The following is a 226606-nucleotide window of genomic DNA, read 5'->3' on the forward strand; positions in this document are numbered from 1 at the left end:
CACGTCCGAATACAGGCCCTTGGCGCCGTCCAGCAGCAGCAAATCGATCTGCTCCGGCAAGCCGGTGCGCAGGGTTTCCAGCGCATCGCCTTCGCGGATTTCCACCAGCTCGAGCAGGCCGCCGTCGGCCAGGTTGCTCCGAGCGCGCTGCGCCTTGGACGGTTCAAACTCGGTGGTGATCAAGTGGCCGCCGCCGTTGTCGCGCAGGGCCGCGGCAAGATGCAGGGTCGAAATGCCGAACGAAGTGCCGAATTCGACGATCGTGCGCGCCTTCATGCTGCGCGCCAGCATGTACAGCAGCGTGCCGGTCTCGCGTGACACCGGCAGCGCGGCTTCCTTCAAATCCGCGTAAATCTCCCGGTATCCGGTTTTACTGCTGATGATGCTGGCACGCTGCGTCGGCGGCAGCGCGGCGAAGGCCGCCAGCGCCGGTACCCTGGCGTTATCGGATTCGGCAAACAGGCGTTCCAGCAGGGGCGCGACAGGCAAGGAAGTGAGGGTAGTCATGGGGGGATTCCTTTTTGATGTAAGAGAAGGAATAATATGAAGAATTCTTCATATTTTAAATTCGCGTTCCCGGCGCCCCTCATGACCGACCGTCCAACTCCCCCTATTTCCTCGCGCAGGAAGCCAAAACAGGAGCGTTCCAGCGAGCTGGTGCGCGCCATTCTCCAGGCAGCTATTCAGGTTTTGGCGAAAGAAGGCATCCGCCGCTTCACCACAACGCGCGTGGCGGAGCGCGCCGGGGTGAGTGTCGGCTCGGTGTACCAGTACTTTCCCAACAAGGCGTCCATCCTGTTCCGCCTGCAAAGCGACGAATGGCGGCAGACGGCGGCCATGCTGGATGCGATCCTGCACGATGCCGCGCAGCCGCCGCTGGCGCGCCTGCGCTTGCTGGTTCATGCCTTTGTGCGCTCGGAGTGCGAAGAAGCGGAGGTCCGCACCGCCCTGAACGACGCGGCGCCCTTCTACCGCGACGCGCCGGAAGCCTTGGACGCGCAGGCGGCAGGCGACCATATGTTCCACGCCTTCATTGACGAAGTTTTGCCCGGCGTTACCGAACCGGTGCGAAAAATGGCGGGCGACCTGGTCATGGCGACGCTGACCGCCGTCGGCCAGCAGTTTTCCGAGGAACCGCGTACGGACGCGGAAATCACGGCCTATGCGGATGCCATGGCCGATATGCTGTGCGCCTATATGGCCAGCCTGGCGCCTTAGCCGTTCAGGGCAGCGGGGATTTCTGGATCCGTTCGATGGTTTTGTCCGCCAGCATTTCCCGTAGCACGCGCGTCAGCTCGGGCACCATGGATGCATGCTTTTTGTGCAGGTAGTGGTAGACGGGAAAGGACGCCAGCGCCGGTTCCAGCACGGTAATGCCCTCCAGGTTCATGGATTTGATAATGGCCAGGCCGGAAGCCCGATTGCCCAATACAAGGTCGGTACGCCCCACCATCATCTTTTCAAAGGCCAATGCCATGGTAGGCACCGGCTCGATCCGCATGCCATGCGTGTTTTCATGCACGATCTTGATACCGCGTGTGAAGCCCAGGGTATAGGGGCGCAGGCTTTCCCATCCGCTCACCACGAAAGACGTGCCGTGCGAGAAAATCACGATCTCGTAGGTTTGCAAGGGGACCGGCACGATGACAAGGTTCGGATACTCCCGCTCCATGCCCAGCTTACGGTAGAGTTCACCATCCATCTTGCCTTCATTCGCATAGACCAGGGTGCGCTCGCCGGGCAACTTGTGGACCGTCAGCGAAATCCCCATCCGGCGATAGGCCTCCCGCATGATCTGCTCGGCAACGGCCGTGGCCGGATCGTTCCCGACCAGCGTGGAGATATTGATTTCGCGTACCTGCTCGCCTGCCATCGCGGGCAGGGCGGCCACGAGCATCATTCCCAGTATTGTGCGGCGTCGCATCGACAGGGCCTCCCAACCATCCCGGCATAAGCCTAGATATCAGGATAGTTCCCTATCGACCAGTCAGCAATTGGAAATCTGATTACACCTGGCTGTAGCCGCCGTCGACCACAAGTTCCACCCCATTCACGTAGCTGGAAGCGGGCGATGCCAGGAACAGCACGGCGGCGGCAATTTCCCCGGTTTCGCCCATGCGGCCGGCCGGCGCCGTTTCGCCCAGCATTTGCGTGACGCCTTCGAGCTTGGCCTCATCCAGGCCCAGGCCGTTTTCCAGGATCGGGGTACGCGTCATGCCTGGGCTGACGGCGTTGACGCGGATGCGGCGCGGTTTCAGATCGCTGGCCCAGGAACGGGCGAACGAGCGTACGGCGGCCTTGGACGCGTTGTACAGGCTCAGGTTCGGCATGCCGAGGTTGGCGGCGATGGAGGCATTCAGCACGATCGCGCCGCCGTCGTTGATCAGGGGCAGCAAGGTCTGCACCGTGAAGAACACGCCCTTCACATTGGTATCGAACAGGCGGTCGAAGGTGGCCGGGGTGGTGTCGCCGAACTCGTTGTAGAAGGCGATACCGGCATTGGCAAACAGGAAATCGAGCCGATCGCCGCGCTGGACGATTTCGCCGTGCAGCGCGGCCAGGCTGGCAATGTCCGAACTGTCGGCGACCAGGGCGATGGCGCGCTCGCCCAGTTGCGCTTGCGCGGCAGCCAGCTTAGCCTGGTCGCGCCCGGTGATATAGACGCGGCGCGCGCCCTGCGCCAGCAGGGCCTGTGCCGTTGCCAGGCCAATGCCCGATGAAGCGCCGGTGATCAGGGCGGTCTTTTGTTCGAATTGTTGCATGGTGTCCTTTGCCGTTTAGTGAGTAAAAAGACAAGTATGCCAGTCTTCGGGGGAAAGCGTTGTCCGACCGAAATAAAAAGTGGGCGGGTCCCCGCACGATAGGTTTCGCCAAGCCTTTTATGGCTATACTGTTCCCCAAAAGAAATTTCCTAGAGGTAATAATGGACGACACAATCGAACACGGCGACGGCTCGCCCAAGCTGGCCGCCGTACTGGCTTCCGCAACCCTGCTGAGCGCCTGCGGCGGCGGTGGGAGCGGCGGGGATAGCGCTGGCGGCACCTCGGCTGTCCCGCCAACGCCCATCGAACCCGTTTCCGACAGCCAGGCCGCGCGTTTCCTGGCCCAGGCCTCGATGGGCACGACCCGCGAGCTGATGAAGCAGGTGCAGGCCGTCGGCACCAGCAGGTGGCTGGACGACCAGATGGCCATGCCGGCTTCGCAATCGCGCTGGGACTGGCTGATGGCCAAGGGCTTCAACGCCCTGGAAAACAAGAATTCCCAGGCCGGCATCGACGCCGCGCTGTGGCGCAAGCTGATCGCTTCCCCGGATACGCTGCGCCAGCGCGTGACGCTGGCCCTGTCCGAAATCGTGGTCGCCTCGCTGGACGGCTTTACCGGCTCCTGGCGCGCCTTTACCGGCGCCTACTACATGGACATCCTGGAGGCCAACGCCTTCGGCAACTACCGCACCTTGCTGCAGCAGGTCACCCTCTCGTCCTCAATGGGCGAGTACCTGACCTATCGCGGCAACGCCAAGGCCAATCCGAAAACCGGTTCCATGCCGGACGAGAACTACGCCCGCGAAGTCATGCAGCTGTTCACCATCGGCCTGCTGAAACTGAACGCGGACGGCACGGCCACCGCCCAGGAAACCTACACGCAGGCCGATATCTCCGGCCTGGCCCGCGTCTTCACCGGCTGGGACTACGACCTTGCCGGCGGCACCTCCGACACGCCGGAATACCGCAAGCGGCCGATGATCCAGGCCGGCAACAAGTACGAAAGCGGCGAAAAATCCTTCCTCGGTACCACGATCGCCGCCGGCGTCGATGCCGGCACGGCCCTGAACAAGGCGCTCGACACCATCTTCGCCCATCCGAACGTGGCGCCATTCGTGTCGAAACAGCTGATCCAGCGCCTGGTCACCAGCAACCCGGCACCCGCCTATGTGGAGCGCGTGGCCGCCGTGTTCAACAACAACGGCAGCGGCGTCAAAGGCGACCTGAAAGCGGTCATCAAGGCGATCCTGCTGGACCCGGAAGCACGCTCCGCTGCCAACCTGGCCGCACCGGGCTTCGGCAAGGTGCGCGAACCCATCCTGCGCTTTACCGCCTGGGCCCGCGCATATAACGCCAGCTCCCCAAGCGACGCCTGGGCCATCGGCAATACCAGCGAACCGTCGTCCCGCCTGGGCCAAAGCCCGCTGCACTCGCCGAGCGTTTTCAACTTCTTCCGCCCCGGCTATGTGCCGCCGGCCCTGGGCATCACCGCTCCGGAATTCCAGATCGTCAACGAGACCAGCGTGGTCGGCTACGTCAACTACATGCAGTCCGCCATCAGCAGGGGTGTGGGCGACGTCAAGGCCGATTACTCCGCGCTGCTGCCGCTGGCCGATAACGTGCCGGCCCTGGTCGACGAGATCAACCTGGTGCTGACGTCCAACCAGCTGAGTGGCGACACCGTCACCCTGCTGCGCAATGCCATTTCCAGCATGCCGACCGGCACCGATGCCGCGCGTTCCAACCGGATCTATGCGGCGCTCACGCTGGTCATGGCATCCCCCGAATTCATCGTCCAGAAATAAAGGCCACCACCATGACTACTCAAGCTTCGCGCCGCGCCTTCCTCAAGCGCGCATCGGCACTCGGCGTGGCGGGCGTGGCCGCCCCCTGGGCGATCAACCTGATGTCCATCGCCGAGGCGGCGGCCGCCACCGCGACCGACTACAAGGCCCTGGTCTGCGTCTTCCTGTACGGCGGCAACGACTATGCCAACACCGTGGTGCCGTACGACGCCGCCAACTACGCGCTGTACCAGCAGCTGCGCCCCACCATCGCTTATGCGCGCGACGCGCTGACGGCAACGGCCCTGGCGCCAAGCACCCCGGTGCTGGATTCGACTGGCGCGGCGCGCGACTTCGCCCTGGCGCCGGCGCTTTCCCCGCTGCTGCCGATCTTCAACGCCGGCTATATGGGCGTGATGCTGAATGTCGGCCCGCTGGTCCAGCCGACGAGCAAGGCGCAATACCAAGCCAGATCCGTACCGCTGCCGCCCAAGCTGTTTTCGCACAACGACCAGCAGTCGATCTGGCAATCCTCCGCGCCGGAAGGTTCGCGTTCGGGCTGGGGCGGGCGCCTGGGCGACCTGTTCGAATCCGCCAACGGCAATGCCACCTTCACCTGCGTCAACGTGTCCGGCAACGCCGTCTACATGGCGGGCAAGTCGGTATCGCAATACCAGGTCTCGCCCAATGGCTCGATGCAGTTCTCCGGTCTGAAGTCGCCGCTGTTCGGTTCTTCCGCCGCCACCGACGCCTTCCGCACCCTGATCACCCAGCCGCGCACGCATTCCCTGGAAAACGAATACAACCGCGTGACACGCCGTTCGGTCGATGCCAACGTGGCGCTGACTTCGGCGCTGGCGACCGCCCCTGCGCTGACCACGGTATTCCCGGCATCGAATTCGCTGGGCGACCAGCTGAAGATGGTCGCCCGCATGATCTCGGCGAACGGCAGCCTGGGCGCCAAGCGCCAGGTATTCTTTGTCTCGATGGGCGGCTTCGACACCCACGACAGCCTGGCCGCAACCCACCCGGTGCTGATGGGCAAACTGGCCGACGCCATGTCCGCCTTCTACCAGGCGACCGTGGAACTGGGCGTGGCCGACAAGGTGACCAGCTTCACCGCTTCCGACTTCGGGCGCACCCTGGTGGCCAACAACGACGGTTCCGACCATGGCTGGGGCAGCATGCACTTCATGATGGGCGGCGCGGTCAAAGGCAAGCGCTTCTACGGCACCGCGCCGGTGGTCGCCAACAACGGGCCGGACGATGTGGGCCAGGGCCGCTTGCTGCCAAGCACTTCGGTCGACCAGTATGCTGCCACGCTGGGCAAGTGGCTGGGCGCCAGCGATAGCGAGCTGCTGACGCTGCTGCCCAACCTGGCCAACTACAGCACGCGCGACCTGGGCTTCCTGTAAGCGTGGACCGAGGTGCCGGGCGCTCTCAAGCGGGTCCGGCGCTGCCGCGCAGCTCCTCCAGGGCCCTTTGCTGGGCCGTCACGTCGCGGGCCACGCCCGACAGCCGGACTGCCCGGCGCGGGTCGCCAGCGAATTCGGCGCGGCCGCTGAACGCCAGCCAGCGTTCGATCCCGTCCGCGCCGACCATGCGCACTTCCTCGCGCAAAATACCGTCGCCATCGGGATCGAACGCCCGCCGGACGACGGCGTCATGGCGTTCGCGGTCGCCGGAATGGATCATGGCTTCCATTGCGTCCACCTGCGTCAAGGCGGCGCCGGCCGGCATGCCCAGCAAGGCCGGCAGCCGTGCGTCGGCCTCGATCCGGCCCTCCTCCGGCAGCCACTCGAAATAGCCCAGTCCTGCGGCCTCGAATGCTTCCCGTAGTCTTTTCTCGCTGGCGCGCAAGGCATCGTCGGAACGCTTGCGCTCGCTGATGTCCCGGAACAGGATGCCGACGCGGTGCAATTCCGGAGCGCCGACGCGGAACGCGTTCACGTCGTAAAAACGATTGAGTTCCTTGGCCTCGCGCTGGAAGCGCATCGGCTCGCCTGTCAGTGCGATGCGTCCGTACATGTCGAACCAATACGGTTCGTGCTTCGGTGCGATCTCGCGCATCCAGCGTCCCGCGGCGTTTTCAATCCCCGTCTGGCGCTCGACTTCAGGGTTGATCTGCAGGAACAGATAATCGACCGGCTTTTGCTCCGCGTCGAACAGCACTTCGATAATGCAGAACCCCTCGTCAATGGAATCGAACAGGGAGCGGAACTGTCCTTCCGAATCGCTCAAGGCTTGCTCGCTGGCCTTCCGCTCGGTAATGTCGGTGGCGGTGCCGAACCACTTAACGATGGCGCCTTGATCGTCGAGCACCGGTATGGCGCGCGAAAAGACCCAGCCGATGCTGCCATCGATGCGCACCACCCGGTGCTCCAGCTGGAAATAGCTGCGTCCCGCAATCGCCTGCTGGATGGTCAGCCAGACGCGCGGCATCTCATCCTCGGGGATATATTCACTCTTCCAGTCGCTGCGCGGAATGTCCGTGGTGGTGATGAAGTTCTTGCCTTCCAGTGAGCGCATCTCCAGCCAGTCGGCGCTCATTTCGTAGACGATTTCGGACGTCGCGCTGATGAAGGACCTGAGTTTCTGCTCGGATGCCGCCAGCGCCGCTTCCGACCGCTTCCGTTCGGTGATATCGAAGAAAGTGAGCACCACGCCGTCGATCCGGTCATGCGAGGCATAGCAGGGCAGGATGCGTGCGAAAAACCATTGGTCCGCCAATCCGCGCACTTCCTGCTCGACCGGATCGCCGCCGTCCAGCACGGTCTGCGCGTCCGCCATCAAATCCGGATAATCCAGCCCCGCGTGCAGGTCGCTCAGCGGGCGCCCGATGTCGGAAGGAATGAGCCGGAACAAGTCCAGCGCGCGTGGCGTGTAGCGCATGATCTTCAGTTCGCGGTTGAGGAAGACGATGGGAATCGAGGCCGCGTTCATCAGGTTGTTGAGGTCGCTGTTGATCTGTTCCAGCTCGCCCAATTTCTCGCTCAGCACCGCATTGACGGCAGTCAGCTCGGCGTTCATCGAACGCAGCTCCTGCCGGTTGAGGTCCAGTTCCTCCAGCGTCGCATGGAGTTCGTGGGTAATGACCTGGAGCTGGCGCTGGTCGGCAGTGTTCGGGGCATCCTGCAAGCCGATGCCCTGCAGATGTTGTTGCAGTATGTCGAGCTGGTCTTGTAACTGGTTCAGGGTGGCGCTTGCCCTGCCGCCACGCGCCCGCGCTTCCTTGCCAAGCGCGGCCCGCTCGATCGACAGTGAGCGCTCGATGGCGCCGTAGCCATGCTTCTCAAGTCCGGGATCGCCACTGCGGCGAAAGATCCGGTATTTGTCGTCGATCGGAAAGAACGATTTGTTGAACTCTCTCGGCCCCTCCACCGGCCCAAGGAACAGCAGGCCTTGCGGCTCCAGCGACCGGTCGAACATATCGATGATCCGGCGTTGTCCATCCGGGTTGAGGTAGATCAGCAGGTTGCGGCAGCTGATCAGGTCCATGCGGGCGAAGTTGGGATCCCATACCACGTCATGCTCGGCAAACAGCACAATCTGGCGCAGCTCGCGCTTGACCCGGTAGCCGGCGGCCTCTTTCTGGAAAAAGCGCACCAGACGTTCCGGGCCGACCGGATTCGCCACGCTGGGCCGGTACAGCCCGGCCCGCGCCGTTTCAATGGCACTGCGGTCGAGGTCGCAGCCAAATACCTGAATGCCGGGCGGCTTATCGAGCGTCTGTGCATGTTCCAGCAACAGCATGGCGATGGAATAGGCTTCCTCGCCCGTCGCGCAGGCGGGCACCCAGACCCGCACAAAATCCGCTTCGCCTTTGCCTTCGAACAGTCCGGGCAAATAGGCCGCCAGCGCGGCAAATGCCTCGCGGTCGCGGAAAAATTCTGTGACTGAAACCAGCAGATCGCGGATCAGGGCGTCCGGTTCAGACGCATCCGCTTCAAGCAGTTTCAGGTAATCGCTGGATTGGATTGAATGGGTAGACTCCATGCGCCGCCGCAAGTGCCGCAGCAGCACGAGCGGCCTGTGGCAGGAAAAGTCGCGTCCGGTTCGCCGGCGCAGCGCCTCGACCGCCTCGCGCACCAGGCCAGATTCCTCTTCCGTCAGCGTTAAGAAGAGGTCTGGGCTGGCCGGGCGGTGGGACGGCGGCTGGCGCAGCGGCAGGTCGATGCCGAAATTGGCCAGCAAGCGCTGCGGCATTTCAGCCACGCGTAAGACCGCGTCGGCGCAGCCGCGGTTGATCGCCGAACGGGGCATGATGTCCTGCGTCGCCTCCTTCGGGTCCTGCACCAGCGCCAGGCCGTCGGCCTTGACGATGGTCTCGAGCCCGGCGGTGCCGTCGGAATCGGCACCGGACAGCAGGATCCCGGCGATCTGTCCCCGTCCGGCTTGCGCAAGGGAAGCGAACAGCGCGTCAATAACGGCAACCCTGCCGCCAACGATATTAAGCGGCTCGACCTTCAGCCGGTCCTTGTCGCGGGTCAGGACCTGGCCAGGCGGAATCACATACACATGATTGGCTTCCATCTGGAGCTTGTCGCGTGCATGCATGACTTTCAAGGCGCAACGCCTTTGCAATAAAGTCGGCAGCAGGCTTTCCTCGGCGGGGGGAATGTGCACAGCGACCAGGAATGCTATGCCGCAATTTTCCGGCATGAGTTCGAAAAACTGCACGAGCGCGTCGACGCTGCCGGCCGATCCGCCGATCGCGACCAGCGGCACCTCCACCACGCAGACAATATCCTTCGAATGGCCAGGCATGGGTTTCCCTTCCATTGCCTATTGGGGGCTGATCCCAGTATGGTACTACGGCCCCGGGCAGGAAATCTGCCCTTGCCTGGCTCTCCCGGCAGGCTTGCACACCGCGGTGACAGGCCGGCCACACCGGGCTTATACCCGCGGCAGCTGCTTGGTCACGCAGTGAATGCCGCCGCCGCCCGCGGCGATCGGGTCGATATCCAGCTGCACGATGTCGCGGCCCGGGTAGAGCTTGGCCAACAGGTCGCGGCAGTAGCCGTCCGCTTCAGTATCGCCGAATTGCGGTGCGATCACGGCGCCGTTGATGGGCAGGTAGTTGATATAGCCTGCGGCGAAATCCGGATTCCCTTCGCTGAAGCGGCTGCTGCGCGGCCTGGCCGGCGGCGGCAGGATGTGGATTTCCAGGCGGCGGCCATCGGCGTCGCTGGCGTTCTTCAAGATCTCCAGGTGCTTGCGGGTGATGGCATAGTCGTGCGATTGCGGATCATCGTCGCGGTTGACGACCACCAGGCCCGGCCGCACAAAGCGGGCGTAGAAGTCGACGTGGGCGTCGGTGATGTCCTTGTCGCGAATGCCGGGCAGCCAGATGATCTTGCGCAAGCCGAGGCGCAGCTTCAGTTCCGCTTCGATCTGGGCCCTGCTCATGCGCGGATTGCGGTTGGCGTTGACCCAGCAGCTCTCGGTCATGATGCCGGTGCCATGGCCATCCACTTCGATGCCGCCGCCTTCGCCGACCAGGGAGCTGATGATATAGCTGGCTTCCAGGTCTTCGCTCAGTGCCTTGGCGACGCGCGTATCGCTGCCGGCGCGCTGTTTGCCGCCCCAGCCGTTGAAATTGAAGTCGACCAGACCCAGGTTGCCGGTGCCGTCGACCACGAAGCAGCCGCCGTAGTCGCGCACCCAGATATCGTCCAGCGCCACGGGGAAGTAGTCGATATTGGTGAATCCGCAATCGCGCTGCGCCTGCGCCAGCTGCGATGGGCGGCAGAACACCGTCACCGGCTGGTAGCGCGCGATGGCCTGGGCCAGGCGCGCGACAGTAGCGTTGACCGGACCCGCCCAGTCCTTCCACACCGCGCTCGATGCCGCATAGGAAACGAACACGCGCTCCTGCGGCAGGTGCTCGTCGGGCATAGTCCAGCTGCCTGCGGCGGCGGCGCCGCGCGCGCTGGCTGCGCCTGTGGTCAATCCAAGTAAGGCGCCTGCGGCGATTTGCTGTATGAAGGTTCTGCGGGTCGGCATATGGTCTCCTGTGGTGGCCGGTTGTGAGTCAAACAGGTTCTTGCTGTGTCGTGCAGTGGATGCCGCCGCCACCGGCGGCAATGGCGTCGATATTCAGCTGGACGATCTGGTGGCCCGGCAGCTGCGCCGCCAGCGCGTTGCGGGCGGCGGTATCGGCTACCGGGTCGCCGAACTCGGGCAGAAACAGCGCTTTATCGGTCAGCAGGAAGTTCACATAGCCTGCCGCGAAATTCTTGCCCGAATAGGCCGGGCGCACTTGGGACGGCGTTTCCAGTGTGATGATTTGCAGCGGCTGGCCGCGGGCGTCGCTTGCTGTGCGCAGTAGTTCAATATGGCGTCGGGTTACAGTGTAGTCAAAGGAAGTGCGGTCGTTGTCCAGCGCCGCGACCACCACGCCGGGCTTGAGGAAGCGCGCGTAGAAGTCGGTGTGGCCGTCCGTGATATCGTGGTTGGCGATGCCCGGCAGCCAGAGGATCTTCTCCAGGCCCAGCAGGCGCTTGAGTTCCTGCTCCGCGTCCGCCTTGCCGACGCCCGGATTGCGGTTGTCGTTGAGCATGCAGCTCTCGGTGATGATCGCCGTGCCCTGCCCGTCGACCTCGATGCCCCCGCCTTCCATCACCAGGCGGCTGCGCAGCAGGGGAACGTTGCTGAGCTCGGCCATGCGTGCCGCCACAGTGGCGTCGCGGGCATGCGCCTGCTTATTGCCCCAGCCGTTGAAATTGAAGCTGAGGGCGGCGCGTTCGCCGCGCCCATTGCGGACGAAGACGCAGCCGGTGTCGCGCATCCAGAGGTCGTCGATGGCGTGTTCAAACAACTGCACGCTGGCGCCGCACAGCTGGCGCGCGGTGGCCAGGTCTTCCGGATTGACCAGCATCTTGACCGGATGGTGGGCGCTGATGGCGTTGGCGATGCGGGCCAGGGCCTGCTGCGCCGGCTGGCTCAGCTTGGCACCCCAAATCGCTTCTTTCGCAGCGAACGCCATCCAAACGGCACGTTGCTGGCTGCCTTCGTCCGGCATCTGCCAGCTACTTGCTTGCGGGTTTGGTTGCGGGATCACGGGGGCCGAGCCGCCGTGATCTCCGCCGCCATCCCCGCCGCCGCCGCAGGCGGAGAGCAGGCCACCCGCCAGCCCCAGGCCGCCCAGGCGTAAGAAAGTACGTCGATTTGTCATGGTGAGTGTTAGTTGCGGTTCGAAAGTCTGATTCTACGAACCGCCACTCATGCAAACAATTGACGTTTCTTGCTCGAATCAATCGATCTTGCTCATGATTGGCTCATCTGCCCGGGCAAAATGCAGCAGGCTGTCGAAGATTTCCCGGATCAGGGGGAGGCGGGTGTCGCCTTCAATCCGGGCCATCCAGACCGTCCCCAGGCCCAGGCTGGGATAGCCCGGCAGCAACTGCAACTGGCCTGAGCGCAGGGCGTCATCGGCCAGCAAGCGCGACACCAGGGCCACGCCGCGCCCGCGTACGGCCGCATCCAGCGCCAGGCGCGGATCGTCATAGATTGCCGCCTTGCGGCGGGCGCCAAAATGCTGGCGGATGAAGGGGCCGATCCTGTCGCTGGTCAAGTCCTGTTCTATGCATACCAAGCCCGCATCCGGGGCCGGGACCAGCCTTGGCGTGCACACCGCCACCAGTTCGTCGGCCAGCAGCGGCTCCTCATGCAGGCCCTGCTGCTTGAGCGGTTCGGTGGTAATGACGATGTCGACATCGAGCTCGTCGACATAGCGCGCCGTTTCGTCGATGGAAATGATCGGGCACAAGGCCGGGTGGGCTTCGCGCAGGCGGTCGACGCGCGGCTGCAGCCAGCCACTGGCGATATGCGCCGGGCACACAATGGTGGCCAGGCTGTCGTCCATATAGGTTTCGATGCGATTGAGGCCGTTCTGCAGCTGCTCCAGCGATTTGCCGACGCTATCCAGCAGCAGCCGCCCCGCCACGGTCAGCTCCACGCCCCGCCCTTTGCGGCGGAACAGGGGTTGGCCGAGCTGCTGCTCCAGCTGGGCGATCTGGTGGCTGATAGCTGATTGCGATATGCACAATTCGTCCGCCGCGCGCGAATAATTGCCGAGGCGGGCAGCCGCTTCGAAACCGATCAGGAACTTGAAAGAAGGCAGTCTGGAATTGGGCATGTGGGCTCGGCCGATGGTTATCCGCCAAATTCTACAAAATGTAACCTTGATTGCGCTGTTCGCGCATTTGGGGGAACTTAGCAAGACAATAACCAGACAGGATGTCCTCCAATGAAAAAGTCGAATAAATTTGCCCCGGTCGTGGCCGCCGGCATGCTCACCCTGGCGGCCTGCAGTACGCAGAACCCCGGGCAGGTTCCTGTCGCTGCAACGCCCCAGCCGGGCGTGGTGCCGATGGCCGCGCCGGCGCCCATCGAAGAACGCCGCGTGATCGCCAATGCCACCGGTGCGCGCCTTGCGAAGCCGGTTGCCCCGATGATGGGCTATGCGTCTTCCATGCCGCCGCCGATGCCGCAATTCGCCCCGTCGGCCGACAAGTTCCCCGACAAGGACAGCAACAAATCCGTGCTGGTGAGCGAGCAGCCGGTATCGACCTTCAGCGTGGATGTGGATACCGCTTCCTATGCATTCGTACGCCGCATGCTGTCCGACGGCCGCATGCCGCCGTCGCAGGCCGTGCGCGTGGAGGAGATGGTCAACTACTTCCCGTACAAATATTCCGTGCCGGCCAAGGCCAGCGAGCCGTTCGCCGTCACGACCGAAGTGATGCCAAGCCCTTGGCAGCAAGGCAACCAGCTGGTCCACATCGCGCTGAAAGGCTATGACATCAAGACCGCCGAACGCCCGCGCGCCAACGTGGTACTGCTGGTGGATATTTCGGGCTCGATGGCCTCGCGCGACCGCCTGCCGCTGCTGCAGCAAGGCTTCCGCCTGTTCGCTGAGCAGTTGCGCGATGACGATATGGTCTCCATCGTCACTTACGCCAATGGCACCGCGGTGGCGCTGGAGCCGACCAAAGGCAAGGACAAGCAGAAGATCATCGACGTGATCAACAACCTGCACGCGAACGGCGGCACGGCCGGCGGCGACGGACTACAGCGCGCCTACGCACAGGCCGAGCGCAACTTCGACCCGCAAGCCGTCAACCGCGTGATCCTGGCGACGGATGGCGATTTCAATATCGGCATCACCGATCCCAAGCAGCTGGAAAAATTCATCGTCGACAAGCGTAAATCCGGCGTCTACCTGTCGGTCTTCGGCGTCGGCCTGGGCAACCTGAACGACGCGCTGATCCAGCGCCTGACCCAGTCCGGCAACGGCAACGCGGCCTACATCGATACCCTGCTCGAAGCGCGCAAGGCGCTGTCGCAGGAACTGGGATCGACCATGTTCCCGATTGCGAACGATGTGAAAGTGCAGGTGGAATTCAATCCCGCGCAGGTGGCGGCTTACCGCCTGGTCGGCTACGAGACCCGCATGCTGAACCGCCAAGACTTCAAGGACGACAAGGTCGACGCGGGCGATATGGGGGCCGGCCACACCGTCACGGCCATCTACGAAATCACTCCGGCCGCCAATGCCGGCAAGCTGGTGGATCCGCTGCGCTACGCCCAGCCGGGCAAACAGAAGCCTGCCGCCGCAAGCAAAGGCGAAGAGCTGTGCTTCGTCAAGGTGCGCTACAAGTTGCCGGGCGAATCCACCAGCAAGCAGATGGAGCGTCCCGTGCTTGCGGCTAGCGCGCATGACTCGCTCAATGGCGTGCCGGATGACCAGCGCTTCGCCGTCGCAGTTGCGGCGTTCGGCCAGCGCCTGCGCGGAGAGCAGCAGGTGGCGGACTTCAGCTACGGCGATATCGCCAAACTGGCGGAAGGTGCGCGCGGCGCCGACCCCGAAGGTTATCGCGCCGAATTCGTACGGATGGTGCGAATGGCGGAGTCCCTGGGCAAGGTCGGCGAGACCGCGCAGCGTTGATGCCGGCTATTTGAGCGTGACGTTCCAGTTGCGCTCAACGCATTTCACATAGTTGCCGGCGATAAGGGCGCTGTAAGGCGTCTGGTAGTTCACCAGCTGGCATTGGTAATCGCCCCCGCTGTTCCAGTTCTTTTCCCAATAGATGTTGTAGGAAGCGGAACTGGAGGGGCCGAAGCGCTGCATCGTGGCGCATGACAGCTGTTCCCCTTTCACATCCCAGCCAAGGTCCGCCGCGAACTGCCGGTAGTAATCGATGCGGTTCTGTGCCGCCGGCTTTTCGCTGCCGGTGCCGCACTCCGCATTGATGATCATGATCGTGGTGGCGAAGTTGTTTCCGGCCCCGGCGGCGGTGTCGCTGGCGTTGGGAACCCAGCTGCCGTCGATCACGTGCAGCATCGACGGCTTGGGTGGCTGCGGATAGACGAAGAAGAACGTGGCCGACGCCAGGTTCAGCCAGGTCGATGCCACCTGGTCGGGATTCTTCAGCAGCACCGACTGGTCGCCGTTGAACATGACCTGCGAGAACGGGCCGTAGTTGTAGTTGTAGGACAGCTGCTTGGCGCCGCGCCCGAAATACTTCTTGTAGCTGCCGTCGGCGTTCTTGCCGCAGGTCCAGACCGTGTTGAACACCGGGTCGGCGCATTCGGTGTTGTAGCCGCAGCCCTGGCCGTCCTCGCTGCATCCCAGCTCGCGCAAGTAGCGCAGGCCCTGCCGCCACTGGGGCGTCGGCAGGCTGGCATTGTGTTCGCCGGTCTCCTGGGCAAAGTGGGCGAACATGGTGGCGAGCGAGTGGCGGCAGATGGCGTCCGCATTCCGGCCATCGCTGTAATCGCCGCATACCGCGGGGAATTTCGCCACCGATTGCAGGAAGCGCCGGTATTCGTAGCTCGCCTCGCGAATCGGGAAGTAGTAGTCCCACTTGGCGGACGACAGCAGCCGCTCAACGCGTTTGACGTTGGCGGGATTGCTGGCCGCGCCGGGACTGACCGCTTCCACCGCCGCGTTGTCGAGCGTCCTGATCGACGCCTTGACGTTGCGGAAGAAGTCATTGCTGGTCAGCGCCTGTTCGCGCGCTTCGGCCTGCGCCTTGGTCGGCACGCCGCCAGGCGGCGTAGTCGGGTCGCCCGGATCGGTGGGCGGGTCGGAGGCATCCTTGACGTACTTCCATGGACCGTAGGGATCGGCCTGGCTGGGCACATTCCCTTGTGTCCACCACTTGGCTTCATATTGCTTGCCCTGGTGGATGGCGCACATGCCCGCCGTGTAAACCTGGCTCGCGCTCCAGGCGGGGCAACTCGCCACGGCGGAAACGGCCAGTGTGCGCACTGGGCTTGCACTGTCCGCACTGCCGCCGCCGCAGGCGGACAGCAGCAGGGACAGTGCGAGCATCGGATAGCTGATCGCTCGCATGTTTCCTCTCCTATTTCAAGACCACAGGCAGCTCGGGATATTCCTCGCTGAGTGCATAGCGCACGCCGCCCACCGTGATGGTGTAGGCCGACGGACCGCTGATCGGCAGGGTGTAGTTCAGCGTGAGCGAGACCGAGGCACCCGGCGCCACCGATTGCCAGCTCGGTATGGTGAACCTGGCGCGGTTGAAGTTGGCCTTGAAGCCGCCGATATTATTCGGACCGGTATATCCAGCCTTGATCACCGACAGGCCGTAGCCGGATTGGTCGCTCATATTGGCCGGCGCCGACACCGGATAGTCGAATTCCACCACCGAGCCGCCCGGAATGGCGGTGGCGGTATTGTTCGTCACCGTCATCACGGGGTTGATCGGATAGTTGCTGTCGCCCAGCTTCCAGCCGCCCAGGGAAATGCTGACTTTCGCGCTGCTGGCCGGGATGGCCGATTCGGCACGCTGCGCGCCGTAGGGGGCGGCGCTGCGGAAGGTGGCGGCGATGCTGTTGGTCAGCGTATAGCCCATGAAGTACTCGCCGGCCCCGCCGTTGCGCGCCGCGTTCCAGGCATAGTCGCCTGCCAGCTCCCAGATCATGATGCCGCCGATGCCGTTGCTGGCGACATAGTTCGCTTTCGCTGCGATCGATTGCGCCGTTTCAGTCGAGATGAAGACCTTGCGCGTCGCGTTCCACAGCCAGGGTGCGGCCATCGTCGCGCTGTATTGCGGGCTGTAGGTGCCGGTGATGGTCTTTTCCGTCACGCCATAGGCATCAAGGTAGGACGGCACGATGGCGTTCTGCAGGTTGAGCGCATGCCACAGCGGATTGCCGCCTCCCGGTACCGGCTTGCCGTTGGTGTCCAGGTCGTACCAGACGTTGTCGATGCCGGTGGCGCCCATGCCGCAGGTCTTCACCCCTGCGCAGGCGATCGGGTCGTTGACGACCGGGCTGGTGCCCCACAGGCCGTTGGTGCCGCCGCTGACGTTCTTCCAGCCGCGCGTGTAGTACGGCACGCCGATATTGATGCGGCCCGCCTGCAGTGCGCCGCGGTAGTAGCGGTAGGCCCAGTCGACGTTCAGGTAGCCGATGCCGCCGTACTGATAGGCATTGCCGGCTTTGAGCTCGCCGTCGTTGCCGTCGTCGAACAGCGGCGCGTTGGGGCCGACATACTGGTTCCAACCGCCGTGCAGGTCGTAGCTCATCAAGCTGGCGTAATCGAGGTACTTCAGGCCGGACAGGTTTTCCTCGCCGCGCAGCACCCAGCCGGAGGCGGAACCGGCGATGGTCAGCATGTAGTACTTGCTGTCAGCTACCGCAGCCGTGTCCAGCTTTTCACGCACGGTTTTCAGCAGCACGTTGTAGCTCTTCATCAGCCCGGCGAGGCGCGGCTTCGAGATGGCGAAGTCGAGCGGGTTGCCCGCTTCGTTGTTGGTGGTCGGGTGTTCGTAGTCGATGTCGATGCCGTCGAAGAAGCTGTACTGGTGCAGGAAGGCGACCATCGAGTCGGCCAGCGTATTGATGCCTGCCGTATTGATGCTGCCGTCCGCATTGGTGGTCGCCGTATAGAAGCCGGTACTGCCGGCCCAGCCGCCTACCGACAGCATGATCTTCACGCCAGGATATTTCTTCTTGTACTGGGCCAGCAGGTTGAAGTGGCCCTTGTACGGCAAGGACGGATCCATCGCAGCAGCCGGAATGTTCGGCCAAGTCAGGCCTGTTTCAGGATTGTTGGCGCCGCTGCCGATCTGCACTTTCGAATCCGTCCCTACACTCGCAAAGGCGTAATTCACATGGGTGATGTTCTGCCACGGGATGTCGTTGACCAGGTAGGAAGGCTGTCCGTTGGCGCCGGTACGCCAGCTGGTGAAGTAGCCGACAATGCGGCGGTTCAGGCCATTCGCAAGTTTTTCGCGGCCGTTGGCGTCGTATACGCCGCAGTAAGGAACGTTTGGTACCGGCGAGGTCAGGCCGTCGGGGCGGCAGGCGACGGGCGTTGGCGTTGGTGTCGGTGTCGGTGTCGGCGTTGGTGTGGGGGTAGGCGTCGGTGTTGGTGTTGGTGTCGTATCCTGCAGCGCCCACGGGCCCCATTGCTCGGTGCCCGGCACATTGTTCTGCGTCCACCATTTGGCCACATAGGTCTTGCCGTTGTAGGTGACGCAGGCGCCGGCGGTGTACACGGCGCTGGCGCTCCATGGATCGCAGGCCGCGGCGGCGGACGCCACAACGCCGTATGCGAGCAGGCGCGGCGCGGCGGTGGTGCTGTCCGTGCTACCGCTACCACCGCCGCAGCCGGCGATGGCGCTGCCGACCAGCGCCAGCATCAAAAGATTGGGTCGAAAAGTCATGCTGTCTCCGTTATTAGAAATCGTGGTTGTTCGGATAGCTGCTGTAAAAATCGTTATCCCAGCGGAAGTGCGTCGCCGAGATGGTGAGTGAGATATCGAGTGCTTCGACGAAGTGCCACCAGCCGACCGGCAGGAACAGGATTTCCCCCGGCGCCAGTTCGCAGTCGATGACCGGCACGCCGGCCATGGAAGGGAAGCGCTGCAGGTCGATGGCGCGGCCGTCGACGGGCGTGAAGCAGTGGCGCTGGTTCTGTAACCTCGGCGTTTCGCAAGGTGCGATCAGGCGTACGCGCTTGCGGCCCATGACCTGGATCATGAAGTTGTTGGTCAGATCGTGGTGGAAGGGCGTGATGGTGCCGGCCGGGCCAAGCCAGAAGAATCCCTTGCGTTCGCCGTCCAGGTATTCCGGCAGCAGGGGCATGTCCTGCCACAGCTCGTCCAGCGCCTGCCGGTTGCGGCCGTCGTTATTGGCGGTCATGTAGAAATCGTTGGTGCGGCCGCTCTCGTGCACCAAGGCCAGGTATTCGCTGAACGGCATGCGGCGCTTATGCGCGATGCTGTTCATCTCGTAATCGGCATCGGCGTTGCGGCCGAATTGGACCTCCACTTCGCGCTCGCCGAACTGCGTTTCCAGCCAGTCCAGCGACCACTTGCCGCGCGCAGGCCAGTCGTCCAGCATGCCGGTGATGATGACCGGGCGGTTGCACAGGTAGTGCTGGTGCAGGAATGCCTCGGCGCTGAGGCGCTCGCGGCGCGGCACCTCCTGCGGCGCCATGCGGTTCAGGCGGGCCTGGATGCCGAGCAGCCAATCGCGCTTGGCCAGCCTGTTATGCAGGCGCTGTACGCCGTGCAGGTAAGGGCTGTTCATGGCCGCCGCAATTTCGGACTGCGCCAGCTGTGGAGGGATGCCTGACTGGCCGAGAATGCCGGCCAGCGTGGCGGGTGAATGGCCCAGCATCAGGTTTTCGGCAATCCAGCGCCGCCACTCGTCGCTGATGCCGATGGAATGCACCGTCGCACGACGTTTCATAGTCGTCTCCAAATAGGGAAAGCCGGCGGCGTGGGGCCGCCGCCGGCAGGGATGAGGGCTTAGCGCCCTTTCCAGACTTCGCTGGTCAGCGCGCCGCTGGCGTCGCCATCCAGCTCCCACGAGAAGGCACCGCGCAGGCCCTGGTCGCGGACGTACTGCATCTTCGTACCGATCACGGTCGGATCGTCATAGCTCCACCATTCGCCGGTGCTGGTGTACAGGTAGAGCTGCTTGGTGACCGGGTGGTACCAGCGCTGGCCGGTTTTGTTGCGCAAGACCTTGTAGTCGTCGATGCCGCCCTCGTAGGTGCCGCCCGCGCCGCCGGTGGCGGTTTGGTACAGGCCATTGCCATTCGGCCCGGCGCCGACGCCCTTCCAACCGCGCCCGTAGAACGGGATCCCGAGCAGGATCTTGTTCTTCGGCATACCGGCGGCGGTCAACGCGGCGATGGCATCGTTGGCGTTGTACTTGGCCAGGTTGCCGGTCGCCGGATCGGCCGGGTTGCGGTACAGCGGCGAATGGAAGTTGGTGCTCGATTCCCACGCGCCGTGGAAGTCGTAGGTCATCACATTCACCCAGTCCATGTACTGCGCGTACTGGCTCGGTTCCGTGTTGGCGATCTTGTCGACGCCAGCGCCGATGGCGGCGGTCAGTGCATAGCGTTTGCCGTCGGTGGCGCCTTGCGCATCAAGCTGGGCGCGGAATTCGGCCATCAGCAGGGTGAAGTTGTGCTTATCGTTCACCGCATCGACCGTGTTGTACGGCTGGCCGCCGCCGCCCGGGTATTCCCAGTCGATGTCGATGCCGTCGAACACGCCTTTACCGGCGCCTGGGCCGCCGCGGCCATCCTGCACCGGCAGGTCGCCTGCAATGAACATCTTCACGCAGGACTTGGCCAGCTGCTTGCGCAGGGCATCCGTCTTGGCTGCGGCGGAGAAGAACCTGGACCAGGTCCAGCCGCCCAGCGAGATGAAGACTTTCAGGTTCGGGTGCTGCTGCTTCAGCAGCTTCAGTTGCAGGAAGTTGCCGGACAGCGGAGCATCCCAAGGTACCGATTGTCCATTGACGGTGCGCGCCGGCTGGCGCTGGTAGTCGGCATAGGCGTCGCCCCCTGTGCCGGCGGAAGGCGATGTCGGGTTGTCGTTGCCCACTTCCGTGCGCGTGACCATATCGCACTCATAGCCGCCGTTCTTCTGGTACACGTTGCCGAAGGCGTAGTTGATGAAGGTGAGCTGGTCGGCGACGCTGGTCTGCACGCCGTTCACCGGCGTCTTGGTGGTGTGGATGTCGGCCACTTCGTAGTTGCGGCCGTACACGCCCCACTGTGCGAAATAGGAGCCGACTTCACGGCCATTCGGGGTGGGCGTAGGTGTTGGGGTAGGCGTCGGGGTGGGAGTGGGTGTTGGGGTTGGCGTAGGTGTTGGCGTTGGCGTCGGCGTTGGTGTGGTCGACTGCAGCTCCCACGGGCCCCATTGTTCGGTGCCCGGGACATTATTCTGCGTCCACCATTTGGCCTTGTAGACCGAGCCGTTATACGTGACGCACATGCCCACGGTGTAGATCGCACTGCTGCTCCAGGCCGGACACGCATCCGCCACTACCGTGGACGCCATTGTCCGCGTCGGTGCTGGTGTGGCCTGGCCGCTGTTGGTGCCGCCGCCACAGGCGACCAGCATGCCGCCTGACAAACCGGCGACCAGCAAACTTCTAGAAACCTTTAGTTCCATCGCTCCTCCTCCATCGTGTGGTTGTTGGGGTATTTCGGTGTGCCCTCTTTTTTCAGGATGGTTTTGCGGGAAGTGGTAGTCAAGTGGTTTTAATTAATGCTGCCACAACAAGACCAGTTGCAAAAAGACATGCGCAGAAAACAGGCAGCGAAAGGCAGGGCTACAGAGTGGGGAAGGAATGTCTCAAATGAGACATTCTGTTAAACGATGAATACCAGTGATCGGCAAGTTGCGCACTGGTATTGCCGCTCAATATGCGGGCAGGGACTTATGGATGCGTTCGATGGTGTGATCGGCCTGCATTTGCTTCAGCACCCGGGTCAGTTCAGGCACCAGCGCCGCGTGCTTTTTGTTGAGGTAGTGGTAGACAGGAAAGGAGGCCAGTGGCGGATCGAGCACCGTGATGCCATCCAGCTTCTGGCTGCGCACCACCGCCATGCCCGAAGCGCGATTGCCCAGCACCAGGTCGGTGCGCCCCATCACGAGCTTTTCGAAGGCCTGGTGCATGGTCGCCACCTGCTCCACTTTCATGCCCTGGGTATTTTCCTGCGCGATCTTGTTCCCGCGCACGAAGCCGAGGGTAAAGGGCCGCAGGCTTTCCCACCCATGGACGACAAAGGATGTGCCGCGCGAGAAGATCACCAGTTCGAAGGTGAGCAAAGGAACGGGGACGATGACGAGGTTGGGATAATCGCGCTCCAGGCCAAGCTTGCGATACAGCTCGCCATCCATCTTGCCTTCGTTGACATAGATCAGGGAACGCTCGCCGGGCAGCTGTTGCACGACCAGCGTACGGCCAAGGCGGCGGTAGGCTTCGCGCAGCACATATTCGGAAACGGTGGCGGCGGGATCCTCTCCCACGAGCGTGGAGACGTGCATCACGGGCAAATTCTGCGCGGCTGCCCATGCCGGCAGCATGCTGGATAGCGCAATTCCCAAAACGGTACGACGATGCATTCGATTCCCCGGCAGTCTCCTATCGGCAGCATAACACCGGCTAAGCCTCGCGCAATTGCACGGCTCCGGGGGCGAACTCCTGGCAAGCCGCGACGGCATTGGCCGCAAACATCGCGGCCGGCCTGTCAGGAAAATGCTCCAGTTCAGCTTTCCAGGATGCGCAGAGCTTCGCGTGCCATGCCGATGGCCAGTTCTTCCTGCGCGATACCGCCCTTCAGCAGCATGTATTGCAGCCGCCGCTCGCGCGAATCGGCTTCGCCCGCCGCGTCGCGCTGCTCGAAACTTTTGTACAGCGCCAGTTTCTGTTCATGCAGCGCGAGGTGGCGCCGCATTTCGTCCGCCAGGCCTGCCGGGCCGATGGCCGCTTCGGCGCGGATGCGCACCATCAGCGCATCGCGCTGGGGACGGGGATCCTCGCCCTCGGCCACCCAGCGCCGCAACTCCTCGGTACCTGCCGGCAGCACGCGGTAAGCCCGTTTGCGGCCGCGCCCCGTTTCGGCCGGCAGCGACTCGATCCAGCCGGCCTGTTCCAGGCGTGCCAGCTCGCGATAGATCTGCTGGTGGGTGGCGGCCCAGAAAAAACCGATGGATTTATCGAAGCGCCGGGCCAGTTCCGAGCCGGAACCGGCTCGCTCGGACAGGGACGTCAACAGCGCGTGGGGCAAAGACATGGCAGGAAACAATGTGAAAGATGCACCATCTTGCCTCAGCGGCGCGAGGTGGACAAGCCACAGCGTCTATGCAACTGGTTGCATAGACGCGCCAGCCGGGCTATATTTATGCAACTAGTTGCATAATGAGGACGCCAATGAACCGCTACCCACACCTGCTCGCCCCGCTCGACCTGGGCTTCACCACCCTGAAAAACCGCGTGATCATGGGTTCCATGCACGTCGGCCTGGAAGAAGAAGCCGACGGCTTTGAACGCATGGCCGCCTTCTATGCCGAGCGCGCGCGCGGCGAAGTGGGCCTGATCGTCACCGGCGGCATCGCCCCGAACGAGGCCGGCCGGCCATGGAAGGCGGGCGCCAAGCTGACCACCAGCGAGGAAGTGGCGCAGCACCGCAAGGTGACCGCCGCCGTGCACGCGGAAGGCGGCAAGATCTCCATGCAGATTCTGCACTTCGGCCGCTATGCCTACCATCCGAAACTGGTGGGCCCGAGCGCGATCAAGGCGCCGATCAACCAGTTCACCCCGCACGAGCTGAGCACCGAAGAAGTGGTGCACACCATCGAGGATTACGCCCAGTGCGCCGTGCTGGCGCGCGAAGCCGGCTACGACGGTGTGGAAATCATGGGCTCCGAGGGCTACCTGATCAACGAATTCATCGCCGCGCGCACCAACCAGCGTAGCGACGAATGGGGCGGCAGCTACGAGAACCGCATGCGCTTCCCGGTCGAAATCGTGCGCCGCGTGCGCGAACGCGTGGGCAAGGACTTCATCATCATCTACCGCCTGTCTATGCTGGACCTGGTGGAAGGCGGCTCCACGCTGGAAGAAGTGGTGCAGCTGGCGCAGGCTGTCGAACAGGCCGGCGCCACCATCCTCAACACCGGCATCGGCTGGCACGAGGCGCGCATCCCGACCATCGCGACCAAGGTGCCGCGCGCCGGTTTCGCCTGGGTCACCAAGAACCTGGTGGGCAAGGTCGGCATTCCCCTGGTGGCCACCAACCGCATCAACACGCCGGACGTGGCCGAGGGCATCCTGGCCGACGGCGGCGCCGATATGGTGTCGATGGCCCGTCCCTTCCTGGCCGACGCCTTCTTCATGCAGAAAGCGCGCGAAGACCGCGCCGACGAAATCAACACCTGCATCGGCTGCAACCAGGCCTGCCTGGACCACACCTTCTCCGGCAAGATCACGTCCTGCCTGGTGAACCCGCGCGCCTGCCATGAGACGGAGCTGGTCATCGCTCCGGCGCAGCTGGCCAAGCGCATCGCCGTGGTCGGCGCCGGTCCTGCTGGCCTGAGCTTCGCCACCACCGCCGCCTCGCGCGGCCACGAAGTCACCCTGTACGACGCCGGCAGCGAAATCGGCGGCCAGTTCAATGTGGCGAAAAAAGTGCCGGGCAAGGAAGAATTCCACGAAACCCTGCGCTACTTCGGCCGCCAGGTCGAGCTGACCGGCGTCAAGCTGCACTTGAATACCCGTGTCGACGTCGCCGCCCTGGCGGCGGGCGGTTTTGACGAGATCGTGCTGGCAACCGGCGTCGTGCCGCGCACCCCGGCCATCGAAGGCATCGACCATCCGAAGGCGCTGGGCTACCTGCAGGTGCTGCGCGACGGCGCAGCGGTGGGCAAGAACGTGGCCGTGATCGGCGCCGGCGGCATCGGCTTCGACGTCTCCGAATACCTGACCCACGAAGGCCAGAGCGCCAGCCTGGTGCCGGAAAAGTTCTATGCCGAATGGGGCATCGACAAGCAGTACAAGGACCGCGGCGGCCTGCGTGCGCCGGCAGTGGAAGCCGCGCCGCGCATGGTTCACCTGCTGCAGCGTAAGACCAGCAAGGTGGGCGACGGCCTGGGCAAGACCACCGGCTGGATCCATCGCACCGGCCTGAAAGCCAAGCGTGTGAACATGCAGGCGGGCGTCAGCTACGACCGCATCGACGACGCCGGCCTGCACGTCACCGTGGAAGGCCAGCAGCACGTGCTGCCTGTGGATAATGTGATTGTTTGCGCCGGCCAGGAGCCGCTGCGCGAACTGCAGCAAGGCCTGCTCGACGCCGGCTGCAAGGTACATTTGATCGGCGGCGCCGACGTGGCTGCCGAACTGGATGCGAAGCGCGCTATCAACCAAGGCACCCGACTGGCTGCCGCCATTTAAGGAGTAGGCCCATGCAGCTGCATGCCGCCGTAGCTGAATCGCTGGAACGCTGGCACCAGATGGTGTTCAGCGGCGACCTGTCCGCCCTGCCCGCCATCGTCGACGCGGATGCCGTCTTCCGCTCGCCGCTGGCGAACAAGCCCTATGCCAGCCGGCAGGCGGTGGTGCTGGTCCTGAACACCGCGTACCAGGTGTTTCAGGACTTCACCTATCGCCGCCAGTTGGCCAGCGACGACGGTTTGAGCGTGGTGCTGGAGTTCAGTGCCAGCGTCGGCGACAAGCAGCTGAAGGGCATCGATTTCATCCGCTTCAACGAGGCGGGCAAGATCGTCGACTTCGAAGTGATGGTGCGTCCGCTGAGCGGCTTGCAGGCGCTGGGCGAGGCCATGGGCGCGCGCATCGGCGCCCAGGTCGGCGCTTTTAAGGTTCCAGCATAGCGAGCAGCTGGCGCAGCTGGGCGTCCAGCGCGGCTGTGCCGTCGGCCCCGAGCGGGGCCATGATGTTCTTTTCGTTGTCCACATGGGCCTGGACGGCGCGTTCGATCAGCGCCAGCCCGGCCGGGCTGAGCTGCACCAGCAGGCTGCGCGCATCGGCCGGGTTCGTCGTGCGCGTCACCCAGCCCTGTTGCTCCAGCCGGTGCAGGCGGTGCGTCATCGTGCCGGACGTGACCATCAATTGCGAAAACAGGGCGGTCGGCGCCAGCTGGTGAGGCGCACCTGCGCGGCGCAAGGTCGCCAGCACGTCGAATTCCCAGTTGCTCAGTCCAAATTCCTCGAATTTCGCGTCGAGCCGGCGCCGCACCAGGGCGGCGCAGCGGTTCAGGCGGCCGATCACGCCCATTGGGCCGACATCCATGGCGGGCATCTCGCGTGCCCATTGCTCAAGGATGAAATCAACTTTATCCACAGCTGTCTCCGTTTTTAGCTATCGGCACGATTATAGCAATTTATCTCGATTTCAAGATAATTCTGCTACACTGCGATTTATCTCGACTTCAAGATATTTTCCGCACCATGAAAAAGTTCCCTCTCGCCGATACGGCGATTACCGCGCTGGCCCCCGTCATCTGGGGTTCGACCTATATCGTCGCCACCGAAGTGCTGCCCGCCGGGCGTCCCTTCACCGCCGCCGCCGTGCGCGCCCTGCCGGCCGGCTTGCTGCTGGTGCTGTTCGCCGGCCGCATGCTGGCCCGCCATCTCTGGTGGCGCGTGGCCGTGCTGGCCGCGCTGAATATCGGCGCCTTCCAGGCCCTGCTGTTCGTCGCCGCCTACCGCCTGCCGGGCGGCCTGGCTGCCGTGCTGGGCGCCATCCAGCCCATGGTGATCATGGGCCTGGCCTGGGGCTGGGATGGCCGCCGCCCGCAGTGGGGCGCGCTGGGGGCGGCTGTGGTGGGCGTGGTCGGCATGGCGGCATTGCTGCTGTCGCCTTCCGCCCGCTGGGATGCCTTGGGTGTCGCCGCCGCCCTGGCCGGCGCCCTCAGCATGGCCACCGGCACCTGGCTGGCGCGCCGCTGGAAGACCGGCTTGCCGGTGGCCGAACTGGCGGGCTGGCAGCTGCTGCTGGGCGGCCTGATGCTGGCGCCGCTGGCGCTGCTGGCCGACCCGCCATTCCCGGCCTCCCTGGCCACCAGCGAACTGCTGGGCTACGGCTACCTGACCATGGTGGGCGCTCTGCTGGCCTATCTGTTGTGGTTCCGCGGCCTGAGCCGCCTGTCGCCGGTTGCCGTGTCCTCGCTCGGTTTGCTGAGCCCGGTCACCGCCGTGGTGCTGGGCTGGGCCCTGCTGGGTCAAAAACTGGGCGGCACCGCCTTGCTTGGCCTGGCCGTGGTGCTGGGCAGCGTGCTGACGCTTCAACTCAAACTTCAGGAGGCAAAATAATGAGCACCATCAAAGACTTGATCGAATCGCGCGTCTCCGCCAACTACTTCGACCCGGCGGCGGCGGTCAGCGATGCGCAGGTGGCCGAGCTGGTGCGCCTGGCAACCCTGGCCCCCTCCGCCTACAACGTGCAGAACTGGCAGTTTGTCGCGGTGCGCTCGCAGGAAGCGCGTGAAAAATTGCGCAGCCTGTCCTTCGGCCAGCAGAAAGTTGTCGATGCGCCGGTGACCTTCATCATCAGCGGCACGCTCAAGGCGCAGGACCAGGTGGCCGCCGCGCTGAAACCGGCTGTGGATAAAGGCATACTTGTCCAGCCCGTGGTCGACAGCTGGACCCGCATGGCCCAGGGCGCGATGACCGGCGACGAGCGCGCCCAGCGCGACGAAGCCCTGCGCTCGGCCTCGCTGGCCGGCATGACCATGATCCTGGCTGCCGAAGGCATGGGCCTGTCCAGCTGCGCCATGACCGGTTTCGACGCCGAAGCCGTGCACGCCGCCTTCGGCCTCGGCGCCGACGAAGTGCCGGTGATGCTGGTCGCTGTCGGTCACGCCGCCCAGGGCAACTGGCCGCAAAAGCCGCGCCGCCCGCTGGACGACGTGCTGCGCTACGCTTAACGATTGGTGATCGTCACGCCGGTGGCCACCAGCAGGCCGCCGGCGACCATCGACGCCATCACCTGTTCGCCCAGCATCAGCGCCGCGAGCGAGACGCCAAACACCGGCACCAGGTTATTGAACACCGCGGTGCGCGCCGGGCCCAGGGCTTTCACGCCCTCATACCACCACACGAATGCCACCACCGTGCCGAATGCGCCCAGATAGGTGACCGAGGCCCAGACCTGCCAGCCCAGCGAAGCCCAGGCCACGTTCGGCAATTCGCGCGCGGCGGCAATCAGCAGGAAACCCAGTCCCCACAGCGAGGCGTAGGTGGTGGCGGCGATCGGCGACAAGCCTTTCAGCGCCGCGCGGCCGACCAGGGTATAGGCCGCCCAGCACGAAGCGGCGCCCAGCATCATCAATTCCCCGATGCCGATCGACTGGCTGATGTCGTGCAGGGCCGCCATCGGCGCGCCGCGCGTGATCAGCACGGTGGCGCCGGCGAAGGCGATGCCGATGCCGGCCCATTTCCGCCAGTTCAGGCGTTCGCGCAACACGGCGGCCGCGGCCAGCGCCGTCACGATCGGGTTCATGGCGATGAACAGGGCTGAACGGCTGGCTTCCATCGTGCCCAGCGCGGTGAAGAAGCAGAAGTTGTACAGGAAGATGCCGGTCAGGCCCAGCGCCGCCGTGGCGCCCACCTGCTGCATGGACAGGCGCGGCAAGCCGCCCTCGCGTTTCCAGGCCAGGACCAGCAGCAGCGCCGCCGCAATCGAGAAGCGGATGGTGGCCGCCGTCAGCGGCGGCAGCGCGTTCGAGACGATATGGCCGGCGATAAACGTGCCGCCCCAGATCAGGGTGCAGGCGATCAGTTTCAGGTAAATCATGGCGTGGGCCTTGCGTAACAGTGAAGGAGCTTATACATTAATACTAATCACAGCTCATAGAGAAATGAGGAAAAGCTCATGATGACCCCATGACATTCACCCAGCTGGAAATATTCGCCCTGGTGGTGGAGCTGCGCGGCTTCACCGCCGCCGCACTGCGCCTGGGCGTCAGCCAGTCCGCCATTTCCCACGCCATCAAGTCGCTGGAACAGGAGCTGGGCGTGCAACTGATCGAGCGCCAGGGCGCCGCCATCGAAGTGACGGAGCTGGGCCAGCGCCTGCTGGTGCGGGCCCGCGAAATCAACGGCCTGGCCGAATCGATGCGGCAGGAAGTGGCGCTGGCCAGCGGCCTGAATAAGGGTCTGCTGCGGATCGGCTCCTTCGGCCCGACCTCGTCCCTCAAGCTGATTCCGGCCATCCTCGACGTGTTCCAGAAACGCTACCCCGGCATCGAAGTGCGCATCGACGAGGGCACCGACGGCGACACCCTGCAATGGATCCTCGACCGCCGCGTCGATATCGGCTTTGTCCAGCAGCCCGACGACCGTTTCGACACCGTGGACCTGGTGGAGGACCAGATGGTCGCCCTGCTGCCGGCCGGCCACAGGCTGGCGGCCAGGCAGTCCGTCAGCGCAAACGACCTGGCGCAGGAACCCTTCATCATGCCGGACGCCGGCTGCTCCACCCTGATCGAGCCGCTGTTCGCCGCGCAAGGCATCTGCCCGCAGGTGCGCTACCGCATGTCGCAGGTGCTGACCGTGCTGGGCATGGTGGCGCGCGGCAGCGGCGTTTCCGGCATGGCGGAGCTGGCGCTGCCGGCCGACCTGGCCAGCAGCCATCCCGGCATCGCGGTGCGGCCGTTTTCGCCGCCGGTGCGGCGCCGGGTCGGGCTGGCGCTGCGCAACCTGGCGCAGGCCTCGCCCGCCGCCAAGGCCTTTGTCGAGGTGGCACGGAAGGTGAAACTATGAGCCAGGCCAAGCCCGAACTTGAACAGCGCCTGTTCGCCACGGGCAAGGCGTGGTGGACCTGGCTGCAGAAGCAGCATGCCGCGTCGCCCGGCGTCTGGATGAAAATCGCCAAGCAGGGCGTGCCGGAAGCGTCGGTGCAGTATCCCGAAGCGCTGGAAGCGGCCCTGTGCTTCGGCTGGATCGACGGCCAGAAGAAGAGCATCGATGCGCAGTACTGGCTGCAGAAGTTCACGCCGCGCGCCAAACGCAGCATCTGGTCCAAGGTGAACCGGGAAAAGGTCGCGGCGCTGATCGAACAAGGCTTGATGCAGCCCGCCGGCCTGGCGGAAATCGAGCGCGCCAAGGCAGATGGGCGCTGGGAGGCTGCCTACGATTCCTGGAGCGCGGCCGAGGTGCCGGCCGACCTGCAGGCGGCGTTGGCGGCGAACGCCAAGGCGCTCGCCAAATTCGCCACCCTCAGTTCGCAGAACCGCTACGCGATCCTGTTCCGCGTCCACCAGGCCAAGCGGGCGGACACGCGCGCCCGGCGGATCGGGGAATTCGTCGCCATGCTGGCGCGCGGCGAGACGATCTACCCGCAGCGCTAGCGGTCCTCCTGCTCCAGCCAGCGGCGGCCCTGCGTCAGCACCTGCTCCAGTTCGAAGCGCACCGCCGCCAGCACGTCCGGCAAGCTGTCCGGGTTGCCGACCCGGATCGCCGATTCCGCATCCAGCGTCGCCTTCACCAGCCGCTTCGCGCCCAGCACGCCGACCGCGCCGCGCAGGCTGTGCAGGATGCGCGCCGCCTCGCCAGGGCGGCCGGCGCGCACGGCGGCATCGGCATCGTCCATCGGCTGCATGCCGCCTTCCAGCGCGCCGCGCACCATCTTGAACATCACGGCCCGGCCTTTCTGGTCCTTGCCCATCACGCGCATCAGGCTGTCCATGCTGAAGACCTGCTCGGCGGGCGGCGGCTCCGGCCGCAGCGCGTCGTTGGCCGCCTGCGCCGCGCTCACCGTCCTGCCCTGCAGGTTGCGCTCGATGACGGTCATCATTTCCTCGATCACCACCGGTTTGGCGATGAAGTCGGTGATCCCGGCCTCGGCGCAGCGGTGGCGTTCGGACGCCAGCACACCCGCCGTCATTGCAATCACCGGCAACGCCAGCTTCAGTTCATCGCGGATGATGCGGGTGGCGCTGAAACCGTCCAGCACCGGCATCTGCATATCCATCAGCACCACGCCGTAGCGGCCGGCGCCGGTGCGCAGGAGCTCCACCGCCTGCTGGCCGTCGCCCGCCACATCGAGCGTGGCGCCGGCCAGCTCGAGGATGCCGCGCGCCACCGCCTGGTTCAGCAGGTTGTCCTCGACCAGCAAGAAATGCACGCCGCGCAGGCGGTTGCCCAGGGTCGATGCGGAAGCCGAGCTGTCTTCGCCCCCGACGCTCGTGGTCAGCGCCTGGTGCATGGCGTCGAACAGGCTGGACGCGGTCACCGGCTTGACCAGCACCACGTCCGCTTCCGGTGTGCTGGCGATATCGTCGACCTGGCTGCGCGCGAAGGCATTGATGGTCACCACGATCGGCTGGCGGTGGCCCGAGGCGGCTTGCCGGATCTCGCGTGCCGAGGCATAGCCGTCGGCGCCCGGCATATGCCAGTCGGTCAGCACCACGTCGTAAGGATGCGGCCCGGCCAGGCGTTCGCGGAAGCGCCGCAGCGCCGCTTCGCCGGAATCGGCCTGGTCGGCTTCCCAGCCCCAGGCCCGCAGCAGCTGCACCAGCATATTGCGGCTGGTGCTGTTATCGTCCGCCACCAGCACCTTGAGTGGCCCCAGCGCCGGCAGGCGCCGGGCCTGGCTGCGGTCCGGCAGCAAGCCGAACCAGAGCTCGAAGGAGAAGGTACTGCCTGCGTGGGGCGCGGTCTGCAGCTTCACCTGCCCGCCCATCAGCTCGACCAGCCGGCGCGTGATGGCCAGCCCGAGGCCCGTGCCGCCGAAGCGGCGCGTGATGCTCTCGTCGCCCTGCGAAAAGGCGTTGAACAGCTGCGTGGTCTGCTGCTCGGACATGCCGATGCCGGTGTCGCGCACCTCAAAGCTCAGCAGCACCCGGCCCGCCACCCGCACCGCCGTCCGCACCGACACCACCACCTCGCCCTGCTCGGTGAATTTGATCGCATTGCTGGCCAGGTTGGTCAGGATCTGCTGCAGCCGCAGGGCATCGCCGTGCAGCTGGGTCGGTACCTCGGGGTCGACCACGATGGCCAGTTCCAGCTCCTTGTCGCCGGCGTTCATGGTCATGGTGGTGGCAAGGGTCGCCATCGACTCGTCCAGGTCGAAGTCGATCGGCGCCAGTTCCATGCGGCGCGCTTCGATCTTGGAGAAGTCCAGCACGTCGTTCAGGATGCCGAGCAGGGACTGGCCCGAGGTGCGTATCATGGTCAGGTACTTGCGCTGCTGCGCGCTGAGCGCGGTATTCCCCAGCAGGTAGACCATGCCCAGCACCGCGTTCATCGGGGTGCGGATTTCATGGCTCATATTGGCCACGAAATCGCTCTTGGCGCGGTTGGCGGCTTCGGCGCGGTCGCGCTCCCGTTCCAGTTCCGCCGCGCGCAGGCCGGCCTCCGCCATCAGGCTCTGCGAATGGGCTTCGGCCGCCTGCCTTTCCTGCATCAGGCTGTTGAAGGCTTCCGTCAGTTCGCCGATTTCGTCCTTGCGCGTGACGGGAATGGGCGAGAATTGCCCCGGCGCGGCGCGCAATGCCTGGATCGCGTTGCGCAGCTTGGCCACGGGCGCCAGCAGGCGCAGCGTGATCCAGCCGATCAACAGGGCGGACATCACCGATGCCGCCACGCCCCAGGCCAGCAGGTGCAGCTGCACGCCCTCGAAAGGCTCGAATGCCTCATGCAGCGGCAGGATGGTGGCCAGCAGCCAGTTGGTGGACTTCAGCCGCTTGTAGCTGCTCAGGCCCGGTACGCCGGAGGAATTGCTGCTGATGACGGTGCCCTCGAAACCTTCCTTCAGCGCCCTGGTGGTGGCCGGGTTGGCGTTGGCGGCGCGCGGCTGCAGGATGCGGGTCGCGTCCGGATGCACCACGTAGATCGACGGATCGCTGAGCGTCACCGCGAAGTAGTAGCCCGTTTTGCCGACCTTGGCGGTGCGCAGGTGGCCCAACATATTGTCCTTGTACAGGCGCAGCACGCCGGCCAGCACACCCACCACCTTGCCGCGGTCGTCCAGCATCGGCGCCACCATCTGCACGATGGGCTGGCCGCTGAAACGGCTCTTGAGCGGGCCCGCAATCAGCGGTTTGCGCGTCTTCAGCACTTCCTGAAAGTATTCGCGGTCGGCCACGGACAGGCCGGCCCGGCCCTCGATGCGCGGCACGTCGGCCACCATGATGCCGCTGGCATTGATCACCAGGATGTCGTCGAACATCGACAGCATGGCGCGCTCCTCGTACCAGTTGCGCAGGGCGGCGGGATCGTTCAGGAGATTGCGCGGCTGCTTGCGGGCCGATTGGGCGATCACGTCGAGCAGGGTGGTCAGCTTGTCGTCCAGGTCTTCGGCGGTGCGGGTGATCAGGGCGTCCTGCTGCGCAAACATCACCTTGGCGAAGTCCTCGCGCAGGCGCTGGGCCTGCAACAGGGTGACCACGCCGACCATCACGACCGACATGATGCTGGCGGCCAGCGCGACCTTCACATTGATCCCGAGCGGCTTCATGGACATCCTTTGGGCGAGGGGGCTGCTGGGTAGTGTAAATTATTTTTGCAACCGCGAATCCAAATGCCTGGACGGCGCCTCTTAGCGGATGAGGAATTTCCCTCGGCCCGGCAAACGGAGTGCACGATGTTCTATGTTAAAAATGTACCAACTTGGGAGCGCATGCTGCGCGTGATTGGCGGCCTGGCGCTGGCGCTATGGGGCTTCCTGGCCCTGGGCGGGTTATGGGGCACGGTGGCGGCGCTGTCGGCGGCCGGGCTGGTGCTGTCCGGGCTCTTCGGCTTCTGCCCCGCCTGCGCCATGGTGGGCCGCACACTGGATAAGGCAAGAAAATAGATGGCACTCCACGCACAGCACCAGCCGGTGCTGCAGGCCGCCCACGGCGGCGACCCGGCCGCCCTGGCGCAGTTACTTGCAGTTTGCCAGCCGGACATCCGCCGCTATGCGCGGCGCCATTGCCTGATCAGCGATGTCGACGACGCGGTGCAGGAAGTGCTGCTGCTGATGTCGCGCCGCCTGTCGTCGCTGAAGGTGCTGGCGGCGTTTTCCGGCTGGCTGTTCAAAGTGGTGCAGCGCGAGTGCCGCCGCCTGGGGCGGCGCGCCTTCCACTACGATCCTTACGACGAAGAGCGTGCGGAGCAGTGGCTCGTCTCGCACGACGACGCCAGCCTGCGCCTGGAGCTGGCGCAGGCGCTGGAATCGCTGCCGCGCGACTACCTGCAGATCGTGCTGCTGCGCGACTTCGAGGAGCTGAGTATCGCGGAGATTGCGCAGGCGCTGGGACTGACGGCGGCGGCCACCAAGAGCCGCCTGCATCGGGCGCGCGCGCTGGCGCGCGAGTATCTGGTGGCTTAGAGGCCGTTTCAAAATGGCCATGGCGTTGTTGCAGCTCCTTGCCGTGCAGGCGCACTGCCTTCGTCGCTGCGCCTAGCCACCCCCATTTTGAAACAGCCGCTTAGCCGGCGGGTGCGTCGGCGCCGGCGCGGATCGACACGGCGCGCTCGGCCGGCCATTGCCAGCTACCTTCCAGGCGCCAGTCGCGCTGCTTGCCCTCGACCAGCACTTGCCAGCGCGAGCGCTCCAGCATCGGCAGCGCCACGCTGAATGTACCGTCCGCGCCGGGGCGCGCGAGCAGCAACATGTCGCGCGAAGGCTGGGTGGCATGCTGCAGGCGGATGCTCAGGGTTTCATCCCGCAGCGGCTTGCTGCTGCCGATATGGCCGCGCAGCATGCCCTCTGCGGCGTCGTAGCGGAAGTCCGCGGACAGGCCGAGCGCTGCGGCGGCGCGGTCGCGGCGCAAGTCCTGGTTGATGGCCTTGCCCTGCTTGTAGTAGTCGCCGACCACCAGCGCATCTTGCCCCTTGAAGGCGACCACGCAGGTGGCGGTGCCGGCCACCGCCACAAAGGCCGGCCCGAGCATCAGCAGCCATGGCCAGCGGTGCGCATACCATGGCGCGGTGTCGGGAACTGCGGTGCTAGCGTTCATGTCGAATCTCCTCAGCGCGGTACGATGAATACCGCTTTTTCCTTGACGGCCAACGACGCATCGTCGAGCGCAGTCAGTTCGATCGCAATCTTGTTGGAGCCGGTCTCGCCCTTGCCGTGGTTGACGCGCAGGCGGATCGGTACGGCGCGGGTTTCGGTCGGGCCGAGGTCCACCGTGTCTGGCACGGCAACCTGCAGCGTGTCGATGCCGCTGGCGCGGATGCGGTAGGTATGGCCCTTCTCGGTCGTGTTCATGATCTGCAGGCGGTACACGTTCTCGATCATGCCGTCTTCGACTTCGCGCCCCATCGAACCGCGATCGCGGATCACGTCCATCTTCAGCGGCGTGCGCAGGGCCAGCGTGGTGAAGACGGCGATGATGAATACCAGCAGGCCGCCGGTGTAGAGCATGACGCGCGGCCGCATCACGCGCTTGCGGATTTCCTTTGCGCTCAGGCCTTGGGCCATGGCGCGGTCGGTACTGTAGCGTATCAGGCCGCGCGGCTGCCCGATCTTGTCCATCACGATATCGCAGGCGTCGATGCAGGCGGCGCAGCCGATGCATTCGTATTGCAGGCCCTTGCGGATATCGATGCCGGTCGGGCACACCTGCACGCACAGCGAGCAGTCGATGCAGGAGCCGTCCGATTTCGGGCCGCGCGGTTCGCCGCGCTTTTCATCGTAGGTGATGATCAGCGTGTCGCGGTCGAACATCGCGCTCTGGAAGCGGGCATAGGGGCACATGTATTTGCACACCTGCTCGCGCAGCCAGCCGGCGTTGCCGTAGGTGGCCAGGCTGTAGAAGCCGACCCAGAACCATTCCCACGGGCCGAAGTCGAACTTCAGCGCCTGCAGGGCCAGGGTGCCGATCGGCGAAAAGTAGCCGACAAAGGTAAACCCGGTCCACAAGGCCAGCAGCAGCCAGGCCAGATGCTTGCCGCACTTGCGCCACGCCTTGTTGAACGACATCGGCTCTTTTGCAAGGCGCATCTGGGCGCTGCGCGAACCTTCGAATTTCCGCTCGATCCACAGGAACATCTCCGTGTAGACCGTTTGCGGGCAGGAGAAACCGCACCAGACGCGGCCCGCGACCGCCGTCACCAGGAACAGGCCCCAGGCGCAGGCGATCAGCATGGCCGCCAGGTAGATGAAGTCCTGCGGCCACAAGACCAGGCCGAAGATGTAGAACTTGCGCGTCAGCAGGTCGAACAGGATGGCCTGCCGGCCATTCCATTGCAGCCACGGCGCGCCGTAGAAAACCAGCTGCGTCAGGATCAGGCAGATCCAGCGCAGGTTCTGGTAGTGGCCTTTCACCTCGCGCGGGAAAATATCCTCGCGCTTGGCGTACATCTTGATGACTTGTGGTGCGGGGGCATTCATGACGCTTCTACTTCATCGCAGTGACTGGCGGGTTGGAAAGGCCCCAGACATAGGCAGCCAGCACGTGCACCTTGCCTTCGCCGAGGAAGTCCTCGAATGCCGGCATGGTGTTGTTGCGGCCCTTGCGGATGGTTTCCATGATGCTTTCGGCGCTGCCGCCGTACAGCCAGGTCTTGTCGCTCAGGTTGGGCGCGCCCAGCATCGGGTTGCCCTTGCCGCCCGCACCGTGGCATGCCATGCAGGCTGCGAACTTTGGCCTGCCCATGACCGATTTGATCGGGTCGCTGGTGCTGTCCGACAGGCTCAGGACATACTGCGCAACGTTCTCGATATCCTTCTCGGAGCCCACGGCGGCACCCATCGGCGGCATGACGCCGTGGCGGCCTTTCATGATGGTCAGCTTGATGGTGTCGGGATCGCCGCCGTGCAGCCAGTCCTTGTCGGCCAGGTTCGGGAAGCCCTTGTTGCCGCGCGCGTCGGAGCCGTGGCACTGGGCGCAGTAGGTCAGGAACAGGCGCTCGCCGATGGCGCGGGCCTGCGGATCGGCGGCCACCGACTTCAGGTCCTGGCCCTTGTACTTGTCGAACAGCGGACCGTATTCCTTCTCGGCCTTGGCCAGTTCTTCCTTGTGCTCCTTGGCGGACGTCCAGCCCAGCGAGCCCTTGTAGCTGCCCAGGCCCGGATACAGCCACAGGTAGCCGATGGCGAAGGCGATGGTCAGGTAGAACAGCCACATCCACCAGCGCGGCATCGGCGTATTGAGTTCGGTCAGGTCTTCGTCCCAGATATGGCCGGTGGTGCCGACCTTGCCGTCCACCGATTTCAGGGCCGCGCCCTTGACCGAGGACTGCGACCACAGCAGCACGCCGCAGCCGACGATGCCGATGACGGTCAGGACGACGATATACAGGTTCCAGAATTCGCTGGTGAAATCAGCCATGGTCCTTCTCCTCGTCCGCGAACGGCAGCGAGGCCGCTTCTTCCCAGTTGCCGCGCTGGGCCCACCATACGATGCCGAGGAAGGTGACGAAGGAAATGACCGTCATCACATTGCTCGCATTGCCAAAAAAGTTTTCCATTTCAGTTCCTCGTCTTGATCTGGATGCCCAGGCCTTGCAGGTAGGCCACCAGCGCATCCTCTTCCGTCTTGTCGGCCAGTTCGGCCGGTGCGGCGGCGATTTCCTCTTCCGAGTACGGGTCGCCCATGCGCTTCAGCGCGCGCATCTTCGGCACCACGTCGTCCGGCTTCAGCTTGGTCTTGGCCAGCCAGGGGTAGTTGGGCATATTCGATTCCGGCACCACGTCGCGCGGATTGTTCAGGTGGGTCTTGTGCCACTCGTCGCTATAGCGGCCGCCGACGCGCGCCAGGTCGGGACCGGTGCGCTTGGAGCCCCACTGGAACGGCCGGTCGTAGACAAACTCGCCCGCCACCGAGTAGTGGCCGTAGCGCTCGGTCTCGGCGCGGAACGGGCGTATCATCTGCGAGTGGCAGGTGTAGCAGCCCTCGCGCACATAGATGTCGCGGCCGGTCAGGCGCAGCGCCGAGTAAGGCTTCAGGCCCGCCACCGGCTCCGTGGTCGATTTCTGGAAGAACAGCGGGATGATCTCCACCGCGCCGCCCACCGACACCACCAGCGTGACCAGCGCGATCAGCAGCCAGGGGTTCTTCTCAATCCATTCATGGGAAAATTTCATCTTCTTCTCCGATTTGCTGCATTAGGCCGCGAGGCTCATTTCAGGGATGCGTGCACGCGCGGTATCGCGGCCTTTCAGGGTCATCCAGGCGTTGTAGGCCATGACGCACATGCCGGCCAGGTACAGCACGCCGCCGACGAAGCGCACCACGTAGTAGGGATAGCTTGCCTTCACGCCTTCCACGAAGGTATAGGTCAGGGTGCCGTCCGGGTTCACTGCGCGCCACATCAGGCCCTGCATCACGCCGGCAATCCACATGGCGGCGATGTACAGGACGATGCCGATGGTCGCGACCCAGAAGTGCAGGTCGATCAGCCTGGTGCTGTACATCCTGGTCCGGCCGGCCATGCGCGGGATCAGGTAGTAGATCGAGCCCATGGTGATGAAGCCCACCCAGCCCAGCGCGCCGCCGTGCACGTGGGCGATGCCCCAGTCGGTGTAGTGCGACAGCGCGTTGACGGTCTTGATCGACATCATCGGGCCTTCGAAGGTGGCCATGCCGTAGAAGGACAGGGACACAATCATCAGCTTCAGGATCGGGTCGGTGCGCAGCTTGTGCCATGCGCCGGAGAGGGTCATCATGCCGTTGATCATGCCGCCCCAGCTTGGCGCCAGCAGGATCAGCGAGAACACCATGCCCAGCGACTGCGCCCAGTCAGGCAGGGCGGTGTAGTGCAGGTGGTGCGGACCGGCCCACATATAGGTGAAGATCAGGGCCCAGAAGTGGACGATCGACAGCTTGTAGGAGTAGACGGGACGCTCGGCCTGTTTCGGGATGAAGTAGTACACCATGCCCAGGTAGCCGGCGGTCAGGATGAAGCCCACCGCATTGTGGCCGTACCACCACTGGATCATCGCGTCCTGCACGCCGGTGTACATGGAGTAGGACTTGAACAGCGAAGCCGGCATCGACATCGAGTTCACCACGTGCAGGATGGTCACCGCCAGGATGTAGCCGCCGAAGAACCAGTTGGCGACGTAGATGTGTTTGACCTTGCGCTTGATGATGGTGCCGAAGAACACGGTGGCGTAGGCAATCCACACCACGGCGATCAGGATCGAGATCGGCCATTCCAGTTCGGCGTATTCCTTGCCGCGGGTGAAACCCATCGGCAGGGTGACCACGGCGGCCAGGATCACGGCTTGCCAGCCCCAGAAGGTGAAGGCGGCCAGCTTGTCGGAAAATAAACGGACCTGGCAGGTGCGCTGGACCACGTAGTAGGAGGTGGCGAACAGGCCGCTGATGCCGAAGGCGAAAATCACGGCATTGGTGTGCAGGGGGCGCAGGCGGCCGTAGGTCAGCCAGGGAATGTCCAGGTTCAGGGCGGGCCAGGCAAGTTGGGCGGCAATGATGACGCCGACCAGCATGCCCACAACGCCCCAAAGTATGGTGGCGATCGCGAATTGCTTCACGACCTTGTAGTTGTAGTCCAATGATTGATCCACTTTGAATTCTCCAGGCAGACACTTTGATGAGATGTGTCAAAGGTTACCTAGGAGCACTTCAAAAAAACATGACGTGGATCAAATCCGGTCGTCGTCCTGCAAAACGCGGATGGCTGGGCCCACCAGATCGTCGAATTGGCCATCGTCCGAGGCCTTGAAGAACAGCCACAGCGCGCCGAAAACCAGGCCGACGCTGAGGGGAATGAGCAGGTAAAGCGATTCCATTGGATTAACCTTTGCGCAAACGCAGCGCGTTGAGGACGACGAAGGCGGAGCTGGCGGCCATGCCGACCCCGGACAGCCAGGGATTCAGCACGCCGAACGCCGCCGCCGGAATGCCGACAAGGTTGTACAGCGTGGCCCAGGCCAGGTTTTGCCGGATCACGCGCATGGTGCGGCGCGCGCTGCGGGCGGTTTCCGCCAGCAGTGGCAGGCGGGCGTCGAGCAGCACGCAGTCGGCGTGCACTTGTGCCAAGGTTGCACCGCTGCCCATGGCGAAGGACACATCGGCGGCGCTCAGCACGGCGGCGTCGTTGATGCCGTCGCCGACCATTGCCACTACGGCCCCGTGCCGCTGCAATTCCTGCACATAGGCGAGTTTTTCCCCGGGCAGGCAGTCGCCGATCGCGCCGGCGATGCCCAATTGGCCCGCAACGCGCTCGGCCAGCGCCTGCTGGTCGCCGCTTAGCAGCACGACCTCTTTGCCGCGCCGCAGGAAGAATTCAACCGTCCGCCGCGCATCGGCGCGCAGCGCATCGCTGACCAGGAAGCGTCCCAGCCAGCGTCCATGCATGCCCAGCCAAACCGTCGTCATCGGCGCGCCCTGGCCCGCCCGGTCCATCGCCGGTGCCGCGCTGCCCGCGATGCCGGCCACGTAGGCCGCCGTGCCGAGGCGATAGCGCACGCCGTTGACCACGCCTTCCATGCCCTGCCCGGCCAGCTCCTGCAGGCCGCTGGCGACGGCCGCGCCCGCGCCATGGGCGTCGGCGGACGCCGCGATGGCGCGCGCCAGCGGGTGCGCACTGCCCGCCTCCAGCGCCGCGGCAACGCGCAGGAGGCCGACGATGCGCGCGCCGTCGACGGCGTCGACATGCTGCACGGTCGGCCGCCCTTCGGTCAACGTGCCGGTCTTGTCGAACACGATGTGCGTCGCGCGGTGCAGCGTTTCCAGCACATGCGGCTGTACGATCAGCGCGCCCTTGCCCAGCAAGCGGTCGGTGGCGGCCGCCAGGGCCGACGGCGTTGCCAGCGACAAGGCGCATGGGCAGGAGACCACCAGCACCGCAATCGCCACCGGCCAGGCGCGGGCGGCGTCGTGCCAATACCAGAAGCCAAAGCTGGCCGCCGCGAACAGCAGCAGCGCGGCCACGAACCAGGAGGCGGCGCGGTCGGCCCACTGGGCGATCCGCGGCTTGGCGCTGCCGGCGCGCTCGATCAGCTTGAGCAGGCCGGCCAGGGTGCTGTCGCGCGCCGGTTTTTCGACCCGCAGCACGACCGGGCCGCCCGCGTTGACGGCGCCGCCCGGAATGGCGTCGCCCGCCATCTTGCGCTGCGGCGCGCTCTCGCCGGTCAAGAGCGACAGGTCGACGGCGGTGCTGCCGTCCACCACCACGCAATCGGCCGCCACCGCCTCGCCGCCCTTGACAAGGATATAGTCGCCGGCCGCCAGCGCGCTGGCTGGAACAGCCGTGGCCTCGCGCGCAGCGGGCCAGTGCGGCAGGCGCTGCGCCATGTCCGGCACGCCATGGCGCAGGCGCGATAGCGCGGAAGCTGCCTTGCGGCGCGCCACCATTTCCAGGTAGCGGCTGGCCAGCAGCAGGAAGATGAACATGGTGACGGAGTCGTAATACACCTCGCCGGCCCCGCGCAAGGTCGACACGGCGCTGGCGGTGAATGCCGCCAGGATGCCCAGCGCCACCGGCACGTCCATGCCCAGCGCGCGCGCTTTCAGGCTGGCCCAGGCGCCCTTCAGGAAGGGCTGGGCCGAGTAGGCGATGGCGGGCAGGGTCAGGAGCAGGCTGGCCCAGCGCATCAGGCTGGCCATATCCGCGTCCAGCGTACCGTCGCCGCCGGTCATGTACTCGGGCGCCACGTACATCATCACCTGCATCATCGACAGGCCGGCCACGAACAGCTGGCGGCCCAGCGTGCGGCTGGCTTTCTGCAACTGCGCGTCATGGCGCGTGGCGTCGTAGGGCCAGGCGTTGTAGCCGATGCTGCGCACCGCCTCCAGCAGCGCCGCTGCGGTGGTCTTGTCCTTATGCCAGCGGAGGAACAGCTTCTCGGTGGCGACATTCATGCTGGCCTCCTGCACGCCGTCGACCTGGCGCAGGCGGCGCTCGATCAGCCACACGCAGGCCGCGCAGCGGATACCTTCCACCAGCAGCGTGGTTGCGCGGGCATCGCCGTCGTCAATGATATTGGGATCGTCTTCGGGCAGCGCCAGCGCGGCCGGCACGCCGGCGCCGGCGGTTGCGGCGAACCCGCTGCGCTCGCGGTAGTAGCCAGCCTGGCCGATATCGACAATGGTTTGCGCCACGGCCGCACAGCCGGGGCAGCACATGGCGCGCGCAACACCGTCGATGTTCACCTGCCAGTCGGCGCTTGCCGCCACCGGCTGGCCGCAATGGAAGCACGGCGCGATTTCATTCATCTTCATGGCTGCAGCGTCAGGCAAAGCACATCAAGCCAGCCATGCTGGCCGCCGCTGGCGGCGCGCGCCAGTCCCAGCACGCCGAAGCCCAGCACCAGCAGGCCGCAGGCCACGCGCACCGCGCGCTGCTGCAGGTACTGGCGCAGCCTGGCGCCCGCCATGCCCATCGCCAGCAGCATCGGCAGCGTGCCGAGGCCGAACGCGGCCATCACCAGTGCGCCGTCGAGCGCCGAGCCGGACAGCATGGCGGTCAGCAGCACGCTGTAGACCATGCCGCAAGGCACCCAGCCCCACAGGCCGCCCAGGGCCAGCGCCTTCCAGGGCGTATCCATCGGCACCAGCGGTTTGACCAGCGGCTGCACGCGGCGCCACAGCATGCCGCCGGCCTGCTCCACGCGCGCTAGCCCGCGCCAGGCATCCATCAGGTACAGGCCCATGGCCGCCAGCATCAGGTTGGCCATCCAGTAGCCGATCGCCTGCGCCGACGCGACCCGTGCCAGGCTGGCGACGCTGCCCGCCAGGCCGCCCGCGATGGCGCCGGCCACCATATAGCTCATCATGCGGCCGGCGTTATACGCCAGCACATGAGCCGCGGTTGCGGCGCCCGTCCCCGCGCGCGCGATCGGAATCACGCGTGCGCGTGCCGGCGCGCCGACGCTGAACGCGCTGACGATGCCGCCGCACATGCCGGCGCAATGGACGCTGCCGGCCAGGCCGGCAATCAGGACGGGCAGCAGGTTCATGGCCTCCTCAGATCGTGCGCGAAAAGCGCAGCGGTTGTACCTGGCCCGGGGCGGTTCCCGCGGCGCGGTCGGCGGCCAGGTGGCGGTCGAACACCATGCAGATATTGCGGATCAGCAGGCGGCCTTTCGGCGTCACGGAAATCCAGTCGTCCTCGATCGCCAGCAAGCCATCCCTTTCGAACTCGCGCAGCTTGTCCAGTTCCTTGGCGAAGTACTGCGTGAAGCGGATCGGATAGCCCAGTTCCAGCGCCGAAATCGACAGCTCGAAATTGCACATCAGGTTCTGGATCACCATGCGGCGCAGCAGGTCGTCGTTGTCCATCGCATAGCCGCGCGCGATCGGCAGGCGGCCTTGATCCAGGCGCGCATAGTATTCGTCCAGCGTCTTTTCGTTCTGGCTGTAGGTGCCGTTCACCGAGCTGATGGCCGACACGCCCAGCGCCACCAGGTCGGTCTCGGCGTGGGTCGAATAGCCCTGGAAGTTGCGGTGCAGGCGGCCCTGGCGCTGCGCCACGGCCAGGTCGTCGTCCGGCTTGGCGAAATGGTCCATGCCGATGTAGACATAGCCGGCCTTGGTCAGGCGTTCGATGCACAGGGCCAGCATGTCCAGTTTCACGGCCGGCGCCGGCAGCTCGTCGTCGGCGATGCGGCGCTGCGGCTTGAACAGGTGCGGCATGTGGGCGTAGTTGTACAGGGCGATGCGGTCGGGATCCGCTTCGATCACCTTGTCCATCGTCGCCTGCATGGTGGTCATGCTCTGCTTCGGCAGGCCGTAGATCAGGTCCACGCTGATGGAGCGGAAGCCGGCGTCGCGCGCGGCCTGGATCACGGCCAGGGTTTCCTGCGCCGGCTGGATGCGGTTGACCGCCTTCTGCACCTCGGGATCGAAGTCCTGCACGCCCATGCTGACGCGGTTGAAGCCCTGCTTGCGCAAGGTGTGAATGCGGCAAACGTCGACTGTGCGCGGATCGATCTCGATCGCGTATTCGCCTTCCTCGTCCGGCGCGAATGCGAAGTGCTGGCGCATATGCGCCAGCAGCTCGCCCATCTGCTCGTCGTCCAGGTAGGTCGGGGTGCCGCCGCCGAAGTGCAGCTGCTCGACGCGGTTCATGCCGGCGAACAGCTTGCCCTGCATATCGATTTCCTGTTTCAGGTAGCCCAGGTAGGTGGCGGCCTTGCTGCGGTCCTTGGTGACCACTTTGTTGCAGGCGCAGTAATAGCACACCACATTGCAGAACGGGATGTGCACGTACAGCGACAGCGGTGCGCGCGCGCCGCGCATGCGCAGCTTGGCTTGCGCCTCCAGGAAGCTGGCGTAGCTGAAATCGGGCTTGAAGCGGTCGGCCGTCGGATACGAGGTGTAGCGCGGGCCGGACGTGCTCATGCGGCTGATCAGCTCTGCGTCAAACTGTACGGTGGGTTCTGCGATGATGTTCATGATCTTTCTCGTTCGGGATTAGGCGGCCAGGCGCTTCGGTGCCAGGCGCGTTTGCCGCGCGCCGCGCGCCGAATTGACAGCCGCCGGGCGCGCATGGCGGGTGCGTTCGAATTTGAACAGGCTGAAGGCGTCGCGCAGGTGGCCGGCTTCGTCGGCCAGGCTGATCGCGGCGGCGGCCGCTTCTTCCACCAGGCCGGCGTTCTGCTGCGTCACCTGGTCCATATGGTTGACGGCCTGGTTCACCTGGTCCACCCCGGCGCTCTGTTCACGCGAGGCGGTGGAGATGTCGTGCATGATGCTGGTGACCTGCTTGACCGAGTCCACCACCTGGTCCATGGTGGCGCCGGCGCGCTGGGCGCGCTCCATCCCGGTGCCGACCTTGGCGACGGAGATTTCGATCAGCTGCTTGATGTCCTTGGCGGCGGCGGAAGAGCGTTGCGCCAGGTTGCGCACCTCGCCCGCCACCACGGCGAAGCCGCGCCCCTGTTCACCGGCGCGGGCCGCTTCCACCGCGGCGTTCAGCGCCAGGATGTTGGTCTGGAAGGCGATGCCTTCGATCAGGCCGATGATGTCGACCACCCGCCGGGAGGACGCGTTGATCTCGTCCATCGTGGCGATCACTTCGGAAACGATCTCGCCGCCCTGCACCGCCACGCCGGAGGCGCTCACGGCTAGCTGGTTCGCTTCCATCGAGTTCTCGGCATTGGCCTTGACGGTCGAGGAGAATTCCTCGAGGCTGGAGGCGGTCTTTTCCAGGCTGGCGGCCTGCGCTTCGGTGCGTCCGGCCAGGTCGGCATTGCCGGCGGCGATCTGATTGGTGGCCACCGCCATGGCGTCGATGCTGAAGCGCACGTCGCGGATGGTGGCGATCAGGTTGCTGTTCATCTGCTGCAAGGCGCGCAGGAGCTGGCCCACTTCATCGGTGCTGTCGGTATCGAAGGCGCCGGTCAGGTCGCCGGCGGCGATCAGGCGCGCGCCGTCCAGTGCGCGGCCGAGCGGCTGCAGCATGCCGGTGCGCAGGGTGTGCCACAGGAAGACGTTGATCAGGAAGCCGAAGGCGGTGGCGCCGAAGATGCCCCAGCGCGTCGCATCGCTGCTGCCGTCGGCGAACAGGGCGGCGAGGCAGACGGCGATCTGCAGCACATTGACCGCGCTGGTGGCCAGCCAGATACGCATGGCCAGCGAGGTGTGGCCCAGGCGCGCGACCAGCGTGAACAGGCCGAGCTTCACCACCTGGCCATTCTTGATGCGGATATTGCGCGCGCCGGCGGCGACCTGGCGGTAGGCCTCGGCCGCGGCGGCGACCTGGCTGCGTTCGGCCTTGGTGCGCACCGACATATAGCCGGTGGTGCGGCCGTTTTCCTTGATCGGGGTGATATTCGCCTTGACCCAGTAGAAATCGCCGTTCTTGCAGCGGTTTTTCACCAGGCCGGTCCAGGGGATGCCGGCACGGATGGTGTGCCACAGGTCGGCAAACGCTGCGGGCGGCATGTCCGGGTGGCGGACGATGCTTTGCGGCTGGCCAATCAGTTCCGCAGCGGAAAAGCCGCTGATGTGCTCGAAGTAGGGATTGACGTAGACGATATTGCCTTCCAGGTCCGTCTTGGAGACGATCGCCTGGTCTTCGTCCAGTTCTACTTCCTGATTGCTTACCGGTAAATTTTTACGCATCACGCGCCCCCTGTTGAATTTCTTGCTATGACGCAAGATCACAGGGATAAGTCTAGGGACTTGGGCGCGCTTTTTTAATGATGTAGATCAATTCTGGCCGCGTTGGCCCCTCAGGCTGGTTCGGACGGGATTGCCGAAGAGTCACGAACATTCTTTTGCACCGCCACGGCGGCGAACAGGCTCAGCGCGAAGGCGATGGCGTAAAAGCCCTTTTCGCTGAACGCCAGGGTGGCATTCCACAGGCCAGCGCCCAGCAGCAGCATGGCCGAGGCGGTCGAAATCCAGCACAGGCCGAAGTACAGGTTGGAGACGCGGATGCCTTCCACCTTGTCGCGCACCGATTTTTGCAGCGATACGGCGGCAAACAGGCCGTACAGCAGGAGCGTCAGGTAGTAGCCCTTCTCATTCAGCGCCATTTGCGCATTCCACAGACCGGCAAGGAAGGCGCCGGCGCCGAGCAGCAAAGCGGTCCAGGACGCGCCGACAAAGGCGCTGGAAGGACGATGGTGGGTGGACATATGGTCTCCTTGATAAGAAAAGGCGGCCGGGTGGCCGCCATGGGTCAATCAGAACAGATTGCCGGGGGTTAGCGTTTGAGCGTGCTCAACAGCTTGCTGCCGACCGTCACCAGCGCCAGCACGATGGCACCGGCGATCACGCCGCCGATGGTATCCAGGGCCGACGGCGTCACGGCAGCCAGCAGGGGACCGACGCCGCCCACCGAACCGGCGGCTTCGGCAGCGTGATGGATCACATCATGCGCGCCGGGAATGCCGTGGGTCAGGATGCCGCCGCCGACCATGAACATGGCCACGGTACCGGCCACCGACAGGAATTTCATCAGCTTGGGCGCGGCATTGAGCAGGAAGCGGCCGAACGCCTGCACAGCGGCGCCGGCACGCCTGCTCAGGTAAAGACCGGCGTCGTCCATCTTTACGATGGCGCCCACCAGACCGTACACGCCCAGCGTCATCACGATGGCAATGCCGACCAGCACGGTGACCTGCTGCAGGAAGGAGGCCTTGGCCACCGTGCCCAGGGCGATCACGATAATCTCGGCCGACAGGATGAAGTCGGTACGCACAGCGCCCTTGATCTTTTCCTTTTCCATGGCAACCAGGTCAACATCCTGGTTCGCCGCCACCAGTTCCTTGTGGTGCTGCTCGTCTTCCGCATCAGAGTGCAACAGCTTGTGCGCGATCTTTTCGAAACCTTCAAAACACAGGTAGGCGCCGCCCAGCATCAGCAGGGGCGTAATGGCCCATGGCGCGAAATAGCTGATCGCTAGTGCGGCAGGCACCAGGATCGCCTTGTTGATCAAGGAACCCTTCGCTACTGCCCAAACCACAGGCAATTCACGCTCGGCTTGCACGCCCGCCACCTGCTGCGCGTTCAGCGCCAGGTCGTCGCCCAGCACACCCGCGGTTTTCTTGGCCGCCACTTTGCTCATGGCAGCCACGTCATCCAGGATGGTGGCAATATCGTCAATCAGTGCGAGCAGGCTGGAACCGGCCATTCGTATAACTCCAAAGAAATAATTACAAGGTCGACAATCTAACACGCCGCCGCTGCCGGCGGGCGTCTTCAACGCTACAATGGGCCCTTTCAACGTCGGTAATCGGTCATGATTTTCACCACCTGGATTACGTTTGTCATCGCTGCCTGCATCATTGCCGTGTCGCCCGGCTCGGGCGCCGTGTTGTCGATGTCGCATGGCCTGTCCTACGGTGTGAAGCGCACCACGGCCACCATCCTGGGCCTGCAACTGGGCCTGCTGCTGGTGCTGGCGATCGCCGGCGCCGGCGTCGGTTCGCTCTTGATCGCCTCCGAAGTCGCCTTCAGCGTGGTGAAGACTATTGGCGCCCTGTACCTGATCTGGCTGGGCCTGAGCCAATGGCGCGCCAAGGTCGCCGCCGGCGAAGGCGTGCACGCGGCGCGCCAGGCGCTGCCGACCTTCCGCAAGCGCGTGATGATCGGCTTCCTGACCAATTCCACCAATCCCAAGGGCATCATCTTCATGGTCGCGGTGCTGCCGCAGTTCATCAACCAGCATGCGCCGCTGCTGCCGCAACTGGCGATCCTGGCGGCCACCATGTGCGTGATCGACCTGGTCGTGATGCACAGCTATGCCTTCCTGGCCTCGTCCATGCAGCGCTTCTTCCGCGATTCCTCTGCCATCAAGGTGCAAAACCGGTTATTTGGCGGTCTTTTGATGTTAATTGGCGGAGCCCTCTTCTTCGTCAAGCGTGGCGGGGCACAAGCATGACCACCCAGTTCCGGCATTACAAAGGCGGCATTTACGAGCTGGTGTGCGAAGCGACGCTGGAATCGGACCTCAGCACGATGATCGTGTACAAGGCCGCCAACGGGTCCATCTGGTGCCGTCCGCGCGAAGTGTTCTTCGAGCTCATCGAAGTCGACGGCAAGCCGGTGCAGCGCTTCACCCCCATTTGAAATTATTTGTAACTTGCGTCCTCGCTTCCGTTTCCCAAGCGTTATATAAAAATAAAAACGCAGGGGAGCATTCCCGTGGAGAGCGAAATGAAGCGCAAGTTCCTGCAATTCCTGATGCTGGCGGCGCTGGTCGCCGTGACCTCGGTCGCCATGGCCGATCCGCCCGCGCGGGTGGGCCGCGTCACCGTCACCGAAGGCCGGGTGAGCATGCTGGTCAACGGCGAGGAGGAAACCGGCAACTTGCTGAACTGGCCGGTCACCAGCGAAAACCATCTCACCACCGCTCCCGGAGCCCGCGCGGAATTCCGCGTCGGCTCCGCTGCCATTCGCCTGGATAGCGATTCCGATATCGAAGTCCAGCAACTCGATGACGAGCGCCTCAGCCTGCGCCTGAATTACGGCACCGCCAGCGTGCGTGTGCGCGATCCCGCCATGGCCAGGGAATTTGAATTCCTTACACCGCAGGCCCGCATTACCCTGGCCGAGCCGGCCACTTTCCGCATCGATACCGAACGCGCGCCCGACACCACGACGGTGAATGTCTATGCGGGCAATGCCCGCGTCGAGGGCGCCGGCAATATCCTGGCCGCCCGTTCCGGCAAGCGGGTGGAAGTGCGCGGCGACGAAATCGTCACGGCGCAGGCCGTGCGCGACAGTTTCGACGACTGGGCCGCCGGCCGCGACCGCCGCGACGAAAGCCTGACCGCTTCGCGCTATGTCCCGGCCGATATGACCGGCTATGAAGACCTGGACAACTACGGCAACTGGGTCGAAGACCGCGAATATGGCACCGTCTGGTTCCCGCGTGCCGTGCCGTCGGGCTGGGCGCCATACCGCGACGGCCGCTGGGTCTGGATCTCTTCCTGGGGCTGGACCTGGGTCGACAACTCGCCCTGGGGCTATGCGCCTTTCCACTATGGCCGCTGGGTCACGGTGGGCGGCCGCTGGTGCTGGACGCCGGGCCGCATCGTTGGCCGCCCGGTCTGGTCGCCGGCACTGGTGGGCTGGGTCGGCGGCGATAGCTGGAGCGTGAATTTCCATTCGGGCGGCCCGGCGCCGGCCCTCGGCTGGTACCCGCTGAGCCCGCGCGACCGCTATGTACCGGCGTACCGGGTGTCGGCCGATGTCGAACGGCGCCTGGTGTGGAACCATCGCAGCAACGAGCGCTGGCGCGAACGCTACCAGGAGCGCGACCACGACGGGCGCCGCGACGGCGTCACCGCCCTGCCGCGCATCCAGTTCGACCAGGCCCGCAGCGTGACGGTCAGCAGCGATGTCCGCGTCGCGCCGCAGGACGTGCGCAATGTGCCGCCACTGGCGGCGCCGCCCCAGCTGAGTGCCGCGCCGGCGCGGCCGCAGCGCCAGGATTGGCAACGCAATCGCGACGAGCGCGAACGCTTTGATCGCGGTACCGTACACCAGGAACAGCCGCGCCAGCCGCTGCTGCAGAGTCAGCCCCAGGCGCAGCCCCAATTCCAGGCGCCGGCGCCGCAGATTCAGCAGCGTCCCCATGTGATGCGTACCGACGATGACGAGCGCGGCAGCTGGCGCGAGCAGCGCCTGCGCGAACAGGAGCGCCGTTCCTTCACGACCACCACGGCGCCGCAACCGCAGTTGCAGGCGGCACCGCCGCAGCAAGCGCCGCGCGTCGAGCAGCGCCATTTCGAACCGCGCGAAAACAGGGATGTACGCCGGGAAGCGCCGCCGCAGCTGCAGATGGCGCCGGCCCGTCCGGTACAGGTACAGATGGCGCCGCAACAGCCAGTGCAGCTGCAGGCCGCCCCGCCGCAGCAGGCCCAGCCGCCGCAACAACATCAGTCGCAACAGCAGCAAGACCGCCGCGAACAGCAGCGCGAGCGCCGCGAAGACCGCCGCGGCGACATGAACCGCAATGACCGCTCATAAAGGAAAGTCACAAAGCCGTAGCAAACCCTGGATAAGCTCCTGTTCCTGGTTTTGTTCCGCTTTGTCCCGACTATCTCCTCAACCGGAAACGTAGTCTTGTGCCAGCCTGTCGTCAGCCGGGCTGGCATTTTTTTTACTTGCTGTTCCTGGCGCGCTGCCGGATACGCTCGCGCCACTCGCCCAGCGCCGATAGCGCGCCGTGGAACTCGCGCTCGATCAGGTCGGCCTCCGCCTCCGTCACCTTGCCGTCCATCAGGGCCTCCGACACCGCCTCCGCCACTGCGCCCACCTGGGCCATCACCTTGCACACGGTCTGCGACAGGTCGTCGTTACTTACTTCGTCAGGGACCGGCACCATGAAGGCTGCCATCCCATGCCGCGTCAACAGCGCGTGCAGGGGCAGCATGGCCTCGCTGACGCCCGCCTTCTGGCACAGGTCGACGATGGTCGACACTTCCTCGAACGAGGGGTAGTGGGAGGCGATGGTGGGCGCCAGCTTGTTGCGCAATACATTGGCCGAGATGCCCATCTGCTGGGCCAGCGTCTCGATACCGCCGGGGAAAGTGCGCGCCACTTTGTAGAGCGCGTCATGTTGGTTCATGTCCAGGTATTTCTTCGTCATGGTGAAGCGAGCCTTTTTTTACCGATGCAGCCACATTGTTTGAACGATATCCTGATTTTCATCAAAGTTTAACTACCTGACAACGGTGAAACACATGTTCAAGCGCTCTCGCTTCGCGGCCATCATGGCAATCGTGGTGGCAATTGTAGTCGCCAACACGGCCGATGCGCGACCAGGCAGCTCTGTCCGCAGTGGTTTTTCGAGCAAGAGCACGGCGACGCGCAGCGCGGCCGCCCCGCGCCAGCCCGGATTCGGCAGTTTTGGCCAGCGCCAGTCGCAGCCTCCCGCTGCGGGGCGCATGCCACAACGCGATTCGGCCATGTCACGCGATCTCGACCGCAAGGCTGCCCAGGAGCAGGCCATGCGCACCTACGACGCCCGCCGCAGTGCCGACACGATGTCGGCCAGCCGGTCGGGCGCCGCCGGAACCGGGGCCGCCGGCACGATGCCGCCGCAGCCCCCTGCGGTGCCCGGCGGCGGCAACGGCAGTTATGGCGGCCCCGGCGGCTATGCCCAGCACGGTACCCCGGCCACGGTGGTCGTCCGGGAGCGCAACAACGGCTGGCTGTGGGGCCTGGGCGGTTTCATGCTGGGCCACGCCGCCAGCGGCCATGCGGCCCCGCCGCCGGCCGCCCAGCCGGCACCGGCGCCGTCGGTGCAGCAGGCCGATGTTTCGGGTAACTCGGGGGCCATGGCGGATGCGGCGGGTGCGAATGACATCGTCACGGCCGGCGAAGCCAACCCCGCTCCCGTGCGTGCCCCGGTAGCGAAGCCGGCCGCACAAGAATCGAGCACCCTGGCCAAGCTGGTGGTCGCCCTGCTGCTGGGCGCCATGGTCTGGCTGGCCTGGAAAGCCTTCCGCACGATGGCCCGGGCCCAGGAAGTGAAAAAGAACACTAACTATTCATTTGAAAGGAATTAAGGGATGGGCTGGAAAGACGCGTTTAACTACCTTCGCCATGGCCGCGAAAGCGAGGCGCCAGCGGTGGAAGACCGTGGCCTGCCGCTGGCCGCAAGGATAGGCAGCGTGGTGGGCCTGCAAATGTCGCCCCTGCTGCGCGCCAATGCCAACGGTTCGCTGCTTGCGCTGCCGGCAGCAGAAGACCGCCGGATCCTGGCCATTTCCCAGTTCCAGCTGTCGATGGCAGGCCGCCTGTACCGCTACTACCTGGCCAAAGGCGATGAAGACGACCGGGAGAAGTTCCTCCAGCTGTATGTGGATGAGCACGGCGCCGTGAAGGAAGTCCTGTACTGCACGCAGCTGCTGCGCTTCATCCCCACCACGGCGGAAGACCAGGACGCCTTCACCGGTGCCGATGGCGCCGGCCTGGGCGAGCTGCAATTCAGCCTGTGGCGCAGCCAGCTGGAGGAAAGCGGAGCGGACGGCGCGCTATTGGCAAGCGCCTTCGGCGAGCAGGAAGCGCTGGACTTCGAGCGCGATGTCGGCGACCCGACTGCCGGTTTCGTCCCGCCCTTCTCGGGCACCGAAACCCGCATCGACGACGCCGCCGGCATGCAGGGCCTGAAGCAGCAGCTGTACTTCATGCCCTATGCCCGCCAGCTGGGCGACGGCAGCAAGGAATATCTGCTGGTCACGACGGAGATTCTCCAGAGCGTGAATGGCGATGCAAGCAAACGCGGGATTCACGTCGACTTCGTAGTGGGAATCCCGGTGGAGCAGGAACGGCTGGTTATCCAGTAAATGACCGCCGCAAAATCGAACTTAACTGAAAGGATGCAAAACATGAGCAACTCGAATGGCTGGGCCCTGACTGCACGACTGATTTCCAAGCACTTTGGCGCCCTGGGCGACCGCGTCTCGGAAGCCATCGCCAGTTTTGACCCGGAAACGGCGACCGAGGCCGACCGCGACCGCCTGGCCGACACCTTGCGCAGCGCCGCGCAAAAGCTGGCCCAGGCCCGCTCCGCCTTCAACAAGGAGCGCGACGACGTGGTGCGCCTGCGCAAGCTGATCGAAACCGATGAAAAGGCCAGCGGCACGCTGGCCGAACGCCTGGCCGCCGGCCAGATCTCGGAAGCGACGATCAACCTGTTCTGCGACGAACTGGAAGCGAACAAGAACCGCCTGCCGCAGGAAATCCAGGAAGAAGCCGACGCCCAGGCTTATATGGAAGAACTGCAGAAAATCGTCGACGCCCTGTCGCAGCAACTGGCCGACTTCGACGCCGCCGCCAAGAAAGCGATGCAGGCCCTGGCCCAGGCCAAGGCCCAGCGCGACCTGCAGCAAGTGCGCGCCGACCGCCAGAGCCAGCTGGCCAACCTGTCCGGCATGCGCGGCAACACCAGCGCGTTGAATGCGCTGACCAAGCGTGCCCAGCAGATCAGCAATGAGGCGGAAGGCATGAAGATCGTGTCGGACATCGGCCAGCGTCCATACGACCAGGCCGCCGAAATCGAAGCGATCCGCAAATCGGTCGCCAGCCCTGCCGGCGGCAGCGAGTCGGCCCTGGAACGCCTGCAGCGCCTGTCGAACAAGGCGGCCGCCACCGCCTGACCTTGAAAAGCGGCCCCGGCGGAGCCATATAAGTAACGATGTAAAATGGAACCCGGCGCACTCGCACCGCGCCGGGTCTTTTTTTTTGTTGTTACAAGATTGGAAAAATCATGATGAATCCCATCCCGCCTGAAGAGTCTCTCATCGAGTATCCGAGCGACTTCCCGATCAAGGTGATGGGCGCTACCCACGACGCCTTCGCCCCCACGATCATTGAAGTGGTGGTCGCGCACGACCCGACTTTCCATGAAGGCAAAATGGAATCGCGTCCCTCGGCAAAGGGTAATTACACCAGCCTGACCTGCACCGTACGCGCGACCAGCCGCGAGCAGCTGGATAATATTTACCGCGCGCTGTCCGGCCACCCGATGGTCAAGATGGTGTTGTAAGCAGCTGGCTGCGGGCGATTTCCGCCTTCAGCCACTCGCGGAACGCCCGCACCTGCGGTTTCTGCAGGGCGCCGGGCGGACTCACCAGGTAGTAGTCATCCGGGCAGGGGGTGGCGATATCGAATAGCCGCACCAGCTGGCCCGACGCAATTTCCTGCATCGCCACCACATGGCGCACCAGCGCCACCCCGTCGCCGTCGACGGCCGAGCGTATCAGCATCGATAAATCCTCGAACATCACGCCGCCGGAAGGCTCCGGCAGTGCGAGTCCGGCCGCGCGGAACCAGGGTAGCCAGGGCTCGTTGGAGCGCAGCAAAGTCGCATTCGCCAGATCCTGTGGAGAGCCAGGCAGTTGTCCACCGCGATAGTGTGGACTTACTACCGGGTAGTAGATCTCGCCGATCAGGCGTTCGACATCGAGCCCAGGGTACTTGCCGCGCCCGAAGCGGATGCCGACATCGATCCCCTCCCGCACCAGGTCCTGCAAAGCGCCGCTGGCCTGCAGGATCACTTCGATACTCGGATGCCGCTCGATGAATTGCCCGAGCCGGGGCGCCAGCCAGCGCGCCGCAAACGAGGGGATGGCCGTCACGCTCAGGCGCTGCACGCCGTGCGCCGGTCTCAGCTCGGCCGCGCCGTCGGCCAGCTCCGCCAGGCAGCGTGCCACCGTGGCGGCATACCGGCGCGCTTCCGGCGTTGCCGTCACCTGCCGGCCATTGCGCAGGAATAGCTGCACTCCCAGTTCTTCCTCCAGCCCGCGCACCTGGTGGCTGATGGCCCCGTGCGTCAGGCACAGTTCCGCCGCCGCCCGCGAGAAGTTCTCGTGGCGTACCGCCGCCTCGAAGGCGCGCAGGGCAGACAAGTTCGGCAAACGCATATTCATGTGAGAAAAATTAACCAGGCAATAGAAAATATATCGTTTTGGCAAGCATGAAGCAAGGCATACCATGTGAATAAACCTAACCCAAGCCGGAGCCTTCGCGATGCACCTCAAACTGTATGTGGACAGCCAGTTCACCAGCCCCTATGCCCTTTCCGCCTTCACCGCCCTGCGCGAAAAAGGCCTCGATTTCGCGATGGAGACCGTGGACCTGGAAGCGGGCAAGAACCTGGAGCTGTCCTATACCGGCAAGGCGCTGACCGGCCGCGTGCCCTGCCTGGTGCACAACGACTTCATGCTGACCGAATCGAGCGCCATCACCGAATACCTGGACGAGATGTTTCCCGCGCCCGAACACCGCGCCCTGTACCCGGTGCTGCCGCAGAAGCGGGCCATCGCCCGCCAGATCCAGGCCTGGATCCGCAGCGACCTGCTGGCGCTGCGGGAAGAGCGCAGCACCTACACGGTGTTCTACCGCCGCGCCGAACAGCCGCTGTCCCCCGCCGCCCAGGCGGCGGCGGATAAGCTGGTGCGCCTGGCCGAACGCGTGATCGAAGGCCCCAACCTGTTCGGCCGCTGGTGTATCGCCGACACCGACCTGGCCGTCATGCTGAGCCGCCTGGTGATGAACGGCGATCCGGTGCCGCAAAAGCTCAAGGATTACGTCGCCCACCAGTGGCAGCGCGAGTCTTTGCAAGATTGGCTAAAGAACATTAACCTGATGCCTGCCTAAGGAAATCGGCATAAAACTGCTCAGTCATTAAGCAGTGCAAGGCTTGGGCCGGTATAATGGCGGGGCTTTTTCCGACCTGAAGCCCTATGCCTATCCAGCCGGCGGTGATCCGCCATCTCGGCCAAGCCGAATACGAGCCGACTTTCGCAGCCATGCGCGCCTTCACCGACGCGCGCCAGGAAGACACGCCTGACGAACTGTGGATCGTCGAGCACCCGCCCGTCTATACCCTGGGCCTGGGCGCGGACCGCGGCCATATCTTAACGGGCGCCACCGCCAAGGCGGGATCCATTCCCACGGTGCAGACCGACCGCGGCGGCGAGGTGACCTTCCACGGTCCGGGCCAGGTCGTGATCTATCTGATGATGGACCTGCGCCGCAACAAGAAAGGCGGCAAGCTGTACGCCCGCCAGTTCGTCAACAAGATCGAAGAAGCCATTATCAATGTGCTGGCCGCGTATAATCTGGCCGGCGAGCGCATTGAAGGTGCGCCCGGCATCTATATCGCCAACGGCCCGAAAAAAGGCGCCAAGATCGCCGCCCTCGGCTTGAAGGTGCGCGGCAATGGCTGCACCTACCACGGCGTATCGCTGAACGTGGGCATGGACCTGGCCCCCTTCACCTGGATCAATCCCTGCGGTTACGCAGGCCTGGAAACCATCGACATGCGTTCGATGGGCGTGGATGTCCCGCTGGCCGATGTCCAGCAGGCCCTGGCCGACGAGCTGGTACGCCAGCTGCAGGTGGCCGAACCTGAATTAACTTGAAAGCAAGCAGCTATGACTTACAACCCAAGCGACAAGCAAAAAGGCGCCGACAAGACCTCCCGCATCCCGATCAAGATCATCCCGATCGAACAGGCCGAACGCCTGAAGAAGCCGGAATGGATCCGCGTCAAGGCGGCTTCGGCATCTTCCCGCTTCTACGAGATCAAGGACATCCTGCGCGAGAACAAGCTGGTGACCGTGTGCGAAGAAGCGAGCTGCCCGAATATCGGCGAATGCTTCGGCAAGGGGACTGCTACCTTCATGATCATGGGTGACAAGTGCACCCGCCGCTGTCCATTCTGCGACGTGGGCCACGGCCGTCCGGACCCGCTGGACGTGGACGAACCGCAAAACCTGGCCAACACCATTGCCAAGCTGCGCCTGTCTTACGTGGTGATCACCTCGGTCGACCGCGACGACCTGCGCGACGGCGGCGCCGGTCACTTTGTCGAGTGCATCACCAAGACCAAGGAACTGTCGCCCAAGACCCAGGTTGAAGTGCTGGTGCCGGACTTCCGCGGCCGCCTGGAAAAAGCGCTGGACATCTTCGCCGACGGCCTGCCGGACGTGATGAACCACAATCTGGAAACCGTGCCGCGCCTGTACAAGGAAGCGCGCCCGGGCGCCGACTACCAGCACTCGCTGACGCTGCTGAAAGACTTCAAGGCACGCTACCCGCACGTCAAGACCAAGTCCGGGCTGATGGTCGGCCTGGGCGAGACCGACGAGGAAATCCTGGAAGTGATGCGCGACATGCGTGCGCACGACATCGACATGCTGACCATCGGCCAGTACCTGGCGCCGTCCAACAGCCACCTGCCGGTGCGCCGCTACGTGCACCCGGACGTGTTCAAAATGTTCGAAGACGAAGCATACAAAATGGGCTTCGCCCACGCCGCAGTCGGCGCCATGGTACGTTCCTCGTACCACGCCGACGTGCAGGCGCATAACGTCCTCGAGCAGGCGTAATCCTTTCCTTCCGCATCCCGGGCCGCATGCGCCGGCCCGGGCGTCGCGCGCATCGCCCGCCATTCTGAAGTAGTATTGTCGCCAACTGAAAACGGAGGCGCAGATGGCTGAAGACAAATGGCATCACGAATTCGAAGAACTGAGGAAGATCGTTCTCTCCACGCATTTGACCGAGGAGCAGAAGTGGGGCTGTTCATGCTTCACCTATAACGACCAGAACGTCGTCCTGATCCATGGCTTCAAGGAGTACTGCGCGCTGCTGTTCTTCAAGGGCGCCCTGATGCAGGACCCGGAAGACATTCTGGTGCAGCAGACCGAGAATGTGCAGGCTGGCCGCCAGCTGCGTTTCAGCGATCTCAAAGATATCAAGAAGCAAGCAAAGACAATCAAGGTTTACGTCCAGGAAGCGATTGAAGTCGAAAAATCGGGCGCAAAGGTCGAGTACCGCAAGACCGAAGATTTCCCGATGGCCGAAGAGTTCCTGCAGAAGCTCGATGAGCATCCTGCCCTGGCGGAAGCCTTCTACGCCCTCACCCCGGGCCGCCAGCGCGGCTACCTGCTGCACTTCGCCGCCGCCAAGCAGGCCAAGACGCGCGAATCGCGCGTTGAGAAATGCATGCCGCAGATCCTGGCCGGCAAGGGCCTGAACGACTAAAGTTTGCGCCGCGCAAAGCGGCAGGCCGGCGACATGGAATGCTCCATGCGCCCTGCCAGCAGGCCTTCCAGGAAAGCCAGTTCCGCAGCGTGGGCCGGCAAATAGTCCTGCAAAGTCCGCAGCAAGCCGCGGGCGACATGGCTGTCATGCAAGGCGCCCAGTAAATCCTGCGCATCCGACAGCACCGGCAAGCGGCCGGCGGCGCCAAAGAATTCCCGCAGATAGCGTTCCTGCTTCACGGCGATACGCAGGCGGTGCAAAGTGCCGGGCCGCGACAAGTTCAACAGGCGGACTCTTTTGGCCACCTTTGCGCGGCCGCGCTGCACGAGCGCCTGGGCGACCTTTCGCGCGTCCTTGTCCCAAGGCTGGATGCGGCCTGGATCGCGCCACAGGCGTTCGCCGCTCCATATCGCCAATTCGCCCATCAAAGCGCGGTAACGCGCTCCCTCCAGCAGGTGGTGGATATGGACGTGCTGCTGTTCTGCCAGTTCACGTGCAGCCTTTGCCAGCGGTGCGGATGCGCCGCCCAGGCCGGGCAAGGAGCTGGCGATAAACACATCCCAGTTGCGCGCATGCCCCAGTGCCACGCCGAGCCAGCGCAGGCCGCCGGCGGTTTCCTGCGGCATGGCATCCCACCGGCGGACACCGGACAGCAGCGCACGCAGGCGCCGCCCGGCCAGTATAGGCCCGCTGCGAAATGATAAGATTTCGATATGACAGTCCGTATTGAACCATCCTGGAAAGCGCAGCTGGAAGACGAGTTCAGCCAGCCATACTGGCATGCACTGACCGGCTTCGTGCGCGCGGAATACGCCGAGCGCCCATGCTTTCCCGCCGGCCGCAATATTTTCCGCGCTTTCGACCTGACGCCATTCGACGATGTGAAAGTCGTCATCCTGGGCCAGGATCCCTATCACACGCCTGGTGCGGCGATGGGTTTCTGTTTCTCGGTCCCGGACGGCAATCGTCCGCAACCGAGCCTGCAGAATATCTTCCAGGAGCTGGAATCCGATCTTGGCGTATCCCGCCAGCACACCGACCTCTCGGATTGGGCCGGGCAAGGCGTCTTCCTGTTGAACAGTGTGCTGACGGTGCGCGCGCGTGAAGCAGGCTCGCATGCGGGCAAGGGCTGGGAGAATTTTACGGACGGCGCGATCAAGCGCCTGTCGGCGCAGCGCCAGGGCCTGGTGTTCATCCTGTGGGGCAGCTACGCCATCGCCAAGCGCGCCTTGATCGACCCGCGCAAGCACCTGGTCATCACATCGCCCCATCCGTCGCCGTTTTCAGCCCACAAGGGCTTCTTCGGCAGCCGTCCCTTCTCGCGCGCCAATGCCTACCTGGCGCAGCAGGGTAAGCCGCCCATCCAATGGGCTTAATGCGTAGTGCGGTTGCCGTAGCAAAGTGAATAGAGCTGGGTGCGCAGGTCGCTGAATTCTTCGTCAAGCTGCAAGTCGCTGATGGAACCGGCGCCGCCGAAATAATGCAGGATTTCGCCCTTTGCGGCCGAGCAGTCGAATGCGCTCAAGGTGCGGGCACGGTGCAGCAGGCGGGCCCAGTCGTCCTGGTGGCCTTGCGCCAGCTTGACTTCCATGCGCTGCACGATGGCAGACAGTTGCTCTCTTTCGTTCATAGGTCATTCTCCGTAAGTTAATCGGTTGAATCCACCTTGTGAGCTTCTGGTCTCGCCTGCAGACCTGGCCCTTGTGGGGCAGGTCCGACAGTGTAAGCATACCCTGTTTCCGGCTGATATGATTCACCAACTGTAACGGAGACCTGCACGATGAAGTTTGACCTCGCAAAACTCAACGAACTGACCCGCAACAACTTGACGGGCCTGCTGGGCGTCCGTGTGACCGCCGCATCCGATGGCGAATTGCACGCCGAAATAGACATCCTGCCGCACCACTTGGCCCCCAACGGCTACTTGCATGCCGGTACGGTCGTCACCCTGGCTGACACGGCCTGCGGCTTCGGCTGCATCGCCAACTTGCCGACCGGTGCGCAGAACTTCACCACCGTTGAGCTGAAGTCGAATCACCTTGGCACCGCCCGCGAAGGCACGATTTCCGTGATCGCGCGCATGGTGCATGGCGGCCGCGTTACCCAGGTGTGGGATGCAACGGTCACCAACAAGGCAAACGGCAAGGCCATCGCGCTGTTCCGCTGCACCCAGATGATCCTCTATCCCAAGGAGTAGCCATGAACTATCTGTGCAGGCTTGCTGGCGCTGGAATGTTTGCCGTTTCCGCCTTGGCGTCTGCACAGACGCCCTACGCCGACGATGAGGTTTATCGCGGGCTGGGCGGCAAGCAGGGGATTACGCGCATCGTCGACGCGCTGTTCGAGATTACGCTGGCCGACCCGCGCATCAGGGACACTTTTGATGGCTTCGATATCCCGGTCGTGAAGGAGCGGTTGGCGGAGCAGATCTGCGAATTCGCGGGCGGCCCTTGCAAATACACGGGCAAGTACAAGAACCGCGACATGAAGACGGTCCACGAGGACCTCAAGCTTAACAATCTGCATTTCAACGCGCTGGCGGAAGACCTGCAGATAGCGCTGGAGCGCAACCACGTACCATCCCGCGTCTCGAACCAGCTGCTCGCCAAGCTGGCGCCGATGCAGCGCGATATCGTCACCGCTGGCGGCGGAGCGCCGCAAGCAAAGCCCGACCACGGCAAGTTGATCGCCACGGGGGGCGTCACCGCAGTGGAGGGAAGCGCTGGCGGCGGCATTGTCCCGTGGGCCCTGATTGCCGGGTACGGCACCCGCGACAGCTGGGGCGCCAGCGCGTTCGCCACCCGGGTTGCCACCCAGGATTACAGCCTGGTGAGCTATGGCGCGGCAATCGGTATTGGCGACCGCGTCGAGATTTCGCTGGCGCGCCAGGATTTCGAGGGCGAGCTGGCGCCGCTGGACCAGCTGCGTATCAAGCAGGATATCGCGGGAATCAAGCTGCGCGTGGTGGGAGACGCCGTCTACGAACAGGATCACTGGACGCCGCAAATCGCCATCGGCCTGCAGCACAAGAAGAACAAGGGCGTCGGCGGCCTTGGCGCGCTTGGTGTGACCAGCGTCACGCAGCTTGGCGCAAAATCGGCCAGCGGAACCGATTTCTACGTTTCCGCGACCAAGATATTGCTGGAGCAAAGCCTGCTGCTGAACGCCACCCTGCGCAGCACGCGCGCCAACCAGATGGGTCTATTGGGCTTTGGCGGGGACCGGCAGGGAAGCCGCAGGCTGATGCCGGAATTCTCGGTCGGCTACTTGTTGACACGAAAGCTGGTGCTTGGGGCAGAATACCGCCGCAAGCCGCATAACCTGGGCGTGGACAACGAGAAGGCCTACAAGGACATCTTCCTTGCATGGCTGCCGAACCGCCACTTCTCGCTGACCGCAGCCTACGCCGACCTTGGAACGATTACCATCTTTAACCCTAAGACGCAGCGCGGCTTATACCTGTCCGCGCAAACGGGATTTTGAACATGAAAAAACTGATATCCATCGCTGCATTGCTTCTGCCACTCTTCGCTTGCGCCGGCACGCCGATCGGCAGTTCGGACACGGGAACATTCGAAGTAATGGGCCGGGACGGCAATCCGACCGGCATGTTCTATCGCCTGTCGCAAAGCGGCGGAACCTGGAAGATGGAGGGCAAGGAGTCGGCGAGCGTCGACTGGCACGACATCAGCTGCAGCAAAGGCTGCGCGTACAGCGAGGTATCGGAGTCGGAAGCCGGGGCCTACCTGCCCGCTGCCATGCGTGCGGAATATGACATCGCCTGCATCAAGAACGTTGCGCAGGCATTCTGCCGCTACAGCATGAAGACAAACAGCAAGCAGGGCGGCTTCGCTGTGATGGCACTGGTCACCGGCGAGCCAATCTTCATCAGCGTGAAACGCAGGTCGCGCGGCTGATGGCGTCAGCCCTTCAGGGCCTGCTCCAGCAGCTTATGCAAGGCCGGGAATTCCGGCTTGCCCACATAGCGCTTGATGATGTTGCCGTCCTTGTCGATGACAAAGGTGGTTGGCGTCATCGAGACGTCGCCATAAGCTTTCGCCGCTTCGCCTGAAACGTCCAGCGCAACCTTGAAAGGCAGCTGGCGCGTTTCGGTGAAGTTGACCACGTAGTTGGGCGCGTCGTACTTCATCGCCACGGCGACGAATTCCAGGCCCTGGCCTTTGTACTTATTGTACGTATCGACCATATCCGGCATCTCGGCCACGCAGGTGGTGCACGACGTGGCCCAGAAGTTGACCATCACGACCTTGCCTTTCAGGCTGTCGGGCGTGATCTTTTCCCCTTTGATGCCGAGGAAGGTGACCGCCGGCGCGGACTGGCGCTTGTTCAGCGACTGGTATGCGGTAAGGCCGATACCGGCCATGACCGCCAGCGCAATCGCCGGTTTGACCCACGCCCTGGACCCGGTATTCATGATGGTTCCTTAGCCTTGCGAAGCCGGGGCGGACTGGTACTGCTTCGACTCGTCCTCGGAAATGTATTCGAACACTTTGACGACCTTGCTCACGCCGGACACGCCGCGCGCAATATCGGCTGCCTGCGCGCCTTCGCGCTGGGTCACCCGGCCCATCAGAAACACGGCGCCCTTCTCGGTGATCACCTTGAAGGAATTGGCCGAGATATCCTTGGCGTCGGCCAGGCTCAGTTTGACCTTGGACGTGATCAGCGCATCGTTCGAACGCGAGGTATAGCTGGAAGTGAAGCCGATTTCCAGCTCGTTGGTGACGTTCGATACGCCCTCGATGCCGCGCACTTCGCGTTCCACCTTGGCCTTGGTTTCGTCATCCGGTACTTCGCCGGTGATCAGGACGCGGCGGTTGAAGCTGTTCACGTTGACGTGCGAGCTTTTGTCGACGACGTTCGGCAGCTTCACTTCGGCCTTCATCACAATCGACTTGTCCTCGGTCTGGGCGCCGAAGGTGCGGCGATCCGATGCTGCAAGAGTCCCTGCGACAGCGCCGCCGACGATGAGCGGGGCGCACGCGGACAGGGTGGTGCTCGCCAGGACTGCGGCCATCACGGCCAGCGCCAGTGGACGGGCTTTATTCATTTACATCTCCTCCGAACAGGGCGACGTCGATGCCGTCGCACAGGCAATGGATGGTTAACAGGTGGACTTCCTGGATGCGGGCGGTGCGGTCCGCCGGCACGCAGATATGCACATCGGCATCGGTCAGCATCTTGCCGATGGCGCCGCCGCCTTTACCGGTCAGCGCCACAACGCGCATCTCGCGCTCCAGGGCTGCCTCGATGGCCGCCATCACGTTGGCCGAATTGCCCGAGGTGGACACGGCCAGCAGGATGTCGCCGGCCTGGCCGAGCGCCTGCACCTGCTTGGAGAAGATCTCGCGGTAGCTGTAGTCGTTCGCCACAGCGGTCAGGATCGAGGTGTCGGTCGCCAGCGAAATGGCCGGCAGCGGGAAGCGTTCGCGCTCAAAGCGGCCCACCAGTTCCGCAGCGAAGTGCTGGGCGTCGGCTGCAGAGCCGCCGTTGCCGCAGGCCAGGATCTTGTTGCCGTTCGACAGGGCGGAAAACATCAGATCCACCGCCTGCGCGATAGGCTGCGCCAGCACGGTCGCCGACTGGATCTTGATTTCGGCACTTTCGTGGAAGTGCGAGAGGATGCGTTGATTAGTCATAGTGTGCGTAATTATAGTGCAGCGGCTTGGCTGGCCTCACAAGCGCTGTTAAAAATGCTTACATTTGATCAATGATAGCGTTGCGCAGCCAGTTTATGCGGTCGCCGTCGATGGCCACCACGTCGATCCGGCACGGCGGCATGTTGGCAAAGCGCAGCAGGTAAAACTTGGCGGCACGCAGGATGCGGCGTTGCTTGGCGGGCGAAATGCTGGCCGCGGCGCCGCCGAAAAAGGGCGTACTGCGCTCGCGCACCTCGATAAAGACCAGGTGGGCGCCGTCCTGCATGACCAGGTCCAGCTCGCCCACCTTGCACAGGAAATTGCGTTCGACCAGTTTCAGGCCCTGCTGTTCCAGGAAGGCCAGGGCGCGGTCTTCGCCTTCGCGCCCGATTTCCTGCAATTCGGTGCGCGGCATGGGCTTTCCTACTGCCCCACCGGGGACGGTACGCCGTTGTGGTACTCGGCGGGGACCTCGATGCGCTCAAACCAGGACGGGCCATTGCCGAAATCGATGGTCAGCTGGCCCGTCACGCCGTCCAGCTGGAAACGGCGCTGCGGCTGGTAGGCAATTTCGCGGGCAATGCGGAAGGCGTCGATGCCCAGCGCATAGACCCGCTCCATGTCGGCGCTGATCCGCACCTCGTCGCGCGATTCCGGCTGGGGATAGGCCATGACCGCCGGATGGTCGCGCTGCACCAGCCAAGGCAGGTCGAGCAGGCGCACGCCGTCGAGTTCCGGACCGGCACGGTACATGGTGCGGCCCGGGTTCAGCGACGAGGTGCCGTACAGCGGGATGTCGCCCAGCGGCGGCGCCGACAAGGCGATTTTCAGCTGGCGCGCCTGGTCCGGATCGAGCGCCGCAAACAGCACGCTGGCCGGCTCGTTCTGCAGGCGGGTGCGCAGGGCCACCAGTTCCGCGTCCTGCAGGTAGCCGTTGACCGGCATCATGTCAAAACTGCGGGCGCCAAGGCCCAGGCGGCGCAAGTCGGCCATGATGGCGCTGGCGATGCGCTTCTGCCACGACGAATTGCCGGAAATGACCAGGGCGTGCGCCGAAGGATTCTCGCGTGCCGCCCATTCCGCGACCTGGCGCGCCTCTTCCTCGATCGACAGGCCGATCGCCAGCATCTGCGGCGGAATCTGCGGGTCGCCGCGCAGGTCGGGACGGTTCAGCGCGATGGTCGGCTTGTCCACCAGCGGGCTGGTGGCGATGGCGGTGACCGCGGCACGCGCCAGGGGGCCGACCACCATATCGTTCTTTTCCTGGGCGGTGACGTAGGCGGACAGCACTTCCTGCGTCGAGTCGCCGGTTTCCACCACATTGATTTCCAGGCCGTGGCCGTCGCGCTCGCGCGCCGCCATGAAGCCGGCGCGCAGGGCGTCGGCAGCGCGGCCCAGGGCCTCCGAGCGCAGCGGCAGCAGCAGCGCGATGCGGTACGGCCTGCCGCCCGCGTTTTCCTGCGGCTGCGGAACCACCTGCATCATCTCCGGCGCCCGCGCGTCGTCCGGCGACGGCACGGCAAAGGTTTCGACCACGGTTTCCGGCTCGGGAGGCGTGGCCGGTTTCGGCCGCGCCGCCACCTTGGCCGGCGGCGCACTTGTCACCGGCGTGATTGGCGCGCACAATCCCCCCGGCGCGTCGCACGGCGTGCTGCAGCCGCTTGCCAGCATCGCGACGGCGGCGCAGAGTATCAGTTTATTGATATTTTTATACAGCATCCTACCCCCAATGACCTTACAAGAATCCAGCCCGCTCGCAGGTCTACCTATCCTCGGCGAGACTGTCCACCAGAACTATCCTACGGCATCTTTATACGTAGTGGCTACGCCAATCGGCAATGTAACCGACATTAGCCTGCGCGCCCTGCACGTACTGTCGCTGGTGGACGCCGTGGCCTGCGAAGACACCCGCAATACGGCTCAGCTGATGAACCGTTTCGGCTTGCACAAGCCCCTGCTGGCGGCGCATATGCACAACGAAAGGGAGGCTGCGGAAGGCCTGATCCGGCGCCTGCAGGCCGGCGAGCGTATTGCGCTGGTCTCGGACGCGGGCACCCCGGCGGTTTCCGACCCGGGCGCGCGGATTGTCGACGCGGTGCGGGCGGCTGGCTTGCGGGTGATCCCGCTGCCGGGCGCGTCGGCGGTCGTGGCGGCCCTGTCGGCGAGTGGCTTGGTCAACGATCAATTCCACTTTGTTGGATTTTTGCCCTCCAAAGCCAAACAGCGCGAAGTGGTGCTGCAAGGACTGGTGGGCGCGCCGGCCACGCTGGTGTTCTACGAAGCGCCGCACCGCATTATCGAGTGCGCGCAGGCCTTGGCCGAGGTCTTCGGCGCCGAGCGCCAGGTCGTGTTCGCCCGCGAAGTGAGCAAATTGTTCGAACAGATCCACCGCTGCCCGCTGGGGGACGCCGTGGCTTGGCTGAAATCCGATGCCAACCACGAAAAAGGCGAATTCGTGGTCCTGGTCGAAGGCGCCCCGCCGGCTGACGCCGGGCAGGACGCCGAGACCGACCGCATCCTGCAGATCCTGCTGGCCGAGTTGCCAGTCAAACAAGCCGCTGCGCTTGCCGCCCAGATCACCGGCAGGAAAAAGAACGCCCTCTACGACCGCGCCCTCGAGCTCAAACCGTAAACCAGGGACGCATCTCTTCCTTACCACTTGCAGCCGCTGTCTTTCTTATCCATTAGTAAATACAGCGGGGCCAGCAGGCCGCCGGGGATGCCATCCTTGCAATGCGGGCGCGCGGCCTGCTGGATTTGACGGCCCAGTTGTTCATCGCGGCTTGCGCGCAAGCCCGGCTCGGCAGGACCCAGTTCGGCGGCAATGCCGCGCGCCGCCGCCTTGGCCGCTTCGCGGTCGAAGTGCGCTGCCGGACCTGTTTCGGCCGGAGGCAAGACCAGGGTGGATTCGTGCGCCGGCCGGGTCGCCAGCTCGATCGGCGCCTGCTGCGGATGTGCGCGTGGTTCGACCCGGCGCAGCGGCTTGCGCGGTGCGGCGGCCGCGACAGCTTCCGGTTCCGGTGCAAGCGCCTGCGGCGGTACTGGCGAAGGCACCAATCTCACCTCCACTTCCGTCAGCCAGGTGCGCGCGTCCGCTACGAGATGCGGAGCGGGCAGGCGCAGGAAGACCACCGCCGCCACATGCAGTAGCAAGGAAATAAGGATACCGACGGCTATGCGCCATCCCGGCGGACGATAAGCCGCTACTTCCACGAAAATTCCTTCCATTTTGAAATTGGGGGTTGACGCTCCCCGACCCAGCTTGTATTATCTTGCTTCTTCGGAGTGTAGCGCAGCCCGGTAGCGCATCTGCTTTGGGAGCAGAGGGTCCAAGGTTCGAATCCTTGTACTCCGACCAAGTTTCAGAAAAAAGACCTGCATTCGTGCAGGTCTTTTTTTTTCTGCGTTAGGATCAGCGCCATGTACACCTGCCCTTGCTGCGGATACGCCACCTTTGCAGGAGCCCCCGGCTCGCTCGCGCCGTGCCCTGTCTGCGACTGGCGCGACGATTTGCCGCAGCTCTACTCCCCTTTCCTGGCCGGCGGCGCGAACGCGCACAGCCTGGCGGAAGCGCAAGTGCGCCACGTGCAGTTTGGTGGCGCCCTGGCCGGCGCTGGCCATGTACGCGATCCGCACTGGTTCCCATTGTGGCAGCAGAAAGCCGATATTCCCGGCGGCGAGCCCGCAGCCGACGGCACCACCTATGACCTGTATTATTGGCTGCGCACGCCCCGCTCTTCTGTGCCGGAGCAGCCGGTCGGCCTGCGCCGCGTGCGCAACCGCATCATCGAATACTTGGAGCTGGCCAGCTCCTTCGACGCGCAAAGGCAGCTGCAGGCCGCCGCACCGGGCATGTCGGCAGCCGATGAGGTGGTGAACCAGTGGGAAGATTGGGTGACGCCGGACTGGAAGCAGCATTTCACTGAACCGGTCTTTTCGGCGGAAGAACGCAATGGCATCGCGCAGTTTGCGCGTGCCTGGCGTGAAATCGCGGAGGGCGCGCCGCAACCCCTGCCGCGGTTGGAGCGGCTGTTCGAAACGCCGAACTGGCAATCGCTGCAGCGCGCAGCGGCCACGCTGCTGGGAATATTCCTGCTGCGTGGCCGTTCGGACGAAACTTAGGCGCTCATCCGCTCAAGCATGCAATGCGCCTGCTTGTTTATCCCGCGCGCTTGGCGGCAATCGCGTTGCCGGCGCGGCTGGCGGCCTTGCGGCCCAGGAAGCTGGAAATGAACTGGCCCGCGTCGACCACCTTGTCCAGGTCCACGCCGGTTTCAATGCCAAGGCCATTCATCATGTAGATCACGTCTTCCGTGGCGACGTTGCCGGTGGCACCCTTGGCATAAGGGCAGCCGCCCAGACCGGACACGGAGGAGTGGAAAATCTCGATCCCCACTTCCATCGAAGCATACATATTCGCCAGCGCCTGGCCGTAAGTGTCGTGGAAGTGGCCCGCCAGCGCGTTGGCGCGGAACTCCTTGATCGCGCGTTCCATCACAGCCTGCGTCTTGCGCGGGGTGGACACGCCGATGGTGTCGGCGATATCGATTTCGTCGCAGCCCAGGTCGCGCATGCGGCCCACCACGTATGCCACGGCGTCCAGCGGCACCTCGCCCTGGTACGGGCAGCCGAACGCGGTGCTGACCGAAGCGCGCAGGCGCAGGCCGGCATCCTTGGCCGCCTTGGCGACCGGCACGAAGCGCTCGATCGATTCAGCGATGGAGCAGTTGATGTTCTTCTGAGAGAACGCTTCCGAGGCGGCGCCGAAAATCACCACCTCATTGGCGCCGGCAGCTAAAGCAGCGTCGAAGCCCTGCATATTCGGCGTCAGCGCGGAATAGATCACGCCCGGCTTGCGCGTTATGCCCGCCATGACTTCTTTCGAGGTGGCCATCTGCGGCACCCACTTCGGCGACACAAAGGACGCCGCTTCAATATTCGGGAAGCCCGCTTCCGTCAGGCGGTTGACCAGCTCGATCTTCACATCGGCCGGAACGTCGCCCTTCTCATTCTGCAAGCCGTCGCGCGGACCCACTTCAACAATCTTGACCTTCTTTGGCAAACTCATTTCAGTATCCTTTTTCGCGATTGATAACGTCGGCGACCTGTTCGCCGCGCGCGTGCTGGCGCATCTTGCCCACCATTTGCTCGATGCTTTCGCGGCGCAGCGTGAGGGCGGAGATATGCGGCGTGATCGTGATGCGCGGCTCTTCCCAGAACGGATGCGGGGCCGGCAGCGGTTCGTTGCGGAACACGTCCAGCGTGGCGCCCGCGATGTGGCCGGATTTGATCAGCGGCAGCAGGTCTGGGTCGGAAATGTGCGGGCCGCGTCCGACGTTGATGATGTATGCCCCTTGCGGCAGCTTTTGCATATTGCTGCGGCTCAGGATATTCACCGTCTCCGGCGTCAGCGGCAGCATGCAGACCACCACGCGCGAGGAACCGAGAAAAGCGTCCAGTCCATCCTCGCCATGGAAGCATTCCACGCCGGCCAGCGACTTCGCCGTGCGGCTCCATGCGCGCAGCGGGAAGCCGAATGGCCTGAGCGCCTCGATCACCTGGGTGCCGAGCGCGCCCACGCCCATCACGCCGACCGTGAAGTCCGCCTTGTCGCGCGCCTCAAGCTGCAGCCAGGCGCCGGCACGGGCTTGCGCCTCGTATTCATCCAGGCGGCGGAAGTAGCGCAGCACGGCATGCGTGACGTACTCCGCCATCTGCATGCCCATGCCGGCGTCGTTCAAGCGCACGATCGGGATGTGCGGCGGGATCGCCTGCGAGTACTTCATGATCGCATCGGCGCCCGCGCCGGTCAGGAAAATGGCCTTGACGCGGGCCAGGTCCGCCAGCATGGACTGGGGCGGCGTCCACAGCACGGCATAGTCGCAGGCGGGGATCTCGCCGACGCCTTCGCGCCAGACCACCACCTCCGCTTCGGGCATCAAATCGGCAAAATCCTTGATCCAGGGCGCGGTATTGCCATCCGCGCGATACAGCAGGATGCGCATGCCGACCCCTTAAGCGGCGGTTTTGAAGGCCAGCAGCGGAGCACCGTCCGCCACCTGGTCGCCGACCGCGTACAGGACTTCTTCAACCACGCCGTCGTGCGGAGCGGAGATGGTGTGCTCCATCTTCATCGCTTCCATGATGACCAGCGCATCGCCCTTTTTCACTTCCTTGCCCTTCTCGGCCAGCACCGCGACAACCTTGCCCGGCATTGGCGCGGTCAGGCGGCCGCCTTCGGCCTCGGACTCGCCGGCGTGCGCCATCGGGTCGTTATACTCCAGCACATAGTGGCCGCCGCCGGTGAACACGTGGAACACGTCGCCGTCGCGGCGCACGGTGCCGTGCACCGAGGTTTCGCCCAGCTTGATGCTCAGGTCCACGCCGTCTTGCCGGAACAGGGACAGCGCGACTTCCAGGCCCTTGATCTCGAAGTGCCAGCCGTGCGGCAGGTAGGTCAGCATCGGCGCGTACTGCTTGCCATGCTCGTCGCTGAAGGCGAGCTTGCGCGCGTAATGGAAATTCATGCGCCAGCCGAGCGCCTGGCCCCAGGGATCGCCTTGATTGGCGCCCGATTGCGCCGCCGACTTGTCTTTCTCTTCCTCGATCAGCGACACCGCGGCCAGCGCCACGGCAGCGACAGGGATCGAGCGCGCCGGCGGGAACAGCGCGTCATGGTTGCGTTCGATCAGGCCGGTATCCAGGTCGGCGTTGGCGAAGGCGTCGCCTTCCACCAGGCGTTTCAGGAAGGCGATATTGGTCGCCAGGCCGACAATCTGGTACTGCGCCAGGGCTTGCGCCATGCGGGCCAGGGCCTGTTTGCGGTCCGCGCCCCACACGATCAGCTTGGCGATCATCGGGTCGTAGAAGGGCGAAATCGCATCGCCTGCGCGCACGCCGGAATCGATACGCACGGCGCATGGATGGCCGGGCACGCCGCCCAGTTCAAAGTTCACCGAGGCCGGGGTTTCCAGGTGGCGCAGCGTGCCGATCGACGGCAGGAAGCCCTTCTCCGGATTTTCGGCGTAGATACGCGCTTCAATCGAGTGGCCGTTGATGGCCAGGTCGGACTGCTTCTTGGGCAGTTGCTCGCCGGCGGCGACGCGGATCTGCCATTCCACCAGGTCGGTGCCGGTGATCATTTCGGTCACCGGATGCTCAACCTGCAGGCGGGTGTTCATCTCCATGAAGTAGAAGCTGCCGTCCTGGTTGGCGATGAATTCCACCGTTCCCGCGCCGACGTAGCCCACGGCGCGCGCGGCCGCCACGGCGGCTTCGCCCATGGCGGCGCGGCGCTCGGCGCTCATGCCCGGCGCAGGCGCTTCCTCCAGCACTTTCTGGTGGCGGCGCTGCACGGAGCAATCGCGCTCGAACAGGTAAATGCAGTTGCCGTGCGTGTCGGCAAACACCTGGATTTCAATATGGCGCGGGCGCTGCAGGTATTTCTCCGCCAGCACCTTGTCGTCGCCGAAAGAGCTGATCGCCTCGCGTTTGCAGGAGGCCAGCGCGTCCTTGAACGCTTCCGACGACTCGACCACGCGCATACCCTTGCCGCCGCCGCCGGCCGAAGCCTTCAGCAGCACCGGGTAGCCGATGCGGTCGGCTTGTTCCTGCAGGAAGCCTGCGTCCTGATTGTCGCCGTGGTAGCCCGGCACCAGCGGCACATTGGCTTTCTCCATCAGCTGCTTGGCGGCCGATTTCGAGCCCATGGCGCGCATGGCGGAAGCCGGCGGGCCGATGAAGGCCAGGCCCACTTCGGCGCAGGCCTCCGCAAACTCCGCGTTCTCCGACAGGAAGCCGTAGCCCGGGTGGATCGCCTCCGCGCCGGTGGCCAGCGCCACCGCGATCAGCTTGTCGCCGCACAGGTAGGATTCCTTGGCGGCGGCCGGGCCGATGTTCACCGCTTCGTCGCACACGGCGACGTGCTTGGCATTCGCGTCCGCGTCCGAATACACGGCCACGGTCTTGATGCCCAGGCGGCGCGCGGTCGCGGCGACGCGGCAAGCGATTTCGCCACGGTTGGCAATCAGGATTTTCTTGAACATTGTCTCTCTCTATTCTTCTTTGTATGAGTACGAGTTAGCAGCCGCAGGCTTCTTTTTGTACCGAGTCCAGCACGGCGCCGCGGGTCGGCAGGCCCAGTTTGGCCAGCAGGGCGCGGTCGTCGTTGGCTTCCGGGTTATCGGTGGTCAGCAGCTTGTCGCCGTAGAAGATCGAGTTGGCGCCGGCCATGAAGCACATGGCCTGCACGGCTTCGCCCAGCTCGCGGCGGCCGGCCGACAGGCGCACGCGCGCCTTCGGCATGGTGATACGGGCAACGGCGATGGTGCGCACGAATTCCAGCGGGTCCAGCTTGTCCAGGCCGTGCAGCGGCGTGCCTTCCACCTGCACCAGGTGGTTGACCGGTACCGATTCAGGGTATGGGTTCAGGTTGGCCAGCTGGGCGATCAGGCCGGCGCGCTGCTCGCGCGTTTCGCCCATGCCCACGATGCCGCCGCAGCAGACCTTCAGGCCGGCGTCGCGCACGTGGCCCAGCGTGTCCAGGCGGTCCTGGTATTGGCGGGTGGAGATCACGTCGCCGTAGAAGTCCGGCGAGGTGTCCAGGTTGTGGTTGTAGTAATCCAGGCCCGCGTCCTTCAGGCGCTGCGCCTGCGCCGCTTCCAGCATGCCCAGGGTGGCGCAGGTTTCCAGGCCCATGGCCTTCACCTCGCGCACCATGGTTTCGACTTTTTCCATGTCGCGCTCTTTCGGGCTGCGCCAGGCGGCGCCCATGCAGAAACGGGTGGCGCCGTTGTCCTTGGCCTGCTTGGCCGCGTCCAGCACGGTGTCCAGGTCCAGGATCTTCTTGGCTTCCACGCCCGTGTCGTAGCGCGCGGCTTGCGGGCAGTAGCCGCAATCCTCTTCGCAGCCGCCGGTCTTGATCGAGAGCAGGGTCGCCAGTTCGACATCGCCATCCGGCCAGTGGGCGCGGTGGGCTTCCTGTGCGCGGAACATCAAATCGTTGAATGGCAGTGCGTACAGCGCCATCACGTCTTCCAGGGGCCAGGTGGCGGCCTCCGGCAGCTTGATGGCGGCGGTCGGACGGTGCAGTTGGACGGCTTTAGGTTCTTGCAGGGACATATTTCTTCCTCTCTTACTTGTTGCGGCGGCCCGGCCAGTTCGGCAGGGACGTGAAGTCCAGGTATTCGGCGGCGGCGGCGGCAGTCGGTTTCGCCAGCCGCGGAATGCGGCCCAGCAGCGGCGCGGGAATGCGCGCTGCCAGCGCGGCGATATTCTCGTCCGCGAAAGTCATTTCAAATTCCAGCGTGTTGGCAACCCAGCCCGCCAGTCTCAGGCCGCGCGACTCGATCGCCTCGACGGTCAAGAGGGCGTGGTTGATGCAGCCCAGGCGCAAGCCCACCACCAGCACCACCGGCAGCGCAAGCTGACCGGCCAGGTCGGCGGTGTCGAAGTCCTCGGTCAGCGGCACGCGGAAACCGCCCACGCCTTCCACCACGATGGCATCGGTGGCCGCCGCGATTTCCACGTAGGCCGCCAGGATCGGGACGGGGTCGATCGCCACGCCTTCCAGCGCGGCCGCGATATGCGGCGCGGCCGGTTCCTTCAGCATGAAGGGGGTGGTCAGCGACTGCGGCAAATGCACATTGCTGGCTTCGATCAGCTGGTCGGCGTCGTCGTTGTGCAACTGGCCGTTTTTCATCACGGCGCCCGCCGCGACGGGCTTCATGCCGCAGGCGCGCGCGCCGTGTTTCACCAGCGAGTACAGCATCGCGGAAGACGTGAGCGTCTTGCCGATCTCGGTGTCGGTGCCCGCCACGAAGCAGGCGAAGCGCGGCGGCATATCAACGGCCGCTGCGGCTTGGGGCTCTGGAGCGATGACAGGGTCTTCAAGCGCCATATCAGTTCCTTTCCAGTTTGTTTAATGTTTCGACCAGGCGGGCCACGTCGTCGTGGCTGTGGCCTGCGGACAGGGTCACGCGCAAACGCGCGGTGCCGGCGGGCACGGTCGGCGGGCGGATGCCGCCTACCCAGATGCCCTGCTCGTACAGCGCCGCGGCCAGGCGCATGGTCTCCTCGTTTTCGCCGATCACGATCGGCTGGATCGCCGTTTGCGACGGCATCAGGTGCCAGCGCTCGAAGCGCAGGCCATCCCGCAATTGTGCCACCAGGGCACGCAGGTGGGCGCGGCGTTCGCGGCCCTCGTCGCCGGAGATGATGTCCAGGCTCGCTTGCAAGGCATGCGCCAGGGCCGGCGGGGCGGCGGTGGTGAAGATATAAGGACGGGCGCGCTGGATCAGCGTTTCGATCACCGTGCGATGCGCGGCGACGAAAGCACCGCCCACGCCGGCGGCCTTGCCCAGCGTGCCGACATACACCAGGTAAGGCGAGCGCAGGCCAAAGTGCTCCAAGGCGCCGCGGCCGTTCTCGCCCAGCGTGCCGAAGCCGTGCGCGTCGTCGACCACCAGCCATGCCTGATGCTGCTCGCACAGGGCCAGCAGCTCGGGCAGCGGGGCCAGGTCGCCGTCCATGCTGAAGACGGCGTCGGTAACGACGATCTTATTGGTCGCCGTGCTGGTCTCCAGCATCTCGCGCAGCGCCGCCAGGTCGGCGTGGGGATAGACGCGCAGCGAAGTGCGCGACAGGCGGCCGCCGTCGATCAGCGAGGCGTGGTTCAGCGATTCGCTGAAGATTTCCGTGTTCTTGTCGCCGACCGCGAGGCCGGTGATCACGGCCAGGTTGGCCATGTAGCCGGTGCAGAAATACAGCGCCTGCGCCGCGACCAGGTGCGGCGCCATGAACTCGGCCAGGCGCTGCTCCAGCAGGGTGTGCGCGCGGCTATGGCCGCTGACCAGGTGGGCGGCGCCGCTGCCGGTGCCGTACAGCTGCACGCCCTGGTGCATCGCTTCGGCCAGGCGCGGATGCGCTGCCAGCCCGAGGTAGTCGTTGCTGCAGAAGGCCAGCAGTTCGCGGCCGTCGACGGTCATGCGCGGCGCGCAAGGGGTTTCGACGGAGCGCCGCTTGCGGATCAGGCTCTGGTCATGCAGGCCTTGCAGGTGCTGTTCGAGTTTTGCCAGCAATTCCATGTTCAGCCCACCCGCGTTTTCTCGAAGACCGACAGCGTGCGCGCGGCCAGGCCGTCGATTTCCTCGTCGCTGAGGATATAGGGCGGCATCAGGTACACGGTATTGCCGATCGGGCGCAGCAGCAACTCCTGCCGCGTGCCCTCGGTGAAGAAGCGGCGCGAGAAGCCCGGCGTAGCGCCGACGGCGTCGAAAGCCCAGATCATGCCGCGGTGGCGGAAGTTTTCGGTGTGCTCGTGGTGCGCCAGCGGCGCCAGGGCCTCGGTCAGCTTGCGCGAGCGCGCCTTGTTCGTCTCCAGCACATGGTCTTCCTGGAAGATGTCCAGCGTCGCCAGCGCGGCGCGGCAAGCCAGCGGATTGCCGGTGTAGGAGTGCGAATGCAGGAAGCCGCGCGTCACGTCGGCATCGTAGAAGGCCTGGTAGATTTCGTCGCGCGACAGCACGATGGAGAGCGGCAGGTAGCCGCCGCTGATGCCCTTCGACAGGCACAGGAAGTCCGGCCAGATGCCGGCCTGTTCGCAGGCAAAGAAAGTGCCGGTGCGGCCGCAGCCGACGGCGATTTCATCCAGGATCAGGTGTACGCCGTGCTTGTCGCACAGCCCGCGCACCAGTTTCAGGTAGAGCGGGTCGTGCATCGCCATGCCGGTGGCGCACTGCACCAGCGGTTCGATGATGATGGCGGCGATCTTGCCGGCGCGTTCAGTGAACATGCGCTCGACGTCGGCGGCGGCGCGGCGCGCCACGTCGGCCGCCGTTTCGCCTTCGGCCGCCTGGCGCGCGTCCGGCGACATCACGGTCTGCGTGGCGCGCAGCAGCGGACCGTAGGCGTCCTTGAACAGCGCCACATCGGTCACGGCCAGCGCGCCGATGGTCTCGCCGTGGTAGCTGCCCTTCAGGCAAACGAATTCCTGCTTGCCGCCCTGGCCCATATTGCGCCAGGCATGGAAACTCATTTTCAAGGCGATTTCGACCGCCGACGCGCCGTCGGACGCATAGAAGGCGTGGCCCAGCTGGTCCTGGGTCAGCGCCGCCAGGCGTTCGCTGAGCTGGATCACCGGCTCGTGGGTGAAGCCGGCCAGCATCGCATGCTCCAGCATGTCCAGCTGTTTGCGCAGCGCCGCGTTGATGCGCGGGTTGGCATGGCCGAACAGGTTCACCCACCAGGAGCTGATCGCATCCAGGTAGCGGTTGCCTTGATGGTCGTACAGCCACACGCCGCGGCCATGGCTGACGGGAATCAGCGGTACCGTTTCATGGTGCTGCATCTGGGTGCACGGGTGCCAGACAGACTTCAGGCTACGCGCGACCCAATCGCTTTGTTGGTTCACTTCCAAAAACTGCTCCGTTCAATTCAGCCAGCCCGGCTTACGCTTTTCCAGGAAGGAGGTGACGCCTTCGCGGCCTTGCTCGGAAGCGCGGATATGCGCGATGCGTTCGGCCGTGTCGGCCAGCAGCGTGTCGTTCACCGGCTTGCCGGCGATGTCGCGCACCAGCACTTTTGCTTCCTTGACTGCGTTCGGGCTGTTGGTCACCAGGGCCTTCAGCACTTCCGCCATCCTGGCGTCCAGTGCATCGGCGGCGACCAGTTCGTGCACCATGCCGATGCGGTGGGCTTCGGCGGCGCTGAAACGTTCGGCGGTGAGGAAATAGCGGCGCGAAGCCTGCTCCCCCATCGCCTTGATCACATACGGCGAAATGGTGGCGGGGATCAGTCCCAGCTTCACTTCGCTCAGGCAGAAATTCGCCTCCGGCACGGCGACGATGATGTCGCAGGCGGAGACCAGGCCCATGCCGCCCGCATAGCAATCGCCATGCACGCGCGCGATGGTCGGTTTCGGGCACAGGTAGATTGTGCGCAGCATTTGCGCCAGCTGCATGGCGTCGGCCTCATTCTCCTCGTGGGTGTAATGGGCCATCTTCTTCATCCAGTTCAGGTCGCCGCCCGCGCAGAAGGCCGGGCCGTTCCCGGCCAGCACGATGGCGCGCACGTTTTCGTTGCGGCCCAGCTCCGAGAAGGCGCGCGCCAGGTCGTTGATCGCATGCTCGTTGAAGGCATTGCGCACGTCCGGGCGGTTCAGGGTGACGGTGGCGATCTTGCCGCTGATGTCGACGGTCAGGGTGTCGTAGCTCATCTTCGCCTCTCCTTACATGCGGAACACGCCGAACTTCGTGTCCGGGATGGGCGCGTTGAGCGCGGCGGACAGGCCCAGGCCCAGCACCATGCGGGTGTCGGCCGGATCGATCACGCCGTCGTCCCACAGCCGCGCGGAGGCATAGTAAGGGTGGCCCTGATGCTCGTACTGCTCCTTGATCGGCTGCTTGAAGGCCGCTTCTTCCTCGGCGCTCCAGCTGCCGCCCTTTGCTTCGATGCCGTCGCGCTTGACGGTGGCCAGCACGCCCGCCGCCTGTTCGCCGCCCATCACGGAGATACGCGCGTTGGGCCACATCCACAGCATGCGCGGCGAGTAGGCGCGGCCGCACATGCCGTAGTTGCCGGCGCCGAAGGAGCCGCCGATGATCACCGTGAATTTCGGCACCGAGGCGGTGGCGACCGCGGTCACCATCTTGGCGCCGTTGCGGGCGATGCCTTCGTTTTCGTATTTGCGGCCGACCATGAAGCCGGTGATGTTCTGCAGGAAAACCAGCGGAATCTTGCGCTGGCAGCACAGTTCGATGAAGTGCGCGCCTTTCAGTGCCGACTCGGAGAACAGAATGCCGTTGTTGGCGATGATGCCGACCTTCATGCCGAAGATATGGGCGAAGCCGCACACCAGGGTGGTGCCGTAGCGGGCCTTGAATTCATCGAACTCGGAACCGTCGACGATGCGCGCGATCACTTCGCGGATATCGAAAGGCTTGCGGGTATCGACCGGGATCACGCCGTACAGCTCTTCCGGCGCATACTTCGGCTCCGCCGCTTCACGCAGCACGCCCTGCTGCGGCTTCTGGCGGTTCAGGTTGGAGACGATGGTGCGCGCCATCGACAGCGCATGCATATCGTCCTGCGCCAGGTGGTCGGCCACGCCGGACAGGCGCGTGTGCACATCGCCGCCGCCCAGGTCTTCGGCGGAAACCACTTCGCCGGTCGCCGCCTTCACCAGCGGCGGGCCGCCCAGGAAGATGGTGCCCTGCTCTTTGACGATGATCGATTCGTCCGACATGGCCGGCACATAGGCGCCGCCGGCGGTGCAGGAACCCATCACCACCGCGATCTGCGGGATGCCCTTGGCCGACATATTGGCCTGGTTGAAGAAGATGCGGCCGAAGTGGTCGCGGTCCGGGAACACGTCGTCCTGGTTCGGCAGGTTGGCGCCGCCCGAATCCACCAGGTAGATGCAGGGCAGATTGTTCTGTTCGGCGATTTCCTGCGCGCGCAGGTGCTTCTTCACCGTCATCGGGTAATAGGTACCGCCTTTTACCGTGGCGTCGTTACAGACGATCACGCACTCCTGGCCGGAGACGCGGCCGATGCCGGTGATCACGCCCGCCGCGGGCGCGGCGTTGTCGTACATATCGAATGCAGCCAGTTGCGAGAACTCGAGGAAGGGCGTGCCGGGATCGAGCAGCATCTGCACGCGGTCGCGCGGCAGCAGCTTGCCGCGCGCCACATGCTTGGCGCTGGCCGCTTCGCCGCCGCCTTGGGCCGCTTTGGCGACCTTGGCGCGCAGATCGTCGACCAGGGCTTGCATGGCGCCGGCATTGGCTTTGAAGTCCTCGCTGCGCGGATTGAGTTTGCTTTCGATATGCGGCATTGTCGTCCTCTTCTCTTATTCTGGAAATTCGCCGTCGACGTAAAACCAGCGCAAGCCTCCCTCGCCCGGTTCGCGCAGGAAGCGGCTCAGCTCATGCAGGCGCTGGCCGCGGCCATTGACACGCAGGCGGGCCACAAATTCGACGAAATCCTCGTTCGGCTGGGCCTCTGCTTTACGTTGACGTAAACGTAAAGCAGATTTTACCTCAAGTCCCAGCCATTGGAGCTTTTCATCCTGCTGAATAATTGGCTCGCTGGGGCGGGTGGTTTCATGCCAGGTTGACAAGAGATATGGCTCATTCCGCAGCGCATAGGCGGCATAGCGCGAGCGCATCAGCTGTTCAGCCGTCGCCGGCAGGGCTTTACCCTCGATGAAGGGGCCGCAGCACGTCTCAAAAGAAGGACCGCCGCAAGGGCAGCCGACAGGGGTCTTGGATTTGGACATCCCGCCATTATCCGCCATATCGGCGAATGCGATAAAATGTGCCAAATGCATAACAACAGTACCAGCAAGTTCCTCAGCCTGATCTTGCGTCATCAACCAGAAGAAATCGGGCTGACCCTGGACCGCAATGGCTGGGCCTCCATCGACGAATTGATCGCCCTGTCCAATGCCAGGGGAAGCAGATTAAGCCGCACCCTGCTCGAAACCATCGTCGCGGAATGCGAGAAGCAGCGTTTTGCCATCAGCGAGGACGGCACGAAGATCAGGGCCAACCAGGGCCATTCGGTCGCCATCGAGCTGGAATTGGCGCCGCAGACGCCGCCCGAACAGCTGTATCACGGAACCGCCACGCGCTTCCTCGACTCCATCAGGGAAAATGGACTGCACGCTGCCTCGCGCCAGCATGTGCATCTTTCACTCGAGCTCGCGACCGCTGAAAAAGTGGGCGGCCGGCATGGCAAGCCGGCCATCCTGACCGTGGAATCGGGGCGGATGGCACGCGACGGCCATCTCTTTTACCTGTCGGAAAACGGCGTCTGGCTGACCGACACTGTTCCGGCGCACTACCTCCGCTAGTCAGCACGCCTCCAGGCTGGCTTCGATATTGGCGATATAGTGGTCCATGAAATAGCCGCCGCGCTCCTGGAGCAGGCGCATGTAGTCGCGCAGCGTCTGCCGCTGTTGCGCATCGAGACGGGCGATGACTGCTCGCCCATGCTCCTTGCGCGCCAGCGCGGACAGTGTGCCGTCGACAACCACGTCCAAGGTGTCAGGATCTTCAATGGCGGCAATCAGGTAGGCTGGCAGGTAATAGGCAAATGCCTCATCGGTAAACACCGACGTCGCGAACTCGAGGCCGCGCAGGGCGCGCGCGCTATGCCCTTCCCAGGATTTGCCTGCAAAATAGGCAGAGACGCCCTCATCATCATGGGTAGGCCCGGATATATTGTGTGCCGCGGGCGGCGTTGCGTCGGCCCAGGCCAGGCGGATCCGCGCGATCAGTTCTTCTTGGTTAATAGGCGGAGGCATTATTTACGATACGCCAGGCAATCGAGGGCGAATGGCGGCTCATTGCCGCGCATCATGGTGGCCAGCAGGCTTGCGCTGCCGCAGGCAAAGGTGAAGCCCAGCGGGCCGTGCCCGACGTTCAGCCACAGGTTGCGGTAAGGCGTGGGGCCGATGATGGGCGCGCTGTTTGGCGTGGCCGGACGCAGGCCGGCCCAGGCTTCGGCCTCCTCGTAATCGGCGGCATTCGGCATCGATTCGCGCGCCAGGCGTTTCAGGCTGGCGACGCGGCGCCGGTCGATGCTGTTGTTTTCCCCCACCAGGTCGACCATGGCGGAGACGCGCAAGTCGTTGCCGATGCGCGCGAACAGGGTTTTGCGCTCGAAGTCCGTCACGCTGATATTGGGCGCCACATGCTCGCTGCGGATCGGCGCGGTCAGGCTGTAGCCTTTTAGCGGGTAGATCGGCAGGTCGAGATTGGCGGTGGCCGCCAGGTCGCGGCTCTTGATGCCGGCCGCCAGCACGTAATGGTCGGCCGAGACCCAGCCGGCGTCGGTCTCGATCGCCGTCACCTTGCCTTTTTCGACAAAGATGGTGCGCGCCGCCGTGTGCATGCAGCGCTCGAAGCGCGGGTGGGCATAGATGCGCTTTTCCAGCGCCAGGCAGAAAGCGTAGCAGTCGGCCACCGCCTCGCCGGGGTTAAAAATGCCGCCCGCCAGCTTCGGCGCCAGGTCGATCAGGGCCGGTTCAATGCGGGCCGCATCCCTGCCCCACAGGACGGCGCGGTTCCTGTCGGTATCGTGCTTGTCGAGGACGGCCTTGAACGCTTCCTCGCTGCGGTACACCACCAGTTTGCCGGCGTTGCGCCAGCCAAATTCGGACAGCGGCAGGTTGATTTCCAGCTGCGCCAGCGACTGGCGGCTGAGCTCGCCGAGCTCCAGCAGCTTGGCCGTGGTGCGGGCATTGGCTTCGGCATTGCAGTTGCGCAGGAATTGCGCCATCCAGCGCCACTGGCGGTAGTCGGCTTCCGGACGAAAGCGCAGCGGGCCATCCTTTTCGAACAGCCATTCCAGGGCCTTCTTCGGTACCCCGACATCGGCCAAGGGGGAAACGTAGCGATAGCTCAGCTGGCCACCGTTGCGGTAACTGGCCGCGCTGGCAACAGTAGGGGCGCGTTCGAGCAGCGTCACCCGGAAGCCTGCTTCGAGCAGCCACCATGCCGACGCCAGGCCGACTACGCCGCCGCCAATCACCACCACTTGCCGTCTATTCGACATTCCATCTCCGCGTTCCACCACGACCTGAGCTTAAAGCACATGTTGCTCGCTGGCAAACCAATCGTATTGTAGCGGTCATGTGCCCTGATGATGAAGTCGAGGCGACTGCCGTTGCCCGGTCCGCTCTTCAAGTCTAGGGCGAACGTGGGAATCAGGCCACAAGCTTTGCTGCGTTCCGCAGGCGTGCCAGCCGCCTGTAAACCCCGCCATTGATGCCAAAAGCGAAATGAAAAGAGCAGCGGGATTTGGCTTTCGCTATTACACTAGCGCTTATAGGAGAAATGTAATGAGCCTCGCCGGCGCTGAATTCAAACCAGACCAACAAGATAATTCGCCGCTGTACATGCAGATTGCCCGCAAGTTGAGCGACGATGTCCGAAATGGACGCTACCAGGTCGACCAGGCGCTGCCCTCCGAACGCACGCTGTCCGAATTACTGAATGTCTCGCGCGTCACGGCGCGCAAGGCCATCGACCAATTGGTTGACCAGGGGCTGGTAGTGCGCCGCCGCGGATCCGGCAATTACATCGCCCCCCGCATCGAACAACCGCTGTCGAACCTCACCAGCTTTTCCGAACAACTGTCGCAGCGCGGCTACAAACCCGGCTCGCGCTGGCTCAAGCGCGGCATCGTCGCCGCCACGGCCGATGAGCAGCTGAGCCTGGGCCTCTCGCCCAACACCCGCGTGGCGCGCCTGGAACGCCTGCGCCTGGCGGACGATGTGGTGATGGCTTACGAGGTGTCGGTACTGCCGCAAACCATTGTGGCCAATCCGGAACTGATCGGCGATTCGCTGTACCAATACCTGGAATCGGTCGGCAAGGGACCGTCGCGCGCGCTGCAGCACATCCGCGCCATGAACGCGTCGGCCGAACTGGCGCGCCAGCTGGAAGTGCCGGAAGGCCAGGCCGTCCTCTTCATCACCCGCATCGCCTACCTGGAGTCGGGCCAGGCGATCGAGCTCACGCATTCCTACTGCCGCAGCGATCACTACGATTTCGTGGCCGAGATGCGCCGCGCCGCATAGCACAGCGGCCCGCTCCTGGGCCGGTCCGGCGATTTGGCATTACACTGCTTGCATGCTGAAGACCGAAACGCCCAGTTCCCAGCATCGCGAGCTGGACCAATATCCCACAGAGCAGCTGGTCGCTGCTTTTGCCGATGACCAGCTGGGCGCGGTACACGCCGTGCGCGCCGCCGTGCCCGCCATTTCGCGGGCGATCGATGCCGCCGTGCCCCGCATCGAAGCCGGCGGGCGCCTGCTGTATGCCGGCGCCGGCACCTCCGGGCGGCTTGGCGTACTCGACAGCGTTGAACTCTACCCCACCTTCTCCTGGCCGCCCGAACGCGCCGTCGCCATCATCGCCGGCGGGGCGCAAGCCATGTTCCACGCGGTGGAAGGCGCGGAAGACGACCGCGCCAGCGGCGCGCGCGATCTGCTGGCACTGGCGCCCGGCGCCAACGACGTGCTGCTGGCGCTGGCCGCCTCCGGCACCACGCCCTATGTGCTGGGTGCACTGGAAGCCGCGCGCGGCGCCGGGGCGCTGACCATCGGTATCGCCAACAATCCAGACGCGCCGGTGGCGCGCGAGGCGGAATGCGGCATCGTCCTCGACACCGGCAATGAAATCATTTCCGGCAGCACGCGCTTGAAGGCGGGCACCTCGCAGAAGATCGTGCTGAACACGATTTCCAGCGCAATCATGGTGCGCTTGAACAAGGTTTATGGAAACTTGATGGTAGACTTGAAGCCGACCAATGCGAAGCTGTTTGCGCGCACGGTGCGGCTCACCATGCACGCCACCGGCGCCGACGAAGCGGCAGCCCGCATAGCGCTGGAACAGTGCGGCTTCCATGTCAAAGTGGCGGTGGTCGCCCTGTTGAAGAAAACCACGGTGCAGCAAGCGGGAGACTTGCTGGACCAGGCCAGGGGCAGCGTGCGCGGCGCACTCGCCATTTGACCCGCACTGCGTCCGGCCGACCAGAAAGGACGTAATGGATCGAGCGCAGCAACGCAGCCCGTGGGGCTGGGTCCCGACACTCTATTTCAACCAAGGCATTCCCTACTTTGCGGTCACGGCGCTGTCCACCGCGATGTACAAGGATTTGGGCATTTCCAATGCGGACATGGCGTTTTACACCGCCTGGCTGTACATACCGTGGGTGATCAAGCCCTTATGGTCGCCCCTGATCGACATGTTCGGCACCAAGCGCTCCTGGGTCGCCATCCTGCAGATGCTGCTCGGCGTGTCGCTGGCCGCCGTCGCATTCACGCTGCCGCTATCGAATTTCTTCCAGCTTAGCCTGGGCGTCATGTGGCTGATGGCGTTCAGCTCCGCCACCCACGATATCGCGGCCGACGGCTTCTACATGCTTGGCCTGCGGCAGAAGCAGCAGGCGGAATTCGTCGGCGTACGCGGAACCTTCTATCGCGCCGCCAATGTGGCATGCAACGGCGGGATGCTGTTCCTGGCCGGGGAGGTCATCAAGTATTACGGCAATCCGCGACTGGCGTGGGGGATCGCCTTCGGCGCGGCCGGCGCCGTCTTCCTGGCGCTGGCGGTCTACCACTTCTTCGCGCTGCCCAAACCGGCGCAGGACAAGCCCGTGGCCCATACTTCGGCGCCGATGCGTGAATTCTTCGCGACGTTCGCCGCCTTCTTCCGCAAGGAAGGCATTGTGGTGAGCGTGCTGTTCCTTCTGCTGTTCCGCCTCGGCGAGTCGCAACTGCTGAAAATGGTGGTGCCGTTCCTGAAAGATCCGCTGGAAAAAGGCGGCCTTGGCTTGAGCACCGCGGACGTCGGCATCGCCTATGGCACGGTCGGCATCATCGGCCTGATTCTCGGCGGGCTGGCGGGCGGCTGGCTGATTTCCCGTTTCGGCCTGAAGCGCTGCCTGTGGCCTTTTGCGATCGCAATCCATATTCCGGACCTGATTTTCGTCTACCTGTCCCAGTTCCAGCCGCAGGACTTCATCTGGATTTCCAGCTGCCTGGCGGTGGAGCAGTTTGGCTACGGCCTGGGCTTCACCTCCTTCATGATGTATATGATCATGGTCAGCCAGGGCGAACACAAGACCGCCCATTACTCGATCTGCACTGGCTTCATGGCGTTGGGCATGATGCTGCCGCAGATGGTCAGCGGCAAGATGCAGGAGATTCTCGGCTACCAGCATTTCTTCATTTATGCCTGCACCGCAACCGTGCCGGCCTTCATCATGACGGCGCTGCTCAAGATAGACGCGGAGTTCGGGCGCGAATAGGTAGAATACGGCTCCTGCCGATGTGAGGATTTGGTTTTGTCTTTTAATGCGAAAAGGCGGCTGTCGATAGCCGCAGCCGCGGCCGGCGTGGCCGCATTGATGGGAGCTTGCTCCTCGACGCCGATTGGTCCGGCCGCCAGCGAAGGCGCTGCCTCGCCCGCCGGCGGTACGGGCGGAAACGCCCCCGCCCCGGCGCCGGTCGCCGCCGCCAGCCCCGTGCAGCCGGCGATCACTGGCGAACAGCCGCCCGCCGCGCCGCGCGAATTCCGCGCCGCCTGGGTGTCGACTGTCGCCAACATCGACTGGCCAAGCCGCAGCAACCTGCCGCCGGCGCGCCAGCAGGCGGAAGCCATCGCCATCCTGGATCGCGCCAAGTCCCTGCAACTGAACGCCATTGTGCTGCAGGTACGCCCCAGCGCCGACGCCATTTACCCGTCCAAACTGGAGCCCTGGTCCGAATTCCTGACCGGCCAGCAAGGCAAGGCGCCGGAGCCGGCCTGGGACCCGTTGGCCTTCTGGATCAGCCAGGCCCACTTGCGCGGCCTGGAACTGCATGCCTGGTTCAACCCTTACCGCGCGCGCCACTCCGCCGCCCGCACGCCGAACGCGCGTGAGCATATTGCCAACACCAAGCCGCAGGTCGTGCGCCAGTACGGCAAGTTCCTGTGGATGGACCCGGGCGAGGAAGCCGCGGCCCAACAGACCCTGGACGTCATCCTGGATGTGGTGCGCCGCTACGATATCGACGGCGTCCACATCGACGATTACTTCTACCCCTACCCGATCGAGGCGCCCGGCGCCAACGGCGGCGAGGCGGCGCTGGACGCGCCATCGAACGGCAGCAAGCCGGAACTGGACTTCCCCGACAACCCGCCATTCCTGCGCTACCTGCAGGGCGGCGGCACCCTGGACCGCGCCAACTGGCGCCGCCAGAACGTCAACCAGCTGATCGAGGCCATCTACAGCGGCATCCGCAAGGAAAAAGCCTGGGTGCGCTTCGGCATCAGTCCCTTCGGCATCGGACGCCCGGACCGCCGCCCGCCCGGCATCCAGGGTTTCAGCCAATACGACAAGCTGTACGCGGACGCCGAACTGTGGCTGCAGAACGGCTGGCTGGACTATCTGGCGCCGCAGCTGTACTGGCCGATCGCGCAGCCGCCGCAGGCTTTCCCTGTGCTGCTCGACTACTGGCTGGGGCAGAACAAGCGCGGCCGCCATATCTGGCCGGGCCTGTACACCAGCCGCATCGACGACAGCGCCAAATCGTTTGCGCCGGAGGAAATCGTGCAACAGGTCGACCTGATGCGCAGCCGCGGCAACGTGAACGGCCATATCCATTTCAGCATCGCCGCCCTGATGCAGAACCGCAAGGGCGTCGCCGACCAGCTGAAATCCACCCGCTACCTGGGCCCGGCCCTGATACCGGCTTCGCCATGGCTGGGCAGCGAGGCGCCGCCGGCACCGAGCGTCTCGGTCAAGCGCCACGCCAGCGGCCTGGCGCTCATGCTCGGCAATGCCACCCGCGCCACCCATCTTGCCATCTGGGCACGCTATGGCGAGGAGTGGCGTTTCAACGTGGTGCCAGCCAACCGCAGCGAAGTGGTACTGACCGACGACAACGGCGTGCCGGCCCGCAGCGTGGTGGTTTCCGCCGTCGACCGCCTTGGCAACGAAAGCCCGAGGGTTTCCGCCGCTCTGTAGCGGCCGAAAATGCGTGCTGCTCAGCCTTTCGTGTTAAGTTGCAGTGGTATTACCGTACACTCGACAGATCATGGGCAAACCTGACACCGATCGTACCTTGGGCCTGGGAATTGATGCTGGCGGCACGGAAACGCGTTGGGCGTTGTCCGACCCGGCAGGCGAGATCGTGGCCGAAGGCACAGTGGCCGGGCTTTCGGCCCTGCAAATGGCCAAGCCGGCCGGCCGCGAGCAAGTGCACGCCACCTTCAGCCGTCTGGCGACCGATGTGCTGGAAGCCGGCGCGCCCCTGCGCATCTGCGCCGGGCTGACCGGCTTCGGCGGCGACGGCAATGTGCTGGTGGACTGGCTGTCCACCTTGCTGGGGGTGCGCCTGGACGCCATCACCCTGTGCAACGATATCGAAGTGGCCTATCTGGACGCGTTCGAGCCCGGCCAGGGCTACCTGGTCTACGCCGGTACCGGCTCCATCGCCGCGTATATCGACGAGCAGGGCGAATTCCACCGCGCCGGCGGCCGCGGCGTCACGCTGGACGATGCCGGCGGCGGCTTCTGGATTGCCCGGGAAGCAATGCGCCGCATTTGGCGCCTGGAGGACGAAACGCCCGGCGCATGGCAGGAATCGCCGATGGCCCTGGCCGTGTTCGACCATGTCGGCGGCAGCGACTGGAGCTACTCGCGCAACTTCATCTACACCCAGGAGCGCGGCGAAATCGGCAAGCTGGCCCTGGCTGTCGCCATGAGCGCCGGCGCCGACCCGGCCGCCCGCCATATTCTGCTGCAGGCCGGACGCGAACTGGCCCGCCTTGGGCTGGCGCTGGTGACGCGCTTCGGCGCGCGGCCGCTGGTACTGTCCGGCCGCGCCGCCGAACTGCACCCCCTGGTCTTCGAAGCCATGCGCGCGGAGTTGCCGCCTGGATTGAATTTGCAAAAACGCACTGCCAAGCCGCATCATGCGGCGGCACGGATGGCCGCCCGGCCACGCAACTGAAACTCAAGAGAACAATGAAGAAACTCCTGCTTGCCTCCCTGATCGCCTTGCTGACCGGCTGCGCCACCCAGCTGCCCCACATCGACCATTCGCTGACGTCCAAGGGACAGAGCAGCCGCGTGCGTTTCGTCGTGCTCCATTACACGGTGTCCGACCTGCCGCGCTCGATCATGCTGCTCACCGAGAAGGAAGTCAGTGCGCACTACCTGATCACCGACGAGGAGCAGCCGCGCGTGTATGCCCTGGTCGATGAAAACCGCGCCGCCTGGCATGCCGGGCTAAGCAGCTGGAAGGGGTATACCGCGCTGAACAGCAGCTCGATCGGCATCGAAATCGTCAATCCCGGCTTCAAGGACGAGGCGGACGGCCGCCACTGGTATGGCTTTAGCGAGCGCCAGGTGGAACAGCTGGTGGCCCTGCTCAAGCAGATCAAGGAGCGCCACCAGATCGCTCCGGAGAACTTCCTCGGCCACGCCGACGTCGCCCCGCAGCGCAAGCAGGACCCCGGCCCAATGTTCCCCTGGAAGCGCCTGGCCGATGAAGGCCTGATCGCCTGGCCGGATGCCAATGCCGTGGCGGCGGTGCGCCCGCAGTACGAGGCCCGCTTGCCCGACATCGCCTGGTTCCAGCAAAAGCTGGCGCTGCACGGCTATGCCACGCCGCAAACCGGCGTGCTCGATCCGGAAACCCATAATGTGCTGGTGGCCTTCCAGGCCAAATACCGCAACAGCAAGTGGGACGGGGTGCCGGACGCCGAATCCGCCGCCATCCTCGATGTGCTGACCGCGCCCAAGCCCAAGCAATGAGCAACACCCTGCGCAGCGAAGACGTGCCCGGCCACCCTGATTTCCGCCACCTGGACAGCATCGCCGGCATCGCGGTCGACCTGCGCTACGCCGGCGCCGGCAATTTCGTCGGGCGCGACCTGTATTCGCCGCTGGATTGTGCCTGGCTGCACCGCGAAGCCGCGGCCGCCATCGAGAAGGTGGTTGCCTGGCTGGCGCAGCGCGCACCGGGCCACCAAGTGCTGCTGCTCGATGCCCTGCGCCCGCACCGCGTGCAGGAACAGCTCTGGGACGCGCTGGCCGGCACCAGCCTGCAGATGTACCTGGCGCCGCCGGAGCGCGGTTCGATCCATTCCTTCGGCATGGCGGTCGATATCACCCTCCTCGACCCGTCGGGGCGGGAACTGGATATGGGCACCGGCTTCGATGACATGACGGAGCTGTCGCATCCCGCGCTCGAGGCGCGCCATCTGGCGAGCGGAGCATTGAGCGCGGCGCAGGCGGCCAACCGCCAACTGCTGCGCGACGCCATGTTCCAGGCGGGCTTCGCCGGCATCAACAGCGAATGGTGGCATTTTGATTGCGGCGACCGTGTGCTGGTGCGCCGCGACTATACGCGCGTCCTGTAGCCAGGAATCGGCTGCCTACATGCGGAATTCGGACAGCTTCCAGTCGCAGAAGCCGCTACGGATAAAGACCAGCGCGACCTTTTCGTTGCGCACGATGTAGCGGTTGACGCCCTCGCGCTCCGTTACCCATTTCGGCTTATTTTCTTCAGTGGCCGGGGTGCTGCTATCCCGCGCGGTCTCGTCGCTGCGCTGCTCACGGCGCTTCTTCGCGAAATCCCCATGTTCCAGCATGAACATGACCGACTCCGGGCGCACCAGGGCGTCCACCATGACACCGCCAAGCAGCCGTCCGAGGCCGCCGAGCGCGCCGTCGTCCTGCTTGGCTGCCATGCCATCCTTCATGTTTTCCCGCAGCGCCGGAAAGTCCACGTGGCTGTTGAACGCCGCCACGTCATGCTCGCGCACCGCTTCCTTCATCTGGTGCACCACGAGCAGCGGTGACCAATACCAATACGCCGCCACCGCGGCGGCCACGGCCAGCGCCGCCGCTGGAATACGCTTACCTTGCTTTGCCATTTGCTGCTTTCTTTCCTTAAGGTTGACGGGATACCCAGTCGATCACGCCGTCGGCGATCGCGCGCCCGTTGCCGCCGCCGGCGCGCTCATGGTTGACCATGACGACCACGATGCATTGCTGCCCGTTGGCGTCGGGAACGTAGCCGGCGACTGCGGCGACGTTCTTCAGCGTGCCGGTCTTGGCCCGGGCGCGCATGGCGGCCGGGCTGTTCTTCAAGCGGCGCTTCATATTGCCGTCGATGGCGGCAATCGGCAGGCTGGCCAGGAATTCCGGCGCCCATAGCGATTCCTGCGCGGCTTTCAACAGGCCGCCCATCTGGGCCGGGCTGAAGCGCTCCACGCGCGACAGGCCCGAGCCGTTGTCGAACACCATCCCGGTATCGTCGATGCCGTGGCCGCGCAGCCAGTTGCGCATGACGAGCTCGGCGCGCGCGTTGGTGCTCATGGCCGCCGGGCCGGCCTCGCCGCCGCCGGGAAGTGCCATGGGCACCGGCTCCTCCAGCGGGTGGCTGCCCAGGTCGGGATCGGATTGCAGGCTGCCCAGGCTGAGGAAAATCGAACGGGCCAGGCCGTTGTCGGACTGCTTGTTCGTGTCGCGTACGATCTCGGGCAAGAAGCGGCTTACATGCTCGGCTAGCAGGGTCGAAGGCGCACCGTTGAAGGCACGCGCCTGCTCGGCCGAGGCCTCGAGCGTGGCGCCGACGAAGCGTCCGCCCAGGCGTTCCCACGTCGCACGGAACAGACGGTCGGCGTAATCGGTCCGATCGAGCACGTTGACCACATTGGTCTTGCTGCAGTTGCGCGGGAAAGTTCCCTTCAGCACCAACGTCAGGTTCGTGCCTTCGCGGACATATTCGGGAATCTTCCAGCCCTCTTCCCAGCGCCCGCAATCGGCGTTGACCAGCTGCATATCGGAGCGCACGCGCACGCCGGCCAGTTCGGGTAGGACGCTGGCCTTGATCGACTTGGCGTCGGAAGTGATATCGAGCGTCTGCAGATTCATGTTCAGCAGCAGCGCATCGGGAATCAGGTTGTAATACGCTTCGGGCGACTCGTCGAAGGGCGGCGCACCGGCATCGGCACGGGCGGGCTGCCACAACTGGCGGTCCAGCACCAGATTGCCTTCGATTCGATGGATGCCTTTGGTGCGCAGCTTTTCCAGCATGTGCGTGAAGGCGTCGGCAGTCAGGTCGCCGTCGGCGCCGCCGCGCAGCACCAGGTCGCCGCGCAGCACGCCCGCCGCGACGGTCCCCGTGGTGCGCAGCTCGGTGCGGCCGCGGAACTGCGGGCCGAGCATGTCCAGCCCCACCATGGTGGTGAACAGCTTCATGATGGACGCGGGCGTGAAGGTGCGCGACGACTCGTTCGACACCAGAACCTGGTCGCCGCGCAGCACCAGGGCCCCGATGGCGTTTTCAGGGATGCCTTTTTCGGCGGCCAGGCGGGCGACCGGTTCCGGCAATGCGGCGTGCGCGGAAGCGCCGAGGGCGGCGAACAGGGTAGCGAGGAGCAGGCGTCGCATCAAGAATCCTTAACCGAAGAAGACATAGGCAACGGCGATTGCCGCCAGCACACCGGCGAAGTCCGCGATCAGGCCGCAGGAAATCGCATAGCGCGTTTTGCGGATGCCGACCGAGCCGAAATACAGGGCCACGATGTAGAAGGTCGTGTCGGCCGAGCCCTGGAACATGCAGGCCAGGCGGCCCACAAAGGAATCCGGACCGTAGGTTTTCATGGCATCGATCATCAGTGCGCGCGAGCCGCTGCCGCTGAAGGGGCGCATCAGGGCGGTCGGCAGCGACGGCACGAAATCGGTCGCCAGGCCCAGCTTGGCCAGCAGCCAGCCGGCGCCGTCCATGATCATGCCCAGCACGCCCGCATTGCGGACCACGCTGATGGCCACCAGCATGCCCACCAGGTAGGGGATCACGGTGAGGGAGGTCTGGATGCCGCCTTTGGCGCCTTCGATAAAGGCCTCGTAGACATTGACCTTCTTGCGCAGCGCGCCCAGCAGGAAGGCGGAGATGATGGTGATCAGGATCAGGTTGCTCGCCACCTTGGACACCACTTCAATTTCGGCGCGGCTCAGGACGTGCGTGAAGTAGTAGATGATGCCGCCGATCGCCGCCGTCATGCCGCCCAGCCAGGCCAGCACCACCTTGTCGAACAGCTTGATGCGCTGGCGGATCGAGACGGCGATGATGCCGGCCAGCGTCGCCACATAGGTCGCGATGATGCACGGAATGAAAATATCCGATGGATCGGCTGCGCCAAGGATGGCGCGCTGCGCCATGATCGCCAGCGGGATCAGGGTCAGCCCCGAGGTGTGCAGCACCAGGAACATGATCTGCGCATTGCTGGCGGTATCCTTGTCCGGGTTCAGCGTTTGCAGGCTTTCCATGGCTTTCAGGCCGAAGGGCGTGGCGGCATTGTCCAGTCCCAGCAGGTTGGCCGAGAAATTCATCACCATATGGCCGGTGGCCGGGTGGTCTTTCGGCACGTCCGGGAAAATGCGCGAAAAGAAAGGGGAAATGAGCTTGGCCAGCCAGCCGATGGCGCCGGCTTTTTCGCCCACGTTCATCAGGCCCAGCCAGAGCGTCATGATGCCCGCCAGCGGCAGGGCGATTTCCATCACGGCCGCCTTGGCGGAATCGAACGTGCCATCAATGACCTTCTTGAAGATCTCGGTGTCGCCCGTGAACAGCCATTGCAGGATGGCGGCGGCAAAGCCGACGAGGAAAAACCCGGACCAGATGTAATTGAGGGACATGGATGTAGTGTGATGGCTGTTTCGCAGCGAAAGTATAGGGCCAGCCGGTGAAAGTATGCGTTGCGCACGGGTAAAAAAGTTATAAGCTGGCGTATCGCCGCCCCCTGGCTTATGCTCCTGCCGCATGAAACGACTTTGCGCTCTCGCCGCCGCCATCACCCTTGCCCTTGCCGCCCCCGCCGCGCCGGCGGCCGACAAGGTTCTGCACGCCTTCCTCTCCACCGGCGAGACCGGCCTTGATCCCGCCGTCGCCTCCGACCTGGCCAGCCTGAGCCTGCTGGAAAACCTGTTCGAACCCATGCTGCGCTATGACTACGATGCGCGCCCGGTCAAGCTGGTGCCCGGCGGCCTGCGCGAATTGCCGTCCAGCGATGCCAGTGGCAAGGTCTGGACCTTCCGCCTGCGGCCCGGCATGTATTTCAGCGACGATCCGGCCTTTAACGGTAAAAAACGCGAAGTTGTAGCCGGCGACTATCAATACGCCATCGAACGTTTGCTGGACCCGGCCCTCAAATCGCCGTGGTCCTTCCTGTTCGACGGCAAGCTGGCCGAGCTGCGTGTGCTGGACCGGTACACCCTCAGGATGACGCTGAAAGAGCCCGACCCGAGCCTGCTGTTCTATCTCGCCTTGCCGGCCACCGGCGCCGTCGCCAGGGAAGTGGCCGACGCCTACGGCAGCCAGGTCGGCAACCACCCGGTCGGCAGCGGCCCCTTCGTCATCGAGCAGTGGAAGCGCAGCGACAAGATCACCCTGGCGGCCAACCGCGGCTACCACCAGGTCTGGCAGGGCAGGCAGCTGCCCATGGTCGACAAGGTCGAGGTCAAGATCATGGAGGAATACCAGTCGCGGGTGCTGGGCTTCCTGAACGGCGAGTTCGACTTTATCGAGCAGGTTCCCGAGTCGATGCGCGATATGGTGCTCGACCCATCTTCGCCCGCCCCCGTGTTGAAGCAGGAACTGGCCGGGCGCGGCATGGTGCTGTCGGCCTTCCCCGTGCTGCAGACTTACTACATGTGGATGAATATGGACGACCCGGTCCTCGGCGGCTACAGCAAGGAAAAGGTCGCGCTGCGGCGTGCCATCGCCCTCGGCTATAACGGTCCCGAAGACATCGCCCTGCTGAAAAAAGGCCTGGCCATCCCGGCGCAAAGCCCGCTGCCGCCCAATGTGCTGGGCTATGACCCGGCCTACCGCAGCCCGCTCAGCTACAACCCGAAACTGGCCAAGGCCCTGCTCGACCGCTTCGGCTACAAGGTGGGCAAGGATGGCTTCCGCAGCCAGCCCAACGGCCAGCCGCTGGCGCTGCTCATGCACAGCGAGCCGACCATGGTGGGCCGCCTGCGCGACGAGCTGTGGCGCAAGAACCTGAATGCCATCGGCATCCGCGTCCGCTTCAAGACGGACAAGAAGACCGAGATCATCAAGGCCAGCCGCCTGGGCAAAGTGCAGATGTTCGAAACCAACTGGGTGGCCGATTTCCCGGACGGGGAAAACTTTTACCAGCTGCTGTACGGGCCGAACAGCGGGCGCGCCAACTATGCCCGCTTCAACCTGCCCGCGTACAACAGCCGCTATGAAAAGGCGCGCCAGCTGGGCGACGGGCCGCAGCGCGATACGCTCTACCGCGAGATGAACCAGCTGATCCACGCCTATAACCCGTGGGTGCTGCTGATCCATCCGATTTCGGCCGACATCCAGCAGCCCTGGCTCAAACACTATAAGCGCCATCCGGTCGAATTCACCAACTGGCGCTATCTGGACGTCGAGAGATAGCGCGCTGTCCACCTGCCGGCTTCGGCGTAGAATGGGGCGATGCGATTACTCAAGCACAAGGCGCTGGCCTATGTGCTGGCGCATCCCCTGGACTTCGGCCTTCAGTGCCTGAAGGGTTTCCGCGCCAACCAGGGGCTGCTGCTGGCAGGTGCCGTGGCCTATTACTCGCTGCTGTCCATCGTTCCGCTGCTGATGCTGGTGGTGGTGGCGCTGTCCCACGTGATCCCGCAGCAGGAGCTGTTGCAAATCATCGGCCGCTACCTTGAATGGCTGATCCCCGGCCAGTCGCAGGCCGTGGTGGCCGAGGTCGGCCATTTCCTGGAACACCGGGAACTGGTCGGCGGGGCCCTGGTGCTGGTGATGCTGTTCTTCAGTTCGCTGGCCTTTTCCGTGCTGGAGAACGCCATGTGCTTCATCTTCCTGCACCGCGCCGCGGTGCGCCGCCGCCATTACCTGGTCTCCGCCATCCTGCCGTATTGCTATATCCTGTTCCTCGGCATCGGCGCCCTGGTGATGACCCTGGTGGCCGGCGGCCTGCAAGTGATCGGCCAGGAAAGCGTGCGCCTGTTCGGCTACCAGTGGTCGCTGCACGGCCTGTCCGGTGTGCTGCTCTACCTGCTGGGCCTGGCGGGCGAGGTGCTCATGCTGAGTTCCATCTACCTGGTGATGCCGGTCGGCCGCCTGTCCCTGTCGCACGCCCTGATCGGCGGCGCCACCGCCACCGCGCTGTGGGAAGTGGCGCGCCATGTGCTGGTCTGGTACTTCACCACCTTGTCGCAGGTGAACCTGGTGTACGGCTCCATGACCACCGCCATTGTCGTCATGTTCAGCCTGGAAATCGGGGCCACCCTGCTGCTGTTCGGCGCCCAGGTCATATCCGAATTCGAGCGGGTCGGGCGCGGCGAACAGGGCCGGGCGCCGCACCGCCTGCAGACCAAGAGCGCCGGTTAGGCGGGCAGGGTGACCGTGAAGCGGGCGCCGCCCAGGGCCGAGGCGCCGGCGACCAGGGTGCCGCCGTGCAGTTCGATCGCCTTGCGAGCGATGGACAGGCCCAGGCCGAAGCCGCCGGTGTTGCGGTCGCGGCTGCGGTCCAGCCGGTAGAAGGGTTCGAAGATGCGGTCGCGTTCGGCATAGGGAATGCCGGGGCCGTCGTCTTCCACCACCACCTGCACCACATTACCGATGCGCGTTGCGCCCAGGCGCACCGAGTGCGTGCCGTATTTCAGCGCGTTGCGCAGCAGGTTGCCGACCGCGCGCAGCAGCAGGCGCTGGTCGCCATCGAAATGGCCCAGGTTGGGGCCCAGCTCCATCTCCAGGGCGATGCCGTCCGACGGCGGCAGGATCTCGCCGCAGTGGGCCAGCGCCGCGCCCAGGTCGAAGCGCTGGCGCTGCAGGTGCGGCTCGGCGTCCAGGCGGGCCATGCCGAGCAGCTCGTTGACCAGTTCCTTCAGCTCGCGCAGATCGCCTTCCATGGCGCCGATGCGCTTGTCGAGCGCCGGGTTTTCCGCCACGTCGCGCAGCAGCTCCAGGGCGAATTCCAGGCGCGCGATCGGGGTGCGGATTTCGTGCCCGACCGAATGCAGCAGGCTGCGCTGCGATTCGAGCAGGCGTTCGATGCGGTTGGCCATGTGGTTGATACGCTCGGCCAGGGGATAGATGCTGTCCTTGGGTTCCATGAAGGCGCGCGCCCCCAGTTCGCCGCCGCCGAAGCGGTCCGCCACGTCGGACAACTGCTGCAAGCCCTGCCAGTGCGAGCGCGACCAGGCCGCGATCGGGATCAACAGCACCAGGGCCACGATCAGGTAGCGCACCGCCTCCATCGACAGGGCGAAGCCGATATCGAACGGCAGATCCTGCGCCACCAGCGCTTCCTCGTTGCTGCCGATATAGCGCTCGCCGACCATGTCGACGCGCCGGTAGAAGGACTTGCGCCCGATATCCAGCACCACCCCGCCGCGCTCGAAGCCCGCCAGGTCGATGCCGGACAGCTGCCGGCGCACCTCGCTGAGCGGCACCAGTTCGAAACGCACGCCCGACACTTCGCGCACCTTGTTCAGGCGGTCCAGCCACTGGTCGGCGGGGGCCTGGTCGATGTACTGCTCGAGGAGGAAGATCTGGGCCGCGGCCTGGCGCCGCGCAATCGAGTCGAGGGGATCGCCGAACAGGCGATTGATCGCGAAATAGACAATGAATGCCGCCGCACTGATGGACAGCATCACCAGTATAAAGAAGCGGAAAAACAGGCGATTCATCAGGGCGAATTGTAGTGGAAACCAGCAGCGGCGGGAATCGGCGTACAAATTTGCGACAAAAAGCGTACAGCTGGGGGCGGAATTTGCATGTCTTTTTGCTTATGATGGCGCTATCAGGCTGGCGAATTCGCCACGTATCGAAGTTGGGAGCCGGGCGTTTTGGCGGGGGGAATGGTAATGCAATTACAATGTGCGCCACTCCGTGTTCAACCGTAGACGTTTTTTATGCGACAGTACCTGTTCCTTGCCATTGCCGGCGCCTGTGGCGCCGTGGCCGCCCAGACCCCGGCCACCAACCCGATGCCAGACGGCAGCCGGGACATGTTCATTGGCATTGGCGCCCAGTCTGAACCACGCTATGAGGGCGCGCGCGACAACCGCACCCGCCCGCTGCCGGTGATCCAGGTCCAGTGGAGCAATGGCATCTTCGTCTCCAGCATGTCGCTGGGCTGGCACCTGTCGCAATCGCCCTCGATGGAATTCGGTCCCATGCTGACGCTGTCGCCGCGCCGCGACCGCGACGGCCTGTCGTACGGCGCCGGCGGCGTGAGCGAAGGCGCCGGCGCGCGTATGGGCTTCGCCAGCGCCGATCCGGTCGGCTTCGAACCGGAAGCGGGCGACGACGGCGACCGGCTGCGCGACATGGACGTGATCCAGCGCCGCGTACTGGCCGGCGGCTTCTTCAACTACTATCTGTCGCCCAAGCTGCGCCTCACCAATACCCTGTCCTACGGCAGCGGCAGGCGGCACAACGGCGCGCAATTGCATACCGCCTTGCAGTACATGATGGAAGATGTGGCGCCGCACCACTGCGTGGTGCTCTCGGCCGGCCTTTCGCTCGCCAACGGCGCCGAAAACCGGACCTGGTTCGGCGTGACGGAGGCGGAAGCGGATCGCGCCGGCATGCGGGCTTACCGGCCCGGCGCCGGCGTGCAGGAAGTGCGCGCGGGCGTGCGCTGGAACTGGGCGCTGAGCCCCGCATGGATCCTGACTTCCGGCGCAACGGTCAGCCGCCTGGTCGGCGACGCAAAACATAGCCCGCTGGTTGAGCGGCCCACCAATTATTCCGTGTCCACGGCACTGGCCTACCGATTCTGATGAAGACTACGACGACGCTTCGTATCACGCTGCCGGCATTGTGCCTGGTTGCGGCGACTTGCGCCGTCCAGGCGCAGGAGGAGTGGATCAGTTATCGCGACGCCTACCGGCAGATGGTGGTGTTCGCCAAATACGGCAAACCGAAGCACTTCCTGCAGATTCATTACCAGGTCGCCCCGCGCGATGCATCGGCCGCGCTGGAAGGCTTGCACCTGACGCTGACTGGCAAGAACACCCAGCTGACGCTGCCGCTGGACGCCACCGGCCGCGCCGTGTTCCCGCTGCTCAAGGCCGCCTACGACGACAACGCCGTGCTAGCGCTGAACCGGCGCATGGCCAGCTACCGCTTTATCCCGCGCGTGTCGATCCTGTCGCGCAACGATGGCATTTACGAGGCAGCCGACCTGCACGCCGCCTGCGAGCAGGCGCTGGCTTACCAGCGCTTCGTCGATTCCTCTTACGGCGCCAAGAAATGCGCCGGTGTGCGTTTCGTGTTTGTTAACCGCGCGGATGCGCTGGTGCAGGTGAAATTCGGGCCGCGCGAAGCGCCGTTGCCGGTGGTGGACGGCCCCGCCTTCGACGGCGAAGCGCTGGGCGCCTACCGCACCGCCACCTACCGCTTCTCCGACTGGTCCACCCAGGGCCAGGTCGTCAGCCAGAATACCCCGCTGGCGATCGCGCCCCTGTTCGACTAATTCCAGGCCGACGGCGAGAACAGGTAGCCCTCGCCCCAGACGGTCTTGATCTTCTCGCCGTCGGTATCGTCGAACTTGCGGCGCAGCTTGGAAATGCTGTTGTCGATACTGCGGTCCAGGCCATCGAACTCGATGCCGCGCATGGTCTTCAACAGCGCATCGCGCGACAGCACGGTGCCCGCCGACTCCGCCAGTACCAGCAGCAGCTTGTATTCCGTGTTGGAGAGCGGGCAAGGCTGGCCGCGCCAGGTAACGGAGCGGTCGCTGGTGGCAATGCTCAACTGGCCGAAGCTCAGCTGGTCCGCGTCGGACTTGCCTTGGCGCCGGCGCAGCAGCGCACGCAGGCGCGCCAGCAGTACGCGCGGTTGCACTGGCTTGTTGATGAAATCGTCGGCGCCCTGCTCCAGCAGCGACACCTCGTCGTAGGAATCTTCACGGGCGGTCATGATCAGGATCGGCACATCGCTGATTTCGCGGATCTGCTGGCTGACCTTCATGCCATCCATGCCGGGCAACATCAGGTCCAACACCACGACATCGGGACTAGTCAGCTTGAAGCGCTGCAGCGCCTCATCGCCGCGCGGCACCACGTCCACCTTGAACTCATAACCCGCCAGATACTCCGTGACCAGCTCGGCCAACCGGGCATCGTCTTCCACCAACATCACATGAACCATGACTTTCTCCTTGTGGCGGACATTTTATAAGAGCTGCAACCCTATGGGATATATGCAATGAAAAACCGACAAAGCGATACATCTCGTGAAGTGCCCTTGGGGAGTGGCTGGCAGCGGCACCCGGCCAGCGGCCGCAAACGCCCAAAAATTTACATTCTTGACAATATCTGAGTTATATGCTTGACAATTTCTGCGTCGCCTGCCTGCAACGCCCGTCCGTTATTTACGCTGCGGCAACGGAATGTTAGAATTAGTGAGAATTTATTTAGTGAAATTCCTGTAGCCTATTGGCTTTTTCCAAGCTGGAGCTTTGGTGATGTTAATCAAGAATTCGAAAGTCTTAGCCGCGCTGCTCGCCAGTGCCTTCCTTGCAACTGCCTGCGGCGGCGGCGGCGGCGATCCTGGCGCTGCTGTCAGCACCGGCAACGGTGCCAGCAACGTCGGCAACGGCTCCAACACCTCGTCGACTTCCATCCTCGTGCTGACGCCAAACGCTGTCGACGTGACCATTGCCGAAGGGTCCGACGAAAAGGCCCGTCTGATCGTGATTGACGCAAAAGTCAGTGACGCGATTCACGACGCGTTCGCGCTGAAAGCTGTCGAAAAGCCGGGCGTGGGCGCATTCATGACCAAGTTCACCATTGACCTTACCCCTGTTGCGAAACAATACAAACTCGGGTTTACCTTGGCGCCGGATCTCAAGCCGGGCGAATATAACACCAGCATCGATATTTCCATTTGCTATGACGATGGCGTTACCTGCGCCAAGCCGCAACCTGGTTCTCCATGGACCCTGCCGGTAAAGGTGAAGATCACGCCTAAGCCATAAGACCTGGCGCCGCGGCCTGCGGCGCCAGTTCCCTGCGTTACAGAGCGCGGGCGATCAACAGTTTCTGAATATCGCTCGTGCCCTCGTAGATCTGGCACACGCGCACGTCGCGGTAAATCCGTTCCACCGGGAAGTCGGCGGTATAGCCGTAGCCGCCATGGATCTGGATCGCGTCGGAACAGACGCGCTCCGCCATCTCCGATGCAAACAGCTTGGCCATCGCCGCCTCCTTCAGGCACGGCTGGCCGGCATCCTTCAGCGATGCGGCATGCCAGATCAACTGGCGTGCGGCTTCCAGCTGCATCGCCATTTCCGACAGTTTGAACTGCACCGACTGGTGCTCGAAGATCGGCTTGCCGAACGATTCGCGTTCGCGCGCGTATTTCAGCGCCGCATCAAAGGCGGAGCGCGCCATGCCGACCGATTGCGAAGCGATGCCGATGCGCCCGCCCTCCAGGCCTGACAGGGCGATCTTGTAACCCTGGCCCGGTTCGCCAATCATGTTCGCCGCCGGTACGCGGCAATTCTCGAAAAGGATCTGCGCGGTGTCGGATGAGTGCTGCCCCATCTTGTGTTCGATACCGGCTACGATATAGCCCGGCGTATTGGTTGGCACCCAGAAGGCGCTGATCCCCTTCTTGCCGGCCGCCTTGTCGGTCACCGCGAACACGATCGCCACGTCGGCATGCTTGCCCGAAGTGATGAACTGCTTGGTGCCGTTGATCACGTACTCGCCGCCATCCAGCGTTGCCGTCGTGCGCAGGGCGGCGGCATCGCTGCCGGTATGCGGCTCGGTCAGCGCGAAGGCGCCCAGCATCTCGCCCTGCGCCAGTGGGCGCAGCCACTGCTGCTTCTGCTGCGCGTTGGCGTACATCATGCCGATGCTGCACACCGGGCAGTTGTTCACGGAAATGACGGTGGACGTGCCACCGTCGCCGGCCGCGATCTCCTCCAGCACCAGGGCCAGCGAAACATAATCGAGGCCGGCGCCGCCCAGTTCTTCCGGCACCGCCACGCCGAAGGCGCCCAGCGCCGCCAGCTCTTTCAGCTCTTCTTTCGGAAAGTGGTGTTCCTTATCCCAGCGTGCCGCGTTGGGCGCCAGGCGCTCCTGCGAAAACGCGCGCAGCGCATCGCGGATCATTTCGTGTTGTTCGTTGAGGATCATTGTTATCTTTCTAGTCGGCTGAGCCCGTGGCAACCTTGGGGTCAGGCTTTTTGCTTGCCACGGGCTCTGCTGTTACCAGCCAATTGGTGTGCCGTCATAGTCTCGGTAGACGGGGTGTTCGGATGCGGGCAGTTCAGCCAGCACGCGGCGGATGCCGCGGGCGCTGTCCTCCACCGCCAGCGTGGCGCCGGCCCCGCCCATATCGGTGCGGACCCAGCCCGGGTGCAGGGCGACACAGGTCGCCCCTGCAAACTGATGCGCGGTGTCGACCAGCACCGAGTTCAGCGCCGCCTTGCTGGCGCGGTACAGCGAACCGCCGGAGCCATCGCGCTCGCTCAGTGAACCCATGCGGGAAGACATCACGGCCAGCTTGCCGCCCGCTGCGCTCACCAGCGGAGCGATGATTGGCAGCAGGCGCATCGCCGCCAGCACATTGGTGTGCATGACGGCGTCAAAATCCATCTGTGTCGGGAAGCCATCGCTGCGCGGACCGTAGATGCCGGCGTTCAGGATGGCGACATCCGGCGCTTCGCTATCGAGCGTCCAGCCCAGGCCCGCGACCGCTTCCACGTTTGTCACGTCCAGCCTGTGGGCCTCGGCACCCATCCCGGCCAGCATTGCCACGTCTTCCTTTTTGCGTGCCGTGGCGATCACGCGCCAGCCGTCGGCCAGATACTGGCGCACCAGTTCCAGGCCGATGCCGCGCGAGGCGCCGATGATGAGTGCCAGCGCCATGGTGCTTAGACCAGCTCGATGCCCATGGCGGTGGCTTCGCCGCCGCCGATGCACAGCGCCGCCACGCCCTTCTTGCCGCCCTTGGCTTTCAGTGCGCCGATCAGGGTGGTGATGATGCGCGCGCCGGTGGCGCCGATCGGGTGGCCCAGGGCGCAGGCGCCGCCGTGCACGTTCACCTTGCTGTGCGGGATGTCCAGGTCGTGCATGGCCGCCATCGGCACCGCGGCGAAGGCTTCGTTGATCTCGAACAGGTCGACGTCGCTGACTTTCCAGCCGGTCTTGGCCAGCAGCTTCTGGATCGCGCCCACGGGAGCGGTGGTGAACTGTTCCGGCACCAGGGAGTTTGTGGCGTGGCCGGTGACCTTGGCGATCACGTTGGCGCCCAGCTTCTTGGCGGTCGATTCGCGCATCATGACCAGCGCAGCGGCGCCGTCGTTGATCGACGAGGACGATGCGGCGGTGATGGTGCCGTCCTTGGCGAAGGCCGGCTTCAGTGCCGGGATCTTTTCGATCTTGGCTTTCAGCGGGCCCTCGTCCTTGTCGATCACCACGTCGCCGGCGCGGCCGGATACGGTCACTGGCGTGATTTCCCAGTTGAAGGCGCCCGAAGCTTGCGCAGCCTGGGCGCGCTTGACCGATTCGATGGCGAAGTTGTCCTGCGCTTCGCGGGTGAATTTGTAAGCCGCGGAGCACTGCTCGGCGAAGGTGCCCATGGAGCGGCCGGCGCCGGTCTTGGCGTCGCGGGTGTAGGCGTCTTCCAGGCCGTCGTACATCATGTGGTCGAACATCATGCCGTGGCCGATGCGGTAGCCGCCGCGCGCCTTGGGAATCAGGTAAGGCGCATTGGTCATGGATTCCATACCGCCGGCCACGATCACCTCGGCCGAACCGGCGGCGATGGCGTCGTAGGCGAAGATGGCCGCCTGCATGGCGGAGCCGCACATCTTGGACAGGGTCACGGCGCCGGCCGATACCGGCAGGCCGGCCTTGATCGACGCCTGGCGCGCAGGCGCCTGGCCCTGGCCCGCCATCAGGCAGTTGCCGAAATAGACGTGTTCCACGGCTTCAGGTTTGATGCCGGCGCGTTCAACGGCGGCCTTGATCGCCACCGCGCCCAGGTCATTGGCGCTCAGGGACGCGAAGTCGCTCTGGAAAGCGCCCATTGGGGTACGGGCCGCGCCGACGATTACGATAGGGTCATTCATGTTCAAAAGTCTCCAAAAGGGAAGAAGTTACATGCGCCGCCGAGGCCGGCGGCGCGCTTTGATTACAGAACCGGACGTGCTGGGGATACGGGAACACGTCCTCGATGACGCCACTGGCGATCAGCTCTTTTTTCTTGGCCCACCAGGAGGGCGAGAGCAGGTCGGCGTGGTGCTTCATAAAGTATTTTCGGATGTTCGCGTTCCCGAGCAAGAACTTGTCGAACTGCTCGGGAAACACGTCGTGCTTTCCGATCGGGTACCACGGCTCGGCGGACATTTCATCCTCCTCGTTGCGCGGCGCCGGAATCACACGGAAGTTGCAGTCCGTGAGGTATTCAATTTCATCGTAGTCGTAGAAAACGACCCGCTTGTGACGGGTGACGCCGAAGTTCTTGTACAGCATGTCGCCCGGGAAGATATTCGCCGCCACCAGGTCCTTGATGGCGTTGCCGTATTCGAGAATGCCATGCTCCAGCGCCGCGTCGTCGCCGACCTCGTCGGCATGCGACAGCCACATATTCAGCGGCACCATGCGCCGTTCGATGTACAGGTGCCGGATCACCAGCTGCTCGCCGTCCTCCTCCACCAGCGAGGGTGCGAAGTGCTTCAGCTCCTTCACCAGCTCCTCGCTGAAGCGGTTGCGCGGGAAAGCCACGTTCGAGTATTCCAGGGTGTCGGCCATGCGGCCGACGCGGTCGTGGTGCTTGACCAGCAGGTACTTGCCCTTGATCTGCTCGCGCGTGGTTTCCTTCGGCGCCGGGTAGAAGTCCTTGATCACCTTGAACACGTAAGGGAAGGATGGCAGCGCGAACACCAGCATCACCAGGCCGCGGATACCGGGCGCTATGGCAAACAGGTCGGACGAGTGCTTCAGGTGCTGCAGGTAGTCGCGGTAGAAGGCATTCTTGCCCTGCTTCTGCAGGCCCAGGATGGTGTAAATCTCGCTGCGCGGCTTGCGCGGCAGCAGATTGCGCAGGAATTGCACATAGGCCGACGGCACCTCCATATCGACCATGAAGTAGGCGCGCGTGAACGAGAACAGGGTGACGATATGTTCATCGGCGGTCAGGATCGCATCCAGCACCAGCTGCTTGTTCTTGTTGTGCAGGATCGGAATCACGAACGGCAGCTCGCGGCTGCCGTTGATCGCCTTGCCGACGATGTAGGCGCCCTTGTTGCGGAAGAACAGGCTGGAAAGCACATGCACCTGCGCATTCGGCTCCAGCGTGCCGAACAGGCTTGACAGACGCTCCTCCACCAGGCCGATATCGCGCGACAGGTTGGCGAACGGGGTGTTCAGCTGGAAGTTGGTGACGATGCGCTTGAGCGTGAAGGTCAGGCCGTCCTGCGCCGGATAGTAGACGCGGTAGGTCGGCGCCACGTCTTCCGTCTCGATGTACTCGGTGGAGACCATGGGCCGCACGAAAATGAATTCGTTGTGGAAGTAGGAGCGGTGCAGGATATTGCAGCAGACGGAGTTGAAAAACGTCTCCGCCAGCTCCGGCTGCTTGTGGCCGGACAGCATGCCGATGTAATGGAGCTTGAGTTCGCGCCACACTTCATCGGTCAGCTCGGACGGGTCGTATTCGTCCTCCAGCATCTGCACGCATTCCTGCACGCGCTTGTCGTAAAAGTCGATGCGCTCGCGCGCCGCGAGCTGGGCCACCGCCCAATCGCCCAGCTCGAAATGCCGCTTGGCCGCCTGCGCCGCCTGCCGGAACAGGCGGTAGTGCTTGTCGAACCCCTCGCGAATGGTGCGCGCGATGTCGAACGCGATTTGCGACGACAGCAGCTTGGGGAAGGCGGCGTGGATCATGGGCGGCCCCGGCAGGGAACAGCGATGTTTACTTGGTTTCGGCGAACAGTTCGCGGCCGATCAGCATGCGGCGGATCTCGCTGGTGCCGGCGCCGATTTCGTACAGCTTGGCGTCACGCCACAGGCGGCCGACCGGGTACTCGTTGATATAGCCGTTGCCGCCCAGGGTCTGGATCGCTTCGCCGGCCATCCAGGTCGCCTTTTCAGCCGAGTACAGGATGGCGCCGGCGGCATCCTTGCGCAGGGCGCGCACCTGCTCCGGCGAAGTGGCGCGGTCGCAGGCCTGGCCCACCGCGTAGACGTAGGCGCGGCAGGCCATCATGGTGGAGTACATGTCCGCCACTTTGCCCTGCATCAGCTGGAATTCGCCGATCGGCTGGCCGAACTGCTTGCGGTCGTGCAGGTAAGGCACCACGGCATCCATGCAGGCCGACATGATGCCCAGCGGGCCGCCGGACAGCACGGTGCGCTCGAAGTCCAGGCCCGACATCAGCACGTTGACGCCCTTGCCCAGGCCGCCCAGCACGTTCTCGGCCGGCACTTCGCAATCTTCGAACACCAGCTCGCCGGTGTGCGAGCCGCGCATGCCCAGCTTGTCCAGCTTCTGGGCGATGGAGAAGCCCTTGAAGCCCTTCTCGATCAGGAAGGCGGTCATGCCGCGCGGGCCGGCTTCCAGGTCGGTCTTGGCGTACACCACCAGGGTGTCGGCGTCCGGGCCGTTGGTGATCCACATCTTCGTGCCGTTCAGCACATAACGGTCGCCCTTGAAGTCGGCGCGCAGCTTCATCGACACCACGTCGGAACCGGCGTTCGGTTCGGACATGGCCAGCGCACCAATATGCTCGCCGGAGATCAGCTTCGGCAGGTATTTCTTCTTCTGTGCTTCGGTGCCGTTGCGCTTGATCTGGTTGACGCACAGGTTGGAGTGGGCGCCGTAGGACAGGCCGACCGACGCCGAAGCGCGCGAAATCTCTTCCATCGCGACGATGTGGGCCAGGTAGCCCATGTTCGCGCCGCCGTATTCCTCGCCGACGGTAATGCCCAGCAGACCCAGTTCGCCCATCTTTTTCCACAGGTCCATTGGGAACTGGTCGCTGCGGTCGATGTCAGCGGCGCGCGGGGCGATTTCGGCGGCGGCGAACTGTTGCACCGCTTCGCGCAGGGCGGCGATGTCCTCGCCGTGGTCAAAGGTCAGGCCTGGGAGATGGAGCATGTCTTCCTCTATTCGGGTTAAATTCTGAGAAGCAGATAATACGCTTGAGTGACGTTAACGTAAACGTCAAGTAGTTGTTTGCTTTTCTGCAAGTGCCGCCAGCAGGCGCCTGCATTCCTCTTCGTGGGTGGCGATCTCCTGCAGGGACATATCGATGTCCTCGCGCTGCTGTTCCAGCGTCTCGCGGTGCTGCGACAGCACGCCCAGGAAGCGGTTCATCTGGGCTTCGGTGTCCTTGGGCGACTCGTACATGTCGACCAGGCTCTTGATCTCGCTCAGCGACAGGCCGATGCGCTTGCCGCGCAGGGTCAGCTTGAGGCGGGTGCGGTCGCGCGGCGTGTAGACGCGGTTGCGGCCGCCGGCTCCCTCGCGCGATGGCGCCAGGAGGCCCTGGTCTTCGTAGAAACGGATGGCGCGCGGCGTGATATCGAACTCGCGGGCCAGTTCAGTAATGGTGTAGGTCGGCATGGCTTACAATGGATCTTCCGTTTACGTAACGTTAACCGCATTCTAGCCTATGAACCCGCTCGAATCCCAACTTGACTATCCATTTGGCGACACCCTGCCGGCCAGCGGCACCGTGCTGGAGGTGGCGCCCGGCGTGGCCTGGCTGCGGCTGCCGCTGCCCTTCGCCCTCGACCATATCAACCTGTGGCTGCTGCGCGAGGAAGGCGGCTGGAGCGCGGTCGACTGCGGCGTCGCGCTGGACGCCAGCAAGCAAGCCTGGGACGCCGTGCTGGCCGGGCCGCTCGCCGGCCAGCCCCTCTTGCGCGTAGTGGCCACTCACTGTCACCCCGACCATGTGGGCCTGGCGGACTGGCTGTGCCAGCGCTTTGGCGTGTTCTTGTGGATGACGGCGGGCGAGTATGCGTTTGCGCGCATGATGTCGGCCGGCCTGCCGGGCGTGGATGGGCCCTCGGCCGTGCCGCACTTCGAGCGCCATGGCCTGGTCGACCCGGACATGCTGGCAAAGATGCGCTCGCGCAAAAACTACTACCCTTCGCTGGTGCCTGCGGTACCGGCCTCCTATGTGCGCCTGCAGGATGGGCAGTCGCTCACGGCCGGCGACTGCGGCTGGCGCGTCATCACCGGCTTCGGCCACTCGCCCGAGCACGCCGCACTCTACTGCGCGCGCTTGAATGTGCTGATCTCGGGCGACATGGTGCTGCCGCGCATCTCCACCAATATGTCGGTGTTTGCGGTGGAGCCGGAATCCAATCCCCTGCAACAGTACCTCGACTCGCTGCAGCGCTTTGCGGACCTGCCGCACGACGTGCTGGTGCTGCCCTCGCATGGCCGGCCGTTCCGCGGCCTGCACGCCCGCATCCGGCAGTTGCGCGAGCACCACGAGGCGCGCCTGGCCGAGGTGCTGGCGGCCTGCTCCGGCCAGCCGCGCTCCGCGGCCGAGGTAGTACCCATTATGTTCCGCCGGCCGCTGGATGCGCACCAGCTGAGCTTCGCACTGGGCGAGGCGCTGGCCCACCTGCACAAGCTGTGGCGCGATGGTATCGTGCGCCGGGATACCGGCAATGACGGCATCATCAAATTTGAAAAGGCGCATTAAGTTACCGGCGGTCATTAATACCAGCCGACCGGTCGACAACCAAGATCGCCGCTAGGCTTGTAGTCGCCAGTCAACTTTCGTTGTGAAGTTGCATCCGATTGCTTGTCGTCCTGACAAGTTGATTCTGCTATCTTTGATCGCTTTAACCGAAAGAAATTCGGGATGGCAGCGAGAGAAATCGGACAGTCTGTAGGGCCAATTGTTAATTATTGTTCTTCGTATTTGTCACAATTGGTCTGAAGGTTCTAGAGACTGACATTCATGTTCTGACATGAAATAGTGCAACTATGAATTCTTCAAACGAACGTGAAAGCTTTAGCCAGCGTCTCCAGCAGGCTTTGAAAAACGCCCACTACTCTCCGGACAGCCCGACCCGGCTGGCGCGGGAGTTCAACATCAGGTTCGAGGGCAGGCCGATTACCGTCCACGCGGCCCGGAAATGGCTGGTTGGCGAGGCGATTCCGACCCAGGAAAAGCTGCGCATGATTGCACAATGGCTCGGCGTTCCCGCCGAATGGCTGCGCTTTGGCGGGGCGGAAATCGAGCACCACAACGGCGATACGAACGGCAGCAACCTGGCCCGTTTTGAGTCGGCGGACGTCAAATTGATCGCTGATTTGCAACGCCTGGACGACCATCACAAGCAAATCGCCCGAGAATTTATTCGAATGCTGGTGAGGGTCAACTACCAAAAGTAACACAAAGACACTATTTGTCCTGTGCAAATGGCGGATAAACAGCGCGCCCGCCCATATTCGCGTTTCACTTAGCGCGCCGATTTCCGGCGCGCCCCAGCAAGGCGCCTGGCATAGTTTCCGGCGCATCCCGAATGGCCTTCCGCCATGTCACAAACGACCATACCACTTTGTAATAATATTGATACATTCGCCCGTAAAGGCGCATGTTTTCAGGGGTTCATGCCGTTCCAGCGAGGGGCCAGATTGTGACATATGCCGAATAAATCGATGATGCGGGCCACGCTGTGGTCCACCATTTCATCGATGGTTTTGGGCTGGTGGTAAAACCCTGGTAAGGGCGGGAAGATAATGCCGCCCATTTCCGTCACTGCCGTCATATTGCGCAAATGCGCAAGATTGAACGGTGTCTCGCGCACCATCAGTACCAGGCGGCGACGCTCCTTCAGCATCACATCGGCGGCGCGGGCAATCAGATTATCGGACAGGCCGTGCGCAACGGAAGCCAGGGTTTTCATGGAGCATGGCGCGATCACCATGCCGTCGCTCTGGAACGAGCCGCTGGCGATGGCGGCGCCGATATTGTTCTGCTTGTGGACGACATCGGCCAGCGCTTCGACTTCCTTGCGCCGCAGGCCGGTTTCCTGGTGGAGGGTGAGGACGGCGGCGTCGGAGACCACCAAATGTGTCTCCACGCCGCCAATCTGACGCAGGTGTTGCAGCAGCCGCACACCGTACACGGCGCCAGTGGCGCCGGTGATGGCAATGACCAGCCGCTGCGGGCGATCAGCCATTATTATCCAGCAGGGCCTTCAGTTCGCCGGATTCATACATCTCGGACATGATGTCGGAGCCGCCGATGAATTCGCCGCGCACATACAGCTGCGGAATGGTTGGCCAGTTCGAGTATTCCTTGATGCCCTGGCGCACTTCCGGGTCATCCAGCACGTTCACGGTAGCGATGTTCTCGACGCCGCAGGCCTTCAGGATCTGGATGGCACGGCCGGAGAAGCCGCACTGCGGGAACTGGGCGGTGCCCTTCATGAACAGCACGACAGGGGTGTTGCTCACGGTTTCTTTGATCCAGGTTTGTACGTCGCTCATTGCATTCTCATTGCTAAGGATTGGAATCCCGCCATTTTACCAAGAAACGGGCGCCTGCCAGTTGACACGGGTCATGTAATAATGCCACTATATCGATACTCGATATAGCGCTATTCGATATATATGGATTACTCAAAATACCTGCCTCTATCGGAGGCCAGCTTCTACATGCTGGCGGCCCTGACCGAGCCCTCGCACGGCTACGCCATCATGCAAAAAGTCGAAGCCATGAGCGGCGGCGTGGTGACGATCGGCCCGGGCACGATGTATGGCGCCTTCAGCACGCTGGAAAAGCAGAAGCTGATCGTCAAGGTGGCGGAGGAAGAGCGGCGCAAGATTTACGCGCTGACCGAACTGGGGCGAGAGGTGCTAGCCGAGCAGGTGCGCCGGCTGGAAATCATGGTAAAAAGCGCCCAGGTGGCGCTCAAGACCGGGAGACCGGCCTGAAGCCTGAAAGTCGGGGTCAGGTCTGTCATTCGGACAGTCAACACAATCTTTTGATCTGCCTCAATACGCAAAAATCGAGGTTTTTGCGTATTGAGGCAGATCAAAGCTTAGCGTCGGCTGTCCAATTGACAGACCTGACCCCGGCTTTTAGCTGCGTAGTTTGGCGAAGGCGGCGGCCATCGAGCTTTGCTGGGCCGGCTCGCGCGATTGCTGCTTCTGCTGCTGGCCCATGGCGCGGCGGTCGTTGCGGTCGCTGCGCTGCTCCGGATGCGCACCGGCGGCCGGGGCGCTGTCGCTCAGGCGCATGGTCAGGGCAATGCGCTTGCGCTTGACGTCCACTTCCAGCACTTTCACCTTCACGACCTGGCCGGCTTTCACCACCGTGTGCGGGTCTTTGACGAAGGTGTTCGACAGGGCGGAGATGTGTACCAGGCCGTCCTGGTGCACGCCGATGTCGACGAAGGCGCCGAAGGCGGCCACATTGGTCACCACGCCCTCCAGGATCATGTCCGGGCGCAGGTCGCTGATTTCCTCCACGCCTTCCTTGAAGGTGGCGGTGGTGAATTCCGGACGTGGGTCGCGGCCCGGCTTTTCCAGTTCCTTGAGGATGTCGGTCACAGTCGGCACGCCGAACCGTTCGTCGGCGTACTTGGCCGGGGACAGGGATTTCAGCAGCTTGCTTTCGCCGATCACGCCGCGCACGTCCTTCTGGATGTCGGCCAGGATCTTCTCGACCAGCGGGTAGGATTCCGGGTGCACGGCGGAGGCGTCGAGCGGGTTCTCGCCGCCCATCACGCGCAGGAAGCCGGCTGCCTGTTCAAACGTCTTGTCGCCCAGGCGCGGTACGTTCTTCAGCGCGGCGCGCGAGGCGAAGGCGCCTTTCATGTCGCGGTAGCTGACGATGCTCTGCGCTACGCTGGCCGACAGGCCGGAAACGCGCGCCAGCAGCGGCGCCGAGGCGGTGTTCACGTCGACCCCGACGGCGTTCACGCAGTCCTCCACCACGGCGTCCAGCGAGCGCGCCAGCTGGGTCTGCGAGACGTCGTGCTGGTATTGGCCGACGCCGATCGATTTCGGGTCGATCTTCACCAGTTCGGCCAGCGGGTCTTGCAGGCGGCGTGCGATCGAGACGGCGCCGCGCAGCGATACGTCCAGCTCCGGCAGTTCGCGCGAGGCGTATTCGGAGGCCGAGTACACCGATGCGCCGGCCTCGGAGACGACGATCTTGGTCAGCTTCAGTTCGGGGCATTGCTTGATCAGGTCCTGCGCCAGCTTGTCGGTTTCGCGCGAGGCGGTGCCGTTGCCGATCGAGACCAGTTGCACGCCGTGCTTGGCGGCCAGCTGCGACAGGGTGTGCAGGGCGCCATGCCAGTCGTTGCGCGGCTGGTGCGGGTAGATGGTGGCGGTATCCACGACCTTGCCGGTGGCGTCGACCACGGCGACTTTCACGCCCGTGCGCAGGCCTGGATCCAGGCCCATGGTGGCGCGCGGGCCGGCCGGGGCCGCCAGCAGCAGGGCTTTCAGGTTGGTGGCGAAGACGTTGATCGCGTCCAGTTCGGCTTTCTCGCGCAGGGCGCCCATCAGTTCGGTTTCCAGGTGCATGAAGGACTTCACGCGCCAGGTCCAGCGCACCGTGTCGGCCAGCCATTTGTCGGCCGGGCGGCCGGCCTGCTTGATGCCGAAGCGGGCGGAAATCCGGCTTTCGCAGGGGTTATGCGGGGCGTCCCACTTCGGTTTTTCCTCTTCCGTGTCGAGGCGCAGGGTGACGTCCAGCATGCCTTCGCGGCGGCCGCGCAGCAGGGCCAGGGCGCGGTGCGACGGGACGGCGGCCAGCGGTTCGGAATAATCGAAGTAGTCGGCGAACTTTTCGCCTTCTTCTTGCTTTCCCTCAACAACTTTGGATTCAACTACGCCATGATCTTGCACATATTCGCGCAGCGATTGCAGCAGGGTGGCGTCTTCGGCGAAGCGTTCCATCAGGATCTGGCGGGCGCCGTCCAGGGCGGCCTTGGCGTCGGCCACGCCCGGGTTCTTGCCGTCGGCGGTTTCAAACGCTGCGCGCAGGTAGCCGGCGGCTTGTTCTTCCGGCTGCAGGCTGGGGTCGGCCAGCAGGGCTTCAGCCAGCGGGGCCAGGCCGGCTTCGATGGCGATCTGGGCCTTGGTGCGGCGTTTTTGCTTGTACGGCAGGTAAAGGTCTTCCAGCCGGGTCTTGTCCTCGGCGTGCATGACCGCATCTAGCAGCTCCGGCGTCATCTTGCCTTGCTCGGTAATCGAGTTGACGATCGCTTCGCGGCGCTCTTCCAGCTCGCGCAGGTAGCGCAGACGTTCTTCCAGGTTGCGCAGCTGGATGTCGTCCAGGCCGCCGGTCGCTTCCTTGCGGTAGCGGGCGATAAACGGGACGGTGGCGCCTTCGTCCAGCAGGGCGATGGCGGCGGCGACCTGGACCGGCTTGGCGGCCAGTTCGAGGGCGAGGCGTTGTTCGATAGAAGGCAGCATGACGGTGATTCCAAACTGTGAAGGCCGAAATCATACAACGCCCGCATCGCCAACGGCCACCGGAATAGATTATTATTAATTAGTTAATCTTGCCCGTCTAACCGCAAGTTGCACTAAGTTAGGATTTTCACAAACACGAAACTGTGGAAGGCGGATAATATTGCATGTTGCTGTTTTTGAACCGCTGATTTAAAAGAATGCGCCCAATGGATATAACCCGCGACGAAGCCCGCGAAACTCCAGTCGCACCGGCCCCCGCATCTGCACCGGTACCAGCCGCTCTGCCCAACCAGCTGCCCTATGCGGTGGCGACGTGGCTGCAACGGGTGGATGCCGCCGCGCATCCCAAGCCCAAACTGGCCCCGGTCGACATCGACCCGAAACAGACCAACTACCGATTGATTTACGTGCTGGCGCCCACCAGCGGCGGGCGCCATGTCGCGCTCTGCCTGTACAAGGCGCGCCTGAAGCCGAACGGCGACGTGGCCGCGGCCAGCCCGGTCAGCGAAGTGTTCTCCCTGCTGTCCGCCCCGCCGGCCTTCCTGGCGCCGGGCGACGAGGACCTGGTGCGCTTCTTCGTGGCCATGCGCAGCGGCCCCAATTCCCAGACCGGCAGCGCGACCGAGCCGCGCGGCAAGATCGGCGCGGCCCTGCTGCAAATGCTGTCCGAGCAGGAAAAGTTGCTCTGGGCAAATTCCTGGTCGGATGTCGGCAACGGCCTGGTGTATCCGATGAAGGCGGGCGCCATGCGCAATGCCAGCCTGGCCTGGCGCGAAGAAGGCAAGGGCTTGCGCCTGGGCTGGCAGGTCGATGTGCCGGAGGGGGCCCGCCACCATGGCGCCGACCAGATCGACTATATGCTGCCGACCGAGCCGCCGTGGTTTATCGACAATCTGTCCACCGGCGTGCTGCAGCTGAACCAGGGCGGCACCACGATTCCGCTGGCCGACTTGCAAGCCCTGGTGGCGCAGGCGCCGTTGCTGATGCCAAGCGATAAGATGCGCGTGTCCCAGCTGCTGCTGGCGCATGGCTTGCAGCAGCTGATGCCGCTGCCCCAGCCGCTGCCGCAGCGCGTACGCAGCGACGTCAAGCCGCGCCCTATCCTGGTGCTCGATGCGGCCCAGCTGGCCGACGGCACCCTGCAGCGCTGGAACGACTATGCCGTCCTGTCTTACGACTATGACGGCGAGCGGGTGTCGTTCGATCCGTCGCAGCGCGTGGTGCGCCAGCGCGGCGAGGTGACCGAGATCATCCAGCGCGATGAGGCCGCCGAGGCGGCTGCGCTGGACACCCTGACCCAGCTGGGCTTCCGCAAGCCGACCGCCCTGCCGCTGTCGAGCGTGCGCGGTGGCTTGCTGCTGGCGAACCAGGCCGACTGGATCCGGTTCGCCGAATCCGGCATCGAGGAGCTGCTGGCGGCCGGCTGGCGCGTCGAGAAATCGGTGAAGTACCGCTACGATATGGTGGCGGTCGAGGATTGGTATGCCGAGGTGGAGGAGGACACGTCCGACAACGGCAGCACCTGGTTCGACCTGGAGCTGGGCATCACCATCAATGGCGAGCGCGTGCCGCTGCTGCCGGTGCTGGTGCAGATGATACGCAACTTCCCCAACGATTTCGGCCCGAAGGCGCTGGCGATGCACGGCGAGGCCGACCAGATGCTGGCCGCGCTGCCGGACGGCACCCGCGTGGCCCTGCCATGGAACCGCCTGAAGCCCATCCTGGCGACGATCGGCGAACTCTACTTCAGCGAGAAGATCCGCCATTCGGTGCGCATGTCCTCGCTGGATGCGGCGCGCCTGGACGAGCTGTCGCGCAATGTCGACTTCCAATGGACGGGCGGCGAAGCGCTGCGCGACATGGGCCGCAAGCTGAACCAGTTCTCCTCGGTGCAGCGGGTGGCCACCCCGGCCGGCTTGCAGGCGACCCTGCGCGATTACCAGAGCGACGGCCTGAGCTGGATGCAATTCCTGCGCGAGTACAATTTCGGCGGCATCCTGGCCGACGATATGGGCCTGGGCAAGACGGTGCAGACCCTGGCCCACATCCTGGTGGAAAAGGAAGCGGGACGCCTCGACCACCCGGCCCTGGTGATCGCGCCAACCAGCCTGATGAACAATTGGCAGGATGAAGCCGCCCGCTTCGCCCCCGACCTGAAGGTGCTGCTGCTGCAAGGCAAGGACCGCGCCGAACTGTTCGAGGATATCCCGCAAGCCGACCTGGTGCTGACCACCTACGCCCTGCTGCCGCGCGACGAGGAAAAGCTGCGCGAGCACGATTTCCACCTGGTGATCCTGGACGAGTCGCACTACATCAAGAACACGCGCTCCAAGGCGGCCCAGAGCGCCGGCCTGCTGCGCGCGCGCCACCGTCTCTGCCTGTCCGGCACGCCGCTGGAAAACCACCTGGGCGAGCTGTGGTCGCAGTTCCACTTCCTGCTGCCGGGACTGCTGGGCGACGAGAAGACCTTCAACAGCAGTTTCCGCCATCCGATCGAGCGCCAGGACGACCCGCAGCGGCGCCAGCTGCTGAACCGCCGCATCAAGCCGTTCCTGCTGCGGCGGACCAAGGACAGCGTGGCGAAGGAGCTGCCGCCGAAGACCGAGATGGTGCGCAAGGTGGAACTGTCGGGCGCGCAGCGCGACCTGTACGAAACCGTGCGGCTTGCCATGGACCAGAAAGTGCGCGAGGAGATCGACCGCAAAGGGGTGGCCCGCTCCCAGATCGTGATCCTGGAAGCGTTGCTCAAGCTGCGCCAGGTCTGCTGCGACCCGCGCCTGGTGAAGAGCACCAAGAAGGCGGCCGCCACCGGCTCGGCCAAGCTGATCGACCTGATGCAGATGATCGAGGATCTGCTGGAAGAGAAGCGCAAGATCCTGGTGTTCTCGCAATTCACCTCGATGCTGGAGCTGATCGAGGAAGAGCTGGAAGCGCGCGACATTCCGTACGCCATCCTGACCGGCGAAACGCGCGACCGCGGCGCCCAGGTGGCGGCCTTCCAGCAAGGCGCGGTGCCGATTTTCCTGATCTCGCTGAAAGCCGGCGGCGTGGGCCTGAACCTGACCGCGGCCGATACCGTGATCCATTATGATCCATGGTGGAACCCGGCCGCCGAGAACCAGGCCACCGACCGCGCCTGGCGCATCGGCCAGGACAAGCCGGTCTTCGTCTACAAGCTGATTGCCAAGGGCACGCTGGAAGAAAAGATCCAGCTGCTGCAGCAGAAGAAATCGGACCTGGCGCAATCGGTGCTGGCCGAAGGCGAATCGCAGAAGATGGCGCTGACCCAGGAAGACCTGCAACAGATCTTCGCACCTTTACAGGATTGACATGCTGAGCGCTCAACACTATCGCCAGATCCTCGACCTCAGTAGCGACGTGCATTGGATGCTGGACTGCGATAGTGGCCAGCTGCTGTACGTCAGCCCATGCGCCGAAGCGCTGTTCGGCTACCTGCCGGAGCGCGCGCAGCAGGTGGCGGAAAGCCTGATGGGCGAACTGCCTGCGCGGCTGGAAGCCTACACCTCGGGCGATACCACCCGCCGCCACACCGTGCGCGAAGCCGAACTGGCGGGCCGCGACGGCGTGCCGATCCCGGTGGAAATCGAATCGACCCTGGTGCCGGATGTGGAAAGCGGCGCGCTGCGCCTGGTGGGCACGGTGCGCGATATCCGCGAGCGCGCCGAGCGCGAGCGGCAGCAGAAGAAATTCGCATCGATGGTGTCGCACGAATTCCGCACGCCGCTGTCGACCATCGACGGCGCCATCCAGCGCCTGGAGATGACCTCCGCCAACGCCGACGAGAATACCAAAAAGCGCTACCGCAAGATCCAGACGGCGGTCGACCGCCTGCTGGAACTGATCAACGAATACCTGAGCCCGGAGCGCCTGGCCAGCATCGGCCGCAAGCGCCAGGCGGACGAGGTGTCGCCGCAAGCCTTGCTGGAGACGGCGGCCGAGCAGGCGCGCCAGCGCCGCCCTGGCATCAGCGTGCGCGCGGAAGGCTTGCCGCAGTGGATGCGTTGCGATCCGCAAGGCATGCGTTTGTGTCTGGATATACTTTTGGACAATGCGCTCAAATACACCAGCGATAACGTTGCGATAGAATTACATGGCAGGAAAGCCAGCGAAGGCGGGGTGGAGCTGCTCGTCATCGACCATGGCGCCCCCGTTCCGGATGATGAGCTAGGCAAACTCTTCGACAAGGGTTACCGAGGCAAGGCTGCCGCTGGGCATGCCGGTTCCGGCCTCGGCCTTTACATGGCCAGGAATGTTGTCGAGGTCCACGGCGGCACACTGTCTGTGGAAAATTTGCCAGAAAGCGGCAAGAAATTTCGGATTTGGCTCCCGATCGCTGCTTAAGGGTTGCGCAGCCCGTGACCAACCGTGATAATTCTTTGACGCAAGTCCTAAACCCCGGCTTGCGACAGAATGGAAAATGGCGCATCAATGACGCAAATACTGATCGTGGAAGACAACCTGGAATACGCCGAGGAGATGGCGGATTTCCTGGCGGAGCTTGGCCACGTAGTTCACACCACCAATAACGCCCAGGAAATGTGGTCCGCCCTCAGCCAGGGCACCGTGGGCGTGGTCGTGCTCGACCTGGGCCTGCCGGATGAGGATGGTTTCAACGTCATCCCGCGCATGCGCCAGTTGTATCCGCAGATCGGCCTGCTGGTGCTGACCGGCCGCGTGGCTTTCGATTCCCGCATCATGGGTCTGCGCCTGGGCGCCGACCATTACCTGACCAAACCGATCAAATTCCCGGAACTGGCCGCGCATATCGAGGCGCTGGACCGCCGCGTCGGGCCGCAGGAAGCGATTCCCGTGCCGAGCAAGTGGACCCTGCGGGTCTCGGCGCGCCAGCTGGAACTGCAGGGCCAGGCGATTACCCTGACCGAGAAAGAATGCAACTTCCTGCACCTGCTGACGATTAATACCCGTCCCGTGCCGCGCCAGGTGATCGTGGCCGGGATCGGCGGCGACGATCCGGACGCCGGCCGCCGCGTCGACATGCTGGTGTATCGCCTGCGCAAAAAAGCGCGCAGCGGCCTGGGCCAGGATCTGCCCCTGCGTTCGGCCTACGGCGAGGGCTATAGCCTGTCCGCCAGCTTCAATCTTTCCTAATTGGGGACAGAGCGGGGTAAAATAGCGGCCATGGCCCGCTTACCCCGTCTGATCGTCCCGCACCAAGCCCATTACCTCATCCAGCGTGGCCTGCATGGCCAGGAAGTCTTTCGCCATGCGGAGGATTACACCGCCTTTTTAGCCTGGCTGCGCGCCGCCGCGCGCCAGTACAAGGTGGCGGTGCACGCCTATACCCTGTTGCCGGGCGAAGTCCATCTCCTGGTGACGCCCAGCGACGAGGAGGGACTGGGCGGGATGGTGCAGTGGCTGGGGCGCCACTATGTCCCCTATTACAACCAGAAGTACGGCCGTGCCGGCACGCTGTGGGCGGGACGCTATAAGACGGCGGTGGTGGACGCCGACAATTACCTGATGGCCTGTAGCCGCTACATTGAATTGGCGGCGGTGCGCGCCGGGTTGGCCGCAGCCCCGGAGCACTATCCCTGGTCGAGCTATCCGCACCATGCCGGCATCAAGCCGGAAGGCACCGTCACCGACCATCCGGTGTATTGGGCGCTGGGCAATACGCCCTTCCAGCGCGAGGCGGCGTATATCGAATTGGCGGCGCAGGGGCTGCGGGCCACCGACTTGCGCGCCATCGAGGCGGCCGTGCTCAAGGGCTGGCCCCTGGGCTCGGACAAGTACAAGGCGGATTTGCAGAAGAGGATGCAGCGGCAGGTACTGCCGGCGAAGCGCGGGCGGCCGTTCAAACAGAAGCCGCCCGCCGAAGTGTAAAGAATTCCGACACGGCGGCTGCCGTGCCGGAAGCTAGAACCAATTACCAGCCGATATCCTTCAGCAATGGCAGCGTCAGATCCTTTGGCGACACCAGGACGGTGCCCAGGTCAGGATTGATGTTCGGTTCCATCAGCAGGTTGGGCGTCGCGGTCACGTCCCAGTGCGACACGGACGAGCCAGGAGCCAGCGTGGCCGGGCTGTACAGCAACGGACGGCCCGCTTTATCCGCACCGGCAATACGGGCCGCATCGACGCCGAAAGCGATGCTCACGGCACCTGGCGCGCCACGCGAACCATACTTGGCGGCCGCCGCAGCTGCCGCCACCAGGGCTTGGCCGTCGGCCTGGGTAATGCCGGCCGCCGCAATCGTCACGCTCGCATCGGTGCCGCCCGGGGCGATCGCACCCGCCGCGTTGTTGTACAGGATGGCGCCGATCGCGCCGGCGTTCTGTGCATTCTTCACTTTTTGCACAAAGGCACAGGCACCGCGGCTGATCAGGGCAACCTTGCCTTTGACGGCCGTGGCGTTGGCGGCATTGAACGGGTCGCAGCCCGGACCGGTTTCACCCGGCTGGGTGGCCACCACCGCGACCGAACCCCAGGCGCCGGAACTCGGCAGTGGGGCGCCGAAGCTGGCCGTGTTGAAGTCGATTTGCGGCAGCGTGCCGGCCGGGCTGTACTGGTTCAGCACGGGCAGGTGGCGCAGCATGCTGGCGCCAGCCACCGCGTTCGGGCCGGTCCAGGCCAGCTTCAGCGGATTGATCGCGGAAGCCTTGCGCTCGGCGGAAGTCATTTTCAGCCAGCTCTTGCCGCTGGTGTTGTCGTACATGAACTCTTCCCATGGGCTCGGCAGGCCATCTTCGGTATAGGCGGTGAAGTCGGCATTGACGCGTTTACCGCTGCTGGTGCTGGTCAGACCGAGCGAGAAGCCGAGGCCGTGGCCCAGTTCGTGCAGCAGGGTTTCGACGAAGTTCACGTCGGCGCCGGCCTTGCCGTCCAGGCCCAGGTAGAAGGCGCTGCCGGCCAGGCAGTCAGGCTTGCCCAGGTTGATGTTGAACTGGGTCTTGATGTCCGCATCGGCATAGCCGGTGCCGTCGTCGGGCGTGCCTTCGCTCAGGTTGACGCCGGCCAGCTTATTGGCCAGCGCTTGCGGATACCAGATGCCCGGTTTGCCGCCGGCGAAATCGTGCCAGAAGTTATACGCGCCAGCGCTGCCCAGGGTCGCGGAGCCGGCCGTGCAGGTCAGCGGTTCCCAGCCGGCGCTGACCTTGATGGTGACGTTGCTGTCCAGGTTCTTTTCCCAGATATCGGCCACGTAGCGGTAGACGTTATAGCGCTGCTGGCCCAGGGTGGTGCCAGGGTTGCCGCCGACCGGCGCCACTGGGGTGGGATCGTTGAAGCCGACGCCTGGGGCATCGCGGCTGGTGATGACAATCGTCGCTGCCGAGGCGCTAAAGCAGGCCAGTGCGGCGGCGCCGGCGATCAGGGTACGTACAAAACGTGGTGCAATATTCTTGTTGGTCGCCATGGGCTTACTCCGTTACTGGGGTGACGTGCTGGTTGACGTGGCTGTGGCCGGCTTGCGCAGCGGCCTCGGCACCTTCATGCGAATCGGTGCACTGTTTCTCCAGCGTGCCGTCGGCATTACGGACCACGACGGCGGAGCTCATGAATTCGTTCGTCACGCGTGCGCCGGTGGCGCCGGATTTATGGAACTTCAGTTGCGCGCGCGGCGCTGGTGCGGCAACGGCGGCACGCAACATGGTTTTCGCCACGACTTTCGGTTGCAGCGCTGCCAGTTCTTCTGCGGTCGGGGCACGCAGTTTGCCGGTTTCGGCATCGCGTACCACGGTCATCTTGTCTGCGGCTACTTGCTCTGTTTCCATTTCCTGGGCATGCAGCGGCAGTGCCGCGGCGAGTGCCAGACCCAGCATGCACGATTTAATCTTGATAGTCATTACTTTTCCTTTCGATGATGGGTCAGGCGGAGCGCTGGCGGCGACGCGCCGCGATCAGGCCAGCCAGGCCGGCGCCCAGCAACAGCATGGATGCCGGCTCAGGGACCGCAGCGACTTGCACGGAATCGACGCCGATGTAGTTGGCGGTGTCGGACAGTCCGGTGTAATTGATGGCAAAGCGCGCCGTGGCGCCAGCGCCCTGGCTGGCGATGTTGAAGGTGTACTTGGCCCAGCCGTCGGTATTGACCACGAAGGATGGATTCACGGCGAAGTCAGCGATCTTGCTGCCGCCTTTGCTGACACCGAAAGACAGGGTGTCAAAGAAGCCGGCGTCGTTGGCGCCGCGCAGCCACAGCGTAACGACTGCGCCCGTGGCCGTGGTGAATTCGGGGGTAATCAGCCAGTTATTGATGGTGCCGCCGGCTACGCCGCTATTGTAATTGGCCGCAATATAGGAGTTGGCCGCACCTTGCTGGGCGCCGAACAGGCTTTGGTCGCCCTGGTACCAGCTACCCGTAATGCCAATTGGACTGCTGTTGTTGTTCAGCACCCATCCGGTAGCACCGATAGTTGCTACATCATCAAAATTCTGGGAAACCAGAACGCCGGCCTGGCTTGTGGCGGCCGCGCCTAGTAAAGCGAGGGTGCAAAGCGCTTTTTTCATCATGTAAAGCCTCTCTAAGAATCGATTTGTTTTACTTCATGACAATACTTCTACGGCTGGAGCAAGTAAGCAATCTTTATGCCAAGGCAACATGTCATTGATTTGTAATGAATTGTTAATATTGCGTTACGAGAAATGGAAGTATGTGTAAAGAAATCCGACACTTCTCTGGAGATTGGCTGCAAAAACGCACTGCAATGGCGCGGGTATGTAGGCGAACGAGGGAGGAGCTGAGCTGGTGTGCGCTTGGGCTGGCGCCAACAAGGTGCGCACAGGGTGGAAACCGGCCAGATATGGCGGAAAGGTGGCTGAGAGCCGGTGGAGAGGCGGCAGAGAGGTGGCGGAGAGGTGGCGGAGAGGTGGCGGAGAGGTGGCGGAGAGGTGGCGGAGAGGTGGCGGAGAGGCCGCAGAGAAGCGGCACGACAGTATTTTTGCGAAAATACCTCCACTGTGTCCCTATTTAAAATTCTGAGCGACTATCCGGAAATTAATTTGACTCCGACCCTAATTGTTTTTGTTGCGAGTTTTTGTGCATTGCACTACTCTGGATTTTCGTGAGTAAAATTTCAGCGGAGAAATGCATGGAAGCGCAAGGTTTGTATAACCCAGCCAACGAACATGACGCCTGTGGCGTCGGCTTCGTCGCCCATATCAAAGGCAACAAGAGCCATTCGATCGTCGAACAGGGTCTGCTGATCCTGAAGAACCTGGACCACAGGGGCGCGGTTGGCGCGGACAAACTGATGGGCGACGGCGCCGGCATCCTGATCCAGATTCCGGACCAGTTCTACCGCGACGAAATGGCCAAGCAAGGGGTTGAACTGCCGCCACCGGGCGAATACGGTGTCGGCATGGTCTTCCTGCCGAAGGAAAACGCTTCCCGTATCGCCTGCGAACAGGAAATCGAGCGCGCCGTGCGTATCGAAGGCCAGGTTGTGCTGGGCTGGCGCAATGTGCCGATCGATTCGGACATGCCGATGTCACCGCGCGTGCGTGAAAAAGAGCCGGTCATCCGCCAGATCTTCATCGGCCGCGGCCAGGACGTGATGGTGACCGACGCGCTGGAACGCAAGCTGTACGTGATCCGTAAATCGTCCGGCCACGCGATCCAGGCGCTGAAACTCATCCACGGCAAGGAATTCTTCGTGCCGTCCATGTCGGCCCGTACCGTTGTGTACAAAGGCCTGCTGCTGGCCGACCAGGTGGGCGTGTACTACAAGGACCTGCAAGATCCCCGCTGCATCTCGGCGCTGGCGCTGGTGCACCAGCGCTTCTCGACCAACACCTTCCCCGAATGGCCGCTGGCCCACCCTTACCGCCTGATCGCGCACAACGGCGAGATCAACACCGTGAAGGGCAATTTCAACTGGATGCGCGCCCGCGAAGGCGTGATGAAGTCCGCCGTGCTGGGCGAAGACCTGCAGAAGCTGTTCCCGCTGATCTATGAAGGCCAGTCCGACACCGCCTGCTTCGACAATGCGCTGGAACTGCTGCTGATGGCGGGCTATCCGCTGGCGCAGGCGATGATGATGATGATTCCGGAAGCGTGGGAAAACCACACGCTGATGGACGATAACCGCAAAGCTTTTTACGAATACTATGCGTCGATGATGGAACCATGGGACGGCCCGGCCGCCATGGCCTTCACCGACGGCCGCTACATCGGCGGCACCCTGGACCGCAATGGCCTGCGCCCGGCCCGCTACATCGTGACCGACGACGACCTGGTGGTGATGGCGTCCGAATCGGGTGTACTGCCGATTCCCGAATCGAAGATCATCCAGAAATGGCGCCTGCAGCCGGGCAAGATGTTCCTGATCGACCTGGAAGCCGGCCGTATCATCGACGATAAGGAATTGAAGGACACCTACGCCAACGCCAAGCCGTACAAGGCCTGGATCAACGCGGTGCGTATCAAGCTGGGCGAGCTGAAACTGAGCGAAAGCCAGACCGCCGGCAATGTGGCCAAATATGGCCCGGCCAGCGGCGAGAAGCAGAGCGCATCCCTGCTGGACCGCCAGCAGGTGTTCGGCTACACCCAGGAAGACATGCGCTTCATCCTGGCGCCGATGGCGACCGCCGGCGAAGAAGCCGTCGGCTCGATGGGCAATGACTCGCCGCTGGCCGTCACGTCCAACAAACTCAAGCCGCTGTATAACTACTTCAAGCAGCTGTTCGCCCAGGTGACCAACCCACCGATCGACCCGATCCGCGAGGCGATGGTGATGTCGCTGGTGTCCTTCATCGGCCCGAAACCGAACCTGCTGGATACGAACAACGTCAACCCGCCGATGCGCCTTGAAGTGTCGCAGCCGGTGCTCAGCTTCGATGACATGGCGCGCCTGCGCACCATCAGCCAGCACACCGGCGGCAAGTTCAAATCTTATGAGCTGAGCATCTGCTATCCACTGGCCTGGGGCAAGGAAGGCGTCGAAGCCTCGCTGGCGTCGCTGTGCGCGGAAGCGGTGGACGCGGTCAAGTCGGGCCACAACATCCTGATCGTTTCCGACCGCACCGTCGGCCCTGACCGCGTTGCGATCCCGGCCCTGCTGGCAACCTCCACCATCCACCTGCACCTGGTGAGCAAAGGCCTGCGTGCCTCGACCGGCCTGGTGGTGGAAACCGGCTCCGCCCGCGAAACCCACCACTTCGCCCTGCTGGCAGGCTATGGTGCGGAAGCCGTGCATCCTTACCTGGCGATGGAATCGCTGGCCGAACTGGCGCACTCGCTGCCGGGCGACCTGACGCCGGAAACCGCCATCTACAACTACACCAAGGCGGTCGGCAAAGGCTTAATGAAGGTGATGTCGAAGATGGGCATCTCCACCTACATGTCCTACTGCGGCGCGCAGATCTTCGAAGCGGTGGGCCTGAACCGCCAACTGGTCGACAAGTACTTCCGCGGCACCCAGTCGAATGTGGAGGGCATCGGCCTGTTCGAAGTGGCCGAGGAAGGCCTGCGCCTGCACAAGCTGGCCTTCAGCAACGACCCGGTGCTGGCCGACCAGCTCGATGCCGGCGGCGAATACGCTTACCGCGTGCGCGGCGAAGACCACCTGTGGACGCCGGACGCCATCGCCAAGCTGCAGCATTCGACCCGTTCCAACAACTACGCGACCTATAAAGAGTACGCCCAGCTGATCAACGACCAGAGCAAGCGTCACCTGACGCTGCGCGGCCTGTTCGAATTCAGGATCGATCCATCCAAGGCCATTCCGCTGGACGAAGTGGAGCCGGCCAAGGAAATCGTCAAGCGCTTTGCCACCGGCGCCATGTCGCTCGGTTCCATCTCGACCGAGGCGCACGCCACCCTGGCCTTGGCGATGAACCGCATCGGCGGCAAGTCCAACACCGGCGAAGGCGGCGAAGACCCGCGCCGTTACGCCAACGAGCTGAAAGGCATTCCGATCAAGGTCGGCGAAACCCTGGCCTCTGTGCTGGGCAAGGAGCAGGTGGAATCGGACATCCCGCTGCAGGAAGGCGACTCGCTGCGTTCGCGCATCAAGCAGGTGGCATCGGGCCGCTTCGGCGTCACCGCGGAGTACCTGAATTCCGCCGACCAGATCCAGATCAAGATGGCGCAGGGCGCGAAGCCGGGCGAAGGCGGCCAGCTGCCGGGCCACAAGGTGTCGGAATACATTGCCCGGCTGCGCTTCTCGGTGCCGGGCGTGGGCCTGATTTCGCCGCCGCCGCACCACGATATCTATTCGATCGAAGACCTGGCGCAGCTGATCCACGACCTGAAGAACGCCAATCCGCGCGCGTCGATCTCGGTCAAGCTGGTGTCGGAAGTCGGTATCGGCACCGTTGCCGCTGGCGTATCCAAGGCCAAGGCCGACCACATCGTGGTGGCCGGCCATGACGGCGGCACCGGCGCCTCGCCGCTGTCCTCCGTCAAGCATGCCGGCACCCCGTGGGAACTGGGCCTGTCGGAAACCCAGCAAACCCTGGTGCTGAACGGTCTGCGCAGCCGCGTGCGGGTCCAGGCCGACGGCCAGATGCGCACCGGCCGCGACGTCGTGATCGCCGCCCTGCTGGGCGCCGACGAAGTGGGCTTCGCCACCGCACCGCTGGTGGTGGAAGGCTGCATCATGATGCGCAAATGCCACCTGAACACCTGCCCGGTCGGCGTTGCGACCCAGGATCCTGAACTGCGCAAGAAGTTCCAGGGCAAGCCTGAGCATGTGGTGAACTATTTCTTCTTCGTCGCCGAAGAAGCGCGCCAGTTGATGGCGCAACTGGGCATCCGCAGCTTCGAAGAGCTGATCGGCCGCGCCGACCTGCTGGACAAGTCGAAAGCGATCACCCACTGGAAGGCCAAGGGCCTGGACTTCACGAATGTGTTCCACCAGCCGAAGGTGAGCGACGGCATGTCGATCTTCCACAGCGAAGAGCAGGACCACGGCCTGGACAAGGCGCTCGACCTGAAGCTGATCGCACAAGCCAAGCCGGCGCTGGAAAAAGGCGAGCGCGTGTCCTTCATCTCGCCGGTGAAGAACGTCAACCGCACCGTCGGCACCATGCTGTCGGGCGAAGTGGCCAAGAAGTACGGCCACGCCGGCCTGCCGGACGACACCATCCACATCCAGCTGCAAGGCACCGCCGGCCAGTCGGCGGCGGCGTTCCTGGCGGCCGGCATCACGCTGGACCTGGTGGGCGAAGGCAACGACTATGTGGGCAAGGGCCTGTCGGGCGGCCGCATCATCGTGCGCCCGAATACCGAGTTCCGCGGCTGGGCGGTGAATAACATCATTGTCGGCAACACCGTCATGTACGGCGCCGTATCGGGCGAAGCGTTCTTCAACGGCGTGGCCGGCGAGCGTTTCGCGGTGCGCAACTCCGGCGCCACGGCGATCGTGGAAGGCCTGGGCGACCACGGCTGCGAATACATGACCGGCGGCACCGTCGTGGTGCTGGGCGCCACCGGGCGCAATTTCGCCGCCGGCATGTCGGGCGGCATCGCCTACGTGTACGACCCGGATGGCGAATTCCACAGCAAGTGCAATATGTCCATGGTGAGCCTGGAAGAAGTCAGGGCGGCTGCCGACCAGCAGGTCGACAAGGCCACCTGGCACAGCCAGCATCGCGACGGCGAACCGGAAGCCGATGAAACCATCCTCAAGCGCTTGATTGAGCGCCACTTCAAACACACCGGCAGCACGCGCGCGCGCCTGTTGCTCGACAACTGGAACGAAAGCCGTGCCAAGTTCGTCAAAGTGTTCCCGAGCGAGTACAAACGCGCCCTGGTGGAAATGGCAGACAACGCCGCGATCGAAGCGGAAACTCAAGCAATCGCAGCGTAAGAGAGGATCAGTAAAATGGGTAAGATCACCGGTTTCATGGAATTCCAGCGCCAGGAAGAAAGCTATCTGGCTCCCGAGGCACGCCTCAAGAACTACAAAGAATTCGTCATCCACCTGAGCCACGACCAGGCCAAGGTGCAGGGCGCGCGCTGCATGGATTGCGGCATCCCGTTCTGCAATTCGGGCTGCCCGGTCAACAACATCATCCCGGACTGGAATGACCTGGTGTACCGCGGCCACTACCGCGAAGCGTTGAACACGCTGCATTCGACCAACAACTTCCCCGAGTTCACGGGCCGCATTTGCCCGGCGCCTTGCGAGAGCGCCTGTACCCTGGGCATCAACGAGCTGCCGGTCGGGATCAAATCGATTGAGCACAAGATCATCGACGAAGGCTGGGAGCACGGCTGGGTGGTACCGCAGATTGCCGACGTCAAGACCGGCAAAAAAGTCGCGGTCGTCGGCTCCGGCCCGGCCGGACTGGCGGCGGCGCAGCAGCTGGCCCGCGTGGGCCACGATGTGACCGTGTTCGAAAAGGCCGACCGCATCGGCGGCCTGCTGCGCTACGGCATCCCTGACTTCAAGATGGAGAAGTACCACATCGACCGCCGCGTCGAGCAGATGGAAGCGGAAGGCGTGAAGTTCCGCACCTCGGTCCTGATCGGCAAGGACTTCCCTGCCACCGTCGCCAACAGCGCCAAGGAAACCATCTTCCCGGAAGACCTGGAACAGGATTTCGACGCGGTCGTGATGGCCGGCGGTGCGGAAGCGCCGCGCGACCTGCCGGTGCCGGGCCGTGAGCTGAAAGGCGTCCACTTCGCGATGGACTTCCTGCCGCAGCAGAACAAGGTCAACGCCGGCGACAAGATCAAGGACCAGATCAAGGCCAACGGCAAGCACGTGGTCGTGATCGGTGGCGGCGACACCGGTTCCGACTGCGTCGGCACCTCCAACCGCCACGGCGCCGCAAGCGTCACCCAGTTCGAGCTGATGCCGATGCCGCCGGAACAGGAAAACAAGCCGCTGGTCTGGCCTTACTGGCCGACCAAGCTGCGCACCTCTTCTTCGCACGAAGAGGGCTGCGAGCGGGATTGGGCCGTCGCCACCAAGCGCTTCGAGGGCAAGAACGGCAAGGTGGAAAAGCTGATTGCTTGCCGCGTCGAATGGAAGGACGGCAAGATGAGCGAAGTGCCGAACTCGGAATTCGAAATGAAGGCCGACCTGGTGCTGTTGGCCATGGGCTTCGTTTCGCCGGTCCAGCAGGTGCTGGATGCATTCGGCGTTGACAAGGACGCGCGCGGCAACGCCCGCGCCGCGACTGAAGGCGACAGCAGCTACAAGACCAGCAAACCCGGCGTATTCGCAGCCGGCGACATGCGCCGCGGCCAGTCGCTGGTGGTGTGGGCGATCCGCGAAGGCCGCCAGTGCGCGCGCGCGGTGGACGAGTACCTGATGGGCAGCTCGGTGCTGCCGCGCTGATGCGGCATCCGGTCAAGCGCTTCATGCGGGGCGCTTGACGGCTCCCGGTTCAGCCTTGGCGGCGGCGCTGTAGCTCGAATGTAAAGAGGGCGCCTGCCAGTTGGACGAGCAACTCCAGGTACTCGTTGCCGCGTTCTGCGGGCGGTTCACATTCGAAATGCAACTCCCCAGTGCCGCGGGCGACGGGCTTGTCCAGCAAGCATTTTTCCCAGCGGGGTTTAGGCTGCTGCCTGGATCCCTTTTCCGGGTGCTGCATCAGCCGGACCTTGATGATGACCTGGTGCGTCGATTCAAGCGGATCTGCGCGCTGCCCGATGGCCGGACGGAACAGAAGGCGCCCGCGCAGCGGAGCCGTGCCTGAGATTTCCAGCACTGGCCGGCCCGCCAGCCAGCGGCGCCGCAATTCCTGGCAAGTGAAGTAGATCAATCCCAGGCCGGAGACTGGGAACAGCAAGCCAATGATGGCCAATGAGGCGCCGTTTGCCTGCAGGTGCTGCCAGGTCAGGATGCCGAAAGGCCAGCTGAAGATGTTCCAGCACAGCGTGAGCAGGAAAAGTATCAAGTAGCCTTTCGCGCCGTTGATACGGACAGGTCCGCCCTGCTTGAGCCTATCCGCCAGGGGCTTGCTGCGTCCCGGCCGCCAAATGTGGATGATTGCGGCCAGAGCTCCAAATCCTACTGCGGGAAAAAGAATGGCCAATGGCAGTTGCCAGAGCGCGGAGTCCCAGCATAGCGTGCGGTCATAAACGGCCTGCTCAGGATGGTCCGGGTCCAACCAGATATCGACGGGGAGCTGCCGCTGCCGTGCATCTTCCAGGCGATGGCGCAACTGATCCTGGAAGCCGCCCGGAAGTTCCGGCGAGTCGTAATAGCTGGCCCGTCCGCCGGTGAACTGGCGGCCGTTAACGGTGTACTGAAAGCTCGCCTTGGTCCAATAGCTTGGACCTCCTTTTCTGGCGACACGTTTGACCAGCTCCAGCGTTGCGATCTGCGCCGGGACCGCCACATAGGCGCGGGAATTCCACCAGTTCCGGCCTTGCTCAAAGAGCGGATTGAGGCCGGCAAAGAAGCCGATCAGCGGAAAGATGATCGCGAACACCAGCGCGATCAGCGTTAAGGGAATTCTATTCATTGAATTGGGGCCGATAGCATGGCGAGAAAGTCAACGAGCCCCCGCCTCGCTGCCGAAGTGAAGCATGTGCTCGACATGCACCTTGATTTCGCCGTTCAGACCAGCAAGCTCCTTGCGCAACTCGCGCGCCGACTCGTCGCCAATGCCCTCGACGGTAATACAGTGTTCATAGAATCCGCCGCGGCGCGAGATCACCCATTTTTCGACACGCGCTTTGGAACGTTTCAAGGTCGATTCCAATTGCCCGGCAATCGGCTCATTGGCGCCTAGCGAGAGGTGGAATGTGTGCGTCATGCGGAACTGATCGCGCCATGCGCTGATGTCGTGGGACGGGGAGCAGGAACTTTGAGTTTGCATGGTTTCTCCAGAAAGCTTGGCTCGATTCGGAGCAAACCATGTGCGCCCGCTTCGTTGCCGTTAATAGGCCGCATCGCCGTGATGGCTTCCACCTTGCCCGGGAGAGGCAGGTTGGCGTCGGATAAACCGACTCTTGATGCTAATTGGTTGATAACAGAATCTGTGTGAAAAATCCGTTATACAGAACCGTACGTTCAATATAACGGAATTCATCCGAAGCTGCAACTGCCTCAAAAGGACGGGTCCCGCCCTGTTTTCATGCGCAGGTCATGGAATTTTTTTGCGACCAGCTTCGCTGCTTCCAGTTCGGCGGCTTTTTCTGCCGGGCTGAAGCCTTCGGCAAGCGCGACCATCTGCTCGCTACCTTCTGCAAACAATTTGGGGAATTCGGCGTTGGGCCCCTGGATTTCACGCTGAACGATTCCCAATGCAATACTGTAGCGATAAGTGAGGCGCAAATTCCGTTCAAAGAGATCCGAACCGGACCGGTTTTCCCTCATCACGTAAGTGAGGGCGTCCAGGTCGTTTCCATACTCTGCCGCTGAAATCAATTGAGCCTTTGCCAATTCTTTCCACTCCTGGATCAGGGGATCATTTGGGCGCGTCTTGAGGGCGGACGGATCGCCAAACGGCCCTCGCAGGGCAAATATAATGGCAGAGCCCTTGATCCCGGCCTTTGCCGCAATGGCAAGGTAGTCCAGCCGCGAGCGCCAGTCCCGCTCGTCTATGCCCTGGCATCGTTTGATATCTTGTTGTTTCTCTTCCTCGGTCAAGGGCCGATAGCCGGCGAATGCCCCGTGGCCCAGGGTTTCCCTGGATTTCTTTTCGTCGCGAACCAGCCTTTCCGCATTGCTGCTTTCACAGCCTGCCAGGAAAAGATACGCAGTAAACAGCTTTGCTGGCTCGCGGGTCTCCACGAGATCATGGATTTGCCGGCCTAAATTCCTTCCCGCAGGCACGTCTGCCGATGGGAGCTGGGTGGTCTGAGGTGGCGGAGAGGGTTCAGCTTTTCTTGGCGCCACCGCCAACGCATCGCTTTTTCCCTGCACCTTGTCTCCGCCATTTTCCATCCAGACTGTCAGGGCGGCGATGACCGCCGCAACAGATGCCAGACCTACTCCCCGCTTCCAGAGCCGCATTCTCGCTATGCCACTCAAAACTTGGCCGCAATGCTCATGCCGATGCTGCGCGGCGCCAGCCGGTAGCCCTGCACGATCGAGGCCACCTGCGGATGCTGGATCACCTTGTCTTCGTCCAAGGCGTTCTTCACAAAGGCCGTCAGCTGGTAGCGGTCGATGGAAATGCCGGCGCTGAGGTTGACTGTGTGATAGGCCGGGCGGTCATAGTCGGTCTGCTCCGGGTTGAGCGAACCTTTGCTGGCGCCGATCCACTGTACGCCGCCCATCACGAAGGCACTGCGGCCGCCGGACGTGGAGAAGTTGTACTGCGCGTTGACGGTGCCGTTGTACTTCGGTACACCCTGCACTGGCGCGCCTTTCACGGCGCCGACCACGCCGTTGGCGACGCCTTCATCGTTGGACAGTTCGGCTTTCACGTAGCCGCCCGCCGCGCTCAGGGTCAGGCCCGCCATCGGCTTGGCCTTGATGTCGAATTCGAAGCCCTTGCTGGTGGCATTGCCGGCGTTGGCGTTGTAGCTGTAGGCGCAGGTTGGCAGGTAGACGCCTTGCTGGATGTTTTTCCATTTCACGTAGAAGGCATCGGCGTTGACCGCGACCCGGCCTTGCAGGAAGCGCGATTTGCTGCCGACCTCATAGCTCCACAGGCTGTCCGGCGCGTAGGTCGGCGGGCCCGCGGTCAGGCCGTTCGCTTCCAGGTCCTGGCCGCAGGTGGTGGTCGGCACGAACACATTCGAGCCGCCGAGGCGGAAGCCTTTGGCGATGGAACTGTAGACGGTATGGTCGGGCGAGATTTCCCACGTCACGGCGTACTTCGGCGTGAAGGCGTGCGAAGACAGGCTGGTGCTGCTGCTGTTGCCCGCGCCCGCCAGGTACAGGCTGTTGCGCTGGGTCAGTGCGGATTTGCCTTTCAGGTAGCGTGCGCCGATGGTGGCGTGCAGCGCCGGCGAGAAGTAATAATTCACTTCGCCGAAAATCGAGTTTTGCTTTTCGCGGTAGTGGAATTCGCCGGCGAAGGAATTATCGTTCGGGAAGGCGCCGGCGTAGGCGCCCGGCAGCAGGTCGGGATCGGCGCTGGAGAAGCCGAATTTGGTGAAGGTGTCGTTGACGCCGAAAATCGGGTCGTTCTCGTTCAGGTTGGTATGCTGGTTCGAGAAATAGTAGCCGCCTAGCCAGGTCCATGGCGCGCCGCCCGCCTCGTAGGGTTTGGATGCCAGGCGAAATTCCTGCGAAATCTGGCGCACGGCGTTATTCAGGTAGACGGCGGACGGCAGGCCGGCAATCGCGGCGATCAGCTCAGGCGGCGCATTGCCGCCATCGCCGGTCGAGGTCAGGAAGGTCGACAGCGAATAGCTGTTATAGGCCGAGCCGTTCTGCGTGCGGTTGAACTTGCGCTGGAAGTAGCTGGTGCTCGACGTCAGGTCGGCCGCGCCCAGCTCCCAGTTGACGGCCAGATTGGGCGTCAACAGCTTGTCGAGCGACGGCTCGCGCACCTGCTTCTGCGCCTGGTACGGCGGGCGGTCCAGGTTGAAGGCGGCAATATCCTTGGCATCGACGCGCTGATAGTAGACCGACGGCGTGATGGTCAGGTCGCGCGTGGGCGCCCACTTCAGCGCCACGCGCAGCTCCTGGTCGTTGATCTTGTCGATATTGTTGGCCAGCACCTTGCCGTCACCGTCCACCTGGTCGATGAAGCCGCCGGCACGCTGGGCCTGGGCGCCGATGCGCAGCGCCAGTTCGTTCGCCACCAGGGGGAAATTGCCGACCACATTGGTCGAGAAGCTCGGGCTGCCGCCCTTGGTGGAGGCTGCTTCGGCGTAGGCGCTGACTTCGCGTTCTTTCAGGTCCGGCTCGTTCGGCACGAACTTGATGGTGCCGCCCATCGAGCTGGCGCCGTACAGGGTGGCTTGCGGGCCGCGCAGCACTTCCACACGGTCGATGTCGAAGAATTTCGGTTCCACCGTCCCCATGGTGTACAGATTGCCCACGGTCAGCGACACGTCGCCCAGGTAGATGCCGACGGTGGACTGGCCGGCCGCCGAGCTGATGCCGCGGATCTCGATATTGGACGTGCCCGGCCCGGCCCCGCCATTGCCGGTGGCGGCGGTGAAGGAAATATTCGGCACGGCGCGCGTCAGGTCGGTGAAATCGGCCACCTGCTGCGACTGCAGCGCCGCACCGCTGATGGCGGAAATGCTCATGGCCACCTTGTTCGGGTCTTCCTTGCGTTTTTGCGCGGTGACCGTGACCACTTCGATCCTGTCGCCATCGGCCAAGGCCTGGGCCGCGATCGCCGCCAGGGAGCAAGCCAGCACCGTCCGACGAATTTTCATACTTTTTTTCCTTCAAATGAGCCAAAGTTATTAAAATAGCAGGAATATGCTGCCTTGCAGCAGTGAACAAGCGATCAACAAGCGTTTCAATTTGTAAATAGCTGACCCGGGGGTTAGTAGTGTTGTATTATTGCTCTCTTTAGCTGGGCCACTGGGGCCGCTACGGGGCTCCGAGCAGAGAAATCAGTTTCTGAATTACAATGTGGCCTCACGAACAAAGAGTGACATCTGTGCCAAATTTAGTCGAAATCCGCGACTTACACTTCAGCTATGGAAAGCGGGCGATCCTGTCCGGCCTCCGTATGGACTTCCCACGCGGGAAGGTGGTGGCGGTCATGGGCGGTTCCGGCAGCGGCAAGACCACGGTCCTGCGCCTGATTGGCGGCCAAGTCCGCCCGCAGAAGGGGTCCGTCAGCGTGGAGGGCCAGGTGGTCCACCAGCTGAAAACCCGCGAACTGTATGTGCTGCGCCGCAAAATGGGCATGCTGTTCCAGCATGGCGCGCTGTTTACCGACCTGAGCGTGTATGAAAACGTGGCGTTCCCGCTGCGCGAGCATACCGACCTGCCGGAAGAACTGATCCGCGACCTGGTGCTGATGAAGCTGCACTCGGTCGGCCTGCGCAACGCCGCCAAGCTGAAGCCGGGCGAGATTTCCGGCGGCATGGCGCGCCGCGTGGCGCTGGCGCGTTCGATCGCCCTGGACCCGCAGCTGATCATGTACGACGAGCCGTTCGCCGGCCTCGACCCGATTTCGATGGGCGTGACCGCCAACCTGATCCGCAACCTGAACGATGCGCTCGGTTCGACCACGATCCTGGTGTCGCACGACGTCAAAGAATCGTTCACGATCGCAGATTATGTGTATTTCCTGTCGCAGGGCAAAATCGTTGCCCACGGCACTCCAGCGGACATGATGGTTTCCACCGATCCTTACGTGAAGCAATTCGTGCATGCGGAAGCCGATGGTCCCGTGCCTTTCCACTATCCCGGCAAATCACTGGCGGAAGACCTGGGCCTGGGAGCGCGCCGATGATGCGCCGTTTCCTGCTGAGTGTGGGCGGCGGCGCACGCGATTACGTGGAAAGCATCGGCCTTTCCTTCCGTACGATGCTGACCATGCTGGGCCTGTCGCCCGGCCTGCTGCGCCGCCCGCGCCTGCTGGTCGAGCAGCTGCATGTGATCGGCAACTACTCGCTGCTGATCATCATCCTGTCCGGCCTGTTCGTGGGCATGGTGCTGGGCCTGCAGGGCTATTACACGCTGAACAAATACGGCGCCTCCGAGTCGCTCGGCTTGCTCGTTGCGCTGGGCCTGACCCGTGAGCTGGGTCCGGTCATTACCGCCCTGCTGTTCGCCGGCCGCGCCGGTACGTCGCTGACCGCGGAAATCGGCCTGATGAAGGCGGGCGAGCAACTGTCCGCCATGGAAATGATGGCCGTGAACCCGATCCAGCGCGTGCTGGCGCCGCGTTTCTGGGCCGGCGTGATTTCCGTGCCGCTGCTCACTGCCATGTTCAGTGCCGTCGGCATCCTGGGCGGCTACCTGATCGGCGTGGGCCTGATCGGCGTCGACGAGGGCGCGTTCTGGTCGCAGATGCAGGGCGGCGTGGACGTGTGGAAGGACGTATTCAATGGATTCGTGAAAAGTGTGGTGTTCGGTATCGCCATCACTTATATCGCGCTGTACCAGGGCTATGAAGCCCAGCCGACCCCGGAAGACGTGTCCGGTGCAACGACGCGCACGGTGGTCATCTCTTCGCTGATGATCTGGTGGCTCGACTTCATGCTGACGGCGCTGATGTTCAGTAAATAACAATCGGTGCCAGGACCTGGCATGCCTGGCACTGCTGATCAAAGGATTGGAAATATGCAACGTAAATCTCTCGACGTTTGGGTTGGCCTGTTTATCGTGATGGGCGCTGCTGCGCTGATGTTCCTGGCGCTGAAGGCGGGCAATCTGGGTGCCATGGCCTTTGGCAAGACCTACCAGGTCACGGCACGTTTTGACAATATCGGTTCCCTGCGCCCGCAGGCTGCGGTGAAGGCCTCCGGCGTGGTGGTGGGCCGCGTCGCGTCGGTCGGTTTCGACGACAAGGTGTATAAAGCGGTAGTGACGCTGGACATGGACGAAGGCTTCAAGTTCCCGAAAGACAGCTCGGCCAAGATCCTGACCGCCGGCCTGCTGGGCGAACAGTACATCGGCATTGAAGCCGGCGGCGACGACAAGAACCTCGGCGCTGGCGACCTCATCGCCCGTACCCAGTCCGCGACCGTGCTGGAAGACCTGATCAACCAGTTCATCTATAGCAAGGCAGCAGAAGGAAAGGACTCCAAATGAGCAACGTCCGTACACTTGCCCTGAGCCTGGCCGCGGCCGGCGTGCTGAGCGGCTGCGCCGGCCCCAACCCGCGCGATCCGTATGAAGGCTATAACCGCGCCGTCTTCAACTTCAACGACAAGGTGGACGAGTACGCGCTGAAGCCGACCGCCACCGTCTATAAGAACGCGACCCCGAGCTTCTTCCAGACCGGCGTCAGCAACTTCTTCGGCAACCTGGGCGACGTCTGGACCGCCGCGAACAACTTGCTGCAAGGCAAGGTCGGCGATGGCATGTCGGACTTGATGCGCGTGGCGATGAACTCGACTTTCGGCCTGCTGGGCGTGCTCGATATTGCATCCGAAGCAGGTTTGCAAAAGCATAAAGAAGATTTTGGCCAGACCCTGGGCTCCTGGGGCGTGCCGTCCGGCCCCTACCTGATGCTGCCGCTGCTGGGCCCGTCGACCGTGCGCGACACTGCCGTCCTGCCGGTGGACATCATGGCCGACCCGTGGCAGTACAAAGATCCTGTCAACGTCCGTAACATCGGCACCGTTACCCGTGTTGTGGACCAGCGTGCAGCCTTGCTGGATGCGTCCACGCTGCTGGAAGATGCCGCCCTCGACCGTTACGAATTCATCCGTGACGGCTGGATGCAGCGCCGTAACAGCCAGGTGTACGATGGCGAAGACGGCCCGAAGGGCAAGCAGAAGAAGGCGGAGCTTGAGGACGAGGCCGAAAAGCCGACTCAAGCTATAATCCCGGAACCGGCTGAAACGAAATCCAGCCTGTGATCCGGAATACAACCCACCATAGGTAAAGTACAATGAAACTGATCAAACAACTGATCGCGGTCGCCTCGGTCGCTTTTGCCACCAGCGCCCTGGCGGCAGCCGTTCCTGCCGCCAGCGAAGCTCCTGATGTGCTGGTCAAGCGCATCAGCTCGGAAGTGCTGGACACCGCCAAGAATGACAAGGAAATCCAGGCCGGCAACCAGAAGAAGGTCATGGACCTGGTGGAAACCAAGATCCTGCCTTACGTCGACTTCCAGAAAATGACGTCCCTGGCCGCTGGCCGCTACTGGAAGGAAGCGACGCCTGAGCAGCAAAAACAGCTGTCCGCCGAATTCCGCACCCTGCTGATCTTCACCTACTCGGGCGCCCTGTCCCAGGTGAAAGACCAGACCGTCGATTTCAAGCCGATGCGTTCCTCGCCAGGCGACACCGACGTGGAAGTGCGTTCCCAGGTGAACCAGCAGCGCGGCGAGCCGGTGCAGCTGAACTACCGCGTCGCCAAGACCGATGCCGGCTGGAAGATCTATGACATCAATGTGCTGGGTGCATGGCTGGTGGAAGCCTACAAAGGCACCTTCGCGTCGGAAATCTCGAAAGGCGGCATCGATGGCCTGATCAAGACCCTGTCCGAAAAGAACAAGAAGCTGGCCTCCAAGCCGATGAAGACTGCAGGTAAATAAATGCCTGATACCACTGTTTCCAATCAACTGTCCCTGAAGTCGCTGACCGTGGCCAACGCCACGGAAGCGCTGGCGCAGGGCTTGGCGGCACTGCGTGCCGGCCAGACTGTGTTCGACCTGGGCCAGGTGGAAACCGTGGACTCCGCTGCCGTGTCAGTCATGCTGGCATGGCAGCGCGCTGCCGCCCAACACGGCAGCAAGCTGGAACTGCGCAACCTGCCAGAACAGCTCCAGAGCTTGACCAAGCTCTACGGCGTGTGCACGCTCGTGTCGCCCGCCGATCTGCATCATCATTGACCCCCGCCCTACCTCTTATTAGCGGTATCAGGGGCTAACAGGCTGTGCCTGTCAGCACCTGACACCGGTAAGCTGGAACTCGCGGTATCCGAGGCTAACAGGCAGCGCCTGTCAGCACCTGAGACCGCTAAGTTATTCCGGTCCGGCGAAGCCGAACCAAATTTCCAATATAATTGACCGTCTTCCGCGCCTTGGCGCGCGCGCCTTTGCAACGGTCATCGTTGTCCCAGTTATCTATACAAGTAAGCATGACAGCAATCGAAATCAGCAACGTCGAAAAGCGCTATAAGGCGCTGCAGGCGCTCGGCGGCGTGTCCTTGAAAATCGAAGAGGGCGAATTCTTCGGCCTACTCGGGCCGAACGGCGCGGGCAAGACCACCTTGATTTCCATCATTGCCGGTTTGATCCGCGCCGATGCCGGCAGCGTCCGGATCCACGGCCATGATGTCGTGAGCGACTTCCGTGCCGCGCGCCGCAAATTGGGCGTGGTGCCGCAGGAGCTGGTGTTCGATCCCTTCTTCACCGTGCGCGAAACGCTGCGGCTGCAGTCCGGCTATTTCGGCCTCGGCAACAACGACAAGTGGATCGACGAGGTGATGGCGGAGCTGGGTCTGGCCAACAAGGCCGACACCAATATGCGCGCCCTGTCCGGCGGCATGAAGCGCCGCGTGCTGGTGGCGCAGGCCCTGGTGCACAAGCCGCCCGTCATCGTGCTGGACGAACCGACCGCCGGCGTCGACGTCGAGCTGCGCCAGACCCTGTGGAAGTTCATTTCGCGCCTGAACCGCGAAGGCCACACCATCGTGCTGACCACGCACTACCTGGAAGAGGCGCAAGCCATGTGCAAGCGCGTCGCCATGCTCAAGCTGGGCAAGGTGGTGGCGCTGGACACCATGCCGCAGCTGATCCGCCGCATCTCCGGCTCGCAGCTGGTGCTGCACCTGCCGCACAGCCGCCTGCCGGAAGACCTGCACGGGCTGCTGAACCACCCGCCGGAAGACAATAAATACAGCCTGCGTATCAACGATTACGCGGAAGTGGAGCGGATCCTGGCCCGCCTGCGCGAGAGCGGCATCGGCATCGACGAGATGCAGCTGCAGCAGGCCGACCTGGAGGACATCTTCCTGCAAATCATGGACGAGAACATCGTATGATCACCACCGGTTTCCGCACCCTGGTCTACAAAGAGACGCTGCGCTTCTACAAAGTTGCGACGCAGACGATCGCCGCGCCGATCCTGACCGCCATGCTGTACCTGCTGATTTTCGGCCATGTGCTGTCGGGCCGGGTCGAGGTGTATCCCGGCGTGACCTACACCGCCTTCCTGATCCCGGGCCTGGTGATGATGAGCGTGCTGCAGAATTCCTTCGCCAACTCCTCGTCGTCGCTGATCCAGTCCAAAATCACCGGCAACCTGGTATTCGTGCTGCTGACGCCCCTGTCGCACTGGGAGATCTTCTCCGCCTATGTGCTGGCCTCGATGGTGCGCGGTATTACCGTGGGTTTCGGCGTGTTCGCCATCACCGCATGGTTCGCGCACCTGAGCTTCACGGCGCCGCTGTGGATCCTGGTGTTCGCCCTGCTGGGCGCCGCCATCCTCGGCACCATGGGCCTGATCGCCGGCATCTGGGCCGAGAAGTTCGACCAGCTGGCCGCCTTCCAGAATTTCCTGATCGTGCCGCTGACCTTCCTGGCCGGCGTGTTCTATTCGATCCATTCGCTGCCGCCCTTCTGGCTGGCCGTATCGCATGCGAACCCGTTCTTCTACATGATCGACGGCTTCCGCTACGGCTTCTTCGGGCAGTCCGACGTGAACCCATGGGTCAGCGTCGCCATCGTCTCCACCTTCCTGGTGGTGCTGGCGCTGCTTGCCATTCGACTTCTGCGCAGCGGCTACCGCCTGCGCCACTGATTTATTGAGGAATTCCAAGTGACCACAACTCCAGAAGCAATCCACAGCTATATCGCCGCCGGCCTCGAGTGCACCCACCTGCAGGTGGAAGGCGACGGCCAGCACTTCCAGGCCGTGATCGTCTCGCCCGCCTTCGCCGGCAAGCGCCCGATCCAGCGCCACCAGCTGGTGTACGCCGCGCTGGGCGACCGCATGCGCGAAGAGATCCACGCCCTGTCGATGAAAACCCTGACCCCAGAAGAATTCCAAGGATAAGAAGAATATGGACAAACTGCTTATCACCGGCGGCAAGCGCCTGGTCGGCGACGTCAAGATTTCCGGCGCCAAGAACGCCGCCCTGCCCATCCTGTGCGCGGGCCTGCTGAGCGCGGGCGACCTGGAGCTGACCAATGTGCCGCTGCTGCACGACGTGGCCACCATGCTCAAGCTGCTGCGCCAGACCGGCCTGTCGGTCGAGCAGGACGGCGAGAAGGTCACGCTGAACGGCGCCAAGATCGACAAATACGAAGCGCCGTATGAGCTGGTGAAGACCATGCGCGCATCGATCCTGGTCTTGGGCCCGCTGCTGGCGCGCTTCGGCGAAGCCAAGGTGTCGCTGCCGGGCGGCTGCGCCATCGGTTCGCGTCCGGTCGACCAGCACATCAAGGGCCTGCAGGCGCTGGGCGCCGAGATCAGCATCGACGGCGGCTACATTTACGCCAAGTGCAAGAAGCTCAAGGGCACCCGCATCGTGACCGACATGATCACCGTGACCGGCACCGAGAACCTGCTGATGGCGGCGACCCTGGCCGAAGGCGAGACCATCCTCGAGAACGCCGCGCGCGAGCCGGAAGTGACCGACCTGGCGCACCTGCTGGTGGCCATGGGCGCGAAGATCGACGGCATCGGCACCGACCGCCTGGTGATCCAGGGCGTGCCGGCGCTGCATGGCGCCAAGCATGCCGTGATCTCCGACCGTATCGAAGCGGCGACCTTCCTGTGCGCCGTTGCCGCAACCTGCGGCGACATCACGATCCGCAACACCCGCACCGATATCTTCGACGTGGCGCTGGACAAGCTGCGCGAGATGGGTGTGCAGCTGACGGTGGGCGACAACTGGATCCGCGCGCAGATGGACCAGCGCCCGAACCCGGTGACCTTCCGCACCACCGAATACCCGGGCTTCCCGACCGATATGCAGGCGCAGTTTATGGCCGTCAACCTGATCGCCAACGGCAGCAGCCGCGTCACCGAGACCATCTTCGAAAACCGCTTCATGCACGTGCAGGAAATGAACCGCCTGGGCTCGAAGATTTCCATCGACGGCAACACCGCGTATATCGATGGCGTCGAGCAGCTGATCGGGGCGCCGGTGATGGCGACCGACCTGCGCGCCTCCGCTTCGCTGGTGATCGCCGGCCTGGCCGCCAAGGGCGAAACCCTGGTCGACCGCATCTACCACCTGGACCGCGGCTACGACCGCATGGAAGTCAAGCTGTCCGCCGTGGGCGCCAATATCACCCGTATCAGATCATGAATATAATCCTCGCCCTGTCGAAAGGCCGGATCTTCGAAGACACGCTGCCGCTGCTGGAAGCGGCTGGCATCACCGTCACCGAAAATCCGGACACCTCCCGCAAGCTGATTCTGCCCACCTCGGACCCCGGCATTCGCGTACTGATCGTGCGCGCATCCGATGTGCCGACCTATGTGCAGCATGGCGCGGCGGACTTCGGCGTGGCGGGCAAGGATGTCCTGCTGGAACACGGCGGCGAGGGCCTGTACCAGCCGGTGGACCTGCATATCGCCAAATGCCGCATGTCGGTGGCGACGCGCGCCGGTTTCGACTACGAGAGCGCGGTGCGCCAGGGCGCGCGCCTGCGCGTGGCCACCAAATTCACCTCGATCGCGCGCGAGCACTTCGGCAAGAAGGGCGTGCACGTCGACCTGATCAAGCTGTACGGCTCGATGGAGCTGGCGCCGCTGGTCGGCCTGTCGGACGCGATCGTCGACGTGGTTTCCACCGGCAGCACGCTGCGCGCCAACAACCTGGTGGAAGTGGAGGAGATCATGGACATCTCCTCGCGCCTGGTGGTGAACCAGGCCGCGCTGAAAATGAAGCGGGCGCGCCTGCAACCGATTATCGAAGCATTTGAACGTGCCTCGCTGGCGAAAGCGTAATGGTCATGATCCGCAAACTTGATTCCACCCAAGACGACTTCCAGGAAACGCTCGATGCGTTGCTGGCCTTTGAAGCCGAAACCGACGACGCGATCGAAGGCGCGGTGGCGAAGATCATCGCCGACGTGCGTGCGCGCGGCGACCAGGCCGTGCTGGAATACACCAACCGCTTCGACCGCATGCGCGCGGCGAGCATGGCCGATTTCGACATCGGCCAGCAGGAGCTCGAGAGTGCGCTGGCTGCGCTGCCTGCCGCGCAACGCAGTGCGCTGCAGACCGCGGCCGAGCGCATCCGCGCCTTCCATGTGCGCCAGAAGCAGGCGCTGCAAGGCTTCAGCTACACGGAAGCCGACGGCACCGTACTCGGCCAGCGCATCACGCCTTTGGATCGCGTGGGCATCTACGTCCCGGGCGGCAAGGCTGCCTATCCATCGTCGGTGCTGATGAACGCGGTGCCGGCCAAGGTCGCAGGCGTGCAGGAAATCATCATGGTCGTTCCGACACCGGACGGCGTGAAAAACCAGATGGTGCTGGCCGCCGCGGCCATCGCCGGGGTGACCCGCGTGATCGGCATCGGCGGCGCGCAAGCGGTGGCCGCCCTGGCGCACGGCACCGAGACCATCGAGCCGGTGGACAAGATCGTCGGCCCGGGCAATGCCTATGTGGCATCGGCCAAGCGCCGCGTGTTCGGCACCGTCGGCATCGACATGATCGCCGGTCCGTCCGAAATCCTGGTGATCTGCGACGGCACCACCGATCCGGACTGGGTCGCCATGGACCTGTTCTCGCAAGCCGAGCACGATGAACTGGCGCAAGCCATTCTCCTGTGCCCGGATGCCGCGTACATCGCGCGCGTCGAGGCCAGCATCGCCAAGCTGTTGCCGGGCATGCCGCGCAAGGCTGTGATCGAAACTTCGCTGCGCGACCGCGGCGCCTTGGTGAAAGTGCGCGACATGGCGGAAGCCTGCGCCATCGCCAACAGCATCGCCGCCGAGCACCTGGAAATTTCGGCTGAGAACCCGCAGCAATGGGCCGAGCAGATCCGCCACGCGGGCGCCCTGTTCCTGGGCCGCTTCTCGTCGGAGTCGCTGGGCGATTATTGCTGCGGCCCGAACCACGTGCTGCCGACATCGCGCACCGCGCGCTTCTCGTCCCCGCTGGGGGTGTACGACTTCCAGAAGCGCTCTTCGGTGATCCATGTGAGTGAAGCGGGCGCACAGACGCTGGGCAAGGTCGCGGCCGAACTGGCCTACGGCGAAGGCTTGCAAGCGCACGCCCGCAGCGCGGAGCTGCGCCTGAAATGACGAATTCGTCCCAGCCTTGGATGAACCAGGTCTTCCAGGAGGACGCGATGGCCGGCCTGGCGCGCGTGCCGGACGGTGCCGTCGACCTGATCCTGACCGATCCGCCCTACAACCTGGGCAAGGATTACGGCAATGCGTCGGACCAGCAGACGGTCGACGACTACCTGGCATGGACCGAGGCGTGGATCGACGCGGCCCTGCCCAAGCTGAAGCCGAACGGCAGCCTGTATATTTTCCTGACCTGGCGCTTCTCGCCGGAGATTTTCGTCATGCTGAAAAAGCGCATGACGATGATGAATGAAATCATCTGGGACCGCCGCGTGCCCTCCATGGGCGGCAGCACCCGCAGTTTTTCGTCGGTGCACGACACGATCGGTTTCTTCGTGCGCCGCAAGGATTACTACTTCGACCTGGACGCGGTGCGCATCCCGTACGACGCCGCGACCAAGAAGGCCCGTTCGCGTTCGATTTTCGTCGGCGCGAAATGGCTGGAAGTGGGCTACAACCCGAAGGACCTGTGGAGCGTTTCGCGCCTGCACCGGGAGCATGCGGAACGGGTCGATCATCCGACGCAAAAGCCGCTGGAAATTATCGAACGCATGGTCAAGGCCAGTTGCCCGCCGGACGGCGTGGTGATGGATTTGTTCATGGGCAGCGGGACCACCGCCGTCGCCGCGCGCCGCTGCGGCAGGAATTTTGTCGGCTTTGAGTTGAATCCGGAGTATTGCGACGTGGCCCGGAGGCGCTTGGAGGCGCTTTTGGAAACCGGTAAACCGGCCGGACTGGCCGTCCCGTCCGACCCGCAGGGTCAGACACCACCTCCTCGCAGGGGGCGCAGGCCAAAGTTGGCGCCTGTCCCGAACGAGGCCTTGGAACAGGAGTAATGCAGATGTCCCTCGACAGCCTTATCGCCAATACGATCCGCCAGGATGTGCGTTCCGACCACATCTACCATGTGCCGGATGCCAGCGGATTTATCAAGCTGGATGCGATGGAGAATCCCTATGTGCTGCCGAGCCACCTGCATCATGCACTGGCGCACCGCATCGCCGGCGTGGCGCTGAACCGCTACCCGGTCGCCAGCTACGACAGCATCAAGCAGCGCATCCGCGCCAAGCTGGGCGTGCCGCAAGGCTATGACGTCATGCTGGGCAACGGCTCGGACGAACTGATCGCCATCATGGCGCAAGCCTGCGCGCTGCAGCCGGCGGAAGGCCGGCGCGCCGTGATGCTGGCGCCGGCGCCTTCCTTCGTGATGTTCCAGCGCTCCGCCATGGTGGCCGGCATGGATTTCGTCGGCGTGCCGCTGAAGGCCGACCTGACGCTCGATCTGCCGGCCATGCTGGCGGCGATCGCACAGCACCAGCCCGCCCTGGTCTTCCTGGCCTACCCGAACAACCCGACCGGCAACCTGTTCGACGCCGGCGCGATCGCACAAGTCATCACCGCGTTGGGCGAGCAGGGCCTGTGCGTGGTCGATGAAGCATATGAGCCATTTGCGCAACAGAGCTTCATGGGCCGCCTGCCCGAGTTTCCCAACCTGATCGTCATGCGCACCCTGTCGAAACTTGGCCTGGCGGGCATCCGCCTCGGCTATATGTCGTGCGCCCCGGCCCTGCTGGAGCAATTCGACAAGATCCGTCCACCCTACAATGTCAATGTCCTGACCCAGGCCGCCGCCGAATTCTGCCTCGATCACCTCGATGTGCTGAATGAACAGGCCGCCCTGCTGCGCCAACAGCGCAGTGAGTTGTCGCATGCACTGGCGAAATTGCCGGGTGTCAACGTTTTCCCCTCGGCCGCAAACTTTATCCTCATTCGTGTACCGAACGCCGAGCAGGCCCACGCCAAACTGCTCGAGCGCAAGGTATTGATCAAAAATGTGGGTAGAATGCACAATGTACTGGCCAACTGTCTGCGCATCACGGTCAGTACGCCCGAGGAAAACGCAATCATGCTGGACGGCCTGAAGGCCGCGCTGGCTGCCTAAAGCGAAACCCAAGAGCTTTTCATGAACCGCACCGCAGAAATCACTCGCAACACCAGCGAGACCCAGGTCCGCGTTGCCATCAACCTCGATGGCACCGGCGCCCAGAAGCTGAACACGGGCGTGCCTTTCCTCGACCATATGCTGGACCAGATCGCCCGCCACGGGCTGATCGATCTCGATATCGAAGCCAGCGGCGACACCCATATCGACAACCACCATACGGTGGAAGACGTGGGCATCACGCTCGGCATGGCGATCGCCAAGGCCATCGGCGACAAGAAGGGCATCCGCCGCTACGGCCACGCCTATGTGCCGCTGGATGAAGCGCTGTCGCGCGTCGTCATCGATTTTTCCGGCCGCCCGGGCATCGAATACCACATCCCGTTCACCCGCGCGATGATCGGCGGCTTCGACGTCGACCTGACGCTGGAATTCTTCCGCGGCTTCGTCAACCATGCGGGCGTCACGCTGCACATCGATAACCTGCGCGGCACCAATGCGCACCACCAGTGCGAGACCGTGTTCAAGGCGTTCGGCCGCGCACTGCGCATGGCCAGCGAGCTCGATCCGCGCGCTGCCGGCGCCATCCCGTCCACCAAAGGAAGCCTGTAACGACAACTACGGCTGACTGACATGAAAAAAATCGTAGTAGTCGATTACGGCATGGGTAACCTGCGCTCGGTTGCGCAGGCATTGCGCGCGGTCGCGCCCGAAGCCGACGTGCTGATTTCCGGCGATCCCGCCGCCATCGATGCCGCCGAGCGTATCGTCCTGCCCGGCCAGGGCGCCATGCGCGACTGCATGGCCAGCCTGCGCGAATCGGGCGTACAGGAGGCGCTGATGCGCGCCGCCGCGTCCAAGCCCATGATGGGCGTGTGCGTGGGCGAGCAGATGCTGTTCGACGCCAGCGAGGAAGGCGGCAACACGCCCGGCCTGGGGCTTTTGCCCGGCAAGGTGGTGCGCTTCCAGCTGGACGGCCAGCTGCAGGAAGACGGTTCGCGCTTCAAGGTGCCGCAGATGGGCTGGAACCAGGTGCGCCAGCGCGCACCGCATGCGATGTGGGAAGGCATTCCCGACAACGCCTGGTTCTACTTCGTGCACAGCTACTTCGCGCAGCCGGCAGTCGATGCGCACAGCGTCGGCGAGACCATGTACGGCCAGCCGTTCTGCTGCGCCGTCGCCCGCGACAATATTTTTGCCACACAGTTCCACCCAGAGAAGAGCGCCGCCACCGGCCTGCAACTGTACAAAAATTTCATCCACTGGAATCCTTAACTTCAAGAACAACATCATGCTGCTCATTCCTGCTATCGACCTCAAGGACGGTCACTGCGTTCGCCTGAAACAGGGCGATATGGAAAATGCGACCGTCTTCTCCGACGACCCTGGGAAAATGGCGCGCCATTGGCTGGAACAGGGCGCGCGCCGCCTGCACCTGGTGGACTTGAACGGCGCCTTCGCCGGCAAGCCGAAGAATGAAGGCGCGGTGAAAGCCATCCTCCAGGCGGTGCAGGACTATGCCGCGGAATTCGACCTGCCCGAGATCCCGGTGCAGCTGGGCGGCGGCATCCGCGACCTCGACACCATCGAGCGTTACCTGGACGACGGCATCAGCTACATCATCATCGGCACCGCCGCCGTGAAGAGCCCCGGCTTCCTGCAGGATGCCTGCGGCGCCTTCCCCGGCCACATCATCGTCGGCCTGGACGCCAAGGACGGCAAGGTGGCGACCGACGGCTGGAGCAAGATGTCCGGCCACGAGGTGATCGACCTGGCGCAGAAGTTCGAGGGCTACGGCGTCGAATCGATTATCTACACCGACATCGGCCGCGACGGCATGATGGGCGGCGTGAATATCGAAGCCACCGTGCGCCTGGCGCAGGCGGTGCGGATTCCCATCATCGCCTCCGGCGGCCTGCACACCATCAAGGACGTGGAAGACCTGTGCGAAGTGCAGGACGAAGGCATCGAAGGCGTGATCTGCGGCCGCTCGATCTATGAAGGCACGCTGGACCTGGCGTCGGCGCAGGAACGCGCCGACGAACTTTCCGAGTAAAGACTATGCTGGCTAAACGCATCATCCCCTGCCTCGACGTGACCGATGGCCGCGTTGTAAAAGGGGTCAATTTCACCGAGCTGCGCGACGCCGGCGACCCGGTGGAAATCGCCCGCCGCTACGACGAGCAGGGCGCGGACGAACTGACCTTCCTCGACATTACCGCGTCGAGCGACAACCGCGACCTGATCCTGCACATCATCGAAGCCGTGGCCTCGCAAGTCTTCATCCCGCTGACCGTGGGCGGCGGCGTGCGCCAGGTATCCGACGTGCGCCGCCTGCTGAACGCCGGCGCCGACAAGGTGAGCATGAACACTTCCGCCGTGAGCAACCCGCAGCTGGTGTATGACGCTTCGCAAAAGCACGGCAGCCAATGCATCGTGGTGGCGATCGACGCCAAGAACGTGGCGCCGGGCAAGTGGGAAGTGTTCACCCATGGCGGCCGCCACGCCACCGGCCTGGATGCCGTGGCGTGGGCCAGGAAGATGGCCGAGCTGGGCGCCGGCGAACTGCTGCTGACCAGCATGGACCGCGACGGCACCAAGTCCGGCTTCGACCTGGGCCTGACCCGCGCGGTCAGCGATGCGGTCAACATTCCGGTGATCGCCTCGGGCGGCGTGGGCGGCCTGCAGGACCTGGCCGACGGCGTCAAGCTGGGCCATGCCGATGCGGTGCTGGCAGCCAGCATCTTCCACTACGGCCAGCACACGGTGCAGGAAGCCAAGCAATTCATGGCGGCGCAGGGCATTCCCATGCGCCTTTCTTAAACTTCGGGGAACTCACAATGGCTACCGCAATTGCGGCGAATGTCGCCAAAGCCAAATGGCTGAACAAGGTGAAGTGGGACGAGCATGGCCTGGTACCTGTCATCGCGCAGGAGGCCGGCAGCAACGACGTGCTGATGTTCGCGTGGATGAACCGGGATGCGCTCTACAAGACTGTGGAGCTGGGTGAAGCCGTCTACTGGAGCCGCTCGCGCAAGAAGCTGTGGCACAAGGGCGAAGAGTCCGGCCACGTGCAGAAGGTGCTGGAAATCCGCCTCGATTGCGATGAAGACGTGATCTTGCTGAAGATCGAGCAGGAAGGCGATATCGCCTGCCACACCGGGCGCCACTCCTGCTTCTTCAACAAGTTCGAGAATGGCGACTGGCAGAATACCGAGCCGGTTCTGAAAGACCCCGAAGAGATTTACGCGGAAGCAAAGAGATGAGCAATGTACTGGACCGCGTTGCGGCCACCATCGAATCGCGCAAGGGCGGCGACCCGTCGTCCTCTTATGTCGCCAAGCTGTTTTCCAAGGGCGACGACGCGATCCTGAAAAAAATCGGCGAAGAAGCCACCGAAACGGTGATGGCGGCCAAGGACGCCCGCGCCAGCGGCGATGCGTCGAAAGTGCTGTACGAATGCGCCGACCTGTGGTTCCATTCGCTGGTGCTGCTGGCGCAGTTCGGCTTGACGCCGCAGCAGGTACTCGATGAGCTGGCGCGCCGCGAAGGCCTGTCCGGCCTGGAAGAAAAAGCATCTCGTAAGGAATAAACGTGGAAAATTGCCTGTTCTGCAAGATTGCAGCGAAACAGATCCCCGCGGCGGTTGTGCATGAAGACGAAGACCTGATGGTGTTCAAGGACATCAACCCGGCCGCGCCGGTGCACTTGCTCATCATTCCGAAACTGCACCTGTCGACCCTGTCCGACTGCAAGCCGGAGCACGCGCCCCTGCTGGGCAAGATGCTGGCGCTGGTGCCGCAGCTGGCGGAGCAGCATGACATCGCTGTCGCCTATGAAGCGGATGGCACGCCGGCGCGCGGCTACAAGACCCTGATCAACAGCGGTCCGGATGGCGGCCAGGAGGTGTACCACCTGCATATGCACCTGTACGGCGGCCCGCGTCCATGGCGCGGCATGCGGACCTAGGTGATGACAAGCACATGACGGTGTGCGCATCGCGTATACTGTTCAAACTAACGATTTTTTAGGGGTTGTGTAATGGGTTCCTTTAGCATTTGGCACTGGCTGATTGTCCTCGTCATCGTGATGCTGGTGTTCGGCACCAAGAAACTGGGCAATATCGGCTCCGACCTGGGCAAAGCCGTCAAGGGCTTCAAGGATGGCGTGAAGGGCGCGGACGAAGAGAAGCCAGCCCCGCCGGCAACGCCGCCATCCCAGGTGACCGACAAGGGCACCATCGACGTGGAAGCCAAGGAAAAGACCAAGCAGTAATCAGCAATGATCGACCTCGGTCTTACCAAAATCGCCGTCATCGGGGTAGTGGCCCTGGTCGTCATCGGTCCTGAGAAGCTGCCCAAGGTGGCGCGCATGGCCGGGACGCTGTACGGCCGCGCCCAGCGCTACCTGAACGACGTCAAATCCGAAGTCTCGCGCGAAATGGAGCTGGATGAGCTGAAAAACCTGCGCAAGCAGGCCGAGGAAGCCGCCAGCACCTTCAAGGACGAGATGGAAAACTCCATCGGCAAGGATATGCGCGAGGTGGAGGCGGCGCTGCGCGACCAGGATTCTTCGGCGGCCCCGGCGCTGAACCTGTACACCCCGACCAACGACGACATCGCCCGCAAGGCCAGGGACTTCCGCCGCAAGCGCGTGGTGCGCAATGCAGCGGTGCCGCTGTGGTACAAGCAGCAGGCCGGCGTCCGCACCCACGTCATCTCCGGCGCGGCGCGCATGAAGCGCCACCGCCCCGGCAGCCGCAACACCGCATCGTTTTTCTAAATGAGTCAACAAGAACCCGCCGAAGAGACTTTCATCAGCCACCTGGTTGAGCTGCGCGACCGTCTGGTCAAGGCCAGCATCGGCATCGCGGTGATGACGGCCCTGATTGGCTTTGGCATCGGCCCGTCCAAGATCTATGACCTGATCGCCGCGCCGATGATTGCCGCCATGCCGGCGGGCTCGAAGATGATTGCCACCAGCGTGATCTCGCCCTTCCTGGTACCGATGAAGGTGATGCTGCTGTTCGGCTTTATCCTGTCGCTGCCCTGGGTGCTGTACCAGATGTGGGCGTTCGTGGCGCCGGGCTTGTACCAGCATGAAAAACGCCTGGTGGCGCCGCTGGTCATCGCCTCCTCCACCTTGTTCATGACGGGCGTGGCATTCTGCTACTTCCTGGTGTTCGGCAAGGTGTTCGCCTTCATCAACCAGGTGTCGCCGAGCTCGATTGCCGTGATGCCGGATATTGAAAATTACCTCGACTTCGTCATGTCGATGTGCCTGGCTTTCGGCTGCGCTTTCGAGGTGCCGGTGGTGGTGGTGGTGCTGGTGCGCATGGGACTGGTCTCGGTCACCAAGCTCAGGGAATGGCGCGGCTATGTGATCGTGGCTGCGTTCGTGATCGCCGCCATTGTGACCCCGCCGGATATCGTCAGCCAGTTCTCGCTGGCGATCCCGATGTGGCTGCTGTTTGAGATTGGCGTGATCCTGTCGCCGATGTTCGTCAAGGCCACCACGGCGCCTGAAGAAAAGGCGGACTAAAGGAGGGGGACGAGCCCTTGAGCATGCTCAAGGGCGCTGTCGCTTACTGCATCAACTCTTTGATCACGCGCACCGGCGCGCTGCCGTAGCTCAGGAAGTCTTCGTGGAATTCCTTGAGCGAAAACTTGCTGCCCAGGGCGGCACGGCGCTGCTCGCGCAGTTCCATAATTTCCGAGAAGCCGGAGAAATAGCTGGCCAGCTGCACGGAGGTCAGCTGCGCGCGGCGCCATTTCTCTTTTGCTTCGGCCGGCGTCTGGAAGGCCTGGCGCGTCAACAGGTCGATCGCCTGCTGCTCGTTCATGTCCAGCACGTGCACGCTGTAATCGAGGATGGTGTTGGTGACGCTGCGCAGGTTCCACTTCGAGTACATCAGCCACATTTCAGGCGCGTTGTTGCCGTAGCCCGATTCCAGCATCATGCGTTCGCTGTAGACCGCCCAGCCTTCCACCATGGCGCCGTTGCCGAAGATCGACTTCACGATCGAAGGCGACTTGTTGGCGTACACCAGCTGCGCATAATGGCCGGGAACCGCCTCGTGCATGTTCAGGATCTGCAGGATCCAGTGGTTGTACTCGCGCAGCGTGGATTCGGCCTGCTCCGGCGTGGCGTCGTCCAGCGGCGTCACGTTGTAGTAGGTGCGGTCCTGCGGGCGATACGGGCCGGGCGCTTCGATGCTGGCGCCGGCCACGCCGCGCTGGTAGGCCGGTGTTTCACGCACCACCAGCGGCTTGTTCGGGTCCAGCGTCAGCAGGTTGTTCTTGCTCACCCAATCCTGCAACAGCGGGATCTGGCGGCGGATCTCGGGGAAGAATTGTTCGCGCGGCACGTGGTTGATGGACAGCTTGTCGATCATCATGCCGATCTTGGCGAAGCGGTCGGCAGGCTTGGCCTGGTCGGCCAGGTATTTGGGCCACAGTTCGTCCGCGATGCGGTCCATATTCGACAGCAGCTGCTCGCGGGTCGCCAGCGCTTTCTGGTAAGTCTGTTCCGCATTGCTGCCGGCCTGGATGTCGAAGCCGAACTTGGCTTCGTACAGCTCCTTGCCGATGCGGAAGGAGCGCGCGCCGCTGACGGCGAGCGACTTGTCCAGTTCACCGAGCCAGGCCGCATAAGCCTCCACGGCGGTCTTGGCCGCTGCGATGCGCTGCGCGAACAGATTCTTTTCGTTCGCGTTCAGGATCGAATCCTGGGCCTGTTTGTCCAGGTCGGCCAGCACGGTCAGCACGCCTGGCGCCTGGTCGATAGCCAGCTTCACGTGTTCACGCGTGGGATTCTTGATGCTGTTGCGCGCCGCCTCGTAATAGGCGGGGACGCCGGCGATGCGGCGCAGCAGGGTGCGCAGGCGCTGCGGCTTGGCCGCGTATTCGGTGTTCAGTACGAAATCGATCGGGCTGGCGATGTTGTACAGCGACGGATTCCACTCCCATTCGCGGAACGTGGTCAGGTACCAGCGGTCGGAATTGAGCTTGTTCTGCAGCAGGCCGAGATCGGTGCGCTGTTTCGGCGAAAGCTGTTTGACGTCGACTTTGGCGAATTTCGCCAGCCATTCATCGATGAAGGCCAGTTGCTGGTCGCGGTAGGCCTGGTCGGGGATACTGAGTTGGGCGGCCGTGTCGTATTTGCCGACCGAGATGGCGGTTTCCGGATCGATGCGCCACAGCGCACCGAGGAATTGGCCGGCCTGGCCGTCGAACGCCTTGTCCTGCCGGCGTTCCGGTGGCAGGGGCTTGGCGGCAGCTGCCGTAGTCGCTTTCTGCGCCTTGGACTTGCCGCCCTTGGCGGACTTGGAGGAGGCGGCCGCTTTGCCTTTGCCGCCGGATTTCTTGCTGACGACAGTTTTGGCCGCCGTCGTGGTTTTCCTGGCCTTTGCCGCGGCGTCGGCTGGCGCGAGGGCCAGGCTCAACATCATCGCGGCAAGGGCGATTTTGGTCTTCATCATAATTCAACCTCTTACTAGTGCAGCGTGCGAGATTATCACAAGCCGGGTATGGCGCGCGCCCCGGCGTGGGGCGGATGGTTCATTTTGCCGCCTGGTTCAAACCGCGCAGTATCAGCGGCTTGAGGCAGTTGCGCTGCGTCTCGTCCTTGCTTTCGCCGAGATTGATATACAGCGGCTGCAGGAATGATTTCAGATTATGGAAGCGCGCCAGCGCCGCCTGGCGGCTGCCGGCCGCTGGCGCAGGCGCCGTAAGGCGGCTGAACCAGTTGTCCCAGTCGCTGCATTGCAGCGTCCTGGCGCGCGACAGGTAGAAGATCGGCGCCATCAGGCGCTCGCCTTCGCCGTAATGGTAGAAATGTTCGCCTTCCGGTGCGATCTGGCTGGCGATGGCGGACAGCATCTGTTCGTGTTCCGCACGGCCCAGGGCCGGATTGAGCGACAGCTGCAGCATGATGTCCGCGGCGTGGGCGACGCCATGGCGCCAGCCCTGCTTTTCGTCGAAGCCGCGGTAGTCGCGCACCGCGCGCAGGTAGTCCGCAGCGGCACCGACCAATTGCCTGCGCTGCTCCGGCGTCAGGAAGGGCTGGACGCGGTCCACGCGCGCGACGTCGGCCAGCACCAGCGCCGCGAACGGGCGTGAAAAGCCTTCGGGGTCGGGGGCAAGCAGCTGCGCGCTCAGGCGCATCCGCAATTCCTGCACCGTGGCGGTATCGAGCTTGCCGGCGCGCATCCACGCCTGCAAGGCTTCAAACGCCAGCTCGTCGCGTTCGACCGGATCGGGGGACGCCAGGCAGGCGACGGCTTGCAGGGCCAGCGCCTGGCGCTTGGCGCCGTCGTCGACCTGCCATTTGGCGGCCTTGGCTTCGCGCAGCGCGTCGGCGGGGCAGTTGCCGGCTGCCGCTGCGAGTCCAGGCAGGGCCAGGGCGAATGCCATGGCGGTTCGGATGATCAAGTGCATCTTGTCTCCTGTCAGAAGCGGCGCAAGCCTTCGTTCAGCATCGCCAGCATGTCTTCCGCCGTCATACGGGCGGCGGTGTCGCTGCCATCGAGCAGGCTGTCGGCCAGTTCGCGCTTGTGCGCGTGCAGTTCGACAATGCCCTCTTCGATGGTGTTGCGGGCCACCAGGCGGTAAATGGTGACCGGCCGCAGTTGCCCCATGCGGTGCGCGCGGTCGGAGGCCTGGTCCTCCACGGCGGGATTCCACCAGGGGTCCATGTGGATCACGTAGTCGGCGGCCGTCAGGTTGATGCCGACGCCGCCGGCCTTGAGGCTGATCAGGAATACATCGCCTTCGCCGGCCTGGAATGCATCCACCGCCTGTTTGCGCGCCGCCATCGGGGTGCTGCCGTCAAGGTACTGGTACTGGATGCCGTGGCGGTCCAGGTGGGCGCGAATCAGGGACAGGTGATCGACGAACTGGCTGAAGACCAGCACCTTGTGGCGGTTCTCCAGCAAGCCTTCCAGCAGGCGCGCAAAGGCGGCCAGCTTGCTTGACTCCAGGCGCAGCGAAGGCGACACCAGGTTCGGGTTGCAGCAGACGCGGCGCAGCTTCATGATTTCGGCCAGGATCTGCATCGACTTCCGGTCCGCCGGGCCCTCGATGGCGGCCAGGTTTTCCAGCGCTTCGCGGCGCAGCGACTCGTACAGCGCGGTTTCTTCCGGCGACAGGTCGACTTCCAGCACGATCTCGGTGCGCGCCGGCAGCTCGGTCAGCACCTGGGCCTTGGTCCGGCGCAGGACGAAGGGGCCGATCAGGCGGCGCAGGCGGTTGCGCGCACCGACCTCGGCGCGATGGTCCTGCTGGCGCTCGATCGGGCCGGCGAAGCGCAGGTTGAACTGCTCATGGCTGCCCAGCAGGCCCGGATTGATGAAGCGGAACAGGTTCCACAGTTCGCCCAGGTGGTTTTCCAGCGGCGTGCCGGTCGCCACCATCTTGAAGCCGCCCTGCAGCGCCATGACGGCCTGCGAGCGCTTGGTGGCGGCGTTCTTGATGTTCTGCGCCTCGTCCAGCACGATGGTGTGCCATACCGGCCTGGTAAAGCGTTCGGACTCCAGCTGCAGCAGTCCATAGCTGGCGATTACCAGGTCGAACGGGCCGGCATTGCTGATGATCTCGTCGCGCTCGCCGGTCGCATACATTTTCACGTTCAGGGTCGGCGCAAAGCGCGCCGCTTCGCCGGCCCAGTTCAGGCAGACCGAGGTCGGCGCCACCACCAGGGTCGGGCCGTGCGGCGCACGCAGCAGGACCAGGGCCAGCGCCTGCAGCGTCTTGCCCAGCCCCATATCGTCGGCCAGGCAGGCGCCGACGCCCCAATGCGCCAGGCGCGCCAGCCATTCGAATCCTGCCAGCTGGTAATCGCGCAATTCCGCCTGCAGGGTGCTTGGCAGCTGGGGCGTGTAGGCGGCGCTCGACGCGATGCGCTGCAGATGTTCGCGCCACATGGCGTCCGCTTCCACCATGCCGACATCGTTGGCCAGTTCTTCCAGTACGAAGGCGGCGAGGCGGTGCACCTTCACGCCGGCGTCGTCGTCCTCGCCGTAGGCGGCCAGCTCCGACAGGCGGCGATGCAGTTCCTCGGACAGGGCCAGGAATTCCTTGTCGCCCAGGGCGATAAAGCGGCTTTTGCCGGCGCGGATCATGTCCAGCAGGGAGCGCAGGTCCAGCACCCGGTCTTCGTCGACCACCAGCTGGCCGCTGGCGGCGAACCAGTCCTTCTTGCTCTTGATGTTCAGGCGCAGCTGCTTGGTGTAGACCGGCTTGGTCAGGCGGAAGGCTTCTCCTTCAGGCCAGGCCAGCACCACCTTGTCGGGACCCAGCTCCTGCAATTCGGACAGCAGCTGCAGGCATAGCGCCGGTTCCCCCAGCAGCCATTCGCCGTGTTCTTCGGTGGCCTGCTCCAGCACTTGGCACTTGAGCACCAGCTGGCGTTCCGCATCGCGCTCGCCGGCCAGGCTGCGGCGCGCCTGCACCGGGCGGCCATTGACGTCGGCGATGACGTTCTCGGCGCCGGCACCGGGACCGTAGTATGGACCGGCATCGCGCAACGGGCGCACCTGGATCTGCATCTTCAGGCCCTGCTGGTAGGGCAGCAGATGGATATGCAGGCGCGGGTCGGCGTCGCATTGCTCGGCATTGACCGGACCGCCGCCGATGTCCGACTGCACCGTCACCATGGAGGATACGGCGCCGATCGCCTTCAGCACCTGGTCCTTGGCGTGCTGCGGCACGGTCAGCCCGTCGCCGACGATGGCGGCGATGCGGCGATGCTCGTCCAGCACGCTGACCACGCGCAGGCGGTTCGGCGTTTCGCGCACCACGATCACATTGGCATTGAGGTCGTCGATGGCTGGCTGCAGGGACAGCTGCAACTGCCCCTGCTGGGTGCGGATCAGCAGCTCCGGCGCGCCGGCCAGCAGCTCGACACGCTTGTCCGGCGCATCCATCCAGAACACCAGCGGATGCCCCACCAGGGCCAGCACGGCCTGTTCGAGATCGATGTCGTAACGCAGGCCGGAAGAATAGGCCTGGCGCGAGGGCATGATGGCGCTGCCCACGCGCATGTCCTGCGGCGTCAGGAATTCCATCTGCGCCGCATCGTCGCGCAGGCGCTTGAGCGCCACCGGCCGCGCCTTGCCCCAGGCGCCGCGCGCATCGCGCTTCTGCTCGCGCGGTTCGATTTCTGCGATGCCTTGCTGCTCGTCGTAGCTGATGGCCCAGACCAGGCGCATTTCGCCGCCGCTCTCGGCGCCGCCTTGCTGCAGGTTGATCAGGGCCGCCAGCTGGCGCTCCCATGCTTCCTGCCGTTCGAACCAGGCGGCCATGTCGCCAAAGCCCAGCTGCTCGCGCAATGCGGCTGCGCGCGCCGCCGCGGCGTCGTCGCCGAGATGGCCCAGCAGACTGTCGGCGCCGCCGGCCAGCAGCATGAAGCCGGCCGCTTCGGCCGCCTGCGACAGGTCCTGCAGTTCGGCGCGGCGCTGCTTCAACTGCGGCAGCGCAAGCCAGTAATACAGCATGCACTGGAAGGTCTGCGCCAGCAGCGGCGTTTCCCAGGCGCGCTGGGTCACCAGCTCGGCCTGCATGGTGCCGGCGCGGATCTGGCGCAGCATGCTCAATTGCTGGTAGACCGCGCTGTCGGCATTTTGCTGCGCGTGCACAGCCAGGTCGAGGTAGCTCTCCGCCGCCTTCAGGTGCTTCGCGTCGCCGCTGCGCAGCAGGGCAAGCACGTAAAGGTGGCCGGCGATGCCCTGGAACAGGTGCTTGCGCTTGCCCGATTCGCGGCGTATCGCCTTCAGCGCCGCCTCAAAGCCGGCGATCGCGCCGCCGGTATCGCCGCGCAGCACCAGGACCGCGCTGGCGAAGCATTGCGGCAGCGCGCCTTCCATCCCCTCCAGCAAGCGCGTGGCATCGGCCAGCTTGCCGCACAGGATGGCATGTTCGGCCATCGCCAGCCGCAGGGCCGGGCCGATGGCTTGTCCGGCGGCCTGGCGGCGCTGGACGTGGCGCTCGGCGTAGCCGCGCACCACGGGCGCCAGGCCGGGTTCGCGCTGCGTGTGCTGCACCAGCAGCATCAACACATCGTCCTGCATGGCCGGATGCACCAGCAGCAGCATGCCCGCTTCGAATGGACGGGAGAAGATGTCAACGATCGGATGCAGCTGCGCCGCTTCGTAGCACGCCATGCAGGCCGCCAGCAGCGGCATCACGTCCTGCGGCGGGCGGCCGCGCAGCAATGCCATGCGCAGGCGCGCCACGCCGTGGCGGTAGCTGCGCGGCTCGTAGGCGCCGTTCCAGTTCTGGCGCATCGGGTTGAGCGCTTCGTAGGCCTTGCAGAGATCGTCGAGCATGTGGGCGCCGATGGCGGCGCGGATCGCGGGCCAGCGCAGGCGCGTGTTGCAAAGGTAGCCGCGCCCCATGACCGCGGTGGTGAACGCCAGGCGCTCCAGCTTGAGCAAGGGGTCATCCAGCGTCAGCGCGGTGAAGGGCTGGCCGGCGGCGTCGCCCACACCGGCGGCGGCCATGTGGTCGAGGATGGCCGTGCGGCCCATCGGGTCGCCCACCAGCGACAGCAGGGCGAGGATGGCCTTCTCGGCCGGCCCGAGCGCATCGAATTCCGACAGCAGGGTGTCGCTCATCCCGCCAGACCGAACATGCGCTGGTAGAAGCCGAGTTCCGCCTGCAGCGTGCGGACGATGGTGCCGGCCTGGCGGAAGCCGTGGCCTTCGCCCTCCAGCGCCATATATTCAACCGGAATGCCGCGCCGGCGCAGGGCGTTCACCATGGCTTCGGACTGCTGCGGCGGCACCACCTTGTCGTCCAGGCCCTGGAAGAAGATCATGGGGCGCGACAGGCGGGCGGTGTGGTGGATCGGGGAGCGCTCGGCATACACTGCCTCGGCCTGCGCCTTGGGCGCGATCAGGTATTCGTTGTAATGGGATTCGAACTTGTGCGAATCGTCGTCCAGGCCCTTCAGGTCGGACACGCCGTAATAGCTGGCGCCCAGCTTGAAGACATCGTGGAAGGTCAGCGCGCACAGCGTCGTCAGGCCGCCCGCGCTGCCGCCGCGGATGATCAGGCGCTCGCCGTCCGCCAGGCCTTGCGCCACCAGGTGGCGCGCACCGGCGATGCAGTCCTCCACATCGACCACGCCCCACTGGCCTTGAAGCGCATCGCGGAAGGCGCGGCCGAAGCCGGTGCTGCCGCCGTAGTTCACGTCCAGCACGCCGAAGCCGCGGCTGGTCCAGAACTGCGTTTTCAGGTTGAGGGTGCTCGCTGCCATGCCGGTCGGGCCGCCGTGGCTGATCACGATCAGCGGCGGCTTTTCACCGTCAGGGGCGCGCACGTCCCGGTTGGTGGGCGGGTAGAAGAAGGCGTAGGCGGTGCGGCCGTTGGCGCTTGGGTAGCTGATGCTTTCCGGGACGGACAGGTAGCCCAGGGCGGGTAACTGCGCGATCGAGCGCTCCAGCACTTCGCGCGCGCCGCTATCGAGGTCGATCCGGGCGATTTCCGCCGCGATGGTCGGGCTGCCGGCCAGCACCACCACATAACCGTCGCCGACGCGCAGCTCGCGGATTTCCTGGTACGGGGCGGCGATCGTCTCGGCCGCGCTGCTGCCGGCGCGCAGGCGGGCCAGCTTGCTGACGCCCTGTTCAATATAGCTGCATATAATTTCGCCGTTGGCGCAGAAACCATACAGTGAGTTGCCGAAGGTCCAGTGCGGCGTGGCGAATTCCGCAGCCATTGGGCACAGCGCCGCGATCCCGGCTGCGGCGCCCTCGCGCAGGCAGTACAGGTTCCACCACCCGCTGCGGTCCGACACGAAGTGCAGTACGCCCTGCGGCGACCACTCCGGCTGGCAGATCGATTCCAGCGGCCCGCCGGCCACCAGGGACGGGGTGCCGAGACGGCCGTCGTCCAGTACGTCCGCCACCCACAGCTCGGTGCCTTGCCACGGCATGCGCGGATGATCCCAGCAGAGCCAGGCCAGGCGGCGGCCATCCGGCGACAGCCGCGGCGAGGAATAGAAATCGTTGCCCGCGACGAGCACGCGTTCGCCGCCATCGAAGCCCACAGCGCAGATGGTGTTGGCGGGCTGCTGGTGCGCGCCTTCTTCTTGCGGGTGCTGCTCGCGGACGGCGAGCAGGCGCGAACGCGCCGCATCGATCACGAAATCGGCAAAGCGCTGCCGGCCCGGGACGGTGAATGCCTGCGCCGCGCCGCCGGGCGATATGCGGTACAGGCGGTTGTCGGCGAGATGGGAGAACACCACCAGGCCGCCGGCAACGGCATACGCGCCGCCGCCGTATTCATGGACCCGGTTGCGCACATTGAAGGGCATGGGGCTGACTTCGTCCGCCGCCGCGGCGCCCCGCCGGCGCATCATGGTGGTGCGCCCCGCCTCGGCCGCGCGTCCCGCCAGCCAATAGATGTCCTGGCCGTCCAAAACGACCGAAGACAGCGGGGTGGCGCCCGCAGCGACCATCTCGGCACTGATAGGGGAAGACCAGGCGCCGAAAGGCGCGGCGGAAGGGGATGTCATGGACGCTCCATATGCGTAAAAACAGGGCGGGGATGCGATAATACCCCCTTTCTCCCTGCTATAGATTGTCTTTCATGTCACAATTTGCCCAGTTGAAGAACGACACTTTCCTGCGTGCGCTGCTGCGCCAGCCGACCGAGTACACGCCTGTGTGGCTGATGCGCCAGGCCGGCCGCTATCTGCCGGAATACCGTGCGACGCGCCAGAAGGCAGGTTCTTTCATGGGCCTGGCGACCAATCCGGACCTGGCGACCGAAGTCACCCTGCAGCCGATCGACCGCTATGCGCTGGATGCGGCCATCCTGTTCTCCGACATCCTGACGGTGCCGGATGCGATGGGCCTGGGCCTGTACTTCGTGGAAGGCGAGGGCCCGAAATTCGAGCGCCCGTTGAAGACCGAGGAAGACGTCCAGGCGCTGCGGCTGCCGCCGGCCGGTTCGCTGGACTATGTGTTCAAGGCGGTGACCCAGATCCGCACCGAGCTGAATGGCCGCGTGCCCCTGATCGGCTTCTCCGGCAGCCCATGGACGCTGGCATGCTATATGGTGGAAGGCCAGGGCTCGCGCGAGTTCCACACCATCAAGAAGATGATGTATGCGCGCCCCGACCTGATGCACCACATCCTGGACGTGAACGCCCGCGCGGTGGCCGAGTACCTGAACGCCCAGATCGACGCCGGCGCCCAGGCCGTGATGATTTTCGACTCCTGGGGCGGCGCCCTGGCCGACGGCGCCTACCAGCAGTTCTCCCTGCACTATATGCGGCAGGTGGTGAATCTGCTGAAGCGCGAAAAAGACGGCGTGAAGATCCCGGCCATTGTATTTACCAAGGGCGGCGGCCACTGGGCCGAGGAAATCGCCGCCATCGGCGCCGACGCCATGGGCCTGGACTGGACCGCCAATCTCGGCAAGATCCGCGAGCTGGTGGGCCATCAGGTGGCCTTGCAGGGCAATATCGATCCGGCCATCCTGTTCGCCAATCCAGAGCAGATCGCGGCGGAGGTGCGCCGCGTGCTCGATTCATACGGCCCGCACAATACCGGACATGTTTTCAACCTGGGCCATGGCATTTCCCAGTTCACGCCGCCGGAATCGGTGTCGGTACTGGTGGAGACGGTCCACACCCACAGCAGGAAGCTGCGCGGCAGCTGACGCCCGGCATCCGGCGACAAGGGGGCGCTCCGGCGCCCTTTTTTTATTTCAGCAGAAGCGACTTATGCACAAAAATTTTTACTGCGGAAATAACAGGCAGTTGCCAATGCTTCCCTCTCATGGTATTTGTAAGTTGTTGATTTTTAAAGGGTAAATTTTTACCGCTTTTGTCAATGTTTTGGGTTTTGTAAACCTTATCCCATGATGCAAGCCAGCTTGTTGGCGCATTCTCCACAAAGTTATCCACAAAAACTGTGGAAAAAACCCAAAACACCTTAGTAAACCGGGACTTAGTAGGAATTTGTAGGATTTCTCTTAGCCGCATATGGCAATGCGTGAATTTTCGCCAAGTTTTTGCTGGCGCAAACCCTTGCGGAAACACAAACCTTGTGCGGCTTGCCTGTGTACAATGCCAAGCTTGATGTTGTGGCGCACCAGGCACGTTTTCCACTGCCAAGGCTTGAAAAACGCTTGATTTCGGCGAATTTCTTGGACTAAATGGTGCACTTATACACAGAGCGCGGAAAAACAGGCGCTTTTCGCCTCTCCTGGGGCGGCTCTTGTAAGTAGCTGAATTAAAAGGGAAAAAATGAGGCATATTTGCCCGCTTTCCCCGGATTGCAAGCTGGACGTTAGTGCTTGCTCAGGAATCCAGCCCCTTTGTTCACAAAGTTATCCCCAGTTTCTGTGGATAGTTAAAAAACCTCGATCGATAGCCCTGGATGGCGCACTGCATTCTCCGAATCGCCCTGGACACGCCGCTGAACGCGGTTTTTGATTACCGCTGGGATTGCGAAATATCAGAGCGGCCGCGTGTAGGACAATTGGCGGGGGTGCCGTTCGGCCCGCGCGAAGTCGTCGGGCTGATTGTGGATATCCTTGAAGAAACGGATGTACCCGAAGAGAAGCTGAAAGCGGCCCTGGCCGTGCGTACCCAGCTCACGCCGCTGCCTCCGCAATGGCTGGCGCTGGCCGGCTTTGCCGCCGACTACTACCAGCGCCCGCTGGGCGAGGTGGCTCTGCCCGGGCTGCCCAAGAATCTGCGCGTGGCCAGTACGGTGGCGCTGGACCGCGCGCTCAAGAAGCTGGGCAAGCTGGCGGCGCCGCACGATCCGGCGCCGGGCAACGTCCCGGTATTGAACGCCGGGCAGCAGGCGGCGGCCGACGCCATCGTCGGGGCTCAGGGCTTCGCGCCCTTCCTGTTGTATGGCGTGACCGGCAGCGGCAAGACCGAGGTTTATTTGCAGGCCTGTGCCCAGGTGCTGGCGCGCGAGCCGCAGGGCCAGGTGCTGGTGCTGGTCCCCGAAATCAACCTCACGCCGCAGCTGGAAACCAATATCCGCGCGCGCTTCCCGGGCGTGATGCTGTCGACGCTGCACAGCCGCCTGTCGGAAGGCGAGCGCATGCTGCACTGGCTGGCGGCGCACGAAGGCAAGGCGCGCATCGTGCTGGGCACGCGGCTGTCCATCCTGGCCTCGATGCCGAACCTGAAAATGATCGTGATCGACGAGGAGCACGATCCCTCCTACAAGCAGCAGGAAGGGCTGCGCTATTCGGCACGCGACCTTGCCGTGTGGCGCGCGCACCAGCTGCAGATCCCGGTGGTGCTGGGCTCCGCCACGCCTTCGCTGGAAAGCTGGCACCACGCGCTGAAAGGGCGCTACCGCAAGCTGGAACTGCGTGAGCGCGCGGTGCAGCAGGCGGTCCTGCCTGCGGTGAAGCTGATCGACACTTCGCGCCGGCGCGGGCAGGAAGGGGTGAGCGAGCAGCTGGTGCAAGCGATCAAGCTGCGCATGGAGCGCGGCGAGCAGTCCTTGCTGTTCCTGAACCGGCGCGGCTATTCGCCGGTGATTGCCTGCGAGTCATGCGGTTGGGTCAGCGAGTGCAAGCGCTGCACCGCGTCGATGGTGCTGCACAAATCGGATTACCGCCTGCGCTGCCACCATTGCAGCCTGGAGATGCGTATCCCGCGGCATTGCCCGACCTGCGGCAATATCGACTTGCAGCCGCTGGGGCGGGGCACCCAGCGCATCGAGGAGAGCCTGCAGGAGTTGTTCCCGCAGGCGCGGGTGCTGCGCATCGACGCCGACAGCACGCGCCGCAAGGGCAGCGCGCAGGAGGCGTTCGACAGCGTGCACCGGCAGGAGGTGGATATCCTGGTCGGCACGCAGATGGTCGCCAAAGGGCACGACTTCAAGAACCTGACGCTGGTGGGGATCATGAATCCCGACAGCTCGCTGTTCTCGCAGGATTACCGCGCCAGCGAACGCCTGTTCGCGCAGCTGATGCAGGTGGCCGGACGCGCGGGGCGCCAGGGCGGCAGCGAAAGCGAGGTGCTGGTGCAGACCAGCTATCCGCAGCACCCGCTGTTCTCGGCCCTGGTGGCGCATGATTACGATTACTTTGCCAATTCGCTGCTCGGCGAGCGCGAGGTGGCGGGATTGCCGCCCTATCTGTACCAGGCGATTTTGCGGGCGGAGGCGCGTGAGCTGGAGCTGGCGCTGGAGTTCCTGCGCGGGGCGCGCGACCTGGTGCGGCATGAGGGGATTACGATCAACGATCCGATTCCGATGAGCATGGCGCGCGTGCACAATATGGAGCGTGCGCAGTTGCTGGTGGAGTCTGCTTCACGGCCGGCTTTGCAGGCTTTCCTGAAGGAGTGGATGCGGGCGCTGCGGGAGCAGAAGACGCGTCTTAAGTGGTCGCTGGAAGTCGATCCGGTCGATATCTGACCCCGCTTGACCGGTTTTCAGGGCTGCACCAGATAGCGCCGCGCAGTGCCCACAATCTGCTCGTTCAGCGCATGCGTGAATGGCGTATCCAGTTCCCACGCATGCCAATCGAGATCGACATCGATATACCGGCCCGGGAGCAAATCCATCAGCGATCCTTGCGACAAGGCTTGCGCCACCTGCAGGTAAGGCAGCAGGCCGTAGGCCAGTCCGCCGAACACGGTGTCGTTCAAGGCCGTCGACAAAGGCAAGGTGTGATGGGGGAACGGCCGCACATAGCCCGCCTCGCGTGCAAGGAAGCGTGCCATCAGGTCGCGGTCGTGCACCACCGCCGGCGCCAGCGCCAGGGCTTCGACACCGAAGCCATCGCCGAACCAATGCGCGGCAAAAGCGGGCGCCGCAACGCACACATACCGCATGGCGCCGAGCGGCGTCGCCGCCGAACCGGCGGCGGCCGGCGACGGCACCTCCGTACGCGCCGCCACGCAGCCAAACACGGCGCCTTCGCGCATCAGGTGCAGCGCCACTTCGCGCTCCGCGCATTCCACATCGAGCTGGCAGCGCGGTGGCGACAACAAGGGGCGCAGGGCCAGCGGGAACCAGGTGGCAAGGCTCGCCGCATCGACGGCCATGGCGATTTCGGGCATGCTGGTCTGGTGGCCAAGGTCGATGTCGAGCGCTGCCTCCATCAGTTTGACGTTACGGTAATGCGAGATGAGGCGCTGGCCCAGGCCCGTGGCTTCGGCGGGGGAACCGCGCACGATCAGCAGCCTGCCGACCGCGTCCTCAAGCGCCTTGATACGCTGGGAAACGGCCGGCTGGCTGATGCCGAGCGCGTTGGCCGCCTTTTCGAAGCTGCCCTGGCTGGCAACGGCATCCAGCACCGCCAGCGCGCGGTAGTCCAGATTTTCCATAAGATGTGCTTATAAAAGCCTGAAAAGATAAGTCATACTAATGCATTAGCAATGTCGGAGGCAAGATGGAAACCATTCAGTGCGATGTGGCGGTCATTGGGGCGGGTACGGCTGGGCTCAGCGCCTACCGCGCGGCGCGTAACGCCGGCAAACGTGCGGTGCTGATCGAGGACGGGCCGCACGGCACCACCTGCGCCCGGGTCGGCTGCATGCCGAGCAAGCTGCTGATCGCCGCAGCCGAGGCAGCGCAGGCGGTGCGTGAAGCGCCGGGCTTCGGCGTTCAGCCGGGCGGGTTGCAAGTGGACAGCAAGGCCGTCATGCAGCGGGTGCGCAGTGAGCGGGACCGCTTTGTCGGCTTCGTCCTGGAGAACGTCGCCGCCATGCCGGCCGCAGACAAGCTGCACGGCCACGCGCGCTTTACCGCCCCCAACCGCCTGCAGATCGGCGCCAACCTGGAAGTTGCGGCGCGCGCGGTGGTCATCGCCACCGGTTCCACGCCGGACATCCCGTCCGAATGGGCCGCGGCCGGCCCGCGCGTGATCAGCAGCGACGCGGTATTCGAATGGACCGACCTGCCGCGCTCCGTCGCGGTGATTGGCGCGGGCGTGATCGGTCTGGAACTGGGCCAGGCCCTGCATCGCCTCGGCGTAAGGGTGGCGATCATCGCCCGTGGCGGCAGCGTGGCGCAATTGAAGGATCCGCATATCCTGGCGGCGGCTACCCAGGCGCTGGGCGAAGAACTCGATATCCGCTTCCGCACCGAAGTGGCGGGCATCGAGCGTCACGGCGAGGGACTGGAACTGCGCACCCGCAATGCGGCGGGCGAAGAACGCGTCGAACAATTCGACTACGTGCTGGCCGCCACGGGGCGCACGCCCAGGGTGTCAGGCCTTGGCCTCGACCGCACCGGGCTGGCGCTGGAAAAAAACGGCGTGCCGAAATTCGACCGGCACACCCTGCAATGCGGCGACAGCTGCATCTTCATTGCCGGCGATGCCAGCGCGGACATTCCGCTGCTGCCGGAAGCTGCCGACCAAGGCAAGATCGCCGGCGCCAATGCCGCCACCTACCCCGAGGTACAGCCCGGCCTGCGCCGCTCGCCGCTGGCCATCACCTTCAGCGAGCCGCAGATCGCCACCGTGGGACTGGGCTACCAGGAGCTCATGAACGGCCGCGAACCGTTCGCCATCGGCGAGGTGAGTTTCGCGGACCAGGGACGCAGCCGCGTCATGCGCCAGAACAAGGGCATGCTGCGCGTGTATGCGGCGTATGGCAGCGGACGTTTCCTGGGGGCGGAAATGGCGGGGCCGCGCGCGGAACACATCGGCCATTTGCTGGCCTGGGCGCACCAGGCCAGGATGACGGTGGAGCAAATGCTGGAGATGCCCTTCTACCACCCGGTGGTGGAGGAAGGCTTGCGCACCGCGCTGCGCGACCTGGCGAAGGCGCTGCAGAAACCGCCGCCTCCACCCAAGCCGGTGCAGGACTGCACGCCCGGCTGCTAGATCAGTTCAGGCTCGAATCCAGGCGGCCCTGGCTGGCCAGTTCGCGCAGTACGCGAATGGTGTCGAGGTCAGACTCCTGGTAGGCGGAGCGGCGGAAATCGTCGTACATGGCGTTGGCGGCATCGGTCGCCGCGTCATGGCCGTCGTCGTACTGGAAGCGCACGTAGAGGCGCTCCGGCTGCGGCATTTCGATGGTCATCGTCAGGCTGGAAGCGCTGATGTCCTTCTGTGCCGGCACGTCGTAGCGCACCACATACGGTTCATGCAGCACAACATTGTCTTCAATGACAATGTCGCCGTAGCGCAGGCGGCGGCTGAAGCCCGCCGCCGTGCGGCTTGAGATGTCCGCTTCGTCCAGGTGCGGGACAAAGAGTTTGGGCGACTCCGCGCGCAGCACCAGGCCGCGCCACAACTGCTGATGGGTGATGGTGTCCATCAGCGGGTTGAGGATGTCGTTCACTTCTATTAAATGTTCAAATTTCATAACACTTCTGCCGACGTTTTTCGGGCTTATTGCGAGGATTGATACCACTATATTCTGTACAATGCCGGGATGTCCAATGCACCCCAGTTCGGCCTCAATGGCCCACAGAGCGAAGCCGTGCTCTACCTCGACGGCCCTGCCCTAGTACTGGCGGGGGCTGGCTCGGGCAAGACGCGCGTCATTACGCAAAAAATCACCCATATGATCGAGGATCGCGGCTATGACCCGCGCACGATCGCCGCGCTCACCTTTACCAACAAGGCGGCGCTGGAAATGCAGGAACGCGTCGGCAAGATGCTCAAGCAGCCGCGCCAGGCCAAGCTGCTCACCGTCTGCACCTTCCACTCCCTCGGCGTGCGCATCCTGCGCCAGGAATGCAACCATCTGGGGTTGAAAGACCGTTTTTCAATCATGGACAGCGACGATTGCTACGCGCTGGTCCAGGACCTGGCCATCACCACCGACAAGAACCTGATCCGCGGCATCCAGAACGATATCTCGCTGTGGAAGAACGGCCTGGTCACGCCGGAAGAGGCGCTCAAGCAGGCGCAGACCGAAGACGAGGCGCAGTCGGCGCGCATCTACGGCAGCTACGTCGCCACCCTGGCCGCCTACCAGGCAGTGGACTTCGACGACCTGATCCGCCTGCCCGTGGAACTGTTCCGCAACCACGACACGGTACGCGACAAATGGCAGCGCCGCTTGCGCTATCTGATGATCGACGAGTACCAGGACACCAATACCTGCCAGTATGAACTGGTGAAACTGATGGTGACTGGCCTGGGCAAGAAGCCGATGTTCACCGCCGTCGGCGACGACGACCAGGCGATCTACGGCTGGCGCGGCGCGACCATGGAAAACCTGGCGCTGCTGCAGGTGGACTTCCCCGACCTGAAGCTGATCAAGCTGGAACAGAACTACCGCTCCACCAGCCGCATCCTGCAGGCCGCCAATGCCGTGATCCAGAACAATCCCAAGTTGTTCGAGAAATCGCTGTGGTCCGAGCTGGGCATCGGCGAGCCAATCAAGGTGCACTCGATGCCGAACGAGGAGCAGGAAGCGGAGCAGGTGGCGATCATGATTTCGGCCGACCACTTCGAGCGCAAGAACAAGTGGGCCGACTACGCGATCCTGTACCGCGGCAACCATCAGGCGCGCGTGATCGAACAGGCGCTGCGCACCCAGCGCATTCCGTACACCATCTCGGGCGGCCAGAGCTTCTTCGATAAGGCGGAGATCAAGGACATCATGGCCTACCTGCGCCTGATGGCCAATCCGGACGACGATCCGGCCTTCATCCGCGCGGCCACCACGCCGCGCCGCGGTATCGGCCAGTCGACGCTCGAAGCGCTCGGATCGTTCTCCGGAAAATGGCAATGCTCGCTGTTCGAAGCCGTGTTCAAGGGCGGCATCGAAGCGCTGCTGAACGAACGCCAACTGCGGCCGCTGCAGGACTTCTGCAACTTCATCCTGGAACTGGAATCGCGCGCCACGCGTCCCGGCCCGTCGGGCAGCGGCGACAACGCGGCGCAAGTGCTGGACGACCTGATGGAAGGGATGCACTACGAGCACTACCTGTACGACTCTTTCGAAGAGCGCGCGGCGCAGGGCAAGTGGCAGAACGTGCTGGACTTCGTCAACTGGCTGAAGGACCGCGGCCGCGGCGGCAAGGACCGCGACGGCGAAGAGAAGAACGTCCTGGAGCTGACGCAGATGGTGGCCCTGATGTCGATGCTGGACGGGAAGGACGAAGAGCCGGACGCGATCCGCATGTCGACGCTGCATGCGTCGAAGGGGCTGGAGTACCCGCATGTCTTCCTGGTCGGCGTGGAAGAAGGCATCCTGCCGCACAAGGGCGACCCGGATACGCCGATTGAACTGCTGGCCCAGCGAATCGAAGAAGAGCGGCGCCTGATGTATGTGGGGATCACGCGCGCCCAGCGCACCTTGCAGCTCACCTGGTGCAAGAAGCGCAAGCGCGGCGGCGAGCATGTGCAGTGCGACATATCGCGCTTCATCGCCGAGATGGCGCTCGATGTCGGCACGGCCCCGCCGACGGAATCGGAAGTGCTGTCGCCGCGTGAGCGCCTGGCGCGCATGAAGGAATTGCTGTCGGCTCCACGCGACATGAACCCCGGTTGAATAGTGCTAGCATGGGAGCTCTTCCTTTCCGCAGGAGGCTTCCATGTTTGTACGCATATGCCTGCTCGCCGCCCTGGCGGGCGCAGCGCCGATCGCTGCCGCAGCTGATTTGGTCACCAAGCCCGAAGCCGAGGCCATGGTGAAGAAAGCCATGGGCTACCTCAAATCCAACGGCCGCGATAAGACCTACGCTGAAATCGACAAGAAAGACGGGCAGTTCGTCGATCGCGACTTGTACCTTGTGGTCTACGGCACCGATGGCGTCGTGCGCGCACATGGCGCCAATGCCAAGATGATCGGTAAGAACCTGATGGAATTGAAGGATGTCGACGGCAAGCCTTTCGTGAAAGAGCGCGTCGAGATGGCGAAGAAAAAAGTCCCGTTCTGGCAGGACTACAAATTCAACAACCCGGTCACAGGCAAGATCGAACCCAAGACCATGTACTGCATGCCCGAGGAAGACATCATTCTTTGCGGTGGCGTCTACCTGAAGTAAGGCTGACCTTCGTCAAACAAGGGTGCGTCCCGCGAGCGCGGGCCGGAGAGATAATGGCAGCTACTGGAGCTGCCATGCCGAACAACATTGACCCGCTCGCTTATGAAGAGGACTTGACCAGAATTGGCGTGCCGCCCGACCAGGCACATGTGCACGCAGAGGCAATCGGTAAGGTGAAAGACGAGCTGGATGTACTGGACATCAAGCTCAAGTTCAACGACAGCGAAGGAAAAATTGAAAAGGCGATCTTAGAACTCAACACCAAGCTTGACCGCGCAAAGGTCGAACTGGACGTCAAGATAGACAGGACCAGGACCGAGCTCGAAGCCAAGATCGACAAAACCAAGGTCGAGCTCGAAGCCAAGATCGACAAGACCAAGGCTGAGCTCGAAGCCAAGATCGATAAAACCAAGGCTGAACTCGAAGCCAAGATCGATAAAACCAGGACCGAGCTCGAAGCCAAGATCGATAAAACCAAGGCTGAACTCGAAGCCAAGATCGATAAAACCAGGGCCGACCTCGAAGCCAGGATCGACAACACCAAGGCTGAACTGGACGCCAAAATCGATAAGACCCAGGCAGATCTTGAAAAAGCGATTCATCGCTGCAAGGTAGAAACGATTTTCTGGACAATTGGAATTGTGCTTTCCATCTGCTCGTTCCAAAGCTACATCGTCATCAATATGCTGAAGTAAAATGCCTGCTTTACCCGTAGCAGGAGCAGGCTGTGAGCAGCGAAGACCGTTTCATCGATATTGAAATTAAACTGGCGCACCAGGAAGACCTGGTGGAGTCGCTGAACCAGCGCGTCTATGAGCAGCAGAAACAGATCGATCAGCTGGAAGCGATGCTGGTGGCGTTGGCCGAGCGCGTCCGCAGCACGTCGCAAGCCAACCAGACCCCGCTCAACGAGCCGCCTCCCCACTACTGATCCCGCGCCGCCATGCGGCGGCGCATCGCAGGCTGGGCAGCACATCCAGCGCCACGGCCTCGGCGGTAACGCCATCAGGATCTCCAGCGCACACCCGGGGCCGGCCCCGGCCCCCGCCGCGCCCAGCCCGGGAATGTGTCCTGATCAGTTCAAACCATGAAACTTGCGTTTTGCTATCATCATGCGCACCGAGACATTACAACAGGAGAGAGAATGTTCCGTCCGAAACTGCTGGTGATCGCCGCCAGCCTGGCCGTCGCCGGCGCCGCGCATGCCGCCCTGCCGGCGTCCAACCCATTTGCGCAAGAGTCCAAGCTGCCCCTGAACTACCCCGCATTCGATCAGTTCAAGAACGAAGACTACGGTCCTGCCTACGAAGAAGGCATGCAGCAGCAGGCTGCGGAAGTCGCGAAGATCGCCAATAACAAAGCCGCGCCGACGTTCGACAACACCATCGTGGCGATGGAGCGCTCCGGCCGCCTGCTGGACCGCGTGAGCTCCGTGTTCGGCAACCTGTCCGGCGCCAACACCAATGATGCATTCGAAGCCCTGAACCGCGAGCTGGCGCCCAAGCTTTCCGCCCACAACGACGCGATCCGCCTGAACGAAAAGCTGTACGCCCGCATCAAGGCCTTGTACGACAAGCGCGACAAGCTCAAACTTGATCCGGAATCCAAGCGCCTGCTGGAACGCTACCACACCGATTTCGTGCGCGCCGGCGCCAGGCTGTCCGCCGCCGACAAGGAAAAACTGAAGGCCTACAATGCGGAACTGGCCGCCCTGTCCACCACCTTCAGCCAGAACGTGCTGAAGGAAGCCAATGCCTCCGCCCTGGTGGTCGACAGCCGCGAAGAACTGGCCGGCATGTCCGACAAGGCCATCGACTCCGCTGCCGCAGCCGCCAAGGCCAAAGGCATGGACGGCAAATTCCTGATCGCGATCGCCAACACCACCGGCCAGGCGCCGCTGGAAGTGCTGAGCAACCGCAGCACGCGTGAACGCCTGCTGGCCACTTCGATGGCGCGCGGCAGCCATGGCGGCGATTTCGACAACCGCGACGTGGTAAGGAAGATCGCCAGGCTGCGTGCTGAACGCGCCGCTTTGCTGGGCTACGCCTCGCACGCCGCCTACCAGCTGGAAGACCAGACCGCACACGATACCAATGCCGTCAACAAGCTGCTGGGCGAGCTGGTGAAACCGGCGGTAAATAACGCGCGCAAGGAGTCCGCCGATATCCAGGCCGTGATCGACGCGGAAAAAGGCGGCTTCGCCAACGCGGCGCAGGACTGGGCCTTCTATACCGAAAAAGTGCGCCAGGAGCGCTACGCTTTCGACCAGAACCAGCTCAAGCCGTACTTCGAACTGAACAGCGTGCTGCAGAACGGCGTGTTCTACGCCGCCACCAAGGTGTACGGCATCACCTTCAAGGAGCGTAAGGACCTGCCGGTCTACCAGCCGGACGTGCGCGTATTCGACGTGTTCGACGCCGACGGCAAGCAGTTGGCCATCTTCCTCGGCGATTTCTACGCGCGCAGCAACAAACGCGGCGGCGCCTGGATGAATGCCTATGTCTCGCAATCCTCACTGATGGGCACCAAGCCTGTGGTGGCCAACCACCTGAACATTCCCAAGCCGGCGGCCGGCGAACCGGCCCTGCTGACCTATGACGAAGCGCGTACCCTGTTCCATGAGTTCGGCCACGCGCTGCACGGCATGTTCTCCAATGTGAAGTACCCGCGCTTTGCCGGCACCCGCGTGCCGCGCGACTTCGTGGAATTCCCTTCGCAAGTCAACGAGATGTGGATGGCCTGGCCGGAAATCCTGAACAACTACGCCAAGCATTACCAGAGCGGCGCGCCGATGCCGAAGGAACTGCTGGACAAGGTGCAGGCTTCCGCCAAATTCAATGAAGGCTTCCGCACCACCGAGTACCTGGCCGCCTCGATCCTGGACCAGCGCTGGCACCAGTTGTCGGCCGACAAGATCCCGACCGACGTGCTGGGTTTCGAATCGTCCGTGCTGAAGGACGCCGGCATCGATTTCGCACCGGTTCCGCCACGCTACCGCACCACCTATTTCTCGCACGTGTTCGCGGGCGGCTATTCGGCGGGCTACTACGGCTACCTGTGGTCGGAGAAACTCGATGCCGACACGGTTGAATGGTTCACCGAAAACGGCGGCTTGCAGCGCAAGAACGGCGACCACTTCCGCAAAGCCCTGCTGTCCAAAGGCGGCACCATGGATGCGATGGAGATGTACCGCGCATTCCGCGGCCGCGACGCGAAAATCGAACCGCTGCTGGAGCGCCGCGGCTTGAAAGAGTAATCCCCGGGGTCAGGTCCCGACATGCGACACGCGTAGCGTGTTGCGTGTTGGGCCCTGACCCCGCTGACTTAAAGCCAACCGCCAATTCCAGCACCTCCCCCCGGATGGGTGTATAAAAGAGGTATAGCCACTTCAACGGGGAAAGGGATCATGGACACCAAGCTGAAGGAGACTCTGCGCCAATTGCACGCCACGCTGGCACATCACGGCCCGGTCGATGAGGAATTGCAAAGCCTGTTGCGCCAGCTCGATGGCGACATCAAGCAGATACTCGAGCAGCCGCCGGAAGCGGGAGGCGGCACCACCACGTACGGCCTGGCCGAGCGCACCCAGGAAATCACCGCCCAGTTCGCGGCCAAGCATCCGGCCCTGGAGCCAACCCTGCGCGAACTGACGCGTATCCTGGGCAATATGGGAATTTAAAATTCATGGGGTCAGGTCCGGACATGCGACACGCGCAGCGTGTTGCGTGTTCGGCCCTGACGCGCCACTGACCAAGAAAAAAAAAGAAGGCGGGCCGCAGCCCGCCTTCGGTATGGAACCCGGGGTATTACCGGCTGTCCGGCCGGCCCCCGGGAGGCCGGCCTTATGGGAAGGCCAGCATGGGCGGTTCTTCACCGCCAAAGTTGAAGTCAGGATGACGTTTGGCGATCATTTCCTCGATCTCCTTCATGCGCCGCACTGGCACGTCGACCATCATCAATACCTGACCTTGTTCAATCCGTTCCGCGTACTGCTCCAGCTTCTTGTTCGGCACCGCCGCCGCATTCATGCCGCTGGCCCAGCCGCCGAACAGTGCGCCGCCCAGCGTGACCAGCAAGATGGTCATGGTGCGCAGGGTCAGCCCTTCGGGTGGGAAAATGACCAGGAAGATGCCGGCGCACAGCCCCACAATCCCGCCGATGGCAATCCCCAGCTTGGCGCCGTGGATCAGGTCCGTTCTCAGCAGGAAATTGCAATCTGGCATGTCATCGGGCAGGGTGCCCTCTTTTGCCATGAAGTGGATATGCCGTTCTTCGATGCGTGCCAGCAGCAGTTCGTCCAGTTCCGCGCGGGCGGCCTTAACATTGGGAAGCATGTAGTACAGTCTGCGTCGCATGATTTTCACTCCATGGAAGACGTTGTATACCCGTTATAGCAAAAATGGCACGATGTTCAATGAATATTTGCCCAAAACAGCTTGCTGGAACGTCACAAGTTACTGAAACTTAAAGGTTTTTTGTGCGCGATGGCGGGCGGAAAGCGGTGAATTCCGGTACAATGCCGGGATGAATTCCCAAGCCAATCTTTTCGCGACCGTCGCCAAGCGGTCTGCGCGCGCTTCTGCCGCGCCTTTCCTCCCCATGTCCCGCGCCGAAATGGACGCCCTGGGCTGGGACCAGTGCGACGTCATCCTGGTGACCGGCGACGCCTACATCGACCACCCGAGCTTCGGTATGGCCCTGGTCGGCCGCCTGCTGGAAGCGCAAGGCTACCGCGTCGGCATCATCGCCCAGCCGGATTGGCACAACGTGGAATCGTTCCGCGCGCTGGGCAAGCCGCGCCTGTACTACGGCATCACCGCCGGCAATATGGACTCGATGGTCAACCGCTACACGGCCGACCGCAAGATCCGCTCCGACGACGCCTACACCCCGAACGCCGAACCGAACAAGCGCCCGGACCGCGCCGTGACCGTGTACGCGCAAAAGGCGCGCGAAGCCTTCCCCGGCACGCCGATCATCATCGGCTCGATCGAAGCCTCGCTGCGCCGCATCGCCCACTACGACTATTGGTCGGACAAGGTGCGCAAATCGGTGCTGACCGAGTCCAAGGCCGACCTGCTGATCTTCGGTAACGCCGAGCGCGCCCTGGTCGACCTGACCCGCCGCCTGGACATGGGCGAAAAGATCAAGGAAATCAAAGACCTGCGCGGTACCGCCTTCCTGGTGCCGCATGGCTGGCTGCCGTCCGACGAATGGTCGGTGCACAACTCGAACCGCGTCGACGTGCCGGGCCGCGTCGACCCGCATCCCGATCCTTACGCCATGGCGAAGGAAGACAAGAAGGAATGCGCCACCGAGAACGCCGCGCCGGAACCGGTGATCAAGCCGGTCATCATCATGAGCCGCGAAGAGCGCCTGGCGGCCGCCAAGGAAAAGCACAACAAGACCGTGGTGCGCCTGCCATCCTACGAGGTGGTGAAGGAAGACCCGGTCATGTACGCCCACGCCTCGCGCGTGTTCCACCTCGAATCGAATCCGGGCAATGCGCGCGCACTGGTGCAGCAGCACGGCGACCGCGACGTGTGGATGAACCCGCCGCCGCTGCCGCTGGCCATGGACGAAATGGACGGCGTGTACGACATGGAGTACTCGCGCGCCCCGCATCCAAGCTATGGCAACGCCAACATCCCGGCCTGGGAGATGATACGTTTCTCGGTCAACATCATGCGCGGCTGCTTCGGCGGCTGCACCTTCTGCTCGATCACCGAGCATGAAGGCCGCATCATCCAGAGCCGTTCCGAGCCGTCCATCCTGCGCGAGATCGAACATATCCGCGACAAGACCAAGGGCTTCACCGGCATCATCTCCGATCTGGGCGGCCCGACCGCGAATATGTATCGCCTGTCCTGCAAGGAAAAAGAGATCGAAGAGACCTGCCGCCGCCTGTCCTGCGTCTACCCGTCGATCTGCGTCAACCTGGGCACCGACCACAGCAAGCTGATCCAGCTGTACCGCAAGGCGCGCGAGATCAAGGGCGTGAAGAAGATCCTGATCCAGTCCGGCCTGCGCTACGATCTGGCCGTGCGCTCGCCCGAGTACGTGAAGGAACTGGTGACCCACCACGTGGGCGGCCTGCTGAAGATCGCGCCGGAGCACACCGAAACCAATGTGCTGAGCAAGATGATGAAGCCGGGCATCGGCGCCTACGACGAGTTCAAGGCGATGTTCGAGAAGTTCTCGCTGGAAGCGGGCAAGAAACAGTACCTGATTCCTTACTTCATCGCCGCCCACCCGGGCACGACGGACGAGGACATGCTGAACCTGGCGCTGTGGCTGAAGAAGAATAACTTCCGCCTCGATCAGGTGCAGACCTTCATGCCGACGCCGATGGCCATGGCCAGCGCCATGTACCACTCGCGTAAAAATCCCTTGCACAAGGTGACCGAGACTTCGGAAAACGTGGAAACCCCGCGCACGCTGAAGCAGCGCCAGGCCCACAAGGCCTTCCTGCGCTACTACGATCCGAAGAACTGGCCGATCCTGCGCGAGACCCTGCGCCGCATGGGGCGCGGCGACCTGATCGGCGATGGCGAACGCCACCTGATTCCGCCATTCCGTGTCGGCGAGGAAAACTTCAAGGCCTCGGCCGGCAAGCGCGCCATGCCGATGCTGGCGCCAGGCCAGCAGAAGCGCGGCGCCGGCCTGCCGCCGCCGGCCCACGTCGGCCGCGGCAGCAAGCCGAATGCGCTGACCGGTTCGATGACGGCCCGCGCGGCGCTGGAGACCAAGGCGCGTCCTTCCATCCTCGACACCATCAAGGTCAAGCCGAAGGCCGCATCGGCCAAGGCCGGCGGCCGCCCTGGCCCCAATAAGCGCTGACGTGCTATCGCCTGCTGCAATTCCATAGGACTTTGCAGCAGGAATGCCACACTCGGCGCGCCGCGCGCGGCGAAGCGGATACAATCGGCGGGTAGACTCCGCCAACTTTGTATCCGGATAAAACGTGCCCCAATTCCTGGCTGGCCTGTTCGTATTGCTGTTGCTGTCGGTCCCTGCGCCGTGGGCGCGGGCGCAGGAGCGCGTCACCCTGCAACTCAAACACAGCCACCAGTTCCAGTTTGCCGGCTACTACGCGGCGCTGGAAAAAGGCTATTACCGCGAGGCCGGCCTGGATGTCCAGATCCTCGAGGGCGTGGACGGCGCCGAACCGGAGCGCGCCGTGCTCAACGGCCGCGCCCAGTATGGCGTCGGCAACAGCAGCCTGCTGCTGGCCCGCCTGTCCGGCAAGCCGGTGGTGGTGCTGGCCGTGGTCTTCCAGCATTCCCCTTACGCGCTGGCGATGCGCCAGACCGGTCCGGCGCCCGATATCCGCAGCATTATCGGCAAGCGCGTGATGATCGGCTCCCTGACCGACGAACTGACCCAGGCCGACGAAGTCATGGCCTACCTGCGCAAGGAAGGCATCAATCCCAACCAGCTGGTGCGGGTGGAGCACAGCTTCAATCCGGAGGACCTGGCCAAGGGCAAGGTCGACGCCATGTCGATCTTCGTCAGCAATGAGCCGGACTATCTGGACCGCCTCGGTTTCCCCTACGATATCTACAGTCCGCGCGCGGCCGGCATCGACTTTTACGGCGACAACCTGTTCACCAGCGAAGCGGAAATCAAGAACCACCCGGACCGCGCGCGCGCCTTCCGCGCCGCCAGCTTGCGCGGCTGGCAGTATGCGATGAGCCACCAGGATGAAATTGTTGACCTGATCCTGAGTAAGTACTCGCGCCGGCACGACCGCATGCACCTGCTGTACGAAGCGCGCCAGATGGTGCCGCTGGTGCAGCCGGTGCTGGTGGAAATCGGCTATATGAACCCGGACCGCTGGCAGCACATCGCCGACATCTACACGGAGCTGGGCATGCTGCCCAAAGGCGCCACCTGGAACGGCTTCCTGTACAGCGCCGACCAGGGCTCGGACCTGACCTGGCTGTACCGCATACTGGGCGTGGCGGCGGGTCTGCTGGTGCTGGGCGCCATGATCCACTTCTCGCTGTTGACGCGCGAACGCACCCGCGCCGAGGAAACCATCCGCAAGGGCGAACAGCGCTTCCGCACCATGTTCGAAGCGGCGCCGATGGGCATTGCCCTGATCGACTCGAGCGGCGGCCAGTTCCGCGATGTCAATCCGCGCTTCGCCGAGATTGCCGGCCGCTCGGCGCAGGAAATGCGCAGCAGCCGCTGGCTGGAAATCTGCCACCCGGAAGACGTGGCCCCGGAGCAGGAAAAGATGGCGCAGCTGGCGGCGCAGCAGATCGCCGGCTTCAAGATGGAGACGCGCCTGGTGCGCCCCGACGGCCGCATCGTCTGGGTCGAAGCGTCGATCAATGCGGTGGAGTCGGAGAGCCAGCCGCACCACCTGTGCATGATCGAAGACATCACCGAGAAAAAGGAAACCGAGGCGCTGATCTGGCAGCAGGCCAACTTCGACACGCTGACCCAGCTGCCGAACCGGCGCATGTTCCTCGACCGGCTGCAGCACGATATCCTGAAGTCGCGCCGCGACGGCACCCGCATCGCCATCCTGTTCATCGACCTGGACCACTTCAAGGAAGTCAACGACACCCTGGGCCACCACCAGGGCGACGTGCTGCTGGTGGAGGCCGCGCGCCGCATCGGCGCCTGCGTACGCCAGTCGGACACCGTGTCGCGCCTGGGCGGCGACGAGTTCACCGTGATCCTGCCGGAGCTGTCGCAGGTGGACCGGGTGGAGAACATCGCCCAGAAGATCATCGACAGCCTGCGCATGCCTTTCCAGCTGGGGCAGGAACAAGCCTTCATCTCCGCCTCGATCGGCATCACGATCTACCCCGACGATGCCGGCAATATGGAAGACCTGATGAAGCACGCCGACCAGGCCATGTACGCCGCCAAGGGCGCCGGCCGCAACCGCTTCAGCCACTTCACGCCGGCTCTGCAGGTGGCGGCGCTGAACCGCATGCGCCTGACCAACGACTTGCGCGGCGCCCTGAAAGGCAACCAGCTCAAGCTGTACTTCCAGCCCATCGTGCATCTGCCGACCGGCAAGATCCACAAGGCCGAAGCCCTGATCCGCTGGGAGCATCCGCAGCGCGGCATGGTCAGCCCGCTGGAATTCATCCCGCTGGCCGAAGCGAGCGGCCTGATTGTCGATATCGGCGAATGGGTGTTCCGCGAATCGGCGCAATGGGTCAAGCGCTGGCGCGCGGAAGTGCATCCCGGCTTCCAGGTCAGCCTGAACCAGTCGCCGATGGAATTCCAGCGCGAGCGGGCCAGCTATGCCGACTGGCTGGCCTACCTGAAGCAGCTGGACGTGCCGGGCGAAAGCATCGTGGTGGAAATCACGGAAGGCCTGCTGCTCGACGCGAACACCAGCGTCACCGACAAGCTGCTGCAGCTGCGCGACGCCGGCATCCAGGTCGCGCTGGACGATTTCGGCACCGGCTACTCTTCATTGTCCTACCTGAAGAAGTTCGACATCGACTACCTGAAGATCGACCGCAGCTTCACCCGCAACCTGGCGCCCGATTCCAGCGATATGGCGCTGTCCGACGCGATCATCGTGATGGCCCACAAGCTCGGCCTGAACGTGATCGCCGAAGGCGTGGAAACCACCGAGCAGCGCGACCTGCTGGCGGGCGCCGGCTGCGACTATGGCCAGGGTTATTTGTTCGCCCGGCCGCTTCCCGCCGAAGACTTCGACACCCTGCTGCACCAGCAGACCACGCCCCAGGCCACTGCGGCATGAAAGCATGCTAGACTAGCGCCGCTTTTCCTTCCTTGAATGCGCTGCTGCAAGCGAGGACGTCTACCGCGAACTTCGCGGGTACGCAACACGTCCCTGGCAGCCATGAACAATTACATCAGACTTCAACGGGCTTTTGCCCGCGCAGGCATCGCCGTCGACTATCGCGACGGCGTGTACCACATCACAAACGAGACAGCGCAGGCGCAGATCCTGCTGCCCGCCAGCCTTCCCCTGGAAGAGAAGGCGGTGCGCCAGTTGCTGGAATTTGCGTCCGTCCGCAGCCACGGCGACGCGCGCGGTGTCTGCAAGGCCTGCGCCACACCGGACGTCCATCCAGGCGCGATCGCGCCAGTCGGCAGCATCGTGGCCACCGACCACGATTTCGTGATCCCGGCTGCCATCGGCACCGACATCAACTGCGGCATGCGGCTGCTCACCACCGGCCATACGCTGCAACAGCTGGCACCGCACAAGGAGCGCCTGGTGCAGCGTTTGACGCGCAGCCTGCTCGATAATGGCCGCGACGTGCCGGCGAGCACCGCGGCATTCCGCGCGCTGTTCGATCTTGGGCCGGCAGCCTTCCTGCATGAGATGCCGCGCCATGGCCTGTGGCGCGACATGGACCACGGCCGCCTGGAGGCCGAACTGGCGGGCTGCGTCGGCCTGCACAGCTTTAGCGGCGCCGCGCGGCACGCGCCCGAAGCCTACATCGGCCAACGCCACAGCGTCTTCCGCGACCCCAATCTGGGAACGCCCGGCGGCGGCAACCATTTCGTCGAGCTGCAGGTGGTGGACGAGGTGCTGGATCGCCATGCCGCGTACCGCGCCGGGCTCAAGGCGGGCGATGTGGCCGTGATGATCCACAGCGGCTCGCGCGACCTGGGCTTCTTTGTCGGGCAGGCCTGGATGGACCGGGCGCGGGCCGAGTGGCCGGCCGGTGTGCGGCATCCTGCCAGCGGGCTGTACGGCCTGTCGGGGCCCCTCGCCCGCGAGTACCTGGAGGCGATGGGCGTCGCCGCCCGCTATGCCTGGGCCAACCGCCTGGTGCTGGCGGAGCTGGTGCGCAAGGACCTCGAAGCAACCGTCGGCGCGTCGGCATCGCGGCTGGTGGTCGACGTGCCGCACAATGTCGTGCTGGCGGAGCAAGGCATGAACATCCACCGCAAGGGCGCCACCCCGGCGCACGATGGCCAGTTCGCGCTGATTCCGGGCTCCATGGGCGACAGCTCTTTCCTGGCCACTGGTCTGGGCAATCCCGACTGGCTTTGGTCGTGCAGCCATGGCGCGGGGCGGCGCATGCGGCGCCAGGAAACGCGGGCCTTGCGCCCTGCCGCCGCACAGGGCGGGCAACCGTGGCAGTGCGTCACCTTGCGGGAGGAGCGGAGGATCGAAGAAGCGCCGTCCGCGTACAAGCCGATCGGGCCGGTGATTTCTGCACAGGAGGATGCCGGCTTGATCCAGGCTGCGGTCAAGTTTCGCCCATGGATCACATTCAAAGCCTGACGATGGCGGCATACTTGACCCAAATCAAAGTCAAACCGCCTGGCGAGAACCTATAGTTACTCCCGAACTAACGACGGAGTATGAAATGGTTAAAGAAAAACAGGCTTATATGGTCGGCGCCGGCATCGGTAACCTGGCGGCGGCGGCCTTCATGATCCGCGACGGCAAAATGCGCGGCGGGCAGATCCGGATTTTTGAATCGCTGGGCGTCGCGGGCGGCAGCCTGGATGGCGCAGGCAATGCGCAGGACGGCTATCGCCTGCGCGGCGGCCGCATGCTGACCACGGATAACTACGAGTGCACCTGGGACCTGTTCGCATCGATCCCGTCCCTGGTCCATCCCGGGCAGTCGGTGCTGGATGAGACGCTGGCCTTCAACGCACTGCACAAGTCGCACTCCCAGGCGCGCCTGGTCGACCGCAACCGCCACAAGGTGGACGTGACGAATATGGGCTTCAGCCTGCGCGACCGGATGGAGCTGCTCAAGCTGCACGAGGCCGACGAGGCATCCCTTGGCAACAGCCCGATCACCGACCACCTGTCGCCGGAATTCTTCGAAACCCCCTTCTGGTATATGTGGGCCACGACCTTCGCCTTCCAGCCCTGGCATAGCGCGGTGGAATTCAAGCGCTACCTGCACCGCTTCATGAAGGAGTTCTCGCGCATTGAAACCCTGGCCGGCGTCAAGCGCACGGTATTCAACCAGTACGACTCGCTGGTAAAGCCGCTGCAAGCGTGGCTGGTGCAGCAGGGCGTGCGCATCGAGACCGGCTGCACCGTGACCGACATCAAGCTGGAAGACTCGCCCGACGAGCTGCTGGTGCATGCGATCGAACTCAAACGCGAAGGCCAGCGCGAACTGCTGCCGATCGGCCCGGACGACCTGGTGTTCTTCCAGAACGGGTCAATGACCGATGCATCGAGCTTCGGCAGTATGAACGCCGCGCCGCCGCGCTACGACCGCCACCAGAGCGGCGGCTGGAAGCTGTGGGAGCGCCTGGCGGAAGGCCGTCCTGAACTCGGCAATCCGGCCGCCTTCAACCGCAACATCCAGCAGTCGTGGTGGGAGTCCTTTACCGTGACGCTGCACGATGACGCCTTCTTCGAGCAGATGCAAGCCTTCTCCGGCAACGTCGCGGGAAGCGGCGGGCTGGTGACCTTCAAGGATTCCAACTGGTTCATGTCGGTCGTGCTGGCGCACCAGCCGCATTTCGCCAACCAGCCGGCCAATGTGAAGGTGTTCTGGGGCTACGCACTGCATCCGGACCGGGTCGGCAATTTCGTCGCCAAGCCGATGGCCGATTGCACCGGCGAAGAAATCCTGCGCGAACTGGCCGGGCACCTGAACTTCGAGCCGGAAGTGTTCGCGCAAGCCAATTGCATCCCTTGCCGCATGCCTTACATCACCAGCATGTTCATGCCGCGCAATTGCAGCGACAGGCCGCTGCCTGTGCCTGCCGGCTCGCGCAACCTGGCGCTGGTCAGCCAGTTCGTGGAAGTGCCGGACGACGTGGTGTTCACGGTTGAATACTCGGTGCGCGCGGCGCAGATGGCCGTCTACCAGCTGCTTGGCATCGACCGCGAAGTGCCGCCGATCAAACGCCATGACAAGACGCTGGAAGTGATGCTGGCCGCCCTGGTCAAGGCTGCCTGATAGAGTAAGCGGGCGGCCGATCGGCGAATCCTTGACCTGGCTCAAGGATTGTTCGCTCGCGTCCGCGCCCTGGATGGTGACACGCCATGACCACAGCGAACATCATATGGTTCAAAGCTGTTCTCCTACGTTGGTTCCGCCGCATGCGCAGCACTGTGCCTCCTTAATCGGCGGAAAAATCACGCCTCCCAGTAAATAGGACAATACGACAAAAGAACGCGACGACCAAGGCACCGTCGTGCGGCAATCGCCGCTGCCGCAGTTGCGGCAGATGGCAGCCGGGTGCGGCGCTTGCTCTTGCAAGGCGGCTTCGAATTCGCCTGAGTCGCGCTGGGCCAGCACAGCGCGCGCCTGTTGCAGGCAGGTGGCGGGCACTTGTAACCGAACTCCTCCCAGCGCATGCGCCAGCGGCCAGCTGGCACGCACATGGTGCTCGCTGGCCAGAAAAGCTGGAATTTCTTCGGATTCCAGCAGTCCGCGGCTAATGTGGGCTGTCAGCAGGTTGTCATGGATTTCGATCGTGGCCAACATGAAACATTTATTTCTGTTAATTAAAAAAGAGGCAAGACGATAGGCTAAAGCTGACGGCTAGGCAACCATTTTCCCGCCAACAGGCGATAATGACGATCGCATTTCGCGGTTTTGATAGACAAAGACTATTGAGTCTATTTGTACAATCAAATTTCCAAATCTACGGGAAGGCCTTAAACTGGCGTCTCATTGATTCACAAACCCACGAGGAAACCACAATGTCCCTGATTAACACCCAAGTAAAACCATTCAAGGCCACCGCATACCACAACGGCAAATTCGTTGACCTGAGCGAAGAATCCCTGAAAGGCAAGTGGTCCGTGTTCGTGTTCTACCCAGCCGACTTCACCTTCGTGTGCCCAACCGAACTGGAAGACCTGGCAGACCACCACGCAGAATTCGCCAAGCTGGGCGTGGACGTGTACGGCATCTCGACCGACACCCACTTCGCTCACAAGGCATGGCACGACACCTCCGACGCCATCAAGAAAGTGCAGTACGCCCTGATCGGCGACCCAACCGGCACCCTGACCCGCAACTTCGAAGTGATGATCGAAGAAGAAGGCCTGGCACTGCGCGGCACCTTCGTGATCAATCCGGAAGGCTTCATCAAAGTGATGGAAGTGCACGACAACGGCATCGGCCGCGACGCTGCTGAACTGCTGCGCAAAGTGAAGGCAGCCCAGTACGTGGCTTCCCACCCAGGCGAAGTGTGCCCAGCCAAGTGGACTGAAGGCGCAGCGACCCTGAAGCCATCGCTGGACCTGGTCGGCAAGATCTAAGCCAGACGGCATTCAGCCCTGCTGAAGGCAAGCGGCGGCCCTACGGGGCCGCCTTGAGGCGTTGAAGCGGTACCTGCCGCAACCGACTAATCAGAAAGGAATCGCCATGCTGGATGCAGACCTGAAAGCCCAACTCTCCTCCTACCTGGAGCGCGTTGTCCACCCGATCGAAATCGTGGCGCACACGGACGCCTCCGCCAAAGCGCAGGAAATGTCCGCCCTGCTGCAGGACATCGTCTCCGCCGGCCACGGCAAGATCAGCGTTGTCGCAGGCAGCAACGACACGGCCCGCAAGCCTTCCTTCGACATCAACCGCAAGGGCACCGATATCGGCGTGAGTTTCGCCGGCATCCCGATGGGCCACGAATTCACCTCCCTGGTGCTGGCGCTGCTGCAAGTGGGCGGCCACCCGATCAAGCTGGATGAGAAAGTCATCGAGCAGATCCGCAACCTGGACGGCGATTTCGTCTTCGAGACCTTCATCTCGCTGAGCTGCCATAACTGCCCGGAAGTGGTGCAGGCGCTTAACGCCATGTCCGTGATCAACCCACGCATCAAAGTGGTGGCGGTGGACGGCGGCGTGTTCCCGAAAGAAGTCGAGGAACGCCAGGTGATGGCCGTGCCGATGATGTACCTGAATGGCCAGCACTTCGGCCAGGGCCGCACCAACGTCGAGGAAATCCTCGCCAAGCTCGATACCGGCGCCTCGGCCCGTGCAGCGGAAGAATTAAGCAAGAAAGACGTGTTCGACGTGCTGATCGTCGGCGGCGGCCCCGCGGGCGCTGCCGCGGCCATCTACACGGCGCGCAAAGGCATCCGCACCGGCGTGATCGCCGACCGTTTCGGCGGCCAGGTGCTGGATACCCTGTCGATCGAGAACTTCGTCTCGGTGAAGGAAACCGACGGCCAGAAATTCGCGGTCTCGCTGGAGCAGCACGTCAAGGAATACGAAGTTGACATCATGAACACCCAGCGCGCATCGAAGATCGTGCCGGGCAAGATCAAGGAAGTGCACACCGAGAGCGGCGCCGTGCTGAAAGCCAAATCGGTGATCATTTCGACCGGCGCCCGCTGGCGCGAAATCAATGTGCCGGGCGAGAAGGAATACCGCAACCATGGCGTGGCCTACTGCCCGCACTGCGACGGCCCGCTGTTCAAAGGCAAGCGGGTGGCGGTGATCGGCGGCGGCAACTCGGGCGTGGAAGCGGCGATCGACCTGGCCGGCATCGTCGAGCATGTGACCCTGATCGAATTCGGCGCGGAACTGCGCGCCGATGCGGTGTTGCAGCGCAAGCTGGCGACCCTGCGCAACGTCAAGGTGATCAAGTCGGCGCAAACCTCCGAGATCCATGGCGACGGCAAGAAGGTCGTCGGCTTGAGCTATACCGACCGCGAAAGCGGCCAGTCGCACCGCGTCGACCTGGAAGGCGTGTTCGTGCAGATCGGCCTGGTGCCCAATACCGAATGGCTGAAGGGCACGATCGACTTGTCCAAGCACGGCGAGATCGAAGTCGATGCGAAAGGCCAGACTTCCGAGACCGGCATCTTCGCTGCGGGCGACGTCACTACCGTGCCGTACAAGCAGATCGTGATCGCCGTGGGCGAAGGCGCCAAGGCCGCGCTGGGCTCCTTCGACTACCTGATCCGCTCCAGCGCCGACGACGAGCCTGCGGCCAAGGCAGCTTAAAGCTGTATGACCTGCGCGACCGGCACCTGGGGTTCCAGGTGGCTGGTCAGCAGCACCACTCCTTCGCGCGCGGCCAGCCGGCCGCGCACATAGTCCATCGCCGCGGCGTCCAGGCCGTTGAACGGTTCATCGATCAGCAGCACCGCCACCGGCAGGGCAAAGGCGAGCGCCAGCTGCATCTTCTTGTGCTGGCCCAGTGAAAGCGCCGAGACCGGCTGGTTGAGCACCGGCAGCAGGCGCATGGCGCGCAATTCCTCATCCAGCAAAGCCGCATCCGTGCCCGGATACAGGGCGACATGCAGGTCCAGCATCTCGCGCACCGTCAGCCATGGCAGTTGCGGCGTGTCGCCGCCGCAGTAGAAGCATTGCCGGCGGTAGGCCAGCGGCTGCGCCGCCTGGTCGATGCCGTCGATGGCGATGCGGCCGTGATGCGGGGCCATGGCGCCGGCCACCAGCTTCATCAGGGTAGTCTTGCCTGCGCCATTCTCGCCGCGCAGCCAGGTGATGCCCGCCCCGGCCTGCATGGCGAAGCCGCGGAACAGCACGCGGCCGGTGTATTCGAAATTCAGGGATTCGATGGTCAGTGCCATAGTTCGCTTCCGATGGCGGTCAACAGGAGGATGGACAGGGTCACCAGCACCACGCGCCCTCGCGGGGCTGCCGGCATGACGACGACGGCGAGGGATGCCGCCGTGGCCGCGCACAGCCACAACACCGCCAGGCCGTGGCGCAGGCCGCTGGCAGGCCACGCAAGCAACTGGGCCGCCGCGACGGCCAGCACCAATGCGCCAGGCAGGAGGGGAAAGGCGCGCGCCGCGAACAGCAGCGGCTTTTCCGCCAGCGGCCACATCGCAAGCGATGGCGCCATTGCCGCGGCCTGCTCGCGCACGGCCTTGTCGCCGCGGTCGACCAGCAAGACCAGCGCCGCACTGGCGAACAAGCCCAGCGCAGCGCGCGGAAGCGGCAGTGCGTGCCTGGTCCACGCCAGCGCGCCCGCCAGGGCGGCCAGCAGCAGTACGCACTGCTGGATGCCCACTTTGTTTTCCGCGCGCCAGCACGGCAGCCAGAAGAGCCGGCGCCACAGCGCGAGATAGCGGGGCCGCAGCGGGCGGGCGGTGTATTCGCTCGCGGCAGGCGCTGCGGCGGACTCCATGCGACCGGGCGCGCGCGGAATGCGGGGATTGCGCAGGCCAAGGCGGCGTGCGGCGACAACGGCAGCCGCCAGGACCCAGCCCAGTATGACAGCGGCCGCCAAGGCCGCAAGCGAGCGCCCCCACACGGGCCGCAGCCATGCCGGCCACTGGTAGAGCCAGATGACGGCGGAAACGGCGCTGATGGCTGCCACCCAGCTGACAATGCGGCCCGCCACCAGCAGGTCGGCGCGCCAGCCCAACGCCGGCGCCACAGGCAGCGTGCGTTCCCACGCCACCGCATCGGCCGGGTGCAGACGCTTGCGCAGCAGCGCTACCGGCAGCGCGACCAGCAAGGCTTGCCCGGCGATGGCCGCCGATGCCAGCGCCGGCCCATGGCTGACCGACATCATCACTGGCATGGCGAGGAACGCCAGCAAGCCGAGCATGACCGGCGCAAACACCAGTCCGAGGATTTCAAGGGAATTGACCATGCTGGCAAGGAATTGCCGCAGGGAGTGGCGCGCCATCTGGGTACGGTAACGGATGTAAGGGTGCATCCTGCGCATGGCTCCGGAAATGAAAAAAGCCCCGATTCGCATCGGGGCTTTTTTCTGAATATTGGCGGAGCGGACGGGGCTCGAACCCGCGACCCCCGGCGTGACAGGCCGGTATTCTAACCAACTGAACTACCGCTCCAATTCTTCTTCAGTGAGTGGTGGGCGCTGAGAGGCTCGAACTCCCGACCTAATCCTTGTAAGGGATCCGCTCTACCAACTGAGCTAAGCGCCCCTGCTTTCACTGTCTAACGTTTGTCACAACGTTCAGAAGAGGCCGCATTATAGGATGGATTTTGAAAGCTGCGCAAGCGTTTTTCCAAAAAACCTCAAAATTATTTGGAGACCCCGATTTGCGACAGCAGCCAGGCCATCTCGAACGCCTTCTCCTCCAGCGCGTTATAGCGTCCGGAGGCGCCGCCATGGCCCGCGCCCATATTCACTTTCAGCAGCAGCGGATTGCTGTCGGTCTTGTTGCGGCGCAGCTTGGCGACGTACTTGGCCGGTTCCCAATACATCACCTGGCTGTCATTCAGGCCCGTGGTGACCAGCATGGCTGGATAATCTTTCATCAAGATGTTGTCATAAGGGGAATAGCTGAGCATATAGTCGTAAGCCGCCTTCTCGTTCGGGTTGCCCCATTCCAGGTATTCGCCGGTGGTCAGCGGCAGGCTGGCGTCCATCATGGTGTTCATCACGTCCACGAAAGGCACGGCCGCATGCACGGCCTTGAACAGGTCCGGGCGCATATTCACCACGGCGCCCATCAGCAGGCCGCCGGCGCTGCCGCCCTGGATCGCCAGGCGGTCCGGGCTGGTCCACTTCTGCTGGACCAGGTATTCGGCGCTGTCGATGAAGTCATTGAAGGTGTTCATCTTCTTCATCAGCATGCCGTCGTCATGCCAGGCCTCGCCCATATCGTTGCCGCCGCGGATTTGCGCCGCCGCATAGACCACGCCGCGCTCGAGCATGCTGAGGCGGGCCAGCGAGAAGTTGGCTTCCATCGGGATGCCGTAGGAACCGTAGGAGTACAGCACCAGCGGCGCCGAGCCGTCCAGCTTCACGCCTTTTTTGTAGGCCACCCACAGCGGCACCTTGACGCCGTCGCGCGCGGTGGCCCACAGGCGCTTGGTCTCGTACTGGCTGAAATCGAAGCCGCCCGCCACTTCCTGCTTTTTCAGCACGGTGCGCTCGCCGGTCTTCATGTCGATGTCCATGATGGTGGACGGCGTCAGCGGCGACTGGTAGCTGATGCGGTACTTGACCAGGGTTTCGTCTTCGTTGGCCTTGGGCACCGGCATCGATACGTAGACGTCGTCGTCGAACTTCACCGTCAGCCATTTTTTGGAAGCGAAATCGTAGATGCGGGTGCGGTTCAGCGCGCGCGACTTCTCGTCCAGCACCAGGAACCCGTTGAACACGCTGGCGTTCTGGATCAGGGTGTCCTTGTCATGCGCGACCAGTTCGGTCCACTTCGTCGGATGGGACAGCGGCGCTGTCACGACGCGGAAGTTCTTGGCGCCCTTGTTGCTCAGGATGTACAGCGTGCCGTCGCGTTCCTGCACCGTATAGCGGTGGCCTTTTTCGCGGCCCAGCACGGGCTTGAACGTCGCCTGCGGGTGCTTGGACGGCAGCATCCAGACCTCGTTGGTGTCGGTGGAGAGGGCGATCAGGTAGACGTTCTTCTTGTCGTGGTACAGCTCCAGCGAGAACTGCTCGACCGGCTCCTGGTAGACCTGCTGCGGCTGGCCGCCCAGGGACAGGCGGAATACGCGGTCGGAACGTTTGGTGGTGGCGTCTTCCTGGGTCACGAACAGGGTCTTGTTGTCCGCGGCCCAGGCCAGCGACGTCACGCGCGGCATGCTGGTGGACAGCACTTTGCCGGTCTGCAGGTCCTTGACATGCAGCGCATACTGGCGGAAGCCGGTGCTGTCGGTGGTGTAGGCCAGCAGCTTGCCGTCCGGGCTGGCCATCATCGCGCCCAGGTGGAAGAATTTCAGGCCCTCGGCCATCGCGGGCTGGTCGAGCAGGATTTCCTCGGCCGCAGCGGCATCGTAGCTGCCGTCGCGGGCGGCCTTGCGGCGGCAATTCAGGGGATACTGCTGACCGGCTTCGATGCGGGTGTAATAGTAGTAGCCGTTCAGGCGCGCCGGGACCGACAGGTCGACGGGCTGGGTACGGTCCTTGAATTCCTTGAACAGGCTGGCGGCCAGCGGCCTGATGCCTTCGGTCATGGCGGCGGTGTAGGCATTCTCCGCCTTCAGGTAATCGATGACGGCGGGATCATCCTTTTCGCGCAGCCAATGGTAGTCGTCGCTGACCTGCTCGCCGTGGCGGGTCTCCATCCATTGGGTCTTGGCCGCAAGGGGCGGCTGCGGCAAGTCGGCTGCCAGGGCGGGAACGGCCAGCAGCGGCAGCAGCAGGCTTGCAACAAGTTGTCGGGACACGTGTAGCTCCTTTGAAAAATGTGCAATGATTCTAGGATGCGGTAGTTAAAAATACAACAATGAACTCGATCGATTCCCTCTACGGCCGGGTCGGCAGGCGCCTGCTGCCCTTCCTCTTCCTATGCTACGTGGTCGCCTACCTCGACCGCGTGAACGTCGGCTTTGCCAAGCTGCAGATGCAGGCCGACCTGCAGTTGTCCGAGACCGTGTACGGGATCGGCGCCGGCATCTTCTTTGTCGGCTACTTCCTGTTCGAAGTGCCGGCCAACCTGCTGATGCTGCGCGTCGGCGCGCGGCGCTGGATCGCGCGCATCATGGCCAGCTGGGGCCTGGTGTCGGCCGCCATGCTGTTCACGGACAGCGCCACCGGTTTCTATCTGATGCGCTTCCTGCTCGGCGTGGCGGAGGCGGGCTTCTTCCCGGGGGTGATCATGTACCTGACCTACTGGTACCCGGCGCAGCGGCGCGCGCGCATCGTCGCCATCTTCATGAGCGGCGTCGCGGTGGCGGGCGTGGTGGGCGGGCCGCTGTCGGGCTGGATCATGTCGCACTTCGCGGGCCGCGGTGGCCTGGCCGGCTGGCAGTGGCTGTTCCTGCTGGAGGGCTTGCCGGCGGTGGCGCTGGGCGTGCTGGCCCTGGCCTTCCTCGATGACGGCATCGACGATGCGGCCTGGCTGAACGACGAGGACAAGGCGCTGCTGAAACAAGAGCTGGCGCGCGATGGCGAGCCGCGCGCGCAATGGGCGCTGCGCCATGTCTTCGGCAGCAGCCGCGTGTGGATACTGGCGCTGCTGTACTTCCTGTTCGTGATGGGCTTATACGGCGTCGGCTTCTGGCTGCCGCAGCTGATCCGCAACTCCGGCGTGCAGGACGTGCTCGACATCGGCCTGCTGACCGCCATCCCCTACGGCATTGCAGCGGTGGCGATGATCGCCTGCGCCCGCCATTCCGACCGCAGCGGCGAGCGGCGCTGGCACCTTGCGCTGGCGGCCTTCATCGGCGCGGCGGGATTGCTGGCATCGACGCACTATGCGCACAACCCGGTGCTGGCGCTGGCTGCGTTGAGCGTGGCGACGGCGGGCATCCTCAGCACCTTCCCGGTGTTCTGGACCGTCCCGACCGCCATGCTGGGCGGCACGGCGGCGGCAGCGGGCATCGCGATGATCAATGCACTGGGCAACCTGGCGGGCTTTGTCAGCCCATATCTGGTGGGGGCCATCAAGGACGCCACGCACAGCACGGCCAATGGCATGCTCCTGCTGGCGGCCAGCCTGGCCGCGGGCGGTGCGCTGGTGCTGCTGTGCGTGGGACGAAAGGGAGACATGCTGTGAAGACCGGGCGCGAACTATTGTCGGAATTATTCAATGCCGCGCTGCATGCGGCCGATCCGCTGGATACCATCGCGGCCCACCTGCCGCCGCCGCCGAAAGGGCGCACCGTCGTCATTGGCGCCGGCAAGGCTGCCGCGCGCATGGCGCAGGGCGTGGAGCGGCACTGGCACGGGCCGCTTAGCGGGGTCGTGGTCACGCGCTACGGCCATGGTGCGCCGACCAGGCTGGTGCAGGTGATCGAAGCCGGCCATCCGGTGCCGGACGACGCCAGCGATGCCGCCGCGCGGCGCATGCTGGCCGCCGTGCGCGGCCTGGGGCCGGACGATATGGTGCTGTGCCTGATGTCGGGCGGCGGCTCGGCCCTGATGTCGCTGCCGGCGGCCGGCATCACCCTGCAGCAGAAGCGGGATATCAACAAGGCCCTGCTGCTGTGCGGCGCGCCGATCGGCGAAATCAATACGGTACGCAAGCACCTGTCCGCCATCAAGGGCGGCCGGCTGGCGCTGGCCTGCGGCGAAGCGCGCGTGGTGACGCTGGTGCTGTCCGACGTCCCCGGCGACGATCCCGCCGCGGTGGCCAGCGGTCCGACGCTGGCCGATCCGTCGACGGCCCAGGAAGCCCTGCGCATCCTGCAGCACTACGGCATCGGCATTCCCAACGCCGTGCGCGAAGTGCTGGAAGACCCGCAGCAGGAAACGCCCAAGCCCGGCGACCCGCGCTTGGCGCGCAATAGCGTGGCCGTCATCGCCTCCGCCAGGCAGGCCTTGCAGGCCGCCGCGGACGTGGCCCGCGCGGAAGGCTTGCGCCCGCTGGTGCTGAGCGACCGGCTGGAAGGCGAAGCGCGCACCGTGGCGGTATCGCAGGCCGCGCTGGTGCAAAGCGTGATCCAGCATGGCAGCCCGCTGCGGCCGCCCTGCGTGATCCTGTCAGGAGGAGAAACCAGCGTCACTGTGCGCGGCACGGGACGCGGCGGACGCAACGCCGAATACCTGCTGGCGCTGGCCGTTGCGCTGCAAGGCACGCCGGGGGTGCACGCGATCGCCTGCGACACGGACGGCATCGACGGCACGGAAGACAATGCCGGCGCCGTGCTGGGCCCGGACACGCTGCAGCGCGCCGCCGCGCTCGGGCTCGACCCGCAAGCCCTGCTCGAGAACAACGACGGCTACAGCTTCTTCTCGGCGCTGGGCGACCTGGTGGTGACCGGCCCCACCCGCACCAACGTCAACGATTTCCGCGCCATCCTGCTTATTTGATGGCGGCGGCCAGCTTGGCCCACACGGCGTCGCCGATATCGGGCCGTCCGTCCGGTGCTCGGAACGACAGGAAGAAGGTCTCATTCTTCTTGCCGGTTGCCATATACATGAAGTAGGCCGGCTGGCCGGTGGTGCCGCTGATCATGGAAACCATCACGGCCGGATGCTTAGCATCCTTGAACTGCTTGACCTGGATATTGGTCGCCGCGCCTTTCAGCTTGTTGATCGAACCCGGATCGTCGATGCCGTAGAACACATGGTGCTGGGCGTCGTAGGTGACATTGGTCGCGGTCGAGCCGTACATATAGCCGTTGTGGGACGGCAGGGCGGCCGCCGTTGCCGTCACGGCGTCGGCCGGGCGCATCCAGTAGGAATAGCCGATCTTCTTGACCTTGGACTGCTCGTAGTCCACCGGCACCGGCACGTTCAGGGCGATCTCGAACGGCAGGCGGCCCTGCATGAACTGGTTGACCGGCACGTCGCGCGTCTGCACGGGTGCCGCTGCCGGGGCAGCAGCTTGCGCCGGGGCGGCAGGCTTCGCCGCCGCGGCGGGGGCGGCGGCCAATGCCGCGACGCTGGTGGCCAAGCCTGCTGCGAAGCAGGCCAATTTGATGATGTTCATTCCATTCCTTCCGGGACTTTCAGAGTGGCCGTCATCGTCTCACGGCTTGCCGCCGTTGCGCAATGCCGTTCGCGCGAGCCGCGCGCCAGCAGGCTTGTCGCCGGCCGCCGCCGCTTTCCGGAGCAGGCCCAATGCCGCTTCGCGGTCGCCGGCGGCATTGCGCTCAAGGCGCAGTACGGCGGCATTGTAGGCGGCGATCGGGTGGCCCAGCTTGGCCGCGGCTTCAAAAGCCGCCAGCGCCCGCTCGGGGCAGAGCTGGAACGCTTCCTGGCCGACGCCGGCGCGGAACAGGCCGTCCGCGTCGCCATCCTTGGCAAATGCTTCCTCCAACTGCACAGGCCAGGCCAGGGCAAGCGACGCCATGACCGGCTCGTCTTTCTTCACGGCGTAGGGGCCGGTGGCGAAAACCGTGAATGCCTGGCGCGTGACCGAGGTACGGCCATCCTTGTCGAACCACAGGAAACCGTCCGGCGCCGATACTTGCACAGTGCCCAGGGCATTGGAAAGCTGCTGCGCCAGTGCCGTGTGGTGCTTGTCGGGCGCGATACCGCTCCAAGACGCCATCAGGACCACTTTTTGCACCTGCTTGCCCTTTTTCCTGACAAGAACGGCCAGGTCTTCGATGTCCAGATAGCGCATATCGCCGTCGAACAGGTGCCATGGGCTGCCGTGCAGGGCGGCGGAAAACATCTCTTCGCCGCCGTCCGGGACGGCCTCGCTGTATTGATACAGGGCGTCGGCAGCCGGTACGCATTCAGCCCGTAAGGGATAGCAGTTGTCGACATGCTGCGTGCCTTTCAGCGGCAGGGTGGCCGGGCAATGTGCCTGCGCGCTCGCGCCGGCTGCCAGAAAGCAGAGTGTGGCGATGGTCCGATTGAGTGGCACAAATTCTCCTGTTTGATTACCTGGGAGGTAATCGTCGCACGGCATCAATTTGCTGACAATGACTGCACCAACAACGAAAGGAGAAACACCATGCAGATCGTCGAAAAATACCTGGCCGCCTGGAACGAACGCGATGCGGATGAACGCCGCGCGAGGGTGATTGACGCTTTCACCCAGCAAGCCGCATACAAGGATCCGCTCATGCAGGGAGCTGGCCACGACGCCATCGACGCGCTGATCGCCGCGGCGCAAGGGCAGTTCCCCGGCCACCGCTTCGCGCTGGATGGCGCGCCCGACAGCCATCACGACGTGGTGCGCTTCTCGTGGACGTTGGGCGTCCCGGGCAATGCACCGGTGGCCAAAGGCACGGACATGGCGCTCATCGCCGGCGACGGCCGCCTGGCCAGCGTCACCGGTTTCATCGACTACTTCGCGCAATAAGGAGGGCCGCACCATGACCGCATCCCGGATCTCGCGCCGAGCTGCCGCGCATTACCCTGCCGGTGCTGCTGATCGCCGGGACGCGGGACGCCAGCGCTCCCTTCGATCTGACCGCCGGCCCCAGCGCCGCCCTGCTGCCGAACGCCAGGCTGAACGTGTATGAAGGCGCGCCGCATGGTATGTTCCTGACCCATAGAGCGAGGGCGAACAGCGAGCTGTTGGATTTCATCCGTTCGTGAAAGGGGCGATATGGGAGCGGCGGTACCGGAACAGTACTTCAGCGACTACGCGGCAGCCATGCGTTACTGGCGCGGTAAGCGCGGCATGAGCCAGCTGCGGCTGTCGGCCGAGAGCGGCATTTCGCAGCGCCACATCAGCTTCCTGGAAAGCGGCCGCTCGCAGCCCAGCCGCGAGATCATCCTGAAGCTGGGCAGCGTGCTCGACATTCCGCTGCGCCAGCGCAATGTGATGCTGCTGGCCGCCGGTTTCGCGCCTGCCTACCAGGAGCGCAAGCTGAGTGATCCGGAAATGGGTGCGGTCAAGCAAGCCATCGACTTCATGCTGCGCCAGCAGGCGCCCTATCCGGCCCTGGTGGTGGACCGCCTGTGGAACCTGCTGCTGCACAACGGGCCCGCCGCCGCCATGATTCGCTGGCTGCTCGATATGCCGCCCGAAGCGCCCCTGCCGCGCGACGGCAGCGTCAATGTGATTCGCCTGATCCTCGACCCGGAGGGCCTGCGCCGGCACATCGTCAACTGGGAAGAAGTCAGCGCCGACCTGCTGCAATGGGTACAGCGCGAAGCGATGGGCGATGGACCGGGCAGCGAGGCTTCCACGCTGCTGGATGAGCTGCTGGCGATCCCGGGCATCCGGGCCGCGTCCAGGACGCCCAACCTGGACCGGCGCGCCTTGCCCTTCCTGCCGTTCACGCTGCGCAAGGACGGCGTGGAGCTGAACCTGTTCACCACCATCACCACGCTCGGCACGCCGCATGACGTGACGGTGCACGAGCTGCGCCTGGAAGCCTTCTTCCCCGCCGACGAGGCGACGGCGGAGTGGTTCCGCAGGCAGCCAGCTTAAAACTCTTCCCAGTCGTCCCCGGCCGGCGTGGCCCGGGCCGGAGCCGCCGCTTTGTTCGCCGATGCGGCCCGCGGCGCATTGGATCTCTGCACTCCGGCGGCACCCGCAGTGCGCGCAGCGGGCGGCGCCGCTTGCGCAGCCCCAGTAACGGCATTGTCCGCCGCACCGCCAGCCGCCGGCGCCGCAGCGGCTGTCTTGCGCGCCGCGCGCAGCGCCGGGACGGTTGCCCGCACGGGCGTCGCTGCGCGGACGGCAGGCGTGTGCTTGACCGCATGGCCTCGCGCCGTCTCCTCCATCCGGAACACGGCCACCGCTTCCACCAGCCGCTCCGACTGGTCCTGCATGCTGCGCGCCGCGGCCGCAGCCTGCTCCACCAGCGCCGCGTTCTGCTGCGTCGCGTTGTCCATTTCCACGATGGCGATATTGACCTGCTCGATGCCGGAAGACTGCTCCTGACTGGCCGAGGTAATCTCGTTCATGATGTCCGCCACCTGCTGCACCGAGGTCACGATCTGCTGCATGGTGGCGCCGGCACGGTCGACCAGGGTGCCGCCCGCATCGACCTTGGCGATCGAATCGTCGATCAGCTCCTTGATCTCCTTGGCCGCCGCGGCGCTGCGCTGCGCCAGGTTGCGCACCTCGGAGGCCACCACCGCGAAGCCGCGCCCCTGTTCGCCGGCGCGCGCCGCTTCCACGGCTGCATTCAGCGCCAGGATATTGGTCTGGAAGGCAATGCCGTCGATGACGCTGATGATATCGGCCATGCGCGCCGAACTGCCCTTGATCGCGCCCATGGTTTCCACCACCTCGCCCACCACCAAGCCACCTTCGCTGGCATGGCCGGCGGCCGAGACCACCAGCTGGTTGGCCTGGCGTGCGTTATCCGCGTTCTGCTTGACGGTCGAAGTCAGCTCTTCCATCGACGATGCGGTTTCTTCCAGGCTGGCAGCCTGCTGTTCGGTGCGGCGCGACAGGTCGAGGTTGCCGGCCGCAATCTCCGCCGCCGCCGTGTTGATGGTGTCGGTCGATGCCCGCACGGAGCCCACTGTTGTCTTCAGGGAGACCACCATGTCCTGCAAGGCAAGCAGCAGGCGCCCTGTTTCATCCTTGCGATTGACGGCAATCGTGGCGGTCAGGTCGCCATGGGCCACCGTCTCCGCCACTTCCACGGCCTGCAGCAGGGGCCCGGTCACCGAGCGCGTGATCAGGTAGCCGGCGGCGACGGAAAGGATGGTGGCCAGCACCAGCATGCCCAGCATCAGCATGGTGGCGTCGCTGGCGGACTTGGCTGCCTCCTGCCCGTCCAGCGCCATCAGCTTGCTCTGGTAGCCGAGGATGGCGTCCAGTTTGCCAAAGTAGGCGTTTTGCAGGGGAATCACCTGCTTGAACAGGGCTTGCACAGCGCCGTCTTTGTCCCCGGCGCGGAACAGCTTGAGCGCCTCGTCGCGTGCGCTGCGGAATGATTCGAACGCGGTGCGCTGGTCGGCGAACAATTGCTTTCCCTCCGGCATGGCGAGGATTTTTTCCAGCTTGGCGGCGGCATCGGCGCCGGTCTTTTCCGCGTCCGCCATACCGGCCAGGAAGTTATCGCTGGCGGCTTTGTCCGGCGCCAGCAAGGCATTGCGCAGGGCTTGCGCCGAGCGGTTGGAATAGCTGCGCATCTCGTTGGTCAGTTGCACCTTGAGGTAGCGGTCGCTGACCAGGCGGTCGGTCAGGTTGGCGTTATGGCTCAAGCGGCTGATCCCCGTCAGCGACATCACGAGCTGGATGACGATTGCCAACGCAAAGCCGATCGCCAGCCGTGCACCGATTTTCATGTTCGAGAAGCTCATGCCTTGCCTCGCCTGAAGTGGTTTGGGTTCGATGATGGCACAGGCAGGGCCATGCGGCGCAGCGATCAATGGGCGCGTGGCGTGGTCGCCACAGCAGGTTCAGGGGATTGACTGGGAATCGGAAGTCGTGGCGCGTCCCTGCTCCGGAACCAGGCTGCGCCCGTTCGCTGCGCCAACGTAGTTGCCATAGATGCGGGCCACAGTGCCGTCGGCCACCATCGCCAGCAAGGCGTCGGCGAAGGCCTTGTGGGTTGCAGGCGGCATGTTGCGCGAAAAATAGGCCCCGGCGAGCATTGGTGCGGACTCGGCCACCGCCATGACAGCCACCTGCCCTTTCAGGCCGGCCGCTGCCAGATAGCGGGAATAGATCATCATCGGCGCGAGCGTGGCATCGGCACGCCCGGAAGCCATCTTCCTGAATGCCATGGCGTAGTCGTTGACCACCTCGATCCGCCCCAGCTTGCGCAGGCGTTCAAGCTGGGCTTCCGCTTCCGGCGCATAGACAATGCCGCGGACCAGGTTCAGGCGCGCCACGCCACGCTCGACGAATTCGGCCAGCGAGCTGTAGTTGCCCGCGATTCGGCGGGACAGGACCAGGTCAAAGCGCGTCGTCACAAAGGGGACGAAGCGGCCATGGCGGTCGCGTTCGGCGGTGCGCGCCGAACTGCCGGTAAGGTTGATATGGCCGGCGGCGAATTCGACCCACAGCCGCGCCCGCGGGTACCAGGCGACCTCGATCGGACAAGCGGTACGGCTGGCCAGCTCGCGCAGCACGTCGATGGCGGCACCCCGGATTTCCCCGTCTTGCTGGAACGAGGCCAGGCCAAGATCGCTGGCCCCGGCTTGCAAAGGCGCCGGGCAGGGGGCGGAAGCCCATGCCGGAGCGGCGGCCAATGCCAGCAGAAGGACGAGGAGGCGCATGACAGGCAGTATATCTGTCAGGCACCTTGCTCAAAATGCTGTATATAATTACAGTATCGTAAGCGAACTCGACTATTTGTAGATATGGACTGGCCCCGCCGCATCGCCCACCTCGACATGGACGCCTTTTATGCGTCCGTGGAGCTGTTGCGCTATCCGGAATTGCGCGGCCTGCCGGTGGTGATCGGCGGCGGCGGGCGTCACCAGCCGCGCGACTTGCCGGACGGCACCCGTGAATTCTCCCGCCTGCGCGACTATGTCGGGCGCGGCGTGATCACCACCTCGACCTACGAAGCGCGCGCCCTGGGGGTGTTTTCCGCCATGGGTACCATGAAAGCCGCCGCGCTGGCGCCGGACGCGATTTTGCTGCCGGTGGATTTCGAGTCCTATCGCCAGTATTCGCGCCTGTTCAAGGCCGCCGTCGCCACCATCGCACCCCAGATCGAAGACCGCGGCATCGATGAAATCTATATCGACCTGACCGACGTCGAAGGTGAGACGCGCGCACTGGCCCAGCGCATCAAGGACGCGGTGCGGGCCGCCACCGGCTTGTCCTGCTCGATCGGAGTCGCCCCCAACAAGCTGTTGGCCAAGATCTGTTCCGACCTGGAAAAACCGAACGGCCTGACCGTGGTCGGCTACGACGAGGTGCCGGCCCGCATCTGGCCGCTGGCGGTGCGCAAGGTGAATGGTATCGGCCCCAAGGCGGAAAAGAAGCTGGTGGCGCTGGGCATCGAGACCGTGGGCCAGCTGGCCGCCGCCGATCCCGCCCTGCTGCAGGAACACTTTGGCCTCAACTACACCGAATGGCTGCAGCGCATTTCGCACGGCCGCGATGAACGCGCCATTGCCACCTGCCACGAACCGAAGGGCGTCAGCCGCGAGACCACTTTTTCGCGCGACTTGCACGTGAAACGCGACCGCGCCGAGCTGTCCGAAATCTTCACCCGCCTGTGCCAGAAGGTGGCGGACGACCTGGCCCGCAAGCGCTACGCCGGGCGCACCGTGGGCATCAAGCTGCGCTACGCCGACTTCCGCACCGTCACGCGCGACCTGACGCTGCCTTCCCCGACGGCCGATGCCGCCGCCATCCGCCGCGCCGCCGGCGAATGCCTGCGCCGCGTGCCGCTGGACGACAGGCTGCGCCTGCTCGGGGTGCGAATGTCGGCGCTCTGTTCATTGGAGGAAGCGGCGCGAGCCCAGCCGGCACAGGGTGATCTTTTTGCTAATATGTGATACCGTTCCCGCGCGAGCTGGCTGTTGAGTCCGGCTGCAAACCGGATTACCTATGCAAGCCATTGTTGAATCCCAGCCGCCGCGCCGCGCCTGGCTGGCGGTCATCGCGCTGGGGCACGTGGCCGTGCTGATGGCCTGGCGTCCCACTGCCCGGCACGCAGAAGACGCCGCGCGCGGGCGGGAAGGCAAATTGCTCTTCCTGACCCAGACGCCAGCCGTACGCATCCGCCCTGCCGAACACCCGCCGCGCCTGCCATCGGCGCCGCATCGGCGCTTGCAGCCGGACGCGCCGCCTGCAAGCGCCGATGCGGCGCCGCAAAGCATCACGCTGCCCGCGCCTGCCGCCGCTGATCCCGCCGACCCATTTGCCAAGCCGGCCGCGCCCGTGGAATCGCTGCTGGAAAAAAACCGCAAACTGGCCGCCAGCGCTGACCGCCAATTGCGCAAGGAAAGCTTGAATCAATTCGCCACCGTGGTACAGGAGCAAAGCCCGCTGGCCAGGCAGCTGGGGCGCGCCTACAAGGGCGAGGTGGTGCTGGAACAGTTTTCCAACCTGGGCGATGGCCGCACCATGAAGCGCTTCCGCGCCGGCGGCAAGGAATGGTGTGAATACGTGAACCTGGTCGGCGCCGCCGGCCAGGATCCATTCCGCGATGGGAACAAGGTCAAGGTGATGTCATGCCCTTGATGGACGTCAGGCGCCGGCATGGCTGGCTGGTCCCGATTGCAGGTCTGCACCTGGCCCTGCTGGTTTGCTGGCGTTTCACGGCGCCGCCTTCCATGCCGCAGCTAGCGCAGCGCGAAGGCGAGCTGGTGTTTCTGGCGCACATGCCGTCCCGGCAGCAGAAGGCGGAAGAGCCACGCCTACCGATTGCAGCACAGCAGGCTCGCCGCCGTGCCGTGCCGCCTGCCATGCCCGCTTCCAACGCGGCGCCGCCGGCCGACAATCCACCACCGCCGGCGCAGCAGCCCGAAACCATTGCGCCCAACCCGCTGGCGCAACCTGCGCCCGCCATGGAGAGCCTGCTGGAACGATCCCGGCGCGCCGCCATCGGCGTCGACCGCCAGCTGCGCAAGGAAAGCAAAAATGACAATGACCGGGTGCTGGTGCGCGAATCCAAACTGTCGCAGGACATCGCGCTGGCCTACAAGGGTTCCGGCGCCTTCTCGATGGTGGAAACGGTGTTGCCCAATGGCGACAGCCTGGCGCGCGTCACGACGCCCTTCACCAGCTATTGCCTGCTCAAGCGCGGCAACCGTGGCTTGAACGCCATCGACGACGCCGGCAAAACACTAATCGTCACCTGCCCCAAATAGCTCCTGCTAAAATGTCGTTCCTTTGAAAATGCTCAGCTAGGCTGCAAACAAGTATGTGGTTTAAGAATCTCCAGGTTTACCGTCTGCCCGCCCCATGGGCATTTACTCCAGAACAACTCGAAGAAGCCCTGCAGTCGCAGGCCTTCAGTCCCGCCAGCAGCAACGAGCTGATGCGCCAAGGCTGGGACAAGCCGCGGCCGAACGGCGGTCTGGTCCACGTCGTCAACAAGCAGATGCTGATGGTGCTGGGCACCGAGAAAAAGCTGCTGCCGTCGACCGTGGTCAACCAGGTTGCCAAGGCGCGCGCCGCCGAAATGGAAGAACAGCAAGGCTTCGCGCCAGGCAAGAAAGCCATGAAGGAATTGAAGGAACGCGTGCACGACGAACTGCTCCCGCGCGCCTTCACCATCCGCAGCAACACCTGGTGCTGGATCGACCCGGTCAACGGCTGGCTGGTGGTCGATGCCGCCAGCCCGGCCAAGGCCGACGACATCATCAAGATGCTGCTCAAAGCTGTCGACCGCATGCCGATCGAAAGCCTGCGCGTGCAGCGCTCGCCGGTCGGCGTGATGACCGCCTGGCTGCAGGATGATGAAGCCCCTGCCGGCTTCACCGTCGACATGGACACCGAACTGCGCGCCACCGGCGAAAGCAAGGCTGCCGTGCGCTACGTGCGCCACACCCTGGAACCGGAAGAAGTGCGCCGCCATATCGCCGCAGGCAAGCAGTGCACCCGCCTGGCCATGACCTGGGACAGCAAGATCAGCTTCGTGCTGACCGAAGCGCTGGCCATCAAGGGCGTCAAGCCGCTCGACGTGATGAAGGAAAACGACGCCGTCACCCGCAACGACGACGAACGCTTCGACGGCGACTTCATGCTGATGACCGGCGAACTGGCCAAGCTGCTGCAGGACGTCGTCGACGCCCTGGGCGGCGAAGCCAAGGCATAAAAAGGGGAGGAGCCCCCTTCCCTTACAGCGGCTGGAACACTCCAGCCGCTTTGTTTTTCTGCACGTTATCCCACGCGAAAATCTGGCCGTTCATGGCCACGTACACGCCAGGCGGCAGCACCTGCGCCACGCCGCAAGCAAAACCCATATTGAAGAAAGCGTCCGAATGGTCGATCTCGTAAGGGATCATGGCGCCGGTGAAGACGATGGTCTTGTCCTTGATCGCCGGGCCCAGGACAGCGGCGGTGTGCGGCATGGTATCGGTACCGTGCACGATCACGATCGCCTTTTCGGCGGCGGCCTGGCAGGCGGCCAGCACGCGCTGGCGGTCGGCATCGACCATGTCCAGGGAGTCCAGCAGGGACACCACTTCCAGTTCGCAAGGCGTCGTGATACGGGCGCGCTTGATCGCGGCTGGCAGATGGCTCTCGGCGAACGCCAGAGTGCCATTCAGCTCGTTGTAGTGCTTGTCGAAAGTACCGCCGGTGGCGATGATGCGCAGGGTCATGATGAATTAAAATGAAATCAATGGATGGCCAGCATGATAGCCGAAAAATGTTTGCGGCTTCCCGCTGGCATTCCGCGGAACAGTTGACTACACTGGGTTTTTTGCCCGGCAAGACCATGAAAGCGCTCGCACCAGGAACCGTGATTTTCCACCGCTACCGCGGCTACGGCGTCATCACGGCGGTCAACCTGCTGACCGGCTGGGTTTCCGCCCGCTTCGGCAACGAAGCGCGCACGCTCGACCTGAACCTCTCCACCGACGAAGTGCAATTCGCGGACGGCGAAGCGATCCTGTTCCGCCGCGCGCCGCCCGACCGCATGCCGCACGCGCGCCTGATGGCGGTGGTGCGCGAGTTGCACCAGGCCGGCTACCAGAAGTTATACCTGTACTCCTGGCCCAAGCCCTCCGGCCTGCACTGGCGCTGGCATTTGTTCACCGGGCCGCGCGACTGGATGCAGCGCTCCTGGCGCGAGGGCTGGTATGGATCGGGCGCCGACTACATCTTCAATCCCGTGATGGGCTGGGGCGACCAGCCGGGCGCGACGACGGAAGAACTGGTGCACGCGCTGGCCAGATTCGACCCGCAAGGCCTGGCGCAGGCGCTGGGGCGCGACGAGGACCACACGGCCTGGTTCGACCAAGTCTGCCAAGCCCTGCTGCCCGGCTATATGTACAGCCTGGACATGCAGCGCCCGCATGGCGCCCCGCTGACGGAAATGCCGGCGGTGCCGGTGGTCCCGGTGCGCGCCAATGTGCCGCCATACAGCGGCCCCGGCATCGGCTGGCCGCCAGGCTGGGCCGGCCTGTGGAGCAAGGTCCACGTCCTTCCGGCCCAGCCCGTGGCAACCTTGGGGTCAGGCTCTTAGCTTGCCAACTCAGGCATTTAACGGCCGAGGCCGTGGCAAGCAAAGAGCCTGGCCCCCAGGTTGCCACGAGCTCAGCCGTTGATGTGGGCGATCAGGTTCTGGAAGGCGTGGCGGAAGTAGAGCTCGTAGCTGGCTTGTTCGACGTAGCCGAGATGCGGGGTGCACAGGACGTTCGGCATGCGCAGCAGCTTTGAGTTTTCCGGCAGCGGTTCGGTGTCGAACACGTCCAGCGCTGCATAGCCGGGACGGCCGCCGGCCAGCGCGGCTTCCAGCGCTCCGGGCGCCACCAGTTCGGCCCGGCTGACATTGACCAGCAGTGCATCGCGTTTCATGCGGCCCAGGTCTGCGCCGGTGACGATGCCGCGCGTGCCCTCCACCAGGCGCAGGTGCAGGGACAGCACATCCGCTTCAGCAAAGAACGCCTCGCGCGACGCGGCGGCTTCATGGCCATCGGCCACGGCGGCCGCGCGGCTCGCTTCGCTGCCCCAGACGCTGACGCGCATGCCGAACGCCTTCGCATAGCCCGCCACCAGCTTGCCGATCTTGCCATAGCCCCAGATCGCCATGGTGCTGCCCGCCAGCACCATGCCCAGCGTATTGTGTTCATGGTTGATCGACACCTGCTGCCACTGCCCGTCGCGCAGCTTGCCCGCATATTGGAACAGCTTGCGCCGCGCGGCCATGACCAGCGCCCAGGTCAGCTCAGCCGGGGCGGTGGGCGATCCGACGCCTTCCAGCACGGTGATGCCGAGCTCGCGGCAGGCGTCCATGTCGATATGCCCGCTCACCTTGCCGGTTTGCGAAATGACTTTGAGGTTCGGCAGCTTCGACAGCAGGGCCCGGTTGAAGGCCGTGCGTTCGCGGATCAGCACCAGCGCTTCAAACGGCGCCAGCCGGGCCAGCAGCTGGCCCATGCCCTTCACGGAATTGTTGAAAACCTTGACCTCATGGCCGTCCAGCAGTTTGAAGCATTCCAGGCAACGAGTTGCATCCTGGTAATCATCGAGAATCGCAATTTTCATGTCAGTTAGCAGATTTTGTGATGAAAATAGTAGGGAAATAACGTGATCGTGAATATCTCGAATAGCCTACTACTTTAGTCGGGCAATATTCCTACATTTTTGGCGGAATCGCTGGAGGGCAGGTGTACAATCGGCCCAATTCAGGGAGCCCGACCCGGCTCCAGCAGTATATGTTCCAGCGCCTGCGCACACCCCCGCCAGGCGCTCGCGCCCTCGAGAAATCGGGCGCATCGACAGAACCGCCGTATTTCGCCGAAGTATCAATTCTTCCGCGCAAGCTATCAGCTGACGACGATTCCTGCCGTGCCGGGACAAGACAGAATTCTTTATTGGCATTGGAGGTACTATGAATCAGCCCGTTATGGGAGGCGTTGCAACAATGAACGCGCCAGCTTACATCAAACAGCAAAAGCTCATCAATTGGGTGGCGGAAGTCGCCGCGTTGACCAAGCCTGCCCGCATCTACTGGTGCGACGGCTCGCAGGAAGAATACGACCGCCTGTGCGCGGAGATGGTTGCCGCCGGCACCATGAAAAAGCTGAACGAAGCAAAGCGCCCGAACTCCTACCTGGCTTGCTCCGACCCGACCGACGTCGCCCGCGTCGAAGACCGCACTTTCATCTGCTCGCAGACCAAGGAAGCGGCCGGCCCGACCAACAACTGGATGGACCCGCAGGAAATGCGCGGCACCCTGAACGGCCTGTTCGACGGCTGCATGGCCGGCCGCACCATGTACGTGGTGCCGTTCTCGATGGGCCCTCTGGGCTCGCCGATCGCCCACATCGGAGTGGAACTGTCCGACTCCCCTTACGTCGCCGTCAATATGCGCACCATGACCCGTATGGGCAAGGCCGTGTACGACGTGCTGGGCGCAGATGGCGAGTTCGTGCCGGCGATCCACACCGTCGGCAAGCCGCTGGCTGCCGGCGAAAAGGATGTGCCATGGCCATGCAACGCCACCAAGTACATCGTGCACTTCCCTGAGACCCGCGAAATCTGGTCCTACGGCTCCGGCTACGGCGGCAACGCGCTGCTGGGCAAGAAGTGCTTCGCGCTGCGTATCGCTTCCACCATGGGCTACAACGACGCCCAGAACGGCGGCGAGGGCTGGCTGGCTGAACACATGCTGATCCTGGGCGTCGAGTCCCCGGAAGGCAAGAAGCACTACGTGGCTGCCGCCTTCCCATCGGCTTGCGGCAAGACCAACTTCGCGATGCTGATTCCGCCGGCGTCCTTCAACGGCTGGAAAGTCACCACCATCGGCGACGACATCGCCTGGATCAAGCCGGGCAAGGATGGCCGCCTGTACGCGATCAACCCGGAAGCCGGCTACTTCGGCGTGGCGCCTGGCACCAACACCAAGACCAACTCGAACTGCATGTCCTGCCTGAACGAGAACACCATCTTCACCAACGTCGCGCTGACCGACGACGGCGACGTGTGGTGGGAAGGCCTGACCAAGGAAGCGCCTGCGCACCTGATCGACTGGCAGGGCAAGGACTGGACCCCGGCGTCCGGCACCAAGGCGTCGCACCCGAACGCGCGCTTCACCGTGTCCGCCGAGCAGAATCCTGTGATCGACCCGGCATGGAACGACCCGGCCGGCGTGCCGATCTCCGCCTTCATCTTCGGCGGCCGCCGCTCCACCACCGTGCCGCTGGTGACCGAAGCGCGCAACTGGATCGAAGGCGTGTACATGGCCGCGACCATGGGTTCGGAAACCACCGCTGCGGCCGCCGGCCAGCAGGGCGTGGTGCGCCGCGACCCATTCGCCATGCTGCCGTTCATGGGCTACAACATGAGCGACTACTTCCAGCATTGGCTGGACATGGGCAAGCGCCTGCAAGGCAAGGGCGCCACCCTGCCTAAGATCTTCTGCGTCAACTGGTTCCGCACCGACGAAAACGGCCACTTCGTCTGGCCAGGCTTCGGCGACAATATGCGCGTGCTGAAGTGGATGCTGGAGCGCGTGGAAGGCAACGGCGGCGGCGTCGAGAACATCTTCGGCACCACCCCACGCTACGGCGACATTAGCTGGGACGGCCTGCCATTCACCGCCGAAGAGTTCGAGACCATCACCTCGATCGACAAGGACGCATGGCGCGCGGAACTGAAACTGCACGCGGAACTGTTCGAAAAGCTGGCATACCACCTGCCGCAAGAGCTGAAGGATAATATGGCCAAGCTGGAGCAAAGCCTGAACGGCTAAGCTTTATCGGCAAAAAAAAAGCGCGCCCGTGTGGCGCGCTTTTTTTATTTGCTCCGTTCTTTCCTCAGTCCGATTCGAACTGCTCACTCGATGCCGACCATTTTGGACGTTGCTCGACCGGGACTTCGGCCTGGTCAAAGCTGGTGATCTTCTTCAAGGAACGCACGTTGTACAGGATTTCGCGCCCGGCGAAATGGGTGCCGCCGCAATCGATCGCGATATGGCTGCCTTGCTTCCAAAACCAGAAATCGCGGATGACCGGTTCGCATTTGATGGAACGCGTGCGGCCGCGGGAATAGATGCGCAATTCCGCCGGCCCCTCTTCATCGCCGGCATCGGCAGGCGGAGCCACCAGCCAGGCCACACTCTCGCCCTCCGCTGACAGCCGAACCTTTTTGGCCTGACGGTCCGATGTCAGTTGCAGGTCCTTGCCGGCCGCAGTCACGACGTGGACATTCCTGGCGTCGTCGATATAGGCGTTTGCCAGGCTTCCCGCGTAAGCGCTGGAACAAGCCACGGCAAGTGCAACAGCGGCCGCAAATCGACGATACATCATGCCCCCTCCCCTAAATATTTGACCCGGCGCTGGGTGCCGTTGATGCTGCCCTTCATCCAGCTTTTCACCACATCCTTGCCCGCACCGAGGAAATTGTCAATGTGGTAGTTATCAATGGCGCTGCCTTTGTCGTCGGCATAGCGGTCGCCCACGCCTTCAATATTGACCTTGGTCTTCTTTGGGATCACGTCCGGATCGACCGCGATGGAGTGTTCCGTCGTCACTGGACCGAAAGCTCCCTGCACGCCGGTGGCATAGCTGAACGTGACGCCCGACTGGTCGGCCACACGGTCCGGATGGTTGGCGGCGTTGCGATGCCATCCTCCAGTCATCTGCGCCAAACGGATGAAGCGCCCGTTGCTTGCCTTGCCGGTACCTTGCATCGGTACCCCGGCGGCACTGAACAGGAAGTCCTCCTTGTGTTTTTCGTTCAGGCCATTCCCGCTGACCAGGGCGCCCGTGAAGTCTTCCTCGGCGCAGACGTTGTAGCCGGTGATCAGGAATGTCGACTCGTACCACGCAGTTTTGAACTCAACTTTGAATGGCGGCAGTGTCACGCCGGCGGTCTTCGCCGTGAGTTCCGCCGTGCCGCTTGAGCGCGTTTCAAGGACCAGGAGCAGCTCGCCCTTGGCATCGGTTGTGCCGGATGACTTGATGCTATCGGCAGGCCGATCGGAAACGATCTTCAGCGCCTGGTTCGCGGCGGCAGTGCCATCGTGCCGGGTCAGTTTGGCCTTCAATGGAAGGTGGAAGAGCACCTTGCGATTTTGGGCGCGCGAGCTCTTGGGGATGATAGGCAGGGTGTCGCCAAATGCATTGGTTTGGATTTCAAGCGAACAGAGCAGGTCATCCACCTGCACTTGAACGAGCGAGCCCTGGGTGGTATTGGTTGTGGCAGTGGCAATCAGGATATCGGCCATGTTCAGCTCTTTAAGTAAATGTGGACCTGTTCGGCGGCAGCCGTCTTGACACGTTGTGTCTTGCCGTCGGCATCGGTGACGCCATGGAACTCCTTGCCGCCGGCGGTCACAATACGATAGGCCTTATCGGGTAGCGGCTTGCCGTCGGCGCCGCGCAATTGGAATTGCTCGTCAAAGGTATTGGCCGCGGCGGCCGCGTTGGCGTTTGCCGACGGAGACTGGGGCGCGCTTGATTGCGACATGGCCGCGCTGGAGCTGTTGGCGCTGCCCGAGCTGCCTGCACTGGCGGAACTGGCCGGCCCAGAAGGTGCGTCAATGCAGTCCGTGAACTGGGTCGCGATCAAGGTCGCGCCGCAGGAGGTTTTCATGCCCTCGACTGCCACCCCTTTGCCATAGACCGTGCTGGTCATTACCCCTTCAACAATCGGATAGTTGCCGCGGCATTTGGGACAATAGACCTTATGGCCGATGGCGGCGATGGGTTTTCCCATGCATATATTGTCAACAAAGCCTTCAACTACCGTTCCGTTATGTGATGTTCGATCACCCAGGCGGATTATTGCCTTTAGAGCCATACTGTTCTGACCTAGAAATTTGTGATGTATTTATTAATATTACCATTCACATCAGCAATTACCCCGCACTCCAGGGCGCGCGTCCCTTTTCGTTTTTGCGCTTGCGCTTCGCGTAGCTTTGAAGGCTGGAACCAGCGATTCGAGGATTGAGGTGCGCATGAAAATATTCCACACAGCCTTGCCCGCGCTGACAGTAACGTTTGCAGCGCATGCTCAGGAGAGCGACCAGGCTGCATTGAAGGCCGCGGAAGAGCGCGGCCGCCGGATCTATATCCACGATCACGCCTCAGCCATTGTCAGCGACGCGGCCGTGCCATTGCTCATTCCATCGGCGCGCGCGCACGTTCGAGGCCACATCACGGAGGATCGGATGGCCGCCTGCTCGGCACCGTCTCGCAGTATGAAGTCCCGCAAGCATTGAGCGAGTATGAGGAGCGTGCAGCTGCTGCGCGCCAGACCGGCAAGCAATTCGGCATCAGTCGCTGCGCAAAGAACTACAACACCGTCGTATTGCCGAAGCCCGGCGGATGGCAAGTCTACATGGTGCCGGGTGCCACAGAGAACGACATCATCCTCGTGGGTGGTGCGTATCGCATCGACACCGATGCCAGCGGCCGCACCATTACGGCAAGCCGCGCCTTCAGCAAAAGCTGCATCAGTCTTGAAAAGACGCTCGATACCGAGGCGTTTACGCGGTCGCATTTGCTGGACCCGCAGCCAACCGAAATGCATGTGTTCTGGCGGCTTTTGGGCCGCAAGCCCATTTACCTCATCACGACGCAGAACAGCCTGGTCTGGCTGATTGAAAAGGGGCACACCCGGCCCGCCGAAAAAATCGATGCAAAAAACTGATCAAAAAATCTCTTGACAGTGCGAGCGGGAACGGCGCAGAATCCCGTCCACTGATTTTTCATCAACCCGAATTTTTGAAAGGACGACCATGCCACGTACGGCTATCAACAATCTGCAAATGAGATAGCCCCGCAGCGCGAGCGCTCGGGGCAGGCAATCAAGCCACCCGAGCCGGTCGTTCTTCCAACACGAACCCCGGCCAGGAAACTCGCCGGGGTTTTTGTTTCCACAGCCCCGGCATAACGAAAGACGTTATGCCAATCAAGCAAAGCCTGCACAAAGGCCTGGTGCCTGTGCACATCTATACGGATGACATTGATCATTCGGCCATCCAGCAACTGCTGAATATTTCGAACCTGCCCATCGTGCATCCGCACGTGGCGGCCATGCCCGACGTCCATGCCGGCATCGGCGCAACCGTGGGCAGCGTGATCCCGACGCGCGGCGCCATCATTCCCGCCGCTGTCGGCGTCGACATCGGCTGCGGCATGAACGCCGTGCGCACCACGCTGACCGCCAGCCAGCTGCCCGACAACCTGGCGCGCGTGCGCAGCGCGATCGAAACGCTGGTGCCGGTCGGTTTCGAGCAGCACTCGTTCGACAAGGTGCGCGGCTCGGCCCACGCCCGCGTCGGGCGTCCGCTGAACGACCGCCTGGACCGCATCGTGGCGCGCCACAAGGGCATCATGAAGATGCAGCACAAGTTCGCGCAGACCTGGATCTGCCAGCTCGGCACACTGGGCGGCGGCAACCACTTCATCGAGCTGTGCATCGATGAAGAGCAGCGCGTCTGGATCATGCTGCATTCGGGTTCGCGCGGCATCGGCAATGTCATCGGGCGCTATTTCATTTCCGCTGCGCGCAAGGAGATGATGCGGCATAAGGTGAACCTGCCGGACCGCGACCTGTCCTACTTCAGCGAAGGATCGGAACTGTTCGACGATTACGTGGAAGCGGTGGACTGGGCGCAGGACTACGCCATGCTGAACCGGCGCGAAATGATGCGCCGCGTGGTGGCTGCACTGGAGCCGCATGTCCCGCCGTTCAAGCTCGATGGCGAGGCGATCAACTGCCATCACAACTACGTGCAGCAGGAATCGCACTTCGGCCACAAGCTGTATGTCACCCGTAAGGGCGCCATCTCGGCGCGCGAAGGCGAGCTGGGCATCATCCCCGGCAGCATGGGTGCCCGCAGCTTCATCGTGCGCGGCAAGGGGAACGAGGAATCGTTCTGCTCCTGCTCGCACGGTGCCGGCCGCAAGATGAGCCGCAGCGAGGCGAAACGCAAATTCAACCGTTTCGATCTGGCCGAACAGACGCAAGGCATCGAATGCCGCAAGGATGGCGGTGTGGTGGATGAAATCCCCGCCGCCTACAAAGACATTGACCAGGTCATGGCACACCAGTCCGACCTCGTCGAAATCGTGCACACGCTCAAGCAAGTCGTGTGCGTAAAAGGATAAGCAATGAAGGTAACGATCAAATTACCAAAGCCGCGCAACCCGCTGGCCGTGCTGGCGCGCCAGCGCAAGGCCGGCAGCCACCAGCGCGAAGAGCAATCGCGCCGCGCCCTGAAGCAGCAGCTGCGTCGCCAACTGGCAAAGCAGGAGGAATGAGCGTATGCAATCGGCAATCATGTTGAACCAGCAGCAGGCCATCGATTTCCTGCTGCACGTGGCCGTCACGCGCCCGGTATTCCTGTGGGGACCGCCCGGCATCGGCAAGAGCGCGCTGGTGCGCCGTTTTGCGGAAGCCGTGGGCATGGAGTGCGTCTCCCTGCTCGGCAGCCAGCTGGCGCCGGAAGACCTGCTGGGCATCCCGCAGATCGACGGCAAATGCTCGCGCTTTTTCCCGCCTGCGAATATCGTGCGCGACGAGCCTTTCGTCCTGTTCCTGGACGAGCTGAACGCGTCGTCGCATGAAATCCAGAAGGCGTTCTATTCGCTGATTCTGGACCAGCGCATCGGCGAGTACAGCCTGCCGAAGGGAACCATCGTGATCGGCGCCGGCAACCGTGCCAAGGATGCCGCCATCGTCAAGCCGATGCCTTCCGCATTGGTGAACCGCATGGCGCATATCCACCTGCGCGCCGACCACCGGCAGTGGCTGGAATGGGCGAACGGCGAGGGCGGAATCCATCCCTGGGTGCTGGAATACATCCAGCTGCGTCCGGACCACCTATGGAGCGAACCGCCGAAGCACGAAGAGCCGTTCTCCACGCCGCGCAGCTGGCATATGCTGTCCGATGCCCTGCAATCGTTCAGCGAGGATATCGCCGAAGACATGCTCGATGCGCTGGCCTACGGACTGTTGTCGCCGGCGCATGCCGGCAACTTCAAAGGTTTTCTCAAGCAGCTGCGCCACAAGCATGGCCTGCATGCGATTCTGAAAGGGGAGCAGCGTTGGCCCGATGCGCCGGGCGACCGCGACGTGCTGTACTTCCTGGCGCAGTCCTTCCGCGCGCATTTGCTGAAGGAACTGCCGGAGGCGGAATCGTCGGTACGCGGCGTCCACCACGCCTTGTCGATCCGCGCCAAGGACTTGCTGCGCGACCTGGCCCGCATCAGCGTTGAAATTGCGCAATCGCTCCTGGGCGAAGATGCGCAGGGGCGCCGCCTGCCTGCATGGTTCCTGGTTGAAGTGGCGCGCGACCTGCCGCGGCTGGCAGGCCGCAGCCAGAAAGAAACCGCATGAGCAAGGAGAAGAAGCCTGATCCCGCGGCGGCCGCCCGGCAGGCCGGGATTGCGCAGGTATTGGCGCATCCGGTGCTGGGCGCTGTCGCAGGCCAGGCGAGATTCGGCGCAGATACGGCGCATCGGATGGTGCCGTCCAACGGCTGGATCGCCGTTGCGCCGACCGGCGAAATATCGCTGCATCCAAAACGGCGCGCGCAGCCGGAGGAATGGGCGCGCGTCATCGGCATCGCCCTGTCGTGCCTTGGGCTGGGCTTTGTGCGGCGCCGTGAACCGGCAGCTCTATGGGAAATCGCCAGCCTGGTGACTGCCCTGCGGTTCTGCGCGGAACTGAAGCTGGGCGAGCTGCCGGAGGCGTGGCGCTTGCCGGAACGCGAAGACGCCAGCGTGGAAACCTTGCTGCAGCGGTTCTGCACCGGTGCCTGCCCGGCGCCCCTGCAGGCGTGGCATGCCGATATCACGGGTGGCGAGCCGCTGTTCGTATGCCTGGACGAGGAGCCGCCCAGCTGGCAGCGCAAAAGGCCTTGGCATGAATTGCTGGCGGACGGCATTGCGCGCGGCGTCGGCCGGGCGCTGGCCATCGCGGGCGGTGCTCCGGTGGAGCAGGCCTCGAAACCGCAGAGCCGCGAACACCGCGCGCGCCGCCGCATGATGGACTGCTATCCCTTGCTGGGGGCGCTGGCGGCCAGCTTCGACCTGGAAAACGATATCCGAATCTGCCAGCAGTACGACATCCGCGTCGCCGCTATCGACGTCGGGGCCCGCCGCATCTGGATCAATCCGGCGGCGGGCCTGAACGATGACGAGACCCTTTTCGTGCTGGCACACGAGCTGCTGCACGCCGGCTTGAATCATGCGTCGCGCCGGCGCGGACGCGACGCCGTGCTGTGGAACGTCGCCTGCGACTTCGCCATCAACAGCTGGCTGATGGAGATGAAGGTTGGCGCACCGCCTGCCATCGGCATGCTGTACGACGCCGCCCTGGCGGGGCAATCGGCGGACGAAATCTACGACGGCCTGGCGCGCGATATGCGCCGCACGCGCAAGCTGGCTACCTTGCGCGGCACGGGCCAGCCCGACCTGCTCGGGGAAGACAGCGGTGGCCAATTCACGGATGCGGAGGAATACTGCCGCCGCGCACTGGCGCAAGGCATGGACCGTTGGGAATTCGACGGCCGCCGCGGCACGGTGCCGGCCGGCCTGCTGGAGGAGATCCGCAGTCTGGCGCAGCCGCCGATTCCATGGGACGCGCGCCTGGCGCACTGGTTCGACGAACGCTTCCCGCCGCTTGCGCTACGGCGCAGCTATGCGCGGCCATCGCGCAGGCAGGGGGCGACGCCGGATATCCCGCGTCCTTCGCTATGCAAACCGCCGGAAGAAGAACGCAAGAGCCGCGTCTTCGGCGTGCTGCTCGATACCTCGGGCTCGATGTCGCCGGCGATGCTGGGCAAGGCGCTGGGCGCGATCGCCAGCTATGCCATGGCGCGCGACGTGATTGCGGTGCGGCTGGTGTGCTGCGATGCGATGGCGTACGACGGCGGTTGGGTGGAGCCGGAAAACCTGCTGGACCGCTTCACCTTGCGCGGGCGCGGAGGAACCGTGCTGCAGCCGGGCTTCGACCACCTGCGGGACCTGGCGCGCGGCGGCGAGTTTCCTGCCCACGGGCCGGTCCTGGTGGTGACCGACGGCTGGTGCGAAGACAGGCTTGCGACCCGCATGGAGCACGCCTATCTGTTGGCCGAAGGGCGCAGGCTGCCGTTCGCGCCGCGCGGGGAAGTGTTCTACGTCACGCAATAGCCATCGCGCGGCTATTGGCCGGAAGCGGCCGGCATGGGCGGCAGGCCCATCATCTTGCGGCGAATATCGAGCGCGCTTTCGTCTTCGATTACGACCGGCTTGCCGCTGGCGAACTGGGTGCCGTAGCGTTGCGGCAGCCCTTTGGCAACGCGCAGCCGGTCTTCTGCCTGCGCCAGCTGAGCGCCTGGCACGTCGTTGCCGGCGTGCGCCTCGCGCAAGGCGGGCAGCAATGATTCCAGGTCCTTCTCCGGGGCGCGCATCAGGACAGTGAAGGCGTTCTGCGACAGTTCCGGGCCGGCAAAGCGGACTCCGGGCCAGCCGTGCGAGGCGACGATGGTTTTCAGGCGTGCCAGTTCTTTGCGGTCGCGGGCGGCATCGCGTTTGCCCTGCGCCCCCATGGCGTCAAGCGCGCGGATGGCGGCCAGTTCACGGGCATCGAGCACCTTGCGCTTGGCGATGATTTCTTCGCCGACGATGGTCGTGACCGCGCCGCTGCCGGCACGAATGGTCACGCGCACCTTGCCGCGCGCATGCGTGTTGCCGTGCGTGTCCTGCTCGACCTGCTCGGCTTCCACTTGCACGGCATTTTGCGTACCGATGGGCAGCAGCACACGCGCAACTTCCTGACCTGAAGCCAGCGTCTGTACGCTGATCCGGCTGGGTTCTGCTGCCATCGCGAGTCCGCTAGACGTGACCAGGCATGCCAGCGCCAGCTTGTCGAAGATCACCATAAACAAACAGTAGCAAACAAGCGGACACAGTGGAGCACAGATGGCGAAGGCGACGCCGCACGGGCATAGTTCGACAAGGCCTGCTATATGTCGAGCGCTATGCCGACATCGTTGCATTGGGCGCGCGGATCATCATGCGCAGCGATGTCCTATACAACGATAGCCAAGTAGGTTTTTATTCAAAGTTTTTCTTGACACCTCATTCTTGAAGAGCGCAGAATCAGCGCTCTTAGATTTCATCAACCCAGAATACGAAAGGACGATCGTGCGCTACTTCGCTATCACTTGCATTAAGAAAACCAGATAGCTCCGCAGCGCGTACGCTCGGGGCGTCTGGCGAATTGCCACCCCCCGAGCCGGACGTCCGATGACAAAACCCCGGTAAGGAAACTTGCCGGGGTTTTTGTTTTTTGGTCCCGGCGCAAGGAGGAAATGAAGTATGGATATTCAGCTCAAAACCGTCACCAGGCAGAACTTTGAAGACATCGCCGATCTGCGGCTGCTGGACCACCAGCGCGAGCTGGTCGCCAGCAACTCGTTTTCGATTGCCCAGGCCAGTTTTTATCCGGAGATGCAGACCCGCGCCATTTACGCCGGCAGCGAACTGGTTGGCTTCCTGATGTATGTCGATCTGGAACTGGAGGGGGTACCCGGCGAATTCGCCGTGTCGCGCCTGATGGTCGACTTCCGTCACCAGCACAAGGGCTACGGCCGTGATGCCTTGCAGCTGGCGCTGGCCGAGATCCGCGCGCGTCGTGGTGTGCGCAAGATCTGGATCAGCTACCTGCCTGAAAACACCCGCGCCAGGGACCTTTACGCCAGCATCGGCTTCGTCGAAACGGAGATCGATGAGGATGGCGAAATGAACGCAGTAATTGAGCAGTAACGAAGAAGAAGGAGTTAACAATGAGACCTTATCAACGCTTCCTGAAGAAATGGATCACGACCAACCTGCACGTGGTCACCAAGGACAACTTTGCCAACATCGCCGAACTGGAACTGCATGAGCACCAGCAAGACCATGCCGCCAGCACCATGTATGCGATCGCGGAAGCCAGCTTCCACCCGAACTATCAGTGCCGCGCGATTGCCGACAAGGACGGCGTGGTGGGCTTCCTGATGTATGCCGCGCCCGGCGCCGACGATGCACCCGGCGAATATGCGATCTATCACCTGATGGTGGACCGCCGCTACCAGGGCCGGGGCCATGGCCGTCGCGCAGTCGAGCTGGCGCTGGCCGAAATCGGCAAGCATGGGGACGTGCAGCGCATCTGGACCAGCTACCAGCCGGGCAACGGCGTGGCGCGGGAGCTGTATGCTGCTTGCGGCTTTGTCGAGGCGGGTGTGGAGGAAGACGGCGAGATGTATGCCGCCTGGACGCCGGACCCCTATTAAGTCGCTTGCTATTTCGCACAGGTGTGCTAAAGTGCCTTCCATGGATACCATGACCGCAAAAAGCGAGGCTACCTTCGCCACCATCCTGGACGCCGCCATGGAAATGGCAGCGGCCGATGGCATCGGCAAGCTGTCGCTGGGCGAAATCGCCAAACGCACCGGCATCAGCAAGAGCGGTGTGTTTTCGCGCGTGGGTTCCCTGGAGCAGCTGCAGTGCGCGGTGCTGGACGAGTACGACCGCCGCTTCGCAGCCGAAGTCTTCATGCCTTCCTTGCAGCTGCCGCGCGGCTTGCCGCGCCTGCAGGCGCAGGTGGCGGCCTGGTTCCAGCGCGCCGCCGACGAGGGCCTGCGCACTTCCTGCCTATACACGGCGGGCGCTTTCGAATTCGACGATTACGAAGGCAGTACGGTGCGCGACCGTCTGGCGCAAGGGGTGGTCGCATGGCGCGCCTCGCTGCGCAAGACGGTGCTGCAGGCGATGGAGGCGGGCCAGCTGCGGCCCGACACCGAGCCGGAACAGCTGGTGTTCGAGATTTACAGCCTGGTGGTGGGCTTGCTGCACGATGCCCGCTTCCTGCATGACGAGCAGTCGCCGCGCCACGCGCAGCGCGCTTTCAATCGCCTGATTTCGACGTACAAGAGTTTCAACGACGTATAGTTTTGGGTTGCCGCAGGTTCGCCTGCGGCCTTTTTTTTATCGGACTTCGCACGGGTGTGCGAAATTGGAGATAAACATGCGCTTCCTGCTTTTACTGGTGCCGGTCGGCATCTACTTCATGAGCCATAGCCGCCTATGGGGCATCCTGCGTGGACTGCCGAGGAACAATAGCGATTTCGGCGAAAACTACTAAGGAGCAGCCATGGTTCTGGACTTCTACTTTGATTTCGCATCGGGCTATTCCTACTTTGCCGCGCGCCGCATCGAGTGGCTGGCCGCCGCCAACGGCGCCACGGTGCGCTGGCATCCGGTGCTGCTGTCGGCCTTGACCCAGGCCACCGGCGTGCTGCCGTCGCCGGTGGTGCCGCTCAAATGGACCTATGTGACGCGCGATATGCAGCGCACCGCCCAGGAGGAGGCGATCCCCTTCAATCCATCGCCGGCGTTCCCGCAGATGCTGATCGCGCCGGGGCGGGCCATGCTGTGGATCCGCGCGCAACACGGCGAAGAGCTGGCGAAGTCGTTTGCCCGCACCTGCTTCCAGGCCTATTACGCGGACGGCGTGGATATCGCCGACAAGGCGGTGCTGCTGGGGATCGCCGAGGGACTCGGGATCGATGGCGCGGCCTTCCTGACTGGGATGGAAGAACCGGCGACCAAGGCGCAGTTCAAGCAGGGTAGCGAAGATGCGCTGGCAAAAGGCGTGTTCGGCGTGCCCTTCGTGCTGGCGGACGGGGAGCCTTTCTGGGGTTACGACCGCTTCCCGCAACTGGAGCGCTGGCTGGCCGCGGCGCGTCGCGCGGCATGATCGGTGAGAAGCGGTGAGAAGCGGCGAGAAGCGGTAAGGCGGGGTATGGCGCGAGGACCGGCCCCCGGCCGGCGGCCGTCGCGTGCCGGTGTCGGACCCTTGGGTCTGACACCGCCTTACCGGTTCAAGCCTGTGCCACGTCGACCCACTCGGCCCTGGTCAGCTGCGCCATCCGTTCCGGACAGATGCGCACGGCGGCGTTGACCGCGCCGCCGGCGGGAATCACCTCCTTGAAGGCACGCAGCGAAACATCGCAATACACGGGAATCGGCCCTGGCAGGCCGAAGGGGCAGACGCCGCCGACCGGATGGCCGGTGAGCGCTTCCACTTCATGCGCACCAAGCATGCGCGCCGTAACGCCGAAGCGGGCCTTGAACTTCTTGTTGTCCAGCCGCGCATCGCCGCGCGTGACCACCAGCACGATGCCGTCCTTCATGCGCAGCGAGAGCGTCTTGGCGATCTGGCCCGGCTCGACCCCGTGCGCGGCGGCGGCCAGGGCCACGGTGGCCGTGCTTTGCGCCAGTTCGATCACTTCCAGGTCCGGCGCGTGCCGGGCCAGGAAGTCTTTGACCGAATGCAGGCTCATTACTTCTTCTTCAGCAGCGGACCGAGGTATTTGCCGGTCACGCTGGCCGGGTTGGCCGCCACGTCTTCCGGCGTGCCGCTGGCGATGATCTGGCCGCCGCCAGCGCCGCCTTCCGGACCCAGATCGACGATCCAGTCGGCGGTCTTGATCACATCGAGGTTGTGTTCGATGATCACCAGGGTGTTGCCGTGGTCGCGCAGGCGGTGGATCACTTTCAGCAGCAGGTCGATATCGTGGAAGTGCAGGCCGGTGGTCGGCTCGTCCAGGATATACAGGGTGCGGCCCGTGTCGCGCTTGGACAGTTCCAGCGACAGCTTGACGCGCTGCGCCTCGCCGCCGGACAGGGTGGTGGCGCTCTGTCCCAGCTTGATGTAGCCGAGGCCAACGTCGAGCAGGGTTTGCAGCTTGCGCGCGATGACCGGCACGGCCTTGAAGAACTCGTGCGCATCTTCCACCGTCATGTCCAGCACTTCGGTGATGCTCTTGCCCTTGTAGTGGACTTCCAGCGTTTCGCGGTTATAGCGCTTGCCGTGGCAGACGTCGCACGGCACGTACACGTCCGGCAGGAAGTGCATTTCGACCTTGATCACGCCGTCGCCCTGGCAGGCTTCGCAGCGGCCGCCCTTGACGTTGAAGGAGAAGCGGCCGGCCGAGTAGCCGCGCTCTTTGGCCACCGGCACGGTGGCGAACAGGTCGCGGATCGGCGTGAACAGGCCGGTGTAGGTGGCCGGATTGGAGCGCGGCGTGCGGCCGATCGGCGCCTGGTCGACCGAAATCACCTTGTCGAAGTGTTCCAGGCCGCTGATCGCATCGTGCGGCGCCGGTTCGGTTTGCGAGCCGAACAGGTGGCGCGACAGGGCCGGATACAGGGTGTCGTTGACCAGGGTCGATTTGCCGGAACCGGAAACGCCGGTCACGCAAGTCATCAGGCCGACCGGCAGGCTGAGCGACACCTTTTTCAGGTTGTTGCCGGTCGCGCCGGTAATGGTCAGCTGGCGCTGCGGGTCGGACAGGTGGCGCTTCTTCGGCACTTCAATCTTCAGCTTGCCGCTCAGGTATTGCGCGGTCAGCGATTCCTTCGACTTCAGGATGTCCTTCAGCGAGCCGGCCGCGATCACATCGCCGCCATGCACCCCGGCGCCCTTGCCCATGTCGACCACATAGTCGGCCGTGCGGATCGCGTCTTCATCGTGCTCCACCACCAGCACCGAGTTGCCGATGTCGCGCAGGTGCTTCAGGGTGTCGATCAGGCGGTCGTTGTCGCGCTGGTGCAGGCCGATGGACGGCTCGTCCAGCACATACATCACGCCCGTCAGGCCGGAACCGATCTGCGAAGCGAGCCTGATGCGCTGGGCTTCGCCGCCGGACAGGGTATCGGCGCTGCGGTCCAGCGACAGGTAGTCCAGGCCCACGTTGTTCAGGAAGGTCAGGCGCGACACGATTTCCTTGATCACGCGGTCGGCGATGTCCTTCTTGGCGCCTTTCAGTTTCAGCTGCTCGAAGAAGGACAGGGTATCGCGCAGCGGCTTTTCGGCGATCTGGTAGATCGCGCGTTCCTGCTTGCCGCTACCGATCTTCACATGGCGCGCTTCCACGCGCAGGCGCGCGCCTTCGCAGCTCGGGCACTTCTTCTCGTTGATGAACTTCGCCAGTTCTTCCTTCACCGCCATCGAGTCGGTCTCGCGGTAGCGGCGCTGCAGGTTGTTGACGATGCCTTCGAAGGTGTGTTCCTTGACCACGGCCTTGCCGCGCTCGTTCATATAGGTGAACGGGATGGCGGTCTTGCCGGAGCCGTGCAGCACCACGTCCTGCGCTTTGGCCGGCAGTTGCTCGAACGGCGTGTCGAGGTCGAAATCGTAGTAGGCGCCCAGCGCCGCCAGCATCGAGTAGTAGAACTGGTTGCGGCGGTCCCAGCCCTTCACCGCGCCGGAAGCTAGCGACAGGTTGGGGAAGGCGACGATGCGGCGCGGGTCGAAGAATTCGATATGGCCCAGGCCATCGCATTCCGGGCAGGCGCCCATCGGATTATTGAAGGAGAACAGGCGCGGCTCGAGTTCCTGCAGCGAGTAGCCGCAGGTGGTGCAGGCGAACTTGTTGGAGTAGACGTGCTCGGAACCGGTGTCCATCTCGTAGGCGATGGCGCGGCCGTCGGCCAGGCGCAGCGCGGTCTCGAAGGACTCGGCCAGGCGCTGTTTGATTTCCGGGTTCACCTTGACGCGGTCGATCACCACGTCGATGCTGTGCTTCTCGGTCTTCTTCAGTTTCGGCAGGTCGTCCACTTCGTAGATTTTGGCGTCGTGGGTGCCGCTCTGCACGCGGAAGCGCACGAAGCCCTGGGCCTGCATGGCCTCGAACAGGTCGGCGTGTTCGCCCTTACGGTTGGCCACCACGGGCGCCATGATCATCAGCTTGGTGCCCTCGGGCATGGCCAGCACGGCGTCCACCATCTGCGACACCGACTGCGCGGCCAGCGCGTGGTCCGGGTGGTTGATGCAGTATGGGGTGCCGACGCGGGCATACAGCAGGCGCAGGTAGTCGTGGATCTCGGTCACCGTGCCCACGGTGGAACGCGGATTGTGCGAGGTGGCCTTCTGCTCGATCGAAATGGCGGGCGACAGGCCTTCGATCATGTCCACATCCGGCTTTTCCATCAGCTGCAGGAACTGGCGCGCGTAAGCCGACAGCGATTCCACATAGCGGCGCTGGCCCTCCGCGTACAGGGTGTCGAACGCGAGCGACGACTTGCCGGAGCCGGACAAGCCCGTGATCACGATCAGCTTGTTGCGCGGCAGGTCGAGGTTGATGTTCTTCAGGTTGTGCGTGCGTGCGCCGCGGATGCGGATTTCTTCCATGCGTGTATGCCTTTCGGGTCAGCCCGATACTATAGCTGGGAATAACTTCTTGCGCCGGGTTTGATATATCTCAAAACCCGGGCATTAAATACTGTACATAATACCAGTATTCCGGCGAGCACGTATCAGGCGCCGGTTCCGGGGCGGTAGCTCAGGTAGCCCATCACCGCATCGGTGATGGAAGACTCGATGTCGGCCATCTCGAAGCGCGGTGCATCAATCACGGCCGCGTGCACCATGGATTCCATGATGTGCAGTATCACCCAGGTGGCCAGATCGAGGTCGCGCGGCACGATCGCGTCGCGCCAGTCACCCAGCAGGGCGCGTACCCGCGTGAAGATGCCCTTGTCCGCTTCGTTTTCCGACTGCGGCACGTCGAAATACGGGAATTGCAGTTCCAGCATCTTGTGCAAGTCCGGCTCCAGCAAATGGGCGGCCAGCAGGGCCCGCACCATGGCGCCGATATGGCCGTCCAGTGTCGGCTCATAGGGCTTGGACAGGACCGATTCCACGGTTTGCTGCACCTGCTCGGCATGGCGCTGGTGCAGCGCCGCGATCAGCGCGTCCTTGTTCTGGAAGTACTGGTAGAGCGAGCCGACGCTGATGCCGGCCTTCTCGGCGATCAGGTTGGTGTTCGTGCCGGCATAGCCATGCTCGGCAAAAACGCGAGCCGTGGCTTCCAGGATGATCTCAACGGTGTTCTTGGAGCGTGCCTGGCGTGGGGCTTTGCGGGGGCGGGGTATGTCCAGCATGCAAGTTTCCTAATGCGAGTTTTCGAGGGGTGTTGTTGATTTTAAAATTTTGTCTGTTTGTGAGCAATTGCTCGCCTTCGCTAAATCTATTGTGAACTTTGAAAGATTCTACATGAGCCCGCCTAAAGACTTTGCTACACCCACTGCTGCAGCCGCCCCCCAGGCGGTCAATGTGGTGCCCAAGATTTTCCCTATCGTGCTGGCGGTGTTTGCTAGTTTCATGGCGATCGGCATCGCCCTGCCGGTGCTGCCGCTGCACGTGCATGGCCACCTCGGCCTGAGCACCTTCATGGTCGGCGTGGTGGCCGGCGCCCAGTTCGTGGCCGCCCTGCTGACCCGCGCCTGGGCCGGCGGCCTGTGCGATACCCGCGGTTCCAAGCTGGCCGTGATGAGCGGTTTCGTCCTGGCCTTCGCGGCCTCCATGGTCTACATGGCGTCCCTGACCGTGGCCAGCCAGCCGGCGACGTCGGTGGCCGTGCTGATCGCCGGCCGCGTCCTGCTCGGCTGCGCCGAGAGCCTGATCGTGACCGGCGCCCTGAGCTGGGGCGTCGGCCTGGTCGGCCCGCAGAACGCCGGCAAGGTCATGGCCTGGGTCGGCATCGCCATGTATGGCGCCTACGCCGCCGGCGCACCGGCCGGAATGGCGGTCTACCACCAGTACGGCTTCCAGGGTATCGCGGCCGCTGGCATGCTGGCGCCTGCCCTGGCCCTGCTGCTGCTGGCGAATATCCAAGGCCTGCCGGCCGCCACCATGCGCCGCATCCCGTTCTACAAGGTGCTGGGCGCGGTCTGGATGCCGGGCCTGGGCCTGGCGTTCTCCAGCGTCGGCTTCGGCGTGATCACCGCCTTCATCTCGCTGCTGTTCGCGGCCAAGGAATGGGGCAGCCCATCGCTCGCCTTCACCGCCTTCGGCGCGGCCTTCATCGGCGCCCGCCTGCTGTTCGGCCACCTGCCCGACAAGATCGGCGGCGCCCGCGTCGCCCTGGTGTGCGTACTGATCGAAGCCCTCGGCCAGCTGTGCATCTGGCAAGCCTCGGCCCCGGCGCTGGTGTATGTCGGCGCCGCCCTGACCGGTTTCGGCTACTCGCTGGCCTTCCCTGGCTTCGGTGTGGAAGCTGTCAAGCGCACCCCGCCGCAAAGCCGCGGCGCGGCGATGGGCGCCTACGTCGCCTTCCTGGACATCTCGCTCGGCCTGACCGGTCCGCTGGCCGGCGCCCTGGCAGGCGAGCACGGCGTCGGTTCGGTCTATCTGGCCGGCTGCGCGGCGGTGTCCTGCGCCCTGGTGATTGCCATCCGCCTGCTGCAACCGCCCCGTGCGGCCTGAGCAGGTTATTTAGAAGTAAAACATTAACTAAATTGCATTGCACAAGTTATAATTTTGTTGGTGAATGAGAAGCATTTACTGCAAATCCACAAGGGGATATTGGAATGAAAATCGATTTTAAAGACATGCCAACCGGCGGCGGCCGCGCTGCCGACAACGCGATGTACACCGGCGCCGAATACCTGGCCAGCCTGAACGATGGCCGCGAAGTATGGTTGAACGGCGAGCGCGTGGAAAACGTGGCCGAGCACCCGGCCTTCCGCAATTCGGTGCGCATGATCGCGCGCTTCTACGATTCGCTGCACGATCCGGCCAAGCGCGACATCCTGACCACCGAGATCGATAACGGCAGCGGCCTGCGTTGCCACCGCTTCTTCCAGGCCCCGCGTACGCCGGAAGAGCAGATCAAGGCGCGTGATGCGATCGCCGAAAGCGCCCGCATTTCCTACGGCTGGATGGGCCGCACCCCGGACTTCAAGGCGGCCTGGATCGGCACCTTCGGCGCCAACCGCGACCTGTATGGCGAATACAAGGACAACGCCGTGCGCTGGTACGACTTCGCCCGCGAACGCCTGCCTTACATCAACCACGCCGTGGTCAACCCGCCGGTCGACCGCCACCTGGACCCGAACGAGTCGAACGTCTTCATCCGCGTCGACGAGGAAACCGCGGACGGCCTGATCATCAGCGGCGCCAAGGTGGTCGCCACCGGCGCCGCCCTGACCCACTTCACCTTCGTGGCGCACTACAACGTGATGTACTCGGACAAGAAGTACTCGCCGGTCTTCATGGTGGCGACCAACGCGCCGGGCGTGAAGCTGATCTGCCGCAAGTCCTATGAACTGGCCGCCGCCACCACCGGCTCGCCGTACGACCACCCGCTGTCGAGCCGCATGGACGAAAACGATTCCATCCTGGTGCTGGACCGCGTCTTCATCCCATGGAAAGACGTGTTCATGTACGGCGTGGAAATGTCGAACAAGTTCATCGAACACTCGGGCTTCTTCGGCCGCACCCTGATGCACGGCTGCACCCGCCTGGCGGTCAAGTTCGAATTCATCTGCGGCCTGTTCCTGAAAGCCACGGAAATGGCCGGCACCAAGGGCTTCCAGGGCGTGCAGGGCGCGCTGGGCGAAGCGATCGCGCTGCGCCATATGCTGTGGGGCCTGTCCGATTCGATGGCCTGGAAGGCCGAGCCATGGGTCGAAGACTTCGTGCTGCCGAACCTGGAGTCCGCCCTGGCCTACCGCGCCAGCGCCGGCGACGCGTACAGCCGCGTGATCAACCTGATCCGCAAGAACGTGGCCAGCTCGCTGATCTACCTGCCGTCGCACGCCAACGACTTCCTGCAGCCGGAGCTGCGTCCTTACCTGGACCGCTATGTGCGCGGCGCCGACGGCGTCGATGCGGAAGAGCGCGTCAAGCTGATGAAGCTGCTGTGGGACGCGATCGGTTCCGAGTTCGGTTCGCGCCACGAGCTGTATGAGCTGAACTACTCGGGCAGCTACGAGAAGAGCCGCCTCGACACCCTGGCCGTGGCCAACGGCACCGGCCTGGTGGGCGATATGAAGGGCTTCGTCGAGCGCTGCATGGCCGAGTACGACTTGAACGGCTGGGTGGCGCCCGACCTGAAGGCCGCGTCGGCGCCGGCCGCCACCGTCCCGGCAGGGGCGTAAGGCCATGGCGCACGTCATGACGGCATCCGCCAGCTCCCAGGTGGCGGTGGTCACCGGCGCCGCCAGCGGCATCGGCGCCGCCGCGGCCAGGCTGCTGGCGCAGCAAGGCTACGCCGTAGCCTGCCTGGACCGCGATGGCGCGCGCCTGGCGACGCTGCTCAAGGAACTGGGCCCCGGCCACACGGGCTTCACCCTGGACCTGTGCGACGAGGCCGAGGTGAAGCGTACTTTCGGCCAGGTCATCGAGTGGCGCGGCCGCATCGATGCACTGGCCACTTGCGCAGGGGTGGTCGACACCACGCCGCTGATGGAGCTCTCGGCGCAGCGCTTCATGGAGATGGCCAGCATCAATATGCTGGGCACCTTCCTGCCGATCCGCGAAGCGGCGGCGCGCATGGCGGCCGGGGCGCGCATCTGCACCGTCTCCAGCGTGGCCGGCCTGCGCGGCGGCGGCCTGGCCGGCACCGTGGCCTATGCCGCCAGCAAGGGCGGCGTGGTGGCGATGAGCAAGACCCTGGCACGCGAGCTGGGGCCGCGCGGCATCACCGTCAACTGCGTGGCGCCGGCGGTGATCCGCACGCCCATGCTGGACGCCACCACGGCGGCACCGGGCCACATCGAGCGCCTGCACGGCCTGACCGCACTGCGCCGCGAAGGCACGGCGGAAGAAGCTGCGGCGGCCATCGTCTGGTACCTGTCGCCGCAGGCTTCCTTCGTCAGCGGTACCACCATGGCGGTCGACGGCGGCCTGTCGATGGCTTAGAACATTACAAGGAAAAGAAAAGCACATGGCAATTTCAACCGACAATCCCCTCTCCCTGCTGCGTTCGTGGCTCTTCGTGCCGGGAATGGAAATGTCCGTTCTACGCGATGCGCCGGCCTCCGGCGCCGATGTCATCGTGCAGGAACTGGAGGACTTCACCCCGCCGCAGCGGCGCGCCGAAGCGCGTGCGCTGGCGGCCAAGGCGTATGCCGAATGGCGGGCGCGCGGCGTGGTGCCCGCAGTACGTATCAACCCGCTCGAGAGCTGCGGCCTGGCCGACCTGGCGGGCGTGATGCCGGGCCGGCCCGACATCGTCATGATGTCCAAGGTCGAAAGCGTGGAACAGGTCGAGGCCCTCGACCGCGAAATCAGCCGCTTCGAAGCGGAACTGGGCATCGCGCCGGGCGCCACCTTGATCGTGCCGAACATCGAGACCGCGCTGGGCATCGTGCGCGCCATCCAGATCGCCGCGGCCAGCCCGCGCATCAAGGCCATGCTGGTGGCGACCGAGGATACGGTGGCCGACCTGGGCGCCGACCGCAGCCGCAACGGCGCCGAACTGCACTACCCGCGCTCGCGCTTCCTGCTCGAATGCGCGGCGGCCGGGGTGCTGGCGATCGACTGCCCCTACACCTATTCCGACGCGCTGGGCGCCGAAGCCGATATGCGCGCCGGCCACGGCATTGGCTACAAGGCCAAGGCGGTGGTCAACTCTAGCCATGTAGCGGTGGCCAACCGCTGGCTGACGCCGACCAGCGAGCAGGCCGGGCTGGCGCAGCGCCAGGTGGCCGCCTTCGAAGCGGCGCGCCGGCAAGGGCTGATGCGCGCCGAAGTCGACGGCCTGGTGGTGGAAGTCCCGAGCTACCTGGCCGCACAGCGCCTGCTGCTGCGCCATTCCCAGTTGAGCGCACGGCAGGCATCACGACCGCCCGAGCGCACTTACCGCTGACAACGCGAGAGAACCATGTCCATCACCATCGTCATCGTCGAAGATTGTCCACGCTTGCGCGACGCGCAAAAGCTGGTCCTGGAAAGCCAACCGCGCCTGCAAGTGCTGGCCGAACTTGACAACAGCAGCGCCGCGCTGGACTGGCTGCAGCACTCCGCGCCCGACATCCTGGTGGTCGACATGGACCTGGCCGACGGCCGCGCCATCGCCGTCGTCGAAGACTGCGCGGCGCGCCATCCGCGCTGCGGCATCCTGACCCTGTCGCGCATGTGCGACGACGCCGTCGTGCACCGCTGCATCGATGCCGGCGCCGCCGGCTACCTGTGCGGACCGAACGCGGTGGCCAGCCTGCCGGGCGCCGTGCTCGACCTGCATGCCGGCGGCTCGCCCATCAGTCCGGACATCGCGCGCATGATCCTCGAGCGCGCACGCGGCGACCGTCCGTCGCCGGCCAAGCCCTGCGCGGCGCAGGCCAGCGTGCTGACGGCGCGCGAAACCACCGTGCTGGAACTGGTGGCGCAAGGCAGCAGCGACAAGGAAGTAGCGAAGAAGCTGGCGATTTCCTTCCGCACCGTGCAAACGCATTTGAAGAATATTTCGGGCAAGCTGTTCGCCAACTCGCGCACTGAAGCCGTGTACCAGGCGCGCCTGCAAGGCTTGCTCTCCACCTGACATCCGCTCACCCAGTTTGCCGGCACCTCTACCTCTTGGGTAGGGTGCCGGTTTTTTTTTCGCAGACCCGCCCAAATCCGCGCCCGCGCACATACCTAATTTTACGTATTTATCTACTCTAATTAGCAACAATAAAATGGCTGCCATGCTTTCACCGAAAGCGTTCATCAATCGAAAAATCTGGAGCCAAGCATGAAGAAGGACGGTTTTCAAACCACCATCGAAGTAAAGTACCGCGACACCGATTCCATGGGTCACGTCAGCAGCCCGGTCTACTACGACTACCTGCAACACGCTTACCTGGGCTATATGTTCGACGTGCTGCAAATCCCGAAAACTGAAAAGCTGCCGCACATCATGGTCAAGACGTCCTGCGAATACACGCAGCCGGCCATGTACGGCGACATGCTGACCGTGAACAGCCGCGTGACCCGTTTCGGCAGCAAGAGCTTCGACATGGAGCACATCATGCGCCGCAACGACGAAGCGCAGACCATCGTCGCCAAAGGCGCCTCGACCCACGTGATGTTCGACTACGCCAGCAACAGCACCACCGTGGTGCCGGAGCAGTTCAAGCAACAGGTCGCCGCCTACCAGGGCGAATAAGCACGAGCGCAGCAAGCCGCCGGCCAGGCGCCGGCGGAGCATTCCACAATCAACCACCCAGGTACTCATCATGATGTTGCAATGGACTCAGGAACAGCTCGCCCTGCGCGAGCGCTACGCGGCGCTGGGCGCCCAACTCGCGGCGCGCACCGGCCAGCCGGAAGGCTTCGACCGCGACGGCTGGCGCCAGCTTGGCGACGCCGGACTGTGGCGCCTGATCGTGCCGGCCAATTTCGGCGGCGCCGGCACTGACTGGTGGGCTTTCACCGCCGCGCTGGAAGGCCTGGCCAGCAGCATCCGCACCCCGGAACTGCTGCTGTCGGTCATCGCGCAAGCGGGCCTGGTGCGCGCCCTGGTGCATTACGGCAGCCCGGCGCAGCAGGACAAATACTTCGCCGCCATCCTGCGCGGCGACCTGTCGTCGACCGGCATCGCCGAGCCGGGCACCGGCACCGATGTGCGCAGCATTGAAACGCGCCTGACGCCGGAAGGCGACAACTATGTGCTGAACGGCGGAAAATACAATATCGCCCATGCGCCCGTGGTCGACTTCATGATGATCGTGTCGCGCGCCAACGACGAAGGCGCGATCTCGCTGGTGTTGCTGGACAAGGACGCGCCCGGCCTGCGCATCGGCAAGGCGGACGACAAACTGGGCAACCGCAACCTGCCGACCGGCGCCCTGCATTTCGACAACGTGCCGGTTGCGGCATCGCAGATCCTGGGTAAGCCGGGCAAGGGCCTGCAGCAGCTGATCGACATCATTTCGCTGGGCCGCCTGTACTACGGCCTGGTGGCATCCCACCTGGTGACGCCTTTCCTGGCCGACGCCATGGCGTACGCCAAGCAGCGCATCAGCTTCAAGGACACCATCGCCGAGCACCAGTATGTGCAGCGCCGCCTGACCGATTTGAAGATCGGCGCGGAACGCGGCCGCTGGCTGGCTTACGGCGCGCTGACCCAGCTGATGGCGGGCGACCGCGAAGCGCTGCTGACCTGCTCGGCTGCCAAGCTGGTCGGCGCCGAAGACTTGATCAACGGCGCCATCAGCCTGGTCAAGCTGTACGGCAGCCTCGGCTACCACAACAACGATATTTCCACGCTGGCCCGCAATGCACTGGGCTTTGCCAGCGTCGGCGGTACCGAAGAGATGCATCGAAAGAACATCTACAACCAGCTTGTCAGGCTGAGCAAGTAAGTTGCGGCGGTTCCCATGCGTACCTCCACACGGTTGTTCTTTCCGCTGCGCGTACGCGGCATGGCGCCAGAAGCCGGCGCCACTGTCGTCACCTTCGACGTGCCCGACCGGCTGCGAAGCGCCTTCCGCTATCAATCCGGCCAATACCTGACGCTGCGCGCCAGCGTCGATGGCGAGGAAGTCGAGCGCCACTACGCCATCTGTTCCGCGCCGCACGAAGCGCCGCTGCAGGTGGCCATCAAGCATGGCCAGGGGGCGATGGCGTCCTGGATCCAGCACGAACTGGCGCCCGGCCGCGAATTGCCGGTGGCGCCGCCGGCCGGCGGCTTTACCGTCCCGGCCGAGCCGGCGCGCAGCCGGCATTACCTCGGCATGTGTATCGGCAGCGGCGTCAGTACCCTGTATTCGCTGCTGAAACACCTGCTGCACCACGAACCGCACAGCCGCTTCACGCTGGTGATCGGTGAGCAGGACCACGCTTCCACCCTGTTCCTGCCCGCCATCGAAGAATTGCGCCGCCGGCTCGGCGAGCGCCTGCGCTGTGTGCTCGTGTTCAGTTCCTGGACGCCCGGCGCACCGGCCGGCATCCCGGTCTACAACGGCCGCCTGGACCAGGACACTGTACAGCGCATCTGCGCCTACGACGTCGACCTCGATAGCGTCGACCTGGCGCTGGTGGTGGGGTCACCGTCCATGATGGACGAACTATCGGGCCTGCTGCAACAAGCCGGCCTGCCACGCCAGCGTATCCGCACTGCCGGCGACTGATCGCCGAGTATCCCCCGCTACCACCTGGAGAACACATGGGCAAGATGAATGAAGAACTGGCCGTCGCCGCCGTTGACGAGCGCTACCAGCTTAGCGACGCCTTGCATGCGGCCTCGGGACAGATTTACCTGAGCGGCACGCAGGCGCTGGTGCGCCTGCTGCTGATGCAGCGCGCGCTGGACCGCGAACTGGGCCTGAACACGGCCGGTTTCGTCAGCGGCTACCGCGGTTCGCCGCTGGGCGCCGTCGACCAGCAACTGTGGAAGAACAAGAAGGCGCTGGAGGCAAGCGATGTGCGCTTCCTGCCCGCCATCAATGAGGAATTGGGCGCCACCGCGGTGCTGGGCGTGCAGCGCCTGGCCAGCGACAGCGAGCGCGCCGTGGATGGCGTGTATGCCATGTGGTACGGCAAGGGCCCCGGCGTGGACCGCGCGGCCGATGCGCTCAAGCACGGCAACGCTTACGGCTCCTCGCCGCTGGGCGGCGTGCTGGTGG

The 226606-nt window shown here is 63.9% G+C and carries 217 protein-coding genes, 3 tRNA genes and 1 riboswitch (2 of these 221 cut by a window edge); of the genes, 121 read left to right on the plus strand and 99 right to left on the minus strand.

The features are described 5' to 3' along the window. A protein-coding gene (locus H597_RS0118355; RefSeq protein ID WP_028103411.1) for an O-methyltransferase crosses the window boundary here: on the minus strand, positions 1–507 show its 5' portion. It extends 159 nt beyond the left edge of the window; only the first 507 of its 666 coding nucleotides appear in the window; its start codon is at positions 505–507; its stop codon lies off the left edge, out of view. Positions 508–588: 81 nt separating this feature from the next. On the opposite strand from H597_RS0118355, the gene H597_RS0118360 reads away from it, so the two are divergent. Further along, the gene (locus H597_RS0118360; protein WP_028103412.1) at positions 589–1218 is read left to right on the plus strand and encodes a TetR/AcrR family transcriptional regulator; all 630 of its coding nucleotides are present in this window, start codon (positions 589–591) and stop codon (positions 1216–1218) included. Between the two features lie 4 nt (positions 1219–1222). Here the strand turns inward: H597_RS0118360 and H597_RS0118365 are convergent, their stop codons facing one another. Beyond that, complete coding sequence (locus H597_RS0118365) at positions 1223–1924, minus strand: substrate-binding periplasmic protein (protein WP_028103413.1); 702 nt, start codon at positions 1922–1924, stop codon at positions 1223–1225. Positions 1925–2006: 82 nt separating this feature from the next. After that, positions 2007–2762, minus strand: coding sequence for a glucose 1-dehydrogenase (locus H597_RS0118370; protein WP_028103414.1), 756 nt, complete (start codon positions 2760–2762; stop codon positions 2007–2009). Positions 2763–2923: 161 nt separating this feature from the next. Between H597_RS0118370 and H597_RS0118375 the strand changes: the two genes are divergently transcribed. Together H597_RS0118375 and H597_RS0118380 are read left to right on the plus strand one after the other, a co-directional pair. Further along, positions 2924–4567: a DUF1800 domain-containing protein gene (locus H597_RS0118375; protein WP_083941175.1), complete on the plus strand. Its 1644-nt coding sequence runs from the start codon at positions 2924–2926 to the stop codon at positions 4565–4567. A gap of 11 nt (positions 4568–4578) precedes the next feature. After that, entirely contained in the window at positions 4579–5961 is a 1383-nt protein-coding gene (locus tag H597_RS0118380; RefSeq protein WP_028103416.1) for a DUF1501 domain-containing protein, read from the plus strand. A 25-nt stretch (positions 5962–5986) separates the two neighbouring features. Here H597_RS0118380 and H597_RS33415 read toward each other — a convergent pair whose 3' ends face one another. The 4 genes from H597_RS33415 to H597_RS0118400 form a co-directional block, all read right to left on the minus strand. Beyond that, a complete protein-coding gene (locus H597_RS33415; protein WP_028103417.1) occupies positions 5987–9313 on the minus strand; it encodes a chemotaxis protein CheB in 3327 nt (1108 codons plus the stop codon). A 129-nt stretch (positions 9314–9442) separates the two neighbouring features. Then, on the minus strand, positions 9443–10552 hold the full coding sequence (locus H597_RS0118390; RefSeq protein WP_028103418.1) for an agmatine deiminase family protein: 1110 nt from the start codon (positions 10550–10552) through the stop codon (positions 9443–9445). 28 nt (positions 10553–10580) lie between these two features. Beyond that, positions 10581–11723, minus strand: coding sequence for an agmatine deiminase family protein (locus tag H597_RS0118395; protein ID WP_028103419.1), 1143 nt, complete (start codon positions 11721–11723; stop codon positions 10581–10583). A gap of 78 nt (positions 11724–11801) precedes the next feature. Beyond that, on the minus strand, positions 11802–12686 hold the full coding sequence (locus H597_RS0118400; protein WP_028103420.1) for a LysR family transcriptional regulator: 885 nt from the start codon (positions 12684–12686) through the stop codon (positions 11802–11804). A 111-nt stretch (positions 12687–12797) separates the two neighbouring features. Here H597_RS0118400 and H597_RS31540 point away from each other — a divergent pair, with 111 nt between their 5' ends. Further along, complete coding sequence (locus tag H597_RS31540) at positions 12798–14498, plus strand: vWA domain-containing protein (protein ID WP_051293904.1); 1701 nt, start codon at positions 12798–12800, stop codon at positions 14496–14498. Positions 14499–14504: 6 nt separating this feature from the next. Here the strand turns inward: H597_RS31540 and H597_RS0118415 are convergent, their stop codons facing one another. The 6 genes from H597_RS0118415 to H597_RS0118440 all read right to left on the minus strand — a co-directional run bounded on the left by H597_RS0118415 (position 14505) and on the right by H597_RS0118440 (position 22631). After that, on the minus strand, positions 14505–15908 hold the full coding sequence (locus H597_RS0118415; protein WP_028103421.1) for a glycoside hydrolase family 19 protein: 1404 nt from the start codon (positions 15906–15908) through the stop codon (positions 14505–14507). A 10-nt stretch (positions 15909–15918) separates the two neighbouring features. Then, complete coding sequence (locus H597_RS0118420; RefSeq protein ID WP_083941178.1) at positions 15919–18246, minus strand: chitinase C-terminal domain-containing protein; 2328 nt, start codon at positions 18244–18246, stop codon at positions 15919–15921. Between the two features lie 13 nt (positions 18247–18259). Next, complete coding sequence (locus tag H597_RS0118425; protein ID WP_035374610.1) at positions 18260–19276, minus strand: cupin-like domain-containing protein; 1017 nt, start codon at positions 19274–19276, stop codon at positions 18260–18262. A gap of 59 nt (positions 19277–19335) precedes the next feature. Next, complete coding sequence (locus tag H597_RS31545; protein WP_028103424.1) at positions 19336–21003, minus strand: glycosyl hydrolase family 18 protein; 1668 nt, start codon at positions 21001–21003, stop codon at positions 19336–19338. A 249-nt stretch (positions 21004–21252) separates the two neighbouring features. Next, positions 21253–21960: a substrate-binding periplasmic protein gene (locus H597_RS0118435; RefSeq protein ID WP_028103425.1), complete on the minus strand. Its 708-nt coding sequence runs from the start codon at positions 21958–21960 to the stop codon at positions 21253–21255. 143 nt (positions 21961–22103) lie between these two features. Continuing rightward, positions 22104–22631: a PadR family transcriptional regulator gene (locus tag H597_RS0118440; RefSeq protein ID WP_028103426.1), complete on the minus strand. Its 528-nt coding sequence runs from the start codon at positions 22629–22631 to the stop codon at positions 22104–22106. Between the two features lie 137 nt (positions 22632–22768). Between H597_RS0118440 and H597_RS0118445 the strand changes: the two genes are divergently transcribed. Continuing rightward, positions 22769–24790 (plus strand): NADPH-dependent 2,4-dienoyl-CoA reductase, encoded by a 2022-nt coding sequence (locus tag H597_RS0118445; RefSeq protein WP_028103427.1) that lies wholly within the window; start codon positions 22769–22771, stop codon positions 24788–24790. An 11-nt stretch (positions 24791–24801) separates the two neighbouring features. After that, positions 24802–25227 carry a nuclear transport factor 2 family protein gene (locus tag H597_RS0118450; protein ID WP_035374614.1) on the plus strand — a complete coding sequence of 142 codons (426 nt, stop codon included), beginning with the start codon at positions 24802–24804 and terminating at the stop codon, positions 25225–25227. On the opposite strand, the gene H597_RS0118455 is transcribed toward H597_RS0118450, so the two are convergent. After that, positions 25211–25654, minus strand: a complete 444-nt coding sequence (locus tag H597_RS0118455; RefSeq protein ID WP_051293937.1) for a MarR family winged helix-turn-helix transcriptional regulator — start codon at positions 25652–25654, stop codon at positions 25211–25213. The two genes, H597_RS0118450 and H597_RS0118455, sit on opposite strands and share 17 nt — an antisense overlap. 149 nt (positions 25655–25803) lie before the next feature. Between H597_RS0118455 and H597_RS0118460 the strand changes: the two genes are divergently transcribed. Both H597_RS0118460 and H597_RS0118465 read left to right on the plus strand, forming a co-directional pair. Next, entirely contained in the window at positions 25804–26667 is an 864-nt protein-coding gene (locus H597_RS0118460; RefSeq protein ID WP_028103430.1) for an EamA family transporter, read from the plus strand. Then, positions 26667–27281 (plus strand): nitroreductase family protein, encoded by a 615-nt coding sequence (locus H597_RS0118465; protein ID WP_028103431.1) that lies wholly within the window; start codon positions 26667–26669, stop codon positions 27279–27281. The genes H597_RS0118460 and H597_RS0118465 overlap by 1 nt, the downstream gene beginning before the upstream one ends. Here the strand turns inward: H597_RS0118465 and H597_RS0118470 are convergent. Further along, positions 27278–28150, minus strand: coding sequence for a DMT family transporter (locus tag H597_RS0118470; protein WP_051293905.1), 873 nt, complete (start codon positions 28148–28150; stop codon positions 27278–27280). The genes H597_RS0118465 and H597_RS0118470 overlap by 4 nt on opposite strands. An 89-nt stretch (positions 28151–28239) precedes the next feature. Here H597_RS0118470 and H597_RS0118475 point away from each other — a divergent pair, with 89 nt between their 5' ends. Then, positions 28240–29118 carry a LysR family transcriptional regulator gene (locus H597_RS0118475; protein ID WP_028103433.1) on the plus strand — a complete coding sequence of 293 codons (879 nt, stop codon included), beginning with the start codon at positions 28240–28242 and terminating at the stop codon, positions 29116–29118. Then, the gene (locus H597_RS0118480; protein WP_028103434.1) at positions 29115–29705 is read left to right on the plus strand and encodes a YdeI/OmpD-associated family protein; all 591 of its coding nucleotides are present in this window, start codon (positions 29115–29117) and stop codon (positions 29703–29705) included. Before H597_RS0118475 ends, H597_RS0118480 begins: the two co-directional genes overlap by 4 nt. Here H597_RS0118480 and H597_RS0118485 read toward each other — a convergent pair. Next, complete coding sequence (locus H597_RS0118485) at positions 29702–32815, minus strand: response regulator (protein ID WP_035374615.1); 3114 nt, start codon at positions 32813–32815, stop codon at positions 29702–29704. The genes H597_RS0118480 and H597_RS0118485 overlap by 4 nt on opposite strands. Positions 32816–32941: 126 nt before the next feature. On the opposite strand from H597_RS0118485, the gene H597_RS0118490 reads away from it, so the two are divergent. Both H597_RS0118490 and H597_RS0118495 read left to right on the plus strand, forming a co-directional pair. Then, on the plus strand, positions 32942–33151 hold the full coding sequence (locus H597_RS0118490; protein WP_028103436.1) for a YgaP family membrane protein: 210 nt from the start codon (positions 32942–32944) through the stop codon (positions 33149–33151). Further along, positions 33152–33670 carry an RNA polymerase sigma factor gene (locus H597_RS0118495; protein ID WP_028103437.1) on the plus strand — a complete coding sequence of 173 codons (519 nt, stop codon included), beginning with the start codon at positions 33152–33154 and terminating at the stop codon, positions 33668–33670. Positions 33671–33770: 100 nt separating this feature from the next. Here H597_RS0118495 and H597_RS0118500 read toward each other — a convergent pair whose 3' ends face one another. From H597_RS0118500 to H597_RS0118560, 13 genes are all read right to left on the minus strand, one after another. After that, entirely contained in the window at positions 33771–34301 is a 531-nt protein-coding gene (locus H597_RS0118500; protein WP_028103438.1) for a FixH family protein, read from the minus strand. An 11-nt stretch (positions 34302–34312) separates the two neighbouring features. Further along, positions 34313–35680 carry a cytochrome c oxidase accessory protein CcoG gene (ccoG, locus tag H597_RS0118505; protein ID WP_028103439.1) on the minus strand — a complete coding sequence of 456 codons (1368 nt, stop codon included), beginning with the start codon at positions 35678–35680 and terminating at the stop codon, positions 34313–34315. A 7-nt stretch (positions 35681–35687) separates the two neighbouring features. After that, on the minus strand, positions 35688–36620 hold the full coding sequence (gene ccoP, locus H597_RS0118510) for a cytochrome-c oxidase, cbb3-type subunit III (protein ID WP_028103440.1): 933 nt from the start codon (positions 36618–36620) through the stop codon (positions 35688–35690). Continuing rightward, entirely contained in the window at positions 36613–36759 is a 147-nt protein-coding gene (locus H597_RS34240; RefSeq protein ID WP_083941179.1) for a cbb3-type cytochrome oxidase subunit 3, read from the minus strand. The genes ccoP and H597_RS34240 overlap by 8 nt, the downstream gene beginning before the upstream one ends. 1 nt (position 36760) lies before the next feature. Further along, on the minus strand, positions 36761–37375 hold the full coding sequence (ccoO, locus tag H597_RS0118520) for a cytochrome-c oxidase, cbb3-type subunit II (protein WP_028103441.1): 615 nt from the start codon (positions 37373–37375) through the stop codon (positions 36761–36763). Positions 37376–37396: 21 nt separating this feature from the next. Then, entirely contained in the window at positions 37397–38821 is a 1425-nt protein-coding gene (gene ccoN, locus H597_RS0118525; RefSeq protein WP_028103442.1) for a cytochrome-c oxidase, cbb3-type subunit I, read from the minus strand. A gap of 78 nt (positions 38822–38899) precedes the next feature. Continuing rightward, a complete protein-coding gene (gene ccoS, locus H597_RS0118530; protein ID WP_028103443.1) occupies positions 38900–39046 on the minus strand; it encodes a cbb3-type cytochrome oxidase assembly protein CcoS in 147 nt (48 codons plus the stop codon). A 4-nt stretch (positions 39047–39050) separates the two neighbouring features. Next, positions 39051–41480 carry a heavy metal translocating P-type ATPase gene (locus tag H597_RS0118535; protein ID WP_028103444.1) on the minus strand — a complete coding sequence of 810 codons (2430 nt, stop codon included), beginning with the start codon at positions 41478–41480 and terminating at the stop codon, positions 39051–39053. After that, positions 41477–42217, minus strand: a complete 741-nt coding sequence (locus H597_RS0118540; RefSeq protein WP_035374620.1) for a sulfite exporter TauE/SafE family protein — start codon at positions 42215–42217, stop codon at positions 41477–41479. The genes H597_RS0118535 and H597_RS0118540 overlap by 4 nt, the downstream gene beginning before the upstream one ends. Positions 42218–42224: 7 nt before the next feature. Beyond that, positions 42225–43655, minus strand: a complete 1431-nt coding sequence (gene hemN, locus H597_RS0118545) for an oxygen-independent coproporphyrinogen III oxidase (protein WP_035374622.1) — start codon at positions 43653–43655, stop codon at positions 42225–42227. A gap of 18 nt (positions 43656–43673) precedes the next feature. Then, the gene (locus H597_RS0118550; RefSeq protein WP_028103447.1) at positions 43674–45326 is read right to left on the minus strand and encodes a methyl-accepting chemotaxis protein; all 1653 of its coding nucleotides are present in this window, start codon (positions 45324–45326) and stop codon (positions 43674–43676) included. A 110-nt stretch (positions 45327–45436) separates the two neighbouring features. Further along, complete coding sequence (gene yiaA / locus H597_RS0118555) at positions 45437–45844, minus strand: inner membrane protein YiaA (protein ID WP_028103448.1); 408 nt, start codon at positions 45842–45844, stop codon at positions 45437–45439. A gap of 68 nt (positions 45845–45912) precedes the next feature. Beyond that, complete coding sequence (locus H597_RS0118560) at positions 45913–46842, minus strand: DUF808 domain-containing protein (protein ID WP_028103449.1); 930 nt, start codon at positions 46840–46842, stop codon at positions 45913–45915. A gap of 108 nt (positions 46843–46950) precedes the next feature. On the opposite strand from H597_RS0118560, the gene H597_RS0118565 reads away from it, so the two are divergent. The 3 genes from H597_RS0118565 to H597_RS0118575 all read left to right on the plus strand — a co-directional run bounded on the left by H597_RS0118565 (position 46951) and on the right by H597_RS0118575 (position 49685). After that, positions 46951–47592 (plus strand): LysE family transporter, encoded by a 642-nt coding sequence (locus tag H597_RS0118565; RefSeq protein WP_028103450.1) that lies wholly within the window; start codon positions 46951–46953, stop codon positions 47590–47592. Further along, a complete protein-coding gene (locus tag H597_RS0118570; RefSeq protein ID WP_028103451.1) occupies positions 47589–47780 on the plus strand; it encodes a DUF1653 domain-containing protein in 192 nt (63 codons plus the stop codon). The genes H597_RS0118565 and H597_RS0118570 overlap by 4 nt, the downstream gene beginning before the upstream one ends. A gap of 87 nt (positions 47781–47867) precedes the next feature. Further along, positions 47868–49685, plus strand: a complete 1818-nt coding sequence (locus tag H597_RS0118575; protein ID WP_028103452.1) for a DUF6600 domain-containing protein — start codon at positions 47868–47870, stop codon at positions 49683–49685. 133 nt (positions 49686–49818) lie between these two features. Here H597_RS0118575 and H597_RS0118580 read toward each other — a convergent pair whose 3' ends face one another. Next, on the minus strand, positions 49819–50307 hold the full coding sequence (locus H597_RS0118580) for a phage regulatory CII family protein (RefSeq protein WP_051293906.1): 489 nt from the start codon (positions 50305–50307) through the stop codon (positions 49819–49821). A gap of 94 nt (positions 50308–50401) precedes the next feature. Between H597_RS0118580 and H597_RS0118585 the strand changes: the two genes are divergently transcribed. The 4 genes from H597_RS0118585 (at position 50402) to H597_RS0118600 (ending at position 53211) form a co-directional block, all read left to right on the plus strand. Next, positions 50402–51229, plus strand: coding sequence for a hypothetical protein (locus H597_RS0118585; protein WP_028103454.1), 828 nt, complete (start codon positions 50402–50404; stop codon positions 51227–51229). A 3-nt stretch (positions 51230–51232) separates the two neighbouring features. Further along, a complete protein-coding gene (locus tag H597_RS0118590; protein WP_028103455.1) occupies positions 51233–52009 on the plus strand; it encodes a DUF2491 family protein in 777 nt (258 codons plus the stop codon). Positions 52010–52051: 42 nt separating this feature from the next. Continuing rightward, the gene (locus H597_RS0118595) at positions 52052–52822 is read left to right on the plus strand and encodes a hypothetical protein (RefSeq protein WP_028103456.1); all 771 of its coding nucleotides are present in this window, start codon (positions 52052–52054) and stop codon (positions 52820–52822) included. 113 nt (positions 52823–52935) lie between these two features. Beyond that, a complete protein-coding gene (locus H597_RS0118600; RefSeq protein WP_028103457.1) occupies positions 52936–53211 on the plus strand; it encodes an HP0495 family protein in 276 nt (91 codons plus the stop codon). Here the strand turns inward: H597_RS0118600 and gcvA are convergent. Continuing rightward, the gene (gcvA, locus tag H597_RS0118605; protein ID WP_028103458.1) at positions 53195–54088 is read right to left on the minus strand and encodes a transcriptional regulator GcvA; all 894 of its coding nucleotides are present in this window, start codon (positions 54086–54088) and stop codon (positions 53195–53197) included. The genes H597_RS0118600 and gcvA overlap by 17 nt on opposite strands. 106 nt (positions 54089–54194) lie before the next feature. Here gcvA and yfcF point away from each other — a divergent pair, with 106 nt between their 5' ends. The 4 genes from yfcF to H597_RS0118625 all read left to right on the plus strand — a co-directional run bounded on the left by yfcF (position 54195) and on the right by H597_RS0118625 (position 57215). After that, positions 54195–54824: a glutathione transferase gene (gene yfcF, locus H597_RS0118610; RefSeq protein WP_028103459.1), complete on the plus strand. Its 630-nt coding sequence runs from the start codon at positions 54195–54197 to the stop codon at positions 54822–54824. An 86-nt stretch (positions 54825–54910) separates the two neighbouring features. Continuing rightward, a complete protein-coding gene (gene lipB / locus H597_RS0118615) occupies positions 54911–55591 on the plus strand; it encodes a lipoyl(octanoyl) transferase LipB (RefSeq protein WP_028103460.1) in 681 nt (226 codons plus the stop codon). Positions 55592–55603: 12 nt separating this feature from the next. Continuing rightward, on the plus strand, positions 55604–56560 hold the full coding sequence (gene lipA / locus H597_RS0118620; RefSeq protein ID WP_028103461.1) for a lipoyl synthase: 957 nt from the start codon (positions 55604–55606) through the stop codon (positions 56558–56560). A 103-nt stretch (positions 56561–56663) separates the two neighbouring features. Further along, positions 56664–57215 carry a YdeI/OmpD-associated family protein gene (locus H597_RS0118625; RefSeq protein ID WP_028103462.1) on the plus strand — a complete coding sequence of 184 codons (552 nt, stop codon included), beginning with the start codon at positions 56664–56666 and terminating at the stop codon, positions 57213–57215. On the opposite strand, the gene H597_RS0118630 is transcribed toward H597_RS0118625, so the two are convergent. After that, positions 57212–57997, minus strand: coding sequence for a CHAD domain-containing protein (locus tag H597_RS0118630; RefSeq protein WP_083941194.1), 786 nt, complete (start codon positions 57995–57997; stop codon positions 57212–57214). The two genes, H597_RS0118625 and H597_RS0118630, sit on opposite strands and share 4 nt — an antisense overlap. Here H597_RS0118630 and H597_RS0118635 point away from each other — a divergent pair. Further along, on the plus strand, positions 57929–58591 hold the full coding sequence (locus tag H597_RS0118635) for a uracil-DNA glycosylase (protein ID WP_028103464.1): 663 nt from the start codon (positions 57929–57931) through the stop codon (positions 58589–58591). The two genes, H597_RS0118630 and H597_RS0118635, sit on opposite strands and share 69 nt — an antisense overlap. Here H597_RS0118635 and H597_RS0118640 read toward each other — a convergent pair. Then, positions 58588–58845 carry a DUF6966 domain-containing protein gene (locus H597_RS0118640; RefSeq protein WP_028103465.1) on the minus strand — a complete coding sequence of 86 codons (258 nt, stop codon included), beginning with the start codon at positions 58843–58845 and terminating at the stop codon, positions 58588–58590. The genes H597_RS0118635 and H597_RS0118640 overlap by 4 nt on opposite strands. A 150-nt stretch (positions 58846–58995) precedes the next feature. Here H597_RS0118640 and H597_RS0118645 point away from each other — a divergent pair, with 150 nt between their 5' ends. From H597_RS0118645 to H597_RS0118655, 3 genes are read left to right on the plus strand one after another with little or no spacing between them, the layout of a single operon-like run. After that, the gene (locus tag H597_RS0118645) at positions 58996–59412 is read left to right on the plus strand and encodes a PaaI family thioesterase (RefSeq protein WP_028103466.1); all 417 of its coding nucleotides are present in this window, start codon (positions 58996–58998) and stop codon (positions 59410–59412) included. A gap of 35 nt (positions 59413–59447) precedes the next feature. After that, positions 59448–60698: a DUF3034 family protein gene (locus H597_RS0118650; protein WP_083941180.1), complete on the plus strand. Its 1251-nt coding sequence runs from the start codon at positions 59448–59450 to the stop codon at positions 60696–60698. Between the two features lie 2 nt (positions 60699–60700). Beyond that, complete coding sequence (locus H597_RS0118655) at positions 60701–61132, plus strand: hypothetical protein (RefSeq protein ID WP_028103468.1); 432 nt, start codon at positions 60701–60703, stop codon at positions 61130–61132. A gap of 5 nt (positions 61133–61137) precedes the next feature. Here H597_RS0118655 and H597_RS34935 read toward each other — a convergent pair whose 3' ends face one another. Genes H597_RS34935 through H597_RS0118680 form a run of 5 tightly spaced genes read right to left on the minus strand, consistent with a single transcriptional unit; the run spans position 61138 to position 64594 of the window. Continuing rightward, positions 61138–61650: a peroxiredoxin family protein gene (locus H597_RS34935; protein ID WP_028103469.1), complete on the minus strand. Its 513-nt coding sequence runs from the start codon at positions 61648–61650 to the stop codon at positions 61138–61140. 9 nt (positions 61651–61659) lie between these two features. Then, positions 61660–62286 (minus strand): BON domain-containing protein, encoded by a 627-nt coding sequence (locus H597_RS34940; protein ID WP_028103470.1) that lies wholly within the window; start codon positions 62284–62286, stop codon positions 61660–61662. After that, positions 62279–62875, minus strand: a complete 597-nt coding sequence (locus tag H597_RS0118670; protein WP_028103471.1) for a phosphoheptose isomerase — start codon at positions 62873–62875, stop codon at positions 62279–62281. The genes H597_RS34940 and H597_RS0118670 overlap by 8 nt, the downstream gene beginning before the upstream one ends. A 58-nt stretch (positions 62876–62933) precedes the next feature. After that, positions 62934–63290, minus strand: coding sequence for a YraN family protein (locus tag H597_RS0118675; protein ID WP_028103472.1), 357 nt, complete (start codon positions 63288–63290; stop codon positions 62934–62936). Positions 63291–63298: 8 nt separating this feature from the next. Continuing rightward, complete coding sequence (locus H597_RS0118680; protein ID WP_035374627.1) at positions 63299–64594, minus strand: penicillin-binding protein activator; 1296 nt, start codon at positions 64592–64594, stop codon at positions 63299–63301. Between the two features lie 10 nt (positions 64595–64604). Here H597_RS0118680 and rsmI point away from each other — a divergent pair, with 10 nt between their 5' ends. Further along, positions 64605–65507, plus strand: coding sequence for a 16S rRNA (cytidine(1402)-2'-O)-methyltransferase (gene rsmI, locus H597_RS0118685; protein WP_028103474.1), 903 nt, complete (start codon positions 64605–64607; stop codon positions 65505–65507). Positions 65508–65527: 20 nt separating this feature from the next. Here the strand turns inward: rsmI and H597_RS0118690 are convergent, their stop codons facing one another. Further along, positions 65528–66088, minus strand: a complete 561-nt coding sequence (locus H597_RS0118690; RefSeq protein WP_154668161.1) for a hypothetical protein — start codon at positions 66086–66088, stop codon at positions 65528–65530. A gap of 68 nt (positions 66089–66156) precedes the next feature. On the opposite strand from H597_RS0118690, the gene H597_RS0118695 reads away from it, so the two are divergent. Together H597_RS0118695 and H597_RS33420 are read left to right on the plus strand one after the other, a co-directional pair. Further along, positions 66157–66233 (plus strand) — tRNA-Pro (locus H597_RS0118695). Positions 66234–66295: 62 nt separating this feature from the next. Continuing rightward, entirely contained in the window at positions 66296–66997 is a 702-nt protein-coding gene (locus H597_RS33420; RefSeq protein ID WP_083941181.1) for a CPCC family cysteine-rich protein, read from the plus strand. A 37-nt stretch (positions 66998–67034) separates the two neighbouring features. Here H597_RS33420 and H597_RS0118705 read toward each other — a convergent pair whose 3' ends face one another. From H597_RS0118705 to H597_RS0118750, 10 genes are read right to left on the minus strand one after another with little or no spacing between them, the layout of a single operon-like run. Beyond that, complete coding sequence (locus tag H597_RS0118705; RefSeq protein WP_028103476.1) at positions 67035–67943, minus strand: hydroxymethylglutaryl-CoA lyase; 909 nt, start codon at positions 67941–67943, stop codon at positions 67035–67037. Position 67944: 1 nt separating this feature from the next. Beyond that, complete coding sequence (locus tag H597_RS0118710) at positions 67945–68880, minus strand: 2-hydroxyacid dehydrogenase (protein ID WP_028103477.1); 936 nt, start codon at positions 68878–68880, stop codon at positions 67945–67947. Between the two features lie 9 nt (positions 68881–68889). After that, positions 68890–70920 carry an acetyl/propionyl/methylcrotonyl-CoA carboxylase subunit alpha gene (locus H597_RS0118715; protein WP_028103478.1) on the minus strand — a complete coding sequence of 677 codons (2031 nt, stop codon included), beginning with the start codon at positions 70918–70920 and terminating at the stop codon, positions 68890–68892. Between the two features lie 34 nt (positions 70921–70954). Then, the gene (gene bioB / locus H597_RS0118720) at positions 70955–71995 is read right to left on the minus strand and encodes a biotin synthase BioB (protein ID WP_051293908.1); all 1041 of its coding nucleotides are present in this window, start codon (positions 71993–71995) and stop codon (positions 70955–70957) included. Positions 71996–72008: 13 nt separating this feature from the next. Continuing rightward, on the minus strand, positions 72009–72773 hold the full coding sequence (gene bioD / locus H597_RS0118725) for a dethiobiotin synthase (RefSeq protein ID WP_028103480.1): 765 nt from the start codon (positions 72771–72773) through the stop codon (positions 72009–72011). A gap of 1 nt (position 72774) precedes the next feature. Continuing rightward, the gene (gene bioF, locus H597_RS0118730; RefSeq protein WP_028103481.1) at positions 72775–73959 is read right to left on the minus strand and encodes an 8-amino-7-oxononanoate synthase; all 1185 of its coding nucleotides are present in this window, start codon (positions 73957–73959) and stop codon (positions 72775–72777) included. Between the two features lie 2 nt (positions 73960–73961). After that, positions 73962–75290, minus strand: a complete 1329-nt coding sequence (bioA, locus tag H597_RS0118735; RefSeq protein ID WP_028103482.1) for an adenosylmethionine--8-amino-7-oxononanoate transaminase — start codon at positions 75288–75290, stop codon at positions 73962–73964. 12 nt (positions 75291–75302) lie between these two features. Continuing rightward, positions 75303–76088 (minus strand): enoyl-CoA hydratase/isomerase family protein, encoded by a 786-nt coding sequence (locus H597_RS0118740; RefSeq protein WP_028103483.1) that lies wholly within the window; start codon positions 76086–76088, stop codon positions 75303–75305. Positions 76089–76100: 12 nt separating this feature from the next. Then, positions 76101–77708 carry a carboxyl transferase domain-containing protein gene (locus H597_RS0118745; protein ID WP_028103484.1) on the minus strand — a complete coding sequence of 536 codons (1608 nt, stop codon included), beginning with the start codon at positions 77706–77708 and terminating at the stop codon, positions 76101–76103. 15 nt (positions 77709–77723) lie between these two features. After that, positions 77724–78152 carry a YchJ family protein gene (locus H597_RS0118750; protein WP_028103485.1) on the minus strand — a complete coding sequence of 143 codons (429 nt, stop codon included), beginning with the start codon at positions 78150–78152 and terminating at the stop codon, positions 77724–77726. An 84-nt stretch (positions 78153–78236) separates the two neighbouring features. Between H597_RS0118750 and H597_RS0118755 the strand changes: the two genes are divergently transcribed. Beyond that, positions 78237–78728 carry an RNA 2'-phosphotransferase gene (locus H597_RS0118755; protein WP_307580315.1) on the plus strand — a complete coding sequence of 164 codons (492 nt, stop codon included), beginning with the start codon at positions 78237–78239 and terminating at the stop codon, positions 78726–78728. Here the strand turns inward: H597_RS0118755 and H597_RS0118760 are convergent, their stop codons facing one another. Together H597_RS0118760 and H597_RS0118765 are read right to left on the minus strand one after the other, a co-directional pair. Next, on the minus strand, positions 78729–79181 hold the full coding sequence (locus tag H597_RS0118760) for a DUF6714 family protein (RefSeq protein WP_028103487.1): 453 nt from the start codon (positions 79179–79181) through the stop codon (positions 78729–78731). Further along, positions 79181–80434, minus strand: a complete 1254-nt coding sequence (locus H597_RS0118765) for a D-amino acid dehydrogenase (protein ID WP_028103488.1) — start codon at positions 80432–80434, stop codon at positions 79181–79183. Before H597_RS0118765 ends, H597_RS0118760 begins: the two co-directional genes overlap by 1 nt. Positions 80435–80720: 286 nt before the next feature. On the opposite strand from H597_RS0118765, the gene H597_RS0118770 reads away from it, so the two are divergent. The 7 genes from H597_RS0118770 to H597_RS0118800 all read left to right on the plus strand — a co-directional run bounded on the left by H597_RS0118770 (position 80721) and on the right by H597_RS0118800 (position 87798). Then, positions 80721–81461, plus strand: coding sequence for a GntR family transcriptional regulator (locus H597_RS0118770; RefSeq protein WP_028103489.1), 741 nt, complete (start codon positions 80721–80723; stop codon positions 81459–81461). A gap of 52 nt (positions 81462–81513) precedes the next feature. Continuing rightward, positions 81514–82395 (plus strand): N-acetylmuramic acid 6-phosphate etherase, encoded by an 882-nt coding sequence (murQ, locus tag H597_RS0118775; RefSeq protein ID WP_028103490.1) that lies wholly within the window; start codon positions 81514–81516, stop codon positions 82393–82395. 34 nt (positions 82396–82429) lie between these two features. Next, positions 82430–83695, plus strand: coding sequence for an MFS transporter (locus tag H597_RS0118780; protein ID WP_028103491.1), 1266 nt, complete (start codon positions 82430–82432; stop codon positions 83693–83695). 99 nt (positions 83696–83794) lie between these two features. Then, on the plus strand, positions 83795–85396 hold the full coding sequence (locus H597_RS0118785) for a glycoside hydrolase family 10-like protein (RefSeq protein ID WP_083941182.1): 1602 nt from the start codon (positions 83795–83797) through the stop codon (positions 85394–85396). Between the two features lie 70 nt (positions 85397–85466). After that, entirely contained in the window at positions 85467–86384 is a 918-nt protein-coding gene (locus H597_RS0118790; RefSeq protein WP_028103493.1) for an N-acetylglucosamine kinase, read from the plus strand. A gap of 14 nt (positions 86385–86398) precedes the next feature. Further along, the gene (locus tag H597_RS0118795) at positions 86399–87190 is read left to right on the plus strand and encodes a peptidoglycan recognition protein family protein (protein ID WP_028103494.1); all 792 of its coding nucleotides are present in this window, start codon (positions 86399–86401) and stop codon (positions 87188–87190) included. Beyond that, positions 87187–87798 (plus strand): M15 family metallopeptidase, encoded by a 612-nt coding sequence (locus H597_RS0118800; RefSeq protein WP_028103495.1) that lies wholly within the window; start codon positions 87187–87189, stop codon positions 87796–87798. Before H597_RS0118795 ends, H597_RS0118800 begins: the two co-directional genes overlap by 4 nt. Before the next feature lie 15 nt (positions 87799–87813). Here H597_RS0118800 and H597_RS33425 read toward each other — a convergent pair whose 3' ends face one another. The 3 genes from H597_RS33425 to H597_RS0118815 are packed head-to-tail and all read right to left on the minus strand — an operon-like array spanning position 87814 to position 91084. Continuing rightward, positions 87814–88314, minus strand: a complete 501-nt coding sequence (locus H597_RS33425) for a DUF2939 domain-containing protein (RefSeq protein ID WP_051293909.1) — start codon at positions 88312–88314, stop codon at positions 87814–87816. 16 nt (positions 88315–88330) lie between these two features. Then, the gene (gene dacB, locus H597_RS0118810; protein WP_229632207.1) at positions 88331–89836 is read right to left on the minus strand and encodes a D-alanyl-D-alanine carboxypeptidase/D-alanyl-D-alanine endopeptidase; all 1506 of its coding nucleotides are present in this window, start codon (positions 89834–89836) and stop codon (positions 88331–88333) included. A 9-nt stretch (positions 89837–89845) separates the two neighbouring features. Continuing rightward, complete coding sequence (locus H597_RS0118815) at positions 89846–91084, minus strand: spore maturation protein (RefSeq protein WP_028103497.1); 1239 nt, start codon at positions 91082–91084, stop codon at positions 89846–89848. A gap of 124 nt (positions 91085–91208) precedes the next feature. Here H597_RS0118815 and H597_RS0118820 point away from each other — a divergent pair, with 124 nt between their 5' ends. Together H597_RS0118820 and H597_RS31560 are read left to right on the plus strand one after the other, a co-directional pair. After that, entirely contained in the window at positions 91209–92858 is a 1650-nt protein-coding gene (locus H597_RS0118820) for an ABC transporter substrate-binding protein (protein ID WP_028103498.1), read from the plus strand. Between the two features lie 39 nt (positions 92859–92897). Then, positions 92898–93809, plus strand: a complete 912-nt coding sequence (locus H597_RS31560) for a YihY/virulence factor BrkB family protein (protein ID WP_035374630.1) — start codon at positions 92898–92900, stop codon at positions 93807–93809. Here the strand turns inward: H597_RS31560 and H597_RS0118830 are convergent. Next, entirely contained in the window at positions 93806–95110 is a 1305-nt protein-coding gene (locus H597_RS0118830; protein WP_028103499.1) for an ATP-binding protein, read from the minus strand. The two genes, H597_RS31560 and H597_RS0118830, sit on opposite strands and share 4 nt — an antisense overlap. A 225-nt stretch (positions 95111–95335) precedes the next feature. Here H597_RS0118830 and H597_RS0118835 point away from each other — a divergent pair, with 225 nt between their 5' ends. Next, positions 95336–96208, plus strand: a complete 873-nt coding sequence (locus H597_RS0118835; protein WP_028103500.1) for a MipA/OmpV family protein — start codon at positions 95336–95338, stop codon at positions 96206–96208. Then, entirely contained in the window at positions 96208–96903 is a 696-nt protein-coding gene (locus H597_RS0118840; protein ID WP_035374632.1) for a hypothetical protein, read from the plus strand. The genes H597_RS0118835 and H597_RS0118840 overlap by 1 nt, the downstream gene beginning before the upstream one ends. On the opposite strand, the gene H597_RS0118845 is transcribed toward H597_RS0118840, so the two are convergent. Further along, positions 96900–97580: a response regulator gene (locus H597_RS0118845; RefSeq protein WP_028103502.1), complete on the minus strand. Its 681-nt coding sequence runs from the start codon at positions 97578–97580 to the stop codon at positions 96900–96902. The genes H597_RS0118840 and H597_RS0118845 overlap by 4 nt on opposite strands. 316 nt (positions 97581–97896) lie before the next feature. Here H597_RS0118845 and H597_RS0118850 point away from each other — a divergent pair, with 316 nt between their 5' ends. Beyond that, on the plus strand, positions 97897–98409 hold the full coding sequence (locus H597_RS0118850; RefSeq protein ID WP_028103503.1) for a hypothetical protein: 513 nt from the start codon (positions 97897–97899) through the stop codon (positions 98407–98409). Between the two features lie 37 nt (positions 98410–98446). On the opposite strand, the gene H597_RS0118855 is transcribed toward H597_RS0118850, so the two are convergent. The 6 genes from H597_RS0118855 to H597_RS0118880 form a co-directional block, all read right to left on the minus strand. Continuing rightward, complete coding sequence (locus H597_RS0118855; RefSeq protein WP_028103504.1) at positions 98447–99574, minus strand: acyl-CoA dehydrogenase family protein; 1128 nt, start codon at positions 99572–99574, stop codon at positions 98447–98449. A gap of 72 nt (positions 99575–99646) precedes the next feature. Next, positions 99647–100309, minus strand: coding sequence for an SDR family oxidoreductase (locus tag H597_RS0118860; protein ID WP_028103505.1), 663 nt, complete (start codon positions 100307–100309; stop codon positions 99647–99649). Positions 100310–100314: 5 nt separating this feature from the next. Further along, a complete protein-coding gene (locus tag H597_RS0118865) occupies positions 100315–101514 on the minus strand; it encodes an acetyl-CoA C-acyltransferase (RefSeq protein WP_028103506.1) in 1200 nt (399 codons plus the stop codon). Continuing rightward, a complete protein-coding gene (aceK, locus tag H597_RS0118870; protein WP_028103507.1) occupies positions 101507–103330 on the minus strand; it encodes a bifunctional isocitrate dehydrogenase kinase/phosphatase in 1824 nt (607 codons plus the stop codon). Before aceK ends, H597_RS0118865 begins: the two co-directional genes overlap by 8 nt. A 28-nt stretch (positions 103331–103358) precedes the next feature. Beyond that, on the minus strand, positions 103359–104543 hold the full coding sequence (locus H597_RS0118875; RefSeq protein ID WP_028103508.1) for an isovaleryl-CoA dehydrogenase: 1185 nt from the start codon (positions 104541–104543) through the stop codon (positions 103359–103361). 66 nt (positions 104544–104609) lie between these two features. Beyond that, on the minus strand, positions 104610–105011 hold the full coding sequence (locus H597_RS0118880; protein ID WP_028103509.1) for a MerR family transcriptional regulator: 402 nt from the start codon (positions 105009–105011) through the stop codon (positions 104610–104612). Positions 105012–105060: 49 nt separating this feature from the next. On the opposite strand from H597_RS0118880, the gene H597_RS0118885 reads away from it, so the two are divergent. Together H597_RS0118885 and H597_RS0118890 are read left to right on the plus strand one after the other, a co-directional pair. After that, positions 105061–106107: an MBL fold metallo-hydrolase gene (locus H597_RS0118885; RefSeq protein ID WP_028103510.1), complete on the plus strand. Its 1047-nt coding sequence runs from the start codon at positions 105061–105063 to the stop codon at positions 106105–106107. A gap of 287 nt (positions 106108–106394) precedes the next feature. Continuing rightward, positions 106395–106805: a hypothetical protein gene (locus H597_RS0118890; protein ID WP_028103511.1), complete on the plus strand. Its 411-nt coding sequence runs from the start codon at positions 106395–106397 to the stop codon at positions 106803–106805. A gap of 209 nt (positions 106806–107014) precedes the next feature. On the opposite strand, the gene H597_RS0118895 is transcribed toward H597_RS0118890, so the two are convergent. Then, positions 107015–107596 (minus strand): UbiX family flavin prenyltransferase, encoded by a 582-nt coding sequence (locus tag H597_RS0118895; protein WP_028103512.1) that lies wholly within the window; start codon positions 107594–107596, stop codon positions 107015–107017. Beyond that, complete coding sequence (gene grxD, locus H597_RS0118900) at positions 107589–107906, minus strand: Grx4 family monothiol glutaredoxin (protein ID WP_028103513.1); 318 nt, start codon at positions 107904–107906, stop codon at positions 107589–107591. Before grxD ends, H597_RS0118895 begins: the two co-directional genes overlap by 8 nt. 123 nt (positions 107907–108029) lie before the next feature. On the opposite strand from grxD, the gene H597_RS0118905 reads away from it, so the two are divergent. Then, the gene (locus H597_RS0118905; RefSeq protein WP_028103514.1) at positions 108030–108353 is read left to right on the plus strand and encodes a PadR family transcriptional regulator; all 324 of its coding nucleotides are present in this window, start codon (positions 108030–108032) and stop codon (positions 108351–108353) included. A gap of 147 nt (positions 108354–108500) precedes the next feature. Here H597_RS0118905 and H597_RS0118910 read toward each other — a convergent pair whose 3' ends face one another. Beyond that, the gene (locus H597_RS0118910; protein ID WP_028103515.1) at positions 108501–110849 is read right to left on the minus strand and encodes a Tex family protein; all 2349 of its coding nucleotides are present in this window, start codon (positions 110847–110849) and stop codon (positions 108501–108503) included. Between the two features lie 206 nt (positions 110850–111055). Between H597_RS0118910 and H597_RS0118915 the strand changes: the two genes are divergently transcribed. The 4 genes from H597_RS0118915 to H597_RS0118930 all read left to right on the plus strand — a co-directional run bounded on the left by H597_RS0118915 (position 111056) and on the right by H597_RS0118930 (position 116714). Then, on the plus strand, positions 111056–114178 hold the full coding sequence (locus H597_RS0118915) for a DEAD/DEAH box helicase (RefSeq protein WP_028103516.1): 3123 nt from the start codon (positions 111056–111058) through the stop codon (positions 114176–114178). 1 nt (position 114179) lies between these two features. After that, positions 114180–115211, plus strand: a complete 1032-nt coding sequence (locus H597_RS31565; protein WP_051293911.1) for a PAS domain-containing sensor histidine kinase — start codon at positions 114180–114182, stop codon at positions 115209–115211. 87 nt (positions 115212–115298) lie between these two features. Next, entirely contained in the window at positions 115299–115979 is a 681-nt protein-coding gene (locus tag H597_RS0118925; protein WP_028103517.1) for a response regulator transcription factor, read from the plus strand. 30 nt (positions 115980–116009) lie between these two features. Then, entirely contained in the window at positions 116010–116714 is a 705-nt protein-coding gene (locus H597_RS0118930; RefSeq protein ID WP_028103518.1) for a transposase, read from the plus strand. A 43-nt stretch (positions 116715–116757) separates the two neighbouring features. On the opposite strand, the gene H597_RS0118935 is transcribed toward H597_RS0118930, so the two are convergent. Genes H597_RS0118935 through H597_RS0118945 form a run of 3 tightly spaced genes read right to left on the minus strand, consistent with a single transcriptional unit; the run spans position 116758 to position 119342 of the window. Next, the gene (locus H597_RS0118935; protein ID WP_051293912.1) at positions 116758–118245 is read right to left on the minus strand and encodes a PA domain-containing protein; all 1488 of its coding nucleotides are present in this window, start codon (positions 118243–118245) and stop codon (positions 116758–116760) included. A 4-nt stretch (positions 118246–118249) separates the two neighbouring features. After that, positions 118250–118675 (minus strand): post-PEP-CTERM-1 domain-containing protein, encoded by a 426-nt coding sequence (locus H597_RS0118940; protein WP_028103520.1) that lies wholly within the window; start codon positions 118673–118675, stop codon positions 118250–118252. A 22-nt stretch (positions 118676–118697) separates the two neighbouring features. Further along, entirely contained in the window at positions 118698–119342 is a 645-nt protein-coding gene (locus tag H597_RS0118945) for a choice-of-anchor J family PEP-CTERM protein (RefSeq protein WP_083941183.1), read from the minus strand. A 578-nt stretch (positions 119343–119920) separates the two neighbouring features. Here H597_RS0118945 and H597_RS0118950 point away from each other — a divergent pair. Next, positions 119921–124642, plus strand: coding sequence for a glutamate synthase-related protein (locus H597_RS0118950; RefSeq protein WP_028103522.1), 4722 nt, complete (start codon positions 119921–119923; stop codon positions 124640–124642). A gap of 15 nt (positions 124643–124657) precedes the next feature. Next, on the plus strand, positions 124658–126121 hold the full coding sequence (locus H597_RS0118955) for a glutamate synthase subunit beta (protein WP_028103523.1): 1464 nt from the start codon (positions 124658–124660) through the stop codon (positions 126119–126121). 49 nt (positions 126122–126170) lie between these two features. Here the strand turns inward: H597_RS0118955 and H597_RS0118960 are convergent, their stop codons facing one another. The 4 genes from H597_RS0118960 to H597_RS0118975 form a co-directional block, all read right to left on the minus strand. After that, positions 126171–127253, minus strand: coding sequence for a DUF3592 domain-containing protein (locus H597_RS0118960; RefSeq protein ID WP_028103524.1), 1083 nt, complete (start codon positions 127251–127253; stop codon positions 126171–126173). A 30-nt stretch (positions 127254–127283) separates the two neighbouring features. Next, positions 127284–127610 carry a hypothetical protein gene (locus H597_RS0118965; RefSeq protein WP_028103525.1) on the minus strand — a complete coding sequence of 109 codons (327 nt, stop codon included), beginning with the start codon at positions 127608–127610 and terminating at the stop codon, positions 127284–127286. A gap of 40 nt (positions 127611–127650) precedes the next feature. Continuing rightward, a riboswitch (SAM-I-IV-variant riboswitch) is annotated at positions 127651–127755 on the minus strand. 85 nt (positions 127756–127840) lie between these two features. Further along, positions 127841–128749: a hypothetical protein gene (locus H597_RS0118970; protein WP_028103526.1), complete on the minus strand. Its 909-nt coding sequence runs from the start codon at positions 128747–128749 to the stop codon at positions 127841–127843. A 14-nt stretch (positions 128750–128763) separates the two neighbouring features. Next, on the minus strand, positions 128764–131079 hold the full coding sequence (locus H597_RS0118975; protein ID WP_028103527.1) for a TonB-dependent receptor: 2316 nt from the start codon (positions 131077–131079) through the stop codon (positions 128764–128766). 230 nt (positions 131080–131309) lie between these two features. Between H597_RS0118975 and H597_RS0118980 the strand changes: the two genes are divergently transcribed. From H597_RS0118980 to tatC, 24 genes are all read left to right on the plus strand, one after another. Next, on the plus strand, positions 131310–132113 hold the full coding sequence (locus H597_RS0118980) for an ABC transporter ATP-binding protein (protein ID WP_028103528.1): 804 nt from the start codon (positions 131310–131312) through the stop codon (positions 132111–132113). Then, entirely contained in the window at positions 132110–132892 is a 783-nt protein-coding gene (mlaE, locus tag H597_RS0118985; protein WP_028103529.1) for a lipid asymmetry maintenance ABC transporter permease subunit MlaE, read from the plus strand. Before H597_RS0118980 ends, mlaE begins: the two co-directional genes overlap by 4 nt. A 54-nt stretch (positions 132893–132946) precedes the next feature. Beyond that, a complete protein-coding gene (mlaD, locus tag H597_RS0118990; RefSeq protein WP_028103530.1) occupies positions 132947–133417 on the plus strand; it encodes an outer membrane lipid asymmetry maintenance protein MlaD in 471 nt (156 codons plus the stop codon). Further along, the gene (locus H597_RS31570; RefSeq protein ID WP_035374640.1) at positions 133414–134190 is read left to right on the plus strand and encodes an MlaA family lipoprotein; all 777 of its coding nucleotides are present in this window, start codon (positions 133414–133416) and stop codon (positions 134188–134190) included. The genes mlaD and H597_RS31570 overlap by 4 nt, the downstream gene beginning before the upstream one ends. A 32-nt stretch (positions 134191–134222) precedes the next feature. Further along, positions 134223–134870, plus strand: coding sequence for an MlaC/ttg2D family ABC transporter substrate-binding protein (locus tag H597_RS0119000; RefSeq protein ID WP_028103531.1), 648 nt, complete (start codon positions 134223–134225; stop codon positions 134868–134870). Next, positions 134871–135167: an STAS domain-containing protein gene (locus H597_RS0119005; RefSeq protein WP_028103532.1), complete on the plus strand. Its 297-nt coding sequence runs from the start codon at positions 134871–134873 to the stop codon at positions 135165–135167. Between the two features lie 248 nt (positions 135168–135415). After that, positions 135416–136321, plus strand: coding sequence for an ABC transporter ATP-binding protein (locus H597_RS0119010; protein WP_028103533.1), 906 nt, complete (start codon positions 135416–135418; stop codon positions 136319–136321). Then, on the plus strand, positions 136318–137079 hold the full coding sequence (locus H597_RS0119015; protein ID WP_028103534.1) for an ABC transporter permease: 762 nt from the start codon (positions 136318–136320) through the stop codon (positions 137077–137079). The genes H597_RS0119010 and H597_RS0119015 overlap by 4 nt, the downstream gene beginning before the upstream one ends. Positions 137080–137097: 18 nt before the next feature. Next, the gene (locus H597_RS0119020; protein WP_028103535.1) at positions 137098–137334 is read left to right on the plus strand and encodes a BolA family protein; all 237 of its coding nucleotides are present in this window, start codon (positions 137098–137100) and stop codon (positions 137332–137334) included. A 7-nt stretch (positions 137335–137341) separates the two neighbouring features. Continuing rightward, positions 137342–138595, plus strand: coding sequence for a UDP-N-acetylglucosamine 1-carboxyvinyltransferase (murA, locus tag H597_RS0119025; RefSeq protein WP_028103536.1), 1254 nt, complete (start codon positions 137342–137344; stop codon positions 138593–138595). Then, positions 138592–139239, plus strand: coding sequence for an ATP phosphoribosyltransferase (gene hisG / locus H597_RS0119030; protein ID WP_028103537.1), 648 nt, complete (start codon positions 138592–138594; stop codon positions 139237–139239). Before murA ends, hisG begins: the two co-directional genes overlap by 4 nt. After that, positions 139239–140543, plus strand: coding sequence for a histidinol dehydrogenase (gene hisD, locus H597_RS0119035; RefSeq protein WP_028103538.1), 1305 nt, complete (start codon positions 139239–139241; stop codon positions 140541–140543). Before hisG ends, hisD begins: the two co-directional genes overlap by 1 nt. Then, positions 140540–141427, plus strand: coding sequence for a DNA-methyltransferase (locus H597_RS31575; protein ID WP_051293913.1), 888 nt, complete (start codon positions 140540–140542; stop codon positions 141425–141427). Before hisD ends, H597_RS31575 begins: the two co-directional genes overlap by 4 nt. Continuing rightward, positions 141427–142533, plus strand: a complete 1107-nt coding sequence (hisC, locus tag H597_RS0119045) for a histidinol-phosphate transaminase (protein WP_371850738.1) — start codon at positions 141427–141429, stop codon at positions 142531–142533. The genes H597_RS31575 and hisC overlap by 1 nt, the downstream gene beginning before the upstream one ends. Positions 142534–142554: 21 nt before the next feature. Continuing rightward, positions 142555–143145 (plus strand): imidazoleglycerol-phosphate dehydratase HisB, encoded by a 591-nt coding sequence (hisB, locus tag H597_RS0119050; protein WP_028103540.1) that lies wholly within the window; start codon positions 142555–142557, stop codon positions 143143–143145. 21 nt (positions 143146–143166) lie between these two features. Then, positions 143167–143808: an imidazole glycerol phosphate synthase subunit HisH gene (hisH, locus tag H597_RS0119055; protein ID WP_028103541.1), complete on the plus strand. Its 642-nt coding sequence runs from the start codon at positions 143167–143169 to the stop codon at positions 143806–143808. A 16-nt stretch (positions 143809–143824) separates the two neighbouring features. Then, on the plus strand, positions 143825–144589 hold the full coding sequence (gene hisA / locus H597_RS0119060; RefSeq protein ID WP_028103542.1) for a 1-(5-phosphoribosyl)-5-[(5-phosphoribosylamino)methylideneamino]imidazole-4-carboxamide isomerase: 765 nt from the start codon (positions 143825–143827) through the stop codon (positions 144587–144589). 5 nt (positions 144590–144594) lie between these two features. Next, entirely contained in the window at positions 144595–145356 is a 762-nt protein-coding gene (gene hisF / locus H597_RS0119065; protein WP_028103543.1) for an imidazole glycerol phosphate synthase subunit HisF, read from the plus strand. 17 nt (positions 145357–145373) lie between these two features. Further along, positions 145374–145799 (plus strand): phosphoribosyl-AMP cyclohydrolase, encoded by a 426-nt coding sequence (hisI, locus tag H597_RS0119070; RefSeq protein ID WP_028103544.1) that lies wholly within the window; start codon positions 145374–145376, stop codon positions 145797–145799. Continuing rightward, entirely contained in the window at positions 145796–146125 is a 330-nt protein-coding gene (locus H597_RS0119075; protein ID WP_028103545.1) for a phosphoribosyl-ATP diphosphatase, read from the plus strand. Before hisI ends, H597_RS0119075 begins: the two co-directional genes overlap by 4 nt. A 2-nt stretch (positions 146126–146127) precedes the next feature. Beyond that, positions 146128–146502: a histidine triad nucleotide-binding protein gene (locus H597_RS0119080; protein ID WP_028103546.1), complete on the plus strand. Its 375-nt coding sequence runs from the start codon at positions 146128–146130 to the stop codon at positions 146500–146502. 72 nt (positions 146503–146574) lie between these two features. After that, positions 146575–146808: a Sec-independent protein translocase subunit TatA gene (tatA, locus tag H597_RS0119085; RefSeq protein WP_028103547.1), complete on the plus strand. Its 234-nt coding sequence runs from the start codon at positions 146575–146577 to the stop codon at positions 146806–146808. Between the two features lie 6 nt (positions 146809–146814). Beyond that, positions 146815–147315, plus strand: coding sequence for a Sec-independent protein translocase protein TatB (gene tatB / locus H597_RS0119090; protein WP_028103548.1), 501 nt, complete (start codon positions 146815–146817; stop codon positions 147313–147315). Beyond that, the gene (tatC, locus tag H597_RS0119095) at positions 147316–148074 is read left to right on the plus strand and encodes a twin-arginine translocase subunit TatC (RefSeq protein WP_028103549.1); all 759 of its coding nucleotides are present in this window, start codon (positions 147316–147318) and stop codon (positions 148072–148074) included. Positions 148075–148117: 43 nt separating this feature from the next. On the opposite strand, the gene H597_RS0119100 is transcribed toward tatC, so the two are convergent. The 4 genes from H597_RS0119100 to H597_RS31585 form a co-directional block, all read right to left on the minus strand. Continuing rightward, complete coding sequence (locus tag H597_RS0119100; RefSeq protein WP_028103550.1) at positions 148118–150013, minus strand: DUF885 domain-containing protein; 1896 nt, start codon at positions 150011–150013, stop codon at positions 148118–148120. A 79-nt stretch (positions 150014–150092) separates the two neighbouring features. Then, on the minus strand, positions 150093–150971 hold the full coding sequence (locus H597_RS31580; protein WP_051293914.1) for a DUF2785 domain-containing protein: 879 nt from the start codon (positions 150969–150971) through the stop codon (positions 150093–150095). 11 nt (positions 150972–150982) lie between these two features. Then, complete coding sequence (locus H597_RS0119110; protein ID WP_028103551.1) at positions 150983–155146, minus strand: DEAD/DEAH box helicase; 4164 nt, start codon at positions 155144–155146, stop codon at positions 150983–150985. Next, positions 155143–157050 (minus strand): alpha/beta hydrolase family protein, encoded by a 1908-nt coding sequence (locus H597_RS31585; RefSeq protein ID WP_035374643.1) that lies wholly within the window; start codon positions 157048–157050, stop codon positions 155143–155145. Before H597_RS31585 ends, H597_RS0119110 begins: the two co-directional genes overlap by 4 nt. A 74-nt stretch (positions 157051–157124) precedes the next feature. Here H597_RS31585 and hemE point away from each other — a divergent pair, with 74 nt between their 5' ends. After that, positions 157125–158201, plus strand: coding sequence for a uroporphyrinogen decarboxylase (gene hemE / locus H597_RS0119120; protein ID WP_028103552.1), 1077 nt, complete (start codon positions 157125–157127; stop codon positions 158199–158201). Positions 158202–158244: 43 nt separating this feature from the next. Here hemE and H597_RS34945 read toward each other — a convergent pair whose 3' ends face one another. Continuing rightward, positions 158245–158799 carry a hypothetical protein gene (locus H597_RS34945; RefSeq protein ID WP_154668162.1) on the minus strand — a complete coding sequence of 185 codons (555 nt, stop codon included), beginning with the start codon at positions 158797–158799 and terminating at the stop codon, positions 158245–158247. Positions 158800–158923: 124 nt separating this feature from the next. On the opposite strand from H597_RS34945, the gene H597_RS0119125 reads away from it, so the two are divergent. Next, positions 158924–160933: a primosomal protein N' gene (locus tag H597_RS0119125; protein ID WP_028103553.1), complete on the plus strand. Its 2010-nt coding sequence runs from the start codon at positions 158924–158926 to the stop codon at positions 160931–160933. Between the two features lie 17 nt (positions 160934–160950). Here H597_RS0119125 and H597_RS0119130 read toward each other — a convergent pair whose 3' ends face one another. Next, positions 160951–161847 carry an ArgP/LysG family DNA-binding transcriptional regulator gene (locus H597_RS0119130; protein WP_028103554.1) on the minus strand — a complete coding sequence of 299 codons (897 nt, stop codon included), beginning with the start codon at positions 161845–161847 and terminating at the stop codon, positions 160951–160953. 65 nt (positions 161848–161912) lie between these two features. Between H597_RS0119130 and H597_RS0119135 the strand changes: the two genes are divergently transcribed. Continuing rightward, positions 161913–163352, plus strand: coding sequence for a dihydrolipoyl dehydrogenase (locus H597_RS0119135; protein WP_028103555.1), 1440 nt, complete (start codon positions 161913–161915; stop codon positions 163350–163352). A 1-nt stretch (position 163353) separates the two neighbouring features. Here H597_RS0119135 and H597_RS0119140 read toward each other — a convergent pair whose 3' ends face one another. Beyond that, positions 163354–163836 carry an SRPBCC family protein gene (locus H597_RS0119140; RefSeq protein ID WP_028103556.1) on the minus strand — a complete coding sequence of 161 codons (483 nt, stop codon included), beginning with the start codon at positions 163834–163836 and terminating at the stop codon, positions 163354–163356. A gap of 69 nt (positions 163837–163905) precedes the next feature. Here H597_RS0119140 and H597_RS0119145 point away from each other — a divergent pair, with 69 nt between their 5' ends. The 6 genes from H597_RS0119145 (at position 163906) to H597_RS0119170 (ending at position 170153) form a co-directional block, all read left to right on the plus strand. Next, on the plus strand, positions 163906–165978 hold the full coding sequence (locus H597_RS0119145; protein ID WP_028103557.1) for a UvrD-helicase domain-containing protein: 2073 nt from the start codon (positions 163906–163908) through the stop codon (positions 165976–165978). A gap of 43 nt (positions 165979–166021) precedes the next feature. Continuing rightward, entirely contained in the window at positions 166022–166474 is a 453-nt protein-coding gene (locus H597_RS0119150; RefSeq protein ID WP_035374645.1) for a cache domain-containing protein, read from the plus strand. Between the two features lie 74 nt (positions 166475–166548). Then, positions 166549–167169, plus strand: coding sequence for a hypothetical protein (locus H597_RS0119155; protein WP_028103559.1), 621 nt, complete (start codon positions 166549–166551; stop codon positions 167167–167169). A gap of 32 nt (positions 167170–167201) precedes the next feature. After that, positions 167202–167405, plus strand: coding sequence for a SlyX family protein (locus H597_RS0119160; protein ID WP_028103560.1), 204 nt, complete (start codon positions 167202–167204; stop codon positions 167403–167405). Positions 167406–167618: 213 nt separating this feature from the next. Continuing rightward, positions 167619–169730 carry a M3 family metallopeptidase gene (locus tag H597_RS0119165; RefSeq protein WP_028103561.1) on the plus strand — a complete coding sequence of 704 codons (2112 nt, stop codon included), beginning with the start codon at positions 167619–167621 and terminating at the stop codon, positions 169728–169730. 150 nt (positions 169731–169880) lie between these two features. After that, positions 169881–170153 (plus strand): DUF4404 family protein, encoded by a 273-nt coding sequence (locus H597_RS0119170; RefSeq protein WP_028103562.1) that lies wholly within the window; start codon positions 169881–169883, stop codon positions 170151–170153. A 163-nt stretch (positions 170154–170316) separates the two neighbouring features. Here H597_RS0119170 and H597_RS0119175 read toward each other — a convergent pair whose 3' ends face one another. Further along, positions 170317–170829 (minus strand): hypothetical protein, encoded by a 513-nt coding sequence (locus tag H597_RS0119175; RefSeq protein ID WP_028103563.1) that lies wholly within the window; start codon positions 170827–170829, stop codon positions 170317–170319. A 169-nt stretch (positions 170830–170998) separates the two neighbouring features. Between H597_RS0119175 and H597_RS31590 the strand changes: the two genes are divergently transcribed. From H597_RS31590 to H597_RS0119195, 4 genes are all read left to right on the plus strand, one after another. Further along, positions 170999–173314 (plus strand): YgiQ family radical SAM protein, encoded by a 2316-nt coding sequence (locus H597_RS31590; protein ID WP_083941184.1) that lies wholly within the window; start codon positions 170999–171001, stop codon positions 173312–173314. A 124-nt stretch (positions 173315–173438) separates the two neighbouring features. Further along, positions 173439–176213: an EAL domain-containing protein gene (locus tag H597_RS31595; RefSeq protein WP_051293916.1), complete on the plus strand. Its 2775-nt coding sequence runs from the start codon at positions 173439–173441 to the stop codon at positions 176211–176213. A 102-nt stretch (positions 176214–176315) separates the two neighbouring features. Continuing rightward, positions 176316–177716 carry an RtcB family protein gene (locus H597_RS0119190; RefSeq protein WP_028103564.1) on the plus strand — a complete coding sequence of 467 codons (1401 nt, stop codon included), beginning with the start codon at positions 176316–176318 and terminating at the stop codon, positions 177714–177716. 85 nt (positions 177717–177801) lie between these two features. Further along, on the plus strand, positions 177802–179370 hold the full coding sequence (locus H597_RS0119195; RefSeq protein ID WP_028103565.1) for an oleate hydratase: 1569 nt from the start codon (positions 177802–177804) through the stop codon (positions 179368–179370). A gap of 111 nt (positions 179371–179481) precedes the next feature. Here the strand turns inward: H597_RS0119195 and H597_RS33430 are convergent, their stop codons facing one another. Beyond that, positions 179482–179901, minus strand: a complete 420-nt coding sequence (locus H597_RS33430; RefSeq protein ID WP_051293917.1) for a putative signal transducing protein — start codon at positions 179899–179901, stop codon at positions 179482–179484. Between the two features lie 218 nt (positions 179902–180119). Between H597_RS33430 and ahpC the strand changes: the two genes are divergently transcribed. After that, entirely contained in the window at positions 180120–180683 is a 564-nt protein-coding gene (gene ahpC, locus H597_RS0119205) for an alkyl hydroperoxide reductase subunit C (RefSeq protein WP_028103566.1), read from the plus strand. A gap of 106 nt (positions 180684–180789) precedes the next feature. After that, entirely contained in the window at positions 180790–182370 is a 1581-nt protein-coding gene (ahpF, locus tag H597_RS0119210; protein ID WP_028103567.1) for an alkyl hydroperoxide reductase subunit F, read from the plus strand. On the opposite strand, the gene H597_RS0119215 is transcribed toward ahpF, so the two are convergent. The 5 genes from H597_RS0119215 to H597_RS0119235 form a co-directional block, all read right to left on the minus strand. Beyond that, positions 182367–182960: an ABC transporter ATP-binding protein gene (locus H597_RS0119215; RefSeq protein ID WP_028103568.1), complete on the minus strand. Its 594-nt coding sequence runs from the start codon at positions 182958–182960 to the stop codon at positions 182367–182369. The two genes, ahpF and H597_RS0119215, sit on opposite strands and share 4 nt — an antisense overlap. Further along, the gene (locus H597_RS0119220; RefSeq protein ID WP_028103569.1) at positions 182951–184069 is read right to left on the minus strand and encodes a hypothetical protein; all 1119 of its coding nucleotides are present in this window, start codon (positions 184067–184069) and stop codon (positions 182951–182953) included. Before H597_RS0119220 ends, H597_RS0119215 begins: the two co-directional genes overlap by 10 nt. Before the next feature lie 53 nt (positions 184070–184122). Then, positions 184123–184199, minus strand: a tRNA-Asp gene (locus tag H597_RS0119225). Between the two features lie 17 nt (positions 184200–184216). Continuing rightward, a tRNA-Val gene (locus H597_RS0119230) sits at positions 184217–184292 on the minus strand. Positions 184293–184392: 100 nt separating this feature from the next. Beyond that, positions 184393–186504, minus strand: a complete 2112-nt coding sequence (locus tag H597_RS0119235) for a S9 family peptidase (RefSeq protein WP_051293918.1) — start codon at positions 186502–186504, stop codon at positions 184393–184395. Positions 186505–186563: 59 nt separating this feature from the next. Here H597_RS0119235 and H597_RS34950 point away from each other — a divergent pair, with 59 nt between their 5' ends. Both H597_RS34950 and H597_RS0119245 read left to right on the plus strand, forming a co-directional pair. Continuing rightward, positions 186564–187835 carry an MFS transporter gene (locus tag H597_RS34950; protein ID WP_035374648.1) on the plus strand — a complete coding sequence of 424 codons (1272 nt, stop codon included), beginning with the start codon at positions 186564–186566 and terminating at the stop codon, positions 187833–187835. Continuing rightward, complete coding sequence (locus H597_RS0119245; RefSeq protein WP_028103571.1) at positions 187832–189091, plus strand: glycerate kinase type-2 family protein; 1260 nt, start codon at positions 187832–187834, stop codon at positions 189089–189091. The genes H597_RS34950 and H597_RS0119245 overlap by 4 nt, the downstream gene beginning before the upstream one ends. Here H597_RS0119245 and H597_RS35495 read toward each other — a convergent pair. Together H597_RS35495 and H597_RS0119255 are read right to left on the minus strand one after the other, a co-directional pair. Next, a complete protein-coding gene (locus H597_RS35495) occupies positions 189084–189713 on the minus strand; it encodes a hypothetical protein (RefSeq protein WP_028103572.1) in 630 nt (209 codons plus the stop codon). The two genes, H597_RS0119245 and H597_RS35495, sit on opposite strands and share 8 nt — an antisense overlap. A gap of 39 nt (positions 189714–189752) precedes the next feature. Then, complete coding sequence (locus H597_RS0119255; RefSeq protein WP_028103573.1) at positions 189753–190598, minus strand: DUF8616 domain-containing protein; 846 nt, start codon at positions 190596–190598, stop codon at positions 189753–189755. Between the two features lie 90 nt (positions 190599–190688). On the opposite strand from H597_RS0119255, the gene H597_RS0119260 reads away from it, so the two are divergent. The 3 genes from H597_RS0119260 to H597_RS0119270 all read left to right on the plus strand — a co-directional run bounded on the left by H597_RS0119260 (position 190689) and on the right by H597_RS0119270 (position 192119). Then, complete coding sequence (locus H597_RS0119260; RefSeq protein ID WP_028103574.1) at positions 190689–191039, plus strand: nuclear transport factor 2 family protein; 351 nt, start codon at positions 190689–190691, stop codon at positions 191037–191039. 62 nt (positions 191040–191101) lie between these two features. Next, the gene (locus H597_RS34955; protein ID WP_154668164.1) at positions 191102–191278 is read left to right on the plus strand and encodes an alpha/beta fold hydrolase; all 177 of its coding nucleotides are present in this window, start codon (positions 191102–191104) and stop codon (positions 191276–191278) included. A gap of 10 nt (positions 191279–191288) precedes the next feature. Beyond that, a complete protein-coding gene (locus H597_RS0119270; protein WP_035374749.1) occupies positions 191289–192119 on the plus strand; it encodes a helix-turn-helix domain-containing protein in 831 nt (276 codons plus the stop codon). Here H597_RS0119270 and H597_RS36180 read toward each other — a convergent pair. After that, entirely contained in the window at positions 192116–193951 is a 1836-nt protein-coding gene (locus H597_RS36180) for a methyl-accepting chemotaxis protein (RefSeq protein WP_028103576.1), read from the minus strand. The genes H597_RS0119270 and H597_RS36180 overlap by 4 nt on opposite strands. Positions 193952–194050: 99 nt before the next feature. After that, on the minus strand, positions 194051–194872 hold the full coding sequence (locus tag H597_RS31610; RefSeq protein ID WP_051293919.1) for a substrate-binding periplasmic protein: 822 nt from the start codon (positions 194870–194872) through the stop codon (positions 194051–194053). An 84-nt stretch (positions 194873–194956) separates the two neighbouring features. Here H597_RS31610 and dinB point away from each other — a divergent pair, with 84 nt between their 5' ends. From dinB to H597_RS0119300, 4 genes are read left to right on the plus strand one after another with little or no spacing between them, the layout of a single operon-like run. Then, positions 194957–196108 (plus strand): DNA polymerase IV, encoded by a 1152-nt coding sequence (gene dinB, locus H597_RS0119285; protein WP_028103577.1) that lies wholly within the window; start codon positions 194957–194959, stop codon positions 196106–196108. Between the two features lie 52 nt (positions 196109–196160). Further along, positions 196161–196796 (plus strand): hypothetical protein, encoded by a 636-nt coding sequence (locus tag H597_RS33435; protein ID WP_051293920.1) that lies wholly within the window; start codon positions 196161–196163, stop codon positions 196794–196796. Continuing rightward, positions 196787–197425 carry a hypothetical protein gene (locus H597_RS0119295; protein WP_154668165.1) on the plus strand — a complete coding sequence of 213 codons (639 nt, stop codon included), beginning with the start codon at positions 196787–196789 and terminating at the stop codon, positions 197423–197425. The genes H597_RS33435 and H597_RS0119295 overlap by 10 nt, the downstream gene beginning before the upstream one ends. 53 nt (positions 197426–197478) lie before the next feature. After that, on the plus strand, positions 197479–198375 hold the full coding sequence (locus H597_RS0119300) for a recombination-associated protein RdgC (protein WP_028103579.1): 897 nt from the start codon (positions 197479–197481) through the stop codon (positions 198373–198375). 22 nt (positions 198376–198397) lie between these two features. On the opposite strand, the gene H597_RS0119305 is transcribed toward H597_RS0119300, so the two are convergent. After that, positions 198398–198883, minus strand: coding sequence for an asparaginase domain-containing protein (locus tag H597_RS0119305; RefSeq protein ID WP_028103580.1), 486 nt, complete (start codon positions 198881–198883; stop codon positions 198398–198400). A gap of 116 nt (positions 198884–198999) precedes the next feature. On the opposite strand from H597_RS0119305, the gene H597_RS0119310 reads away from it, so the two are divergent. Then, on the plus strand, positions 199000–199749 hold the full coding sequence (locus tag H597_RS0119310; protein ID WP_028103581.1) for a hypothetical protein: 750 nt from the start codon (positions 199000–199002) through the stop codon (positions 199747–199749). Between the two features lie 71 nt (positions 199750–199820). Here H597_RS0119310 and H597_RS0119315 read toward each other — a convergent pair whose 3' ends face one another. Beyond that, positions 199821–200771 carry a D-2-hydroxyacid dehydrogenase family protein gene (locus H597_RS0119315; protein WP_028103582.1) on the minus strand — a complete coding sequence of 317 codons (951 nt, stop codon included), beginning with the start codon at positions 200769–200771 and terminating at the stop codon, positions 199821–199823. Positions 200772–201117: 346 nt separating this feature from the next. Here H597_RS0119315 and H597_RS0119320 point away from each other — a divergent pair, with 346 nt between their 5' ends. Then, a complete protein-coding gene (locus H597_RS0119320) occupies positions 201118–202980 on the plus strand; it encodes a phosphoenolpyruvate carboxykinase (GTP) (RefSeq protein WP_028103583.1) in 1863 nt (620 codons plus the stop codon). 64 nt (positions 202981–203044) lie between these two features. On the opposite strand, the gene H597_RS0119325 is transcribed toward H597_RS0119320, so the two are convergent. The 3 genes from H597_RS0119325 to H597_RS34250 are packed head-to-tail and all read right to left on the minus strand — an operon-like array spanning position 203045 to position 205031. Beyond that, entirely contained in the window at positions 203045–203536 is a 492-nt protein-coding gene (locus tag H597_RS0119325; RefSeq protein WP_154668166.1) for a hypothetical protein, read from the minus strand. Further along, positions 203533–204456 carry a 3D domain-containing protein gene (locus H597_RS0119330; protein ID WP_028103585.1) on the minus strand — a complete coding sequence of 308 codons (924 nt, stop codon included), beginning with the start codon at positions 204454–204456 and terminating at the stop codon, positions 203533–203535. Before H597_RS0119330 ends, H597_RS0119325 begins: the two co-directional genes overlap by 4 nt. A gap of 2 nt (positions 204457–204458) precedes the next feature. Continuing rightward, positions 204459–205031, minus strand: coding sequence for a PAAR domain-containing protein (locus tag H597_RS34250; RefSeq protein ID WP_083941185.1), 573 nt, complete (start codon positions 205029–205031; stop codon positions 204459–204461). Between the two features lie 157 nt (positions 205032–205188). Here H597_RS34250 and H597_RS0119340 point away from each other — a divergent pair, with 157 nt between their 5' ends. The 6 genes from H597_RS0119340 to H597_RS0119365 all read left to right on the plus strand — a co-directional run bounded on the left by H597_RS0119340 (position 205189) and on the right by H597_RS0119365 (position 210373). Next, the gene (locus H597_RS0119340; protein WP_028103586.1) at positions 205189–205452 is read left to right on the plus strand and encodes a hypothetical protein; all 264 of its coding nucleotides are present in this window, start codon (positions 205189–205191) and stop codon (positions 205450–205452) included. Further along, positions 205449–205883 (plus strand): hypothetical protein, encoded by a 435-nt coding sequence (locus tag H597_RS0119345; RefSeq protein WP_028103587.1) that lies wholly within the window; start codon positions 205449–205451, stop codon positions 205881–205883. Before H597_RS0119340 ends, H597_RS0119345 begins: the two co-directional genes overlap by 4 nt. 254 nt (positions 205884–206137) lie before the next feature. Then, entirely contained in the window at positions 206138–207346 is a 1209-nt protein-coding gene (locus H597_RS0119350; RefSeq protein ID WP_028103588.1) for an RtcB family protein, read from the plus strand. 3 nt (positions 207347–207349) lie between these two features. Further along, a complete protein-coding gene (locus H597_RS35500) occupies positions 207350–207499 on the plus strand; it encodes a hypothetical protein (RefSeq protein WP_169433293.1) in 150 nt (49 codons plus the stop codon). Positions 207500–207503: 4 nt separating this feature from the next. After that, a complete protein-coding gene (locus H597_RS0119360) occupies positions 207504–208577 on the plus strand; it encodes an AAA family ATPase (protein WP_028103589.1) in 1074 nt (357 codons plus the stop codon). Further along, positions 208574–210373 carry a vWA domain-containing protein gene (locus tag H597_RS0119365; protein ID WP_028103590.1) on the plus strand — a complete coding sequence of 600 codons (1800 nt, stop codon included), beginning with the start codon at positions 208574–208576 and terminating at the stop codon, positions 210371–210373. Before H597_RS0119360 ends, H597_RS0119365 begins: the two co-directional genes overlap by 4 nt. An 11-nt stretch (positions 210374–210384) precedes the next feature. Here H597_RS0119365 and H597_RS0119370 read toward each other — a convergent pair whose 3' ends face one another. Beyond that, on the minus strand, positions 210385–211047 hold the full coding sequence (locus H597_RS0119370; protein WP_154668167.1) for a DUF6624 domain-containing protein: 663 nt from the start codon (positions 211045–211047) through the stop codon (positions 210385–210387). A 496-nt stretch (positions 211048–211543) separates the two neighbouring features. On the opposite strand from H597_RS0119370, the gene H597_RS0119375 reads away from it, so the two are divergent. From H597_RS0119375 to H597_RS0119395, 4 genes are all read left to right on the plus strand, one after another. Continuing rightward, positions 211544–211990: a GNAT family N-acetyltransferase gene (locus tag H597_RS0119375; RefSeq protein WP_028103592.1), complete on the plus strand. Its 447-nt coding sequence runs from the start codon at positions 211544–211546 to the stop codon at positions 211988–211990. Between the two features lie 20 nt (positions 211991–212010). Next, positions 212011–212499: a GNAT family N-acetyltransferase gene (locus H597_RS0119380; RefSeq protein ID WP_051293921.1), complete on the plus strand. Its 489-nt coding sequence runs from the start codon at positions 212011–212013 to the stop codon at positions 212497–212499. A 40-nt stretch (positions 212500–212539) separates the two neighbouring features. Beyond that, a complete protein-coding gene (locus H597_RS0119385) occupies positions 212540–213157 on the plus strand; it encodes a TetR/AcrR family transcriptional regulator (RefSeq protein ID WP_028103594.1) in 618 nt (205 codons plus the stop codon). 202 nt (positions 213158–213359) lie between these two features. Next, the gene (locus tag H597_RS0119395) at positions 213360–213965 is read left to right on the plus strand and encodes a 2-hydroxychromene-2-carboxylate isomerase (protein ID WP_028103595.1); all 606 of its coding nucleotides are present in this window, start codon (positions 213360–213362) and stop codon (positions 213963–213965) included. 124 nt (positions 213966–214089) lie between these two features. Here the strand turns inward: H597_RS0119395 and H597_RS0119400 are convergent, their stop codons facing one another. From H597_RS0119400 to H597_RS0119410, 3 genes are all read right to left on the minus strand, one after another. Beyond that, positions 214090–214551: a YbaK/EbsC family protein gene (locus H597_RS0119400; RefSeq protein WP_028103596.1), complete on the minus strand. Its 462-nt coding sequence runs from the start codon at positions 214549–214551 to the stop codon at positions 214090–214092. Continuing rightward, a complete protein-coding gene (gene uvrA, locus H597_RS0119405; RefSeq protein WP_028103597.1) occupies positions 214551–217403 on the minus strand; it encodes an excinuclease ABC subunit UvrA in 2853 nt (950 codons plus the stop codon). The genes H597_RS0119400 and uvrA overlap by 1 nt, the downstream gene beginning before the upstream one ends. A gap of 125 nt (positions 217404–217528) precedes the next feature. Beyond that, complete coding sequence (locus H597_RS0119410) at positions 217529–218155, minus strand: TetR/AcrR family transcriptional regulator (protein ID WP_028103598.1); 627 nt, start codon at positions 218153–218155, stop codon at positions 217529–217531. A gap of 112 nt (positions 218156–218267) precedes the next feature. Here H597_RS0119410 and H597_RS0119415 point away from each other — a divergent pair, with 112 nt between their 5' ends. From H597_RS0119415 to H597_RS0119455, 9 genes are all read left to right on the plus strand, one after another. After that, positions 218268–219479, plus strand: coding sequence for an arabinose transporter (locus H597_RS0119415; RefSeq protein ID WP_028103599.1), 1212 nt, complete (start codon positions 218268–218270; stop codon positions 219477–219479). A gap of 104 nt (positions 219480–219583) precedes the next feature. Then, entirely contained in the window at positions 219584–221155 is a 1572-nt protein-coding gene (locus H597_RS0119420) for a 4-hydroxyphenylacetate 3-hydroxylase family protein (RefSeq protein ID WP_229632210.1), read from the plus strand. Between the two features lie 16 nt (positions 221156–221171). Then, the gene (locus tag H597_RS0119425; protein WP_028103601.1) at positions 221172–221918 is read left to right on the plus strand and encodes an SDR family NAD(P)-dependent oxidoreductase; all 747 of its coding nucleotides are present in this window, start codon (positions 221172–221174) and stop codon (positions 221916–221918) included. 25 nt (positions 221919–221943) lie between these two features. Beyond that, complete coding sequence (locus H597_RS0119430; RefSeq protein WP_028103602.1) at positions 221944–222867, plus strand: HpcH/HpaI aldolase/citrate lyase family protein; 924 nt, start codon at positions 221944–221946, stop codon at positions 222865–222867. Positions 222868–222882: 15 nt separating this feature from the next. Next, positions 222883–223539, plus strand: a complete 657-nt coding sequence (locus H597_RS0119435; protein ID WP_028103603.1) for a LuxR C-terminal-related transcriptional regulator — start codon at positions 222883–222885, stop codon at positions 223537–223539. Between the two features lie 192 nt (positions 223540–223731). Then, complete coding sequence (locus H597_RS0119440; protein WP_028103604.1) at positions 223732–224145, plus strand: acyl-CoA thioesterase; 414 nt, start codon at positions 223732–223734, stop codon at positions 224143–224145. Between the two features lie 70 nt (positions 224146–224215). After that, entirely contained in the window at positions 224216–225343 is a 1128-nt protein-coding gene (locus tag H597_RS0119445) for an acyl-CoA dehydrogenase family protein (protein WP_028103605.1), read from the plus strand. Positions 225344–225358: 15 nt separating this feature from the next. Next, positions 225359–226111 (plus strand): FAD-binding oxidoreductase, encoded by a 753-nt coding sequence (locus H597_RS31625; protein WP_083941187.1) that lies wholly within the window; start codon positions 225359–225361, stop codon positions 226109–226111. A 44-nt stretch (positions 226112–226155) separates the two neighbouring features. Continuing rightward, a protein-coding gene (locus tag H597_RS0119455; protein WP_028103606.1) for an indolepyruvate ferredoxin oxidoreductase family protein crosses the window boundary here: on the plus strand, positions 226156–226606 show its beginning. 3131 nt of this gene lie beyond the right edge of the window; only the first 451 of its 3582 coding nucleotides appear in the window; it begins with the start codon at positions 226156–226158; its stop codon lies off the right edge, out of view.

Source organism: Pseudoduganella violaceinigra DSM 15887, assembly GCF_000425385.1.
Classification (GTDB): Bacteria; Pseudomonadota; Gammaproteobacteria; order Burkholderiales; family Burkholderiaceae_D; genus Rugamonas; species Rugamonas violaceinigra.

Bases quoted from the DNA above. Each gene is read 5' to 3' on its own strand.
- H597_RS0118360 (WP_028103412.1), top strand. From the start codon at position 589: ATGACCGACCGTCCAACTCCCCCTATTTCCTCGCGCAGGAAGCCAAAA.
- H597_RS0118365 (WP_028103413.1), bottom strand. From the start codon at position 1,924: ATGCGACGCCGCACAATACTGGGAATGATGCTCGTGGCCGCCCTGCCC.
- H597_RS0118370 (WP_028103414.1), bottom strand. From the start codon at position 2,762: ATGCAACAATTCGAACAAAAGACCGCCCTGATCACCGGCGCTTCATCG.
- H597_RS0118375 (WP_083941175.1), top strand. From the start codon at position 2,924: ATGGACGACACAATCGAACACGGCGACGGCTCGCCCAAGCTGGCCGCC.
- H597_RS0118380 (WP_028103416.1), top strand. From the start codon at position 4,579: ATGACTACTCAAGCTTCGCGCCGCGCCTTCCTCAAGCGCGCATCGGCA.
- H597_RS33415 (WP_028103417.1), bottom strand. From the start codon at position 9,313: ATGCCTGGCCATTCGAAGGATATTGTCTGCGTGGTGGAGGTGCCGCTG.
- H597_RS0118390 (WP_028103418.1), bottom strand. From the start codon at position 10,552: ATGCCGACCCGCAGAACCTTCATACAGCAAATCGCCGCAGGCGCCTTA.
- H597_RS0118395 (WP_028103419.1), bottom strand. From the start codon at position 11,723: ATGACAAATCGACGTACTTTCTTACGCCTGGGCGGCCTGGGGCTGGCG.
- H597_RS0118400 (WP_028103420.1), bottom strand. From the start codon at position 12,686: ATGCCCAATTCCAGACTGCCTTCTTTCAAGTTCCTGATCGGTTTCGAA.
- H597_RS31540 (WP_051293904.1), top strand. From the start codon at position 12,798: ATGAAAAAGTCGAATAAATTTGCCCCGGTCGTGGCCGCCGGCATGCTC.
- H597_RS0118415 (WP_028103421.1), bottom strand. From the start codon at position 15,908: ATGCGAGCGATCAGCTATCCGATGCTCGCACTGTCCCTGCTGCTGTCC.
- H597_RS0118420 (WP_083941178.1), bottom strand. From the start codon at position 18,246: ATGACTTTTCGACCCAATCTTTTGATGCTGGCGCTGGTCGGCAGCGCC.
- H597_RS0118425 (WP_035374610.1), bottom strand. From the start codon at position 19,276: ATGAAACGTCGTGCGACGGTGCATTCCATCGGCATCAGCGACGAGTGG.
- H597_RS31545 (WP_028103424.1), bottom strand. From the start codon at position 21,003: ATGGAACTAAAGGTTTCTAGAAGTTTGCTGGTCGCCGGTTTGTCAGGC.
- H597_RS0118435 (WP_028103425.1), bottom strand. From the start codon at position 21,960: ATGCATCGTCGTACCGTTTTGGGAATTGCGCTATCCAGCATGCTGCCG.
- H597_RS0118440 (WP_028103426.1), bottom strand. From the start codon at position 22,631: ATGTCTTTGCCCCACGCGCTGTTGACGTCCCTGTCCGAGCGAGCCGGT.
- H597_RS0118445 (WP_028103427.1), top strand. From the start codon at position 22,769: ATGAACCGCTACCCACACCTGCTCGCCCCGCTCGACCTGGGCTTCACC.
- H597_RS0118450 (WP_035374614.1), top strand. From the start codon at position 24,802: ATGCAGCTGCATGCCGCCGTAGCTGAATCGCTGGAACGCTGGCACCAG.
- H597_RS0118455 (WP_051293937.1), bottom strand. From the start codon at position 25,654: ATGCCCGCCATGGATGTCGGCCCAATGGGCGTGATCGGCCGCCTGAAC.
- H597_RS0118460 (WP_028103430.1), top strand. From the start codon at position 25,804: ATGAAAAAGTTCCCTCTCGCCGATACGGCGATTACCGCGCTGGCCCCC.
- H597_RS0118465 (WP_028103431.1), top strand. From the start codon at position 26,667: ATGAGCACCATCAAAGACTTGATCGAATCGCGCGTCTCCGCCAACTAC.
- H597_RS0118470 (WP_051293905.1), bottom strand. From the start codon at position 28,150: ATGATTTACCTGAAACTGATCGCCTGCACCCTGATCTGGGGCGGCACG.
- H597_RS0118475 (WP_028103433.1), top strand. From the start codon at position 28,240: ATGACATTCACCCAGCTGGAAATATTCGCCCTGGTGGTGGAGCTGCGC.
- H597_RS0118480 (WP_028103434.1), top strand. From the start codon at position 29,115: ATGAGCCAGGCCAAGCCCGAACTTGAACAGCGCCTGTTCGCCACGGGC.
- H597_RS0118485 (WP_035374615.1), bottom strand. From the start codon at position 32,815: ATGAAGCCGCTCGGGATCAATGTGAAGGTCGCGCTGGCCGCCAGCATC.
- H597_RS0118490 (WP_028103436.1), top strand. From the start codon at position 32,942: ATGTTCTATGTTAAAAATGTACCAACTTGGGAGCGCATGCTGCGCGTG.
- H597_RS0118495 (WP_028103437.1), top strand. From the start codon at position 33,152: ATGGCACTCCACGCACAGCACCAGCCGGTGCTGCAGGCCGCCCACGGC.
- H597_RS0118500 (WP_028103438.1), bottom strand. From the start codon at position 34,301: ATGAACGCTAGCACCGCAGTTCCCGACACCGCGCCATGGTATGCGCAC.
- ccoG (WP_028103439.1), bottom strand. From the start codon at position 35,680: ATGAATGCCCCCGCACCACAAGTCATCAAGATGTACGCCAAGCGCGAG.
- ccoP (WP_028103440.1), bottom strand. From the start codon at position 36,620: ATGGCTGATTTCACCAGCGAATTCTGGAACCTGTATATCGTCGTCCTG.
- H597_RS34240 (WP_083941179.1), bottom strand. From the start codon at position 36,759: ATGGAAAACTTTTTTGGCAATGCGAGCAATGTGATGACGGTCATTTCC.
- ccoO (WP_028103441.1), bottom strand. From the start codon at position 37,375: ATGAAATTTTCCCATGAATGGATTGAGAAGAACCCCTGGCTGCTGATC.
- ccoS (WP_028103443.1), bottom strand. From the start codon at position 39,046: ATGGAATCGCTTTACCTGCTCATTCCCCTCAGCGTCGGCCTGGTTTTC.
- H597_RS0118535 (WP_028103444.1), bottom strand. From the start codon at position 41,480: ATGAAGATGAATGAAATCGCGCCGTGCTTCCATTGCGGCCAGCCGGTG.
- H597_RS0118540 (WP_035374620.1), bottom strand. From the start codon at position 42,217: ATGAACCTGCTGCCCGTCCTGATTGCCGGCCTGGCCGGCAGCGTCCAT.
- hemN (WP_035374622.1), bottom strand. From the start codon at position 43,655: ATGAACATCATCGCAGAACCCACCGTACAGTTTGACGCAGAGCTGATC.
- H597_RS0118550 (WP_028103447.1), bottom strand. From the start codon at position 45,326: ATGCGTAAAAATTTACCGGTAAGCAATCAGGAAGTAGAACTGGACGAA.
- yiaA (WP_028103448.1), bottom strand. From the start codon at position 45,844: ATGTCCACCCACCATCGTCCTTCCAGCGCCTTTGTCGGCGCGTCCTGG.
- H597_RS0118560 (WP_028103449.1), bottom strand. From the start codon at position 46,842: ATGGCCGGTTCCAGCCTGCTCGCACTGATTGACGATATTGCCACCATC.
- H597_RS0118565 (WP_028103450.1), top strand. From the start codon at position 46,951: ATGATTTTCACCACCTGGATTACGTTTGTCATCGCTGCCTGCATCATT.
- H597_RS0118570 (WP_028103451.1), top strand. From the start codon at position 47,589: ATGACCACCCAGTTCCGGCATTACAAAGGCGGCATTTACGAGCTGGTG.
- H597_RS0118575 (WP_028103452.1), top strand. From the start codon at position 47,868: ATGAAGCGCAAGTTCCTGCAATTCCTGATGCTGGCGGCGCTGGTCGCC.
- H597_RS0118580 (WP_051293906.1), bottom strand. From the start codon at position 50,307: ATGACGAAGAAATACCTGGACATGAACCAACATGACGCGCTCTACAAA.
- H597_RS0118585 (WP_028103454.1), top strand. From the start codon at position 50,402: ATGTTCAAGCGCTCTCGCTTCGCGGCCATCATGGCAATCGTGGTGGCA.
- H597_RS0118590 (WP_028103455.1), top strand. From the start codon at position 51,233: ATGGGCTGGAAAGACGCGTTTAACTACCTTCGCCATGGCCGCGAAAGC.
- H597_RS0118595 (WP_028103456.1), top strand. From the start codon at position 52,052: ATGAGCAACTCGAATGGCTGGGCCCTGACTGCACGACTGATTTCCAAG.
- H597_RS0118600 (WP_028103457.1), top strand. From the start codon at position 52,936: ATGAATCCCATCCCGCCTGAAGAGTCTCTCATCGAGTATCCGAGCGAC.
- gcvA (WP_028103458.1), bottom strand. From the start codon at position 54,088: ATGCGTTTGCCGAACTTGTCTGCCCTGCGCGCCTTCGAGGCGGCGGTA.
- yfcF (WP_028103459.1), top strand. From the start codon at position 54,195: ATGCACCTCAAACTGTATGTGGACAGCCAGTTCACCAGCCCCTATGCC.
- lipB (WP_028103460.1), top strand. From the start codon at position 54,911: ATGCCTATCCAGCCGGCGGTGATCCGCCATCTCGGCCAAGCCGAATAC.
- lipA (WP_028103461.1), top strand. From the start codon at position 55,604: ATGACTTACAACCCAAGCGACAAGCAAAAAGGCGCCGACAAGACCTCC.
- H597_RS0118625 (WP_028103462.1), top strand. From the start codon at position 56,664: ATGGCTGAAGACAAATGGCATCACGAATTCGAAGAACTGAGGAAGATC.
- H597_RS0118635 (WP_028103464.1), top strand. From the start codon at position 57,929: ATGACAGTCCGTATTGAACCATCCTGGAAAGCGCAGCTGGAAGACGAG.
- H597_RS0118630 (WP_083941194.1), bottom strand. From the start codon at position 57,997: ATGCCAGTATGGCTGGCTGAACTCGTCTTCCAGCTGCGCTTTCCAGGA.
- H597_RS0118640 (WP_028103465.1), bottom strand. From the start codon at position 58,845: ATGAACGAAAGAGAGCAACTGTCTGCCATCGTGCAGCGCATGGAAGTC.
- H597_RS0118645 (WP_028103466.1), top strand. From the start codon at position 58,996: ATGAAGTTTGACCTCGCAAAACTCAACGAACTGACCCGCAACAACTTG.
- H597_RS0118650 (WP_083941180.1), top strand. From the start codon at position 59,448: ATGTTTGCCGTTTCCGCCTTGGCGTCTGCACAGACGCCCTACGCCGAC.
- H597_RS0118655 (WP_028103468.1), top strand. From the start codon at position 60,701: ATGAAAAAACTGATATCCATCGCTGCATTGCTTCTGCCACTCTTCGCT.
- H597_RS34935 (WP_028103469.1), bottom strand. From the start codon at position 61,650: ATGAATACCGGGTCCAGGGCGTGGGTCAAACCGGCGATTGCGCTGGCG.
- H597_RS34940 (WP_028103470.1), bottom strand. From the start codon at position 62,286: ATGAATAAAGCCCGTCCACTGGCGCTGGCCGTGATGGCCGCAGTCCTG.
- H597_RS0118670 (WP_028103471.1), bottom strand. From the start codon at position 62,875: ATGACTAATCAACGCATCCTCTCGCACTTCCACGAAAGTGCCGAAATC.
- H597_RS0118675 (WP_028103472.1), bottom strand. From the start codon at position 63,290: ATGCCGCGCACCGAATTGCAGGAAATCGGGCGCGAAGGCGAAGACCGC.
- H597_RS0118680 (WP_035374627.1), bottom strand. From the start codon at position 64,594: ATGCTGTATAAAAATATCAATAAACTGATACTCTGCGCCGCCGTCGCG.
- rsmI (WP_028103474.1), top strand. From the start codon at position 64,605: ATGACCTTACAAGAATCCAGCCCGCTCGCAGGTCTACCTATCCTCGGC.
- H597_RS33420 (WP_083941181.1), top strand. From the start codon at position 66,296: ATGTACACCTGCCCTTGCTGCGGATACGCCACCTTTGCAGGAGCCCCC.
- H597_RS0118705 (WP_028103476.1), bottom strand. From the start codon at position 67,943: ATGAGTTTGCCAAAGAAGGTCAAGATTGTTGAAGTGGGTCCGCGCGAC.
- H597_RS0118710 (WP_028103477.1), bottom strand. From the start codon at position 68,880: ATGCGCATCCTGCTGTATCGCGCGGATGGCAATACCGCGCCCTGGATC.
- H597_RS0118715 (WP_028103478.1), bottom strand. From the start codon at position 70,920: ATGTTCAAGAAAATCCTGATTGCCAACCGTGGCGAAATCGCTTGCCGC.
- bioB (WP_051293908.1), bottom strand. From the start codon at position 71,995: ATGTCCCTGCAAGAACCTAAAGCCGTCCAACTGCACCGTCCGACCGCC.
- bioD (WP_028103480.1), bottom strand. From the start codon at position 72,773: ATGGCGCTTGAAGACCCTGTCATCGCTCCAGAGCCCCAAGCCGCAGCG.
- bioF (WP_028103481.1), bottom strand. From the start codon at position 73,959: ATGGAATTGCTGGCAAAACTCGAACAGCACCTGCAAGGCCTGCATGAC.
- H597_RS0118740 (WP_028103483.1), bottom strand. From the start codon at position 76,088: ATGAGCTACGACACCCTGACCGTCGACATCAGCGGCAAGATCGCCACC.
- H597_RS0118745 (WP_028103484.1), bottom strand. From the start codon at position 77,708: ATGCCGCATATCGAAAGCAAACTCAATCCGCGCAGCGAGGACTTCAAA.
- H597_RS0118750 (WP_028103485.1), bottom strand. From the start codon at position 78,152: ATGTCCAAATCCAAGACCCCTGTCGGCTGCCCTTGCGGCGGTCCTTCT.
- H597_RS0118760 (WP_028103487.1), bottom strand. From the start codon at position 79,181: ATGCCTCCGCCTATTAACCAAGAAGAACTGATCGCGCGGATCCGCCTG.
- H597_RS0118765 (WP_028103488.1), bottom strand. From the start codon at position 80,434: ATGTCGAATAGACGGCAAGTGGTGGTGATTGGCGGCGGCGTAGTCGGC.
- H597_RS0118770 (WP_028103489.1), top strand. From the start codon at position 80,721: ATGAGCCTCGCCGGCGCTGAATTCAAACCAGACCAACAAGATAATTCG.
- murQ (WP_028103490.1), top strand. From the start codon at position 81,514: ATGCTGAAGACCGAAACGCCCAGTTCCCAGCATCGCGAGCTGGACCAA.
- H597_RS0118780 (WP_028103491.1), top strand. From the start codon at position 82,430: ATGGATCGAGCGCAGCAACGCAGCCCGTGGGGCTGGGTCCCGACACTC.
- H597_RS0118785 (WP_083941182.1), top strand. From the start codon at position 83,795: ATGGGAGCTTGCTCCTCGACGCCGATTGGTCCGGCCGCCAGCGAAGGC.
- H597_RS0118790 (WP_028103493.1), top strand. From the start codon at position 85,467: ATGGGCAAACCTGACACCGATCGTACCTTGGGCCTGGGAATTGATGCT.
- H597_RS0118795 (WP_028103494.1), top strand. From the start codon at position 86,399: ATGAAGAAACTCCTGCTTGCCTCCCTGATCGCCTTGCTGACCGGCTGC.
- H597_RS0118800 (WP_028103495.1), top strand. From the start codon at position 87,187: ATGAGCAACACCCTGCGCAGCGAAGACGTGCCCGGCCACCCTGATTTC.
- H597_RS33425 (WP_051293909.1), bottom strand. From the start codon at position 88,314: ATGGCAAAGCAAGGTAAGCGTATTCCAGCGGCGGCGCTGGCCGTGGCC.
- dacB (WP_229632207.1), bottom strand. From the start codon at position 89,836: ATGCGACGCCTGCTCCTCGCTACCCTGTTCGCCGCCCTCGGCGCTTCC.
- H597_RS0118815 (WP_028103497.1), bottom strand. From the start codon at position 91,084: ATGTCCCTCAATTACATCTGGTCCGGGTTTTTCCTCGTCGGCTTTGCC.
- H597_RS0118820 (WP_028103498.1), top strand. From the start codon at position 91,209: ATGAAACGACTTTGCGCTCTCGCCGCCGCCATCACCCTTGCCCTTGCC.
- H597_RS31560 (WP_035374630.1), top strand. From the start codon at position 92,898: ATGCGATTACTCAAGCACAAGGCGCTGGCCTATGTGCTGGCGCATCCC.
- H597_RS0118830 (WP_028103499.1), bottom strand. From the start codon at position 95,110: ATGAATCGCCTGTTTTTCCGCTTCTTTATACTGGTGATGCTGTCCATC.
- H597_RS0118835 (WP_028103500.1), top strand. From the start codon at position 95,336: ATGCGACAGTACCTGTTCCTTGCCATTGCCGGCGCCTGTGGCGCCGTG.
- H597_RS0118840 (WP_035374632.1), top strand. From the start codon at position 96,208: ATGAAGACTACGACGACGCTTCGTATCACGCTGCCGGCATTGTGCCTG.
- H597_RS0118845 (WP_028103502.1), bottom strand. From the start codon at position 97,580: ATGGTTCATGTGATGTTGGTGGAAGACGATGCCCGGTTGGCCGAGCTG.
- H597_RS0118850 (WP_028103503.1), top strand. From the start codon at position 97,897: ATGTTAATCAAGAATTCGAAAGTCTTAGCCGCGCTGCTCGCCAGTGCC.
- H597_RS0118855 (WP_028103504.1), bottom strand. From the start codon at position 99,574: ATGATCCTCAACGAACAACACGAAATGATCCGCGATGCGCTGCGCGCG.
- H597_RS0118860 (WP_028103505.1), bottom strand. From the start codon at position 100,309: ATGGCGCTGGCACTCATCATCGGCGCCTCGCGCGGCATCGGCCTGGAA.
- H597_RS0118865 (WP_028103506.1), bottom strand. From the start codon at position 101,514: ATGAATGACCCTATCGTAATCGTCGGCGCGGCCCGTACCCCAATGGGC.
- aceK (WP_028103507.1), bottom strand. From the start codon at position 103,330: ATGATCCACGCCGCCTTCCCCAAGCTGCTGTCGTCGCAAATCGCGTTC.
- H597_RS0118875 (WP_028103508.1), bottom strand. From the start codon at position 104,543: ATGCTCCATCTCCCAGGCCTGACCTTTGACCACGGCGAGGACATCGCC.
- H597_RS0118880 (WP_028103509.1), bottom strand. From the start codon at position 105,011: ATGCCGACCTACACCATTACTGAACTGGCCCGCGAGTTCGATATCACG.
- H597_RS0118885 (WP_028103510.1), top strand. From the start codon at position 105,061: ATGAACCCGCTCGAATCCCAACTTGACTATCCATTTGGCGACACCCTG.
- H597_RS0118890 (WP_028103511.1), top strand. From the start codon at position 106,395: ATGAATTCTTCAAACGAACGTGAAAGCTTTAGCCAGCGTCTCCAGCAG.
- H597_RS0118895 (WP_028103512.1), bottom strand. From the start codon at position 107,596: ATGGCTGATCGCCCGCAGCGGCTGGTCATTGCCATCACCGGCGCCACT.
- grxD (WP_028103513.1), bottom strand. From the start codon at position 107,906: ATGAGCGACGTACAAACCTGGATCAAAGAAACCGTGAGCAACACCCCT.
- H597_RS0118905 (WP_028103514.1), top strand. From the start codon at position 108,030: ATGGATTACTCAAAATACCTGCCTCTATCGGAGGCCAGCTTCTACATG.
- H597_RS0118910 (WP_028103515.1), bottom strand. From the start codon at position 110,849: ATGCTGCCTTCTATCGAACAACGCCTCGCCCTCGAACTGGCCGCCAAG.
- H597_RS0118915 (WP_028103516.1), top strand. From the start codon at position 111,056: ATGGATATAACCCGCGACGAAGCCCGCGAAACTCCAGTCGCACCGGCC.
- H597_RS31565 (WP_051293911.1), top strand. From the start codon at position 114,180: ATGCTGAGCGCTCAACACTATCGCCAGATCCTCGACCTCAGTAGCGAC.
- H597_RS0118925 (WP_028103517.1), top strand. From the start codon at position 115,299: ATGACGCAAATACTGATCGTGGAAGACAACCTGGAATACGCCGAGGAG.
- H597_RS0118930 (WP_028103518.1), top strand. From the start codon at position 116,010: ATGGCCCGCTTACCCCGTCTGATCGTCCCGCACCAAGCCCATTACCTC.
- H597_RS0118935 (WP_051293912.1), bottom strand. From the start codon at position 118,245: ATGGCGACCAACAAGAATATTGCACCACGTTTTGTACGTACCCTGATC.
- H597_RS0118940 (WP_028103520.1), bottom strand. From the start codon at position 118,675: ATGACTATCAAGATTAAATCGTGCATGCTGGGTCTGGCACTCGCCGCG.
- H597_RS0118945 (WP_083941183.1), bottom strand. From the start codon at position 119,342: ATGATGAAAAAAGCGCTTTGCACCCTCGCTTTACTAGGCGCGGCCGCC.
- H597_RS0118950 (WP_028103522.1), top strand. From the start codon at position 119,921: ATGGAAGCGCAAGGTTTGTATAACCCAGCCAACGAACATGACGCCTGT.
- H597_RS0118955 (WP_028103523.1), top strand. From the start codon at position 124,658: ATGGGTAAGATCACCGGTTTCATGGAATTCCAGCGCCAGGAAGAAAGC.
- H597_RS0118960 (WP_028103524.1), bottom strand. From the start codon at position 127,253: ATGAATAGAATTCCCTTAACGCTGATCGCGCTGGTGTTCGCGATCATC.
- H597_RS0118965 (WP_028103525.1), bottom strand. From the start codon at position 127,610: ATGCAAACTCAAAGTTCCTGCTCCCCGTCCCACGACATCAGCGCATGG.
- H597_RS0118970 (WP_028103526.1), bottom strand. From the start codon at position 128,749: ATGCGGCTCTGGAAGCGGGGAGTAGGTCTGGCATCTGTTGCGGCGGTC.
- H597_RS0118975 (WP_028103527.1), bottom strand. From the start codon at position 131,079: ATGAAAATTCGTCGGACGGTGCTGGCTTGCTCCCTGGCGGCGATCGCG.
- mlaE (WP_028103529.1), top strand. From the start codon at position 132,110: ATGATGCGCCGTTTCCTGCTGAGTGTGGGCGGCGGCGCACGCGATTAC.
- mlaD (WP_028103530.1), top strand. From the start codon at position 132,947: ATGCAACGTAAATCTCTCGACGTTTGGGTTGGCCTGTTTATCGTGATG.
- H597_RS31570 (WP_035374640.1), top strand. From the start codon at position 133,414: ATGAGCAACGTCCGTACACTTGCCCTGAGCCTGGCCGCGGCCGGCGTG.
- H597_RS0119000 (WP_028103531.1), top strand. From the start codon at position 134,223: ATGAAACTGATCAAACAACTGATCGCGGTCGCCTCGGTCGCTTTTGCC.
- H597_RS0119005 (WP_028103532.1), top strand. From the start codon at position 134,871: ATGCCTGATACCACTGTTTCCAATCAACTGTCCCTGAAGTCGCTGACC.
- H597_RS0119010 (WP_028103533.1), top strand. From the start codon at position 135,416: ATGACAGCAATCGAAATCAGCAACGTCGAAAAGCGCTATAAGGCGCTG.
- H597_RS0119015 (WP_028103534.1), top strand. From the start codon at position 136,318: ATGATCACCACCGGTTTCCGCACCCTGGTCTACAAAGAGACGCTGCGC.
- murA (WP_028103536.1), top strand. From the start codon at position 137,342: ATGGACAAACTGCTTATCACCGGCGGCAAGCGCCTGGTCGGCGACGTC.
- hisG (WP_028103537.1), top strand. From the start codon at position 138,592: ATGAATATAATCCTCGCCCTGTCGAAAGGCCGGATCTTCGAAGACACG.
- hisD (WP_028103538.1), top strand. From the start codon at position 139,239: ATGGTCATGATCCGCAAACTTGATTCCACCCAAGACGACTTCCAGGAA.
- H597_RS31575 (WP_051293913.1), top strand. From the start codon at position 140,540: ATGACGAATTCGTCCCAGCCTTGGATGAACCAGGTCTTCCAGGAGGAC.
- hisC (WP_371850738.1), top strand. From the start codon at position 141,427: ATGCAGATGTCCCTCGACAGCCTTATCGCCAATACGATCCGCCAGGAT.
- hisB (WP_028103540.1), top strand. From the start codon at position 142,555: ATGAACCGCACCGCAGAAATCACTCGCAACACCAGCGAGACCCAGGTC.
- hisH (WP_028103541.1), top strand. From the start codon at position 143,167: ATGAAAAAAATCGTAGTAGTCGATTACGGCATGGGTAACCTGCGCTCG.
- hisA (WP_028103542.1), top strand. From the start codon at position 143,825: ATGCTGCTCATTCCTGCTATCGACCTCAAGGACGGTCACTGCGTTCGC.
- hisF (WP_028103543.1), top strand. From the start codon at position 144,595: ATGCTGGCTAAACGCATCATCCCCTGCCTCGACGTGACCGATGGCCGC.
- hisI (WP_028103544.1), top strand. From the start codon at position 145,374: ATGGCTACCGCAATTGCGGCGAATGTCGCCAAAGCCAAATGGCTGAAC.
- H597_RS0119075 (WP_028103545.1), top strand. From the start codon at position 145,796: ATGAGCAATGTACTGGACCGCGTTGCGGCCACCATCGAATCGCGCAAG.
- tatA (WP_028103547.1), top strand. From the start codon at position 146,575: ATGGGTTCCTTTAGCATTTGGCACTGGCTGATTGTCCTCGTCATCGTG.
- tatB (WP_028103548.1), top strand. From the start codon at position 146,815: ATGATCGACCTCGGTCTTACCAAAATCGCCGTCATCGGGGTAGTGGCC.
- tatC (WP_028103549.1), top strand. From the start codon at position 147,316: ATGAGTCAACAAGAACCCGCCGAAGAGACTTTCATCAGCCACCTGGTT.
- H597_RS0119100 (WP_028103550.1), bottom strand. From the start codon at position 150,013: ATGATGAAGACCAAAATCGCCCTTGCCGCGATGATGTTGAGCCTGGCC.
- H597_RS31580 (WP_051293914.1), bottom strand. From the start codon at position 150,971: ATGCACTTGATCATCCGAACCGCCATGGCATTCGCCCTGGCCCTGCCT.
- H597_RS0119110 (WP_028103551.1), bottom strand. From the start codon at position 155,146: ATGAGCGACACCCTGCTGTCGGAATTCGATGCGCTCGGGCCGGCCGAG.
- H597_RS31585 (WP_035374643.1), bottom strand. From the start codon at position 157,050: ATGACATCCCCTTCCGCCGCGCCTTTCGGCGCCTGGTCTTCCCCTATC.
- hemE (WP_028103552.1), top strand. From the start codon at position 157,125: ATGTCACAATTTGCCCAGTTGAAGAACGACACTTTCCTGCGTGCGCTG.
- H597_RS34945 (WP_154668162.1), bottom strand. From the start codon at position 158,799: ATGCCTCATTTTTTCCCTTTTAATTCAGCTACTTACAAGAGCCGCCCC.
- H597_RS0119125 (WP_028103553.1), top strand. From the start codon at position 158,924: ATGGCGCACTGCATTCTCCGAATCGCCCTGGACACGCCGCTGAACGCG.
- H597_RS0119130 (WP_028103554.1), bottom strand. From the start codon at position 161,847: ATGGAAAATCTGGACTACCGCGCGCTGGCGGTGCTGGATGCCGTTGCC.
- H597_RS0119135 (WP_028103555.1), top strand. From the start codon at position 161,913: ATGGAAACCATTCAGTGCGATGTGGCGGTCATTGGGGCGGGTACGGCT.
- H597_RS0119140 (WP_028103556.1), bottom strand. From the start codon at position 163,836: ATGAAATTTGAACATTTAATAGAAGTGAACGACATCCTCAACCCGCTG.
- H597_RS0119145 (WP_028103557.1), top strand. From the start codon at position 163,906: ATGTCCAATGCACCCCAGTTCGGCCTCAATGGCCCACAGAGCGAAGCC.
- H597_RS0119150 (WP_035374645.1), top strand. From the start codon at position 166,022: ATGTTTGTACGCATATGCCTGCTCGCCGCCCTGGCGGGCGCAGCGCCG.
- H597_RS0119155 (WP_028103559.1), top strand. From the start codon at position 166,549: ATGCCGAACAACATTGACCCGCTCGCTTATGAAGAGGACTTGACCAGA.
- H597_RS0119165 (WP_028103561.1), top strand. From the start codon at position 167,619: ATGTTCCGTCCGAAACTGCTGGTGATCGCCGCCAGCCTGGCCGTCGCC.
- H597_RS0119170 (WP_028103562.1), top strand. From the start codon at position 169,881: ATGGACACCAAGCTGAAGGAGACTCTGCGCCAATTGCACGCCACGCTG.
- H597_RS0119175 (WP_028103563.1), bottom strand. From the start codon at position 170,829: ATGCGACGCAGACTGTACTACATGCTTCCCAATGTTAAGGCCGCCCGC.
- H597_RS31590 (WP_083941184.1), top strand. From the start codon at position 170,999: ATGAATTCCCAAGCCAATCTTTTCGCGACCGTCGCCAAGCGGTCTGCG.
- H597_RS0119190 (WP_028103564.1), top strand. From the start codon at position 176,316: ATGAACAATTACATCAGACTTCAACGGGCTTTTGCCCGCGCAGGCATC.
- H597_RS0119195 (WP_028103565.1), top strand. From the start codon at position 177,802: ATGGTTAAAGAAAAACAGGCTTATATGGTCGGCGCCGGCATCGGTAAC.
- H597_RS33430 (WP_051293917.1), bottom strand. From the start codon at position 179,901: ATGTTGGCCACGATCGAAATCCATGACAACCTGCTGACAGCCCACATT.
- ahpC (WP_028103566.1), top strand. From the start codon at position 180,120: ATGTCCCTGATTAACACCCAAGTAAAACCATTCAAGGCCACCGCATAC.
- ahpF (WP_028103567.1), top strand. From the start codon at position 180,790: ATGCTGGATGCAGACCTGAAAGCCCAACTCTCCTCCTACCTGGAGCGC.
- H597_RS0119215 (WP_028103568.1), bottom strand. From the start codon at position 182,960: ATGGCACTGACCATCGAATCCCTGAATTTCGAATACACCGGCCGCGTG.
- H597_RS0119220 (WP_028103569.1), bottom strand. From the start codon at position 184,069: ATGCGCAGGATGCACCCTTACATCCGTTACCGTACCCAGATGGCGCGC.
- H597_RS34950 (WP_035374648.1), top strand. From the start codon at position 186,564: ATGAACTCGATCGATTCCCTCTACGGCCGGGTCGGCAGGCGCCTGCTG.
- H597_RS35495 (WP_028103572.1), bottom strand. From the start codon at position 189,713: ATGAACATCATCAAATTGGCCTGCTTCGCAGCAGGCTTGGCCACCAGC.
- H597_RS0119260 (WP_028103574.1), top strand. From the start codon at position 190,689: ATGCAGATCGTCGAAAAATACCTGGCCGCCTGGAACGAACGCGATGCG.
- H597_RS0119270 (WP_035374749.1), top strand. From the start codon at position 191,289: ATGGGAGCGGCGGTACCGGAACAGTACTTCAGCGACTACGCGGCAGCC.
- H597_RS36180 (WP_028103576.1), bottom strand. From the start codon at position 193,951: ATGAGCTTCTCGAACATGAAAATCGGTGCACGGCTGGCGATCGGCTTT.
- H597_RS31610 (WP_051293919.1), bottom strand. From the start codon at position 194,872: ATGCGCCTCCTCGTCCTTCTGCTGGCATTGGCCGCCGCTCCGGCATGG.
- dinB (WP_028103577.1), top strand. From the start codon at position 194,957: ATGGACTGGCCCCGCCGCATCGCCCACCTCGACATGGACGCCTTTTAT.
- H597_RS33435 (WP_051293920.1), top strand. From the start codon at position 196,161: ATGCAAGCCATTGTTGAATCCCAGCCGCCGCGCCGCGCCTGGCTGGCG.
- H597_RS0119295 (WP_154668165.1), top strand. From the start codon at position 196,787: ATGCCCTTGATGGACGTCAGGCGCCGGCATGGCTGGCTGGTCCCGATT.
- H597_RS0119300 (WP_028103579.1), top strand. From the start codon at position 197,479: ATGTGGTTTAAGAATCTCCAGGTTTACCGTCTGCCCGCCCCATGGGCA.
- H597_RS0119305 (WP_028103580.1), bottom strand. From the start codon at position 198,883: ATGACCCTGCGCATCATCGCCACCGGCGGTACTTTCGACAAGCACTAC.
- H597_RS0119310 (WP_028103581.1), top strand. From the start codon at position 199,000: ATGAAAGCGCTCGCACCAGGAACCGTGATTTTCCACCGCTACCGCGGC.
- H597_RS0119315 (WP_028103582.1), bottom strand. From the start codon at position 200,771: ATGAAAATTGCGATTCTCGATGATTACCAGGATGCAACTCGTTGCCTG.
- H597_RS0119320 (WP_028103583.1), top strand. From the start codon at position 201,118: ATGAATCAGCCCGTTATGGGAGGCGTTGCAACAATGAACGCGCCAGCT.
- H597_RS0119325 (WP_154668166.1), bottom strand. From the start codon at position 203,536: ATGATGTATCGTCGATTTGCGGCCGCTGTTGCACTTGCCGTGGCTTGT.
- H597_RS0119330 (WP_028103585.1), bottom strand. From the start codon at position 204,456: ATGGCCGATATCCTGATTGCCACTGCCACAACCAATACCACCCAGGGC.
- H597_RS34250 (WP_083941185.1), bottom strand. From the start codon at position 205,031: ATGGCTCTAAAGGCAATAATCCGCCTGGGTGATCGAACATCACATAAC.
- H597_RS0119340 (WP_028103586.1), top strand. From the start codon at position 205,189: ATGAAAATATTCCACACAGCCTTGCCCGCGCTGACAGTAACGTTTGCA.
- H597_RS0119350 (WP_028103588.1), top strand. From the start codon at position 206,138: ATGCCAATCAAGCAAAGCCTGCACAAAGGCCTGGTGCCTGTGCACATC.
- H597_RS35500 (WP_169433293.1), top strand. From the start codon at position 207,350: ATGAAGGTAACGATCAAATTACCAAAGCCGCGCAACCCGCTGGCCGTG.
- H597_RS0119360 (WP_028103589.1), top strand. From the start codon at position 207,504: ATGCAATCGGCAATCATGTTGAACCAGCAGCAGGCCATCGATTTCCTG.
- H597_RS0119365 (WP_028103590.1), top strand. From the start codon at position 208,574: ATGAGCAAGGAGAAGAAGCCTGATCCCGCGGCGGCCGCCCGGCAGGCC.
- H597_RS0119370 (WP_154668167.1), bottom strand. From the start codon at position 211,047: ATGGCAGCAGAACCCAGCCGGATCAGCGTACAGACGCTGGCTTCAGGT.
- H597_RS0119375 (WP_028103592.1), top strand. From the start codon at position 211,544: ATGGATATTCAGCTCAAAACCGTCACCAGGCAGAACTTTGAAGACATC.
- H597_RS0119380 (WP_051293921.1), top strand. From the start codon at position 212,011: ATGAGACCTTATCAACGCTTCCTGAAGAAATGGATCACGACCAACCTG.
- H597_RS0119385 (WP_028103594.1), top strand. From the start codon at position 212,540: ATGGATACCATGACCGCAAAAAGCGAGGCTACCTTCGCCACCATCCTG.
- H597_RS0119395 (WP_028103595.1), top strand. From the start codon at position 213,360: ATGGTTCTGGACTTCTACTTTGATTTCGCATCGGGCTATTCCTACTTT.
- H597_RS0119400 (WP_028103596.1), bottom strand. From the start codon at position 214,551: ATGAGCCTGCATTCGGTCAAAGACTTCCTGGCCCGGCACGCGCCGGAC.
- uvrA (WP_028103597.1), bottom strand. From the start codon at position 217,403: ATGGAAGAAATCCGCATCCGCGGCGCACGCACGCACAACCTGAAGAAC.
- H597_RS0119410 (WP_028103598.1), bottom strand. From the start codon at position 218,155: ATGCTGGACATACCCCGCCCCCGCAAAGCCCCACGCCAGGCACGCTCC.
- H597_RS0119415 (WP_028103599.1), top strand. From the start codon at position 218,268: ATGAGCCCGCCTAAAGACTTTGCTACACCCACTGCTGCAGCCGCCCCC.
- H597_RS0119420 (WP_229632210.1), top strand. From the start codon at position 219,584: ATGAAAATCGATTTTAAAGACATGCCAACCGGCGGCGGCCGCGCTGCC.
- H597_RS0119425 (WP_028103601.1), top strand. From the start codon at position 221,172: ATGACGGCATCCGCCAGCTCCCAGGTGGCGGTGGTCACCGGCGCCGCC.
- H597_RS0119430 (WP_028103602.1), top strand. From the start codon at position 221,944: ATGGCAATTTCAACCGACAATCCCCTCTCCCTGCTGCGTTCGTGGCTC.
- H597_RS0119435 (WP_028103603.1), top strand. From the start codon at position 222,883: ATGTCCATCACCATCGTCATCGTCGAAGATTGTCCACGCTTGCGCGAC.
- H597_RS0119440 (WP_028103604.1), top strand. From the start codon at position 223,732: ATGAAGAAGGACGGTTTTCAAACCACCATCGAAGTAAAGTACCGCGAC.
- H597_RS0119445 (WP_028103605.1), top strand. From the start codon at position 224,216: ATGATGTTGCAATGGACTCAGGAACAGCTCGCCCTGCGCGAGCGCTAC.
- H597_RS31625 (WP_083941187.1), top strand. From the start codon at position 225,359: ATGCGTACCTCCACACGGTTGTTCTTTCCGCTGCGCGTACGCGGCATG.